The sequence below is a fragment of the Bacillus sp. NS1 genome (assembly GCF_058248265.1).
Genome location: NZ_JBZAZF010000002.1, coordinates 288,358 through 512,763, shown reverse-complemented (window position 1 = coordinate 512,763; position 224,406 = coordinate 288,358). Strand labels below are relative to the sequence as shown.

The 224,406-nt window shown below is 43.5% G+C and carries 240 protein-coding genes, 1 tRNA gene, 6 pseudogenes, 8 riboswitches and 1 other annotated feature (1 of these 256 only partly in view); of the genes and pseudogenes, 77 read left to right on the top strand and 170 right to left on the bottom strand.

Features of this window, described 5'->3' with window-relative positions:
- Nucleotides 1–1,276, top strand: the 3' portion of a protein-coding gene (locus AC4CV5_RS08165) for an MFS transporter (protein ID WP_019714224.1). Its footprint begins 17 nt before the window's first position; only the last 1,276 of its 1,293 coding nucleotides appear in the window; its start codon lies off the left edge, out of view; it ends in the stop codon at nucleotides 1,274–1,276.
- Nucleotides 1,277–1,402: 126 nt separating this feature from the next.
- A complete protein-coding gene (locus AC4CV5_RS08160) occupies nucleotides 1,403–1,867 on the top strand; it encodes a YkyB family protein (protein WP_019714223.1) in 465 nt (154 codons plus the stop codon).
- Nucleotides 1,868–1,907: 40 nt separating this feature from the next.
- Here the strand turns inward: AC4CV5_RS08160 and cheV are convergent, their stop codons facing one another.
- Nucleotides 1,908–2,819 carry a chemotaxis protein CheV gene (cheV, locus tag AC4CV5_RS08155; protein ID WP_019714222.1) on the bottom strand — a complete coding sequence of 304 codons (912 nt, stop codon included), beginning with the start codon at nucleotides 2,817–2,819 and terminating at the stop codon, nucleotides 1,908–1,910.
- A gap of 206 nt (nucleotides 2,820–3,025) precedes the next feature.
- Here cheV and AC4CV5_RS08150 point away from each other — a divergent pair, with 206 nt between their 5' ends.
- Both AC4CV5_RS08150 and AC4CV5_RS08145 read left to right on the top strand, forming a co-directional pair.
- A complete protein-coding gene (locus AC4CV5_RS08150) occupies nucleotides 3,026–3,187 on the top strand; it encodes a hypothetical protein (protein WP_019714221.1) in 162 nt (53 codons plus the stop codon).
- Between the two features lie 200 nt (nucleotides 3,188–3,387).
- Nucleotides 3,388–4,569, top strand: coding sequence for an aminotransferase A (locus tag AC4CV5_RS08145; RefSeq protein ID WP_222142738.1), 1,182 nt, complete (start codon nucleotides 3,388–3,390; stop codon nucleotides 4,567–4,569).
- A gap of 9 nt (nucleotides 4,570–4,578) precedes the next feature.
- Here the strand turns inward: AC4CV5_RS08145 and kinA are convergent, their stop codons facing one another.
- Nucleotides 4,579–6,399 carry a sporulation histidine kinase KinA gene (gene kinA, locus AC4CV5_RS08140; RefSeq protein WP_166853303.1) on the bottom strand — a complete coding sequence of 607 codons (1,821 nt, stop codon included), beginning with the start codon at nucleotides 6,397–6,399 and terminating at the stop codon, nucleotides 4,579–4,581.
- Between the two features lie 163 nt (nucleotides 6,400–6,562).
- Nucleotides 6,563–8,683, bottom strand: coding sequence for a peptidoglycan D,D-transpeptidase FtsI family protein (locus AC4CV5_RS08135; protein WP_490922438.1), 2,121 nt, complete (start codon nucleotides 8,681–8,683; stop codon nucleotides 6,563–6,565).
- Nucleotides 8,684–9,020: 337 nt separating this feature from the next.
- Here AC4CV5_RS08135 and AC4CV5_RS08130 point away from each other — a divergent pair, with 337 nt between their 5' ends.
- Nucleotides 9,021–9,794 carry a CAP domain-containing protein gene (locus AC4CV5_RS08130; RefSeq protein ID WP_490922437.1) on the top strand — a complete coding sequence of 258 codons (774 nt, stop codon included), beginning with the start codon at nucleotides 9,021–9,023 and terminating at the stop codon, nucleotides 9,792–9,794.
- A gap of 123 nt (nucleotides 9,795–9,917) precedes the next feature.
- Here AC4CV5_RS08130 and AC4CV5_RS08125 read toward each other — a convergent pair.
- The 4 genes and pseudogenes from AC4CV5_RS08125 to mcpC all read right to left on the bottom strand — a co-directional run.
- Nucleotides 9,918–10,081: pseudogene (locus AC4CV5_RS08125) on the bottom strand (IS5/IS1182 family transposase); the annotation flags it as partial.
- 196 nt (nucleotides 10,082–10,277) lie between these two features.
- Nucleotides 10,278–11,168, bottom strand: coding sequence for a Vgb family protein (locus AC4CV5_RS08120; RefSeq protein WP_222142735.1), 891 nt, complete (start codon nucleotides 11,166–11,168; stop codon nucleotides 10,278–10,280).
- A 575-nt stretch (nucleotides 11,169–11,743) separates the two neighbouring features.
- Nucleotides 11,744–12,610, bottom strand: a complete 867-nt coding sequence (locus AC4CV5_RS08115) for an NAD(P)-dependent oxidoreductase (protein WP_222142734.1) — start codon at nucleotides 12,608–12,610, stop codon at nucleotides 11,744–11,746.
- 153 nt (nucleotides 12,611–12,763) lie between these two features.
- Nucleotides 12,764–14,731, bottom strand: a complete 1,968-nt coding sequence (gene mcpC / locus AC4CV5_RS08110; protein ID WP_490922436.1) for a methyl-accepting chemotaxis protein McpC — start codon at nucleotides 14,729–14,731, stop codon at nucleotides 12,764–12,766.
- 134 nt (nucleotides 14,732–14,865) lie between these two features.
- On the opposite strand from mcpC, the gene AC4CV5_RS08105 reads away from it, so the two are divergent.
- The gene (locus AC4CV5_RS08105) at nucleotides 14,866–15,564 is read left to right on the top strand and encodes a GNAT family N-acetyltransferase (protein ID WP_490922434.1); all 699 of its coding nucleotides are present in this window, start codon (nucleotides 14,866–14,868) and stop codon (nucleotides 15,562–15,564) included.
- Here the strand turns inward: AC4CV5_RS08105 and splB are convergent.
- The 8 genes from splB to papB form a co-directional block, all read right to left on the bottom strand.
- Nucleotides 15,561–16,589 (bottom strand): spore photoproduct lyase, encoded by a 1,029-nt coding sequence (gene splB, locus AC4CV5_RS08100; RefSeq protein WP_490922432.1) that lies wholly within the window; start codon nucleotides 16,587–16,589, stop codon nucleotides 15,561–15,563. The genes AC4CV5_RS08105 and splB overlap by 4 nt on opposite strands.
- A 77-nt stretch (nucleotides 16,590–16,666) precedes the next feature.
- Nucleotides 16,667–16,906, bottom strand: coding sequence for a splAB operon transcriptional regulator SplA (gene splA / locus AC4CV5_RS08095; RefSeq protein ID WP_003218644.1), 240 nt, complete (start codon nucleotides 16,904–16,906; stop codon nucleotides 16,667–16,669).
- A 90-nt stretch (nucleotides 16,907–16,996) separates the two neighbouring features.
- On the bottom strand, nucleotides 16,997–18,709 hold the full coding sequence (gene ptsP, locus AC4CV5_RS08090; RefSeq protein WP_003218638.1) for a phosphoenolpyruvate--protein phosphotransferase: 1,713 nt from the start codon (nucleotides 18,707–18,709) through the stop codon (nucleotides 16,997–16,999).
- Nucleotides 18,709–18,975, bottom strand: a complete 267-nt coding sequence (locus tag AC4CV5_RS08085; RefSeq protein WP_003218637.1) for a phosphocarrier protein HPr — start codon at nucleotides 18,973–18,975, stop codon at nucleotides 18,709–18,711. The genes ptsP and AC4CV5_RS08085 overlap by 1 nt, the downstream gene beginning before the upstream one ends.
- A 97-nt stretch (nucleotides 18,976–19,072) precedes the next feature.
- Nucleotides 19,073–21,172 carry a PTS glucose transporter subunit IIABC gene (gene ptsG, locus AC4CV5_RS08080; RefSeq protein ID WP_166853320.1) on the bottom strand — a complete coding sequence of 700 codons (2,100 nt, stop codon included), beginning with the start codon at nucleotides 21,170–21,172 and terminating at the stop codon, nucleotides 19,073–19,075.
- A 229-nt stretch (nucleotides 21,173–21,401) separates the two neighbouring features.
- The gene (gene glcT, locus AC4CV5_RS08075) at nucleotides 21,402–22,247 is read right to left on the bottom strand and encodes a glucose PTS transporter transcription antiterminator GlcT (RefSeq protein ID WP_490337863.1); all 846 of its coding nucleotides are present in this window, start codon (nucleotides 22,245–22,247) and stop codon (nucleotides 21,402–21,404) included.
- 83 nt (nucleotides 22,248–22,330) lie between these two features.
- Nucleotides 22,331–23,296, bottom strand: a complete 966-nt coding sequence (locus AC4CV5_RS08070; RefSeq protein WP_166853324.1) for a LacI family DNA-binding transcriptional regulator — start codon at nucleotides 23,294–23,296, stop codon at nucleotides 22,331–22,333.
- 282 nt (nucleotides 23,297–23,578) lie between these two features.
- Complete coding sequence (gene papB, locus AC4CV5_RS08065) at nucleotides 23,579–24,673, bottom strand: di/tri-peptidase (protein ID WP_166853326.1); 1,095 nt, start codon at nucleotides 24,671–24,673, stop codon at nucleotides 23,579–23,581.
- 164 nt (nucleotides 24,674–24,837) lie between these two features.
- Here papB and AC4CV5_RS08060 point away from each other — a divergent pair, with 164 nt between their 5' ends.
- Nucleotides 24,838–25,041, top strand: a complete 204-nt coding sequence (locus AC4CV5_RS08060) for a hypothetical protein (protein WP_166853328.1) — start codon at nucleotides 24,838–24,840, stop codon at nucleotides 25,039–25,041.
- A 37-nt stretch (nucleotides 25,042–25,078) separates the two neighbouring features.
- Here AC4CV5_RS08060 and pfeT read toward each other — a convergent pair whose 3' ends face one another.
- The 5 genes from pfeT to ykzS form a co-directional block, all read right to left on the bottom strand.
- Complete coding sequence (gene pfeT, locus AC4CV5_RS08055; RefSeq protein WP_166853331.1) at nucleotides 25,079–26,992, bottom strand: metal-transporting ATPase PfeT; 1,914 nt, start codon at nucleotides 26,990–26,992, stop codon at nucleotides 25,079–25,081.
- Nucleotides 26,993–27,226: 234 nt separating this feature from the next.
- Complete coding sequence (stoA, locus tag AC4CV5_RS08050; protein WP_248602762.1) at nucleotides 27,227–27,679, bottom strand: endospore biogenesis thiol-disulfide oxidoreductase StoA; 453 nt, start codon at nucleotides 27,677–27,679, stop codon at nucleotides 27,227–27,229.
- 95 nt (nucleotides 27,680–27,774) lie between these two features.
- Nucleotides 27,775–29,112, bottom strand: coding sequence for a sporulation protein YkvU (gene ykvU, locus AC4CV5_RS08045; RefSeq protein WP_490922425.1), 1,338 nt, complete (start codon nucleotides 29,110–29,112; stop codon nucleotides 27,775–27,777).
- Nucleotides 29,113–29,227: 115 nt separating this feature from the next.
- Nucleotides 29,228–29,857, bottom strand: a complete 630-nt coding sequence (locus AC4CV5_RS08040) for a cell wall hydrolase (RefSeq protein WP_166853336.1) — start codon at nucleotides 29,855–29,857, stop codon at nucleotides 29,228–29,230.
- A gap of 298 nt (nucleotides 29,858–30,155) precedes the next feature.
- On the bottom strand, nucleotides 30,156–30,350 hold the full coding sequence (ykzS, locus tag AC4CV5_RS08035) for a protein YkzS (RefSeq protein WP_166853338.1): 195 nt from the start codon (nucleotides 30,348–30,350) through the stop codon (nucleotides 30,156–30,158).
- Nucleotides 30,351–30,514: 164 nt separating this feature from the next.
- On the opposite strand from ykzS, the gene AC4CV5_RS08030 reads away from it, so the two are divergent.
- A complete protein-coding gene (locus tag AC4CV5_RS08030) occupies nucleotides 30,515–30,700 on the top strand; it encodes a YkvS family protein (protein WP_003232446.1) in 186 nt (61 codons plus the stop codon).
- A gap of 120 nt (nucleotides 30,701–30,820) precedes the next feature.
- Here the strand turns inward: AC4CV5_RS08030 and AC4CV5_RS08025 are convergent, their stop codons facing one another.
- The 7 genes and pseudogenes from AC4CV5_RS08025 to AC4CV5_RS07995 all read right to left on the bottom strand — a co-directional run bounded on the left by AC4CV5_RS08025 (nucleotide 30,821) and on the right by AC4CV5_RS07995 (nucleotide 35,719).
- Nucleotides 30,821–31,111, bottom strand: coding sequence for a DUF3219 family protein (locus AC4CV5_RS08025; RefSeq protein ID WP_166853340.1), 291 nt, complete (start codon nucleotides 31,109–31,111; stop codon nucleotides 30,821–30,823).
- 285 nt (nucleotides 31,112–31,396) lie between these two features.
- On the bottom strand, nucleotides 31,397–32,332 hold the full coding sequence (locus tag AC4CV5_RS08020) for a glycosyl hydrolase family 18 protein (RefSeq protein WP_222142725.1): 936 nt from the start codon (nucleotides 32,330–32,332) through the stop codon (nucleotides 31,397–31,399).
- A 97-nt stretch (nucleotides 32,333–32,429) separates the two neighbouring features.
- Entirely contained in the window at nucleotides 32,430–32,657 is a 228-nt protein-coding gene (locus AC4CV5_RS08015; protein ID WP_166853343.1) for a LysM peptidoglycan-binding domain-containing protein, read from the bottom strand.
- Nucleotides 32,658–32,672: 15 nt separating this feature from the next.
- Nucleotides 32,673–33,872, bottom strand: coding sequence for a DUF3880 domain-containing protein (locus AC4CV5_RS08010; RefSeq protein ID WP_166853345.1), 1,200 nt, complete (start codon nucleotides 33,870–33,872; stop codon nucleotides 32,673–32,675).
- A gap of 316 nt (nucleotides 33,873–34,188) precedes the next feature.
- Nucleotides 34,189–34,401: pseudogene (locus tag AC4CV5_RS08005) on the bottom strand (tunnelling fold family protein); the annotation flags it as partial.
- Between the two features lie 69 nt (nucleotides 34,402–34,470).
- Nucleotides 34,471–34,740: pseudogene (locus AC4CV5_RS08000) on the bottom strand (tyrosine-type recombinase/integrase); the annotation flags it as partial.
- Nucleotides 34,741–34,972: 232 nt separating this feature from the next.
- Entirely contained in the window at nucleotides 34,973–35,719 is a 747-nt protein-coding gene (locus AC4CV5_RS07995) for an SDR family NAD(P)-dependent oxidoreductase (protein ID WP_222142723.1), read from the bottom strand.
- A gap of 167 nt (nucleotides 35,720–35,886) precedes the next feature.
- Here AC4CV5_RS07995 and AC4CV5_RS07990 point away from each other — a divergent pair, with 167 nt between their 5' ends.
- A complete protein-coding gene (locus AC4CV5_RS07990; protein WP_022553431.1) occupies nucleotides 35,887–36,243 on the top strand; it encodes a winged helix-turn-helix transcriptional regulator in 357 nt (118 codons plus the stop codon).
- 579 nt (nucleotides 36,244–36,822) lie between these two features.
- On the opposite strand, the gene queF is transcribed toward AC4CV5_RS07990, so the two are convergent.
- The 5 genes from queF to AC4CV5_RS07965 form a co-directional block, all read right to left on the bottom strand.
- On the bottom strand, nucleotides 36,823–37,320 hold the full coding sequence (gene queF, locus AC4CV5_RS07985; protein WP_003218613.1) for a preQ(1) synthase: 498 nt from the start codon (nucleotides 37,318–37,320) through the stop codon (nucleotides 36,823–36,825).
- 17 nt (nucleotides 37,321–37,337) lie between these two features.
- The gene (queE, locus tag AC4CV5_RS07980; RefSeq protein WP_072182859.1) at nucleotides 37,338–38,069 is read right to left on the bottom strand and encodes a 7-carboxy-7-deazaguanine synthase QueE; all 732 of its coding nucleotides are present in this window, start codon (nucleotides 38,067–38,069) and stop codon (nucleotides 37,338–37,340) included.
- Nucleotides 38,062–38,511, bottom strand: coding sequence for a 6-carboxytetrahydropterin synthase QueD (gene queD / locus AC4CV5_RS07975; RefSeq protein WP_072182858.1), 450 nt, complete (start codon nucleotides 38,509–38,511; stop codon nucleotides 38,062–38,064). Before queD ends, queE begins: the two co-directional genes overlap by 8 nt.
- The gene (gene queC / locus AC4CV5_RS07970) at nucleotides 38,504–39,163 is read right to left on the bottom strand and encodes a 7-cyano-7-deazaguanine synthase QueC (RefSeq protein ID WP_490922419.1); all 660 of its coding nucleotides are present in this window, start codon (nucleotides 39,161–39,163) and stop codon (nucleotides 38,504–38,506) included. The genes queD and queC overlap by 8 nt, the downstream gene beginning before the upstream one ends.
- Nucleotides 39,164–39,291: 128 nt before the next feature.
- Nucleotides 39,292–39,336, bottom strand: a riboswitch (PreQ1 riboswitch).
- Nucleotides 39,337–39,476: 140 nt separating this feature from the next.
- Complete coding sequence (locus tag AC4CV5_RS07965) at nucleotides 39,477–40,520, bottom strand: YkvI family membrane protein (protein ID WP_490922418.1); 1,044 nt, start codon at nucleotides 40,518–40,520, stop codon at nucleotides 39,477–39,479.
- Between the two features lie 366 nt (nucleotides 40,521–40,886).
- On the opposite strand from AC4CV5_RS07965, the gene clpE reads away from it, so the two are divergent.
- From clpE to motB, 3 genes are all read left to right on the top strand, one after another.
- Complete coding sequence (gene clpE, locus AC4CV5_RS07960; RefSeq protein WP_222142718.1) at nucleotides 40,887–42,986, top strand: ATP-dependent protease ATP-binding subunit ClpE; 2,100 nt, start codon at nucleotides 40,887–40,889, stop codon at nucleotides 42,984–42,986.
- Nucleotides 42,987–43,374: 388 nt separating this feature from the next.
- Nucleotides 43,375–44,187, top strand: a complete 813-nt coding sequence (motA, locus tag AC4CV5_RS07955) for a flagellar motor stator protein MotA (RefSeq protein WP_003238984.1) — start codon at nucleotides 43,375–43,377, stop codon at nucleotides 44,185–44,187.
- A complete protein-coding gene (motB, locus tag AC4CV5_RS07950) occupies nucleotides 44,159–44,944 on the top strand; it encodes a flagellar motor protein MotB (protein ID WP_166853373.1) in 786 nt (261 codons plus the stop codon). The genes motA and motB overlap by 29 nt, the downstream gene beginning before the upstream one ends.
- Nucleotides 44,945–44,983: 39 nt before the next feature.
- Here the strand turns inward: motB and mhqR are convergent, their stop codons facing one another.
- Nucleotides 44,984–45,421, bottom strand: coding sequence for a MarR family transcriptional regulator MhqR (mhqR, locus tag AC4CV5_RS07945; RefSeq protein ID WP_003232475.1), 438 nt, complete (start codon nucleotides 45,419–45,421; stop codon nucleotides 44,984–44,986).
- 192 nt (nucleotides 45,422–45,613) lie between these two features.
- Between mhqR and kinD the strand changes: the two genes are divergently transcribed.
- On the top strand, nucleotides 45,614–47,134 hold the full coding sequence (gene kinD / locus AC4CV5_RS07940) for a sporulation kinase KinD (protein WP_326220659.1): 1,521 nt from the start codon (nucleotides 45,614–45,616) through the stop codon (nucleotides 47,132–47,134).
- Nucleotides 47,135–47,160: 26 nt separating this feature from the next.
- On the opposite strand, the gene AC4CV5_RS07935 is transcribed toward kinD, so the two are convergent.
- Together AC4CV5_RS07935 and spo0E are read right to left on the bottom strand one after the other, a co-directional pair.
- A complete protein-coding gene (locus AC4CV5_RS07935) occupies nucleotides 47,161–47,592 on the bottom strand; it encodes a hypothetical protein (RefSeq protein WP_490922417.1) in 432 nt (143 codons plus the stop codon).
- Between the two features lie 86 nt (nucleotides 47,593–47,678).
- Nucleotides 47,679–47,936 carry an aspartyl-phosphate phosphatase Spo0E gene (spo0E, locus tag AC4CV5_RS07930; RefSeq protein ID WP_003218598.1) on the bottom strand — a complete coding sequence of 86 codons (258 nt, stop codon included), beginning with the start codon at nucleotides 47,934–47,936 and terminating at the stop codon, nucleotides 47,679–47,681.
- Nucleotides 47,937–48,138: 202 nt separating this feature from the next.
- On the opposite strand from spo0E, the gene AC4CV5_RS07925 reads away from it, so the two are divergent.
- Nucleotides 48,139–48,459 carry a YkvA family protein gene (locus AC4CV5_RS07925; RefSeq protein ID WP_490922416.1) on the top strand — a complete coding sequence of 107 codons (321 nt, stop codon included), beginning with the start codon at nucleotides 48,139–48,141 and terminating at the stop codon, nucleotides 48,457–48,459.
- Between the two features lie 39 nt (nucleotides 48,460–48,498).
- Here the strand turns inward: AC4CV5_RS07925 and mtnD are convergent, their stop codons facing one another.
- The 5 genes from mtnD to mtnE form a co-directional block, all read right to left on the bottom strand.
- A complete protein-coding gene (gene mtnD / locus AC4CV5_RS07920; RefSeq protein WP_061187350.1) occupies nucleotides 48,499–49,035 on the bottom strand; it encodes an acireductone dioxygenase in 537 nt (178 codons plus the stop codon).
- Nucleotides 49,036–49,049: 14 nt separating this feature from the next.
- Nucleotides 49,050–49,679, bottom strand: coding sequence for a methylthioribulose 1-phosphate dehydratase (locus tag AC4CV5_RS07915; RefSeq protein WP_490922415.1), 630 nt, complete (start codon nucleotides 49,677–49,679; stop codon nucleotides 49,050–49,052).
- Nucleotides 49,637–50,344 carry a 2-hydroxy-3-keto-5-methylthiopentenyl-1-phosphate phosphatase gene (mtnX, locus tag AC4CV5_RS07910; RefSeq protein ID WP_222142714.1) on the bottom strand — a complete coding sequence of 236 codons (708 nt, stop codon included), beginning with the start codon at nucleotides 50,342–50,344 and terminating at the stop codon, nucleotides 49,637–49,639. Before mtnX ends, AC4CV5_RS07915 begins: the two co-directional genes overlap by 43 nt.
- Entirely contained in the window at nucleotides 50,341–51,558 is a 1,218-nt protein-coding gene (mtnW, locus tag AC4CV5_RS07905; protein WP_326220665.1) for a 2,3-diketo-5-methylthiopentyl-1-phosphate enolase, read from the bottom strand. Before mtnW ends, mtnX begins: the two co-directional genes overlap by 4 nt.
- 84 nt (nucleotides 51,559–51,642) lie before the next feature.
- A riboswitch (SAM riboswitch) is annotated at nucleotides 51,643–51,743 on the bottom strand.
- A gap of 41 nt (nucleotides 51,744–51,784) precedes the next feature.
- Nucleotides 51,785–52,978, bottom strand: a complete 1,194-nt coding sequence (gene mtnE / locus AC4CV5_RS07900; protein ID WP_490922413.1) for a methionine-glutamine aminotransferase — start codon at nucleotides 52,976–52,978, stop codon at nucleotides 51,785–51,787.
- A gap of 94 nt (nucleotides 52,979–53,072) precedes the next feature.
- Here mtnE and AC4CV5_RS07895 point away from each other — a divergent pair, with 94 nt between their 5' ends.
- The 3 genes from AC4CV5_RS07895 (at nucleotide 53,073) to mtnA (ending at nucleotide 56,457) form a co-directional block, all read left to right on the top strand.
- Nucleotides 53,073–53,852, top strand: a complete 780-nt coding sequence (locus AC4CV5_RS07895; protein WP_166853389.1) for a carbon-nitrogen family hydrolase — start codon at nucleotides 53,073–53,075, stop codon at nucleotides 53,850–53,852.
- A gap of 83 nt (nucleotides 53,853–53,935) precedes the next feature.
- Nucleotides 53,936–54,090, top strand: a riboswitch (SAM riboswitch).
- A gap of 104 nt (nucleotides 54,091–54,194) precedes the next feature.
- A complete protein-coding gene (mtnK, locus tag AC4CV5_RS07890; RefSeq protein ID WP_490922412.1) occupies nucleotides 54,195–55,388 on the top strand; it encodes an S-methyl-5-thioribose kinase in 1,194 nt (397 codons plus the stop codon).
- A gap of 7 nt (nucleotides 55,389–55,395) precedes the next feature.
- Nucleotides 55,396–56,457, top strand: coding sequence for an S-methyl-5-thioribose-1-phosphate isomerase (gene mtnA / locus AC4CV5_RS07885; RefSeq protein WP_490922411.1), 1,062 nt, complete (start codon nucleotides 55,396–55,398; stop codon nucleotides 56,455–56,457).
- A gap of 32 nt (nucleotides 56,458–56,489) precedes the next feature.
- On the opposite strand, the gene AC4CV5_RS07880 is transcribed toward mtnA, so the two are convergent.
- The 3 genes from AC4CV5_RS07880 to kinE all read right to left on the bottom strand — a co-directional run bounded on the left by AC4CV5_RS07880 (nucleotide 56,490) and on the right by kinE (nucleotide 59,415).
- Nucleotides 56,490–56,615 carry a hypothetical protein gene (locus AC4CV5_RS07880; RefSeq protein WP_003218585.1) on the bottom strand — a complete coding sequence of 42 codons (126 nt, stop codon included), beginning with the start codon at nucleotides 56,613–56,615 and terminating at the stop codon, nucleotides 56,490–56,492.
- 89 nt (nucleotides 56,616–56,704) lie between these two features.
- Nucleotides 56,705–57,202 carry a methylated-DNA--[protein]-cysteine S-methyltransferase gene (locus AC4CV5_RS07875; protein ID WP_102702854.1) on the bottom strand — a complete coding sequence of 166 codons (498 nt, stop codon included), beginning with the start codon at nucleotides 57,200–57,202 and terminating at the stop codon, nucleotides 56,705–56,707.
- A complete protein-coding gene (gene kinE, locus AC4CV5_RS07870) occupies nucleotides 57,199–59,415 on the bottom strand; it encodes a sporulation two-component system sensor histidine kinase KinE (RefSeq protein WP_222142708.1) in 2,217 nt (738 codons plus the stop codon). The genes AC4CV5_RS07875 and kinE overlap by 4 nt, the downstream gene beginning before the upstream one ends.
- 251 nt (nucleotides 59,416–59,666) lie before the next feature.
- Here kinE and AC4CV5_RS07865 point away from each other — a divergent pair, with 251 nt between their 5' ends.
- Nucleotides 59,667–60,689, top strand: coding sequence for an acyltransferase family protein (locus AC4CV5_RS07865; RefSeq protein WP_166853399.1), 1,023 nt, complete (start codon nucleotides 59,667–59,669; stop codon nucleotides 60,687–60,689).
- A gap of 41 nt (nucleotides 60,690–60,730) precedes the next feature.
- Here AC4CV5_RS07865 and AC4CV5_RS07860 read toward each other — a convergent pair whose 3' ends face one another.
- The 4 genes from AC4CV5_RS07860 to htpX form a co-directional block, all read right to left on the bottom strand.
- Nucleotides 60,731–60,901, bottom strand: coding sequence for a hypothetical protein (locus AC4CV5_RS07860; RefSeq protein WP_373923486.1), 171 nt, complete (start codon nucleotides 60,899–60,901; stop codon nucleotides 60,731–60,733).
- Between the two features lie 2 nt (nucleotides 60,902–60,903).
- Complete coding sequence (locus AC4CV5_RS07855; protein ID WP_003232510.1) at nucleotides 60,904–61,059, bottom strand: protein YkzP; 156 nt, start codon at nucleotides 61,057–61,059, stop codon at nucleotides 60,904–60,906.
- A 155-nt stretch (nucleotides 61,060–61,214) separates the two neighbouring features.
- Nucleotides 61,215–62,564, bottom strand: coding sequence for a TrkH family potassium uptake protein (locus AC4CV5_RS07850; RefSeq protein ID WP_490922410.1), 1,350 nt, complete (start codon nucleotides 62,562–62,564; stop codon nucleotides 61,215–61,217).
- 174 nt (nucleotides 62,565–62,738) lie between these two features.
- Nucleotides 62,739–63,635, bottom strand: a complete 897-nt coding sequence (gene htpX / locus AC4CV5_RS07845; RefSeq protein ID WP_166853405.1) for a protease HtpX — start codon at nucleotides 63,633–63,635, stop codon at nucleotides 62,739–62,741.
- Between the two features lie 172 nt (nucleotides 63,636–63,807).
- On the opposite strand from htpX, the gene htpK reads away from it, so the two are divergent.
- A complete protein-coding gene (gene htpK, locus AC4CV5_RS07840; RefSeq protein WP_166853407.1) occupies nucleotides 63,808–64,509 on the top strand; it encodes a transcriptional regulator HtpK in 702 nt (233 codons plus the stop codon).
- Between the two features lie 131 nt (nucleotides 64,510–64,640).
- The gene (gene sspD, locus AC4CV5_RS07835; protein ID WP_003218568.1) at nucleotides 64,641–64,835 is read left to right on the top strand and encodes an acid-soluble spore protein SspD; all 195 of its coding nucleotides are present in this window, start codon (nucleotides 64,641–64,643) and stop codon (nucleotides 64,833–64,835) included.
- Between the two features lie 10 nt (nucleotides 64,836–64,845).
- Here the strand turns inward: sspD and AC4CV5_RS07830 are convergent, their stop codons facing one another.
- From AC4CV5_RS07830 to AC4CV5_RS07815, 4 genes are all read right to left on the bottom strand, one after another.
- Nucleotides 64,846–65,991, bottom strand: coding sequence for an anti-sigma factor domain-containing protein (locus AC4CV5_RS07830; RefSeq protein WP_166853409.1), 1,146 nt, complete (start codon nucleotides 65,989–65,991; stop codon nucleotides 64,846–64,848).
- Entirely contained in the window at nucleotides 65,988–66,743 is a 756-nt protein-coding gene (gene sigI / locus AC4CV5_RS07825; RefSeq protein ID WP_490922409.1) for an RNA polymerase sigma factor SigI, read from the bottom strand. Before sigI ends, AC4CV5_RS07830 begins: the two co-directional genes overlap by 4 nt.
- Nucleotides 66,744–67,007: 264 nt before the next feature.
- Entirely contained in the window at nucleotides 67,008–67,802 is a 795-nt protein-coding gene (locus AC4CV5_RS07820; protein WP_490922407.1) for a TerC family protein, read from the bottom strand.
- Between the two features lie 259 nt (nucleotides 67,803–68,061).
- Nucleotides 68,062–68,697, bottom strand: coding sequence for a DedA family protein (locus AC4CV5_RS07815; protein ID WP_166853414.1), 636 nt, complete (start codon nucleotides 68,695–68,697; stop codon nucleotides 68,062–68,064).
- A gap of 203 nt (nucleotides 68,698–68,900) precedes the next feature.
- Here AC4CV5_RS07815 and AC4CV5_RS07810 point away from each other — a divergent pair, with 203 nt between their 5' ends.
- From AC4CV5_RS07810 to AC4CV5_RS07800, 3 genes are all read left to right on the top strand, one after another.
- Complete coding sequence (locus tag AC4CV5_RS07810) at nucleotides 68,901–71,303, top strand: putative bifunctional diguanylate cyclase/phosphodiesterase (protein WP_490922405.1); 2,403 nt, start codon at nucleotides 68,901–68,903, stop codon at nucleotides 71,301–71,303.
- Nucleotides 71,304–71,391: 88 nt separating this feature from the next.
- Entirely contained in the window at nucleotides 71,392–72,276 is an 885-nt protein-coding gene (gene ku, locus AC4CV5_RS07805) for a non-homologous end joining protein Ku (protein WP_446680243.1), read from the top strand.
- Nucleotides 72,277–72,279: 3 nt separating this feature from the next.
- Entirely contained in the window at nucleotides 72,280–74,115 is a 1,836-nt protein-coding gene (locus AC4CV5_RS07800) for a DNA ligase D (RefSeq protein WP_490922403.1), read from the top strand.
- Nucleotides 74,116–74,215: 100 nt separating this feature from the next.
- On the opposite strand, the pseudogene AC4CV5_RS07795 reads toward AC4CV5_RS07800, so the two are convergent.
- Nucleotides 74,216–75,229 (bottom strand): annotated as a pseudogene (locus AC4CV5_RS07795) (glycosyltransferase family 2 protein).
- A gap of 12 nt (nucleotides 75,230–75,241) precedes the next feature.
- Nucleotides 75,242–76,936, bottom strand: a complete 1,695-nt coding sequence (locus AC4CV5_RS07790; RefSeq protein ID WP_248602661.1) for a DUF6044 family protein — start codon at nucleotides 76,934–76,936, stop codon at nucleotides 75,242–75,244.
- 197 nt (nucleotides 76,937–77,133) lie between these two features.
- Here AC4CV5_RS07790 and AC4CV5_RS07785 point away from each other — a divergent pair, with 197 nt between their 5' ends.
- Entirely contained in the window at nucleotides 77,134–77,946 is an 813-nt protein-coding gene (locus AC4CV5_RS07785; RefSeq protein ID WP_490922401.1) for a metallophosphoesterase, read from the top strand.
- Nucleotides 77,947–77,973: 27 nt separating this feature from the next.
- Here the strand turns inward: AC4CV5_RS07785 and AC4CV5_RS07780 are convergent, their stop codons facing one another.
- Nucleotides 77,974–78,525 (bottom strand): YkoP family protein, encoded by a 552-nt coding sequence (locus AC4CV5_RS07780; RefSeq protein WP_490922399.1) that lies wholly within the window; start codon nucleotides 78,523–78,525, stop codon nucleotides 77,974–77,976.
- A gap of 91 nt (nucleotides 78,526–78,616) precedes the next feature.
- On the opposite strand from AC4CV5_RS07780, the pseudogene AC4CV5_RS07775 reads away from it, so the two are divergent.
- Nucleotides 78,617–79,731, top strand: a pseudogene (locus AC4CV5_RS07775) (MGDG synthase family glycosyltransferase).
- A gap of 19 nt (nucleotides 79,732–79,750) precedes the next feature.
- Here AC4CV5_RS07775 and AC4CV5_RS07770 read toward each other — a convergent pair.
- The 3 genes from AC4CV5_RS07770 to AC4CV5_RS07760 all read right to left on the bottom strand — a co-directional run bounded on the left by AC4CV5_RS07770 (nucleotide 79,751) and on the right by AC4CV5_RS07760 (nucleotide 80,774).
- On the bottom strand, nucleotides 79,751–80,215 hold the full coding sequence (locus AC4CV5_RS07770; protein WP_166853431.1) for a MarR family winged helix-turn-helix transcriptional regulator: 465 nt from the start codon (nucleotides 80,213–80,215) through the stop codon (nucleotides 79,751–79,753).
- A gap of 133 nt (nucleotides 80,216–80,348) precedes the next feature.
- Entirely contained in the window at nucleotides 80,349–80,531 is a 183-nt protein-coding gene (locus AC4CV5_RS07765; protein ID WP_166853433.1) for a stress protein, read from the bottom strand.
- 87 nt (nucleotides 80,532–80,618) lie between these two features.
- Nucleotides 80,619–80,774 (bottom strand): hypothetical protein, encoded by a 156-nt coding sequence (locus tag AC4CV5_RS07760; protein WP_003218545.1) that lies wholly within the window; start codon nucleotides 80,772–80,774, stop codon nucleotides 80,619–80,621.
- Nucleotides 80,775–80,967: 193 nt separating this feature from the next.
- Between AC4CV5_RS07760 and AC4CV5_RS07755 the strand changes: the two genes are divergently transcribed.
- Entirely contained in the window at nucleotides 80,968–81,300 is a 333-nt protein-coding gene (locus AC4CV5_RS07755) for a MerR family transcriptional regulator (RefSeq protein WP_003218544.1), read from the top strand.
- 42 nt (nucleotides 81,301–81,342) lie between these two features.
- On the opposite strand, the gene mgtE is transcribed toward AC4CV5_RS07755, so the two are convergent.
- From mgtE to ykoG, 6 genes are all read right to left on the bottom strand, one after another.
- Nucleotides 81,343–82,698: a magnesium transporter gene (gene mgtE / locus AC4CV5_RS07750; RefSeq protein ID WP_166853435.1), complete on the bottom strand. Its 1,356-nt coding sequence runs from the start codon at nucleotides 82,696–82,698 to the stop codon at nucleotides 81,343–81,345.
- Between the two features lie 227 nt (nucleotides 82,699–82,925).
- Nucleotides 82,926–83,094: riboswitch (M-box (ykoK) riboswitch) on the bottom strand.
- 107 nt (nucleotides 83,095–83,201) lie between these two features.
- Nucleotides 83,202–83,339, bottom strand: coding sequence for a transcriptional regulator SplA domain-containing protein (locus tag AC4CV5_RS07745; RefSeq protein WP_003218541.1), 138 nt, complete (start codon nucleotides 83,337–83,339; stop codon nucleotides 83,202–83,204).
- A gap of 83 nt (nucleotides 83,340–83,422) precedes the next feature.
- Complete coding sequence (locus AC4CV5_RS07740) at nucleotides 83,423–83,938, bottom strand: PepSY domain-containing protein (RefSeq protein ID WP_166853437.1); 516 nt, start codon at nucleotides 83,936–83,938, stop codon at nucleotides 83,423–83,425.
- Between the two features lie 91 nt (nucleotides 83,939–84,029).
- Nucleotides 84,030–84,710, bottom strand: coding sequence for a PepSY domain-containing protein (locus tag AC4CV5_RS07735; protein WP_490922397.1), 681 nt, complete (start codon nucleotides 84,708–84,710; stop codon nucleotides 84,030–84,032).
- Nucleotides 84,707–86,071, bottom strand: coding sequence for a two-component system sensor histidine kinase YkoH (ykoH, locus tag AC4CV5_RS07730; protein ID WP_166853441.1), 1,365 nt, complete (start codon nucleotides 86,069–86,071; stop codon nucleotides 84,707–84,709). Before ykoH ends, AC4CV5_RS07735 begins: the two co-directional genes overlap by 4 nt.
- Before the next feature lie 3 nt (nucleotides 86,072–86,074).
- The gene (gene ykoG, locus AC4CV5_RS07725) at nucleotides 86,075–86,761 is read right to left on the bottom strand and encodes a two-component system response regulator YkoG (RefSeq protein WP_166853443.1); all 687 of its coding nucleotides are present in this window, start codon (nucleotides 86,759–86,761) and stop codon (nucleotides 86,075–86,077) included.
- Between the two features lie 101 nt (nucleotides 86,762–86,862).
- Nucleotides 86,863–86,975: riboswitch (TPP riboswitch) on the top strand.
- A 95-nt stretch (nucleotides 86,976–87,070) separates the two neighbouring features.
- Here ykoG and thiU point away from each other — a divergent pair.
- From thiU to thiX, 4 genes are read left to right on the top strand one after another with little or no spacing between them, the layout of a single operon-like run.
- Nucleotides 87,071–87,673: an HMP/thiamine ABC transporter substrate-binding protein ThiU gene (thiU, locus tag AC4CV5_RS07720; protein ID WP_490922395.1), complete on the top strand. Its 603-nt coding sequence runs from the start codon at nucleotides 87,071–87,073 to the stop codon at nucleotides 87,671–87,673.
- Between the two features lies 1 nt (nucleotide 87,674).
- Nucleotides 87,675–88,274, top strand: coding sequence for an ECF transporter S component (locus tag AC4CV5_RS07715; protein ID WP_064813174.1), 600 nt, complete (start codon nucleotides 87,675–87,677; stop codon nucleotides 88,272–88,274).
- On the top strand, nucleotides 88,261–89,904 hold the full coding sequence (locus AC4CV5_RS07710; protein WP_490922393.1) for an ABC transporter ATP-binding protein: 1,644 nt from the start codon (nucleotides 88,261–88,263) through the stop codon (nucleotides 89,902–89,904). The genes AC4CV5_RS07715 and AC4CV5_RS07710 overlap by 14 nt, the downstream gene beginning before the upstream one ends.
- Complete coding sequence (thiX, locus tag AC4CV5_RS07705; protein ID WP_373923472.1) at nucleotides 89,879–90,643, top strand: HMP/thiamine ABC transporter permease ThiX; 765 nt, start codon at nucleotides 89,879–89,881, stop codon at nucleotides 90,641–90,643. Before AC4CV5_RS07710 ends, thiX begins: the two co-directional genes overlap by 26 nt.
- Nucleotides 90,644–90,675: 32 nt before the next feature.
- Here the strand turns inward: thiX and rsbRB are convergent, their stop codons facing one another.
- Nucleotides 90,676–91,509, bottom strand: a complete 834-nt coding sequence (gene rsbRB / locus AC4CV5_RS07700) for an RsbT co-antagonist RsbRB (RefSeq protein ID WP_166853451.1) — start codon at nucleotides 91,507–91,509, stop codon at nucleotides 90,676–90,678.
- Nucleotides 91,510–91,731: 222 nt separating this feature from the next.
- Between rsbRB and isp the strand changes: the two genes are divergently transcribed.
- Together isp and metE are read left to right on the top strand one after the other, a co-directional pair.
- Nucleotides 91,732–92,691: a serine protease Isp gene (gene isp, locus AC4CV5_RS07695; RefSeq protein WP_166853454.1), complete on the top strand. Its 960-nt coding sequence runs from the start codon at nucleotides 91,732–91,734 to the stop codon at nucleotides 92,689–92,691.
- 131 nt (nucleotides 92,692–92,822) lie between these two features.
- Nucleotides 92,823–92,978, top strand: a riboswitch (SAM riboswitch).
- Nucleotides 92,979–93,105: 127 nt separating this feature from the next.
- Complete coding sequence (gene metE / locus AC4CV5_RS07690) at nucleotides 93,106–95,394, top strand: 5-methyltetrahydropteroyltriglutamate--homocysteine S-methyltransferase (protein WP_490922390.1); 2,289 nt, start codon at nucleotides 93,106–93,108, stop codon at nucleotides 95,392–95,394.
- Between the two features lie 40 nt (nucleotides 95,395–95,434).
- Here the strand turns inward: metE and AC4CV5_RS07685 are convergent, their stop codons facing one another.
- The gene (locus AC4CV5_RS07685) at nucleotides 95,435–96,061 is read right to left on the bottom strand and encodes a histidine phosphatase family protein (RefSeq protein WP_326220690.1); all 627 of its coding nucleotides are present in this window, start codon (nucleotides 96,059–96,061) and stop codon (nucleotides 95,435–95,437) included.
- 135 nt (nucleotides 96,062–96,196) lie between these two features.
- Between AC4CV5_RS07685 and guaD the strand changes: the two genes are divergently transcribed.
- Nucleotides 96,197–96,667, top strand: coding sequence for a guanine deaminase (gene guaD / locus AC4CV5_RS07680; RefSeq protein WP_166853460.1), 471 nt, complete (start codon nucleotides 96,197–96,199; stop codon nucleotides 96,665–96,667).
- A 5-nt stretch (nucleotides 96,668–96,672) separates the two neighbouring features.
- On the opposite strand, the pseudogene AC4CV5_RS07675 reads toward guaD, so the two are convergent.
- Nucleotides 96,673–97,775: pseudogene (locus AC4CV5_RS07675) on the bottom strand (glycosyltransferase).
- A 124-nt stretch (nucleotides 97,776–97,899) separates the two neighbouring features.
- On the bottom strand, nucleotides 97,900–98,310 hold the full coding sequence (gene ohrB / locus AC4CV5_RS07670) for an organic hydroperoxide resistance protein OhrB (RefSeq protein WP_166853464.1): 411 nt from the start codon (nucleotides 98,308–98,310) through the stop codon (nucleotides 97,900–97,902).
- A 141-nt stretch (nucleotides 98,311–98,451) separates the two neighbouring features.
- On the opposite strand from ohrB, the gene ohrR reads away from it, so the two are divergent.
- Nucleotides 98,452–98,895, top strand: a complete 444-nt coding sequence (ohrR, locus tag AC4CV5_RS07665) for an organic hydroperoxide resistance transcriptional regulator OhrR (protein ID WP_222142684.1) — start codon at nucleotides 98,452–98,454, stop codon at nucleotides 98,893–98,895.
- A gap of 29 nt (nucleotides 98,896–98,924) precedes the next feature.
- Here ohrR and AC4CV5_RS07660 read toward each other — a convergent pair whose 3' ends face one another.
- The 9 genes from AC4CV5_RS07660 to AC4CV5_RS07620 form a co-directional block, all read right to left on the bottom strand.
- Nucleotides 98,925–99,350: an organic hydroperoxide resistance protein gene (locus tag AC4CV5_RS07660; RefSeq protein WP_490922389.1), complete on the bottom strand. Its 426-nt coding sequence runs from the start codon at nucleotides 99,348–99,350 to the stop codon at nucleotides 98,925–98,927.
- Between the two features lie 134 nt (nucleotides 99,351–99,484).
- The gene (gene proA / locus AC4CV5_RS07655) at nucleotides 99,485–100,732 is read right to left on the bottom strand and encodes a glutamate-5-semialdehyde dehydrogenase (protein WP_490922387.1); all 1,248 of its coding nucleotides are present in this window, start codon (nucleotides 100,730–100,732) and stop codon (nucleotides 99,485–99,487) included.
- A gap of 11 nt (nucleotides 100,733–100,743) precedes the next feature.
- Nucleotides 100,744–101,841: a glutamate 5-kinase gene (proB, locus tag AC4CV5_RS07650; RefSeq protein ID WP_166853472.1), complete on the bottom strand. Its 1,098-nt coding sequence runs from the start codon at nucleotides 101,839–101,841 to the stop codon at nucleotides 100,744–100,746.
- Between the two features lie 63 nt (nucleotides 101,842–101,904).
- Nucleotides 101,905–102,115, bottom strand: a binding site (T-box leader).
- Between the two features lie 87 nt (nucleotides 102,116–102,202).
- Nucleotides 102,203–103,105, bottom strand: a complete 903-nt coding sequence (gene purU, locus AC4CV5_RS07645; protein ID WP_166853474.1) for a formyltetrahydrofolate deformylase — start codon at nucleotides 103,103–103,105, stop codon at nucleotides 102,203–102,205.
- Between the two features lie 70 nt (nucleotides 103,106–103,175).
- Entirely contained in the window at nucleotides 103,176–103,493 is a 318-nt protein-coding gene (gene ykkD, locus AC4CV5_RS07640; protein WP_003218500.1) for a multidrug efflux SMR transporter subunit YkkD, read from the bottom strand.
- Nucleotides 103,493–103,831: a multidrug efflux SMR transporter subunit YkkC gene (gene ykkC / locus AC4CV5_RS07635; RefSeq protein WP_166853476.1), complete on the bottom strand. Its 339-nt coding sequence runs from the start codon at nucleotides 103,829–103,831 to the stop codon at nucleotides 103,493–103,495. Before ykkC ends, ykkD begins: the two co-directional genes overlap by 1 nt.
- A 77-nt stretch (nucleotides 103,832–103,908) precedes the next feature.
- Nucleotides 103,909–104,020, bottom strand: a riboswitch (guanidine-I (ykkC/yxkD leader).
- A 33-nt stretch (nucleotides 104,021–104,053) separates the two neighbouring features.
- Nucleotides 104,054–104,569, bottom strand: a complete 516-nt coding sequence (locus tag AC4CV5_RS07630) for a GNAT family N-acetyltransferase (protein WP_373923467.1) — start codon at nucleotides 104,567–104,569, stop codon at nucleotides 104,054–104,056.
- Nucleotides 104,559–105,086 carry a DinB family protein gene (locus AC4CV5_RS07625; protein WP_166853479.1) on the bottom strand — a complete coding sequence of 176 codons (528 nt, stop codon included), beginning with the start codon at nucleotides 105,084–105,086 and terminating at the stop codon, nucleotides 104,559–104,561. The genes AC4CV5_RS07630 and AC4CV5_RS07625 overlap by 11 nt, the downstream gene beginning before the upstream one ends.
- A 91-nt stretch (nucleotides 105,087–105,177) precedes the next feature.
- Nucleotides 105,178–105,909 carry a DUF421 domain-containing protein gene (locus AC4CV5_RS07620; protein WP_166853481.1) on the bottom strand — a complete coding sequence of 244 codons (732 nt, stop codon included), beginning with the start codon at nucleotides 105,907–105,909 and terminating at the stop codon, nucleotides 105,178–105,180.
- 153 nt (nucleotides 105,910–106,062) lie between these two features.
- Here AC4CV5_RS07620 and AC4CV5_RS07615 point away from each other — a divergent pair, with 153 nt between their 5' ends.
- Nucleotides 106,063–106,293, top strand: coding sequence for a hypothetical protein (locus tag AC4CV5_RS07615; protein WP_166853483.1), 231 nt, complete (start codon nucleotides 106,063–106,065; stop codon nucleotides 106,291–106,293).
- Nucleotides 106,294–106,370: 77 nt separating this feature from the next.
- On the opposite strand, the gene hmpA is transcribed toward AC4CV5_RS07615, so the two are convergent.
- Complete coding sequence (hmpA, locus tag AC4CV5_RS07610) at nucleotides 106,371–107,570, bottom strand: NO-inducible flavohemoprotein (protein WP_490922385.1); 1,200 nt, start codon at nucleotides 107,568–107,570, stop codon at nucleotides 106,371–106,373.
- 247 nt (nucleotides 107,571–107,817) lie between these two features.
- Entirely contained in the window at nucleotides 107,818–108,336 is a 519-nt protein-coding gene (locus AC4CV5_RS07605; RefSeq protein WP_166854680.1) for an acyl-CoA thioesterase, read from the bottom strand.
- Between the two features lie 189 nt (nucleotides 108,337–108,525).
- On the opposite strand from AC4CV5_RS07605, the gene AC4CV5_RS07600 reads away from it, so the two are divergent.
- Nucleotides 108,526–109,386 (top strand): dimethylarginine dimethylaminohydrolase family protein, encoded by an 861-nt coding sequence (locus tag AC4CV5_RS07600; protein ID WP_166853488.1) that lies wholly within the window; start codon nucleotides 108,526–108,528, stop codon nucleotides 109,384–109,386.
- Between the two features lie 89 nt (nucleotides 109,387–109,475).
- Nucleotides 109,476–110,525 carry a 6-phosphogluconolactonase gene (pgl, locus tag AC4CV5_RS07595; RefSeq protein WP_166853490.1) on the top strand — a complete coding sequence of 350 codons (1,050 nt, stop codon included), beginning with the start codon at nucleotides 109,476–109,478 and terminating at the stop codon, nucleotides 110,523–110,525.
- A 36-nt stretch (nucleotides 110,526–110,561) separates the two neighbouring features.
- Here pgl and AC4CV5_RS07590 read toward each other — a convergent pair whose 3' ends face one another.
- From AC4CV5_RS07590 to proG, 10 genes are all read right to left on the bottom strand, one after another.
- A complete protein-coding gene (locus AC4CV5_RS07590) occupies nucleotides 110,562–111,545 on the bottom strand; it encodes an ABC transporter ATP-binding protein (RefSeq protein ID WP_166853492.1) in 984 nt (327 codons plus the stop codon).
- 12 nt (nucleotides 111,546–111,557) lie between these two features.
- Nucleotides 111,558–112,448: a gamma-D-glutamyl-L-lysine dipeptidyl-peptidase gene (gene eepC / locus AC4CV5_RS07585; protein ID WP_248602648.1), complete on the bottom strand. Its 891-nt coding sequence runs from the start codon at nucleotides 112,446–112,448 to the stop codon at nucleotides 111,558–111,560.
- A complete protein-coding gene (gene ykfB / locus AC4CV5_RS07580) occupies nucleotides 112,445–113,545 on the bottom strand; it encodes a dipeptide epimerase (RefSeq protein ID WP_222142677.1) in 1,101 nt (366 codons plus the stop codon). Before ykfB ends, eepC begins: the two co-directional genes overlap by 4 nt.
- The gene (locus tag AC4CV5_RS07575) at nucleotides 113,542–114,501 is read right to left on the bottom strand and encodes a S66 peptidase family protein (protein ID WP_222142676.1); all 960 of its coding nucleotides are present in this window, start codon (nucleotides 114,499–114,501) and stop codon (nucleotides 113,542–113,544) included. Before AC4CV5_RS07575 ends, ykfB begins: the two co-directional genes overlap by 4 nt.
- Nucleotides 114,502–114,588: 87 nt before the next feature.
- Nucleotides 114,589–116,238 (bottom strand): dipeptide ABC transporter substrate-binding protein DppE, encoded by a 1,650-nt coding sequence (dppE, locus tag AC4CV5_RS07570; RefSeq protein WP_166854681.1) that lies wholly within the window; start codon nucleotides 116,236–116,238, stop codon nucleotides 114,589–114,591.
- A 2-nt stretch (nucleotides 116,239–116,240) separates the two neighbouring features.
- Entirely contained in the window at nucleotides 116,241–117,248 is a 1,008-nt protein-coding gene (gene dppD / locus AC4CV5_RS07565; RefSeq protein ID WP_166853500.1) for a dipeptide ABC transporter ATP-binding subunit DppD, read from the bottom strand.
- A 4-nt stretch (nucleotides 117,249–117,252) separates the two neighbouring features.
- Entirely contained in the window at nucleotides 117,253–118,215 is a 963-nt protein-coding gene (dppC, locus tag AC4CV5_RS07560) for a dipeptide ABC transporter permease DppC (RefSeq protein ID WP_326220707.1), read from the bottom strand.
- 5 nt (nucleotides 118,216–118,220) lie between these two features.
- Nucleotides 118,221–119,147, bottom strand: a complete 927-nt coding sequence (gene dppB, locus AC4CV5_RS07555; RefSeq protein ID WP_003239083.1) for a dipeptide ABC transporter permease DppB — start codon at nucleotides 119,145–119,147, stop codon at nucleotides 118,221–118,223.
- A 15-nt stretch (nucleotides 119,148–119,162) separates the two neighbouring features.
- On the bottom strand, nucleotides 119,163–119,987 hold the full coding sequence (gene dppA, locus AC4CV5_RS07550; RefSeq protein WP_326220708.1) for a D-aminopeptidase DppA: 825 nt from the start codon (nucleotides 119,985–119,987) through the stop codon (nucleotides 119,163–119,165).
- Nucleotides 119,988–120,114: 127 nt separating this feature from the next.
- Nucleotides 120,115–120,933 (bottom strand): pyrroline-5-carboxylate reductase ProG, encoded by an 819-nt coding sequence (proG, locus tag AC4CV5_RS07545; RefSeq protein WP_490922379.1) that lies wholly within the window; start codon nucleotides 120,931–120,933, stop codon nucleotides 120,115–120,117.
- A gap of 171 nt (nucleotides 120,934–121,104) precedes the next feature.
- Between proG and htrA the strand changes: the two genes are divergently transcribed.
- Both htrA and AC4CV5_RS07535 read left to right on the top strand, forming a co-directional pair.
- Entirely contained in the window at nucleotides 121,105–122,460 is a 1,356-nt protein-coding gene (gene htrA, locus AC4CV5_RS07540) for a serine protease HtrA (RefSeq protein WP_490922378.1), read from the top strand.
- Between the two features lie 158 nt (nucleotides 122,461–122,618).
- Complete coding sequence (locus AC4CV5_RS07535) at nucleotides 122,619–122,795, top strand: hypothetical protein (RefSeq protein ID WP_222142671.1); 177 nt, start codon at nucleotides 122,619–122,621, stop codon at nucleotides 122,793–122,795.
- Nucleotides 122,796–122,969: 174 nt separating this feature from the next.
- Here the strand turns inward: AC4CV5_RS07535 and AC4CV5_RS07530 are convergent, their stop codons facing one another.
- The 4 genes from AC4CV5_RS07530 to AC4CV5_RS07515 form a co-directional block, all read right to left on the bottom strand.
- Entirely contained in the window at nucleotides 122,970–123,941 is a 972-nt protein-coding gene (locus AC4CV5_RS07530) for a glycosyltransferase family 2 protein (RefSeq protein ID WP_490922377.1), read from the bottom strand.
- 11 nt (nucleotides 123,942–123,952) lie between these two features.
- Nucleotides 123,953–126,121 carry a glycosyltransferase family 39 protein gene (locus AC4CV5_RS07525; protein WP_490922376.1) on the bottom strand — a complete coding sequence of 723 codons (2,169 nt, stop codon included), beginning with the start codon at nucleotides 126,119–126,121 and terminating at the stop codon, nucleotides 123,953–123,955.
- A 7-nt stretch (nucleotides 126,122–126,128) separates the two neighbouring features.
- Nucleotides 126,129–126,275 carry a hypothetical protein gene (locus AC4CV5_RS07520; RefSeq protein ID WP_490922710.1) on the bottom strand — a complete coding sequence of 49 codons (147 nt, stop codon included), beginning with the start codon at nucleotides 126,273–126,275 and terminating at the stop codon, nucleotides 126,129–126,131.
- Nucleotides 126,276–126,374: 99 nt separating this feature from the next.
- A complete protein-coding gene (locus AC4CV5_RS07515) occupies nucleotides 126,375–127,325 on the bottom strand; it encodes a ring-cleaving dioxygenase (RefSeq protein ID WP_490922375.1) in 951 nt (316 codons plus the stop codon).
- Nucleotides 127,326–127,710: 385 nt separating this feature from the next.
- On the opposite strand from AC4CV5_RS07515, the gene steT reads away from it, so the two are divergent.
- The 6 genes from steT to spoIISC all read left to right on the top strand — a co-directional run bounded on the left by steT (nucleotide 127,711) and on the right by spoIISC (nucleotide 132,184).
- Nucleotides 127,711–129,027, top strand: coding sequence for a serine/threonine exchanger (gene steT / locus AC4CV5_RS07510; RefSeq protein WP_326220713.1), 1,317 nt, complete (start codon nucleotides 127,711–127,713; stop codon nucleotides 129,025–129,027).
- A 276-nt stretch (nucleotides 129,028–129,303) separates the two neighbouring features.
- Nucleotides 129,304–129,921 (top strand): DUF47 domain-containing protein, encoded by a 618-nt coding sequence (locus AC4CV5_RS07505; protein ID WP_003218470.1) that lies wholly within the window; start codon nucleotides 129,304–129,306, stop codon nucleotides 129,919–129,921.
- A 12-nt stretch (nucleotides 129,922–129,933) separates the two neighbouring features.
- Entirely contained in the window at nucleotides 129,934–130,935 is a 1,002-nt protein-coding gene (locus AC4CV5_RS07500) for an inorganic phosphate transporter (protein ID WP_166853516.1), read from the top strand.
- Nucleotides 130,936–131,044: 109 nt separating this feature from the next.
- Complete coding sequence (spoIISA, locus tag AC4CV5_RS07495; protein WP_166853517.1) at nucleotides 131,045–131,791, top strand: toxin-antitoxin-antitoxin system toxin SpoIISA; 747 nt, start codon at nucleotides 131,045–131,047, stop codon at nucleotides 131,789–131,791.
- Nucleotides 131,791–131,961 (top strand): three component toxin-antitoxin-antitoxin system antitoxin SpoIISB, encoded by a 171-nt coding sequence (gene spoIISB, locus AC4CV5_RS07490; RefSeq protein ID WP_003239095.1) that lies wholly within the window; start codon nucleotides 131,791–131,793, stop codon nucleotides 131,959–131,961. The genes spoIISA and spoIISB overlap by 1 nt, the downstream gene beginning before the upstream one ends.
- A gap of 85 nt (nucleotides 131,962–132,046) precedes the next feature.
- Nucleotides 132,047–132,184: a three component toxin-antitoxin-antitoxin system antitoxin SpoIISC gene (gene spoIISC, locus AC4CV5_RS07485; protein WP_248602642.1), complete on the top strand. Its 138-nt coding sequence runs from the start codon at nucleotides 132,047–132,049 to the stop codon at nucleotides 132,182–132,184.
- A 27-nt stretch (nucleotides 132,185–132,211) separates the two neighbouring features.
- On the opposite strand, the gene AC4CV5_RS07480 is transcribed toward spoIISC, so the two are convergent.
- The 36 genes from AC4CV5_RS07480 to AC4CV5_RS07305 form a co-directional block, all read right to left on the bottom strand.
- Nucleotides 132,212–133,105, bottom strand: a complete 894-nt coding sequence (locus tag AC4CV5_RS07480; RefSeq protein ID WP_166853519.1) for an N-acetylmuramoyl-L-alanine amidase — start codon at nucleotides 133,103–133,105, stop codon at nucleotides 132,212–132,214.
- Nucleotides 133,106–133,117: 12 nt separating this feature from the next.
- Nucleotides 133,118–133,381 carry a phage holin gene (locus tag AC4CV5_RS07475; RefSeq protein WP_166853520.1) on the bottom strand — a complete coding sequence of 88 codons (264 nt, stop codon included), beginning with the start codon at nucleotides 133,379–133,381 and terminating at the stop codon, nucleotides 133,118–133,120.
- 12 nt (nucleotides 133,382–133,393) lie between these two features.
- Entirely contained in the window at nucleotides 133,394–133,663 is a 270-nt protein-coding gene (locus AC4CV5_RS07470; RefSeq protein ID WP_014113495.1) for a hemolysin XhlA family protein, read from the bottom strand.
- A 52-nt stretch (nucleotides 133,664–133,715) separates the two neighbouring features.
- Nucleotides 133,716–134,549: a phage-like element PBSX protein XepA gene (gene xepA / locus AC4CV5_RS07465; protein ID WP_490922373.1), complete on the bottom strand. Its 834-nt coding sequence runs from the start codon at nucleotides 134,547–134,549 to the stop codon at nucleotides 133,716–133,718.
- Nucleotides 134,550–134,594: 45 nt separating this feature from the next.
- Nucleotides 134,595–134,759, bottom strand: a complete 165-nt coding sequence (locus AC4CV5_RS07460; protein WP_215798215.1) for an XkdX family protein — start codon at nucleotides 134,757–134,759, stop codon at nucleotides 134,595–134,597.
- Entirely contained in the window at nucleotides 134,756–135,082 is a 327-nt protein-coding gene (locus tag AC4CV5_RS07455) for an XkdW family protein (protein WP_490922371.1), read from the bottom strand. The genes AC4CV5_RS07460 and AC4CV5_RS07455 overlap by 4 nt, the downstream gene beginning before the upstream one ends.
- 13 nt (nucleotides 135,083–135,095) lie before the next feature.
- Nucleotides 135,096–137,153 carry an XkdV family phage structural protein gene (locus AC4CV5_RS07450; protein WP_490922369.1) on the bottom strand — a complete coding sequence of 686 codons (2,058 nt, stop codon included), beginning with the start codon at nucleotides 137,151–137,153 and terminating at the stop codon, nucleotides 135,096–135,098.
- Between the two features lie 2 nt (nucleotides 137,154–137,155).
- Nucleotides 137,156–137,428 (bottom strand): hypothetical protein, encoded by a 273-nt coding sequence (locus AC4CV5_RS07445; RefSeq protein WP_248602638.1) that lies wholly within the window; start codon nucleotides 137,426–137,428, stop codon nucleotides 137,156–137,158.
- Complete coding sequence (locus AC4CV5_RS07440; RefSeq protein ID WP_490922368.1) at nucleotides 137,425–138,003, bottom strand: YmfQ family protein; 579 nt, start codon at nucleotides 138,001–138,003, stop codon at nucleotides 137,425–137,427. Before AC4CV5_RS07440 ends, AC4CV5_RS07445 begins: the two co-directional genes overlap by 4 nt.
- Nucleotides 137,987–139,033: a baseplate J/gp47 family protein gene (locus tag AC4CV5_RS07435; protein WP_222142659.1), complete on the bottom strand. Its 1,047-nt coding sequence runs from the start codon at nucleotides 139,031–139,033 to the stop codon at nucleotides 137,987–137,989. Before AC4CV5_RS07435 ends, AC4CV5_RS07440 begins: the two co-directional genes overlap by 17 nt.
- A complete protein-coding gene (locus AC4CV5_RS07430) occupies nucleotides 139,026–139,451 on the bottom strand; it encodes a DUF2634 domain-containing protein (RefSeq protein WP_326220722.1) in 426 nt (141 codons plus the stop codon). Before AC4CV5_RS07430 ends, AC4CV5_RS07435 begins: the two co-directional genes overlap by 8 nt.
- A gap of 56 nt (nucleotides 139,452–139,507) precedes the next feature.
- Nucleotides 139,508–139,774, bottom strand: a complete 267-nt coding sequence (locus tag AC4CV5_RS07425) for a DUF2577 family protein (RefSeq protein WP_490922367.1) — start codon at nucleotides 139,772–139,774, stop codon at nucleotides 139,508–139,510.
- Complete coding sequence (locus tag AC4CV5_RS07420; RefSeq protein WP_222142657.1) at nucleotides 139,774–140,751, bottom strand: XkdQ/YqbQ family protein; 978 nt, start codon at nucleotides 140,749–140,751, stop codon at nucleotides 139,774–139,776. The genes AC4CV5_RS07425 and AC4CV5_RS07420 overlap by 1 nt, the downstream gene beginning before the upstream one ends.
- Before the next feature lie 15 nt (nucleotides 140,752–140,766).
- A complete protein-coding gene (locus AC4CV5_RS07415) occupies nucleotides 140,767–141,426 on the bottom strand; it encodes a LysM peptidoglycan-binding domain-containing protein (protein ID WP_490922366.1) in 660 nt (219 codons plus the stop codon).
- Nucleotides 141,419–145,237, bottom strand: a complete 3,819-nt coding sequence (locus tag AC4CV5_RS07410; protein WP_490922709.1) for a transglycosylase SLT domain-containing protein — start codon at nucleotides 145,235–145,237, stop codon at nucleotides 141,419–141,421. Before AC4CV5_RS07410 ends, AC4CV5_RS07415 begins: the two co-directional genes overlap by 8 nt.
- 1 nt (nucleotide 145,238) lies before the next feature.
- Nucleotides 145,239–145,376 (bottom strand): hypothetical protein, encoded by a 138-nt coding sequence (locus AC4CV5_RS07405; RefSeq protein WP_306290082.1) that lies wholly within the window; start codon nucleotides 145,374–145,376, stop codon nucleotides 145,239–145,241.
- Nucleotides 145,377–145,417: 41 nt separating this feature from the next.
- A complete protein-coding gene (locus tag AC4CV5_RS07400; protein ID WP_326220727.1) occupies nucleotides 145,418–145,864 on the bottom strand; it encodes a phage tail assembly chaperone in 447 nt (148 codons plus the stop codon).
- Nucleotides 145,865–145,955: 91 nt separating this feature from the next.
- A complete protein-coding gene (locus tag AC4CV5_RS07395; protein ID WP_003239114.1) occupies nucleotides 145,956–146,399 on the bottom strand; it encodes a phage tail tube protein in 444 nt (147 codons plus the stop codon).
- 1 nt (nucleotide 146,400) lies between these two features.
- A complete protein-coding gene (locus AC4CV5_RS07390) occupies nucleotides 146,401–147,801 on the bottom strand; it encodes a phage tail sheath family protein (RefSeq protein WP_166853532.1) in 1,401 nt (466 codons plus the stop codon).
- Nucleotides 147,798–148,016 carry a YqzN/YkzM domain-containing protein gene (locus AC4CV5_RS07385; protein ID WP_166853533.1) on the bottom strand — a complete coding sequence of 73 codons (219 nt, stop codon included), beginning with the start codon at nucleotides 148,014–148,016 and terminating at the stop codon, nucleotides 147,798–147,800. Before AC4CV5_RS07385 ends, AC4CV5_RS07390 begins: the two co-directional genes overlap by 4 nt.
- A 3-nt stretch (nucleotides 148,017–148,019) precedes the next feature.
- Nucleotides 148,020–148,460: a phage tail terminator family protein gene (locus AC4CV5_RS07380; RefSeq protein WP_166853534.1), complete on the bottom strand. Its 441-nt coding sequence runs from the start codon at nucleotides 148,458–148,460 to the stop codon at nucleotides 148,020–148,022.
- Nucleotides 148,461–148,472: 12 nt separating this feature from the next.
- Complete coding sequence (locus AC4CV5_RS07375) at nucleotides 148,473–148,958, bottom strand: HK97 gp10 family phage protein (protein ID WP_490922365.1); 486 nt, start codon at nucleotides 148,956–148,958, stop codon at nucleotides 148,473–148,475.
- Nucleotides 148,955–149,311 carry a YqbH/XkdH family protein gene (locus tag AC4CV5_RS07370; protein ID WP_166853536.1) on the bottom strand — a complete coding sequence of 119 codons (357 nt, stop codon included), beginning with the start codon at nucleotides 149,309–149,311 and terminating at the stop codon, nucleotides 148,955–148,957. Before AC4CV5_RS07370 ends, AC4CV5_RS07375 begins: the two co-directional genes overlap by 4 nt.
- Nucleotides 149,308–149,691 carry a protein YqbG gene (yqbG, locus tag AC4CV5_RS07365; protein WP_490922362.1) on the bottom strand — a complete coding sequence of 128 codons (384 nt, stop codon included), beginning with the start codon at nucleotides 149,689–149,691 and terminating at the stop codon, nucleotides 149,308–149,310. The genes AC4CV5_RS07370 and yqbG overlap by 4 nt, the downstream gene beginning before the upstream one ends.
- A 21-nt stretch (nucleotides 149,692–149,712) precedes the next feature.
- A complete protein-coding gene (locus tag AC4CV5_RS07360; RefSeq protein WP_490922360.1) occupies nucleotides 149,713–150,648 on the bottom strand; it encodes a phage major capsid protein in 936 nt (311 codons plus the stop codon).
- A 25-nt stretch (nucleotides 150,649–150,673) separates the two neighbouring features.
- The gene (locus tag AC4CV5_RS07355; RefSeq protein ID WP_490922358.1) at nucleotides 150,674–151,501 is read right to left on the bottom strand and encodes an XkdF-like putative serine protease domain-containing protein; all 828 of its coding nucleotides are present in this window, start codon (nucleotides 151,499–151,501) and stop codon (nucleotides 150,674–150,676) included.
- 19 nt (nucleotides 151,502–151,520) lie between these two features.
- A complete protein-coding gene (locus AC4CV5_RS07350) occupies nucleotides 151,521–153,011 on the bottom strand; it encodes a phage portal protein (RefSeq protein ID WP_166853540.1) in 1,491 nt (496 codons plus the stop codon).
- Nucleotides 153,012–154,313 (bottom strand): PBSX family phage terminase large subunit, encoded by a 1,302-nt coding sequence (locus AC4CV5_RS07345; RefSeq protein WP_490922356.1) that lies wholly within the window; start codon nucleotides 154,311–154,313, stop codon nucleotides 153,012–153,014.
- On the bottom strand, nucleotides 154,310–155,107 hold the full coding sequence (gene xtmA, locus AC4CV5_RS07340) for a phage terminase small subunit (RefSeq protein WP_166853542.1): 798 nt from the start codon (nucleotides 155,105–155,107) through the stop codon (nucleotides 154,310–154,312). The genes AC4CV5_RS07345 and xtmA overlap by 4 nt, the downstream gene beginning before the upstream one ends.
- Before the next feature lie 117 nt (nucleotides 155,108–155,224).
- Nucleotides 155,225–155,734, bottom strand: coding sequence for a sigma-70 family RNA polymerase sigma factor (locus AC4CV5_RS07335; protein WP_166853543.1), 510 nt, complete (start codon nucleotides 155,732–155,734; stop codon nucleotides 155,225–155,227).
- Between the two features lie 114 nt (nucleotides 155,735–155,848).
- Nucleotides 155,849–156,055, bottom strand: coding sequence for an XtrA/YqaO family protein (locus AC4CV5_RS07330; RefSeq protein WP_166853544.1), 207 nt, complete (start codon nucleotides 156,053–156,055; stop codon nucleotides 155,849–155,851).
- Complete coding sequence (locus AC4CV5_RS07325) at nucleotides 156,042–156,401, bottom strand: XkdD/Y8K6 family phage-associated protein (protein WP_490922353.1); 360 nt, start codon at nucleotides 156,399–156,401, stop codon at nucleotides 156,042–156,044. Before AC4CV5_RS07325 ends, AC4CV5_RS07330 begins: the two co-directional genes overlap by 14 nt.
- An 84-nt stretch (nucleotides 156,402–156,485) precedes the next feature.
- Complete coding sequence (locus tag AC4CV5_RS07320; protein WP_166853546.1) at nucleotides 156,486–156,653, bottom strand: hypothetical protein; 168 nt, start codon at nucleotides 156,651–156,653, stop codon at nucleotides 156,486–156,488.
- Nucleotides 156,653–157,453, bottom strand: coding sequence for an ATP-binding protein (locus AC4CV5_RS07315; RefSeq protein ID WP_166853547.1), 801 nt, complete (start codon nucleotides 157,451–157,453; stop codon nucleotides 156,653–156,655). The genes AC4CV5_RS07320 and AC4CV5_RS07315 overlap by 1 nt, the downstream gene beginning before the upstream one ends.
- On the bottom strand, nucleotides 157,353–158,189 hold the full coding sequence (locus tag AC4CV5_RS07310) for a phage portal protein (protein ID WP_490922351.1): 837 nt from the start codon (nucleotides 158,187–158,189) through the stop codon (nucleotides 157,353–157,355). Before AC4CV5_RS07310 ends, AC4CV5_RS07315 begins: the two co-directional genes overlap by 101 nt.
- Nucleotides 158,176–158,355: a hypothetical protein gene (locus tag AC4CV5_RS07305; RefSeq protein ID WP_166853549.1), complete on the bottom strand. Its 180-nt coding sequence runs from the start codon at nucleotides 158,353–158,355 to the stop codon at nucleotides 158,176–158,178. The genes AC4CV5_RS07310 and AC4CV5_RS07305 overlap by 14 nt, the downstream gene beginning before the upstream one ends.
- Before the next feature lie 177 nt (nucleotides 158,356–158,532).
- Between AC4CV5_RS07305 and xre the strand changes: the two genes are divergently transcribed.
- Both xre and AC4CV5_RS07295 read left to right on the top strand, forming a co-directional pair.
- On the top strand, nucleotides 158,533–158,874 hold the full coding sequence (gene xre, locus AC4CV5_RS07300; RefSeq protein ID WP_222142645.1) for an HTH-type transcriptional regulator Xre: 342 nt from the start codon (nucleotides 158,533–158,535) through the stop codon (nucleotides 158,872–158,874).
- Nucleotides 158,875–159,036: 162 nt separating this feature from the next.
- Nucleotides 159,037–159,633: an ImmA/IrrE family metallo-endopeptidase gene (locus tag AC4CV5_RS07295; RefSeq protein ID WP_490922349.1), complete on the top strand. Its 597-nt coding sequence runs from the start codon at nucleotides 159,037–159,039 to the stop codon at nucleotides 159,631–159,633.
- A gap of 44 nt (nucleotides 159,634–159,677) precedes the next feature.
- Here the strand turns inward: AC4CV5_RS07295 and AC4CV5_RS07290 are convergent, their stop codons facing one another.
- Together AC4CV5_RS07290 and AC4CV5_RS07285 are read right to left on the bottom strand one after the other, a co-directional pair.
- Nucleotides 159,678–160,514 carry a manganese catalase gene (locus AC4CV5_RS07290; RefSeq protein WP_166853552.1) on the bottom strand — a complete coding sequence of 279 codons (837 nt, stop codon included), beginning with the start codon at nucleotides 160,512–160,514 and terminating at the stop codon, nucleotides 159,678–159,680.
- A gap of 74 nt (nucleotides 160,515–160,588) precedes the next feature.
- The gene (locus AC4CV5_RS07285) at nucleotides 160,589–161,191 is read right to left on the bottom strand and encodes a poly-gamma-glutamate hydrolase family protein (RefSeq protein ID WP_166853553.1); all 603 of its coding nucleotides are present in this window, start codon (nucleotides 161,189–161,191) and stop codon (nucleotides 160,589–160,591) included.
- 105 nt (nucleotides 161,192–161,296) lie between these two features.
- Between AC4CV5_RS07285 and AC4CV5_RS07280 the strand changes: the two genes are divergently transcribed.
- Nucleotides 161,297–161,674, top strand: coding sequence for a PH domain-containing protein (locus AC4CV5_RS07280; protein ID WP_166853554.1), 378 nt, complete (start codon nucleotides 161,297–161,299; stop codon nucleotides 161,672–161,674).
- A gap of 38 nt (nucleotides 161,675–161,712) precedes the next feature.
- On the opposite strand, the gene AC4CV5_RS07275 is transcribed toward AC4CV5_RS07280, so the two are convergent.
- Complete coding sequence (locus tag AC4CV5_RS07275) at nucleotides 161,713–162,666, bottom strand: N-acetylmuramoyl-L-alanine amidase (protein WP_166853555.1); 954 nt, start codon at nucleotides 162,664–162,666, stop codon at nucleotides 161,713–161,715.
- 122 nt (nucleotides 162,667–162,788) lie between these two features.
- On the opposite strand from AC4CV5_RS07275, the gene AC4CV5_RS07270 reads away from it, so the two are divergent.
- Nucleotides 162,789–163,043 (top strand): YciI family protein, encoded by a 255-nt coding sequence (locus AC4CV5_RS07270; protein ID WP_222142643.1) that lies wholly within the window; start codon nucleotides 162,789–162,791, stop codon nucleotides 163,041–163,043.
- Between the two features lie 31 nt (nucleotides 163,044–163,074).
- On the opposite strand, the gene phrA is transcribed toward AC4CV5_RS07270, so the two are convergent.
- The 3 genes from phrA to yjoB all read right to left on the bottom strand — a co-directional run bounded on the left by phrA (nucleotide 163,075) and on the right by yjoB (nucleotide 165,747).
- The gene (gene phrA / locus AC4CV5_RS07265) at nucleotides 163,075–163,209 is read right to left on the bottom strand and encodes a phosphatase RapA inhibitor PhrA (protein ID WP_019258130.1); all 135 of its coding nucleotides are present in this window, start codon (nucleotides 163,207–163,209) and stop codon (nucleotides 163,075–163,077) included.
- Nucleotides 163,199–164,335, bottom strand: a complete 1,137-nt coding sequence (gene rapA, locus AC4CV5_RS07260; protein WP_166853557.1) for a response regulator aspartate phosphatase RapA — start codon at nucleotides 164,333–164,335, stop codon at nucleotides 163,199–163,201. Before rapA ends, phrA begins: the two co-directional genes overlap by 11 nt.
- Before the next feature lie 143 nt (nucleotides 164,336–164,478).
- Nucleotides 164,479–165,747, bottom strand: a complete 1,269-nt coding sequence (gene yjoB / locus AC4CV5_RS07255) for an ATPase YjoB (RefSeq protein WP_490922346.1) — start codon at nucleotides 165,745–165,747, stop codon at nucleotides 164,479–164,481.
- Nucleotides 165,748–165,896: 149 nt separating this feature from the next.
- Between yjoB and AC4CV5_RS07250 the strand changes: the two genes are divergently transcribed.
- On the top strand, nucleotides 165,897–166,361 hold the full coding sequence (locus AC4CV5_RS07250; RefSeq protein WP_166853559.1) for a DinB family protein: 465 nt from the start codon (nucleotides 165,897–165,899) through the stop codon (nucleotides 166,359–166,361).
- A gap of 225 nt (nucleotides 166,362–166,586) precedes the next feature.
- Nucleotides 166,587–167,351, top strand: a complete 765-nt coding sequence (locus AC4CV5_RS07245) for a sulfite exporter TauE/SafE family protein (protein WP_166853560.1) — start codon at nucleotides 166,587–166,589, stop codon at nucleotides 167,349–167,351.
- A 37-nt stretch (nucleotides 167,352–167,388) separates the two neighbouring features.
- Here the strand turns inward: AC4CV5_RS07245 and AC4CV5_RS07240 are convergent, their stop codons facing one another.
- From AC4CV5_RS07240 to AC4CV5_RS07180, 13 genes are all read right to left on the bottom strand, one after another.
- Nucleotides 167,389–168,882, bottom strand: coding sequence for a UxaA family hydrolase (locus tag AC4CV5_RS07240; RefSeq protein WP_490922345.1), 1,494 nt, complete (start codon nucleotides 168,880–168,882; stop codon nucleotides 167,389–167,391).
- A complete protein-coding gene (locus tag AC4CV5_RS07235; RefSeq protein WP_490922344.1) occupies nucleotides 168,879–170,321 on the bottom strand; it encodes a tagaturonate reductase in 1,443 nt (480 codons plus the stop codon). The genes AC4CV5_RS07240 and AC4CV5_RS07235 overlap by 4 nt, the downstream gene beginning before the upstream one ends.
- Before the next feature lie 77 nt (nucleotides 170,322–170,398).
- The gene (locus AC4CV5_RS07230; RefSeq protein WP_166853563.1) at nucleotides 170,399–171,400 is read right to left on the bottom strand and encodes a LacI family DNA-binding transcriptional regulator; all 1,002 of its coding nucleotides are present in this window, start codon (nucleotides 171,398–171,400) and stop codon (nucleotides 170,399–170,401) included.
- A gap of 87 nt (nucleotides 171,401–171,487) precedes the next feature.
- The gene (locus AC4CV5_RS07225; RefSeq protein ID WP_326220749.1) at nucleotides 171,488–172,756 is read right to left on the bottom strand and encodes an MFS transporter; all 1,269 of its coding nucleotides are present in this window, start codon (nucleotides 172,754–172,756) and stop codon (nucleotides 171,488–171,490) included.
- 47 nt (nucleotides 172,757–172,803) lie between these two features.
- Nucleotides 172,804–173,640 carry an SDR family oxidoreductase gene (locus AC4CV5_RS07220; RefSeq protein WP_490922343.1) on the bottom strand — a complete coding sequence of 279 codons (837 nt, stop codon included), beginning with the start codon at nucleotides 173,638–173,640 and terminating at the stop codon, nucleotides 172,804–172,806.
- Nucleotides 173,637–174,716 carry a mannonate dehydratase gene (gene uxuA / locus AC4CV5_RS07215; RefSeq protein ID WP_166853566.1) on the bottom strand — a complete coding sequence of 360 codons (1,080 nt, stop codon included), beginning with the start codon at nucleotides 174,714–174,716 and terminating at the stop codon, nucleotides 173,637–173,639. The genes AC4CV5_RS07220 and uxuA overlap by 4 nt, the downstream gene beginning before the upstream one ends.
- Nucleotides 174,717–174,740: 24 nt before the next feature.
- Nucleotides 174,741–175,760, bottom strand: coding sequence for a zinc-binding alcohol dehydrogenase family protein (locus AC4CV5_RS07210; protein WP_490922341.1), 1,020 nt, complete (start codon nucleotides 175,758–175,760; stop codon nucleotides 174,741–174,743).
- A 5-nt stretch (nucleotides 175,761–175,765) separates the two neighbouring features.
- Complete coding sequence (gene allD / locus AC4CV5_RS07205; protein WP_490922339.1) at nucleotides 175,766–176,779, bottom strand: ureidoglycolate dehydrogenase; 1,014 nt, start codon at nucleotides 176,777–176,779, stop codon at nucleotides 175,766–175,768.
- A 104-nt stretch (nucleotides 176,780–176,883) separates the two neighbouring features.
- The gene (locus AC4CV5_RS07200; protein WP_373924210.1) at nucleotides 176,884–178,263 is read right to left on the bottom strand and encodes an MFS transporter; all 1,380 of its coding nucleotides are present in this window, start codon (nucleotides 178,261–178,263) and stop codon (nucleotides 176,884–176,886) included.
- Nucleotides 178,264–178,345: 82 nt separating this feature from the next.
- Entirely contained in the window at nucleotides 178,346–179,767 is a 1,422-nt protein-coding gene (gene uxaC / locus AC4CV5_RS07195) for a glucuronate isomerase (protein ID WP_490922337.1), read from the bottom strand.
- Nucleotides 179,768–179,966: 199 nt separating this feature from the next.
- On the bottom strand, nucleotides 179,967–181,145 hold the full coding sequence (locus AC4CV5_RS07190; RefSeq protein ID WP_166853571.1) for an NAD(P)/FAD-dependent oxidoreductase: 1,179 nt from the start codon (nucleotides 181,143–181,145) through the stop codon (nucleotides 179,967–179,969).
- Between the two features lie 39 nt (nucleotides 181,146–181,184).
- Nucleotides 181,185–181,607 carry a DUF1641 domain-containing protein gene (locus AC4CV5_RS07185; RefSeq protein ID WP_003239166.1) on the bottom strand — a complete coding sequence of 141 codons (423 nt, stop codon included), beginning with the start codon at nucleotides 181,605–181,607 and terminating at the stop codon, nucleotides 181,185–181,187.
- 358 nt (nucleotides 181,608–181,965) lie between these two features.
- Nucleotides 181,966–182,496 (bottom strand): cupin domain-containing protein, encoded by a 531-nt coding sequence (locus AC4CV5_RS07180; protein ID WP_490922335.1) that lies wholly within the window; start codon nucleotides 182,494–182,496, stop codon nucleotides 181,966–181,968.
- Nucleotides 182,497–182,627: 131 nt separating this feature from the next.
- Between AC4CV5_RS07180 and AC4CV5_RS07175 the strand changes: the two genes are divergently transcribed.
- The 3 genes from AC4CV5_RS07175 (at nucleotide 182,628) to AC4CV5_RS07165 (ending at nucleotide 185,225) form a co-directional block, all read left to right on the top strand.
- Nucleotides 182,628–183,602, top strand: coding sequence for a DMT family transporter (locus tag AC4CV5_RS07175; RefSeq protein ID WP_490922334.1), 975 nt, complete (start codon nucleotides 182,628–182,630; stop codon nucleotides 183,600–183,602).
- Nucleotides 183,603–183,720: 118 nt separating this feature from the next.
- A complete protein-coding gene (locus AC4CV5_RS07170) occupies nucleotides 183,721–184,473 on the top strand; it encodes an ABC transporter ATP-binding protein (protein ID WP_326220755.1) in 753 nt (250 codons plus the stop codon).
- A complete protein-coding gene (locus tag AC4CV5_RS07165) occupies nucleotides 184,473–185,225 on the top strand; it encodes an ABC transporter permease (RefSeq protein ID WP_166853575.1) in 753 nt (250 codons plus the stop codon). The genes AC4CV5_RS07170 and AC4CV5_RS07165 overlap by 1 nt, the downstream gene beginning before the upstream one ends.
- A 45-nt stretch (nucleotides 185,226–185,270) precedes the next feature.
- On the opposite strand, the gene AC4CV5_RS07160 is transcribed toward AC4CV5_RS07165, so the two are convergent.
- Nucleotides 185,271–186,083: a uroporphyrinogen-III synthase gene (locus AC4CV5_RS07160; RefSeq protein ID WP_166853576.1), complete on the bottom strand. Its 813-nt coding sequence runs from the start codon at nucleotides 186,081–186,083 to the stop codon at nucleotides 185,271–185,273.
- Between the two features lie 174 nt (nucleotides 186,084–186,257).
- On the opposite strand from AC4CV5_RS07160, the gene AC4CV5_RS07155 reads away from it, so the two are divergent.
- Nucleotides 186,258–186,446: a DUF8096 family protein gene (locus tag AC4CV5_RS07155; protein WP_014113438.1), complete on the top strand. Its 189-nt coding sequence runs from the start codon at nucleotides 186,258–186,260 to the stop codon at nucleotides 186,444–186,446.
- A gap of 43 nt (nucleotides 186,447–186,489) precedes the next feature.
- Here the strand turns inward: AC4CV5_RS07155 and AC4CV5_RS07150 are convergent, their stop codons facing one another.
- Together AC4CV5_RS07150 and yjiB are read right to left on the bottom strand one after the other, a co-directional pair.
- Complete coding sequence (locus AC4CV5_RS07150) at nucleotides 186,490–187,668, bottom strand: glycosyltransferase (protein ID WP_166853577.1); 1,179 nt, start codon at nucleotides 187,666–187,668, stop codon at nucleotides 186,490–186,492.
- A gap of 22 nt (nucleotides 187,669–187,690) precedes the next feature.
- Nucleotides 187,691–188,881 (bottom strand): monooxygenase YjiB, encoded by a 1,191-nt coding sequence (yjiB, locus tag AC4CV5_RS07145; protein ID WP_166853578.1) that lies wholly within the window; start codon nucleotides 188,879–188,881, stop codon nucleotides 187,691–187,693.
- 389 nt (nucleotides 188,882–189,270) lie between these two features.
- Here yjiB and AC4CV5_RS07140 point away from each other — a divergent pair, with 389 nt between their 5' ends.
- Entirely contained in the window at nucleotides 189,271–189,549 is a 279-nt protein-coding gene (locus AC4CV5_RS07140; RefSeq protein ID WP_222142629.1) for a hypothetical protein, read from the top strand.
- Nucleotides 189,550–189,581: 32 nt separating this feature from the next.
- On the opposite strand, the gene AC4CV5_RS07135 is transcribed toward AC4CV5_RS07140, so the two are convergent.
- The 4 genes from AC4CV5_RS07135 to fdhF form a co-directional block, all read right to left on the bottom strand.
- Nucleotides 189,582–190,199 (bottom strand): NUDIX hydrolase, encoded by a 618-nt coding sequence (locus AC4CV5_RS07135; protein ID WP_490922329.1) that lies wholly within the window; start codon nucleotides 190,197–190,199, stop codon nucleotides 189,582–189,584.
- Nucleotides 190,200–190,279: 80 nt separating this feature from the next.
- On the bottom strand, nucleotides 190,280–190,870 hold the full coding sequence (locus AC4CV5_RS07130; protein WP_490922328.1) for a DUF4352 domain-containing protein: 591 nt from the start codon (nucleotides 190,868–190,870) through the stop codon (nucleotides 190,280–190,282).
- A gap of 291 nt (nucleotides 190,871–191,161) precedes the next feature.
- Entirely contained in the window at nucleotides 191,162–191,722 is a 561-nt protein-coding gene (locus AC4CV5_RS07125) for a helical membrane plugin domain-containing protein (protein WP_014113432.1), read from the bottom strand.
- Nucleotides 191,715–194,672 (bottom strand): formate dehydrogenase subunit alpha, encoded by a 2,958-nt coding sequence (fdhF, locus tag AC4CV5_RS07120; RefSeq protein ID WP_490922327.1) that lies wholly within the window; start codon nucleotides 194,670–194,672, stop codon nucleotides 191,715–191,717. Before fdhF ends, AC4CV5_RS07125 begins: the two co-directional genes overlap by 8 nt.
- A 148-nt stretch (nucleotides 194,673–194,820) precedes the next feature.
- Here fdhF and AC4CV5_RS07115 point away from each other — a divergent pair, with 148 nt between their 5' ends.
- Together AC4CV5_RS07115 and AC4CV5_RS07110 are read left to right on the top strand one after the other, a co-directional pair.
- On the top strand, nucleotides 194,821–195,396 hold the full coding sequence (locus AC4CV5_RS07115; RefSeq protein WP_490922326.1) for a YjgB family protein: 576 nt from the start codon (nucleotides 194,821–194,823) through the stop codon (nucleotides 195,394–195,396).
- 100 nt (nucleotides 195,397–195,496) lie between these two features.
- The gene (locus tag AC4CV5_RS07110; protein WP_490922708.1) at nucleotides 195,497–195,895 is read left to right on the top strand and encodes a ribosomal maturation YjgA family protein; all 399 of its coding nucleotides are present in this window, start codon (nucleotides 195,497–195,499) and stop codon (nucleotides 195,893–195,895) included.
- Nucleotides 195,896–195,903: 8 nt separating this feature from the next.
- On the opposite strand, the gene AC4CV5_RS07105 is transcribed toward AC4CV5_RS07110, so the two are convergent.
- On the bottom strand, nucleotides 195,904–196,803 hold the full coding sequence (locus AC4CV5_RS07105) for a DUF2268 domain-containing putative Zn-dependent protease (RefSeq protein ID WP_373924217.1): 900 nt from the start codon (nucleotides 196,801–196,803) through the stop codon (nucleotides 195,904–195,906).
- A gap of 126 nt (nucleotides 196,804–196,929) precedes the next feature.
- Between AC4CV5_RS07105 and AC4CV5_RS07100 the strand changes: the two genes are divergently transcribed.
- Entirely contained in the window at nucleotides 196,930–197,097 is a 168-nt protein-coding gene (locus AC4CV5_RS07100) for a YjfB family protein (protein WP_003220470.1), read from the top strand.
- Between the two features lie 128 nt (nucleotides 197,098–197,225).
- A complete protein-coding gene (locus tag AC4CV5_RS07095; RefSeq protein ID WP_222142624.1) occupies nucleotides 197,226–197,699 on the top strand; it encodes a YjfA family protein in 474 nt (157 codons plus the stop codon).
- Between the two features lie 45 nt (nucleotides 197,700–197,744).
- On the opposite strand, the gene pdaC is transcribed toward AC4CV5_RS07095, so the two are convergent.
- Nucleotides 197,745–199,145, bottom strand: coding sequence for a peptidoglycan-N-acetylmuramic acid deacetylase PdaC (pdaC, locus tag AC4CV5_RS07090; protein WP_490922325.1), 1,401 nt, complete (start codon nucleotides 199,143–199,145; stop codon nucleotides 197,745–197,747).
- A gap of 251 nt (nucleotides 199,146–199,396) precedes the next feature.
- Here pdaC and cotT point away from each other — a divergent pair, with 251 nt between their 5' ends.
- The 3 genes from cotT (at nucleotide 199,397) to AC4CV5_RS07075 (ending at nucleotide 201,779) form a co-directional block, all read left to right on the top strand.
- Nucleotides 199,397–199,642: a spore coat protein CotT gene (cotT, locus tag AC4CV5_RS07085; RefSeq protein WP_166853589.1), complete on the top strand. Its 246-nt coding sequence runs from the start codon at nucleotides 199,397–199,399 to the stop codon at nucleotides 199,640–199,642.
- A gap of 127 nt (nucleotides 199,643–199,769) precedes the next feature.
- Complete coding sequence (gene cyoE / locus AC4CV5_RS07080) at nucleotides 199,770–200,759, top strand: heme o synthase (RefSeq protein WP_166853590.1); 990 nt, start codon at nucleotides 199,770–199,772, stop codon at nucleotides 200,757–200,759.
- Between the two features lie 825 nt (nucleotides 200,760–201,584).
- Entirely contained in the window at nucleotides 201,585–201,779 is a 195-nt protein-coding gene (locus AC4CV5_RS07075) for a DUF4177 domain-containing protein (protein ID WP_166853591.1), read from the top strand.
- A gap of 31 nt (nucleotides 201,780–201,810) precedes the next feature.
- Here the strand turns inward: AC4CV5_RS07075 and ybaK are convergent, their stop codons facing one another.
- The gene (ybaK, locus tag AC4CV5_RS07070; protein WP_166853592.1) at nucleotides 201,811–202,293 is read right to left on the bottom strand and encodes a Cys-tRNA(Pro) deacylase; all 483 of its coding nucleotides are present in this window, start codon (nucleotides 202,291–202,293) and stop codon (nucleotides 201,811–201,813) included.
- A 276-nt stretch (nucleotides 202,294–202,569) separates the two neighbouring features.
- On the opposite strand from ybaK, the gene AC4CV5_RS07065 reads away from it, so the two are divergent.
- Together AC4CV5_RS07065 and AC4CV5_RS07060 are read left to right on the top strand one after the other, a co-directional pair.
- Nucleotides 202,570–202,965, top strand: coding sequence for a hypothetical protein (locus AC4CV5_RS07065; RefSeq protein ID WP_166853593.1), 396 nt, complete (start codon nucleotides 202,570–202,572; stop codon nucleotides 202,963–202,965).
- A gap of 216 nt (nucleotides 202,966–203,181) precedes the next feature.
- A complete protein-coding gene (locus AC4CV5_RS07060; protein WP_326221118.1) occupies nucleotides 203,182–203,688 on the top strand; it encodes a GNAT family N-acetyltransferase in 507 nt (168 codons plus the stop codon).
- A 105-nt stretch (nucleotides 203,689–203,793) separates the two neighbouring features.
- On the opposite strand, the gene AC4CV5_RS07055 is transcribed toward AC4CV5_RS07060, so the two are convergent.
- The 5 genes from AC4CV5_RS07055 to AC4CV5_RS07035 form a co-directional block, all read right to left on the bottom strand.
- Entirely contained in the window at nucleotides 203,794–204,078 is a 285-nt protein-coding gene (locus AC4CV5_RS07055; protein WP_222142621.1) for a hypothetical protein, read from the bottom strand.
- 443 nt (nucleotides 204,079–204,521) lie between these two features.
- Nucleotides 204,522–205,469, bottom strand: a complete 948-nt coding sequence (manA, locus tag AC4CV5_RS07050; RefSeq protein WP_490922324.1) for a mannose-6-phosphate isomerase, class I — start codon at nucleotides 205,467–205,469, stop codon at nucleotides 204,522–204,524.
- Between the two features lie 15 nt (nucleotides 205,470–205,484).
- Nucleotides 205,485–207,419: a fructose-specific PTS transporter subunit EIIC gene (locus AC4CV5_RS07045; RefSeq protein WP_490922323.1), complete on the bottom strand. Its 1,935-nt coding sequence runs from the start codon at nucleotides 207,417–207,419 to the stop codon at nucleotides 205,485–205,487.
- A 152-nt stretch (nucleotides 207,420–207,571) separates the two neighbouring features.
- Nucleotides 207,572–209,524, bottom strand: a complete 1,953-nt coding sequence (gene manR, locus AC4CV5_RS07040) for a mannose transport/utilization transcriptional regulator ManR (protein WP_490922322.1) — start codon at nucleotides 209,522–209,524, stop codon at nucleotides 207,572–207,574.
- 555 nt (nucleotides 209,525–210,079) lie between these two features.
- A complete protein-coding gene (locus AC4CV5_RS07035; protein WP_166853598.1) occupies nucleotides 210,080–210,361 on the bottom strand; it encodes a putative quinol monooxygenase in 282 nt (93 codons plus the stop codon).
- A gap of 118 nt (nucleotides 210,362–210,479) precedes the next feature.
- On the opposite strand from AC4CV5_RS07035, the gene AC4CV5_RS07030 reads away from it, so the two are divergent.
- Both AC4CV5_RS07030 and AC4CV5_RS07025 read left to right on the top strand, forming a co-directional pair.
- Complete coding sequence (locus AC4CV5_RS07030; RefSeq protein WP_246303059.1) at nucleotides 210,480–210,749, top strand: hypothetical protein; 270 nt, start codon at nucleotides 210,480–210,482, stop codon at nucleotides 210,747–210,749.
- A gap of 153 nt (nucleotides 210,750–210,902) precedes the next feature.
- Entirely contained in the window at nucleotides 210,903–211,193 is a 291-nt protein-coding gene (locus tag AC4CV5_RS07025; RefSeq protein WP_246303057.1) for a hypothetical protein, read from the top strand.
- A gap of 260 nt (nucleotides 211,194–211,453) precedes the next feature.
- Here the strand turns inward: AC4CV5_RS07025 and AC4CV5_RS07020 are convergent.
- Nucleotides 211,454–211,526, bottom strand: a tRNA-Val gene (locus tag AC4CV5_RS07020).
- A gap of 172 nt (nucleotides 211,527–211,698) precedes the next feature.
- Between AC4CV5_RS07020 and AC4CV5_RS07015 the strand changes: the two genes are divergently transcribed.
- Together AC4CV5_RS07015 and AC4CV5_RS07010 are read left to right on the top strand one after the other, a co-directional pair.
- Complete coding sequence (locus AC4CV5_RS07015; protein ID WP_490922321.1) at nucleotides 211,699–212,889, top strand: DUF819 family protein; 1,191 nt, start codon at nucleotides 211,699–211,701, stop codon at nucleotides 212,887–212,889.
- A 69-nt stretch (nucleotides 212,890–212,958) separates the two neighbouring features.
- Nucleotides 212,959–213,504, top strand: coding sequence for a GNAT family N-acetyltransferase (locus AC4CV5_RS07010; protein ID WP_166853600.1), 546 nt, complete (start codon nucleotides 212,959–212,961; stop codon nucleotides 213,502–213,504).
- Nucleotides 213,505–213,533: 29 nt separating this feature from the next.
- Here the strand turns inward: AC4CV5_RS07010 and metC are convergent, their stop codons facing one another.
- Together metC and metI are read right to left on the bottom strand one after the other, a co-directional pair.
- Nucleotides 213,534–214,706 carry a cystathionine beta-lyase gene (gene metC / locus AC4CV5_RS07005; protein ID WP_490922320.1) on the bottom strand — a complete coding sequence of 391 codons (1,173 nt, stop codon included), beginning with the start codon at nucleotides 214,704–214,706 and terminating at the stop codon, nucleotides 213,534–213,536.
- Entirely contained in the window at nucleotides 214,699–215,820 is a 1,122-nt protein-coding gene (gene metI, locus AC4CV5_RS07000) for a cystathionine gamma-synthase/O-acetylhomoserine thiolyase (RefSeq protein WP_166854687.1), read from the bottom strand. The genes metC and metI overlap by 8 nt, the downstream gene beginning before the upstream one ends.
- A gap of 68 nt (nucleotides 215,821–215,888) precedes the next feature.
- Nucleotides 215,889–216,011, bottom strand: a riboswitch (SAM riboswitch).
- Between the two features lie 167 nt (nucleotides 216,012–216,178).
- On the opposite strand from metI, the gene AC4CV5_RS06995 reads away from it, so the two are divergent.
- From AC4CV5_RS06995 to AC4CV5_RS06985, 3 genes are read left to right on the top strand one after another with little or no spacing between them, the layout of a single operon-like run.
- Nucleotides 216,179–216,901 carry an esterase family protein gene (locus AC4CV5_RS06995; RefSeq protein WP_166853602.1) on the top strand — a complete coding sequence of 241 codons (723 nt, stop codon included), beginning with the start codon at nucleotides 216,179–216,181 and terminating at the stop codon, nucleotides 216,899–216,901.
- Between the two features lie 36 nt (nucleotides 216,902–216,937).
- A complete protein-coding gene (locus AC4CV5_RS06990) occupies nucleotides 216,938–217,453 on the top strand; it encodes a YjcG family protein (protein ID WP_166853603.1) in 516 nt (171 codons plus the stop codon).
- A gap of 4 nt (nucleotides 217,454–217,457) precedes the next feature.
- Nucleotides 217,458–217,880 carry a GNAT family N-acetyltransferase gene (locus AC4CV5_RS06985; protein ID WP_490922319.1) on the top strand — a complete coding sequence of 141 codons (423 nt, stop codon included), beginning with the start codon at nucleotides 217,458–217,460 and terminating at the stop codon, nucleotides 217,878–217,880.
- A gap of 72 nt (nucleotides 217,881–217,952) precedes the next feature.
- On the opposite strand, the gene AC4CV5_RS06980 is transcribed toward AC4CV5_RS06985, so the two are convergent.
- Nucleotides 217,953–218,207 carry a hypothetical protein gene (locus AC4CV5_RS06980; RefSeq protein ID WP_490922318.1) on the bottom strand — a complete coding sequence of 85 codons (255 nt, stop codon included), beginning with the start codon at nucleotides 218,205–218,207 and terminating at the stop codon, nucleotides 217,953–217,955.
- A 119-nt stretch (nucleotides 218,208–218,326) separates the two neighbouring features.
- Here AC4CV5_RS06980 and AC4CV5_RS06975 point away from each other — a divergent pair, with 119 nt between their 5' ends.
- Nucleotides 218,327–220,606, top strand: a complete 2,280-nt coding sequence (locus AC4CV5_RS06975) for an ATP-dependent helicase (RefSeq protein ID WP_490922317.1) — start codon at nucleotides 218,327–218,329, stop codon at nucleotides 220,604–220,606.
- Nucleotides 220,607–220,682: 76 nt separating this feature from the next.
- Here AC4CV5_RS06975 and spoVIF read toward each other — a convergent pair whose 3' ends face one another.
- The 4 genes from spoVIF to yjcA form a co-directional block, all read right to left on the bottom strand.
- Entirely contained in the window at nucleotides 220,683–220,937 is a 255-nt protein-coding gene (gene spoVIF, locus AC4CV5_RS06970; RefSeq protein WP_166853607.1) for a sporulation-specific transcription regulator SpoVIF, read from the bottom strand.
- A gap of 132 nt (nucleotides 220,938–221,069) precedes the next feature.
- On the bottom strand, nucleotides 221,070–221,225 hold the full coding sequence (gene yjcZ, locus AC4CV5_RS06965; protein WP_003239234.1) for a sporulation protein YjcZ: 156 nt from the start codon (nucleotides 221,223–221,225) through the stop codon (nucleotides 221,070–221,072).
- 81 nt (nucleotides 221,226–221,306) lie between these two features.
- Nucleotides 221,307–221,513 (bottom strand): hypothetical protein, encoded by a 207-nt coding sequence (locus AC4CV5_RS06960; RefSeq protein ID WP_490922316.1) that lies wholly within the window; start codon nucleotides 221,511–221,513, stop codon nucleotides 221,307–221,309.
- Nucleotides 221,514–221,792: 279 nt separating this feature from the next.
- Nucleotides 221,793–222,149: a sporulation protein YjcA gene (gene yjcA / locus AC4CV5_RS06955; protein ID WP_373924274.1), complete on the bottom strand. Its 357-nt coding sequence runs from the start codon at nucleotides 222,147–222,149 to the stop codon at nucleotides 221,793–221,795.
- 159 nt (nucleotides 222,150–222,308) lie between these two features.
- Between yjcA and cotV the strand changes: the two genes are divergently transcribed.
- The 4 genes from cotV (at nucleotide 222,309) to cotY (ending at nucleotide 224,308) form a co-directional block, all read left to right on the top strand.
- On the top strand, nucleotides 222,309–222,695 hold the full coding sequence (gene cotV / locus AC4CV5_RS06950) for a spore coat protein CotV (protein ID WP_490922315.1): 387 nt from the start codon (nucleotides 222,309–222,311) through the stop codon (nucleotides 222,693–222,695).
- Between the two features lie 40 nt (nucleotides 222,696–222,735).
- Nucleotides 222,736–223,065 (top strand): spore coat protein CotW, encoded by a 330-nt coding sequence (gene cotW, locus AC4CV5_RS06945; RefSeq protein ID WP_014476455.1) that lies wholly within the window; start codon nucleotides 222,736–222,738, stop codon nucleotides 223,063–223,065.
- Nucleotides 223,066–223,153: 88 nt separating this feature from the next.
- Nucleotides 223,154–223,669, top strand: coding sequence for a spore coat protein CotX (gene cotX / locus AC4CV5_RS06940; protein ID WP_014476454.1), 516 nt, complete (start codon nucleotides 223,154–223,156; stop codon nucleotides 223,667–223,669).
- Nucleotides 223,670–223,819: 150 nt separating this feature from the next.
- The gene (gene cotY / locus AC4CV5_RS06935) at nucleotides 223,820–224,308 is read left to right on the top strand and encodes a spore coat protein CotY (RefSeq protein WP_014113395.1); all 489 of its coding nucleotides are present in this window, start codon (nucleotides 223,820–223,822) and stop codon (nucleotides 224,306–224,308) included.
- The last annotated feature ends 98 nt before the right edge of the window (nucleotides 224,309–224,406 follow it).

Here is a 224,406-nt window from a genome sequence, read left to right as displayed (position 1 = left end):
TCGTAACTTTGTTCGTCTATTTTTCGCAGCACTCGCTTCTCAAATGGGTACGACAGTAGGCAACATGGCATTCGCTTTTTTCTTGCTGGACCGCTTCAGCAGCCAGCCTTCATATACGACCTTGGCGGAGCTGATGTATTCTCTTCCGACTGTATTTGTATTTCTGATCGTAGGAGTAGTCGCGGACCGGTTTGACAGAAAAAAGGTAGCAGAAAACTGTGATTGGATCAGAGCCGGCCTGACTGTCGTTCTTTTTTTCACTTTATTTACCGGCAATATTCCTCTTGTTTTCTGTATTTTATTTATCAGAAGCGCTGTAACGAAATTTTTCTTTCCGGCAGAAAACAGTTTGGTACAAGCCATCCTGCCGAAGGAGCATTATGCGAAAGCGGCAGGGCTTAACCAGATGCTTTTTAGTATTTTTATGGTGTTCGGAGTTGGAATAGGCGCTGTTATGTACAACACAATCGGTATTGAAGGCGCCATTATTCTTGATTTTGTCAGCTTTATCATTTCCGGGCTGCTGATCCGCAGCTGCCGGATCCCGAAAGAAGCCCGACAGCCAAACGGTGCATTCAGCTGGAGAAAAGCTTCTGTTAAAGATTCAATAAATGATTTTAGGGAAGGCATTCTCTATATTTCAAAAAACAAACTGCTGGCATCTCTTATTTTCGGTTTCTTCATTTTTGGATTTGTCAACGGAGGATTCGCCGTATTACCAATGTTTACAATGAAATACGGATTGGCGCCTGACCGTTATGAGTGGCACACATCTGTATTTACGATCGCACTCGGGTTTGGGCTGCTGGCGGGAAGTGTAATCGGCACGATCATCTCTAAAAAAGTGAAGCCGCACTTTTTAATGTCGATACCGATTTTCATTGCAGGCTTGCTGATTTTCGTTCTTGGCTACACGAATGTTTTATGGGTGTACTATGCGGCAGCTTTTGCCCTGGGAATGTGCATTGGACCGATCAACATTGCAATCGGAGGATGGATGCCAAAGATTGTTCATCCAAGGCTGATGGGACGTGTAAGCGGCCTGCAGGACCCTTTTATGATGTTTGCACAGTCTTTGACACTCGGCTTAGTTGCGCTGTTATTCCCTAAGTTCGTTTCAAACATTGATTATCTTTATTACGGCATGGGCGTTATCATCCTGCTTGTTTTTATTTTTTATTTTGTTGCATTGCCAAAATACAGTGCGCAGGCTGCGGAAGTGAATGTTCAGGAAGCATTTCAAGAGCAGCCGAAGAAGAAAGCAAGATCTGTATAATATACGTTAAAAAATGCGCTTTTTTTCTAAGAAAAAAGCGCATTTTTACATTCAATATTTGCATTTCAACTTTAAAAAAGTATAATCTAATCATATAGAATTTGATAAGAGCAAAGGAGAGAAATAATGGACGACCATGCATATACGAAAGATCTGCAGCCAACCGTAGAAAATCTTTCAAAAGCAGTTTACACTGTGAACCGCCATGCAAAAACCGCCCCCAACCCTAAATACCTATATCTGCTGAAAAAACGGGCTTTGCAAAAGCTTGTTAAAGAAGGTAAAGGAAAGAAAATAGGGCTTCATTTTTCAAAAAATCCAAGGTTCAGCCAACAGCAATCGGACGTGCTTATCTCAATCGGAGACTACTATTTTCACATGCCTCCAACTAAAGAAGACTTCGAACATCTTCCGCATTTAGGTACACTTAATCAATCGTACCGAAATCCTAAAGCTCAAATGTCTTTAACAAAAGCGAAACACCTGTTGCAAGACTATGTCGGCATGAAAGAAAAACCGCTTGTGCCAAATCGCCAGCAGCCAGCTTATCATAAACCTGTTTTTAAAAAGCTTGGCGAGAGTTACTTTTAAAATAAAAACAGCCGTGCCACTCAGGCACGGCTGTTCTTAATTATTCGATGACATACGTATCCACTTTTTTAATCAAGTCACTGATCTCAGGCTTGCTGATTTGCTCATCTGCGCCAACGACTTCTCCGCGGTGACGCAAATCATCCGTAATTAATGATGAGAAAATCATAACCGGAACGTCTGAGCTTTTCGGATTTTCCTTCAGCAGCTTTGTGAGCCTGTGTCCGTCCATTTTTGGCATTTCAATATCAGTGATGATCATGTCAATCTGTTCTGATAAATCAGTTTCGTTTTCAGCAAGGTTCATAATGTATTCATATGCCTCTTTTCCGTTTTCGAATGAAGAAACATTGTTGTACCCTGCTTCTTTTAACTCATCCTGCAAGAGGCGCATCAAGAGCGGTGAGTCCTCTACAATGATAAGCTTTTTATCAGCTCTTCTTTCATCGAAGCCCTCGGTATGCATATTGTACGTATCAACACCTGAGTCTGATTCAATGTCATAAATAATTTTTTCGTAGTCAGGCAAAAAGATCATCACGTCTTCGAGCTTAATAATTCCGGTAAGGTGCCGCTCCATTCCTTGATTTAACGATGTTGGCTTTTCAATTGCTTCCCAGGATACTCTGTGAATTTGAGAAACAGAGCCGACATGGAAAACAATTTTCCGTTTATTAAATTCAGTCACGATATATTTCTCGTCTTTTGATCCATCAGGCTCAACTCCAAAAAATGAGAAGAGGCTGATCACAGGGAGAATTTCTCCTCTGAGCTTAATCATTCCTTCTACATGCTGATGGGAGTGAGGTACTGATGTCACCTCGACTGGCTGAATTATCTCCCTTACCTTCATGACGTTAATCCCGAAAGCATTATCACCCACGCCAAACTTCACAATTTCTAATTCATTTGTACCAGAATCCAATAAAATTTCGTATTGTTGTAACGACACTTAAATCCCTCGCTATTCACATTCAGTATTGTACTGTATATATCGGCGTAAATTGTAAAAAGTGAATGGCACAGCTCTTCAAAATCGGATTATGAAAGCGTCATGCCGCGACTCTTTAAAAAAGAAACTTTTTTCCTAATACCCATTGACTTTCCAACTAACAATGATAAAATAGTCAAGGATTTTTCCAAAGAAGGGTGTAAATAATGGGTACCTTAGTAATATTTAAAGATAATGAAATGACTGTTTTAGAAGATATCAGCGAAGAGACTTACCTGCATATGAAGAAAGAATCAGCTGACCTTCAACAAGGACATCCCCCGTATATGATTTGGCACGAAGACCTTCATTTTGATTATGGTTATTAATGAAATTGGCACATATAAACAATAATAGAACATGATACAATAAAGACAATCAAATCGCTGGTTGTCTTCTTTTTTTCTGAACGAAAGGTATGTTTAGAAAAAGGGCGCATACAATCGAAATATATCTGCTAAAAAGGTGACAAATGATCAGCTAGTGGTAAAATAGGATAAACTCATTATATTTGTTAAGGTGATGAATTATGGAACATTTGCTGAATCCGAAAGCAAGAGAGATTGAAATTTCAGGAATACGCAAATTCTCAAATCTTGTAGCTCAACATGAAGACGTAATTTCACTTACAATCGGCCAGCCTGATTTTTTCACGCCGCATCACGTGAAAGCTGCCGCAAAAAAAGCCATTGATGAAAACGTGACGTCATATACTCCGAACGCCGGCTACCTGGAGCTGAGACAAGCTGTGCAGCTTTATATGAAGAAAAAAGCGGATTTCAACTATGATGCTGAATCTGAAATCATCATTACAACGGGCGCAAGCCAAGCCATTGATGCTGCATTCCGGACGATTTTATCCCCTGGTGATGAAGTAATTATGCCAGGCCCGATTTATCCAGGCTATGAGCCTATTATCAATTTGTGCGGCGCCAAGCCTGTCATTGTTGATACTACGTCACACGGCTTTAAGCTAACTGCCCGTCTGATTGAAGATGCTCTGACTCCTAACACCAAGTGTGTCGTGCTTCCTTATCCGTCAAATCCTACCGGCGTGACTTTATCTGAAGAAGAACTGAAAAGCATCGCAGCCCTTTTAAAAGGCAGAAATGTCTTCGTACTGTCTGATGAAATATACAGTGAATTAACATATGACAGACCGCATTACTCAATCGCAACCCATTTGCGGGATCAAACGATTGTCATTAACGGCTTGTCAAAATCACACAGCATGACCGGTTGGAGAATTGGATTTTTATTCGCACCGAAAGACATAGCAAAGCACATTTTAAAAGTTCATCAGTATAATGTGTCGTGCGCGTCATCCATTTCTCAAAAAGCCGCGCTTGAAGCTGTGACAAACGGCTTTGACGACGCGCTGATTATGAGGGAACAATACAAAAAACGTCTGGACTATGTGTATGACCGTCTTGTTTCTATGGGGCTTGATGTTGTAAAACCGTCTGGCGCGTTTTATATCTTCCCTTCTATTAAATCATTTGGAATGTCTTCATTTGATTTTAGTATGGCTCTTTTGGAGGATTCTGGCGTGGCACTCGTGCCGGGCAGCTCGTTCTCAAAGTATGGTGAAGGATATGTGAGGCTGTCTTTTGCATACTCGCTGGACACGCTAAGAGAAGGCCTGGATCGCTTAGAATTATTTGTATTAAAAAAACGTGAATCAATGCAGACGATAAACAACGGCATTTAAGCCGTTGTTTTATTTTTTTGGAAATGAAATTTTAAACGCTGTGCCTTTTTCCGGCTGGCTGTCTACATGGATGACTCCCTGATGATTTTCGATAATATTAAATGTCACCATCAGTCCAAGCCCCGTGCCTTTTTCTTTTGTCGTTAAAAATGGTTCTCCAATCCGGTTCAGCACCTTTTCAGGTATGCCTTCCCCTTCATCTTTGACAGTGACATGAACAGAATGCTCATCCTCAGTTATGATAATGTCAACTGTTCCCCCGTCAGGCATTGATTCAACTGCATTTTTAATTAAATTAATGAATACCTGCTTTAATTGGTTTTGATCTCCGTTTATATAAATGCTGTCATTTTCATAGCTGGTTCTGATAAAAATGCCATTTAAATTTGCCTGCGTTTCTAACAGGGCTGAAACCTCACCAATTAATTTTTTCAAATTCAAATATTCTTTAACGGCATTTTGCTGGGGTTTCGCCAGCATAAGCAGCTCACTGAGTATTAATTCGATGCGGCTGAGTTCAGAAAACACAATATCAAAGTAATGTTCATTTCCTTCCATCGTCGGCTTCATCAGCTGTAAAAATCCTTTGATCGCTGTCAACGGGTTGCGGATCTCATGGGCGATTCCCGCCGCGAGCTGCCCTGCGATTGATAATTTTTCTGATTTCAGCATCAATTCTTCTGTTTGTTTTCTTTCAGAAATGTCCCGAAGAATGACTTGGACAGCTGCTTCACCAAAAAAGGTCGTCGGAATGCAGACCATCTCCGTATAGATGACCCTGTTCTGGAAGGTGAACCATGATTGCTTGACAATTTCTGATTCTGTTTTTTGCTCGGCGATATTTTGGATTCTTTCTTTTACATCCTCGTGATCACAAGGATGCAGCTGATCATATATGTTTTTGCCAATTAAATCCTCATAGGTAGCCGCTTCAAACAGGGAAATTCCTGACTCATTCATAAACACCCATTTTCCATTATGAATCACCGCAATGGTATCGATTGAATTTTGAATCAGCAGCTGATATCGTTCACGGCTTTTTTGCAGGATAGTTTGGAATTTTTTCCTTGAAGAGATATCGATCAGCAGCAGCAGCTCAGCCTGCTGGTTTTTGTAGACGGTCGGGGACGCTTTCACTTCTAAATGAACAGGTGTGCCATCAAGCCTTTTCCACGTCTGTTCAATCATTCCGACTTCCATTCCTTTTTGCATTCGTATAATCCTGTTTTTCACGATATCATGATATTCTTCTTCAATAAATTCATAGGACCATTTGCCAATAATAGCATTCTTGCTTTTTGCACCCAGCATTGAAAGCATAGCGTTGTTTACATAGACGATCTTGCCTTTGACACTGATGCATAGCGGACTCGGGAGATTTTCAACTAACCGTTCGTAATCATCCGTTATATATGTAGTCGATTCCGGGCTTGCAGGCTCGATTTCATGTTTTTCGCAGTTTAGGGATTGATGGCCTGTTTCTTCTTCAAGAACCTTCATTTTCAAAATGATTTCCCGTTCTGTCCGCTCAGCTCTTGTCGTAACGATTTCTACCGCAGCCTCCACCCACACAATCGTATGGTCTTTTTTAATAAAACGAAAGGTGCACGGCATCAGATGGTGTTCATTATAAAAATAGCTTTCAACTAAAAATTGGTCTTCCTCATGCAGAAACGTTTTGAGGAATGATCCGATCATCTCTCCTTGGAGATAGCCTAAGTGCAGTTTGGAGTTGGCAGATATATAAATGATGCGTCCATTAGAGGCCAAGACTGCATGAATATCGGTTTTTGTTTGAAATGGTTTAACATGCTGCGTATCCTGTTCCACAGAATCCCTCCTTTGCATGATCATCGTGTTTCGATATATACAGATTGACTTTTACCTAGTATGATTCGCTAGAAAATGAGTATTCTCCTTCTATTCTTATGGTGAACGTCAATTTTTGAATAAAAGAAAGGGCACACAACCCTTCAGTTGAGCACCCTGTTTTTTATTTTTTACTGTGTTTCTTTTCGAGCTCTGCATAAGCGTGAATAGCTCTTTTGGCAATAAGTTTGTTGATCGGATCGTGGTCGTTCGCTACAGAAGGTACAACGACACTAAATGCCACTTTTGGATTTTTAGACGGATAATAGCCGACAAATGTCAGATTATACGTGCTATTTCCCCACCAATTACGGTTCGTGCCGTAGTAAAATGTTTCGGCTGTTCCCGTTTTCCCTGATACGTCTTCTGTAAACGTATTTTTAGCTGTCCCTGAAGAAGTGACTAATTTCATACCTGTTTGCACTTGCCTCAAATCACTCTCTGAATTGTTGATCTTATTTAGTACTTTAGCTTTTCTATGTTCAATCGCCTTGCCAAGCTGGTCTTTTTTGCCTGGCTCATGAATACTTGTGACGATTCTAGGCTGAACACGATAGCCTCCATTGGCGATTACTGAGATGTACTGGGCCATTTGAAGTGGTGTGTATGTATCGTATTGACCGATTGCCAAGTCTAAAATTAATCCCCCTACAGTTTCAGGTGTGGTTTGCATGCCGGCTGATTCCTGCGGCAGATCAATACCTGTCTTTACGCCCAAGCCAAATTGGCTGTAGTAATTTCTCATTTTATTTAAATCCTTCTGATCAGCAGGAAGAGGTCCATGCGGCTTGTATGTTACACCGGCAATGTGCATGGCGACATTAAACATATATACGTTTGAACTTTTTTGCAAAGCGGTTAATTCATTGATGGTTCCCATGTTCATATAGGATTTCTTTGGTTTGTTATTACCTGCAAAATACAAAGGTGTATCAACAAAATATTTATAATGCGGAATCCCGTCCTGATAGCCGGCAAGTACGGTGGCACCCTTTACTGCGGATCCCATTTCGTATTGTGTTGTAAAAGCACCTATCGCATAATCTTGAATTTTGTTTGTTCCCAAATCTATCTTTTTTCCTGCCATCGACAAAATATCGCCGTTATTCGGGTCCATCATCACGGCAAAGGCTCTGTCAAGCATATAGTTTCCGCGTGCACGGCTGTTTCTCACTTCTTCTTCAATGATCTTTTCTACTTCTGCCTGAAGCTCCATGTCGAAAGAAATCTGAAGATCGTATCCCCTGCTGCCTTTATCAATCGTTTTTTGGCTGACGACATTACCTTTATTGTCTTCTACGTATTGCACTTTTTCTTTATGCGAATTTAAGTAGTCTTCATATTGATACTCTATATAACTTTTCCCCACCCTGTCATTATTCGCATAGCCTCTTGTTAAGTAGAAATCTTTACGGTCGCTCAGCAGGCCTTGATCAGGTGTCGTGACACCGCCAAAAACGGAATAAAGGGTTTTGTCATAAGGATATTTTCTTGTCCAATCGTTTACGATGTCGATTCCCGGAAGCTCTTCTAAATGCTCAGATACGATCGAAATTTCATCATATGTTAAGTCATTTTTTGGCCGTTGCGTGGAGCTTTTCTTCTCATCAAGCAGCGTTCCGTTTTTTCCATTGCTGTTGCTTTCATTTGGATTCATCGCCTTTACGATTTGAGGTTCGTAAGCATTTCCGCTTGAAAACCTTGTATATATCGCAGCAATTTCCATTTCTTCGTCGTCTCGCTGAATCGCCTTCAATTCTTGATCCGGAACACGTTCAATTTGAAGCTTGTAAGCCTGGGCCCCTTTTAGATTGCTTTCAGATTCCTTAAGCAGAGCGGCAGCTTTTTTCGGATGAGATGCAATCCAATAATCACGCAAATCTCTTTCCTTCAAAAATTCGGTATCAATATGAATGAAAGCAGCAAGCCGCTTCGCTGTTTTGATTTTGTCTTCTGTTTTTGTGCTCGATGTTGAAACATACACAATTTCAGGCACGCTCTGGTTATCGACAGCCACTTTCTGGTTTCTATCGTACATCTTCCCTCGAGGCGCCGGATAGTACGCTGTTTTTGCATTTGCTTTCTCAGCGTCTTCTTCATGCTGTTCGCCTTCAACAATTTGAACAACGCCAAGCTTAAAGATTAATGCAGTGAATAGAACAAAGACAGCAAGGAAAAAAAGGTTCATTCTGATTGCCCTGTTTCCTTTGCTTTTTTTCTTTGGTTCACGTCCTATTTCAGTCACTTCTGGTTACCCCTCTCAAATCATTCAATATATTTACATATACTGAGATTAATTGTAACACCTTTGTAACAGTTGTTACAGCAAAAAAGGATAAAAAAAGCTGTCAATATAAAAACACATTAAAATATAACTAACGATTCAAATAAAAGGAAGCAATGTAACTGTACAATAATATCATGAAATGCAGGTAATTCCCTTCATCTCAGCGGTTTAGCGCATATTGGTTACGAAAATGACAATCTCTCTTTGTCAAAGGAAAGTCATGGATACTTTATGACAAAAAAGCTATGTTATGATTTTTTTGTAGAAACAAACAACTCTAGGAGGTTATGAACTAATGAAGAAAGCATTTATTTTATCTGCTGCCGCTGCGGTTGGATTATTCACATTCGGAGGCGTACAGCAAGCATCAGCGAAAGAACTCTCCTGCCAGCATGTGGTAACGGTAAAAACGGGGAACACAGTGCAAAACATGTCTCTTAACGATGTAGTGAAAAAGCTGCATATTAACACAAATATCAAAACATTAAACGCTGCTAACGAAAAAGAGATCAAGCAGCTTCTTAAAAAACATGCGAAGCAATCTAACATGAACATTCAGGATGTTCAAAAGAAAGAAACTGCAAAACCTGCACAAAAAACTACAGAAAAAGCAGCTACGGAACAAAACACTGCTTCTAAAGCACCTGCTGCTGCTGAAAAAACAAACACAACAACATCTGCGCCTTCATCTGTAAGTGCATATGAGAAAAAAGTTGTTGAGCTTACAAATGCAGAAAGACAAAAACAAGGCTTAAAACCGCTTCAAATTGATGAAACGTTAAGCAAATCTGCACGTGCAAAATCTCAGGATATGAAAGACAAGAACTACTTTGATCACCAAAGCCCAACTTACGGCTCACCGTTTGACATGATGAAATCTTTTGGAATCAGCTACAAAACAGCGGGTGAAAACATCGCTAAAGGCCAAAAGACACCAGAAGAAGTAGTAAAAGCTTGGATGAACAGTGAAGGACACAGAAAAAACATTCTAAACCCTAACTTTACTCACATCGGTGTAGGCTACGTTGAGTCTGGAAGCATCTGGACACAGCAATTCATCGGAAAATAATATATAAAGATCCTGTACGATAATCTTCAGCTTGTAGAGAAAACCATGTTTTTTCTGCAAGCTTTTTTGTTTTTTACATTTGCATACACTCATTCATCTGTTTCTAGAAACAGAAAAAAGCTCCTACATACCGGCTAAGTATATGGCAATCTTCTTCATATTTTGGCACGCGGCTGTCCGGAGAACTTATTCGCGTTTTCCCTCAATCTGCACTACACTTTGAATCTGCAATGCTTCGCTCAATTTTTCTTTTTTTCAGGGATTTTCCCTGAAACAGACAAACGATTATACATGCCGGGTTGAACGATGGGTATTTCGGTCAGATTTTGGACAAGCCAGAACAAATTAGGCTTCATACTGAGTTTCTTGTGTGGAACAAAGTATGACACCTTCCTTTTAGTCTTTCTTTTATTTTATTACAGGTAAAATAAAAGCTGCCGAGGTTTTCTCGACAGCCTGAGGAGCAAAGGGTGCCCTTTTGCATTATTTTATTAAATGTAGTTTTCCTATTTTGTTACATTCTAATGCAAACCACACTGTTCCATCATTATCACATCCAATTCCATGAGGTTCAGCATTAGGTGTGTTGATTGTATATTCTTCAATTGTTTGATCACTTGCCAGCCTTCCGATTTGATTTGCTCCCCACTCGGTAAACCATAAATCAGATTTCACTCCTGCCACGATAGCGTGGGGACGTGCATTTGGTGTAGGGATATCATATTCAGTTATTTCACCTGAAACTGTAATCTTACCTATCTTATTACCCATTATTTCTACAAACCAAAGTGCATCATCATGCCCCTTTGTAATCCCTACTGGTCCTGCTGCTGGTGTCGAAATTGGAAATTCCGTTAACTGTCCTGATTCAGTTATTTTGCCAATAGCATTGTTCTGGTTTTCAGTGAACCAAAGTGACTGATCTGAACCCAATGTAATAAAAGAAGGGTATGATTCTTGATTAGGTAGTTCGTATTCATGGATCTTGCCCTCTGCCGTCAATTTACCTATTCGATTTCCATTCATCTCAGTAAACCAGATATCGCCGTTTGGACCTTCCGTAATTCCATATGGGGCTGAATTTGGATGCGGCAAAGGATATTCTATAAATTGCCCTTTTGTTGTTAATTTCCCTATCTTATTAGCTCCATTTTCAGTAAACCAAATATCTCCTTTTGAAGACACCGTTAAACACATGACTCTAGCATCTGGTGTCGGAACAGTATACTCTTGAACTTGTCCCTTCTTATCAATACAACTAATCTTGTTTGCTTTATGCTGAGTAAACCATACCTTTCCTTCGAGTGAAACTGCTATCCCATATGGACCTGAATCATCATGTAGAATATTTATTTCTTGCTGTTCAAATTTCATATAAATTCCCCCCCTAAAAAAGATCTACAAAAAAACCTCCTATTCTCATTTTCTGAGATAGGAGGCAATGCATAGTTCATACCTAAGTAGACTTGACTTAAAAGCCACTTTAGTCAGTATAAATAAAGAACATTACACATAATCCTATCTCAGAAATTCAACCAATAAACAAAACAAATAAGCATTCAGAAGCTGAATGTATAAGTTAAGCTATTGATTCTTTCTTAAAGTTAGGATTAATAAATCATGTTCTTATTTTCATCCTTCCGTTTTTTGTTAAGGTAACTGTAAAATACTAGCTCAATTTTGTCAAATGAAAAAAATGTGTGCGGAAGGCGTTCATTTTTCCAACAACAAAAGGCGCATGATCGAAAGAAGGGTGCTTTTTGGAAAAGCAAAAATATAATAAATGCGGATCAGTTGCAACAGTATTGTAAACTGTCCGAGTTTTTAAAAGGGTAAAAGCACGATTGAATTAATAAAGAGAAGGATAAATCCCTCTCAGAGAATGAGAAAGGCTGTCGAGGTTTTCTTGAAAGCCTAAAGGAATAACTGTATGTTACAGGCAATCTTTTTTATTTTACCCAAAGCTTATATATACTCTGTGTTCCGCTGTTTTCTTCGCCTTGTGCAGCGAGCTTGTCATATAAGGATTTTGCAAGCGACAAGCCTGGCATCTCTTCCCCCATTAATTCCGCTTCCTCAAGCGCAATTCCCATATCTTTAATAAAATGTTTTACATAAAAACCTGGTTCAAAGTTGCCTTGCAGCATACGGGGTGCAAGATTTGACAATGACCAGCTACCTGCTGCGCCAGTTGTGATGCTTTTCAGGACATTTTCCGGCTTCAGGCCTGATTTTTGAGCATATGCCATCGCTTCAGCAACGCCGATCATACCAGCTGCGATTGCAATCTGATTACACATCTTTGTATGCTGGCCGCTTCCAGCCGGTCCTTGATACTGAATGTTTTCTCCCATTAAAGAGAAAATCGGCAAGCAGGCTTCAAATGCTTCTTTTTCTCCACCGACCATAATCGCGAGTGTTCCGTTTTGTGCACCGATATCTCCGCCGGAGACAGGGGCATCTAAAGAGAACAATGCTTTTTCTTTGGCCGCTTCAGCAATCTTCTTCGCAAGCGAAGGTTTAGATGTCGTCATATCAATGAGATATGTGCCTTCTTTTGCATTTTCAATAATTCCGTTGCTTCCGAAATACACTTCTTCAACATCACTGGGATAGCCGACCATTGTAATGATAACGTCCGCTTCTTTTGAAAGATCTTTGACCGTTTCTTTCCATACCGCGCCTTTTTGCAGTATGCTGTCTGCTTTTTCTTTTGTCCGGGTGTACACCAATACAGGATGGCCGTCATCGAGAATATGTGATGCCATGCTCTTTCCCATCACTCCAAGACCGATAAAACCAATTGTTTTTTTCAAGGTCATTCCTCCCAGATGTTTCGTTTTGATTTTAGTTAAAATTTATCATTTTACCTTCATTTTCTAGACTACCATATCTATTCTTCATATAGTAGACCTCTTAATATAAAAAAACCCCCCGAAAGAAACCATGTTTTGGGGGAATTTTTTGGATTACAATGTGAATTTTGCAATTGTGTTCATAAGCTCTTGGCTTGCATGTTTTAATGTTTCCGTTGAGTGTTTGACTTTATCAAGGGTGATCAGCTGTTCATCTGTTGATGCGTTTACTTCCTCTGCTGCAGCGGCCGATTCCTGTGATATGGCTGATATGCTTTGAATCGCTTCAGAAATTGCGAGCTGTTCATCACTCATTCTTTGAATTTCTTCGTAAATGTGATCAATGCCTTGTACCAGTGATTGCATTTCTGCCGTTATCGTGTTTAATACCTCTCCAGTCTCATGAATGGCACTGTTTTGTTCATCATTCATTCTGCTTGCCTCAACCATTGCGTGAGAGGCCTCTTTTGTCTCAAGCTGGATAAGCTTCACAGTCTCGCTGATATGCTTTGTAGAAAGTGCTGATTGCTCAGCAAGCTTCCGCACTTCATCGGCTACGACGGCAAAGCCGCGTCCGCTTTCTCCGGCTCTGGCTGCCTCAATGCTGGCATTTAAGGCAAGCAAGTTGGTCTGGTCAGAAATATTCGAAATGGCTGTAACGACCTCTTCAATATTCTTTGTTTGATTTTCCAGATCAAGCAGCATCGTTTCAACCTTTTTTGTTTCCATGTTGGCTTCGTTTGACTTCATCAGCAGCTGGCCGAGCGCGTCAAGTCCTTTATAGCTTGCGTCCTCAGACGATTTTGAGCGTTCTTTAATCCCGCCTGCCTCCTCAGCGATTTGTCTGATTTTAGTTGACAGGCTTTCTGATTTTTCGTTAATGGTCTCGACTTCAGAAGCCTGTTCTGATGCCCCAGCGGCTACTTCTTCAATCGCTTTTGCAATTTGTCCGCTTGTTTCATTTGTTTCCGCAGAGACAGCCGTTAATTGCTCAGAGGTATCAGATACTTTCCCTGAAGAGAGTCTCACTTGCTCAACCATTTCCTTCATATTCTCAACCATCTGATTAAAGTCTCTTGTTAGAATACCGACTTCATCCTTGGATTTTGATTCCGCGTGCACTGTTAAATCGCCTGCGGAAACTGCCTTCGTTTTTGCGATCAGCTGCTGTATCGGGCCGGTTATCGTTTTGGCCAGGAAATAGCTGAGAATAATCGTTGCGACAAGCGCGATCAGTGATATCCAAAGGTTCGCCCGGTTCATTTTATCTGAAATCCACATTAATTTATCAGTATCAAATTGTGTTCCGACTTTCCAGCCCGTTTCACCAATCGTTTGGTACACAACCATTTTTCCATTTTCATCCTGTATCCCTTTTTTCTCAGATGCAATGGTTTTCAATGATTGATCCTTTGATATATTTTTTCCTTGGTTTGACGGGTGGGCTAAAAGATTGCCGCTTGCATCAGCTAAAAAGGCAAATCCATTGTAAGGCACCTTTTGCTTATTGACCATGCTCTGGATAGCAGAAAGTTTCAAATCGTAGCTGGCAACCCCTATCACTTTCTGCCCGTCAAGGACCGCTTTCGATGCAGTGACAATCATGTCTCCCGTCACGACATCTTTATAGGGTTCCGTCCAAACGACTTGATCCGGAGTTTCAGCTGCAAGCTTATACCATGGTCTTGATGTCGGGTCATAATCATCAGCAAAATCGGCTTTCGGATATGTAAACATCTCTTTTTTTGCGGTGCCTATGTAAGCCATCGCAACATAATTATCGTTATCTTTGATTTGTTTAATGTCATCATTAAACAGCCGAGAAGCTTCTTTACTTGGTTTCGTTACAAATGTATGAGCTAATTCTCCATTAGCCAATCTTGTTAACGAAATGGCATAACTCTTTAATTGCAATTCAATATTTTGTTCAAGTGACTGTGTCACGTTTTGAGTTGTATTTTTCCCATCCTCTGTAATCATTGGTTTTAGCGTCAGATAAGAAGACAGCATTAAAAGAACAACTGTGACGATTAACATGATCGAAACAAAAACAGCAATCTTCATATGAAGTTTTTTAAACAAACCAATCCCCTCCTAATTTCTATATCGGCCTTTTCGTTTGAAAAATGAATAATCAAAAAATAAATTATATGAAAAACGAAATATATTTACTGAAAATTCAATCTTCGTTATAATAAAACAATAAAAGGAGGGTGATGATCATACTCAAACAAATATATGTGCACAACGGCAGAAAATTTGAGTCTCTGACCATAAGAAACTATACTGAGACTGACGTAAAGGGGCTGATTTCTCTTCAAAGAGAATGTTTCCCTCCTCCGTTCCCCCAAGACTTGCTATGGTCAGAGGAACAGCTTGAGAGCCATATCCAAACCTTTCCGGAAGGCGCTTTATGTGCGCTGGTCAATGGCAGAATTGTCGGTTCTATGACTGCCCTTATTGTACATTTTGAGCCTGAATCTCCTGACCACACATGGGCGCAGGCAACAGACAACGGATCTATTAAAAATCATGATCCTCGCGGAAATACTTTATATGTAGTGGATATTTCTGTTTCTCCTCATTATCGTAAGCTTGGAATTGGAAAATGCCTGATGAATACGATGTATGAGCTGACTGTTGACAAGCGGCTGGAACGCCTGCTCGGCGGCGGACGCATTCCTTTTTATCATAAATACTCACACGAGATCAGCGCTGGTCAATACGTTGAAGATGTGATAGAGGGCAGGAAAAAAGACCCTGTGCTGTCCTTTCTTCTCCATTGCGGCCGTTCACCGATTCGTGTTGTCAGCAATTATTTAGACGATAAAGAATCTGTGAATTTCGGGGTTTTGATGGAATGGAAAAATCCTTTTTATAAAAAAGCGAGCTGTTCATCACAACAGCCCGTTTAAGTGAAATATTCGATTTTCGCGTTAGGGAAATAAGAATCAATATAGGATTCAAGCGTTTCCCGAAGTACATGCTCTTCATCTTTCTGATAAATATATTTTCCGATCCCGTAACGGCCCCATTTATAACGACGTTTTTCTTCATCTAATTCGAGCTTCGTCTTCGGATAATTCTTCTCTATCACTCGTTTGGCCGGTTTTGTAAAACGGTGCTGGATTAATTCAAACGTAATATCATGTCTAACATCCTGCGGCAAAGCAGCATCAAGCTTTTCAAACAGATGTCTGTATCCTTCTTCCCAGCCTTCACGAATATAAATTGGAGCAACAATAAAGCCTAGCGGGTATCCTGCTTTTGCAACTTTTACTGCCGCTTCTATACGTTTATCAAGAGGTGAGGTTCCCGGCTCAAAGTTCTTAATTACATAGTCGGCATTAATACTGAATCTGAATCTCGTTTTCCCGTTATGCTTTGCATCTAATAGGTGATCGACATGATGGAATTTTGTAACAAATCTGAGCTTTCCAAGATCACTTTGTCCAAAATGTTCAATGGCGCGCTTCAGCGTGTGTGTCAGATGATCGATTCCCACAATATCTGATGTACATGAGGCTTCGAACCTTGTGAATTCTGGTGCGCGCTCCTTCATATACTGATCTGCCTGATCCAAAATCTCCTCGACATTTACATAAGTTCTGATATACGGCTTTGATCCCATGGTTGTTTGCAGGTAGCAGTAATGGCAATGCCCCATGCAGCCTGTTGCAAACGGAATGGCATATTCAGCCGAAGGTTTGGAAGAATCAAACTTTAATGTTTTCCGTACACCGATGACTAACGTTGACTTCGCGTTGCGATATTGCTGAAGATGATTTTTTCCAGGAATATTACGCACTTGATTGTGGGATGTTGTTTCTCTGATTTCAATGCCCATTTTCTCAAATTTATCTTGTAATTCTTGGGCCAGCGGATATTCCAGCGCTCTCGGTTCAATATACACAAGCTGCGGAACAAATGGGTTCTGCATAATGCCACATCCTTTTCCTTTACTAACGTTACTTTTCTCATAAGGCGGAAAGGATATGAGTTGTAATGATTTCCTTGTTACTCATACGGATCGATATCAAATAGTTCTTTGTAGAGTGATTTAGCTTCTTCATAGCTTGCAAACACAGCATCGTCCTCAGCAAACGGATGATAGGTTTCATAAATAAACAACGAAAGCTCACCTTCATGGTACGGGTGATGTACAATTTCAGCTTCTTTTATGTGGGCAACATTGGCGGCGTGCGGATTTCTGTAGATCACGTAAACTGTATCTCCTGCGTTAAATTGGTTTGACATTCTATCCCTCCTAGCCATGTTATTGTGCCCTTCTATGCCCTTACTTATGAAAAAAACCAGACAGGCCGGAGGCCGTCTGGTTTCTGTACATTACTTGAATGTTTCTTTTACGAACGCGACAACTTCTTCTGTCGTGCTCATAGACAAGATTTTCTCTTTGAATGACTCAGCTTCTTGTTTAGACAATTTGCTGATTTGTGTTCTTGCCGGAAGGATAGAAGTTGCGCTCATTGAGAACTCATCTAAGCCTAAGCCGAGAAGGATCGGAATCGCAATCTCGTCTCCTGCCATTTCTCCGCACATGCCAACCCATTTTCCTTCTTTGTGTGCCGCTTCAATTACGAGTGTAATTAAGCGCAGGATTGCCGGGTTGTATGGCTGATACAGGTAAGATACACGTTCATTCATACGGTCAGCTGCCATTGTGTATTGGATCAAATCGTTTGTTCCAATACTGAAGAAATCAACCTCTTTAGCAAACTGATCAGCGATGACTGCAGTTGACGGAATTTCAACCATCATACCGACTTCAATATCATCAGATACAGCCTGTCCCGCTTTTACAAGCTTTTCTTTCTCTTCAAGAAGGATCGCTTTTGCTTCTTTGAATTCGTTAACTGTCGCAATCATAGGGAACATGATTTTCAGGTTTCCGTATGTACTTGCACGAAGCAGCGCGCGAAGCTGTGTTCTGAAGATTTCTTGCTCTTCAAGGCAAAGACGAATCGCTCTGTATCCCAAGAACGGGTTCATTTCTTTAGGAAGCTGCAGGTAAGGAAGCTCTTTGTCTCCGCCGATATCAAGTGTCCGCACGACAACTGATTTTCCTTCCATACGCTCAAGAACCGTTTTGTAAGCATCAAACTGCTCATCTTCTGTAGGCAGCTGATCTCTTCCCATGTAAAGGAATTCTGTACGGTACAGACCAACTGCTTCTCCGCCGTTTTCAAGAACGCCTTTCACATCATCAGGAGTACCGATGTTAGCTGCAAGCTCTACATGATGTCCGTCTTTTGAGACAGTCGGTTCATTGACAAGCTTCGCCCACTCAGCTTTTTGAGCCAAATAAGCATTATGTTTTTCTTCATACTCTTTTACCGTTTCCGCAGATGGATCGATAATGACATCGCCATTGATACCGTCAACGATAACAGTCACGCCGTTTTGGATCGTGCCTGTAGCCGCTTTCGTACCGACAACTGCAGGAATCTCAAGAGAACGCGCCATGATGGCAGAGTGAGATGTGCGTCCGCCGATATCAGTTGTGAATCCTTTTACGAACTCACGGTTTAATTGAGCTGTATCAGACGGTGTTAAGTCTTCAGCTACAATAATAACCTCTTCTGAGATCATGCTTGGGTTTGGAATTTCGACGCCAAGCAAATGCCCGGTTACGCGTTTTGTTACGTCGCGGATATCTGCCGCACGCTCTTTCATATATTCGTTGTCCATGGATTCAAACATAGTAACGAACATAGAAGACGTTTCTTTTAAAGCGAATTCAGCATTCACTGAATCAGTGCTGATTTTTTCTTTCACAGGGTTCAGAAGCTCAGGATCACTGAGAACTAAAAGGTGAGCAGAAAAAATATCAGCTTTATCCTGACCCAGTTCTTTCAAAGCGTGCTCTTTAATTTTTTCGAGCTCTTCTTTTGAACGTGCAATCGCTTCATCAAAACGGCTTACTTCCGCTTCAGAATCAGAGATGTTTTTCTTTTCAACCGTTAAATCTGGCTCTTCAAGCCGGTACGCTTTTGCAATTGCGATGCCGGCTGAAGCACCAATCCCTTTTAATTCTTGCATTACTCGCCGAGTCCTTCGCTTTTCATTGTTTCTTCTAAAGCGTTAAGAGCATCGTTTTCGTCAGCGCCAGTAGCAGAAATTGTGATCTCAGCGCCTTTAGCGATACCTAAAGACATAACACCCATGATAGATTTAAGGTTAACTGTTTTGCCGTTATATTCTAAATTAACGTCAGCGTCGTATTTGCTTGCAGTTTGTACTAGAACTGTCGCAGGACGAGCGTGGATTCCAGAATCTGCAGTTACTTTAAATGTTTTTTGTGCCATTTTTATCATTCTCCTTTTAACTTAAAGCTATATTACTTCACAATATTATATCATACAGCCGTACTTGTCATCTGACAAGCACAGCGTACTAACACCTTTATTTTTCAATTTTCACAATGTCTTCTTGCTCTCTGTTGACTGAGCCGCTTGCTTTCATGCTGACTGTTTCTCCTTCAGCAAGGTTCGTAAATACAATCGGTGTCATAAGAGACGGTACATTCGGTTTAACTGCGTCCAGATCAACTTCAAGAAGTTTTTGTCCAGGCTCAACGCGGTCTCCTTCTGATACGAAAGACGTAAATCCTTCGCCCTTCAGGCTGACAGTATCAATACCAAAGTGGATCAAAATTTCTCTTCCGCCGTCGGATTGCAGGCCGATCGCATGTTTCGTCGGGAACACATTTAGAATTTTCCCTCGAACCGGTGATACGACAATACCTTCAGAAGGGAGAATTGCAAAACCGTCACCCATCATTTTTCCTGAGAAGACTTGGTCAGGAACATCAGTAATCGGGTGAATTTCCCCGGCAATCGGAGAAACGAAAACTTCCTCGCCGATTTCATTTTGCAGCGGTTCTGCAATGACTTCCTCAACCTGCTGACCTACTTCCTCTTGAGCAGATGTTGTCGGTTCAGGTCTTGGCTTGCGTCCCGCAATGATGTCTTGCATTTGTGTTTTTAAACCGTCAGAACGCGGTCCGAAAATAGCTTGAATGTTGTTGCCGACTTCCAGCACCCCGGATGCGCCGAGCTGTTTCAGACGGTCTTTATCAACCTTTTTCTGATCGTTTACAGTCACACGAAGACGAGTGATACATGCATCAAGGTGTTTGATGTTTTCCTGGTCACCCATTGCCTGCAGGATCTCGTATGGAAGATCTCCTGCTTCACCAGTTTTCCCAGATGCTGCTGTTTCTTCCGTAGCATCCTCGCGTCCCGGTGTTTTCAGATTAAATTTGCGGATCGCAAATCGGAATCCGAAGTAGTAAATGACCGCAAGTCCTAAGCCGACAGGGATGACAAGCCACCATGCCGTCCGGTTCGGTAAAATACCGAATAGGAAGTAGTCAATTAAACCGCCGGAGAATGTCATACCAATCTTAACATTCAACAGCTGCATGACCATGAATGAAAGTCCCGCAAACACACAGTGAATCGCAAACAAGACAGGGGCAACGAATAGGAATGAGAATTCCAATGGCTCTGTGATCCCTGTTAAGAAGGATGTCAAGGCCGCTGAACCCATAATACCTGCAACGAGTTTTTTGTTTTGCGGTTTTGCTTCATGATAAATCGCAAGTGCCGCAGCAGGCAGACCGAACATCATAAATGGATATTTACCTGTCATAAACGTACCTGCTGTTAACTGTACGCCGTCTTTAATCTGCGCCATAAAGATACGCTGATCCCCGCGGATGATTTCCCCTGCTGCACTCTTATAGCTGAAGAATTCATACCAGAACGGCGAATAGAAAATGTGGTGCAAACCGAATGGGATAAGCGAACGTTCAATCACCCCGAAGATAAATGCAGCAAGGGTTGGATTCGCTTCCACTAATCCTGTTGAAAAGGCATTCAATCCATGCTGGATCGGAGGCCAGATCACTAACATAATAAGACCCAGAATCAGTGCAGAAATTGATGTAACAATTGGAACGAAACGTTTACCCGCAAAGAAACCAAGATATTGCGGCAATTCAATTGTGTAAAATTTGTTAAATAATAATGCAGCTAACACACCGACGATAATACCGCCGAACACGCCTGTCGCCAAGGTAGGTATACCAAGCATGTTTACATATGCAGGATGGTTTTCCGTGAAAAACTTGGCTCTTTCGATTGAATCGGAAGGAATGGTTCCGTTTGCAAGAAGAACCGCACTCATGGATACGTTCATCACCAGATAACCGATAATTGCTGCAATCCCTGCAACTCCATCACCGTTGGCAAGCCCGATGGCTACACCTACTGCGAATAGAAGCGGAAGGTTATCAAAAACAATCTGCCCAGCGCTTTCCATAACACCTGCTACGAGCTGAACATTGTCATTGCTCAAGAAATGCAGGACCTGAATCATGTCCTTATTTTGCATCGCATTCCCGATCGCAAGCAAAATACCCGCAGCCGGAAGGATTGCAACTGGAAGCATAAGCGCACGCCCAATTTTTTGAAGAACGCCGAATAATGCTTTAAACATAAGAATTGACCTCCTCTTTTTACTAGTCTGACCTTACAGCTAAAAATCATGACAACGAATTCACAGGCGTAAGTCTTCCAGTTTAACCGTTTACATTTGCCCTTTTACACAACAAAAAGGGCATGAGCAAAATTGGGTGCGCAAAAGAACGAGAATGGACTTCCCGTTTTTTCCCCTCAATCACTCATGCCTGATCGAATCAGTAACACGTTATAAGGATAAACTGAATTTATGAAATTTTATTGGTTAATCGGTACAGATGAAGCGTCAGGTAAACCGCTTCCGCCTCATGAACTGGTTTCTTCAATGTTTGCTGCAAGATTTTAATCAATTTCCAAGCTGTATTGTAGCATAGCGGATATTCATTTTTCAATAACAACATTAATTTTTCTGGTTCTTTAGTCGGTTCTTCTTTTTTAATTCTTTCTATTGTAAATCTGATATGCCGGATCAGCCGCAAATAGTTGACACTTTCCTTGTTTACTTTCATTTGAAACGAGTCTTCAATCACCTCGACAAGCTGCGCCATCAGCTGCGAGTGCTGATTGACTTCGGACAGCGGACGGTTTGTCAGAGCTGAATGGATATGCAGGGCGATAAAACCGATTTCACCTTCCGGAAGGCAGATTCCCGCCTTTTCATTGATCATATCTATAACTTCTTTGGCAATTTGATATTCTTCAGGATATAGTGACTGAGTCTCCATTAAAAATGGATTTTTCATATCAAAGCCCTGCTGCTGCCTTTTGATCGCAAATGCGATATGGTCTGTCAGCGCAATGTGAATATGTTCATTTAATGGGTGGTTTGTCCTATTGCTGATGTGATAGATGACATCGTTTGAAATATCAACGAGCTTTTCATCAACATAGTCAAGGAGCTTTTTAAACTGCTTTTGTTCCTTCTCGTCCTTTAAAATGAACATTTTATCGTAGCCTTTATCTTCAATGACATCATCTTGTTTTTTCCCGAAACCAATACCTTTTCCGATTAAAACGACTTCGCTATATTTATGATGAGAAGCAATTAAGACGTTATTATTCAGTACCTTTTTCACTGTGAAGGACCCATTCACGATCCTCAGCTCCTTTGTCATTCAATACCTCATATCGTACATAACGAACGGAATGCGCGTCAAACCTTTTTTCAACGCTTTCACTAAACAGTCGATCTTTCGATGAGACGGTAATCCAGAACTTTCCTTTCAATCGACTTTCCCTGAATTCTTTTTTCCAGCATGGCAAACGCCTGCTTTCCCATTTCCTTTGTCTGAATATCGATTGTTGTGATACCAAGTGATTGGCTTATTTCATGGTTATCAACGCTTAGGATTGAAAGCTCATCCGGTACCGATACCCGCTGGGCCTTTGCTTCTAGTAAAAGCCCTGCTGAAACTTGATCATTGGCAACAAAAATAGCCGTCGGCCTTTCCTTCCACGTTTTCCACTTATGAAAAAGTGCCTTTCCATCATTGATTGTAATCGCTTTCTCGATCACCCAGTCTTCATGAAATGCCTCTCCGATCTCTTCCAATGCTTCTTTATAGGCTTTGATTCGAAAATGGCTGTTCATGCCTTTTTTTCTAGCCAAACAGATGGCTATTTTTTTGTGCCCTTTGGCAATTAAATAGTCCAATCCGTACCGGAATGCTTGTTGGTGAGGAATGCTGATGGTTGGGAAACGGCCGATGTCTGAATTCTGGCAGAGCAATATCGGGCCTTCCCATTCCATGAGTTTCTCATCAGCAAGCGCCTTTGAGCAAAAAATCAGCCCGTCAACCTGACGCTGCTTTAATTGGGACAACGCAAAGAGTTCTTTCTGAACATCATAGTTTGTTTGGAATAAAGAGAGGTGAATCCCGGATTCCGCGGCTGCGTCGGCTATACCTGCAATCAGCTCCGCAAAATAAGGCAGATTAACCGTCGGCAAGACAACACCAATCATGTTTGAAAATCCTTTCGACAAATGCACAGCGTGGATATTTCTCGTGTACGCCAATGCTTCCATTGCCTCAAGCACTCTATTTCTTTTGTCTTCACTGACGTAAGGATGATTGTTTATAACGCGGGAAACCGTTGTAACGGAGACACCAGCTTTTTCTGCAATGTCTTTAATATTAGCCATAGATTCCCTTCTTTCTAAATTCCCTTGATCTGGAATGCGTTTCATACAATATGATATGAACGACCAGACATATTTTGTGTTTTTAGAGCTGAAAGGAGAAGATCACATGGGTTTCTTCATTTTAATTGGATTATGTCTGACTGTTCTCGGCGGCAGCTGTCTTGCAGTAAAACCTCTCAACCAAAAACATGAAATTAAACCATTTCGAACATTTGATGATTTTTTTATTTAATGCAGATAAAAAAGGACGATGTCGAGAACAAAGTCCTTTTTTACTTCCTGTTACGACAGTATGATTAATTCCTTTGGATATTGAGTCAGAGCAACCGCTCCGTCCTTTGTGACATGAACGTCATCCTCAATGCGCACGCCGCCGATCTCAGGCACATAAATACCCGGTTCGATCGTGTAGACCATGCCTTCCTGCAGCAGAGTATCGTTTGCTTGGCTCATTGATGGGTACTCATGGACAGAAATCCCGAGTCCGTGGCCCAGCCGGTGAGGAAAATAATCTCCGTACCCTGCTTTTTCAATGATTCCGCGGGCAGTTAAATCCAGATCTCCGATTCTGACACCGGGTTTGCTTGCCTCAATCGCGGCTTTTTCCGCTTGAAGCACGGTCTCATAGATTTCCTCTTGCTTCGTATTGATGGTCTTATATGCAAACGTTCTTGTAATATCAGAGCAGTAGCCGTCAAGAATCACACCGAGATCAAATAAAACAAAATCACCTTTCTTCAACGTGGCCGTCCCCGGATTTCCATGTGGCTGGCCTGATTTTTCTCCAAACAAAACCATTGTGGAGAAAGACATGCCCTGAATTCCTTTTTTCTTCAGCTCATACTCGATTTGAGCGAGCACTTCCACTTCACTGATGCCTTCACGCAAAGCGGCTGTGCCGACTTCAACACCATAATCAGCAAGCTTTGCAGCCTCTTTCAGCAAACGAATTTCATTGTCGTCTTTCATCAAGCGAAATTGATTGAGTGTTTCTTCTGCTGAAACAAATTGAGCCCCGCCCACTGAATGCTTCAGCTGTTCTGAGCGTGATAGTGAGATCGAATCCTTTTCTACCGCGAGTGTATGTATGCTGATATTTCGCTTTTTCAAGGCTTTCTCTATCAGCTCCCACGGATTTTGATGATCCGCATAACCAATAATTTCATGATTCCAGCCTGCGTTGCGGGCCTGGTTTGCTTCCATCCCAGGACAAACAAAGAAAGGCTCCTCTTCTTGAAAAATAAATAAACCCATTACTCTTTCATGCGGCTCTGTGTAAAAACCGGTTAAGTAAAAAACATTCTCTTTCGTATGAATAAATGCGGCAGTATGCCCCGCTTCCTTTAACCATGAAGAGACGCGTTGTATTCTATTCATTTCTTGTTCCTCCCTGCCATTTGCAATGCATTGTTCTGTCTTCTATTGTAACAGGTTTTAGAGGTGTTTGCCTTTCGCGGCGCCTTCGTTTTCGATCCATTTTATTTCCTGCCCCGCTTCCTGTATACTGACAGTAGAGTTTAAGCACAGGGAGTTGTTCCGTTTTGCTGATGAATTTTTTCAGACGAAAAGCAGTTATGCTCTTAACGGTTTTGGGAATTTCCGCTCCTTTTATCGGCATGAAGATGGTCGGTTTTTATTATTACAGCTCTATCATAGGCTGTGCAGCAGGTTGCCTATTTTGCATCCTTGCTCTCATCATGGTTACGAAAAAATCCGATAAAGACAAAAAAGAAGGAAAAGCTTGATACATAAAAAACCAGCAGCCCAATTGGACTGCTGATTTTATTTTAGAAGTCTTAACCCGTTTAAGATCACCAAGATCGTACTTCCCTCATGACCGATCACCCCAAATGGCAATTCCATCACCTGCAAAAAGTTTGCACAAATCAGCAAGCAGATCACAGCTAGAGAAAACACGATATTTTGTTTGATAATCCTGTTCATTTTCCGTGACAAGCGGCACATGTTTACGAGCTTTTTCAAATCGTTTTTCATGAGTACCATATCAGCAGTCTCAAGAGCGACGTCTGTTCCGCCGCCCATTGCAATGCCGACATCCGCCGCTTTAAGTGCCGGCGCATCATTGATTCCGTCACCGACCATTGCAATCGTTCCGAATTCTTCTTTTAACCGTTTGATTTCATTCACTTTTTGGTCAGGCAGGCATTCTGCCGCAACAGTTGTCATTCCGGCTTCCTGCGCTATCGCTTGAGCCGTGTCCTGATGATCTCCTGTCAGCATGGCCGTTTTAATCCCAAGTCGGTTCAATTCTTCCATGACCTCTTTTGTTTCGGGCCTGATTTGATCTTTCAGTGCGATACAGGCGGCTATTTGGTCATCCTTTTTTACAAATACAATCGTATGGCCGCTTTGATTGACATCTGGTACTGTTTGTTTTATAAATTGTGCTGCCATTTCCTCGCCGATAAAACCCGCTTTGCCGATCTTCCATTTCGCGCCCGACACTTCGGCCATAACGCCAAACCCTGAAGTTTCTTCTATAGATATGTAGCCAGACTGATTTACGCCGCGGCTTTCAGCGTACGTTGTTATCGCTTGAGCGAGCGGATGGCTTGATTGCGTTTCGATGGCATAGACGGCCTCAAGAACTTCCGCTTCACTGAATCCTTCTGCAATTTTGATAGTCTCAACGGCAGGCTGGCCTTTTGTTACAGTGCCTGTTTTATCAAAGGCGATCATTTGCACAGAGCCCAGCTGTTCAAGAAAGACGCTTCCTTTCACAAGCATACCGTTGCGGGCGCCATTTGAAATCAAGGACAGCGCCGCCGGCATAATAGAGGCGACAAGCGCACAAGGTGAAGCGACAACCATAAACACCATTGCGCGGTAGAAGGTTTCACTCCAGCTCCAGCCCAGCGCAAAGTGCGGCACGAATAACAAGAGCCCTACCGCGATCAGCACACCTTTTACATAAGCATTTTCAAATCGTTCGATGAAAGCCTGTGCGGGTGAAACACTGCTTTGCGCAGATTCAACCAGTTTGATAATTTTTCTGAATAACGAATCTTCATTTGCTTTCGTGACACGGACGGTCAAAGAGCCGTTGCGATTCACAGTTCCCGTAAATACCGCGTCGCCGGTGTTTTTTTCTACAGGCATTGATTCACCTGTTAATGCTGACTCATCAATGCTTGTTGATCCCGATTCAATGATACCGTCTGCCGCTACGCGTTCTCCAGGTTTGATCACAATCATATCACCGGCCTGCAAATCCGAAACCGGAACTCTTTTGGTTTCGCCACCGACCATCAGTGTTGCTTCTTCAGGCTCAAGCTGCATTAAAGATGTTAAATCTCTGCTGCTTTTATTCATCGTGTATGTTTCTAAAGCTCCGCTTAAGGAAAAAATAAATATTAAAATTGCACCCTCTGCCCAGTATCCGATCAAGGCGGAACCAATGGCAGCGAAAATCATTAAAAGTTCTACATTCAGCGTTTTGGATTCAAGCGTTTCTTCGATTCCTTCCTTTGCTTTAGCAAATCCGCCGATCACAAAAGCCAGCAGGTAAAGTGTTATTGATAATACTTGATGTCCGGATAAGAGCCAGCCTGCCAAAATTAGAGCGCCTGACACGAGTGCAGCGATAAGCTCCGCATGCTGTGCCAGGTTTTTTTCTCTCTGCTCTGTTTTTAATGGCTCATGCGGATCGTGTTTAACGATAACTTGTTCATTCATATCGAATTCTCCTCTCTAATTGAGAACGTAAATCATCTTCATTTCTTTTATAAAAACAAAATTGCTGCCTAAAAGGCAGCTTTATTGTCAGTTATTTCTTGATGTCTCCTTTATTATAGCATGCGTAATGAGAATTTCAATTATAATTATTTTAATTTCTTTTTGATAATAATTATCATTAATATTTATCCGATTCTTCACTATATGAAAAAAGCTGAGAGGCTATGCTCCCAGCTATTCTTCCGTCCATTCTTTCAGTTGTTCAGCCGTCATCGGGCCAATTTTTGTTTTTTCAATTTCTCCCTTTTCATTCAGCAAAAATGATGTTGGGATCGTGATGATATGATACTCCTTCATCAATTCTCCTTTTGAGTCAAGAACTATCGGAAACGTCAGCTTGTTTGCTTTAATAAAGTCTTCAACAGTTTGCTGGTTTTGTTCTGAGTTCACTAAATTCACCGTTACCAGCTTTACGCCATCGGATTGATGGGCATCATAAAACGATTGAAACTGGGGAAGTTCCTTTTTGCAGGGCGGACACCATGATGTCCAAAAATGCAGGATGGTTTTTTGCCCTTTATTCGGGATCGAGATATCTTCCCCTTCTATCGTTTTCATAAGAAAAACAGCGGGAACTGCAGGCTGTTTATCCTCAGCTGCTGACACATCAGGAAACGATGCAATCATCCCCAATAACACAAGGCATACAGTAAGCAAGCGTTTCGTCAACTTGGAATCTTCCTTTCATGCTTTTCAATTAGCTTGCCCCTGCTTTTTCTTTATCATCCTTCAATTCGCGGCGCTCTGTTTCCTCCCGTTAGGAAAACAGATACCTGCAGCGCTTTGCAGATCGTGACATAGTGAAGGCTCGTCAGCAAAATCATCCCGGTATTCATCCCTAGGATTATCCCAAGCATTTGCAGATTCTCCATTGATCCCAGCACATACATCATACTTAGCGCAACGATATGGCTCCACACATTGTGATAAAAAGCTTCTTTCACAAACCCCATCCCGATTAAGCACGCCTGCAGCGGCATGACAAACAGATGAAAGAGAAAGTAAGGCCACAACAGCTGCAAGTAATACTGCGCTTCAGGGGAGTGAAAAAACAAATGTGTAAGAGGTCCCGCAAACTGGAACATGATCCAGACGGCCGGTATGCCGTAGCCAAACGTAATGAAAATCGACTGCTTCATCCTTTTTAATACGATATCATACTGAGAAAGCGCATAAGCTTCCGAAATACTCGGTATCATGACGACCATTAACGAATGGGCAATAAAAGCGGGAAACGACCCTATCGTCACAGCCACTCCCGCCAGCATTCCGTATTGATCGATTGCCGCTGTCCCGGCAACACCTGCAGCCAAAAGCGCTCCTTTTACTAAAAAGGGTTCAATCGCATTGACAACCGCATGAAAAATGCGCAGTCCTGTTGTAGGAATGGAAACGGCAAGCAGTCTTTTTCTCACATCCTTTCCTCGCAAATGAATGTGCTGCTGGCCGGATACCGCCCGCCTCGCTATGATAAATTGCGAATATAAATAAACAAGCACAACCACATCACTCACAACTAAGACAAACAAGGAAATCAGCACAGCCATGTCCAATTCAAATGAGTACCATTGAAAAAAGAGGAATAAGCACAAAAGCTGGATGATTTTTTTCAGCACATTGGCGATTGCGATCTTCCCCATTTTTTGCACACCCATAAAGTAGCCCCTGGCGATTGAAGTAAAGGCGACAATAGGAATTAAGCCGATAACAATCCCTTTAATAAACGGGTGGTATGTATCAAATACCGGAATAAACGGAAGCGCAATACTGGCGGCGGCAGTAGAAAACGCTGTAAAAACGACCGTCATTCTGAATGCGTGCCTCAGCATGCTTTCATGGAGCTTAGGGTTTGATTCGGCAATGAATTTAGAAATTGAGATCGGCAGTTCCAGGCTTGCGATGACAATAATTAAAAAGATCGTGGGCAAAATACTCATGTAAAGCCCCATCCCATGCTCGCCAAGCTCCCGCGCCAAAATCATATTCACGACAAATTCAAGGCATTCAGCGAAAAAGGCGGCAATGGATAAAAGAATGATCCCTTTCACAAATCGATTCATGATGTCTCTCCTTGTCTCTTGTTACCAACATCATATGAGACAAGTTCATAAATTATTTTATTTTTACTCTTTATATGAAAAAAAGCACAGCTGAGACAAATTGTCTCTTCTATGCTTAGATGGCAAAAACGTGCCTGCCGATTTTTTCTATGATTTTTCTTGAACGAATCCAATCATCTGACGCTGTTTTCGGATTATAAAAGAATATAGCATCTGTTTCTCTATTTTTTGAGGACAGCGCTTCTTCGGCAGCAGCAACCGATTCTTTATCAGGCTTTTGATTAATGCTTCCGTTTGCGACTGGTTCAAAGGCGTTTTTCTGATAAATAACCCCTCTAATGGTATCAGGAAAACCTTTTTTCTCTGTTCTGTTCAGCACAACGCTTGCTACAGCTACCTTGCCTTTATATGATTCTCCTTTGGCCTCTGCGTGAACGAGACGGGACAGCAAATCTTTTTCAGACTGTGTATATGTTTCATTCTTTTCTGTTGTTTTGTCTGGCTTGTCTTTCTCTTTCTTTTCAGTGTGTGCTGATAGCTTGATCGGCTTTATTTTTTTCTGGTCCTTATCAGCAGACAGTGAAGGGAAAGATTCTTCTCTGCCTTGATCTATATGTGTAAGCCATTTCGCTTCTTCATGTTTTGTCTTCTTTGTGCTCAGTAGTGAAGCTTGTGTATGTTCAATTTTTGCTGCAGGCATGAAACAAAGAAGAAAAACAGCCAGAGCAGTAAATTTCGTCGTCATACCGTTTCCTCCTTAAAGTGCTCAAAAAAACACTTCATAACCTTAACAAGAGATCAATTCATTTTCACGGAAAAAGATTTTCCAACTCTCCCAAGGAGGCATCAGGATGGAATATACCGGATGACAGGCTGGTTAATGGAAGAAAAACAGCCTAAAATTCCATAAATATTGTCAATCAAAAACATTTTTATCCATTTTTTATGTTTTACATTTTGTTTACACCTGTTACAACTGATTGTAATAAAAGGCCTGTATTCTGTCATATATGATAAAAAGGCTTCTCACGTATGAGAAACCTTCAGCTTCTTGGCTGTTCTAAATATTGAAATATAACATCCCCGCCTTGCTGGGCAATTCCTCGGAAATGTTTAAAATCATCTTGTTTAGATAACACAGCCCTGAATTCCAGGAAATGCTCTTTCTGGACTCTCAGTTCGTTTATTGCGCCGGTGCGCAGCTGTTCAATCATTTCTGTTATTTCTTCTGGACGCAATGAAAATCCCCCCTTTTCTTTCTTTTGACGAAAATCAATATACCATCTTTATAACGTCGGGACAATTCATTAGGGAGATAAAACTCCTTATCGCTTTACTTCTCAATGAAAATACTGCAAAATACTTTCAAAAGGCATTATTATGTTTAAAGGAGAGGAAGCTTGTGAAAATCGCAAAGGTTGGAAACGTCATTGAATTTAAAAACGGATTAACCGGTGTTGTTGAAAAAGTAAATGAGAATTCTGTTATCGTTGATGTAACGATTATGGATAACTATCGGGATCTTGAGTTAGATTCATTGACAGTTGTAAATCATAAAAATTATAAGATCATCAGAGACTCCTATTAAAACCTCCTTATTTCCACATTCATTTTAAAAACTGCAAGACGGACAATTAAACACCTTACATATGAAATTCGCTTTCTCAAAAGCTGCCGGCCGGCAGCTTTTTTACCTCAAAAACACCGATTATGAATCGGCGTTTTTGTCTGTTTCCGTTATTTCTATATAGAACTCGCTGACAGATCCTGCTTCATACAGGTTGGTCAATGATGTTGAATAATTTGTAATTTCCCCCCGGAAGGCAAGATTTCGTTCCGGAACCTCGACGTTAAACGTTCTTTCATACAACAGGACAGCGATATCATGGTAAGTCTCACTCGTAACGTTTAGAGTAAATGCAATTTTGCGCTTCGGCTCGCTCTCCTCTTGATATGCAGCCATTTCTAACGTTACATCGTTTAATCGTAATGTCTTCACTTCATATCACTCCTTTATAGTCCATGCATCTTAGCATACCTTAACGAACGTTTACAATGAATCTGTTCCGGCTTGTTATGTTAACCAATTCTTTAGAAAAGACACCTTTACAAACATATGTTCGTTAATCTATAATAAAACAGACGAGCTGCCATCCAGCATCCCGTCTTTTCATTAGAAAGCGGCGAGTCGAATTCCCCCCCGAATTCACTCGTCTTTTTTTATGTAAAAAATCCCCTGCATTTCGCAGGAGAAATGATATTAACGATTATCAATTGTTTCCGCCTATATTTTTTTAAACACTTTATTCCAGACTGAAGTATCCTCTTGTCCAAGACTCCAGCTGCCAAGACCTTTCAGATTATATTTTTGAACAAGTTTTATTTTTGCTCTGAGAGACTGTTCATTTTCAAACCATAATGTATACGTTTCTGGAGGTAATAAGCCTTTCTTATCGTGGGTGATCGTAAAAACAGCTTTTGGAGATTGACTCTTTGTGTCAAAAATAATTGTCCCGTTATGTCTTTTTACTAATGAGTCAACAAGATAAAGGGGAATGGCTTGGGAGTTAGATTCGCCATTCATCCAGCAGCGCCCATAGAATGGCAATCCTAAAACTAGTTTTTGAGGGGGGATTTTTTGGGTCAGAGCATATTGAATGGACTTTTCCACCCACCCTACACTTGCAGTAGGCCCAGCAAGGCGACTTTCATCATAGGCCATAACCATTAGATAGTCCGCATGTTTAGCTAAATTCTCATAATCATATGATCCGTGCCAGCCCCTCGTCCAGCCAAAAGGATTTGCCGCTACTGCAACTGATACCTCTTTATGCCCAGGAATGCCTTTTCTTACTAGTCTAACAAAATCCGTTAATGCCTTCCGATCTTTCTCTGTAAGGTTTTCTATATCGATATTAACTCCGTCCAGATCCAGTTCTTCTATTGCATTAGAAATTTGTTTTGCCAAGAGCACTCGGTTGTTCAACGCAAATCTTCCCAAATCCTGATCCCAATGATTGCTTAGAAAAGGAACTACTTTTAATTTTCTTCTATGGAGAGCTTTAATCACATCAGGATTAGCCGAACGGAGAAGCAATGATCCATTTTTTCTGATATAGAAAAAGTCTGGAGACACGACTTTTAATACTCCGTTAGTTTGATCAGCGTGTTGAATAATATCGAAACCTAATCCAGAATAGAAATAGCTCATTTGAAACATCTCATAACCCCTTCATTCCCCAAAATATCATATTGCAACAAATAAAAAAATTGAAGATTAACTATTTCAATTTGTTTCGTTTGCGAGACCCCATAAATTACCTTTCTCTTATCTTTAACATTTGTCCAGGATAAATTCTATCTGAAGAAAGCTTATTAAGATTGATAAGTTGTTGTACTGGAATATTAAAGTATTTGGAAATCATCCATAATGTATCGCCAGATTCCACATGGTAAACCTCGTATGTCACGGGAAATTCCATATAACGAGGCGTTCTTTTTACTTTATTCTCTTGATTTCTTGTTTTAGGTATTTTTCCCTTCATTCATATTACTCTCCTTTAGAAAAATTTGTTTTTAACATTTCTAGACCGTTTCTCTCTAATCTTAATAATTTGTCCAGCATAAATTTGATCTGATTTGAATTGATTAAGCTCCATGATTTGCTGCAGAGAAACTTTATACTTCATGGCGATTTTCGTTAATGTTTCACCGGGAGTAACATGATGAATCTCGTATTTTTCTTTGAGAACATCTACATAATGAATGGTTTCTCCTACGTTATTTAAGATTCCTCTGCTTTTTAGCACCTCAATCATTCTCTCTGCTCTATGCCGATAGGAATCATTCTTTACTGCCTTTTTACCTTTTATCTGAATCTTTTTTCTCTCGCTATCATTATTCAAGTAGTATTTAACTTTTTCCAATGTTTCTTTGGGGGAGGAAGAAACGATGAGATCGCGGCCAGGTTTGAATTTACCTCGAACTGCTGGTGTATCCGATGTCAATAAAAACCCCCCGGAACCAAGAATCTCATAGGTGCGTTGCGTAAGTTGGCTTTCACAGTTTTGCAAACCGATAATGATTTTTGCTGAACTGTAAACTTTATATGCTTCTGTATAATCAAGGTATCCATGAATCCAATTGCGGGGAATTTCTCTTCCTATATGTTTACTCATTTTTTCCCAATTTCTCCCCCAAAAATCAATGCGAATACCTTTTCGTATAAGAGGACGAATAAGCGTTTTTAAAGAGGACGAACGAAACACTTCCGGATGTTCTTCAAGAAAATTAGGGTAAGCGTTGGCCACCACCGCTACATCACAACTGTATTTCTCCAATGGTTTAATCTGGTGATGTATACTTTCGTGATATGCAAAGTCTAAGTGGGCTGCTTTAATCCCCATCCTTTCATAAGTTTTACACAGGGAAGGTGTAACGGTGAAAACAAAATCCGGTTTCATCTTTTTAATTAATGGGATGGTAAAGGTTTGAGTGTGCAGCGGATCTTCGGTTGCCCAATAAACGAGGGGGATATTCACCTTTTTAGTAGCGTTGCGAATCCAGACTTGCTTTTCCTTTGAATGCTCTGGTGTCCATCCCATAGATACTATTAGATCCGGTTTAAATTCGTCTATCATTTCAGTAATATTTTCCCGGCTTACAGGGCCCGAAATCATTACGGTATGGCCTGCTTCCCTAAACCCATTTGGTAAACCATAAAGCCACATGGGATGACTCTCGAGAAAAAGAATTTTCACACATTTTCGTCCTCTCTTTCACTTTTTAGTGTCTACTTTATTGGTATGTATAAGTAAAATAATTTGTCGCGGTACCAGTCTATAAAAATCGTTCAAGTGCAACATAACGTGATTGGATATGGATGCCCCACAAAAAAAGAAAGCAATCTACAACATATTTTCCTTTGATTTTGTTAGCCTTTCTGCCAAAATACTTTCGTTAATAAATTGTTTTTGTGCTTAAAAGAAAAAGACGTACACATTTGTACGTCTTACATTACCTCTGCAATAGCAATTTATTTGCATAAAAGTCATAATAGGCACGCTTTTATAGTGATTAACGATTATCAATTGTCTCCGGATACAAATCATGGTTCATCATGCGGTACTCGGCCATTTTCTCATACTTCGTGCCAGGTTTTCCATAGTTTGTGTACGGGTCAATGGAAATTCCGCCTCTTGGCGTGAATTTGCCCCATACTTCGATGTAGCGCGGGTCCATTAACTCAATCAAGTCATTCATGATGATATTCATGCAGTCCTCGTGGAAGAAAAGGCAGGTCAAAGTCTTGTCCCATAAGTACTTGCTCTAGACATTAATCATGAAGTCACACCAATTTCACACCTTACCAAACGATTGATCAAGTTTTTTAGACACTTCAGCGTCCATTGCAGGAAGAACATGAGTATATGTTTTTAGTGTCGTTGTAATTCGTGCGTGCCCCAATCTTTCCTGAACAATCCTAGGGTTAAAATTTAGAATCCCAATTAAAAAGGTAGCATGTGTATGTCTTAAATCATGGCAGCGAAGTTTAGGTAAATTCAATGCATCTCTTGTTACATTAAATGATCTCCTATAATTATTAGGATGTACCCAGTTCCCAGTTTTAGAACATACAACGCCCCCGTTACTTTAAGTACATTTAATCACAGTGTAATCTTTTTTACAGGTCATTTAGTGGTAGCCCCGGGAAAATGCGAATTTACAACGTTAATCAAATTCAAACATAAAAAAGTCGAATTCCCTGTCCTTTAAGGAAAACGACTTTTTTATACGACTTCTTCAAGTAAATCCCCATTAACCTTTTTTGGGGACTATTTGTAATCTCTGCGCAGTGAAATTATACCTGTGCTAGCCCGCCATCTACGAACAATTCAACACCCGTCAAGTAACTGCTTTCGTCTGAAGCAAGGAAAGATACAGCGTTTGCTACTTCTTCAGGGGTCCCAACTTTTCCAGCTGGAACAGTATTTCTGGTATTTTCCATTGCTCCTTCAAGTGCATCACCAAAAAGCTCATCGTATGCAGGTGTAAGAATAACTCCTGGACTAACCACATTTACACGGATTTCAGTACCTTTTAGGTCAAGAATCCAGTTGCAAACTAGTGCTCTTAAAGCTGCTTTAGATGCTCCATATACACTAAACGCTGGGTTGCCAATTGATCCAGCAGTAGAGCCCGTTACAATAATAGAACCTACTTTGTCCGGGAATAGTGATAACGCTTTTTGAACAGTAAAGATGGTTCCTTTAACGTTAATGTCGAACGTTCTATCAACCTGCTCTTCAGTAATTTCACCTAATGGAAGGAAGTTGCCGATGCCTGCATTAGCAAAAAGAATGTCCAACTTACCTTTTTCCTGCTTTATAATGTCATATAGTTTGTCTAAGTCTTCAAGCTTAGAAATATCACCTTGAACACCGGTTACGTTCTTGCCAATTTGGTTAACAGCTTTATCAAGTTCGTTTTGTCTACGTCCTGTGATATAAACATATGCACCTTCGTTTACAAACTTTTGTGCTGTAGCAAGACCAATCCCACTTGTTCCACCCGTTACAAGCGCTATTTTACCTTCAAATTTACCCATACTTAACACTCCTTTAGAATTAATATTATTTTATGTCTAGTACCTTTAAGTACTTGAAGAACAACTTACAAGATATAGTATCCTTTAGTAAGCACATTATCGGAAGTACCCACTTTTTTGTGATATAGTAACTAAAAAGTAATAAATGGGAATGGAGAGCTTTAGACATGAAAAAATTTAGCTGTGGGTTTGAAGTGACAAAGGAAGTTATTGGAGGAAAATGGAAAGGCCTTGTATTATACTTTTTAATGAATGGACCAAAGAGAACGAGTGAATTAAAGCGCATTATCCCAAATATAACTCAGAAAATGCTGATTCAAACACTTAGAGAGCTTGAAGCCAGTGGACTTGTGAGCAGAAAGATGTATAATCAAGTACCGCCGAAGGTTGAATATTCATCCACTGAACTTGGAGAATCTCTTAAACCTATCTTGCAGGAGCTCTGTCAATGGGGAAGCCATTATGCGGAGCAAGAGTATGCAGAAGGTGAATATGAAATTGTACAACCAGAACAACTAAGTTAGGATTGATGTAGCTGCTGAAGTAAATGCTAAACAACTTCAATACCATCACCTAACAGATGAAGAACAGTCAGAAATAAATGAGATATTCAATTTTGAAAGTGAAGTTCTAATAAGAAGTGTCATGGACTATATTCAGGAGAACTTTGATGAAATTCAAAAAAGAGCTGTTTCAAATGTTAAAGAGAAGGTTCAGAAACTTAGCCAAAAAATAATGAAGATATTGATAATAATATTTAATGCCTATGATCTCTAGATAGGCATTTTTTCTTTCGGATAAAAAAGAAAAGACGTACAAATTGTACGCCTTAATCTGCTTCTGTACTTCAATTTTTCACTGCATAAAAGTCACAGTTCAGGTTGCACCTCAGGTCACACTTTTTAATACAATTCCCATGAGTAGAGCCATTTTCAGGTGTGACTTTTCCGACTTTTATTGAGCTTAGTGCGGGTCACACTCCGGTCACTTCGGGTCACACTTCGCTGTGACCAGGTCACATTTCCGCTGAAAATTAACGCTGAATGTTCGGATTTTACTGTGACTCCACTTCGTTTCACACTCCGTATCACACAACGGAAAAATTAACGATTATCAATCGTCTCCGGATACAAGTCATGGTTCATCATACGGTATTCGGCCATTTTCTCATACTTCGTGCCAGGCTTTCCGTAGTTTGTGTACGGGTCAATGGAAATTCCGCCTCTTGGCGTGAATTTGCCCCATACTTCAATGTAACGCGGGTCCATTAATTCAATCAAGTCGTTCATGATGATGTTCATGCAGTCTTCGTGGAAGTCTCCATGGTTTCTGAAGCTGAACAGGTACAGCTTTAATGATTTGCTTTCAACCATTTTTTCATCAGGAATGTAGCTGATGTAGATTGTTGCAAAGTCAGGCTGTCCTGTTTTCGGGCATAAAGATGTGAACTCAGGACAGTTGAATTTTACAAAGTAATCACGGTTTACATGTTTATTCGGGAAGGATTCCAGCACGTCCGGCGCATATTCAAACAAATAATTTGTTCCTTGGTTGCCAAGCAGTGTGACACCTTCTAATTCTGATTCTTTTCTTGTCGTCATATTTATCTTCCTTTCTATTATACTCCGCGTTTGTTGCCCCATAAGAGGGTGTGGAGCTGCGGAAGCACTCTGACCAGATTCAGCTCCGCGTCGACAGCTACCTTATCAACAAGCGCTTCATATTTTCCAAGCAAATGTGCAATCAGTGACTGATCATCTGTCGTATGCACATCATCATTACCGACTTGTAAATAAAACGGGATTCCCGGGTAACGTTTGTGCACCGTTTTGGCAAACTCCAGATCTTCATCATTAAAAATGACTACCTTCAAGCTGCAAGCATGCTGTCTGTTATTCTCTTTAAGTGAAGTCAAAATGTGATCAAGCTTTTGAAAGTTTGTCACCATTTTTGAGCTTGGCGGTTTTGGAGAAATTGTCAGATCATCAATCAGCGTAAACCAATCCTGATAAACGGTCCCCTGGGTTTCGAGCGCTGCACGGATGTTATTTTTCTTCAGAAGTTCGATAAATGCATCCAGCTGCTTTAACAGGGCCGGGTTGCCGCCTGAGATCGTCACGTGGGAAAACGCGTCTCCGCCAATGTCCTTAAGCTCTGCAAAAATCTCCTCAGCCGTCATCCAGCGAATATCTTTTTTAGCAGACCCATCCCAAGTGAAGGCGGAGTCACACCAGCTGCAGGAATAGTCACAGCCGGCTGTACGGACGAACATCGTTTTCTGTCCGATCACCATGCCTTCTCCTTGAATCGTCGGGCCGAATATTTCTAATACAGGAATTCCTTTAGCCATTCAAACCACCCTTTTTCGGACGGTAGACACAGTAACTTGTCGGTGTTTCACGGACAAACACCTGTACACAGCTCGGCTTATTCTCCAATGTGTCTAAATAAGCCTGTACGTTGTCATAAATCGTTTTCGCCACGACTTCAGTTGTCGGCAGCGAATACCGGTCGTCCTGAGAAAAATCTTCATGATCATTTAAAAGCGTATGATCATAGTTTCCGTGCACCAGTTTTTTGAGCACGCTGAAATTGACAAGGAAGCCGGAGTCGTCAAGTTCGTCGCCGGCAACAGTTATATTTACGGTATACGTGTGCCCGTGAACCCTGCTGCACGCTCCAGCACTTTCCCTAGGGATAAAATGAGCAGCTGAAATGTGCATGTCCTTATTCAATTCAAATGAATAAGGATGCTGGGCCTGCGGATAAATTTGAGATAACAATTTATGCACGCTCTCCTTTCATCGCCATATACTCTTCATACCCTTTTGAACGAAGGTGGCATGCCGGACATTCGCCGCAGCCGTCTGCGATGATGCCGTTATAGCATGTCAGCGTGTTGTTTTTTACAAAATCAAGCGCGCCAAGCTCATCTGCAAGCTTCCACGTTTCTGCCTTATTAAGCCACATGAGAGGCGTATGAATTACAAACGGCTTCTCCATTGCCAGATTTACGGTTACATTGCAAGATTTCACGAATTCATCACGGCAGTCAGGATAACCGCTGAAGTCTGTCTCGCACACTCCTGTAATAATGTGGCGCGCACCAATTTGGTATGCAAGGATAGACGCAAAGGATAAGAATACCAAATTGCGGCCCGGAACGAATGTGGATGGCAATTCACCGTCTTTTACTTCTATCTCAATATCATTTCTAGTCAAAGCATTTGGTGCAAGCTGATTTAAAAGTGACATATCGAGCAAATGGTTTTTCACACCAAGCTTTTCTGCAATGGATTTTGCCACTTCGATTTCCTGCGAATGACGCTGATTATAATGAAAAGTCACCGTTTCGACTTCTTTGAACTCCTTTAGAGCCCACAGTAAGCATGTGGTGCTGTCTTGACCGCCGCTGAATACGACAATTGCTTTTTCTTTTTTCATGATTCCTCTCCTTCTCCGCAATCAAAACTTTCGGCGAGAGACATCGCTACAGCTGATTCACACAAAAAAACACCTTTTCGGAAGGTGCTCTAGAAAAACATAAAAAAGGCCGTATCCAAGGATACAGCTCGTCCTTAGTTTTTTATAGAGGGTGTAGCTAGAACCTCTCCCGCATATCGCACGGATTTTCTTCAATTTTTCACTTCTGCTATCTTACCATAATGTTGTTTTTCTTGACAATAAAAAAAGTCAGCCCCTAGCTCTCGATCAAGCATCGTTCTGCAATGACGGCTCGCTTCATTATATATGTATGTTACAAACTGCGCCGCCGGGGAGCCTTTTTGCAAATCAGGGCGCCTATGAAGGCCAGGCTCACATAGCCAAACAAGGGATAAATCGTTGAAATTAGCTTGCCGTATCCAATTTGGCTTGTGATATAAGCCGTAATCATAATGGCTGCGAAGATATATTTGCTTTTCATTGGCAGAAAGCTCTGCACTTGTTTTTCCAATCCATATAGATTGCCGATAACTGATGTGAACACTTCACCGAAAATAATGAGCAAATAAATCAAATGGACAGATCGCGCAAAGAGATAAACCACTTGAGCCATCGGTATATCATACAAAAATACATCCGGGAGAGTCGACAAAGACAGAAAACTCGCGGACAGCACAATCGTCAGCATCGTGCCTCCGATTAAAGCGCCTTTTTTTATCACTTTTTCCGATGGCATTTCATTCGCCAGCGGAACCAAAACCGCTTGGGCAAGCGATAAATTCAAAGCTCCGTAAGAAACTGCAGATAACAGCCAGTCCCAACGATGCGGCCAGACCCACTGAGCTGCGTTCCGCGACTCGCTGAAAATAAAAGAGTCGGCCACCACGATCATAGAAAAGATGATCAAAAGAGGAACAACAAACACATTGACACCGAAAATGCCTTTTACCCCTTTAGTCATCACCATTAAGCTCAATCCGATTGTAATCAGCATCCCAATCTGAGCAGACATCCCCAGCTGTTCCTCAAAAAGCGCCCCTGCCCCAGAAAGCATAACAGATGTGACACCGAGGAGAACAAACAGCATAAACACATTGATAATCCGCCCAGCCGTCGCCCCGAACAAGAATATGTTCATTTCTTGATATGACTTAGCATTGATTCGCTTTGAAATGACCATCAGCTTGGCCCCCAGAAACGTAAACATTCCGCCGCTGACGATGATACCGAATAAACCGAACCAGCCGAACTTCAGAAAAAACTCAACAATTTCCCTGCCAGTCGCAAATCCAGCTCCGACTACTGTGCCGATATACACAAAAGCAAGCTGACTTGCAGACCCTTTTGATTGTTCCATTTCTCCCCTCCGAACGAACCGCAGTTTTGTCCATATATGCCTTTTTATAACCTATGAGACAAGTTCCTTGAAAAGACGAAGAAAACATGTTTTACTGTGTAAACAAATCAAAAATATTTTGTGCAAAAGACTTGAAAGTCAAAGAAGGTCAGAGTATACTACTAATCAAAGTTGGTCAAACTAACCGGCCTTTTTTAAAAATCAATTGGTCAAAGTTAGTCAAATAGTCAGACTGCTCTGAGCATATTGTTTTGAAAGCCGATAAGTTTGCCGTATACTATTAGTCAAAGAAGGTCAAATTAAAACGGCCTTTTTATTCACATTCATTGGTCAAAGAAGATCAAATTTTTAAGGAGGTTTTGGCAAATGCGTTGTCAACATTGTCATCAAAACGAGGCGACGATTCGCCTTAACATGCAAATAAATTCCGTTCATAAACATATGGTGCTATGTGAAACTTGCTATAACGAACTGACCCGTAAGCCTTCAATGAGCATGGGTCCTCAATCTTTCGGATTTCCGTTTGAACAGGCATTCCAGCCGAATGAACAAAGCGCAGCAAAACATAGCGAGAAAAAAGGGTTGCTTGATGAGCTGGCTCAAAATATTACAAATGGAGCAAAAGCCGGCCTTATTGACCCCGTCATCGGCCGTGATGAAGAAGTGGCGCGCGTGATCGAAATTCTGAACCGCCGCAATAAAAACAATCCGGTTCTTATCGGGGAGCCGGGTGTAGGGAAAACTGCCATCGCCGAAGGACTCGCTTTAAAAATTGCTGAAGGTGATGTTCCAAACAAACTGAAAAACAAAGAGCTTTACTTGCTTGATGTTGCATCCCTTGTTGCAAACACAGGGATCAGAGGCCAATTTGAAGAGAGAATGAAACAGCTGATCACTGAGTTGAAAGAACGAAAAAATGTCATTCTGTTCATTGATGAAATTCATCTTCTCGTTGGCGCAGGCTCTGCAGAAGGATCAATGGACGCAGGCAACATTCTTAAACCTGCACTTGCCAGAGGCGAACTGCAAGTCATCGGTGCGACAACACTGAAGGAATACCGTCAAATCGAAAAAGATGCCGCACTAGAAAGACGTTTTCAGCCTGTCATGGTGCAGGAGCCTTCAATTGAACAGGCCATCCTCATTCTGCAAGGGATCAAAGACAAATACGAAGCATATCATGGTGTGACATTCAGTGATGAAGCAATCAAAGCATGTGTGACTTTATCATCCCGTTACATTCAGGATAGACACCTGCCGGATAAAGCCATTGACTTATTAGATGAAGCTGGTTCAAAAGCCAACCTGTTAATTGATGAACTGAATGATGAAGATGCGGCTGAACGCTTAACTGCGATTGAAGCCGAAAAAACGAAAGCCCTAGAAGAAGAAAATTACGAACTGGCGGCAAAACTCCGTGATGAAGAAATCGCATTGGAGAAAAAGCTGAACAGCTCTTCTGCTCATTCCGCTGTCACTGTGGAAGCTGAGCATATTCAGGATATCATTGAACAAAAAACAGGCATCCCTGTCGGCAAACTGCAGGCAGATGAACAAACAAAAATGAAAGAGCTTGAATCAAAACTACATGAACGCGTGATCGGACAAGAAGCCGCTGTTCAAAAAGTTGCAAAAGCGGTAAGACGAAGCCGCGCCGGATTAAAATCCAAAAACAGACCAGTCGGCTCCTTCCTCTTTGTCGGTCCTACCGGCGTAGGGAAAACAGAGCTTTCTAAAACGCTGGCAGATGAATTATTCGGCACAAAAGACGCTATCATCCGTCTCGATATGAGCGAATACATGGAGAAACACGCCGTATCTAAAATCATCGGTTCACCGCCTGGATATGTCGGCCATGAGGAAGCTGGGCAATTAACAGAAAAAGTGCGCCGCAATCCATACAGCATCGTGTTGCTGGATGAGATTGAAAAAGCACACCCTGACGTTCAGCATATGTTCCTGCAAATTATGGAGGACGGCCGTCTGACAGACAGCCAAGGCAGAACCGTAAGCTTTAAAGACACTGTAATTATTATGACAAGCAACGCGGGTGCTGGTGAGAAACAAACGAAAGTCGGTTTCCAATCAGATGACAGTGTAATCGAAGAACAAACATTGATTGATTCACTGAGCATGTTCTTTAAACCTGAGTTCCTCAACCGTTTTGACAGCATTATTGAGTTCCGCTCACTGGAAAAAGAACACTTGGTCAAAATCGTCAGCCTGCTTCTTGGAGAACTTGAAGAAACATTGGCTGAACGCGGCATCAGCTTGAGTGTGACAGACGAAGCGAAAGAAATAATCGCTGAGCTGGGCTACCACCCTTCATTTGGCGCACGTCCGCTCAGAAGAACCATCCAAGAATGGATTGAAGATAAAATGACCGATCTGCTGCTTGACAATAGCGAGATCACAAGTTTTCATGTCACTGCAGAAGATCATACAATCAAAGTGCAAGCGAAATAATGATCAGCGGTTTCCTATTTAGGAAGCCGCTTTTTTGTATTTTCATACTCTTGACTGAGAAAATACCGTCCCTTCCCCCGAAGTGTTACTTCCCTTCATCCTTTACACTTTTCTTAAGGAGGGATGAAACATGTTTATATACAGTGAATATTTATTTCTATTATTATATGAAAACCGCCTGCAGGACAGCTTGCAATCAAGCTGCCAATTTCAATACCGCTAAACCCTTGGGCTTTTCAATTTTGAAAGGCCCGTTTTTGTTTATTTCTCCCTTCTATTCCTCTTCCTTGAATATTTTATGAACAAATTCACAATGTCCCTAAAGTTCCGGGCACCAAAACCGATATTAACCATAGACAAGCTAGTAAAAAAGGATTTGGTGAAAACTATGGATAAAACTTCGTTAATCGGTATTATTCTTGCATTTGTGGCATTGAGCGTGGGGATGGTTCTGAAAGGCGTCAGCTTCAGCGCGCTTGCAAACCCAGCTGCCATTTTAATTATTATCGCCGGGACAATCTCAGCAGTCGTTATTGCGTTCCCAACAAAAGAAATTAAAAAAGTGCCTGCGCTGTTCCGAGTGTTATTTAAGGAAAACAAACAGCTGACAATAGAGGAGCTCATTCCTATGTTTTCTGAATGGGCCCAGCTTGCACGACGCGAAGGCCTGCTTGCTTTAGAAGCAAGCATTGAGGATGTAGATGACGCTTTCCTGAAAAACGGGCTCAGCATGGCTGTTGACGGACAAAGCGCGGAATTTATCAGAGATATCATGACAGAGGAAGTCGAAGCGATGGAGGACAGGCACCAAGCCGGAGCCGCTATTTTTACACAAGCAGGAACGTACGCGCCGACACTTGGAGTACTCGGCGCTGTAATCGGATTGATTGCTGCCCTCTCTCATATGGACAATACAGATGAGCTTGGACACGCTATCAGTGCAGCCTTTGTCGCCACCCTTCTCGGTATCTTTACGGGTTATGTGTTATGGCATCCTTTCGCAAATAAATTAAAACGCAAATCAAAACAAGAAGTAAAACTGCGTGAGGTCATGATTGAAGGTGTTTTATCCGTTTTAGAAGGACAGGCACCGAAGGTCATTGAACAAAAGCTTTTAATGTACCTTCCTGCGAAGGACCGTTTGAAATTTGCAGAACAAGGAGAGGCGCAAAATGGCGAGAAAAAAGAAGAAGAAGCATGAGGACGAACACGTTGATGAATCATGGCTCGTCCCTTACGCCGACATCCTTACTCTTCTCCTGGCATTATTTATTGTGCTGTACGCGAGCAGCTCGATTGACGCAGGTAAGTTTCAAATGCTTTCAAAATCATTTAATGAAGTCTTTACAGGCGGCACCGGCGTAATGGACTACTCCAGTGTCACCCCTCCTGAAAACGAGTCAGACGGAATCGATGAAGTTGAAAAGGAAAAAGAAGAGAAAGAGAAAAACAAGAAAGAAAAAGAAAAGGCAGCTGACCAAGAAGAACTTGAAAATGTGAAGAGCCAGGTGGAAAAGTTCATCAAAGATAAAAAGCTGGAACATCAGCTGGAAACGAAGATGACTAGTGAAGGCCTTCTGATTACAATCAAAGACAGCATTTTCTTTGATTCTGGAAAAGCGACCATCCGTAAGCAAGATATTCCGCTTGCAAAAGAGATTTCAAATCTTCTTGTGATTAACCCGCCGAGAAATATCATCATCAGCGGGCATACTGATAATATGCCAATTAAAAATTCAGAATTTCAATCAAACTGGCATTTAAGTGTGATGAGAGCCGTCAACTTTATGGGGCTTCTGATTGAAAACCCTAAGCTTGATGCAAAAGTGTTCAGCGCCAAGGGCTATGGTGAGTATAAACCGGTGGCATCCAACAAAACGGCGGAAGGCCGAAGCAAGAACCGGCGCGTTGAAGTACTCATCTTGCCGAGAGGCGCAGCGGAAACAAATGAAAAATAGAAAAAAAGGAAGCCTTGTGACATATCAGGCTTCCTTTTTTTACTTATTATGAAACTGTTTTGCGTTTAATCCTACTCTTTTTAACATTTCCGTGCACATCTCTACCTCTTCTTCGCTTAATACGCTGATCATTTCATCAATTTCAGCAGCATGATCGGGGAAAATATCGTTCAAAAGACCGATGCCTTTTTCAGTGATTTGTGCAAATGTCACTCGTCTGTCTGTAGGAGACGCTTTCCGAATGAGGAGTTCTTTTTGCTCCAGCTTATCTACAACGTATGTGATGCTCCCGCTAGCCAAGAGAATTTTATCTCCTATTTGCTGCAGCGGCTGATCACCTTTATGGTACAACAGCTCTAGCACAGCAAATTCAGTCGGATTCAGTCCATGCTTATGAATATGCTTATTCATATGATCGTTAATAGACCGATACGCGCGCGACAGCACGATAAATAACTTCAGTGATTTTTCTGTCATGTCTCAATCATCCTTTTAGAAACCGTTACAGAGAAACATTAATAAACAAAGACCAAAATGTCAATAAAAATCTTTCCAATATTTCTCTTCTTTTTTATATGATAAGCAGCACAACATCTTTTTCTAATTTTTTTGGTTATTTTTTCTTATTAAAGATGAAGAAACAATGATATAATACCTCTAATCAGGTGTATGTTGGAGCGATGCAAATTGAAAATACTAAAAGGCGCCTGCGGGAGAGTCAAACTTTATATAATACTGGTCGTTATTCCGGCAATCGTCATCAGCTTTTTCGTATATGAAAAAGAAAAAGATACAATAGCTGCAGAACATAAGCAAGAAGCGAGTGTAATGCTGAACCTTCACCGCAACAAAATCAATTATTTAATCGGAGAAACAAAGGCGAGAATGACCTCCTTGTCCATCGCCATCGACAGACCGGTTGATATAAAGAAAATGCAGTCGATTTTGGAAAAAACCTTTGATTCAGAGCCAAGATTTTCCGGTCTCTATTTTCTAAATGCCAAAGGAGACGTCACCGCAAGCACAACAGAATTAAAAACGAAAGTAAACCTGGCCGACAGATCTTTTTTTACAAAAGCGAAGGAAACAAAAAAGACAGTCATTTCAGATAGTTACTCGAGCAGAATTACAGGCCAGCCGATTTTTACAATTTGTGTCCCTGTTTTGGACTCAAAACGAAATGTGACAGAATATCTTGTCGCAGCTATTCAAATTGATTATTTGAAAAATCTCATTAACTTACTTAGCCCTGATGTTTATATTGAAGTTGTGAACCAAGACGGAAAAATGATTTTTACGAGCGGACAGGCCTCTCATGCAAAAGATCAGAAACCTGTCAGCGGTTATCTGGATGAAATCAGCTGGAATATGAAAGTATATCCGAACCCGGTTACAATAGAAGAACTGACGAAAAGCCTTGTGCTTCCGCTTTCATGTAGTATTGTTCTGCTGAATATCCTTTTTATTCTCGTGCTGTATTATTTGCTGAAGCGGCAGACACAACTGGAGCGCTCAGAAAATGAGGCGCAAAAATTAGAACTGATCGGAACGCTTGCTGCCAGTACAGCCCATGAAATCCGCAACCCGCTCACCGGCATAAGCGGCTTTATTCAGCTGTTGCAAAAGAAATATAAAGGTGAAGAAGATCAGCTTTACTTCTCCATTATCGAACAGGAGATAAAGCGCATTAATCAAATTGTGAGTGAGTTTCTCGTTCTAGGCAAGCCGACAGCTGAAAAATGGGAGCTGAACTCGCTTCAGGATATTATCGGTGAAATTATGCCGATTATCTATTCTGAGGGCAACCTATACAATGTTGAAGTCGAACTACAGTATTCAACCGAGCAGCCCTTACTCGTAAAATGTACCAAAGATCATATTAAACAAGTGATTTTAAATGTAGCAAAAAATGGCCTCGAGTCAATGCCTGAAGGAGGCAAACTGACGATCTCCGTGGGAGCTTTGGATAAAAAGGCTATTATCAAAGTTGTGGATAACGGTGAAGGGATTTCTCAGGAAATGCTGGATCATATCTTCCTTCCCTTTGTTACTTCTAAAGAAAAAGGAACCGGTCTCGGCCTTGTCGTATGTAAACGGATCGTTCTGATGTACGGTGGCTCCATTCATATCGAAAGTGAAGTGCGAAGAGGCACAGAGGTGACGATCACTCTCCCTGTATCCGCTTCATAGCCCCCCTGACATGTCAGGAGGGTTTTTTATCTTCGTGACCGGGGAATGCCGTTCGACTTGCTTGCTGTTCTGCCAGAAAACAGTATTTTGATGAAGCGGAACAGCAATTTTAGAAGCAAGGAAAACAAAAAGAATACCAAAAAACCCTTTAAACCTTCCGTTGCATCTAAAAACTCCATATTCCCTCTCCCCGTCACTTTTTGCTGAATTTCAATCGCAAAAACGATAACAATGATCACTGTAATGGTATAGATAAAGGACAAGGCTGTCATGCTCCATTTAGAAAGCCATGTAAATACAGCGTGAGTGACGCCGAAAAAGATTATGCCAAAAATGCCAATCACCCAAAAATGCATTTCCTTGTCAGTTAAATGAATGCCAAACATTCCGCATAACGAAATAAAAGCATCATGAAATTGATTGACCATTTCAGTAATGAGAATCGCCAGTTCTTTCATCAGTTCCCTCTTTCATATGAATTTTTCCAGAAAAAAAGAGCGCTTCTGAAAAGCCTCTCTCTTTATATATGCATTTGATAGCGCCGCTATTTATTTGCATCATATGCTGGCATAACGTCTCTGCGGGGCCACAAGCCTAATTTCTTTACAAGGCCTTGAATCCCTTGAGAATGTTCGTTTTCTTGCATGAGCTGGTGATATTCATTTATTAAACAATCCAGCTCCTGACTGTGTCTGATCGTGTCATGCCCTGTAAATCCCTGCTTTCTAGCGGCATCTATCATTAACTTTCTTTTTTCATCAATAGACACCAACAATCTTTCTTGTTCAGAAGAACCGCCCATTCACTTCACCCCTCGCCGCTAAGAAATAGGAAACAAGTTTGATTGGGTTATTGTGCATTATTACAGATTATACTTTATTTGTAAACATATTTTCATTAAATAAGTTATTTTTTCAGGTATAATAGATATATTGATAGGATTAGAAGAACAATACCCAGGTGAAGAATATCTTAAACACGCCGCCAGGCAGGAGGTATGCCCAATGAAGAAAAAGAAAGCAATAATGCTCGGAGCGGCAGGCGGAAAAGCGATTTTAAAAAGGAAAAACCGAAAAAAATACATTCAGCACATTACTGTTTTTTCACAAATGATTCGGGATTGGAGAAACGGCAATTATCCCCGTTCACAGGTAAAAACGCTTTTTCTTCTAACTGCTGCCATCTTATATATCGCCATGCCACTCGATATCATTCCAGACGTTATCCTCGGTCTAGGGATCATTGATGATGCAGCTGTATTAGGTTTGATTTGGACGCTGATTAAAAAAGAAATGTCACAATATGAAAAGTGGCGTTTGCAATAAATATAAAAAGCCCCGTTCGATGAACGGGGCTTTTCCTGCTTACTGATTCACGCTGTCTTTTTCATAAATCGGAACCCAGCCTTCAGTTGTGACAAAGATTCTCACCGCGACAACTTTGCGGTCCTCCTGAAGTGTGAAGTAATGGCGAATATTTTCAGGCACGGAGATTAAATCTCCAGGGTTTAAACGGACATCAAAAAACGTGCCGTCCTTGCCCTGAATGACAAAAATGCCGTGTCCGCTAACGATAAAACGAACCTCATCGTCTGTATGGTGATGCTCTCTTTTAAAATTCTCAAGCAGTTCATCAAGTTTCGGATTGCTGTCTGACAATGAAATAACATCCTGTGCTTTGTAGCCGCGGCGGGCTGAGATATCTTTAATTTCAGTTTCAAAGGTATCAAGGATTTGCTGTTTTTCTTCTTCTGTCAGATCATATTTCTCTGAAAGCTGTTCCGGTAACTTCGCAATATCCCATTGCTCATAAATAACCTCTTGACTGTCCAGAAAGCTTGCTACTTCCTCTTGATTTTCAATCGTTGTATTTGCCTCATCATGAATTCGAATTGTTGCCATTTCAGTTCCTCCTTTTATTTAACCAGCTGGTGCTGGAGTGTTTTCAATTTCAAATGGTAGCTGAACAAAAATTCATATGCTTCAAGGACTCTTTTTGCTTCAAACGCTGTTCTGCCCCAAGCTGTAATACCGTGATTTCGGATCAGAACAGCTCCTGAATCATCTGAAATCTCTTCCGCAAACAGAGCCGCGAGCGTCGGAATATGAGCCGGGTTTTCAATGATCGGAATGGTCACTTCTGCATCCTCTTCCCACAGGCCGAGCGCTTTTATTATTTCCTGGCCTCTGAACGTGATTTTCTTTTGGTCTCCGTATAGCTCTGAGATTACATTATTGTTTACTGTATGGACGTGCAGGCAGCATCCGGCATTGGTTTTATTGTACAAATGTGTGTGCAAAAGCGTTTCCGCTGACGGTTTTAGAGAATGCCCGCTTTCGGCAGGTTCTCCGTTTTGATCCACCAGCAGAAAATCTTCATCCGTTTCTTTGCGTTTATCTTTTCCGCTTGCAGTGACGAGAAATGTTAAAGGCTCATCAGAAACTTTAATAGACAGATTGCCGCTAGTCGCCGGAAACCAATCTCTTTCTGCCAATTCCCGTTTTACTTCAGCGAGTTCTCTCCAGCGTTCTTGTTTTGCAGCCATTCCTGTACCTCCGTTACATTCTCGATATCTTTTCTTATCTCATAAAAATCTTGATACGGGAGATGATTCAGGTTCCGCTCCCGGCATTCGTTTAATAAATAATCTCTTGCAAAGCAAAGGTCTGATAGCTTTGCCGCCTCCACATCTGTAACCGAGTCACCGATCATGATGATATATTGGTTTGGCTCAGAAAGTTCATGTATCACCGACGGCTTGCAGCACCCGCATTGATTGCTACAAGTCCCTTTACAGGAATGAGGCCAATCAATATGAATATAGTCACTGTCAAATGACGCATGGTTGCAATAAATACGATCTTTTTCCACAATGCCTTCAAGCAAAGGATATACAAAAAAGTCCATTCCTCCGCTTACGATATAAAACGGCAGCTCATGCTCATTGATAAACGCTACAAATTCCCGAAAGCCTTCCCTGATTTTTGCATCTTCCAATACAAATCTTGTAATCTCTTCTTTTAAACTGCTGGGCAGAAGGCCGAACATCCGCCCGACACCTTCTTTGATTGACAGCGTTTTGGAAAGGACGCCGTCTTTTAATGCCGTCCACTCCGGCGGAGCGAATGTTTTCATGATGCTTATAATGTTGTCGTTCATCGTGATGGTTCCGTCAAAATCACAAATAATTAAAGGCTTTCGAGTCGTCATACGGCTTCAACCTTTCCCCATTTATCAAGCGCGAGCTTCAGATTCTTGCATTGTTCGGCTTTTTCATCAATCGGCTGGGCTTCTAAGACAGCATCAATTATGGCTCTGAACGCTTTGCCCCCGCCTTGGGCGCCGTTTGGATGTCCGTGTACGCCTCCCCCGGCGTTAATAATATGATCTATACCGAAATCCCGCATTAAAAGCGGAACCATGCCAGGATGAATGCCTGCTGACGGAACGGCAAATGTTTGGTTAAAGGCATCCTCTCTCACACATTCTTCATGAATCGCCAGCGCATCTTCTTTTGGAAGCGCAACCGAACCGTATGGAGATGGGAAGAGACTAAAGTCAGCACCGCAATACCGGTTTAATTTTCCGAGCAAAAGAGCGTGAGAAAAGCCGTAGAACGGAGAAGACGTAAACGCCCCGCTGACCGCTGGATGTGCCATAATCGGGATTGCGATTTCGGGATCTTCCGCTAGGCTTTGCATGACGTCCAAGCCGTAAGCAAAGACATTAAACAAAAGTGCATCCGCCCCCAATTCGGCAGCGCGTCTCGCTTTGTCTTTCAGATCCGCCGTGCGTCCAGTCAAATTGACCGCATACAGCGTTTTATGTCCGGTTTGCTCATACGTTTCTTTCAATATTTGCTTTCCTTCTGTAATTCTTGTTTCAAAAGGCGCCAGCCCTGTCTCAAAGAAAATTTCATCGTCCTTAATCAAATCAACTCCGCCAAGCGCCTGCTGTCTGAGCTGTTCTTTAATATCACTCAGGTCCCTTCCGATGACCCCTTTAAATATGCTCATTAACAGCGGTCTCTCAAACTCTCCCAGCAGTTTCCGAATGCCGTATACGCCAAACTTCGGTCCCGGCAGTGTGCGCTTAAATGCCTCAGAGAAGTGAAGATCGAGTAATTTAATTTTTCCGTCCAGCGACAGCTTGCCAAACACTGTTGTCAGTAAAGCCGGAATATCCCGAGAGAAATTGATTTCAGGATAGGCGATTGTGATCACCGCTTGTTTTCCTGATGCAGGAGTTCCCTCTCTTTCCTCGACCTTTATCACCCGTCCCTTGTGCTTTTGCATTTGCTCCTGTTTCACTAGAGGCAGATCTGTCCATGAGCCTACTGTCAATCCTGTTGCGATTTGTTCTGCTTTTTTCTCTGTATCGGCTCCCGGTTCGGTCAGGAGATATGTTGCTATTAACTCACTCATGCCTGAGCTCCTTTCATTTACATCCATATAAAAAAACCTCTTCAAACAGCAATCGCGTCTAAAGAGGTTTCGTTTCTCGTCCGAATCTTATCTCTCAGCCGCCAGCTGCAAGAATTAGCACCGTGCTTTATAAGTCGGTTGCCGGGCTTCATCGGGCTCGTCCCTCTGCCTGCTCTTGATAAGAAAATATAGATTTTATAAATTATTTTGAATTATCCCACCGTTATCAAATCTTGTCAATGCTTTTTTGGGTAAACAGGTTCAGTTTCCCAATTCGATAAGCGGCTTCTTTGAGACTTTCTTCACTTGTCAGCAGTCCGACTCTGACGTAGCCCTCGCCATATTCTCCGAAGCCGTTTCCAGCCGCAACCGCCACATTTGCTTTTTCCAGCAAAAGGTCTGAGAACTGCTCGGAAGTATAGCCTTCAGGCACAGGCAGCCATGCAAAAAATGAACCTGCCGGAGCTGTCACATCCCAGCCGATTTCCCGGCATGCAGCGATCCAAGCGTTTCGCCTGCTCTCATATCGGGCATTTTGCTCCGCCACACACGTCTGATCAGCTAGCAGTGCCGCTGCTGCAGCCTCCTGAGTCGCTCTGAAAAGACTGACAAACATGTGGTCTTGATAAAGATTGATTGCTTCAATGACCGAAGCGTTTCCGACGGCAAAGCCGACCCGCCACCCTGCCATGTTATACGTTTTTGACAGCGTGTAAATTTCAATTCCGATATCCTTCGCACCTTCAGTCTGCAAAAAGCTTAACGGTTTGCAGCCGTCAAACCCTACAGCGCCATAAGCAAAATCGTGAACGACACAGATCCCGTTTTCTTTCGCAAAACTGACCGTTTCTTCAAAAAATTCAGATGTAGCAATAGCTCCAGTCGGATTATTCGGATAATTTAAATACATCAATTTCGCCTGTTCTCTCACTTCGGCGGCGATGCTGCTGTAATCAGGAAGAAACGCCCTGTCCTTTACGAGCGGCATCATTTCCATTTTCGCTTTCGCGAGTGTGACACCTGACCAGTAATCAGGATAGCCCGGATCAGGAACTAAAATCGTATCTCCGGGATTCAACAGGCATTGCGGGAGCTCGACCAGACCGGCTTTCCCGCCGAATAATATAGCGACTTCAGTTTCCGGGTCAAGATCAATGCCGTATTCTCTTTTATAAAATGCTGCTGCGGCTGATTTTAGACTGTACGAGCCGCGAAAAGACGAGTATTTATGATTTTCAGGATCCGCAACGGCTCGTTTCATTTCCTCGACGATATGTTCCGGAGTCGGCTGATCCGGATTTCCCTGTCCGAGGTTGATGACGTCATGCCCTTCTGCGAGCTTTTGGTTCACTTTCTGCACCAGAGAAGCGAAGAATTGTTTAGGCAATTCCTTCAATACATGAGACTGTTCAAATTTCATCTATTCTCACCTTCTAAAAAAATCTTGAAATGATAGTCCATCATCATATATGGTTAAATGAAAAAAGTAAAGAAAAATTTGGAGTGATAAAAAGATGAAATGGACGATATCTTGTCTTCAATTTGATATTTCATATGGTAAACGTTCGGAAAATATCAAAAAGGCTGAATTTTTGATCGAAAAAGAAAGCAAGCATGCTGATGTTCTTGTTCTTCCTGAATTATGGACGACCGGATATGACCTGGCCAACCTTGATGAGCTCGCTGATGAAGACGGGCGTTTTGCTCAGAGCTGGCTGAAGAAAACAGCAAAAAAACATGGCGTTCATATTGTCGCCGGATCGGTCGCTGTCAGAAATGATTCTGATGTTTATAATACAATGTACATCGCGGATAAGGAAGGACAAATCGTTAAAGAGTACAGAAAAGCCCACCTTTTTCAGCTGATGGATGAGCATGTGTATTTATCAGCCGGTTCCGAAGACGGATACTTTGAGCTTGATGGCGTCAAAAGCTCAGGACTGATCTGTTACGATATCCGTTTTCCGGAGTGGATCAGAAAACATACAACAAAAGGTGCCAACGTGCTGTTTATTTCTGCAGAATGGCCGCTTCCCCGCCTTGATCATTGGAAAAGCCTGCTAATTGCCCGGGCCATTGAAAATCAATGCTTTGTCGCTGCATGCAATTGTACCGGTTCAAATCCAGATAATGAATTTGCCGGGCATAGCCTGATTATTGATCCATGGGGGCGTGTACTTGCTGAAGGCGGACGGGAAGAAGGCATTGTCCGAGCTGAAATCGACCTTCAGGAAAGCGTTAAGGTGCGAGAAAGCATTCCTGTTTTCGATGATATCAGAAAAGATTTATATTAAAAAATTTATTGACAACTTAACAAAACACCTGTTACTATGTTCATCAACTGATAAATTAGAATTGTTTAACAAATGAATATATTCTCTTATCGAGAGTTGGGCGAGGGATTTGGCCTTTTGACCCCAACAGCAACCGACCGTAATTCCATTGTGAAATGGGGCGCATCTTTTTCGCGCCGAGACACTCGTCTCTAAGGCACGGTGCTAATTCCATCAGATCTGATCTGAGAGATAAGAGAGGCGGACATACATGTTAAGCCTCTTTCTCTCTGAGAAGGAGGCTTTTTTACGGCCAATCAGCTGCAAACATATCAAGAGATTACATAATTGGAGGTTATGACAATGGCAGTCACAAAAACACCTTTATACGAAACGTTAAATGAAAGCTCCGCTGTGGCACTTGCGGTAAAGCTTGGCTTATTTCCAAGCAAAAGCACACTGACATGCCAGGAAATCGGCGACGGCAACTTAAATTACGTTTTTCATATTTATGATCAAGAACATGACAGAGCTTTGATCATTAAACAGGCGGTTCCTTATGCAAAAGTCGTCGGAGAAAGCTGGCCGCTGACAATCGATCGCGCAAGAATCGAAAGCAGCGCTCTCATCCGGCAGGGTGAGCATGTCCCTCATCTGGTTCCAAGAGTGTTTTATTCTGATACAGAAATGGCGGTTACCGTCATGGAGGACCTCTCTCATCTGAAAATCGCAAGAAAAGGACTCATTGAGGGTGAACATTATCCGCATCTGTCACAGCACATCGGTGAGTTTTTAGGAAAGACCCTTTTTTATTCATCTGATTACGCGCTTGAACCTAAGGTGAAAAAACAGCTTGTTAAACAGTTTACAAACCCGGAGCTGTGCGACATAACGGAAAGACTTGTCTTTACAGATCCTTTCTTTGACCATGACACAAATGATTTTGAAGAAGAGCTTCGTCCTTTTGTCGAGAAGCTTTGGAATAATGACAACGTTAAAATCGAAGCCGCTAAGCTGAAAAAGTCATTTTTAACATCGGCAGAAACGCTGATTCATGGTGATTTGCATACAGGGAGCATTTTTGCAAGCGAACATGAAACAAAGGTGATTGATCCTGAATTTGCTTTTTACGGACCGATCGGCTTTGATGTAGGCCAATTTATCGCCAACTTATTTTTGAACGCACTCGGCCGTGACGGTGATGACAGAGAGCCGTTATACCAGCATGTCAAGCAGGTCTGGGAAACATTTCAAGAGACATTCACTGAAGCCTGGGAAAAGGACAGTCTTGATGTTTACGCCAAAATCGACGGTTATCTTACTGATACGCTCAGTCATATTTTTGAAGAGACGATCGGATTTGCGGGCTGCGAGCTCATACGCCGCACGATCGGCCTTGCCCATGTGGCTGATCTGGATACGATCGTGCCGTTTGATAAACGAATCATCAGAAAACGGCTGGCGCTCGAAACCGGCACAGCCTTTATTGAAAAACGTTCGGACTTCAAAACGATAACGGATGTTATTGAATTATTTAAGTTACTTGTAAAGGAATGATCCATTCATGACCCATTCATTTGCTGTTCCTCGTTCTGTTGAATGGAAAGAAACAGCTATTACCATTTTAAATCAGCAAAAGCTTCCTGACGTGACCGAGTATGTGGAGCTGACGACGAAAGAGGATGTATTTGACGCGATTGTCACGCTCAAGGTAAGAGGCGCCCCGGCCATCGGCATTACGGCTGCCTTCGGACTTGCGCTTGCTGCAAAAGACATAGAAACAGATGATGTCACGGAATTCCGCAGCAGACTGGAAGATATCAAACAATATTTAAACAGCTCACGGCCTACCGCCATTAATTTATCTTGGGCACTTCAGAGACTGAGTCATTCGATCGAAAACGCTATTTCAGTAAATGAAGCAAAAACAAACCTTGTCCATGAAGCGATTCAGATTCAGGTCGAGGATGAGGAAACGTGCCGGATGATCGGTCAAAACGCCCTGCAGCTTTTCAAAAAAGGCGACCGGATTATGACGATCTGCAATGCCGGCTCTATCGCGACAAGCCGCTATGGAACGGCCCTCGCTCCATTTTACTTGGCCAAACAAAAGGATTTGGGACTGCATATTTATGCCTGTGAAACAAGGCCTGTCCTTCAAGGTTCGCGCCTGACTGCGTGGGAGCTGATGCAGGGAGGCATTGATGTCACTCTGATCACAGACAGCATGGCTGCCCATACGATGAGGGAAAAACAAATTTCTGCTGTCATCGTTGGAGCTGATCGAATTGCAAAGAACGGTGATACGGCAAATAAAATCGGAACATACGGTCTCGCGATTTTAGCAAATGCCTTTGATATTCCGTTTTTTGTCGCGGCACCTTTATCTACATTTGATCCAAAAGTGAAGTGCGGCGCTGATATCCCGATAGAGGAACGGGATCCTGAGGAAGTAAGGCAGATTTCCGGAGTCCGGACCGCTCCATCCGATGTGCCTGTCTTTAATCCCGCTTTTGACATTACACCCCATGATCTCATTTCAGGAATCATCACAGAAAAAGGGATTATGACCGGTAACTATGAAGAAGAAATTGAACAGCTGTTTAGAGGCGAAAAGGTTCATTAAAAACCGCTGGACTTTGCTCATGACGGGCCGAGTCAGCGGTTTTTTTGTTTGTTTTTATTGATATTGATGATTTCATCTTTTTGAGCGCTTGATAAGATATGCAGTTTCACAAACAGTTTGGCAAAAACGGCAATTTTCTCAGAGCGGCTCGGCTTCAATTGCTTTGTCCTCCTTTTTCATCAGACCAACTTTTTTCACTTAATAAAATGATATGTCGGCCGTAAAAAAAGGGAACGTGCCATATGTTTTATTTTTCTTTATAGGAGATTTGCTCGATGTTCAGCAAAAATGCTTTGATATCGGTTTTGCTCCCGGCGTATCCTGTTAACGCACTGTTTTTGCCGATCACTCTGTGGCACGGGACAAAAATCGGCAGGTCGTTTCGTTTATTAGCCTGTCCGACTGCGCGCACCGCTTTCGGACTGCCGACCGCAGCGGCGATGTCAGCATAGCTTCGGGATTCTCCGTATGGTATCATCGCGAGCGCCTCCCACACTTTTTGCTGAAAAGGAGTGCCCTTTTGGCTCAGCGGCAGTGAGAAGGTCTTTCTTTCGCCGGCGAAATATTCATGAAGCTGTTTTTTCGCTTCTGCCAGATAAGGTGTTTCCTTGTGCTCTGTATGCTGAACGGTTTCTTTCCAATCCATCCAATCTTCCTGACTGAGAAATAGTCGGGTGATTTGGCCATCTTCTTCGGCAATTATGAGTTCCCCGAGCGGTGTTTCGGCTGTCGCGTAGTAGTTCATTCATCAATCCTTCTTTCTTCAGCATTCTGTCTGACGGGAAGTGTAAGGTGGAAAACGGTGCCCTTCCCTTCTTCACTTTCTACCAGAATTTCGCCTTGATGTTCTTCAATAATTTTATAGCTTACCATAAGCCCAAGTCCAGTTCCCCGTTCCTTCGTCGTATAAAACGGTTCACCAAGGCGCTTTAATTTATCTTCTGTCATTCCGATTCCCTCGTCTTTTAAGGAGATGAGAACATGATCTTGATCCAATGTCCTTATCGTCACAAAAATGTTTCCGCCGTCAGGCATCACTTCGATGGCGTTTTTTAATATATTGATAAATACCTGTTTCAGCTGATTCGGCTCACAGTAGATCGGGGGAATGTCGTCCATTAAATCAAGATGCATTTGTACATTGCTTAGATTGGCTTGTGCGTTCAGAAGGTCTATAGTGTCTCTCATAATTTGGGTAACATGTTTTTCTTCATACATAATGGCCTGGGGCTTGGCTAAAATCAAGAATTCGGTGATGATGGATTCGATGCGCTTTAGTTCTGAGGTGATCACGTTGAAGTAAAGGGCGTAGTCTCCCTCCACACTTCCCTTCAGGAGCTGAATGAAGCCTTTAAGAGCTGTCATCGGATTTCTGATTTCATGAGCGATGCCGGCAGCAAGTTCGCCGACAACATGAAGGGTATCTGACTTGCGCAGGCGTTCCTCCAGTTCTTTTCGCTCTGTTACGTCTTTAAAGATAGCCAGGTTCATATTTTGAATAATATTTCGTTTAAATGAGAATTCAAGTTTTCTGTTGTCACTGCTGCTCAGCAAAAATGGAATTTCGTTGTCCATTTCATCAAAATTAATCTGTCTTGCCGGTGATGCAAGATTTTCTATTTCATACGATGAAATAATATCTAACAAGCTATGCTGTTTAATCTCTTCATGTGACAGGCCTAAAATATGGCTTGCTAACGGGTTGGCGTCGATGATCCTATATTGATTGTCGAACAATACATTGCCGTCCATTGAGCCATTGAACACTTTTCTGAATTTCAGCTCACTTTCCCGCAGCTCCTTTTCCATCCGCTTTCTGTCGCTGACGTTTCTTAAAATCGTCAAGTGCTGATTCTCTAGTATTGTCCGCTTTGAGGTAAATTCAAGTTCTTTGAACTGCCCGTTCCCCATTTGAAACAGCAGCTCTTCTCTGATCTCTCCGTACTTTGCGTATTTCCTTTTCGTTATGCTATATTTCTGCTGTGAGTCAACGAGAAAATCACACAGCCTTCGTTTCAACAGCAGATTCATCGGCAGCTCAAAGATTTTACAGGCTGATTGATTCGCCTTCACGATTCTTCCGTCATTCGACCAGATGATGATGGCGTCCATCGCATTTTCAAATATTTCTCTAAAGCGCTCCTCACTTTTAAAGAGCTGCAGCTCCATAGACCGCTTCTCTGTGATATCCCTCATAATGGACATATAAAACCCGCTGATGATGTTTGATGTAATCGTGAATTCAAATAGCTTTTGAACACCTGAACGAAGCTTGACGGGCAGCTCCCCCTTCGCTTTTCCCTTGCGGTTGAGCGCCTTCCATATATTGTCGAAGTCTTTTCGTGAGCCGCTGTCTATGAACTCATACAACGATAAATGAGACAGCTCATTTTGATTGATTTCAAAGCTTTTGCAGAAGGACAAATTGGCATCAATAAAACCGCCATCTTTATCAAAAAGGACGATTCCGTCAACAGCTCTGTCAAACAAGTCCTTAAAAAGCTGTTCATTCATAGAGAATTCCCGCTCCAGAATCTTCTTTGAAGATATGTCCCTCATGACAACAAAAAAGAAATCCTCGCCTATCCCTCTTTTGGCCAGAAACTCTATGTATTTTGTCGCCCCGCCATCAAGCTTGATCGGGACCTCCTTCCACAGGAAACCTTTTTTAAAAAACTTTTTTACGGCATGATTCAGTTCATCCTTTGGGATTGAAAACAAAAAATCCAAAACAGAACGCTTTTTCAAATCTTCCGAATCAACCTGAAGCATCCTCTCTGTTGCTTCATTCGCCTGAACGATTCGCATTTCATTATCACATATAAAAATAGCATCGAGCGTATTGTTAACAATCACTTGATGCTGATTCAATTCCTTTTTCAGCCGGGCATTTTCTTCTTTGAGACGCTTCAGTTCTTCCCGCAGCTCCGAATTTGTCTGGACACCAAGAGTTTCCATGCGTGTACACTCCTTCTTCAAAACCTATCCCTCAATATTTCTACAAAATGCGGGAACTTCCTTCATTTGCCCTATAAATTTCAGAAAATTTCAGCGCGATTACATAACGAAGACATTTTCTACGATCCTTACCGCCACTTTACATCGTCCTAACAATCAGCCGTTTTTTCAATCCTTTTTCATCTTTTATTTTAAAATATATACCAGCAGGGAATAATCTCTTAGTGACTGATTAAAGAGAAGGTGATGCTATGAGTAAATCGCGAGACAGTTATTTCGATAATGCAAAATTCTTATTGATATTCCTTGTTGTATTCGGTCATATTCTTCGTTCCTTTATTAATGATAACAACTTTATGCTCTACCTCTACAAGTTCATTTACACATTTCACATGCCTGCCTTTATTCTCGTATCCGGTTATTTTGCAAAAGGCTTTAAACGCTCGGGATATGTGAAAAAGCTGGCGGTCAAGCTTATTATTCCGTATTTGATTTTCCAAATCATCTATTCCGTCTTTTATTACATTATGCAAGACGAAAGCATGGCAAATGTGAATCCGATTGATCCGCAATGGTCATTATGGTTTCTCGTAAGCTTATTTTTTTGGAACCTACTGCTTTATCCTTTTTCAAAGCTATCAAAGCTGTGGGCGCTGTTTGTAAGCTGCGGAATTGCCGTACTGATCGGCTATTTAGACTTTGTCAGCAGCACGCTGAGCCTGTCGCGGACATTTGTATTCTTACCAATGTTCCTTGTCGGGTTTTATTTAAATAAACATCATTTTGATTTATTGAGATCAAAACGAGGCAAACAAATCGCGCTCGGGGTGCTTGCCGCCGTATTCGTCATCTGCTGGGGAATCGACTTTGACTATTCTTTTCTGTTCGGCTCAAAACCGTATTCTTCATTTGGAGACGTTACCTTGGCGAGCGGACTTTCCCGAATCGGCTGGTATGTACTCGCCTTTGCGGCAACCTTCAGCTTTTTAGCGCTCGTTCCGCAAAAACGGTTTTTCTTTACGAAATGGGGAACCCGGACATTTTATGTGTATTTGCTTCATGGGTTTATTATTAAAACGCTGAGACAGGTCGGGCTTGAGGATTCGCTTACTGACTATCAGAGCTTAGCAATTCTCTTACTTTTAACAGCAACCCTGACATCAGTACTCTCCAGCAATTTTGTTAAGACAGTTGCTCAGCCCTTCATTGAGCTGAGAATGACCAGCCTATTGCAATTTGTCAGAGGAACGGGCAAAAATGCTTATTTAAAATAGAAAAGACCTCTTAAGCGGGACCCCGCCTAAGAGGTCTTTTTTTATTTTTGTTTTTTCTTTTTTTTCTTTTCAGGCTTTGTGGCTTCTAGCGTCTCGATGATCTTGCCGGCATTGTAATCTCCAAGTTCACTTGAAAATTCTTCCTCCAGCACTTTCTTATTCATAGGCTTTTTATGATTTTGCATATCTCTGCTATGACGATTTTTCTTCAAAATCACATGCCTCCTTGCTGACCCTGTTTGGAATTGCGGTTTGCTCCCCTAAAATTCGGGTCGTCATGATACTGTGTCTTATAAGAATTTGGGTCCATGCTCTCAGTAGGTGTATTGTTATTTTTAATGGCTTCATTCACTTCAGCTTTTCGCTTCATACGAATCCTCCTCGCCAATTTTTCAGACATTTTATTTCGCTTAAAGATGCAGGGCGTTAAACTGCACCTGTTGATGTTAGGTTCTCCAACTGAAATGTTGCCACACATCTTTTTTTTGGCAATCAAAAAACACCGCAAAACATGCGGTGTTTTTTCTATCCGATAATCACTCTTTCCTTCGGATAATGATAATTCGCTTCAATTTCTTTTCTTCCAATCAGATACAGGAAGGTCAGGATACCGATTCGCCCGATAAACATGACAATCATAATGACGCATTTTCCAACGTTGCTTAAATCAGCGGTAATTCCCAGTGACAGACCGGTTGTACCGAACGCTGAGCACACTTCAAACAACAGCTCCAGCAGAGAATGCTTTTCTGTAATCGTAAGAATGAGTGTCGAGCCAAAAACGAGCAGAATCGCCATCATTGTGACAACAAGCGACTTCATGAGATCAGCGTGATGCAGCTCCCTTTTGAATACCTTGACTGACTTATTGCCGCGGGCAAAATGAAACAGCGCAAGAAGGTTCAGGGCGAAAGTCGTTGTCCGTATGCCTCCCCCTACTGAACTTGGCGACGCTCCGATAAACATCAGCGCACTCATAAAAAGCAGAGTGGGGTCAGTCAGCTGGCTTATATCAATCGTGGCAAGCCCCCCGCTCCTTGTTGTGGTTGATTGGAATAGAGAAAGGAATAAAATATCATGCCACGATTTACCTGCAAATAAATGATTTGCTTCAAGCACATAGATCCCTATAGAGCCAAACAAAACAAGTAAGCCAAACATAATGGTTGTAATTTTTGTAAATAAACTAAACGGATATCTTCGGTTTTTAGAAAACAAAAAATCTTTCACTTCCACTAAAACAGGAAAACCGATGGCTCCGAAAACAATCAATAACAGTGTAATAAATTGCACAAAATAATCATGCCGAAATGGAACCAGAGAGCTTCCTGTTATATCAAAACCGGCATTTGTGGTTGCACTGACACTCGCAAAAAAACCATGTAAGTAAGCCTCTTGAATGGAATCGTAGTAGGTTAAAAAATAAGTCCCAAGAATCATGCCGCCAAAGAACTCAATCCATAATATGAGAAAGAGAATCTGTTTCATGAGATTCACGATCCCAGAAAATTGTGATTGATTTTGATCGATCATCATTAATTTCCGTTCTTTTAAACCTATTCTTTTGCCCATTAGGAGCCAAACTGAAGTGCCTAATGTCATAATGCCAATTCCGCCAAACTGCAGAACAAACGCGAGAATAACAATTCCTGTTGTATTAAATGTCTCAGCAGTATTTACAACAGAAAGCCCAGTCACACTAACGGCACTGACTGCTGTAAACAGGGCATCGATAAAAGACCATTCTGCTCCTTGTTTATGGGCCACAGGAAGACTTAATAAAATAACTGCCACCGTCACCGCAAGAAAATAATATACAGCAATCAGCTGGGCCGGCGACAATGCCTGTATCAATTTTCCAAACTTTAATTTCATGTAAAATCCTTCTGCCTCTCTTTTTAAGTACGGTAATTATTCTAAAGATATTGGACCCATTTTAAAAGGCTTTTACGAAACATTTTCTTAACTTGCTTATTTTTTTATTATTTTAGTCAAAGGATACAATAAAAAACCTCTGAGGGATTCTCTCAGAGGAACAATGTGTTTGTATTATTTAGCTTCTAACCGTCTGATTCGCTCATCTAAGTCAGGGTGAGTAGAGAAAAGCGAAGAGCGCTTCTTGCCATTAATCTTTAATGTTTGAACAGCTGTCTGATCGTCTTCCATAATGCGGGAAGAATAGCTCTTAAGCGTCCGAAGGGCATGAATCATCTTATCCTTGCCGGCAAGATCCGCCCCTCCCCTGTCAGCATGGAATTCGCGATGGCGTGAGTACGCAAACACGACCAGGCTGCCAAGAATGGAAAAGACAATTTGAAAGACAATCATTGCAATAAAATGAACGATCGGCGCAAGGTCTTCCTTGACGAAGCGGCTCGCAATCCATGCTGCGATACGCGATAAAAAGACGACAAAGGTATTGACGATACCTTGCAAGAGCGTCATTGTTACCATATCACCATTAGCGATATGCGCGACCTCGTGGGCAAGCACACCTTCAACTGCGGCATCATCCATTTGCTCCAGCAGCCCTGACGACACTGCCACAAGGGAACGGCGTTTTGACGGTCCAGTCGCAAACGCGTTCACTTCAGGTGAACGGTAAATTCCGACTTCCGGCATTTTCGTTAAACCGGCAGAGCGGCTTAATCGGTGAACACGGTCAACCAATTGCTGTTCCTCATAGCTGAGCGTGTGTTTTTTCGGATTCAGCACTCTGACACCCATCATCGTCTTTGCCATCCATCTGGACATCGCAAGAGACGTAAAGGAACCGACAAAACCAACGACTAAGCTGAATACAAGGAGTGCAATTGGATCGATACCGCCATCAGCTGTAAAGTACGTCCCGACTCCGGTAACCGAGCTTAAAACAGACAAAACGATCCCGATTGTTGTGAGCACCAAAATATTCGTTAAAATAAACAGAAAAATTCTTTTCGCCATGACAACCTCCGTTATTTTAAGTTCAAAGGAACCTGTATACTTAAATTATAAATCATCCATTTGAAAATGCAAGGAATTCGACGTATGATGTTAATGTAATTGCTGGCGCTTCAATTTTGAACTCATACATAGACTTATATTCCGCGTCAAATTGTTTAAAAAGAGGTGAACAATGAACATTTTTAAACTCACTCGAACCGATATGGTGCGGCTGCTCTATTCCCTAAAAGGACAAGGAGAAATAAGCCCGCTCGACATTCTCGTCCAATCAGCGAACATGTCGGCAGAAAAAGCAGCCAATCATCTTGAAATTCCTGAATTTCTTACAAGATACGAACGAAAAAAACAGAGAAAAGAATACGGCCTTTCTACAAACGAAATCGTAGAGCTTGGCAACCTATGCGAGCTAACTTCGTTAAAGTCCACTGCAATTCAAAACTGGGTAAAGCGTGATATCAAGGATTTGATCGGACACCCTGAGCTGGGCAAAAAATACTCAGTTGAACAGGCAGTTATTCTTTTAATTGTACGTGATTTAAAATCCATTTATGACTTTGAACACATACGGGCTATTTTAAAAGTGGCCTTTAACACAATCTCAGACAGAACCGATGATGTCATCAGCCCGATTGCTTATTATGAAAGCTGTGCATATGTACTTGATGCCGTTCATCACCAAGACACACCTTCTATGAAAGAATCGAATCTGCAGGAGATCGTCGAACAGGAGACAGAGCGTCTCCGCCACCGTTTTGAAGAACTGAATGACAGCCAATGGCTTAAAATCAGACAGATTATCGCCATTACAGTCCTCTCCATTTTGACGTTCCATATTCAGGCAACCGCACATAAAATGACAGCAGACATTTTATAGTCTGCGTTACCCCCGGCTCGGAGGCCGGGGGTTTCTAAAGATCCACAACAATTGCCAGCATAAATAAACCCCGTACATTTCAAACTAAGTACGCGTTAAGAATTTCTTTATAAAAAAAGGAGATGAAAAAGATGGCGAGCAGAAATAAACTCGTTGTTCCAGGGGTGGAGCAGGCATTAGACCAATTTAAACTCGAAGTGGCTCAAGAATTCGGTGTGAACCTTGGTTCTGATACAGTCGCACGCGCTAACGGCTCTGTAGGCGGGGAAATGACAAAGCGGCTGGTACAGCAAGCACAATCACAATTAAATGGCACAACTAAATAAATTCAGGTCTTTATTCGCCGGGGTCACTCGGCGAATCTTCAGTTTGAGCTGAATGATTATCACTGCTGTAGCCGTTTGGATTACGGCGGTCAGAAGCGTTATCCCTGCTGGACGAAGAACGGTTCCTGCCTTGTTCACCGTTATTCCAGTCCCTGTGATATTGGCTTTGCCCCTTTTCAGTGCGATTGTCTTCATTTCCTTTATCTTGAGGAGCTTGTGTTGGGGTTTGCTCATGATCCCCATCTTTTTCGGCATTTGTGTTTTCATCTGATTCCTTTACATTTTTATCTTTTTCACTATCATTACTCTGTTCATCCGGTTTATCTTCTTTCTGGTCTCCGGAATCGGTATCATCCAGCTGTTCATTATCTTCTTGTTTACCGTCCTGGGGGTCAGTTTGATCAATATTTTCATTCTCATTTCCGCCACTCTTTTGATCCTCTTCCACGGATGGATCGCTGGAGTCATCTTTTGAGTCTTTATTGTCATTCTTTTCATTTGATTTGATGTAGCTGCCCGTTGAAACGCCTTCCTTCTTCGCTTTTTCCCTCGTCTGCATATCTGACTCGAGTGATTCCATGCGGTATGTCGTTTTATATTTTTCCGTCACATCATTCAGCTGTTTTTTCACAGCTTTTTTATATGTATTATCTTCCGTATTTTCATAAACAGTGGAAATCAATATTTCTTTCGATTTCTTTACATAACCGTGCTCGCTGCAGTCGGTTATAATATCGTCAATCACCTTTTTAAAATCAGTCTTCTCCCAATCATCTATATCATTCACGACCTTCTTTCCCTCATCGTTTAGAGGCGTCAGTTCAATCACTTCGTAATCGCTGTTTAACGCCATTTCGAAGCTTGGATTGATATCGATTGTCATATACGCATAGGCCTTATTATTAGAAAAAACGGGGAGAACTATAAAAATAAAAAGCATAATAGCAGTCATCGTAACAATCCCCATTTTGAAAGGGCGCAGTTTTAAAAAATCAAAAAAGCTGGCCCTTCTGCCCATGCGTGATTCACTTGGAAGCATAATTTCTTCTCCGATTTCATAGCTGCGGCGATCATTTTTGGCTTTTAAAAATTGTCCGTCAGGGGTCAGCAACGTGACGAATTTTCTATTTTTCTCTACTATAATCCCTCTTCTCATGAGTGCAGCACCCCTTTAAGATAATCTTTTAAATAAATATAATCACCTGTAATAATAATACACATCGCAATAATATATTTTCTGTTTCTCTCAATCGTTTTTCGGCTTACAGAGACAAGCTGTTCTAGCTGTTTCACCGGAAGCTGTTTCTTTGTATACAGAATAGCGGCCAATTCTTCATGTTCAACAAGAGTCATTGCCACCTTTATGGCGTTTTGCCTAGCGTCAGCATGCTTTGGAGAGTTTTCAAGCAGCTCTTTAAATGACAAACCATAATCTTTGAGTTGCTTTTGAAAATAGAGGATTTCCTCCCGCCTCTGCTCCTGTTCAACCTGACGGCGGTATTCATCAATGGAAAGCTCGGCTTCAATCAGGTTTTGTGATGACTCCTGATCGTCTCCTTCCTGTAAATCGATATTGATATTTTGTGCGCTTCTGGCTTCTTTTCGAATGTAATCAATGACTTTTCTTTTTATGATTAGCTCAGCAAATGCGAGCAGAGAATTGCCTTTTTCAGGTGAGTATTTTTCAATAGCTTCATTAAATGCGATCAGTCCGATGCTGAACTCATCGTCTTTTTCATCTATATATCGTTTACAAACGGATGAAACCGTCTTTGCGATAAATGGCTTATATTGCTGTATTAATTCATTTTGCAGATCTTTATTGCCTTTTTGTATACTTTCAACCGTTTTTTCAAGCGTTTGCTTCTTTTTTCCCAATTTAAACAAAAGGCTAAGCACTGGTTTCACCTCAGTTCCTCCCTATAACTACTCATTAATGATAGCTAATTTGATAGGGATTCGCAAAGGAGAAAAAGAAATATTGATTTCCAATGTCTCAATTGTGACAAACCATTCCGACGTACTATACATGATTTCGTGCCTTTCTAGAGAATTAAGGGGGTTTTATACGTGTTTTTTGTAACAATGCTGTTATAAAAATGTTATTTTATTTCGCCCCTGAAAACGCTTCAAACATGAAAAGACTCTGCTTTTTAAGCAGAGTCTTTCAAATTACGCCTGTTCTCGGCTGCTGTTTTTTTGTTCGTTTTGTACGCCCTCCGGCTGTTTTTTTCCACCTGACATGAACCAGCCGCAAATCGCGATTGCCGCTAAGACACCCCAGAATATGAGCTTCCATGTTCCAGAATGGATAAAGTGTTCAGAAACAACTGCTATGTCGTGATGGGCAAGTGTATATAAAGCAAGCTTCACTCCGACCCAGCCGACAATCACAAAGGCCGCTGTTTCTAGGCTTGGACGTTCCTTTAATAACTTTACAAACATTGAAGCTGCAAACCGCATGATCACCAGGCCGATGATACCTCCGGCCAAAATGACCATAAATTGTCCTCCGTCTAGTCCGCCAATCTTTGGAAGCGATGTTCCAGGAAGCGTAACCGCCAGCGCGACTGCCGCTAAGATGGAATCGACCGCAAAAGCAATATCTGCCAGTTCAACTTTTAAAACAGTCGGCCAAAAACCACTTTGCTTCGTCTCTTTATGCGTGTCTTCTTTCTTAAACACATATCTTTTCAATAAATGGCTTGCTGAGATATACAGCAAGTAGATCGCGCCAATCGCTTGAACCTGCCAAACGTTGACCAAAAAAGAAATTGCGAACAAAGAGCCAAACCGCAGAACAAAAGCCCCTGCCAATCCATAAAATAACGCCTTTTTTCTTTTTTCCTCCGGCAAATGTTTTACCATTACCGCCATAACCAGCGCGTTATCGGCGGCTAAAATCCCTTCCAGGCCGATCAAGACGAGAAGAACCCAACCATACTCTAATAATAATGCTGCATCCATAAATGATACCCTCCCAAAAAAGTTGTTTTCTTTCTCTTCATCCGATCTTATGCCGGCCGGACCATGCAAAAAAGACCTTTGCCGACATAAGGCAAAGGTCTTGCTAGACATGAATTCAGGCATGCCAACAAAGCCGATGGATATCGCAATCCATGAAATGACGACTTTGTTTCCGGAAAACATTCCGGACGCTACTCCCCTTTGGGATTTCAAGAAATATGATATTATACGTCAATGATATGCGCAGCGCGATACTTTGTCAACGTTTATTTTTTAAAAATACAGATAAATGTTCGGATTGCGTGCGTTTCTTCCTCTTTTTTATCAGCAAGTAGAGCAGGAACAGCGCCAAAATCGCTATCCCAACAGGAAGCATATATTGATCGAGAATAGAGCCGACTTCCTTCCAATTTTCACCGAGCTTCACACCGAGATAAACATATACAAATGTAATCGGCAGCATCGCGATGAACGTATAAAGCGAAAACACCCATACGTTCATTTTTGCAATTCCGCACGGTATGGAGATCAATGTCCGGATGCCTGGCAAGAAACGGCCGCTGAAGGCTACAAATCCCCCATGCTTTTTGAAAAATTCATCCGACTTATCAAGCGCTTCAGGCTTAATAAAGAGGTACTTTCCGAAACGTTCAAGAAACGGCCTTCCTCCGTACCGGCCTATCCAATACAGCGTAAGCGGGCCGGCCACTCCTCCAAGCGATCCCGCCAAAACAGCGCCAAAAAGTGTCATATCACCTTTAGAGACCCAATAACCTGCAAGCGGCAGGACGATTTCAGCAGGAATAAACTCAATACAGAGCGCAAGAAATATTCCAACATAAGATAAGCTTTTAAATGCTTCTATCCATGACATAACCAGCTCTTCTATAGCCATCACTTCCCCTTATTTATGTATAATGCATTTAAGTTTTTTCGGCAAACGTCAACATGATTTTAACACATTTTTCACGGTCAGCTGAACTAAAAATGGATTTTACCGTATTTCTATGGTCTTATAGGCTGAAACTCTGCGGTTAAGCAGCCGATAATATAGAGAGTCAACAAGACTGGAACTCACGACACGGGGGGAATCTCCACTTGGAAATACACGTTACATATAATACGACGCTTATATGTTTATCTATTCTTATTGCCTGTGCCGCATCGTACATTTCCCTTGAACTGTCAAGGAAAGTTACTATCTATACAGGTTTAAAAAGCATAGTGTGGCTGATCGGCGGCTCACTTATTATGGGATTCGGTATTTGGTCAATGCATTTTGTGGGGATGATGGCCGTCCATATGGAGATGCCGATGCAATATGAATTCATGCCTTTAATTGCATCCATTGGCGCAGCTGTTTCCGGATCATTTGTGTCGTTATATTTTGTCAGCCGGCACATTCTTACATATTACAGACTGCTCACAGGCTCAGTTGTGCTTGGCGCATCTATAGCATCTATGCACTATATCGGAATGTCTGCCATTTCCCGGGTAATGATTAATTACGAACCGATTCTTTTTACAGCGTCCATTATCATTGCGATTGCGTCATCTTTCGTCTCGTTAAAAATATTCTTTGACTTGGCCTTAAAAAAACATTCCGATCATCTGATGTTTTATAAAGTTATCAGTTCAATTGTAATGGGTATGGGGATTGCAGGCATGCACTATACAGGTATGCTTGCGGCAACTTTCCACGAGGACATGGGACCGCCCGGAAGCCATGTGGAGGTGCAAACGTTTCATTGGTCGATTTTTGTTACGTTAATTATTTTCTGTATACAAACATTATTATTATTCAGTTCCCATGCTGACCGAAAGTTTATAAAACAGAGCGAACGCATAAAGGATAACGAGCAGAGGTTTCAGTCTTTAATTGTCCACAATATTGATGCGATCTTTATTTTGTCATTAGAAGGAGACATTATATCATCCAATCATGCTGGCGAGGATATGATCAGCAAATTCGGCTTTAGCATGCGCGATTGGAGACATTATACATCACAAAAGATTCAGCGCCTTTTTGAGCAAGTTAAAAAAGATAAACAAGCGATTAACAGCGATAGCGATCTTATCACTGAAAAAGGCCAGTTTCACTTAAATATTACGCTCATACCTGTTGAGGTCAATCAAGAGCTGGATAGCATTTATGTCATTTGCAAAGACATGACAAAGCAGTACAGAGCAGAAAAAGAAATCCATAAAATGGCACATTATGATTCACTTACAGATTTACCTAACAGACGGCATGCCATCTCACACTTAACTGAGGTGCTGAGGCGCGAGTGCACCTTGAATTATAACACCGTAGTATTCTTTCTGGACTTAAACCGGTTTAAAGTGATTAACGATGCTTTAGGACATAATATCGGCGATCAGCTGCTTCAGCTAGCAGCTAAACGCCTGTCATCTATTGTCCCTGATAATGGATTTATCGCTCGTCTTGGCGGAGATGAATTTATTATCATATTGACGGACGTCAATATCGGAACAGGCGAAGCAGACGTTTTAGCAAGAAAAATTATCCAAAAATTCAAAAACCCTTTCAAAATCCAGGATCACACGCTTGTCATATCTGTCAGTATCGGGATTGCCATATCACCGAAAGACGGGACGGACGGTCTTGAATTGATGAAAAAGGCTGATATGGCGATGTATGCCGCTAAAGAACGAAACAAGAGCAAATACAGATACTATTCTTTTTCGATCGGCAACAAAGAAACCGTCAAGCTTAACCAAGAAATGATGCTTAGAGAAGCAATCGAAAACAATCGATTTGTCTTGCACTATCAGCCGCAATTCAGTGCAAAAGACCAAAAAATGACAGGTGCAGAAGCGCTGATACGCCTTGTCACACCCGACGGGCAGCTGCGTCCGCCCGGGGAATTCATCGGTGTTGCTGAAGAAACGGGACTCATAATTGATATCGGAAAGTGGATTATAGATGAAGCATGCAAGCAGGCAAGGGTTTGGTATGACAAAGGCTATGACCTTTCTGTCGCCATTAATATTTCCGCCAGACAATTTCAATCTGAAGATCTGATTCCCCTGATCAAGGACACGCTTGATAAATACCAGCTCCCTCCGCAGCTTCTTGAAGTGGAAGTGACAGAAAGCATGACAATGGACAATCTTGATCACTCCAAGAAGGTTTTGTCGTCTTTAACGGAATTAGGTATCAGAATCAGTATTGACGATTTCGGAACGGGACACAGCTCCCTTAGCTATTTGAAGGATTTTCCGATTCATAGGCTAAAAATTGACAAATCATTTATCGACGATATTCAGACCCACCCGAAATCAGAGCAAATTACCGGGGCCATTATTGCCATGGGACACCAGCTGTCGTTGCAGGTGATTGCTGAAGGCGTGGAAAATTCAGCCCAAAAACAGCTTCTTTACGAAAAAGGCTGTGATCATTTACAAGGCTTCTTTTTCAGCAGGCCGATACCGCCGGAACAACTCGAACAATTGATTCTAGAACAGCCGCCGCAATAACAGTGCCGGCTGTTTTTTTACCCATAAGTTACTACACATGAATCATACCCCTCCTCTTCACACTAAAGAAAAAAAGGGGTTTATCGACATGCATACAATGTGGAAGGGCTCTATCAGTTTCGGATTAGTAAACATCCCCATCAAGCTATATGCGGCCACAGAAGATAAAGACATTAAGCTGCGCAGCCTTCATAAAGAGGATCACGCGCCAATTAAATACGAAAAAATTTGCACGAATTGTGAAAAAACACTCAGCCCTGATGAAATTGTGAAGGGATATGAATATGTAAAAGGAAAATATGTGGTGCTGACGGACGAAGATTTAAAAAGCTTAAAACAGGAGCATGAGGAGAAAGCGGTTGAAATTGTTGATTTTGTCCAGCTTCAGGAAATTGACCCGATTTATTTTAACCGCTCCTACTTTGTCGGACCCGGGGATAACGGCACGAAAGCCTATACCCTGCTGCGTGAGGCACTGCGATCAACCGGAAAGATCGGCATCGCCAATATGACAATCAGATCGAAGCAGCAGCTAGCCATTCTCCGTGTTTATGAAAATTGTATCGTTATGGAGTCTATCCATTATCCGGATGAAGTCAGAAGCGCTGCCCATGTCCCAGGTGTACCGGATCAATCGAATGTCAACGATAAGGAACTGCAAACCGCTATCACATTAATAGATGAGCTGACTGCTGAGTTTGAGCCGGAGAAATATGAGGATACGTACCGGCACGCCCTGCTGCAAAGAGTCAACGACAAGCTTGAAAATAAAGAAACAGCCGTCACTCCTGATAAAGCGCCTCCTCGTGAAGATGTCATTGACCTGGTCAGCGCCCTGCAAGCCAGCATCGACCGCACCAGAAAGCCGAACGGGGAAACCCCGGCAGCCGAACCAGCACAAGCCGCTGAACCGAAAGGAGCCGGAGATAAAAAACGAAAAACGACTAGAAAAAAAGCCTCCGGTACGTCATAGCCTATGGCGTTTACCATGCAGCCCGTCCTTACTTCGTCACCGCCAATAGGAGCAGAATGGCGGTACGAAGTAAAATATGACGGGTACCGCTGTATTCTCCGCATCCATTCAGCAGGTGTGACCTTAACCAGCAGAAATGGCTTGGAGCTTACCAGTTCCTTCCCTGAAATCACACAGTTCGCCAAAACCGCCTTTCAGTATATGGAAAAAGATCTTCCGCTGACATTTGATGGCGAGATTGTATTTTTGGTGAACCGTTGCCGTTCAGATTTTGAACACATTCAGGTGCGGGGACGATTAAAAAGGCCAGATAAGATTCAGGAATCGGCAAACGTGCGTCCGTGCTGCTTTCTTGCCTTTGATCTGTTAGAGCGCCAAGGAGAAGATGTATCGTCTCTTTCGTATCTGGATAGGAAAAAATCGCTGTACGATCTCATGTCTGCGGCAAAGCTCCCTGTATCTCCAGACCCTTACGCAAAGGAGACCATTCAGTATATTCCCTGCTATGACCATTTTGAACCGGTTTGGGAGATGGTTACGAAATATGATGGAGAAGGAATTGTAGCGAAGAAAACAAACAGCAAATGGCTCGAAAAGAAGCGGTCCTCCGATTGGCTTAAATATAAAAACTTTAAACAAGCTTATGTTTGTATAACAGGGTTCAACCCAAACAATGGATTTCTGACGGTGTCTGTGTTAAAAAACGGCGTAATGACGCCGGTTGCCTCTGTCTCACACGGGATGCGCGATGAGGAAAAAAACGCCATACGCAAGATTATGGAACAACACGGACATCAAACACCTTCAGGCGAATATACGCTTGAACCATCAATTTGTGCATCCGTTCAATACTTAACGATTCTCCAAGGCACGTTAAGAGAGGTATCGTTTGTCAGTTTTGAATTCCATATGGACTGGACAGAATGCACGTATGCTCAGGTCATACGCCATTCCAAACCGGTTCATCCAGATCTTCAGTTCACTAGCTTGGATAAAATCATATTTGAAAAGAATAAAAAAACAAAAGAAGATTTTATTCAGTACATGATTGAAGTCAGTGACTACCTGTTCCCATTTCTAAAAAACCGTGCTGTCACCGTCATCCGTTATCCGCATGGATCAAGGAGCGAGTCGTTTTTCCAAAAAAATAAACCGGACTATGCGCCGGATTTTGTTCAATCTTTCTATGACGGAAGCCATGAACATATTGTCTGTGAGGATATGTCCACTTTATTATGGCTTGCCAACCAGCTTGCTTTGGAGCTTCATGTCCCTTTTCAAACCATTCAAAGCAGGCGTCCGGCTGAGATTGTTATTGATTTGGACCCGCCTTCACGAGATGACTTTCTCATGGCTGTACAGGCTGCAAATGAACTGAAGCGGCTGTTTGACTCCTTCGGCATCACATCGTATCCGAAGCTGTCCGGCAACAAGGGCATCCAGCTTTACATTCCCTTGTCCCATGAGGCATTTACGTATGAAGAAACACGACAGTTTACACAGCTAATCGCTGAGTACTGCACCAATGCATTTCCCGAGCTATTTACAACAGAACGCTTGATTAAAAACAGGCACGGCAAATTGTATCTGGATTATTTGCAACATGCAGAAGGAAAAACGATTATCTGTCCTTATTCAACAAGAGGAAACGAGCTTGGCACTGTCGCGGCACCGCTCTATTGGCACGAAGTACAAACATCCTTAACACCCGCTATGTTTACAATTGATACTGTAGTTGATCGGATTAAGAAACAGGGCTGCCCATTTTTTGATTTTTACCGTAACCCGCAAGACGAACCTCTTAGCGCCATTTTGCATCAGTTGAAGAAAAAGAGCTGACTTTCACAGAAAGTGTGAAGTTTGCGCGGGCAGGACGCCTAAGCCATTAGCACCTATCAACACGACAAAAGAGCTGACCAATAAAGTCAGCTCTTTCCATTCAACTGTACTTTTTTTCTAACCGCTCTTTTTCCTGGCGCTGGAGCGGACTTAGCGGCTCATTATACAAATCGATATCAATCGCATACTTCGGCCGACTTTTCACTTCGGAAAAAATCGTTCCAATATACTCTCCGATGATCCCGATTCCCATTAATTGCAGCCCGCCCAAAAACCAAATGGAAATGATGAGCGACGCCCAGCCCGCATTTGTATGGCCGAGCAGCTTTTGAATAAATGCGCCAACCCCTGCCACAGCGCTGAGGAAAAATAAGACAAAACCTAAAAGCGTAAAGAATCGAATCGGCGCGACACTGAACGATGTAATCCCGTTAAAAGCAAATGATAGCATTTTTTTGAGGGGATATTTCGTTTTACCGGCAAAGCGTTCCTTACGGTCATACAAGACTTCGGCTGATCTAAAGCCGATCATGGGAATAATGCCTCTTAAAAACAGATTTGCTTCCGGATAGCGCTCAAGCTCTTCAAGCGATCTTTTATTCATTAAACGAAAATCAGCATGATTATAAATTAATTTAATCCCAAGCTTATTCATGAGTCGATAAAATCCTAAAGCGGTCGTACGCTAAAAAAAGGTGTCGGTTTTCCTACTGCGGCGGACACCGTAAACGATCTCGCAGCCCTCATGATATTTCAGCATAAAATCACGGATCACAGAGATGTCGTCCTGAAGATCAGCATCAATGGAAATGACGCAGTCTGACCTGTTCTTTGCTTTATGCAGCCCGGCTAAAAGCGCTTTTTGGTGGCCGACATTGCAGGCTAATTTTAAGCCCGTAACCTTCTTGTTTCTTATACTCTCCATAGCAATCAAAGCCCAGGTGCGGTCCTTGCTGCCATCATCGACAAACAGAATTTTACTGTCTTCAGCGATTAACTTTTCTTCAATTAAGCTGTCTACAACCTCTGTCAGCTGACGGCTTGTCTCTTGAAACACTTCCTCTTCATTGAAACACGGAACGACGATGGTTAATACTGGCTGTGACTGTTTCAATCGATATCCTCCTTATCTGGTTTCATATAAATAAATGCGCCAGGCGGAATCTTGATGGTCAAATGTCTTAACGAGCGCGAGACGGTTTTGATCCGCATTCTTGATCGGAACTGAAGAAAAAATATAACGCCCGCCCATTTTTTTAAATACATCTGTATTTAATTGTAGATTGTTAATCGTTTTCTTCGAGTTCTTTTTAAAATCATATCGCTTACCGAGTTCATCAACGAAAAGGTAGCAGCGGCTGCCCCATTCATCAAAATATTGTTTCAGGCGAGCGTTTTTTTCAAGCTCTTTTTCGATGATTTTCCTAAATTCATATTTATATGAGAGCGGGTACAGATTGTTATACGTATCTAACGTGTAAAACCCGTTATATTGGGCGATAGACGGATGCAGTCCGATGCTTGCCACCCTGTACGAATCTTGCGGACGCCCGATATATTCCTTAATTTCTTTGAATTGCTCGGATGCATAAAACTCCCGGAATGTCGGGGCATTATAGTGTACGCCATACGTATATTCTTCATTAAAAGGCGCCAACACCATCAGCTGTGCAGCGACCGCGGCATATACAAGCCATTTCCACCCTCTTCCCATCCGCCAAATGAGATATAAAGCAAGTGCAAAGCTCACGTATATGACAAGCGGCCGCAGAAAATGAAAACGGGCAAAATTAAATTCGGCTAAAAAGGCAAATTTCTGCTTTGGCACTGCCCATATTTTGTTGAACCAAAACGCATACCATAATGACAGTCCGTAATTAAGTACACATAAAAACAGGTAAACATTTTCTAACTTTGTCCGATTTCGCTTGAATAACACAGCTGCAAATACGAGCAGCAGGATCGGAAGGATGACAACGGTATGAACGGTCATCACATGATTATGTCCATAAACAAAGTTTTTTACAGATAGACGAAGAGAATGCCAAACATCATGTCTGGATGAAATAAATTCAATCCGATGCATCGGTGCATGCGAGAACAGCATCGAATAGACAAGCCGATATTCAACGAAAAGATAAATACTCGTCATAAATGCTATACTGCCTAAAAAAATCAGGTTCAATCTTCTTTTTGTGATAGCATCATACAGCCAGAAGCACGCCATTCCTGCCAAGAAAAAGAAGAAGCCTAAGACAAAGCTTGAATATAAAGGAAGCAAACCGAGCGTCAGCCACTCTCTCCATGAGATATCCCCTTTTCGGATATTCAAAAAAGCCCACAGTGCCAAAGGATATCCAAGCGTACTCAGCATTCCCGAAGGCCAAAAAGGTGTTAAGGCAAATGCCAGCGATACGCCAATTCGGATGAAAGCCGCCTTTGGCTCCGGGACCACATGCTTCTTCAGCAGCACATACATTCCAAAAAAAGCGACAACCCTTGTAATCGTCTGGCTTATTGCATAGGCAGTCATGGAAGAAAAGAAAGCATGCAGCCAAACAATTCCGCTCAACTCAGTGCCAAAGGCATCCCGCGGCAGCCCGTTAATGATTTGCGGAATGGCCGCGTCAACCTTGCCGATAATTTCTCCGCTATCTGCCAGCACCTTGTACCAAGCGATATTGGAATCTAAATTGTCATGAACGCGAATATGGGCATCTTCCTTCAAAATAAAAAGCGGGGATACATACAGTAAAAGGAGAAATAATGCGATCCAGAGATAATATGTTTCTTTTTTGTGTTGTCTCATTAATCGTAACATCGCTTACACATCCATCTGTTATTCTGACTCCATATCCGGCATGTTCTGCCTCATGTGTCAAAATTTATTATCCCTTTTCCTTTCCAAAACATTCATCAGATGACAATCCGTTTTTCAACCTGTCTCTTACCCATTAATTCCCGCTATCCATAAGGCTCGATTACTTACTATACTGATAGGAGGGGAGGGGATATATTTTGTTTACAATCTTACTTTCATTGGCCATACTCGTATCTGTGCCATTTATATATAAAGCGAAACGCAATACAAAAGATGTTAAGGTCAACACCATTTCAATCGATCAAAAAGACGGCCTGTCAGCCAGAAAAAAATTAAATATCCTTCATTTATCAGATCTTCACTTAGAAAACATTTCTGTTTCACCTGAAGAGCTGTATCATTTAACAAAAAATCAGCCTGTGGACATCATTGCGCTTACCGGGGATTTTCTAGATCGGAAACGTAATATTCCGAAGCTGGCAGGTTACCTGAACGCATTGCAAAAGCTGAAGCCTGCATATGGAATGTACGCGGTGTTCGGTAACCACGATTATGTATTGAAAGAAAATGACTTTCAGAGATTGAAACATGTTTTAGAGGAAAACGGCTGTATCACACTGCAAAATGAACATGTTCAAATCGAGACGGCAGCAGGGCCTGTCAATATTATCGGCATTGATGATTACAGCACGAATCGCAGCAATATTACCGGCTCTTATCAAAATTTAGAAAACGGCTATCATCTTGTATTAACCCATGATCCAAACATTATTCTGGACATGAAAGATGTTCATTATGATTACCTGCTTTCAGGTCATTTTCACGGCGGGCAAATTCACTGGCCAAAACCGTACCATTTGGTGAAAATGGGCAAGCTTGTGCGCATGAACATGGTGAAAGGCCTACATTATCACCATGATAAACCGTTTTATATCAGTGAAGGCTTAGGACAAACCGGTGTGAATATCCGTGTCGGAAGCCGTCCTGAAGTGACATTTCATCAGATTTAATCAAAAAAGACTGTGCTGACCAAGGCATCAGTCTTTTTTTTGATAGGTTTTCTGAAGCTTTTCTTTCGAAATAAACAAATAGGATGTATTCGGTAAATGCCGCAAGCTCGCCGGCTTTGAAGTGAGATATGAAATCGGCATATGGGTGATCTTTTTAAAGCACCTGTAAAAAGGATTGACCGGGGTGACCACATCAAAGCCGAGTCTTTCCACACCTTTGTCAAGCATTGTAATGCCCACAACCCCTTTAATTTTTTCAGTTTTTTTATGATTATTGATGTAATCCAAAAGAATCGGCATCGATTGATACACTTTTTGATAGATAATGATTCCCTTTCTGACTGCGCTATCAATGCTTTGCAGTTCCCTGACCAGCTTAATGTTGTGCAAGTGGATTTTAACGAGTACATCATTTTTTCTAATATGCGTTCCGTCGCTCAGTACGACATGATGTCCTTTGTACTTCGTCAGCCTGACTCGTAAGACGCTTTTTCGATCTTTGTCAATCAAGGTCAGTCTTGAAAAAAAGAAATAAATCGGGTCAACCATTCTCCAAATGGAAAGGAAACAGGTTTTCATCTCTTCACCTTCCTTATGATCAAAAACACCCTTATATTTTGTGAACGTTCTCCCCAAAATATAGTTGCCATATTTTTTAAGGAGGACCATTATGAAAAACATTCTCATTTTCCCTTTTTTAAGCATCTCCACCGGACATCACCATGTTGCAGATGCCCTTCAGGCTGAACTGGAGTCTCAAGGGCTGACAGCTGAGAAAATTGATATCTTTTCCCATACGTATAGACGGTTAGAAAAACTGTCCTCTGAGGCGTATTTAAAATGGATTCAATATTTCCCGAAAACGTACAGCAGCATTTACAGGCTCCTCGCCTGCGGACAATATCAGAATGACAAACGCTATACCATGTACGAATGGCTGTTCACACAACAAATGAGGCACATCCTCAAAGAAAAACAGCCTGATGTCGCATTCTGCACACACGCGCTGCCTTCTTATCTGCTGAACCGGTTAAAGCCGGAATATCCGAATATGAAGGTTGTAAATGTGTACACTGATTTTTTTGTGAATCAATTATGGGGACGGGAGAACATTGATCACCATTTTGTTCCTATTATGGATGTCAAGAAGCAGCTCATGTCTGAAGGAATCGATCAGAAAAACATATACTTGACCGGCATTCCCGTTCACCGGATGTTTGAAATGGGATCAGCAGACACTGGCCAGCATCATCCGCCATACACCATCATCATCACAGGCGGCAGTATGGGGGTCGGGGGGATTTTAAAATGGGTTCAGGATCTGTCGCCAGGCGGAAACATCTTATACAAAATATTATGCGGCAGGAACGAAAAGCTCTACTGCTATGTCAAAAGTTTACGCCACCCTTTTATTGAGGCGATTCCCTACCTTCACAGCAAAGCAGAGATGAATCGTTTATACGATCAAGCCGCTGGCATCATGACAAAACCCGGAGGCGTGACCATCAGCGAATGCTTACAGAAACGGCTTCCGGTATTTATTTATCATTCGCTGCCGGGACAGGAGGAAATGAATTTAAACCTTCTAAAGGAAAGGAAGCTTGTCACCGATATGAGAAACTGGGACATGCAGGAAGCAGAGGAGCGTATTGCGGCATTTTTTCAATCGAATGAACAGGTGAAAGAATATGAAAAACATGTCAATGGATATCTTGGCGAAATAGCTGACTGGAAGATGGAAGATGTTTTAAAAAGAATCATATGAAACAAAAAAACACTCCCTGAAACAGAGAGTGTAGAGTAGTTAACGAAACAGCAAATGCTGGCTGTGGATGCCTGCTTTTTTCAGCAGGACGATCAGCTGATCCTGTTCATCAGGCGAAAGGCCTGAAAACGCTCTCGCAATACGCATTGCATGAATTGGATAAATTTTATCCAAATACTCATTTCCCTTGTCAGTTAAATGCGCGTAAACGGAGCGTTTGTCTTTCGGGTCCTGCTCCCTTACTAAAAACCCGTTTCTTTCTAATTTGTCAATAACATATGTGACGTTTCCGCTCACAAGCAGAAGTCTCGACCCAATTTGCTGTAATTTTTGCGGGCCTCTTGTGTACAGGAGCTCCAGTACAGCAAATTCAGTGGGATTAAAGCCGTGCTCTTTGCTATCACGGATACTATGTTCAGACACACTTTTGAAAGCCCTTGCAAAAACTCTGTACAAATTCATCGCACGCTCAACTTCTTCTTCGTTAAACGATAATCTCATCATATCTACCTCGTATATAGGATTTTTATAAAAAAATAATGAAAACCCTTACATATAATAAGAGTTCAGTCCCTTACTATACGTATTCGCTATAATTCGAGAAATTCCTTCTAAAAGCAAAAAAAATCCTTATACATTATCTTGTATAAGGATATTTTTTGTGATTTTGAATGTTGCGAAAGAAATAAGCATATTCCTTCCGAAGTTCAGAAATCGTCATTTTGTTCATGACCTCTTTATTATAAACTCCAATTTGACAGAGTTTTTCAGAATAATGGCTTCGTTCTTTTTCTAAAGCAGATTTCAATAAATTACTCATAGCGTCCTCCTTCATTTTGAGGTATCCTATACACAAGATACTCTTTTTAAATGAACGTGGTATGAATCTAATGTAAAGAATTTATATCTACGAGGATTTTCGGTAAAGTCCGTTTTGAACTGATCGTAATAATTGAAAAGCATGTTCTCCGGCAAGCTGCATAAACGTCTCCAGCATTTCATCACGCTTGATATCCAACTCTATAATTTCTTTTGCCAGTGAGACCGCTTTTTCTTCCTCCATGATTATCCTTCCTCCTCAGTTATTCGTTACATAAAGGATAAAACGCATTTGTGTGTTACGCATTATTCTTGTTAATTTTTCTTCCGTGTTTTTTCAAAAATCTTCTATTTGATGTTAGAAAATATGACAAGCGTCAGGTTTTTTCGCTTTGTTTTTTATATACTATTATTAAAAGACATCCAGGGGTGGAAAAATGGCCACAGAAGATCATTCTTATAAAGACAAAAAAGTGATTTCAATCGGGATTGTGAGTGAATTGACAGGATTGTCCGTAAGACAGATCAGGTATTATGAGGAACGAAAGCTCATTTACCCGCAGCGTTCTTCAAGGGGAACGAGAAAATACTCTTTTGCCGATGTGGAGCGGCTGATGGATATTGCCAATAAGCGTGAGGACGGCGTACAGACAGCAGAGATTTTAAAAGATATGCGAAAAAAAGAGCAAATGTTAAAAAACGATCCGCAAGTGCGAAAAAAAATGCTGGAGGGGCAGCTTAATGCTCACTTTCGGTACAAAAACCGTTAAATGATAAAAGTCCGACTCGCAATTGAGACGGACTTTTTACTTTTATAATGAGTGTATGAATGCAGTGGCAATGCCAAAGTAAATTAACAAAGACAAAATATCGTTTAACGTTGTAATCAGCGGTCCTGAAGCGATCGCAGGGTCTACTTTCAGCTTGTGCAAAATAATAGGGATAATTGTTCCTGACATCGTGCCGATAATTAACGTAAAGAACAGTGAAGAAGCGACAACAAATCCCAGCAGCGCGTTCCCCTGCCATAAGATAGAAACAATTGCAATCAGCACCGAACAAACCGCTCCGATATAAATACTTGTTCTGAACTCCCGGAAGATCAGGCGTACAATCGTTTTTTTGTTCAATTCTTCTTTAGACAACCCTCTGATGACAACCGCGAGGGATTGTGTTCCCGTATTTCCTGTCATCCCCGATACCATCGGCATGAAAAACGCCAGCGCGACAACCTGCTGCAGCGCATCTTCAAAATAACTGATAATGCTTCCTGAAATCAGCCCGATAAATAAGAGCAAAATCAGCCATGGCAGGCGTCGGTATGCCGCCACGTAAGCCTTTGTGTCAAAGGTGATGTCTTTACCGGAAGCGGCAAATTTTTCGTAATCCTCATCAGCTTCCCGAATGACGACGTCGATAATATCATCGACTGTTACAATGCCGACAAGCACGTTGTTTTCTTCTACAACCGGGATCGCCAAGAAATCGTAACGTTCAATCAGGCGGGCAACTTCTTCCTGATCCTGAAGAGCGTCTGCTGATATGACACGGGTAAACATTAAATCCTGCACCTTTTCTTCAGGTTCGCCCAGAATCAAATCGCGGTAGGATAGTACGCCTACCAGCTGTTTGCTTTCATTGATGACATATAAGTAGTTGATTGATTCAGCTATTTCAGCAAAGCTTTTCAGTTTGACGACCGCGTCTTTTACCGTGTAATGCTGCGGAATCCACACAAACCGGTTTGTCATCATGCGTCCCGCCGAATCGGCCGGATAATTCATCAAAAGCTGTACAGCTTTTGATTCTGACGCTTCCATGCTGGACAGAAGCTGTTCCTTCAGTTCCTCGTCCATTTCTTCAAGCAATTGAGCGAGGTCATCGTTGTCCATTTTGTTCATCGCCAGTGTTGCTTTTGTTTTTCCAACTTTATTTAAGACGGCAAGCTGATATTCGCGTTCCAGCTCCCCGATCATATCAGTGATATCATCTACAGTTAAATAAGATAAATAGCGGGCGCGGTGTTTTTCCGGCATTTCCTTAAAAATAAATGCCATATCATAGGGCTGAAGCTCATCAATCACGCTTCTGAAATCCCTGATTTTCCCGTCTCGCAATAAAATAATGATGCGTAAAATGAGTTCGTCATAGGTCATGTTTTGAACCATCGGGACTCGTACCTCCTCTACGGAGACGTGCCGGCCTCGGAAGGTGCGGCAGATCGTCTCCTCATCGTGTAATCAATTGTCTTGCTGTCATAGTATATGGGTACTTCTTCAGATTGACTCGAATGGGGAGAATCCATACTCCGCACCTCCTTTGATTAGTTTCGTTTTAAAGGCATAAAAAAAGCCTTCGGGATTGAAGGGGAAAGAAGCACGGCAAAAAAGCGTGCGGGCGCCTTCAAATCGTAGAGCTTTAGCACTGTATGGCATAGGATTTAATCATCCAGCTGCGTTAAAAATCACCTTATGTCGATGATTTCTGTTGACCCATTGGCGTCTTTGGACATTTTTGGGCAGCAGCGTATCTCCATACAGGAGCCTCACCTAACGAAGTTCATAATTGAATTGACACACTGAGATTACAGAAAAAAACAAGCTGTGTCAACTCAAAAAAGTAATTAATGCGCTTTCATCACAATTACGGAACAAAATAAGGGCATAAGCCCTTATTCTGTTGTTTGCGTTTCGTCATCTTCAGAGAGCAAATGATATGTTTCATGAAGAAATAAAGCGTACTCTCCCTCCTTCGTCGGATGAGGGACATATTCAGCCTGATTGATGTATTGCTCCTCTTTCTTTTCCATGCGTTTTTCGCCTCCTTTTCTACATAGATTGTCCAAAAGAAGGTTTCTTATCATGAAAAAACCCCGCTGTTGCGGGGTTTTGATTAGTCGTCTATCTCCTGCTTGATGATACGTCCATCCTTTGCAGAAATTTCAAATTCTGCCTCAGTTCCTTGTTTCGTTTGGATCTCAATTTCGTAGATGTAAGCACCGTCGTCTTCGTCAAGCTTGCTTTCCGTTACGGTTCCATTTGTTTGCTTTAAGGCAATTTTTTCAGCTTCTTCTTTTGTGATGGAAACTTGTTCTGCTTTCTCTTTTAACGGGTCATTGAGCGCTTGTTTTGTATTGACATCTACATAAACGTCGTAGTCTTCACCGTCTTTTTCAATCTCCACTTCATAAACTTCTTTGCCGTTGTAAATGTCTCTGTCGATGTCGTCCACTGTGCCGTTAATAACCGTTTTGGCTATTGATTCTGCTTCCTGTTCAGTGAGTGCACCAGTTTTGGAAGAAGCAGGCTGTGTGTTTTCATTATTTTCTTTTGCAAACGCGTTGTAGCTGAATCCGCCAGCCGCTAAACACCCTGCTAAAAGACCAACCATCCATCTTTTCTTAAGCATATGTGATTCCTCCTTTGTTTTGTATGAGTACAGTTTACACACTCAACATGAAAGGAAAACGAGAGAAAGATGAGAATTTGATGAGAAACCGTCAGTCTTCATACACAATGTTTGCAACCTTTCCGGTGTAGGCATTTATTTTCACAGTCGCTTCTTTTTCATCCGGAAGGTCAACATCCACTTCAAAGATGAGAGTGCCCTCACTTTTTTCGAGCTCTGCGTCATCCGCTGTCCCGCCCGTTTCTCGCTCAGCAATTATTTTGGCTTCTTTTTTCGTAATCGGTGTTTTTTGTTGAGCTTCACCGCTGATTCGATCAGCAGACACGACTGCTTTTGCCTGCATGTCTACCTTCACTTCGTATGTTTCTCCATCTTCTTTTTGAATGGTATATGTCGCAACACGATTTCGTTTTGTTTGTTTTTTGACGGTTCCCGGCACCCGCTCGAGCGCGAGATGCTCGGCTTCTTTTTCTGTCATGGCAGATGGATTCATCGCTTTTACTCTGTTCATTGAAAGAATGTCAGCCGATTTTGCGTCAGCTTTTATAAAATAAGTTCCCTTTGGATTTTCAAGGGTCATGTGATATGTTTTTTTATCCTTTGATTGCGTTACTTTCGTGATCTCACCTTGATAAGAGGCTTCGACTTTTTTTACGACAGCCTCCTTTGACAGGACGTCATCATGGGTTTGCCGAATGATGAGAAACGTACAGATGATGACGGCCAAAACCGCTGCTGCCGCAGCAGATACTGCTTTTATTGTTTTGTTCATCGGCCTCCCCCATCCTGTTCTCTGAATTGCATGGTGACAGCTGTTCCTTGTCCCGGCTTGCTTTTTACAGACAGCTCAATGCCGTGCTCATCGGCGATTTGCTTTGCAATAGAAAGGCCTAAACCCGTTCCGCCTGTTTTTCTGTTTCGTGCCTCATCCGCCCGATAGAACCGTTCGAACAGGTGCGGGATATGCTCCTCAGGTATTCCGATGCCTTCATCTCTCACAGACAGAAACGGGCGTCCATTCCTCGTTCCGGCTGACATCACAATGGTTTTTTCACTATACTTTATTGCATTATCAAGCAAAATGGTCAGCAGCTGCTTGATGCGTTCTTCATCAGCTGTTACAAGCAGGCTCTCTTTATCTGTTTCAAGCAAAATGTCACGCTGATAGACGGGCTGGAGCATTTGCATGACGGCACGCGATACTTCAACAAGATCGATTGTTTTCAGATCAAGCTCAATTCCTTTATGGCTTTTTGCCAGCGCCAGAAGCTGATTGGTTAGTTTTTTCATATGCACCGCTTCTGAGTGAATGGCTTCTATCGATTCCTCAAGCACTTCCGGCTTTTTTGCCCCCCACCGCTTCATTAGGCTGCTGTAGCTTTCTATAATCGTGAGCGGGGTTTTCAATTCGTGTGAAGCATCTTGAATGAACTGCTGCTGTTTATCGTAATGCTCTTTCAGCATCATCGCCATCTCATTAAATGTCAGCCCCATTTCATATAACTCGTCGTGCGACTGTCCTTCCAAGGAAATCGTTTTGAATGCTTTCTCCCGCTGTATGTCTTTCATCGTCATCATTAATCGTCTGATCGGATTGATGATACGGCGGGCGAGCAAGCTTCCCGCAAAAAAAGAAGCGATACAGACAGCAGCGCTTGCAGCGATTAAGATGATTTTCAGCAGAAACAGACTCTCTTCTGTGTTCTCCAGCCTTTCAACCAGCTGAAGAGATACCACTTGCCCATCGGTCCAAATAACCGGAACAGCAGCTTCAGCAAACAGTTTGCCGTCATGTTTCCTTACATCTGCCGTTTCACCGCTATGAAAAGCGAGAGGAACATCTTTATATGCTTTTTCTTTTGTCATGGTCATGACGGCTTTTTGATCACCATTCACTACACGGACCATGCCGTTTGCCGGAAGATAGGCCTGTAGCATGTCCTGCAAAGCGACTCCTTCTGTTTCAGCAGCATGCAGCGCTTCTGCAATGTTATCCGTCTCATCTGCAAGCCGGGACGCATCCTTTGATGTCAGCGCGGACGAAAAAATGAGATAGACTGCGGTATGAACCAAAATTAATAAAATCAATAGCGATATTGTTGTATACAGATGAATCTTGGTCTTCAGCTTCATCGTTTACCCCTTAATGGCATAGCCGACCCCGCGAACAGTATGGATCAGCTGTTTTTCGTAAGGGTAGTCCAGTTTTTTTCTGATGTATCTAATGTAGACGTCCACCACATTTGTATCACCGATATAATCAAATCCCCATACTGTGTTTAAAATCTGCTCCCGTGTCAGCACTTGCTGCGGATGCTTCAGCATATAGACGAGCAAATCAAATTCACGCGGCGTTAATTCTACCTCTTTGTCTCCGCGTCTCACTTCACGTGTTTTTTCGTTCACCCGCAAGTCATCATATGTAAGAAAAGTGCCAACATCTTCTGTTTTTGTGCCATTTTGGCGCAACGCCGCCCTGATTCTCGCAAGTAATTCCTCAATTTCAAATGGTTTGGTGACATAGTCATTCGCTCCGATGTCCAGCCCTGTTACCTTATCAGGTATACTGTCGCGCGCCGTTAATAAAATGACCGGTGTCTGCTGATCCGTTTTTCTCAAGCGGCGCAGTACTTCCAGGCCGCTAAGCCCCGGAAGCATGACATCAAGAAGCACTAAGGAATACCCGCCATCCGCGGCCGCATTCAGTCCTTCTGTGCCATTGTGTTTGATGGTGACGCTATATCCTTCATATTCCAGTTCAAGCTGGATTACCCTGGCGATTTTTTCTTCATCTTCCACAATTAATATGTGCCCTTTATCCAAAATTGATCATCCTCCCCTGTCCCTATATGAAAAAAATGATTTCATTGTTTACAAAATGATTCTTATCATCTATTATGATGTCAAAATAAAAAATTGTATACGGAAAGCACTAGGGGTGCTGTTTTGGCTGAGATAAAGCGCGGGAGAAACGCGCTTTGATCCCTTATGACCCGATCTGGATAATACCAGCGTGGGGAAGTGCAGGTTGACCGAATGGTGTATTTTTTGTGCGCTTAATCGATCTATGACTGCATATTCCCTTAGGATATGCAGTTTTTTATTTTACCAAAAAAACAGGAGGTCGGAGAAATGGAACATATTTGCGGTACAAGCAGAATCGCCGGTTTTCGCTTCTCTTTATATCCGATGACGGATGATTTTATCAGTGTGATCAAATCTGCGCTGAAAAAAACAGACACATCTAAGGTATGGACGAAAACCGACCATATCAGCACAGTTCTGCGCGGTTCAATTGATCATGTATTCGACGCTGCCAAAGCCATTTACCTTTATGCGGCGAATAGCGAAAAACACATCGTCGTGAACGGCACGTTTTCCATCGGATGCCCGGGCGATACTCAGGGAGATACATATCTTTCCGCAGACGATAAGCGTGCCAATGAAGATGCTGTCCGAAACCTGAACGCGGAAGCACCATGCCAATTTGCGCTTTATCCGCTGAATGAGCCGGATTATATGAGTTTGATCATGGATGCTGTCGACATTGCGAAAGCAGAAGGCACTTTCGTACAGGGTGTTCATTACGCGAGCGAGCTTGACGGGGATGCGCATGACGTATTCAGGACACTGGAGGCCGTTTTCCGCATGGCTGAACAGCAAACAAACCACGTAACCATGACTGTGAATCTCTCGGCTAACAGTCCATCAAGAAAAAACAGAAAGCAGGGATAAAATGAAAAGCTGGAAAGTAAAAGAAATTGTCATCATGTCCGTTATCAGTATCGTATTTGCCGTTGTTTATTTATTATTTACGCATTTTGGAAACGTACTTGCAGGTATGTTCGGGCCAATCGCCTATGAACCGATTTACGGCATTTGGTTTATCGTTTCTGTCATCGCCGCGTACATTATTCGAAAACCGGGTGCAGCACTAGTTTCTGAAATCATTGCCGCTCTCGTTGAGTGCCTGCTGGGAAACCCGTCCGGCCCAATGGTCATCGTCATCGGCATTGTTCAAGGTCTCGGAGCTGAGGCTGTATTTCTCGCGACACGCTGGAAAGCATACTCTCTTCCTGTACTTCTGCTGGCAGGAATGGGATCTTCAGTAGCCAGTTTTATCTATGATCTCTTTGTTTCTGGCTATGCAGCCTATTCACCAGGCTATCTTCTCATTATGCTTGTGATCCGCCTGATTTCCGGCGCGTTGCTTGCGGGGCTGCTCGGAAAAGCTGTCAGTGACTCTCTCGCTTATACGGGTGTGTTAAACGGAATGGCACTCGGAAAGGAACTGAAAAAGAAACGGAAGCGGGCATCAGAACATGCAAGCCTTTGATGAGTTCCTGACGGTTGACCAGCTCAGCTTCTCTTATGAAGAAGACGAGAAACCGGTATTTCAAAACATTTCGTTTGAGCTTCAAAAAGGGGAATGCGCTTTATTGCTAGGGCCGAGCGGGTGCGGAAAAAGCTCGCTCGCCCTTTGTTTAAACGGTCTTTACCCGGAGGCTTGCGATGGCATCCAGTCCGGACATGTATTTTTATTTCAAAAGCCGGTCACAGGCGCTGAAACCTCCGAAACGATTGCTCAGCATGCCGGGGTCGTCTTTCAGGACCCTGATCAGCAGTTTTGCATGCTGACAGTGGAAGACGAAATCGCTTTCGGGCTGGAAAATCTGCAGATTCCGAAAGAAGAGATGACAGACAAGATCGATGCCGTTTTAGAAAAATTACACATTACCCATTTAAAAGAAAAAACGATATCCACTCTGTCAGGAGGACAAAAGCAGAAAGTTGCTCTCGCCTGCATTTTGGCGATGGAGCCTGAGCTCATTATGCTGGATGAGCCGACTTCTCTTTTAGATCCTTATTCAGCGCGGGAGTTCGTTCATTTGATGAAAGATCTTCAGCGGGAAAAAGGCTTCAGCCTCCTCGTCATTGAGCACCAGCTTGATGAATGGACACCTTGGATTGAGAGAACAATCGTGCTGGACAAATCAGGAAAAAAAGCGCTGGATGGCCGGGCGAAAGATCTATTTCAGCACGAAGCTGAGACCCTAAAGGAACTAGGCATCGCGATTCCAAAAATATGTGGCCTGCAGGAACAACTCAGTATGCCGTTTACTTTATCAAAAGAAACGCTGTTCAAAGAGCCTTTTCCTGCCGGGCATACCGAAAAGAAGGAAGCTCCTTCTGGGGGGAGTGTGCTGGAAGTCAACAGCCTTTCGTTCGCAAGAGGACAGCAGACGATTTTCAAAGACATCAGCTTCTCATTGCGCGAAGGCTCTTTGACGGCGCTTGTCGGACCGAACGGCACCGGAAAATCGACGCTCTTATCTGTCCTCGCCCGTCTCATGAAGCCGAAAAGCGGCAAGATTCTTCTATATGATAAGCCGCTGCAATCGTATAAAGAAAATGAATTGAGAAAACGAATGGGATTTGTTTTTCAAAATCCGGAGCATCAGTTCGTCACAGATACGGTGTATGACGAGCTGATGTTCGGCCAGAAAGTAAATGCTGAAACTGAGAAAAAAGCACAGCACCTGCTGCATCGTTTCGGTCTTGCACATTTGGCTGATCATCATCCGTTTGCGATCAGCCAGGGACAAAAACGGCGCCTGAGCGTCGCTACCATGCTCATGCATGACGTAAAGGTTTTATTATTAGACGAACCAACCTTTGGCCAGGACGCCCGAACGGCGGCTGAATGCATGGACATGATACAGCGTATCAAGGCAGAAGGAACCGCTGTCCTCATGATTACACACGACATGGAGCTAGTGTCTTCGTATGCCGACAGCGTGCTAGTGCTTCACGATACGGGCCTGGCCTTTGACGGATCTCCAGCGCAGTTATTTTCTCAGGAGACAGGGCTTGTGCAAAAAGCGAAGCTCACTCTTCCCCTTCTGTATGAATGGATGGCATATCAAGAGGAGGTGCGTGATGAAGCAGCCGTTACATCTCATTAATCCGACAGTGAAAGCGGCCGCCGTTTTTTGCTGTGTTGTCATGCTGTCGTTTATTTACAATCCTTATACTCCTGCGTGTTTTTATATCATCATCGTTGCGGGTGTCCTATTGGCAGCAAGAATCCCATTGAAAAAATGGTTTTTGTTTACGATTCCGTTTTTGATTTTGGCTTTCGGATGCGTATGGACAGCCGCAGTATTTGGAAAGGTTCCGACAACTCCGGATAATTTCTTGTTTCAAGCCGGCCCTATCTTGATCAATAGTGATAATGTATCTGTCGGCATCTCTCTTGGGTTTCGTATTTTGTGCTTTTCCGCCTTATCGATGATGTTTGTTTTTACGACCGATCCGATTTTATTTATGCTGAGCCTTGTCCAACAGTGCAAGCTCTCACCAAAGCTCGCGTATGGCGTCATTGCAGGCTTTCGTTTTCTTCCGCTGTTAAAGGATGAGATCCAGCTGATCCAGCAGGCCCATAAGATCAGAGGAGGAGCGGCGGAGAGCGGCTTCATTGAGAAAATCAGCGCGTTAAAGCGGTATACCATCCCGCTATTAGCCAGTGCCATCAGAAAAGCGGAGCGAACAGCGCTTGCGATGGAATCGAAAGGATTTACAGGAAGCAGCAATCGGACATATTATCGGACGCTGACCGTCAACCGCCGCGACTGGCTGTTCTTTTGCCTCGTTCTCTTGTTATTCGCAGGATCTTTTCTCGTATCTTTATCTTTTGACTCATAAAAAGCCGCTATCAGTCGATAGCGGCTTTTTTCTTATTGATGATAATTTAATGCCTGGGCAAGATTGGTTTTAATTGTAATATTCGAAAAATCAATCCCTAGCTGTACAGCGGTTTGCGCAATTTCAGGCCTGATTCCTGACAGGGTTGACCGAACACCGATCAAATTGAGCGCCTCAATCAATTTAAAGATTTGGTGCGCCACCATCGTATCAACCACCACAACACCTGACAGATCGATTAACAGATGCTCCACGCGTCTTTTTGCACAAGCCTGAAGCGTGTTTTCCAGAATAAACTTTGCGCGTTCTGTATCAATGTCACCGACAAGCGGAAGCAGAGCTGTTGATTTGCTCAAGGTAATGATAGGCGAGCTTAATTCCAATATCATTTCTCTTTGGGCGTTTAATTGCTGTTTGGCATTCATTTCAGCGTGATCGACGAATGTATAAATGGTAAAATCAAATACTTTTACAATCAAATCTGCCCATTTTTGTTTCTCTCCCGATTCAAACGCCGACTCGTTTTCATCTGCGAACTTCTCAAAATACTTCGTATATAATCTCCGGTTTCTCATAAACTCCCGAATGACATACTGAACCGGAGTGTCGAGATGCTTTTGATCGTTCGTCAGCTCAATGACCCACTCTTGAAATTCTTCGAGAAATTGTTTTTCCGGTAAAACATACATGTAATTCAGATGCCGGTAAAACTCTCTGTCCTGCTCTTTCAATTCTTCCGTTACAGATGCATTATGTAAGGCGTAAAGCGAATTCGGATCACTTTCCTCCATTGTTTCAATCCATTCCTCGGCCATTTGTTCCACATGCTCTGAAAAAAATGCATATAATTTTTCATTCAGTTTCATCACACTGCTCCTTTCCCCAACACTATTATAACTTGACTGACAGCTGAATCCCAGTCATACACGTTACACCCATCCAATATTTTGCAAATTACTAATTCTTTGGGTTGTATCCTATTTTTTCAAAATGCTTCAAATGGCTCTGTCCGAACGGTTGTTTTTTTCATATAATATGAGGCAACACCCTTGAATCCACTTGTAAGCATAAAAAAGGAGGGCTTTTTTATGAATGGTGAAATCCGCTTGATCCCGTATGTGACGAATGAGCAGTTTATGGATGTAAACGAGCTTCCTGAGGGTATTAAAGTGATTAAGGCGCCAGAAATGTGGGCAAAAGGGGTAAAAGGCAAAAATGTAAAAATTGCTGTATTGGACACAGGCTGCGATACAAGCCATCCTGATTTAAAAAACCAAATCATCGGCGGAAAGAACTTCACAGATGATGACGGCGGCAAGGAAGATGCGATTTCCGACTACAACGGACACGGCACACACGTCGCCGGAACGATTGCAGCTAATGATTCAAACGGCGGCATTGCCGGAGTTGCGCCTGAGGCAAGCCTATTGATTGTGAAGGTTCTTGGCGGTGAAAACGGCAGCGGACAATACGAATGGATTATTAACGGCATTAACTACGCTGTGGAACAGAAAGTCGATATCATCTCAATGTCCCTTGGCGGTCCTAGCGATGTGCCAGAGCTGGCGGAAGCAGTGAAAAACGCCGTCAAAAATGGAGTGCTTGTCGTTTGCGCAGCGGGAAATGAAGGTGACGGCGACGAACGCACAGAAGAGCTTTCCTACCCTGCGGCATATAATGAAGTCATCGCTGTTGGATCTGTTTCCGTAGCGCGCGAATTATCAGAATTTTCTAACGCAAATAAAGAGATTGATCTTGTGGCACCGGGAGAAAATATATTATCAACCCTTCCTAACAAGAAGTACGGTAAGCTTACCGGCACTTCAATGGCTGCCCCTCATGTCAGCGGAGCGCTTGCTTTAATCAAAAGCTATGAAGAAGAATCATTTCAAAGAAAGCTTTCTGAACCTGAGGTTTATGCACAGCTGATCCGCAGGACACTTCCGCTTGATATTGCAAAAACGCTGGCAGGTAATGGATTCCTGTATTTAACCGCTCCTGATGAACTGGCAGAAAGAGCAGAGCAATCACATTTGATGACCCTATAAAATTATTTTTCTTATATAATATAAACTGAATATTAAAAATAAAGTTTCAAATTCTATGTTGACAACGAATTTGAAATACTGTTAAGATTACCAACAAATGATTCAACTTTTCAAAAAATTAATAACATTTTCTCTTATCGAGAGTTGGGCGAGGGATTGGCCTTTTGACCCCAACAGCAACCGACCGTAATTCCATTGTGAAATGGGGCGCACTGCTTTTCGCGCCGAGACTGATGTCTCATAAGGCACGGTGCTAATTCCATCAGATTGTGTCTGAGAGATGAGAGAGGCAGTGTTTTACGCAGAAAAGCCTCTTTCTCTCATGGGAAAGAGGCTTTTTGTTGTGAGAAAACCTCTTAGCAGCCTGTATCCGCGGGTTAACAAGAGTGTTTTACATATAAAGGAGGAGAAACAATGACAACCATCAAAACATCGAATTTAGGATTTCCGAGAATTGGACTGAACAGAGAATGGAAAAAAGCACTTGAAGCGTATTGGAAAGGCAGCACTGATAAAGATACGTTTTTAAAGCAAATCGACGACCTATTTTTATCCGCAGTAAAAACACAAATTGACCAGCAGATTGATGTTGTGCCTGTTTCTGATTTCACACAGTATGATCATGTACTCGACACAGCAGTCAGCTTCAACTGGATTCCGAAACGATTCAGACATTTGACTGACGCTACCGATACATACTTCGCTATTGCCCGCGGAATAAAAGACGCCGTATCAAGTGAAATGACAAAATGGTTTAATACAAACTACCATTACATCGTTCCTGAATATGACGAGAGCATTGAGTTCCGCCTGACAAGAAACAAACAGCTCACAGATTATCGCCGGATCAAACAGGAATACGGCGTTGAAACAAAACCTGTGATTGTCGGCCCTTATACATTTGTCACGCTGGCTAAAGGCTATGAACCCTCTGAAGCAAAAGCGATCCAAAAACGCCTTGTGCCGTTATATGTACAGCTTTTGAAAGAGCTTGAGGAAGAAGGCGTAAAATGGGTTCAAATCGATGAGCCTGCGCTTGTTACAGCTTCTGCCGAAGATGTCCGCGGCGCAAAAGAATTATTTGAAAGCATTACAAACGAGCTTTCATCCTTGAATGTGCTTTTGCAGACGTATTTTGATTCTGTTGATGCTTATGAAGAGCTGATCTCTTACCCGGTACAGGGAATTGGCCTTGATTTCGTTCACGATAAAGGCAGAAACCTGGAACAGCTGAAAACACACGGATTCCCAACAGATAAAGTGCTGGCAGCAGGCGTCATTGACGGACGCAACATTTGGAAGGCAGATCTTGAAGAACGTCTCGACGCCGTTCTTGATATTCTCAGCATTGCAAAAGTAGATGAACTGTGGATTCAGCCTTCCAGCAGCCTGTTGCATGTTCCGGTAGCGAAGCACCCTGATGAGCATTTGGAGAAGGATCTGCTGAACGGATTATCTTACGCAAAAGAAAAACTAGCTGAGCTGACAGCTTTGAAAGAAGGTTTAGTATCAGGAAAAGCGGCGATCAGCGAACAGATTCAGCGGGCGAAAGCTGATATTCAGGCGCTCAAACAATTTGCAACTAGCGCAAATTCTGAACAAAAGAAAGAGCTGGAGCAATTAACCGATAAAGACTTCAAACGCCCAATTCCTTTTGAAGAACGTTTAGCCCTGCAAAATGAATCTCTCGGCCTCCCGCTTTTGCCGACGACTACGATTGGAAGCTTCCCGCAGTCTGCTGAAGTGCGGAGCGCACGCCAAAAATGGCGGAAAAAAGAGTGGTCTGATGAACAGTACCAAAACTTTATCAATGCAGAAACAAAACGATGGATTGATATTCAGGAAGAATTGGAGCTGGATGTGCTTGTGCACGGTGAATTTGAACGGACAGATATGGTCGAATACTTCGGTGAAAAGCTGGCCGGCTTTGCCTTCACAAAATACGCTTGGGTTCAATCATACGGCTCACGCTGTGTCCGCCCGCCAGTCATTTACGGAGATGTTGAATTTATTGAACCGATGACAGTGAAAGACACGGTGTATGCACAATCCCTGACATCCAAGCATGTGAAAGGAATGCTGACCGGTCCTGTTACAATCTTAAACTGGTCCTTCCCTCGAAACGACATTTCGAGAAAAGAAATCGCCTTCCAAATTGGGCTTGCCCTTCGCAAAGAAGTAAAAGCGCTTGAAGATGCAGGCATTCAAATTATTCAAGTGGATGAACCGGCGCTGCGCGAAGGCCTTCCATTAAAAACCCAAGATTGGGATGAGTATTTGACTTGGGCGGCAGAAGCATTCAGATTAACTACTTCTTCCGTGAAAAACGAGACGCAAATTCATACACATATGTGCTACAGCAACTTCGAAGACATCGTAGATACGATCAATGATCTTGATGCCGATGTAATTACAATCGAGCACAGCAGAAGCCACGGAGGATTTTTAGATTACTTAAAAGACCATCCGTATTTGAAAGGGCTCGGCCTTGGTGTATATGACATTCACAGCCCTCGGGTGCCGTCAACTGAAGAAATGTACAACATTATTGTTGACGCTCTTGCCGTTTGTCCGACTGACCGCTTCTGGGTAAATCCAGACTGCGGATTGAAAACAAGACAGCAGGAAGAAACGGTTGCAGCATTGAAAAACATGGTTGAAGCCGCAAAACAGGCAAGAGCTCAGCAGACACAGCTTGTTTAAATATAGAAACCATCTGCCTTAGGCAGATGGTTTTTTTCTGTTAGAAAGCAGGAATCGGTTTCCTATGCTCCCCATCCCCTTCTATTAATATCTTGGCTGTTCCATTTTCATCAAATTCCACAAGGCTCAATGATGTATCATATATGTAAGCAGAATTCCATATGTCATTAATGCGTCTTCCCTTTATGATATTTAACAGCATTAATATAAAGACAGAATGGGTAACCAAGAGAACATTACCGGAAGAATGGCTGTCTAAAATCGTTTGGAGAGCCAGCCTTACCCGGCTTTCAAGGTCAAAAAACGTTTCACATCCTGGCTGGCGATAAGCTTCGGGATGATGAAAATAAGCATGAAAAAGATCAGGTTCGTCTCTTTCAATATCCTCTTGTTTTTTCCCTTCCCATGAGCCCAGAGACATTTCTCTGAACATATAATCTTTAACCAGCGGGAGCCGGCGCGATCCCAGTATGGTTTTTGCCGTCTCTTCTGTCCGCTTGCTCGGGCTGATGTAAACCTGATTCAATTCAATATCCTTCAGACGCTTCCCAAGAGCGCGGGCGTTGTATAATCCAAGTTCTGTTAAATCAGAATCCAGCCAACCCTGCATCCGTTTTTCCACATTCCATTGAGTCTGTCCGTGCCTGGCAATATATAAATGCAGCATGATCACCCCTCATCTTTTCTCCTCTTATCTTAGCAAATCCCCCAAATATTTTGTTTACTTTGCACTTTTTTGGGAATGTTTTTTGCACTTCTTTTCGGCTATACTTATAACACTCAATTGACAGGAGGGTTTAGGATGAATCATGAAACGTTTTTAAAACGGGCAGTCGATCTTGCTCGTAATGGAGTGAATGCGGGAGTTGGCGGGCCTTTCGGAGCCGTTATCGTGAAAGACGGAGCCGTTATTGCCGAAGGACAGAACAACGTCACAACAAGCAATGACCCGACTGCCCATGCAGAAGTGACGGCTATTCGAAACGCCTGCCGGGCACTTGACACCTATCAGCTTGATGACTGCATTTTGTATACGAGCTGTGAGCCATGCCCCATGTGCTTGGGCGCCATTTACTGGGCCCGGCTGAAAGCCGTTTTCTATGCAGCGGAGCACACAGATGCCGCTGAAGCCGGATTTGATGATTCATTCATTTATGAAGAAATTGATAAACCTGCTGAAGAAAGAACGATCCCCTTTTATCAAGTGACTCTGACGGAGCGTTTATCCCCGTTTCAGGCATGGCGGGATTTCGCCAATAAGAAAGAATATTAATAGGATCAGGCATGGGCGGCCTGATCCTTCGTTAATTCGTCTAGAAGCCGCTGTGCCCGTACGCACTTCGGGTTGGCATTCAGCGCTTTTTGCAAATACAAAACAGCAGTCATATGCTGACGCAATTCAGCATGGCAGACACCGAGCCAGCAGCTTGATCTAAAATCGGCGGCCCCCTTCACCTGTACGTACTGATGGTTTTCATTATTGGTTTGCAGGCAAGCTTCAAACGCTGTGATCGCTTCTCTGACTTTTTTAAGCTGATACATAATGATTCCTTTATAATGGTGAAGCGTGCAATAGTCGGGATAATGTCTCAGCGCTTCATTGATATCGCGTTCCGCTTCTTTGTACCGTTCTGCGTCAATTAATAATTTATACTTTACATAATAGAAGGCAGGCGGCGGAATTTGCTTTTTTCTTTTACATTCATTGATACAATCCACTGCCAGCCGGAAGGCTTTTTCATGTTCGTTTCCTCTATCATACTCAGCAGCCTTCTGATAAAGGAGAGACAGGTCAGTGCTGGATGTCAGCAATTCCGTATTCAATAAGCTCAAGTTGTGTGTATGCTTTTGCTGTGCCTCCTGCTCTAAATACCCGTAATGGTGAATGGTACATGGAAGCGAGAAAGTGCTGCTTGCCTCTTCTCCCTCAGGCTTTCACAGACCCTTCCCGTAAACGTTATGTTTCGCTGATTGCGGATCAGCCTGATCTGCCTTTGTTCAAACGCTTCATTTTCATCCCATTGCTTCCCTGTAAAGTTCACTACCTTCACACAGCCGAGAGATGGCAGGCTGTCAGTCAGCAGTGAAGGCAATAGGCTGCCTGTATCCGGGTCTAATTCTTCGTCGGCATCCAAGATCAATATCCACTCGCCCTTGGCGTGCTGTAAACTGGCATTTCTCGCTTGTGAGAAGTCCCGTTCCCATTTATGATGATAAACCTGGGCATGAAAACTTTTGCAAATATCTACCGTTCGATCGTTTGATCCGGTATCAACTACAATGATTTCATCTGCAATATGCTGCACACTCTCTAAACAGCGGGCGATATGGCGTTCTTCATTTTTCACAATCATACATACTGACAGCTTGGGTCTCTTCATGCACTCACCTTTTCCCTAGTCTGAATTCACCTATACTACATGTATTCACCCTTCGAAAAGATCATGCCCGCCCCGCATGCTTTCCCACAAAAAAACATCCTGAGAACCCTCAGGATGCCGATCATTATTTTAATTCTAATTTTACATCAATATTTCCTCTGGTAGCCTTTGAATAAGGACAGAATTCATGAGCAGCATTGACAAGTTCTTGCGCCTTGTCGCGATCCAAATCTTTCGTGTTCACAACAAGTGTGACACCGATTTTAAACCCGCCGTCACTCTCATCCTTCATGAGGCTGACTTGTCCTTCAATTTCGGAATCAATCTCGATATTTTGCTCTTTGGCGACGTGTTCGAGCGCGCCGCCGAAGCATGCAGCGTATCCTGCCGCAAAAAGCTGTTCCGGGTTTGTGCCGGTTTGTCCTTCTTTTTTGGCATTAGGCATGACAATATCAAAATCAAGAACACCGTCATCTGATGTAATATGTCCTGCCCGTCCGCCTCGCGCGGTTACTTTTGCTGTAAATAGTGCCATATTTCCCAACCTCCTTATTTGTATCTACTTGTTATATTTCCCTTTCTGATCTTTTTAAACATGATATGTTTGCCGAGAATAGGAAAAGTGAGGTTTTTCAGATACAATAGAATGGAATGTCAGAAAGAGTTGGTGAACAAGATGGAAAATGAATTTGACCATATGAAATTGGAGAATCAGCTTTGTTTTTTGCTTTATGCGAGCTCGCGGGAAATGACAAAGCAATACAAGCCGCTGCTTGATAAGCTGAATATAACGTACCCTCAATATTTGGTTTTGCTTTTGTTATGGGAACACGAAACGCTGACTGTCAAAAAAATGGGGGAGCTGCTGTATTTAGATTCGGGAACGCTCACTCCGATGCTAAAACGGATGGAACAGCAGGGTTTGATTACGAGAAAAAGATCTGAAGAGGATGAGCGGTCAGTGCTGATCAGCCTGACAGAGGACGGAGAGTCACTAAAAGAAAAAGCGGCTGACATTCCAGGGACGATCCTGGGGCTCTCAAATCAGTCCGGAGAGGACCTGAAACAGTTAAAATCCGCTCTATATACATTGCTGGAAACACTTCATCAAAAAAATTGAGGATACCTTATACGGTATCCTCTTTTCTATTATTCAGCTACTTCAAGCGTAACATCGATATTTCCGGAGGTTGCTTTTGAATACGGGCAGACGCCGTGCGCTTTTTGCACAAGTGCCTGTAATTCTGATGCATTGAATCCTTTTCCTTTCACCTGCAGCGTCACACCCAGTTTGTAGCCTTGATCTGCTTCATCCTTTAACAGGCTGACATGCGCTGTAACCTCTGTCTCCACTTTCACTCGTTCAGTTCTTGCTACAAGCTGAAGTGCGCTGTCAAAGCAAGCTGCGTAACCTGCCGCAAACAGCTGCTCCGGATTTGTCGCTTTTTCTAATTTCTTTGCTCTCGGTGTCCCCGGCATTGCGACATCGAGCTCGAGAACGCGGTCTGATGAAATCACCTTTCCTTCTCTTCCTCCTACCGCTGAAACAGTCGCTGTAAATAATGGCTGACTCATTTTTGTATCCCCCTACATAAATATATTTTATACAATTAAATTGTACACAACCTAATTTACAATGTCAATTTTTTAGCGTGCAAAAAAAAGCTTATCCCGTTACGAGATAAGCTTTTTCATCGAACAGTGCCCCGCTATTCACGGATTTGCCCTGTTCCTTTAATGATGTATTTTGTAGAAGTCAATGCAGGAAGTCCCATCGGCCCTCTTGCATGAAGCTTTTGCGTGCTGATCCCGATTTCAGCTCCGTAGCCGAATTCAAATCCGTCGGTAAAACGGGTTGACGCATTATGGTAGACAGCGGCAGCATCGACAGCCGTTTGAAAATAAGCCGCGTGCTCGTCATCTTCAGTTAAAATTGCTTCAGAATGATTGGTGCCGTATTGTTGGATATGCTTCACAGCTTCTTGGACGTTATCAACCGTCTTTACGCTAATGACAGGCGCTAAAAATTCAGTTTCCCAATCTTCTTCTGATGCTTGTTTGCTTGAAGGATGAAGTTCACATACAAATTCATCACCGCGAATGTCAACTCCTGCGTTTTCCAGCTGAGCCAGCAATTCTTTCCCGTGTTGCTTTGCCCATGCTTTGTGGATCAGCAGTGATTCAATCGCGTTGCATACGGAAGGGCGCTGCGTTTTGGCATTTACGACAACCTTTTCTGCCATTTGCGGTTTGGCCGTTTCGTCAATGAAAATGTGGCAGTTTCCTGCTCCAGTTTCTAATACAGGGACTGTTGATTCTCTGACAACGAGATCGATCAATTTCTTGCCTCCGCGCGGAATCAATACGTCTAGGCCATCATTTAACGTAAAGAGCTCTTTTGCTGTCTCTCTGCTCGTATCCTCAATCAGCTGCACAGCATTGACCGGAAGCACTGATTGCTCGAGTGCTCTTTGAATGACATTGACGAGTGCTTTATTGCTGTGGATGGCTGAGGAGCTCCCTCGCAGTACAACAGCGTTCCCTGTCTTCAGGCAGAGGGTAGCCGCATCAACTGTTACGTTTGGCCTAGCCTCATAAATCATTCCAACGACACCGAGCGGCACACGTTTTTTTTCAATAAACAAGCCGTTTTCCTTTTCAATTGTTTCAAGAGACTCGCCGACCGGGTCCGCCAAGTCGATTAAGAGCTCTACCGCGTCCGCGATGTCACGAATGCGTTTCTCATCCAGCGTGAGACGGTCAATGACATCCGGTGTTAAACCATTTTCTTTTCCGTTCTCAATGTCTTTTGCATTCTCCGACAAGAGAAAATCCAGTTCGTTGCGGAGTCCGTTTGCAATGAGACTGAGCGCCTCATCCTTCTCGACCGTTGTTTTCATGATCATGTCGGCTGCTGCTTCTTTCGCCAGCTTCGCTTTTACAGAAACTTCACTCATTTTTCCGCCTCCTAGTCTTTTAAATTGACCCAGTCATTCCTATGAATAACCTCAAACGTTCTCTCAAAATCAAGTTCATTGCTTCGTTTGCCTTTGGCCTCCATAATCTCCTCGGAGGAGTAATGAGTTTGGCCTTTGCCGATCACGCCGCCCGGTCCCCTGACTTCCACGACCGCCCCTTTCGGAAAGCTTCCAATTACGCCCACTACGCCTGCTGGCAGAAGGCTGCTTCCGTTATGAATCATCGCCTCCTCGGCACCCGCATCAATGAGGATCTCTCCTGCTATAGGCGAGTGGAACTGAATCCACTGTCTCGTGTTGTTAACCGAGGATAGTTCTTTGTCTCCGATATAAGTGCCGTCTCCCCTGCCGTCCAAAATGTCCGCAAGCTTTTGCTCTCCGCTGCCTGTTCCAATGAACACTTTCACTCCAAGAGACAGCGCAGTTTGTGCGGCTAACAGCTTTGATTTCATACCGCCGGTGCCGACCTTTGATCCGGCTGAGCCCGCATACCCCAGTAATTCAGGCGTGATCTCCGGCAGATAATCAAATCGTTTCGCCTCAGGATTTCCATTCGGGTTGGCATCATACAGCCCGTTGATATCAGTGAGAATCATGAGCTGGTCCGCATGAATCAATCCGCTGACTAACGCAGAAAGCATGTCATTATCGCCGAATGTCAATTCTTCAACAGATGTAGAGTCATTTTCATTGATAATCGGAATGACGCCGCGCTCCAGTAATTCCATAATCGTTGCATACGCGTTTCGATACCGTTCTCTTTTCGAAAAATCATTTCTCGTTAAAAGGATTTGTCCCGGAGTCAGAGAGTATTGTTTGAATTGATTCATATATTGCTGCATTAACAGTGTTTGTCCGACCGCGGCCGCCGCCTGCTTTCCTTTAATGGTAACGGGGCGGGACGGATAACCGAGGCTGGAAAACCCCGCCGCTACGGCTCCCGAGGTAATCAGAATCATTTCATGTCCCGCTTTCTTTAACAGTGAAATGGCTTGAACATGCTCTCTGATTTTTGCCTCATCAATGCTTCCGTTGCTATTCGTGAGCGAACTGCTTCCTATTTTCACTACTATTCTTTGTTTTTTCATTTATTCTCCTCCGCGGCTTTTTGCCAGCCAACTTACAATAAAAAAACCCATTTCATCCTGATTCATAAGGACGAAATGGGTTTCCGTGGTACCACCTTGATTGAACGCGCTTTTGCACGCTCCGCTTTCCTGTAACGCCAGGTTACGCGCCTAGGTTTTCCCCCTAAGACTCCAAGGCAGGTTCGGCAGGTTTCATGCGGCAAAATGTTTCAGCGATTCATTTTGCTCTCTGTCACAGAAAGGTCTGCTTACTAATCCTCTTCAACGCTCAATGATTTTTTTATATTATGCAAAGAAAAAGGCCACTTGTCAAGGGTTTTCGTCACCAAAAAGAGCCCGCATGGCGCGGGCATCTTGCAGTCTAGTTAAAGACAATTGTTTTATTTTCATGAACGATGACGCGGTCTTCCAAATGCCATTTTACAGCACGGGCGAGCACGCTGCGTTCAATTGTTCTTCCAATGTTTTTTAGCGCTTCCGTATTGTCACGGTGGTCCACGCGCTCAATATCCTGTTCAATGATCGGCCCTTCATCAAGATCGTTTGTGACATAGTGAGATGTCGCTCCGATCAGTTTCACGCCGCGCTCGTAAGCCCGTTTGTACGGATTCGCACCGATAAATGCAGGCAGGAACGAATGGTGAATATTAATGATGCGATTCGGGTGAGCCGAAACAAAGTCAGGGGTTAAGATTTGCATATAGCGTGCAAGCACGATCGCATCAATCTCATATTGCTCAAGCAGTTCAAGCTGCTTCTTTTCGACTTCCGCTCTGATGTCTTTGTTCGCTTTCATATAGTGGAATGGAATGTTCAGCCGTTCAACCAGTTCTCTCGCTTCCTCATGGTTGCTGATGACAACAGCGATTTCCGCCATAAGGTTGCCGGTTTGCCATTCCCAAATCAGCTCATGCAGGCAGTGAAGCTCCTTTGAGACAAAAATGGCGACACGCTTCAGCTCGCTTGCCAATGTTAAACTCCATGTCATGTCGAATGTTTCTGCAACAGACGCAAACGCATCCTGCAGTGTTTCTTTTTTCTCACGAATGCTCTCGCAGTCGAATTCGATTCTCAGGAAGAATCGGCCGCCTTCAGGGTCTGTCGTATATTGATTTGATTCTATAATATTTGCGCCATGTTCAAATAAAAACGCGGAAACCGCAGAGACGATACCCGGCTGATCGGGACAGCTGACCAAAAGACGCCCTTTATCCTCATTTCCGTCACGGTATTCGTTCAACCGCTGTGTCATATATGATTTCATGAATAATCCCTCTTATCTTTGTAAGTCTAAACTATTTATCCATTATACTGAAGATTTGATAAAAATCAATTTATGACAGAATTTTTAAACCAACCGCTGAACATAAAATCAAAGCGATAAAAAAGATCCGTTTGGCGTCTTTCGGCTCCTTGTAAAAGAGGATGCCGACAAGCGCTCCGCCGGCGGTGCCAATGCCTGTCCAGACAGCGTAAGCCGTGCCCATTGGAATAGTCTCCATTGCATACGACAGCAAGGAGAATGAAGCGGCAAAACCAACAATGATCAACAGCACCCACTTCACGCTTTTTTCTTTCGCATATTGATTCATAAGGGCCACGCCGGCCATCTCCAAACAGCCCGCGCACAATAAACTGATCCAGTGCAGCATCATGCCTCGCCTCCTTTTTCCTCTGTCTCATCCTGTGTCACAAGCTTCAAGCCGATTACACCGACTAGGAGCACGCCGATTAACAAAAGCTTCGGCCATCCAACCGGCTCATGAAACAGAATGATTTCACTCAGCACTGTTCCTGCCGTGCCAAGTCCGGTAAAGACGGCATACACGGTTCCGACAGGCAGACTGTTTGTCGCCTTCATTAAAAGATAAAAGCTGACTATGATGCCGACGGCAGTGCCGCTCCATGTTAAAGCTGAGTCAGCATGCTTTAAGCCTACCACCCAAACAACTTCGAAAACGGCGGCAAGCACGACTAATCCCCATTTCATTTCAAGTCATTCCTTTCTTTCCAGTAAGATTCTCCGAAAACAAAAAAACCCCGGACAGTCGTCTCACATGAGATTGACTCTCCCGGGCTTTTTTCCCTCCGTGTGCATACACGCCTCTATTTACGCGTATGTGTTTTCTCTCGGACCAGTCCATGTCCACTGACATGCGGAACCCTAGAAAACTTTACCTGACATCATGATACTATAACTTGGCTCTTTCTTTCAATTGTAAGATTTTCTTTCATATACTGCGATTGGTTTATTCCATTTTCTGATCGTTCTATCGTAAATCATGCCGATTTTCTCCGCTACCCGTATGGACGCTTTGTTATCAGGGTCAATCAAAGCCGCAATTGTGCCAAACTGCCGTACGTTGAAGCCGTAGTCCAGGCAGGCTCGCGCCGCTTCTTGCGCATAGCCGTTCCCCCAGTGGCGGCAGGCAAACATATAGCCGATTCCCATTACTGTTTGATTTTCCACCTGCTGGGGCACGATGCCGCATTGCCCTAAAAAGTCCCCTGTCCGCTTATCTTCAGCGATCCACAGACTAACGCCGTACCCTTTTTCATTTCTTTTGTTCCAATTGATCCACTCGCGGGTTTGCCTCTTATCTTTTAAACCGGAATAATATTTCATGACGTCAGGATCGTTAAAAAGATCAAACAAAGAGGCTTGATCCTGATCTTCCATACAGCGCAAACGCATTCGATCGGTCAGCAGCTTCGTTTTAGCGCTCATATTTCACCATACCCTGCTTCCATTCTTTTTTGAGGGCTTCAATATGGGCTTGATGATAGCGGTTATGATCCGCCATATGCCAAATGCCCCATCGTATGGTCGCGGTGTCACCATCGTAAGAAAGCGGCTGATGCAAATCATTTTCAGTTAAGGTGTAACATACCGATTTCAGCTCGTTTACCACATACCGATGTCTTTTCAGGAGTTCATCTAATCCGGGCTGATTCTCCGGTTCAGGCAGCCGTCCGCTTTCATCTGTCATCGGGCCGTATGTCTGTTCAATATGATCCGGTATTCGGTTCTCCTTGATACGCCAGACCCATCTGATATCAACATTTGCGATATGGCACAAAAGCTGAGCTGTGCTGTTTTTTGTTTGGCAGCGCCCCTTATAATAAAGTTCACTGTGTGTCATATGACTTACGATAGAAGCCAGACGGAGACTGTTTTCTTCCACTGCGGAATATAATAGACTGACCGTCGGTGCCATGTCTTTTCTAATAGATAAGTCCTTCATGTTCAGTTCCCCCCTACCAAGGTACATTTGACACCAAACAAAAATTCCCTTTTAAAAAGAAAAAAGCTCTCGTTAAAAAAAGAGAGCAATCTTAATTGTTATTTCCCGGTTTATATAAATAAGGATCATGCTGCGGTTCATTTGAGGTATTCAAATCAAGCGATATATCGCCGCGGGCATTCATCGTGCCAAGTGTAATCGAGGACAGCAGTTTGGGGCTGTACCCTTTTTTCTCAAGCTTCTCAAACAGCCATGATCGGTTCTTTTGAAGGTATTTCAAATTATGATCAAGGATTTCGCCGTCCAGTATAAGCGGAATCGGAATAAAATTCCGTTCAGCTTCCATATGCAAATCCCGTACCTGTACCGCTCTCGCTTCCTCTTTTGGGATGACGCTTACTTCTCCCGTTTCTTCAATGATGGCAAGATCAATGTCAGCCGGATCGGCGTAACCCTTCTCCCTCAGCTTTCCAAGCAGTTCATTAACCGTCAGCCTTTCTTTACGCAAACCGCGTTCATCAATATCCCCGTTTCGGATTAAGACTGTTGGGCTTACGACTAGCAGCCATCGCCATTTATTAGAAAGAGAGAGCTTGCTCATCAGTAGATAAAGCACCAAAAAAGAGCCCGCGTAATAAATGGACATCGGCAGCCTGGATGTAAGAATAGGCTCACTGATAATGGTTCCGATTGCGAAGGTCAAAAGCAGATCAAAATTGTTCATTTGTGACACGGCTTTTTTACCGGCAAGCCGAAACAGAATATACGCAATCGAAAATACGATAACTGGCTTCAGTAAAAATGCCCATACCATCCATAACACTGATCTATACCTCCATCCGCTGGTCATTTTGAGCCTATTGTTCCCCAAGGCAGACCCTCTATGCATTATACCTATTATCCGGTTCTAAATAGGCGAACGTGCAGATCGGCAGCACATAACATAATAGAAAGTGACATCGATTGGAGGCGCAATATGAAACATCAGAAAACGAATACCCATTGGCCCTATGATCTGCCATCGGCTCCCCAACCCGCTGGCTATCTTCAACAGCAGACAATTGACAGGCTATCCGGTTTAGAGCTAAGAATGGAGCAACTAATCAGAGCGATTGAGGTAAACAATGAATTGTTGAGAACGATGCAAGAACAGCAAAACCGTGTATGTACAAGCGGCGGAAGCGGGTCAGTGATTGTCCGGATGTAGAGGCAAGCGCTTGTCCGCCTTCTTCTATCTTAATAAAGAAACTCTTCTCTGAAAGGAGAAGAGTTTCAAGTATGCGGTTAAACGGACTGCGCCATGCTTAATTGCGGGCCGAACAGCTCGTAATGGATAGATTCCGGCGCCGATCCGAGTTCTGATACAAGTTTATGCATTGCCGTAATAAATGACGGTGAACCGCAAATATAATAATCTGCATCTGTATTGGCAATCAGTTCTTTGAGGAACTGCTGATCAATCTGCCCTTCATGAAATTGAAGATCGCCTGCTCGGTCCTCCTCTGTCGGCTCGCGATACACAAATGCTGTTTTGACAGAAGAATGGTCTGCCGCTTCTTCTACCTCATGACGCAATGCATGGTATTCACTGTTTTTCGCGGCATGAATGAACAGAATCTGCCGTTCAGGCTGCTTGGAAACAGCCGTTTTCAGCATGCTGATCATTGGTGTAATACCAACTCCGGCACTGATCAGAACGAGATCTTTTTGTGATGAAGAATCTAAAACAAAGTCCCCTGCCGGTGCGCTGATCTCTATTGAATCCCCTTCATGCAGTCCATCGTGTAAATAAGAAGACACGGCACCGTCTTTCTTCACTGAAATTCGATAATAGTCTTTTCCAGGCATATCTGACAGGCTGTATTGACGGATTTGCGTATATTCAGCATCAGGAGTCCGCACTTTAATGCTGATATACTGCCCTGCTTGAAAATCAGGTAACGGCATGCCGTCTTCCGGCTTCAGATAGAAGGATGTAATTTCTTTGCTTTCCCGCTCTTTTTTCGCGATGACGAACGGCTTATACTCCTTCCAGCCGCCCGTTTGCTGCTCTGCCTGGTCATACATTTCTTTTTCAATTCCGATGAACGCATCAGCGATTACTCCGTACGCTTTCTCCCATGCCTGCATAATGTCAGGTGTCGCAGCGTCTCCCAGAACATCTTTAATCGCAATCAACAAATATTTGCCGACGATCGGATAATGTTCAGCCTTAATTCCGATGCTGCGGTGCTTGTGGCCGATTTGTTTGACGACCGGAATGATATTTCCGAGCTGGTCAATATTTGCCGCAGCTGCGATAACGGCATTTGCAAGTGCAGCGCGCTGTGTTTTCTTTTTTTGGTTTGTTTGATTAAAAATGTTCAGAAGCTCTGAATGGTCTTGAAACATCAGATTGTAAAAACGTCCAGTGATGGTTTCTCCATGCTGTTGTAATACGGGTACAGTGCTTTTAATGATTTCGATTGTTTTATTATCTAACATCGTAGAAACAACCCTTTCAAAAAGATGTATTTAAAATATATCTTTAAAATACATGATCGCGCGGATAAAAGATATATTTTAAATGAATCTTTAATAAAGTCGTCACAAAATTATCAATTTAACGTGACAATTGTTGCTTTTTTATAGAATCCCCTAGCAAAAACGGACTAACCATTGTAATTATCACCATCGGAAAGATGAAAAGCACAAAAAAAACCCAAAACAACATATGTTTTGGGTTTAACGTTTACCAAGGCTTTTCCGTTCCGAGCGCATTTGCAAGCGCCTGGCTGTGTTTTTTGCGGTTCTTTCGTTCATTGGCGCGCTGAACAGCGGTATTATGCAGCATGATTTCTTCTTCAGTTTCAGGTACAACTCTCGGTACAGGCACCGGCTTGCCACTTGAATCTAATGCGACAAATGTCAAAAAGGATGTCGCGGCGAGCTCCCTTTCGCCTGTCATCAGGTGCTCCTTAATGACTTTCACAAACACCTCCATAGAAGATGTGCCGACCCATGTCACATATGACTCCAGGCAGACAGAATCCTGTTGCCCGATCGGCTTCAAAAAATCTACAGAGTCCATCGAAGCTGTTACGGTTTCACGTCTGCAATGGCGCGCCGCCGAAATAGAGGCAATATCATCAATGTAGCTCATTAATTTTCCGCCAAACAGCGTATTATGGTTGTTTGTATCAAGCGGGAACACCCTGCTGGTTTTTACAACCTTTGACTCTTTACAAAATTTTGTTTCCGGTGTTTCCATACCTTTCTCCCCTTTGATGTCTGATCGTTTAGTTAAATGCACTCATATTCTCCTATTAAACAATATTCTTTGCCATTTGTCTAAAATTTAAAATGCTTTGTGTGTCAGGTTTTTCTTCTAAAACGTTTAATGATTTTCATGATGAGGGAATAATAAATGTATTCTTCACACGGTCAGGAGGAGAAACAAATGGACATATCCATCCCGAAACATCAGCAAAAAACGGTATGCCGAACGGAATATGGCACACTTCAGAAAGTCATTTTATGCAAACCGGAGCATATGACCATAAAAGATGTCATAAACGAAACCCAAAAACATTTTGAAGATGACAATATTCATGTTAAAACCGCTACAGATCAGCACAGCCGCTTTGTTGAAGCACTCAGGTCACACAACATCGAAGTCATCCTCTTGCCCGTCCACGACGGACTCCCCGAGCAGGTCTTCACTAGAGACATAGGGTTTGTCATCGGAGAAAAGGCCTTCCTCTCGAGCATGACTGAACCGATTCGCCAAGGGGAAGAAGCCATCATAAAAGATTTTTTTCACAAGCAAGGCATTTCTTATACCCATATGCTTCATACAAGCATTGAAGGCGGTGACGTCATTATCGATGGTGATACCGTCTACGTCGGAATCAGCCAGCGCACCGACATGTCAGCCATCGGCCAGCTAAAAGAGGCTCTTCCTGAATATACAGTCGTTCCAGTACAGTTGCATGAAAAATTTTTGCATTTGGACTGCGTGTTTAACATCGTATCTGAAAGCGAAGCGTTAATTTATCCTCAAGCCCTTGAGCCAGAGGAAGTTGACATGCTGGCAAAACGTTATGATCTCATTGAAGTGCCTGAGGATGAACAATTTACGCTCGGCACCAATGTCCTTTCAATCGGGAGTAAAACGATCATCAGCCTCCCTTGCAACCGCCATGTCAATCAACAGCTATCGAAAAGAGGCTATCACATCATCGAAATTGACCTGTCAGAAATTATTAAATCCGGCGGCTCCTTCAGGTGCTGTACAATGCCGCTGATTCGCGGTGAATGAAGAATATTCCCCTTTTTCATGTTTTAAACAGCTTATTTTATCAAGATACGTTAATATAGAGGTGACATCATATTTAAGGGGGAAATCGCATGACAAAGTACATAGGATATGTCGGAACATATACAAAAGGCGGAAGCGAAGGGATTTATTCATTTGAGCTTGATACCGAGAAAAAAACACTCAGCGAGCCAAAGCTTGCCGCTAAGCTGGGCAACCCGACATATGTAACGCCGAATAAAGACAATACCATTCTTTATTCAATTGAAAAAGCAGACGGCCAAGGTGGTGTTGCTGCTTATCAAATCGATAAAAACAGCGGTGAATTAACATTTCTGAATCATCAGTTAATTGACGGCCCATCGCCATGCCATGTAAGCGTCGATGATCAAAATCAATTCGTACTGACAGCCAATTACCACAGCGGGAAGGTGCACGCTTTTCCGGTTCAGGAAGACGGAAGCTTGCAATCACCTGCTTCAGAAGCCGCTCACACAGGAAAAGGACCGCACGAAAGACAGGAAAAACCGCATACACACTACGCAGGGTTCACACCTGAACACAACTATGTCGTAGCCGTTGATCTAGGGACCGATAAGCTGTATATCTATAAGCTAAAAGACGGCGTATTGTCTGAATCCGGAAGCCATTCCTTTGCTCCCGGCGCAGGTCCTCGCCATATCGCTTTTCATCCGAAGGAAAAATACGCTTATGTGATGACAGAATTAAGCAATGAAGTGGTTGCACTTGAATACAATCCGACAGCCGGCGAATTTAGAGAAATTCAGGTTGTCTCTGCCATCCCTGATGATTTTACGGATAACAGCCAGGGAAGCGCAATTCATGTCACACAGGACGGCCGTTTTGTTTACGTCGCAAACCGCGGTCATGACAGTATCGCTGTATTTGAAGTGAATCAATATTCAGGCGAGCTGGCTTTCGTGGAAAGAGTTTCGACAGAAGGAAACTGGCCTCGGGACTTTGTTTTTGATCCAACGGAAGCGTTCCTTGTTGCTTCAAATGAAGAAACAGGCAACCTAGTCCTGTTTGAAAGAGACACAGAAACCGGCCGATTGACAGTCCTACCATCAACTGTTTCTGTCCCTTATCCGGTTTGTGTGAAATTTTTACATCAATTATAAAAGCAAAGACTGGCTCTTGAGCCAGTCTTTTTTTGATTATCTCACCTTTTCTGTCGTCTCAGCATTACGATACAAATGACAGGCGACAAATCGGCCCGCTTCGATTTCCTGAAGCTGAGGACGGGACTCCCCACATTCAGGCATCGCCTCCGGACAGCGGGTCCGAAACACGCAGCCGCTCGGCGGATTGACCGGGCTCGGCAGCTCCCCTTTTAAAAGGATGCGCTCACGCTTGTCCTCCAATTCAGGATCTGGAATCGGAATCGAGGATAAAAGCGCCTTTGTATAGGGATGCAGCGGTTCACGATACAGTGTTCCGCTCTCTGTAATTTCCATCATGTGCCCTAAGTACATAACACCGATCCTGTCACTGATATGCTTCACCATCGAAAGATCATGGGCAATAAATAAAAACGTGAGCCCTTTCTCTTTTTGAAGCCGCTTCAGCAGGTTGACCACCTGCGCTTGAACCGAGACATCAAGTGCAGAAATCGGTTCGTCTGCCACGATAAATTCAGGATTCAGCGAAAGTGCTCTGGCAATCCCAATTCGCTGTCTTTGTCCGCCGCTGAATTCATGGGGATAACGGCTGCCAAAATCGGGGTGCAGCCCCACTGCCTCAAGCAGCTCGTCCACGACGAGAAGCCGCGCTTTATGGGTATTGTAAAGGTGGTGAATTTCCATCGGCTCCAAAATGATTTCTCGAACGGTCATGCGCGGGTTAAGCGAAGCGTAAGGGTCCTGAAAAATCATCTGCAGCTTGCGGTTGAAGGCAAACTGCTCTTTCTCACTCAGTGCATGAAGGTTGGTGCCGCGGTATTTCACAATCCCTTCTGTCGGTTGATAAAGGCGCATCAGTACCCTCCCTAAGGTTGATTTCCCGCACCCTGATTCACCGACTAGCCCAAATGTTTCTCCTTCATGAATCTGAAAGGTGACCCCGTCGACGGCTTTGACTGTCCGCTTTTTCCCTGCGTCAAAATGCATTTTCAGCTGGCTGACCTCTAGCAGTGGTGTCATGTGTCTCCCTCCTCATTCTGAAAAACAGCGGCGTGCCGCACAAAGCTCTTTTTCATATTCTGTATTTTTCAGCGTGATGATTTCGATCGATTTCCCTGTCTTAGGAGAATGAAGCATTTTTCCGTCTCCTATGGACAGACCGACGTGATGAATTGCTCCTTTTCCTTCCTCATAAGCAAAAAACAACAGGTCACCGGCTTTCATATCATCAAGTGGGATTTCCTCCCCCGCCTTTGCCTGATCTCCTGCATCACGGGGGATGCGGTATCCATTGGCCTTAAATATACTGTACATAAACCCAGAGCAATCAAATCCAAACCCGCTGATCCCTCCCCACAGGTAAGGAAGCCCGAGAAAAAACGCTCCCGTTTGTATGATGTCTTCAGCAGTCCCTTTCTGTTCGCGGACAGGCACTGCATCAGTTTGCTTCACAAACCGTTCCCCAAAAACAGTCGAAACCTTAAAATATCCGTTTTCTTCTGCAATGAGGGGGAGAACCGTCAAAAAGCTCAGTTCAATCTCTTTTTCTCCATTGCTTCTGTACAAAAATGCAGCTGGTTTGCTGATCATGATATCGTTTTGTGTATGGATGGGACTTGTTTTTTTCAGCTGGTTCTTTTTCATCCATCCCGGATATCCGCGCGGATCCTTTCGGGATGGCTGGCTCGGCACGATCACTGAAACCCATTCACCCTGTTCTGCCGTCACCAGTACCTTTTCGCCAAAGAGACCCTGAGTTTGGATCACATTGTCTGTACATAATCCAAGCCGCTCATCATACGTCATGCGCTCCAGCCAGTCTCTGATCAATACGGTAGGACGAAGCATCGCTTGATCAGATGGTCGAGGTGAATCAGGCGCTGTCCAGATGTTAGCGACTGCTGATATGACAGTGTGCATCATAGCTCTTTTGCCCCTTTCAAAAGCGCAGCTCCGGTGATTCCGAGACCCGGTCTTCCAGGCATCGCAATCGTGCTGCCGCTGTATGTGATGCCGCCTTTGATGACATCTGTTTTCAGCATCAGCGGCGCGTCAAAATCAAAGCGTGTGATGTTTCTTTTGCTTGCCGCAAAATGCGCCGCGGCCGTAATGCCCAGCTTCGTTTCGATCATGCTGCCGACCATGCACTCCACTCCGCACGCCTCTGCCATGGCATTGATTTTCTCTGCTCCGCTGATGCCGCCCGCTTTCATCAACTTAATATTGATCAAGTCAGCGCTCCGGGTTTGAAGAACGTCGAACGCCTGCCGCGGCGTGAACACACTTTCGTCGGCCATAATCGGTGTGTCTGTCGCATCTGTCACCTTTTTAAGCCCAGCGATATCATCTTTATGGACAGGCTGCTCGACCAGCTCAATGCCAAGACCGGCATCCTCCATTTTCCGAATGGCTGTTACTGCTTCCTTTGGCGTCCACCCCTGATTAGCGTCTAATCGAAGTTTCACGGCTGATCCGACACGTTTTCTAATTTCCTGAATACGGGCGATATCTGTTGTGATATCATCTTTGCCGACCTTTATTTTCAGCGTTTGAAAGCCTTGTTTGAGATAATTCTCGGCATCCGCTGCCATCTCTTCAGGTGAGTTGACACTGACGGTATAATCTGTTTCCAGCGTATCTCGGTATCCGCCGAGCATTTGATAAAGCGGGAGTCCGCACATCTGCGCCCAGCCGTCGTATACCGCCATTTCTACAGCCGCCTTAGCACTCTGGTTTCCTGTAAGGAGATGCTGGATGTCGTGCAGAATGGCCTCACAGCCAGACAGGCTTTTTCCAAGCAGTGCCGGCTTCAAGACATTGTGAATTGCACTTTCAATGCTATCCATGCTGTCTCCTGTAATCACTATCGTCGGAGGCGCTTCCCCCCATCCGATCGCGCCGCTGTCATAAGTGATCCTTACAATGACAGATTCAGCCGTATGCACAGTGCGTAGCGCGGTTTTAAACGGCTTTGTCAGCGGTACGGCGATTCGGTTTGTTTCTATTCGAGTGATTTTCATGTCTTCAGCGCCCCTTCTGAAACGCCCGCCTCGATGACGACTGTTTTTTGTGCTGTATTCATTGCAGCTTGCGCACCGATCGGAATGGCGAAACTCGGTGAGCAGTGGCCGATTTTAAATCCTCTCAGAGCAGGCTTGCCTGCTGATACAATATAGTCATCAAGCACCTGCTCAAGCGACAGAGATTTCTCCCTCTTCACCGGGACACAGTTGTGAAAATCACAAACAAGAATTCCGGCTGCGTCAGTCAGTTTCCCTGCCATTTTCAGCTGATTCAGCATCCGATCGATTTGATACGGCTCCTCGTCTATATCTTCAATAAACAGAAGCTTCCCTCTCGTATCAATTTCAAACGGTGTACCCAGCGTAGATGTCAGTAAAGAGAGATTTCCTCCGACAAGCTCACCTTCCGCTTTTCCGGGAACAAGCACGGTCAGCGGAGAAAGGTTCTCTGTATAAGTGAATTCCGTCTCTTGGAAGAGCTGCTCATACGACGCTTTTGTCAGTGGATGAACGTCGTCGAGGCCAATATCTGAGCTGAGCATCGGGCCATGGAAGGTGACAAGACCTGTGTTTTGATGGATGGCAGTATGTAAAAACGTAATATCGCTGTATCCCCAGAAGATTTTAGGATGTTTGCGGATTAAGCTGAAATCAATGCCGGCGGCGATACGTCCTGTCCCAAAACCCCCGCAAGCGCACAGCACTGCTTTTACCTCCTCGGCTATGAACATCTCATGCAGATCAGCCAGCCGCTCATCATCCTGTCCCGCTAAATAGCCGTGCTGGTTTTTTAGTGCCTTGCCCAATTTCACTTGAAGTCCGAGCTCTTTTAAAAATAAAAGCGCGGTGTCAAGCTTTTTTGGATCCGGCGGGCTTGCAGGCGCGATCACTCCGACTGTGTCACCCTTTTTCAGCGCTTTCGGCTTGTGATTCAACTGAATCACTCCTTTCATTTGCTCTGCACCCTACGTATACGTGCAAGAAAGAGAAAAAATACCGCTCCCTCGCATAAAGAAGCAGTATTTTCTCAATCGCCAGCGTTAGTTTTTATCTGCCCATTTTAAATCGATATAGCCGACAGGATGCCGGACGATCCCCTTTACATTTTCGTTTTGCAGGTTGACCTGATTATAGAAATAAACCGGAATGATCGGCGCTTCATTGATCAGCAGCTTTTCCGCTTGATGCATTAGGGAGAAACGCGTTTTTTCATCAGCTTCGTGTTTCGCCTGCTTGATCAGCTGATCGTATTCTTTATTGGCCCAGCCTGTGCGGTTCATCGAATTTCCTGTTTGGAAGGCTTCGAGAAAACTGATAGGGTCCGCGTAGTCAGGCAAAAATGAGCTTTGAGAGAATTGGAATTTCAGCGCTTTTTGATCCTCTAAAAATACATTCCATTCCATATTGGCCAGCTTCACATCGACTCCAAGAGTATTTTTCAATTTTTGCTGGATCGCCTCGGCAATCTTTTTATGCTCCGGCTTTGTGCTGTAAGTAAGAGTAATCGCAGGAAGTTTATCATAGTTTTCTTCCTTCATGCCCTTTTCCAGCAGCTGCTTCGCTTTGTTTTCATTTGGCGTGACCAGGTCTCCGCCCGCTTCACGGAAATCCTTGCCGTCAGGCTGCGTAAATCCAGGCGATACAAAGGCGTGCGCCGGTTTTTCGTTATTTTTCGTGACGTACTTTACAATTTCCTCTTGATCGACAGCCATCGCAAAGGCTTTTCTGATGTTTTCATTTTGGAACGGCTCCATGTTCACATTAAACCGGTAGAAATAGAGGCCGGCCTGGTCAACAATGCTGACGTTGTCCTGATCCAGCAGCTGATCGCTTAACTCAGCAGGGACATAAGCGGTATCCAGTTCCCCAGACTGAAACATCTGGTAATCTGTATTTCTGTCACTGACCATCGCCCATTTCACCTTATCAAGCTTCACGGTATCTTTATCCCAATACGTGTCGCTTTTCTCCATTGTGATGCTGTCATCATGCTTCCATTCCGTCAGCTTAAACGGACCGTTCCCGACAAATGTATCGGCCTCAGCAAACCACTTTGGATTTTCTTTATCAACCTTTTCGTTTACTGGAAAATACGCTGGATTGGACACGACGCTGAGAAAATATTTTTGCGGTGCTTCAAGCGTTACTTCAAGGGTTCGATCATCCTTTGCCGTCACCTTCACATCGTCTTTTTTTCCTTTCCCGCTGTTATACGCTTCGCCGCCTTCAATAAAATAGCCGAGAAACGCAGATGAAGCGCCTTTTTTCGGATCAAGCATCCGTTTCCACGCGTATTCAAAGTCTCCAGCCGTTACCGGATCTCCGTTGGTCCATTTCGCATTTTCCCGAATCGTAAATGTGTAGGTTTTTTTATCTTTTGATACAGACCACTTTTCCGCCATTGCAGGCTCGGGCTCATTCTCTTTGCCAAGACGCGTCAGCCCTTCCATGATGTTATTTAACGGCTGCCACGACACATTATTAAAACCGATTGGCGGATCGAACGAAGTCGGTTCATTTTCGTTATTTAAATACAGCACCTTTTCCCCGCTTGTTTTTGCCTTATCATTACCGCTTTCTTTTCCAGCTTGTTCGTTTGCTGTACATCCCATCAGCGCAAATGAAAGTCCTAATGCAAGGCCCACACCCCATAGCTTTTTTACTCGTTTCATCCTCTTCCCCCTTTTCATGATCAATCCTTCGCACCTCCCGACAGCATCGCATGTTCGGCCCGCTGATCTTGCAGCCAGCAGTTGACGGTGTGCGTGTCAGATCTGATGGTCTGGGCCGGGTATACCCTGTCACACACGATCATCCTGTTCGGACAGCGGGCGGCAAACGGGCAGCCTGGCGGAGGTGAAAATAAATCCGGCGGCGTTCCGTCAATCGGAATCAGCTCCGCGCCATCCATATCCAACCGCGGGACAGAGTTCAGCAGCCCTTTTGTATAAGGGTGCTGCGGCTGATAAAAAATATCTTTTCTCGTGCCGATCTCCGCCATTTTCCCGGCATACATAACTGCGACTCTGTCAGCAACCTGGGCAACGACCCCTAAATCGTGTGTAATCAGAATGACAGACACATTCGTTTTTCTCTGAATCTCTTTAAACAGCTCCAAAATCTGTGCCTGAATGGTCACGTCAAGAGCGGTGGTCGGTTCATCTGCGATTAAAATATCAGGCTCGCAAATCAGTGCCATCGCAATGACAATCCGCTGTCTCATGCCGCCGCTGAACTGGTGGGGATACTGCTTCAGACGCTCTTCGGGATCGGGAATGCCGACCAATGACAGCATGGAAAGCACCTCTTCCCTCGCCGCCTTTTTGCTCATGTTTTTATGGCGGAGGAGCGCTTCCCCCAGCTGGTCTCCGACAGTCAGCGTCGGGTTTAACGCCGTCATCGGGTCTTGAAAAATCATAGAAATGTCGGCTCCCCTTATGCTTCTCATTGCTTTGTCAGAAAGACGGCAAAGGTCCTTGTTTTTAAATAGGATGCTGCCGTCCGTCACTTTCGCCGAATAGGGCGGAAGCAAGCCCATAATGCTTTGAGAGGTAACGCTTTTGCCGCAGCCGGATTCGCCGACAATTGCAAAGGTTTCACCTTGATACAAATCAAAGCTCACCCCTCTGACCGCCTGAACCGTCCCGCCGTAAGTCGTAAAAGAAACGTGCAGATTTTTGACTGACAGAACTTTTTCCATACAGCTACCTCCTCAGCTTAGGGTCGAGGGCATCCTGCAATCCGTCTCCAAGCACATTAAACGCATACATCGTCAAGGAGATGAAAAAGGCCGGAAAAAACAGGCGCCACCAATGCCCAGACAAAATCGTAGGCAGACCGTCATTCGCCATCACACCCCAGCTGGCAAACGGAGCCTGTATGCCGAGGCCAAGGAAGCTTAAAAATGATTCTGCGAATATAGCGGCAGGTACGGTTAATGTCATTTGTACGATAATCGCTCCCATTGTATTCGGCAGCAGATTTTTCCGGATAATGCGAAAGGTTTTCGCACCAAAGGTTTTCGAAGCGAGTACATATTCATAATTTTTAATCTGAAGCACCTGGCCTCTTACAATTCTCGCCATGCCGACCCATCCGGTCACAGTCAGCGCCACAACAATGGTCCCCAGTCCCGGCCCCATCAGCACCATCAGCAAAATGACAACAAGGAGATACGGCAGCCCATACAGCACTTCGATAATCCGCATCATGATGCTGTCAGTCCTGCCGCCTTTATAGCCGGCAACGCCTCCATAAATGACACCGATCACAAAATCAATTAACGCTGCCATCACTCCGACAAATAACGAAATCCTCGCTCCATACCATGTTCGGGTAAACACATCCCGGCCGAGCTCATCGGTGCCAAACCAATGATCGGCTGAGGGCGGAAGATTTTGCTCGGTCAGCGATTGGCGCGCGACACTATGGGGCGATAAAAAGGGACCGATAACTGCCATGACAAAAAGAAATAAAAGAATAAAAAGTCCAGCCATCGCTAATTTATTTTTCTTCAGCCTCCTCCAGGCATCCTGCGTGTATGACAAACTCGGCCGCTTGACCGAATCGGCTTCTCGATTGTTTTCCTTGTTCGAGGCAAACCACTCATCCGGCACCTGAATGTGCTGCTCTGGCTGGCGTTCATCCGTTTGTACAGGGAGATTCACACGCTTCACCCTTTCTTATGCAGTTTAATGCGCGGGTCCAGCAGACCATAGGCCAAATCGACCAAAAACAGCATGATGATCAGAATGACGCTGTAGAAAACGGTCGTTCCCATAATCACGGGATAGTCCCGCTGATTAATGCTTTCAACAAAATATTTTCCCATTCCCGGAATAGCAAAGATTTTTTCAATGACAAAGCTTCCTGTTAAGATGCTGGCAACGAGTGTGCCCAGTACAGTAATGACGGGCATGAGTGCATTTCTGAGTGCGTGTTTTACGATAATTTTGAACGGAGAAAGCCCTTTTGCTTTTGCTGTGCGGATATAATCCTGTGTCAGGACTTCGACCATGCTTGACCTTGTGAGCCTTGCAATAATTGCCATCGGCCCTACGGCAAGCGCTGCGGTCGGAAGCACCATATGGATCGGGCTCGTCCATGTGGCAGCGGGAAATAGTTTGAGATTGACGGCAAACTGCTGAATCAGCAATGTTGCCAGAATAAAATTCGGGATGGAGATGCCGAGTACCGCGAGACTCATCGCAGCGTAGTCCAAAAAGCCATTGCGGCGGAGCGCCGCGATTACGCCCAGCACGAGCCCAGAGATCACGGCAATGACAATCGCTGTCATTCCAAGCTCAAAGGAAACGGGAAATCCGCGTTCCAGCATATCATTTACGCTGTCTGACGGTTTTTTAATTGAAGGTCCGAAATCGAATGTAATGATGGATTTTAGGTAGATGATGTATTGGAAAATGAGAGGATCGTCTAAGTGATAGTAGGCTTCGAGATTTTTTTGAACGGCTTCATTTGTGCCTCTCTCCTCGTTAAAAGGAGATCCGGGAATGACCTTCATGAGAACAAAAGTCAGAGTGGTAATTACCAAAATCGTAGCTGCCATTGCCCAAAAACGCTTCATCATGTATCGCGCCAAAGCCTCAACACCCCTTTAGCAGAATGATGTCCGCATCGCAAGCTCAGTCATGACAAGCATCGCCCGATAGGCTTCAAGCATGTCCTTCGCCTGAAATTGAACGGTTGTGGTTCCCGGCTTTATTTCAGTTCCCGGCATCAGATTCGCCCATTCTGCCTGGCCGTAATTGGCGAACTCAATGCTCAGAACCGGTCTGTCAGGCGGTGTGAGCGGTTTGACTTTGTCCTTGTTTTGCAGGGCAAATGCGGTTTTTTCTGTCAGCAGCCTGCCGGCTTTCGCAGGTGACAAGCACTTCACTGCTGATCTTGAAATGGTTTGTTTGACAGCTGCTGTCGTAACATTCGGAATGAGCTCTTCCGCTTCCTTTGCCGCCCGGTCATCTCCGGCTACCATTAATACCGGGACATCATAATAACCGGCAACGTATGCATTTAACCCAAGCTCACCGACAGGCCGATCGTTTATGTAAAAATGCCGGACGCCGAAAATCATGCTGTGTGACATCACACCGGGAGTCGAGGCTCTCGCATGATAACCGAGAAACAAAGCGCCTGTAAACGTATCGTCCAGCCCCTCTACCATTGAAAATGGTTTGACGTCACCGGAAATCAAATCGGCTTCAGGGTGAAGCTTTTCAACCATTAGATTATTCATCTTCGAATGGCTGTCATTGACCAGCACCTCGGTACACCCGCTGTTAAATGCTTCGGCAATACAGTAGTTTGCTTCTTCAGTCATGATAAGCCGTCCGCGTTCATAATTGCGCTTGCCGGAATCCACAAAGGTATCGTCCGGAAGACCCGAAATACCTTCCATATCTACTGACATGTACAGTTTCATAACGCTCCTCCTTTTTTACTAAATTATGAATATTCTAACAAATTATATTAAAAAAAGAGGAAAAATGCAATATAGCTGGAGAAAATCACAACGATTCAATGATAAAAAAGAATCCTCTTTCAAGGATTCAGGTCTGTATCTCTGCCTGTTCTGTAAGCAGTTCATATTTTTTCAAGGTTCTTTCAAACACCTCATCAAAAACGTCCGGCACAGAAGCGCGTATCACCTCAGCTCCCTCTCCGGTAATTCCGCCTTTCGTCGCGACACGTTCCAGCGTTTCCTCGAAAGACATCTTCTTTTCGATCAGCAGCTTGCCAGTTCCGTATAGTGAATGAATCAGAAAATCAAAGGCTTCTTCTTTGGACAGGCTGCTGTTTCTGACCGCAGACAGCGCCAGTTCTTCGAAGACTGCTGCTATGAAGCCAGGTGCCGAGCTCGTTAAATTGCTGGCGGCATCCAAATTCGATTCTTGGATTTCCCGTACACGGCTGAAAACCGATAACAGTTCATTCAGACGTTCTTTTTTATCTGCTGTCAGCGCTTCACTGTGAACGACAAGCGAGATGCCCGCTTCTGCTTCGGATGTAATGGCAGGAATGAAACGTGATATACCAGCTTCCGTTTCAGCCTCCAAAAGACGCAGCGGCACACCGGCGGCAATAGATACGATATGCGTATTCCTGTTCACATACGGGTGCAGACGGCGCAGTGTTTCAATAACATTTAGCGGCGGGACACATATAAACATCAAACGGCACGTTTTCGCCCAGTTCTCGAGCGAATCAGCTGATACATTTGGATAATCTGACATCAGCGCCTGCAGCCGCTCCCCCTTCGTTCTTGTTTCAATAAAGAGCTCATGCTCCTTGATTTGTTCATGCTTCAACAGCTGCCTGGCGATCATATCGGCCATGCTGCCATATCCAATCAATCCAATCTGTACCATCAACTCAGTCCTTTCGTATACAATATGAAGTGTACCGTTTTCCGCACTTTTTCACAATTTCCCATAATCTTTTCATTTTTATCCCACAGTTTTTGTTTATGATAAACTCAAGTCATAAACCTATCATAATCAAATAGAAATTAGTGAAAATAGAGAAACGGAGTGAACATGATGGATAACTATCGAGACGAAAACAGAACGGAAGGTAATGAGAGTGAGGTCTTTCTAGCAAAAGAGAACGATAGCACCTCCTACTCAGCCCGCAATGTCATTCATGATCAGGAGAAGAAAAAACGAGGGTTCGGATGGTTCAGACCGCTGCTTGGCGGTGTGATCGGCGGCAGTCTCGCCCTTGGCATTTACACGTTTACACCACTTGGCGACCATGATTCTCAGGACACTGCAAAACAATCATCCAGCCAGCAGCAAACGCAATCGGTTACAGCTAAAAGCACGTCCTCTGAATCTGGCAAAAGCTCGTCAAGCTCAAGCAGCTCATCTGCATTCAAGAGCGAGGATTCTTCTAAAATCTCAGATATGGTGGAAAACATTTCACCGGCGATTGTCGGTATTACAAATCTTCAGGCTCAGTCAAACAGCTCTTTGTTCGGCTCTAGTTCACCTGGTTCAAGCGAAGATACAGAAAGCGGTTCAGGATCTGGTGTCATTTTCAAAAAAGAGAACGGTAAGGCTTATATCATTACGAATAACCACGTTGTAGAAGGGGCAACTTCACTGAAGGTATCTTTATATGACGGCACTGAGGTGACAGCAAAGCTGGTAGGCAGTGACTCGTTAACGGATTTAGCGGTCCTTCAAATCAGTGATGACCACGTAACAAAAGTGGCAAGCTTCGGTGATTCATCTGATCTCAGAACAGGCGAGACCGTCATTGCGATTGGAGATCCGCTCGGAAAAGACCTGTCCCGCACAGTAACACAGGGAATTGTAAGTGGTGTGGACAGAACGGTTTCAATGTCAACATCAGCCGGTCAAACAAGCATTAACGTGATTCAAACTGACGCAGCGATTAACCCAGGTAACAGCGGCGGTCCATTGTTAAATACTTCCGGAAAAATTGTCGGCATTAACAGCATGAAAATCAGTGAAGATGATGTTGAGGGCATCGGATTTGCAATTCCAAGCAATGACGTAAAACCGATTGCAGAAGAATTGCTTTCTAAAGGTCAAATTGAACGCCCGTATATCGGTGTCAGCATGCTTGATTTAGCACAAGTGCCGCAAAACTACCAAGAAGGCACACTGGGCCTGTTCGGCAATCAGCTGAATAAGGGTGTTTACATCCGCGAGGTCGCTTCCGGCTCTCCTGCTGAAAAGGCTGGATTGAAAGCGGAGGATATTATCATCAGCCTGAAGGGCAAAGAAATCGATACAGGCAGTGAATTGCGCAATATCTTATATAAAGACGCAAACATCGGTGACACTGTTGAAGTGAAAATTCTCAGAAAAGGCAAAGAAATGACGAAAAAAATCAAACTCGATCAAAAAGAAGAAACCACTTCTTAAGAAAATAAAGCCTCAGACCGAAAAAGCGGTCTGAGGCTTTTTAGTGGACAAAAGACCTGTTTCTTTATGAAACTTTCTGCCGAGACATTCGTATATCATACAGACTGACATCACTCTAATCTGATACTTGAGGCACCGTTTGAGAAGGAGGGTTGAACATGAAAACCGTGGGATTGAGCATGATCTGCGCAGGATTGGCTTTTCTGCTGCTGAGCTTTCTACTTCCTGAATCAACATTGGTGTGGGGAGTTATAATGGGTGCCAGTATTCTATTAAACATAACTGGTACGGCTCTAATCATGCGTTTGTTAAAAGCCCCTCAATATAACAGCTGACATGCAGCAAAGCCTAAGACGAAAGCTTTTAGGCTCTGCCTTTTTATTTCAGCATGCCTGAACCGCAGTGCAAGTTCACAATCTCTTATATCCATAAATCGATCAGCATCTTTTCCTTTGATCATCGCGCAGAATATAAAAAAACCCCTGTCCGTTACAGACAGGGGTTTCAGGTTATGACATATGCTGGTCTCTATAGAGTCTTTTATTTTCAATTCCATACGATTTCTGCACGATGTAAAGCGGCCTGTCTTTAGCTTCATCGTAGATTCTGCCGATATATTCGCCGATCATGCCGAGAATTAGAAGAACGATGCCGCTGAACAGAAGCTGGATTACAATAAGGGATGACCAGCCCGTAATCGTGCTGTCTGTGAATAGCTTCAGGTACAGCACGATAAACATATACAGAAATCCCGCACCTGACACTAACATCCCCGCGTAGCTTGCCAGCTTCAGCGGTTTGTGTGAAAATGTCGTGATGCCATCCATTGAAAGCTTCAGCATTTTCTTCAGCGGGTACTTTGTTTCTCCGGCAAGCCTTTCATCACGTACGTACTCGACCGCTGTCTGTTTGAAGCCCACCCAGCTGACGAGCCCTCTGACAAAAGGATTTTTTTCTTTTAATCTCTTCATTTCATCACAGACTTTTCTGTCCATGAGGCGGAAATCCCCCGTATCAATCGGGATATCAATATCGGTCATGCTGCTGAGAAGCCGGTAAAACATAGCCGCAGTTTGTTTTTTGAAAAAGGTTTCCCCTTTTCGTTTTGTCCGTACGGCGTACACGACCTCGTAGCCTTCCTTCCACTTTTCAATCATATCTAAAATTAGTTCAGGAGGGTCCTGCAAATCGGCGTCAATGACGACGATTGCATTCCCCTGTGCGTAATCCATCCCCGCTGTAATGGCGATCTGGTGCCCAAAGTTCCTTGAAAAATCAATGATTTTCACTCTCGGATCGATCAGGCTGTGTTCTCTTAAAATCTCAATACTGCGATCTTTGCTTCCATCATTGACAAAAAGCAGCTCGTAGTTTTCCTTCGTTTGATCCATGACCTCTTTTAAGCGCTGATAGGTTTCATGAATGACAAGCTCTTCGTTATACACGGGTACAACAACTGAATATTGAATATGTCTGCTCATGTTTTTTCCTCCTATTCATCAGCATTTAGTTCGTATAATGTAGCTGACTGATTCATTCCGCCAGGTCCGCCGCCCATTTGGCTGTTTTCGCCTGAAGACTCGCTATTGCTTGATGTATCAGCCGAATCAGTATTTTCTGTTTTCTGATCAGATGATGATTGTTGATTAGAACTTGATTGCCATTTATCTGAAGACACTTCTTTCCCATTTTTCTCAACCCATTCAACAATGTCATTGTTTCCGCCTCTTCCCATTCCAGAAGCCAAGAAGTATTTCACTTTCCCTTCTTTTACAAGTTTTTTGAATTGAGTCAGCGTGATAGCCGGGTCAGATCCGCTGAACCCGCCAATAGCCATGACAGCTTTTTTCGTATTAATAATATATGGCGCCGCTGTGTTCGAGTCGGTTGTGGCGAATAGGTATTCAGCTCCAGCGTTATTCTCCTCTAAATATTTGATCAGTTTTTCATTTACAGTTGCATCAGACATTCCCATGCCTTTTCCGCTCATGGATGCGAGCTGAGGACCTGTTTCAGGCTGTGAGCTGTTGCCCCCGTACAGAAGCGGTGTGCTTGCCCAATAAATCGGCATCACGAGCAATGCGAGAAGAGCTGCAAGTGATACATAATAACTGATCGGTTTTTGGCGCTGTTTGAACAGCAGCAAAGCAATCGCTGACACCACGCCGATAACACCTACACCGATGCTCCAGCCTGCTCCGATTTGATCGTTGTAGTTTCTGAGAATAAACAATTCAAACCCTGTTGTCGCAATAATCGTTACCGGCAGAAGCCAGGATTTCCAGCCTGTCTGATTGCGGTACAGGTGAACAAGGGCAACCCATCCCGCACCGACAAGAGCGGCAATCGGCGGTGCCAGCATAATGAGATAATAATGATGGAAAAATTCTGCGACACTGAAGAATCCGGCAATCGGTACAAGCCATGCAACCCAGAACACCGTTTCCTTCTGCTCTGCAGATAATCTTCTTCTTTCTCTCGCGCCTGCGATCAGTAAGCCTGCAATTCCAAAAATCGCAAATGGTATTAGCCAGCTGATTTGATCAGATAATTCTTGTTGGAAAAGCCGCAGCGGACCAGGTGTTCCCGTTCCGAACATTCCTGAACCTGATTGCATTTTCGAGCCGGTTCCTGTACCGCTTTTCCCTCCGTCTCCGCCAGGGCCGCCACTTGGAGGGCCGACTTGACCGCCGCTTGGCATTTGACCATTTGATGGAGGTGCCGTCATATTGCCATTTGATGATTTGTCATTACTTGATGAACTGCTGCTTGATGACTGATTAGGCGGTGCTTGATTTTGTGTTGAATTGTTATCTGAGGAAGACATTTCTTTTGAAGCGTCTCCGTTTGGTCCGCCCTGACCGCCGCCGGAATTTTGGCCTGTCAGCCGCTGAATCCCGTTATAGCCGAAAGCCAATTCCAAAACAGAGTTTGTCTGGCTGCTTCCGATATAAGGCCGCTTGCTTGCAGGGATATTGTCAACAATGAGTGGCCATGATAATGAAACGGCTGCTAATACGGCTAAAGCACTTACCAAGGAAATGATTTTTTTCTTTATTGTGGCGTTTGCCGCAATCAGATAGAACAATAAGAAGGCCGGTAAAATCATATAAGCTTGCAGCATTTTTGTATTGAAACCTACTCCAACGATGAAAAATGCTGCTAACAGCCAGATCAGCTTTCCTTTTCTGATGGCTTTAAAGAGAAGCCATGTGGCAAGTAATAAGAAAAATACCAGTAATGCATCAACATTGTTTGTACGTGCTACAGCTACAGCAATCGGTGTACATGCCATAACAAATGAGGCAATGCGCGCCGCTGTTTTTCCGAATGTCGGCTTAATCAGCAAGTACATAAGAAGGACTGAACCTACACCTGCTAATGCCTGATGCAGAATGACGCTCCACCCATGCATACCAAAAATCAATGCGCTGATCGTTTGGATTTGGTACGTAATAGGCGGTTTATCAACTGTTATAAAACCGGCAGCATCGAACGAAGCATAAAAGAAATTATGAAAGCTTTGCATCATACTGGTAACTGCCGCGGTGTAATAAGGATTCACCGTGTCGTCCTTCCAAATGTTATAGATATTTAAAAATGCAGATGCGAGCAAAATGAGAATGAGGACGATATCCAGCTCGCGTTTTTTCTTTTCCACTTGTTTTTCACTCCTTTTTGTCTAACTTTGAAATAGTGTAACAAGCAAATATGAATAAACTATTAATAAACAAAGACAATATTTTTGCCAAGACCATTTCATGCCAATCGTCCATATATACAACGGGTTTTAAGCCATTTCTCCCAATCGGTATCTGATATTTCCTCTCCAACAATCCATCCTATCTATGTCAAAATTTATTATGATCATAAAAAAGCCTTCCGGCAGCGCCGGAAGGCAAATCAATCACAATTTAGTGTATCGGTTTCAATTTTGCTTCAATCTCAGCTCTGCGGTGCTCAAGGTATGGCGGAAGAGCGATTGTCTGGCCAAGCTCATCAAGGTTTTCATCAACCATAAAGCCCGGTCCGTCTGTTGATAATTCGAACAAAATGCCGTTCGGCTCTCTGAAATACAGCGCTTTGAAGTAGTAGCGTTCAACGATGCCGGAATTGCTATAGCCTTCCCGGCTGATGATCTGGTGCCACCCGGCAAGTTCTTCTTCATCTCTTACCCGAAACGCAACATGGTGAACACTTCCTTTGCCTTGACGCTCTCGGGGAAGATCGTTTCTTTCTATTAAATGGATTTCCGTTGCCGCACCACCTTCTCCAGATTCCAAAATGACGGCAGTTCCTTGTCCTTCGACTGTTTCACGGCTGATTTCTGTAAATCCAAGAATGTTCGTCAATACGTGTAAGGTTGGTTCAGCGTATGGAACAGTCAGCTCAACCGGCCCTAATCCGCGAAACGAAAATTCTTCCGGAATGCCGCTCTGTTTAACAGGCAGACCATAGCCTTTTCCTTTCTCATCAGCAGTCAGCACAAGGCGCTGTCCTTCATGATCTTGGAATGCCAATATGTCACGTCCGGCTCTTTGGGCGATGCCGCTATGCTCCACCTCATGCTCTTCAAAACGTTCTTTCCAGTAATGCAGGGCTTCTGTGCTTGGAACGCGCAAACCAATAGAAGAAATACTGTTTGTTCCTGCATGAAACGGTGCAATGCGGGGGATCTCGAAAAACGTCAGCTCAGTTCCCGGATTTGCCACTTCATCTCCGTAGAACAGATGGTACATTGTCGGTTCATCCTGGTTGACGGATTTTTTGACGAGCTTTAATCCTAATACTTTCTTATAGAAATCTAAGTTTTTTTGTGCGTCGGCCGTTAATGCTGACACGTGGTGAATCCCGTTGACTTTCATATACTGTCCCTCCAGGTCATTTTATCTCGATTTCGAGATATTATATCATAGTTGTATATTTATTGTTCTAATTACAAGGTATTTTATTCGCATGGGAAAGTCAACATATCAGCTTCGACGAAGGTTCGTTATTTTGCTGGGTTCTCATCACATCCTCTTTTTCGGTTAAAACCTGCTCGAAAAACACGAACTTTCCAAGTATAGAGTCACACATTCATTCGTTTATCACTTATTAAATTAGGTCTTTTCACAGGTTTATCAATCAACACAAAGCAAATATCGAAAATCAGAAAATTTATTTTATTTCACTTTTCTAAAATAGGGTTTACAATATGAAAAATAGATTCTTCATTTTGAAGCTGCAATATTATAGGAGGTTAAGGACATGCATACTGAAGACAACGGTTTGAAAAAAGAGATAGGCCTCTTGTTTGCCCTTACTCTTGTCATCGGAACCATTATCGGTTCAGGTGTTTTTATGAAGCCTGGAGCTGTGCTCGCTTATTCAGGTGATTCAAAGACAGCACTTTTCGCCTGGCTGTTAGGCGGTATTTTAACGTTGGCAGGCGGCTTGACAATCGCGGAAATCGGAACGCAGATTCCAAAAACCGGCGGACTCTATACGTACCTTGAAGAAGTGTATGGCGAGTTTTGGGGATTTTTGTGCGGCTGGGTACAGATTATCATTTACGGTCCGGCAATTATCGGTGCGCTGGGTTTATATTTTGGATCTTTAATGGCGAATCTTTTCGGCTGGGGATCTGGACTATCAAAAGTAATTGGAATTATAGCAGTTCTCTTTTTATGCGTCATTAATATTATCGGTACAAAATACGGCGGCTTTGTCCAAACGCTGACAACGATCGGAAAGCTGATTCCGATTGCATGCATCATCATCTTTGGTCTTTGGAAAGGCGATCAGCACATCTTCACAGCAGTAAACGAAAGCATTTCCGATATGAACTTCGGGGCAGCTATTTTGGCTACGTTGTTTGCTTACGACGGATGGATTCTTCTGGCCGCACTCGGCGGAGAAATGAAAAACCCCGAAAAGCTGCTGCCACGTGCAATGACGGGCGGATTATTAATCGTAACAGCCATCTATATTTTCATTAATTTTGCATTGCTTCACATCCTGTCTGCGAACGAAATTGTCACACTTGGCGAAAATGCGACAAGCACTGCTGCCACCATGCTGTTCGGGTCAATTGGCGGAAAGCTGATCAGTGTCGGGATTATTGTCAGCATCTTCGGCTGCTTAAACGGAAAGGTCCTTTCTTTTCCGCGTGTGTCATTTGCGATGGCGGAACGCAAACAGCTTCCATTTGCTGAAAAACTGTCACATGTGCACCCGACGTTCCGCACACCATGGATTGCGATATCCTTCCAAATTGCCGTGTCTTTGATTATGATGCTGATCAGCAACCCTGATAAGCTCTCTGAAATCTCTATTTTCATGATCTACATTTTTTATGTGATGGCCTTTTTTGCGGTGTTTATCCTCCGCAAGCAAACAAAGGGAGAAAAGCGCGCCTACAGTGTTCCGCTTTACCCATTCATGCCGATTTTGGCCATCGCAGGCTCACTCTTTGTGTTAGGCAGCACACTCATCACAGATACACTGAGCTGCGGATTATCCATCCTCATCGGCCTTGCCGGACTGCCTGTTTATTATGGGATGAAAAAACGAAAAGCAAGCTGATAAAACGGTTCCCTTGTTTAGGGAACCGTTTTTTGGTGAAACAGAAGATAAAAGTTGACAGGAAAAACACAACTTTTGATATACTTTTTACGTTAAGCAGAAAGGTTTTGCAAACTTGAGTCGTTTTTTTGAACCGAAGTAGGTCAAAATAAGTGGACATGATTTGCCGAAAAAGTCAAGCCGTGTTTTTTTCGACTTTACCTGTTTTTTTTCGACAAAAGGCTATATAATAATTTGATGTGTGCATTGTCTCATTCAAACTATGGAGGGTTTTTAATGATAAGAAGAAAAAAAGATAAGTTCTCACTCCTTTTAACAGAAATCGCAAAAAATATAGACGAAACTGCCGAATATTTTGTGAACTTTAAGGTCACAAACCAAACGACGCTTAAAGAATTCGCTGATACATTAAAGGAATATGAAACAAAAGGTGACAATCATGTTCATGTCATGATTAAAGAGCTTAACAAAGCGTTCATCACTCCTATTGAACGCGAAGATATCCTTCAGCTGACAAACAGCCTGGATGATGTGCTTGACGGAATCGAACATTTCTCTGCCATGATGGAGATTTTCTCGATTACTTCATCAGACGAGCATATCGATAAATTCAGCGGATACATCAGAGAATGTGCCAAAGAAATTTTAATTACAATTGAGCTGCTGGCAGAAAACCGCTTAAAGGATATTCAGCCTCACGCAATCAAAATTAAAGAGTATGAGCACAGCTGTGACAACCTGCACAGAAAATCATTAAAGAATCTTTTCGGAAATGAAACAGATCCGATCAAAGTGATTCAATATCGTGAAATTTACGAAACGCTTGAAGAAATTGCCGACTCTTGCCAAAGTGTTGCCAATAATCTTGAAACCATTATTATGAAAAACGCGTAACGAGGGGTAAAAATGGATATTCTATTCATATTAACGATACTAATAGTCATTTGTGCTCTGGCGTTTGATTTCATCAACGGGTTTCACGATACGGCGAACGCAATTGCAACTTCGGTATCGACAAAAGCGCTGAAACCGCGCCATGCTATTATAATGGCAGCTGTGATGAACTTTATCGGAGCAATGACATTTACAGGTGTTGCTAAAACCATTACGAAAGACATTGTAGACCCTTATACATTAGAAAATGGCTCTGTCGTAATTTTGGCTGCGTTAATCGCTGCGATTGCCTGGAACCTGATCACATGGTACTACGGCATCCCAAGCAGCTCATCCCATGCCATCATCGGAGCTATTGCCGGTGCCGCCATTGCGTCAGCCGGATTTGCTGCGTTAAATTATAAGGGATTCATTAAAATCATTGAAGCACTGATCTTTTCACCAATTATTGCCTTTGTCCTTGGGTTTATTCTTTACAGCATTGTCAAGCTGATTTTTAAAGACAGCAATTTGGCGAAAACGAACAAGCAATTCCGCAGAGTGCAGATTGTAACAGCTGCTCTGCAATCGTATACACATGGAACAAATGATGCGCAAAAAGCAATGGGAATTATCACAATGGCTCTCATCACAGCGAATTTACATACTTCTTCTAACGATATTCCAACCTGGGTGCAATTCGCCTGCGCGACAGCCATGGGTCTCGGAACATCAATCGGCGGCTGGAAAATCATCAAAACCGTTGGCGGAAAGATCATGAAAATTCGTCCGGTAAACGGTGTTTCTGCTGACTTAACCGGTGCAGCTATTATTTTCGGCGCTACATTTATTCATTTGCCGGTCAGTACAACCCACGTCATTTCTTCATCAATCCTTGGCGTCGGTGCGTCACACCGGGTAAAAGGCGTAAACTGGGGTACGGCCAAGCGAATGCTCATTACATGGGTCATCACGCTTCCGATTTCAGCGACACTTGGTGCCATCGCCTACTTTATTTTAAATATGATTTTTTAATGTTACACCGCTTCTGTCAAAGGAGCGGTTTTTTTTATGGAACAGGAAAACCAGCCGTACCTCGCGAATACAATAAGCAGAACCTATTTCAGATGTGAGGGATTGATGTATGCTTTTATTCTTTCAGATCATGGTCTGGTGCATCATGGCCGGATTGGGCTTATACGTGTATGCCACGTGGCGTTTCGAAGCGAAGGTCAAAGAAAAAATGTCCGCCATCCGGAAAACATGGTATTTGCTGTTTGTTCTGGGCGCTATGGTATACTGGACATATGATTCCTCTTCCCTGTTTACTCACTGGGAACGGTATCTCATTGTCGCCGTCAGTTTTGCTTTAATTGACGCTTTCATCTTTTTAAGCGCGTACGTCAAAAAACTGGCCGGCAGCGAACTGGAAACAGACACAAGAGAAATCCTCGAAGAAAATAACGAAATGCTCCACATGTATCTCAATCGGCTGAAAACATACCAATACCTATTGAAAAACGAACCGATCCACGTTTATTATGGAAGTATAGAAGCATATGCTGAAGGTATTGATAAACTGCTGAAAACCTATGCCGATAAAATGAGCTTAACCGCCTCCCTCTGTCACTATTCGACACAGGCTGATAAAGACCGGTTAACCGAGCATATGGACGATCCGGCAGACGTGCAAACTCGGCTTGATCGAAAGGATGTTTATTACGACCAATACGGAAAAGTGGTTCTCATCCCTTTTACCATCGAGACACAGAGTTACGTCATCAAGCTGACGTCTGACAGCATAGTCACGGAATTTGATTATTTGCTATTCACATCATTAACGAGCATATATGATTTGGTGCTGCCAATTGAGGAGGAAGGTGAAGGATAATGGAACGCGCATTTCAAAACGGATGCGAGCCCCGAGCGGCGAAGCCGTTTAAAATCCTGAAAAAACGTTCAACTACCAGTGTCGCAAGCTATCAAGTCAGTCCGCATACAGCAAGAATCTTCAAAGAAAACGAACGGCTGATTGACGAGTATAAACGAAAAAAAGCATGATCACACTAAAAGGACAAGAGAAAACAGCTCTTGTCCTTATTCCTTTTCTAATAAGGGGTACATATAATAAAACAAACAGAGGATATTGTCAGGTGATATAGTGAAAAAATTGGTGAGGCGTGTGAAGTTTGTTGATTACGGAAGGTTTGGTCTTTCCGTATATTCGCTCCGGGTGAGGGAGCGGAGTGCAGGGATTTTAAAAAAATTGAAGAAGAAAAAATAAATCCCGGAGTTTCTCCGGGATTTTTCGTCAGCTTAATTGCGCTGCGATTTTCGCTTTAGTCGCAGGCCCGTAAATACCGTCTGCGGGTAGACCGTTAACGGACTGAAAACGCGCAACTGCATCAGCTGTTTTCGGTCCGTAAATGCCGTCTATTCCATTGTTGACAGCGCCTTTATCAGGATAAAAATACAGAGCGGCCAATGCTCTTTGCACCTGAAAGACGTGTTCTCCTGAGGTGTAAGGAGTTGTCAGTTTGATAATGCCGTCGGGAAGCGGATAGAGTTCTGGTTCTTCAGCGTAAGATGGCGCACTTACAATTAATACTTGACCGACCTGAATGACATCCGGATCTTCGATATTGTTCCACTCTTGCAGTTGAGCAACAGTAACACCAAACGCTCTTGCTATGGATGTAAGCGTGTCACCTTGTTTCACAACGTAAGTTTGGCTGCCGCCTCCCCCAATTCCTGCTTTAAATATGTCCCACGTATCCAACAGTCTGCGCGGACATTCCTTCCCAGACCAATACTTATGAGGGACGACATTGGCGAGGCTGATATTGTGTTCAGCCATTAATGTTTTGATGAGCCACTGGGCATTTACTGTTGCTTGCGCAAAATCTCCATCTGCATTTTCACAAATTTCAATTCCGATAGAAGCCCGGTTGCCGCTGCCGTTCCCGTCTCCCGCATGCCAGCCGTTTTCATTTAAAGGCAGATGCTGATAAATTTCTGTATCATCAACTGTAAAATGCCAGCTTGTCGCCGTATCTGGATTTTTCAAATAACGGGCATGAGCCTCGGCATCCGCTCCTACTGCGGTATTCGCTGTATTGTGCACCGTAATGTAAAGCGGCGTCATTGCGTAGCCTGGACGATTATTTGCACCGACTGGAATAAAATCTTGAATAATGTTTACCATTTACATCTCTCCTTATTTGGTCAGATTATTTTCCTTTAACAAGTCACGCTGTTTTTTCCCTTTTTCTGTTACATAGTTGTTTTTAAACCAAGCCGCAAATGTCGTTCCAATTGTGAAAATGACAGATCCGGCAGAATAAAGAGCGTCAGCAAGCTGATTGAGCTGTTCCTCCTGAATGTCCAATGGTGATTTGCCAAGCATCAGCATGGTCTGGTTGATTAATGCAACCAAAAGAAGCACCGTCCTGATGACTGTGCCTTTGTCGTACGTTTTCATAAAAATCCCCCTTTAATGCTGCAGAAGGTTGTACATAATGGCGATGGCCCCGCCAATGATCCCTGTGCATACTGCAGTAATGATGGCACCTGTGATGGTGCGTTTAATCCACGTTGTATTTTCATCAATTTTGTTTAATTTTTCGTTCAGCGTCATGATTTGCTGATCTTGCCGGTCAGACACGCGTTCTAATACGGAAACCCTCTGCTCCAGCGCTTTGTGTTCACCTTTCATGTCTGCTAAATCCTGCTGAACCACATTCACATCTATCTCTTGCTGCATCACTCACTCCTCCTTTACATGCGGATCACCTCCCTTCCGAGGGACGAAATGGTTATGAAACCGCGGTTCCTTTTATCGAAAGAGTCCCGCCGGTGATACTGGCGATCTCCATGATGATCTCCTTAAACCCTTTAATATCAAAGGCCCACGACTCAGCTTTCCCTAATGTACCGGAGGCAGCGGACGCATCATCAGATTTCACGCCTCTAATCGGAAGTTTCTGTCCTGACAGCGATTTGCCCCAAAATTTGACTTCGCTCATTTCCGCTGTGCCGTCTACTTCAACGAGTAAATGCACCGCACCGTCAACAGGTAAAGCAGCACCCTCGCCGGCGGACTCTGCATTTTCATGAAAGACAAAGTCAAACGTTTGGCTGGCTTTTACTTTCAGCCGTCCATCGCCTGTCTGAAGCTCCGAAAAGTCAATCTGGGCTTTTTCATTTACACGCACGTCCATTTCTCCTGCACCGACTGATTGGTATAATACAAACTCTGATTGCTGAAGATTTCCGTTCACATAACGGAAACGATAATAGCGTTTAGAAAGGTACACCCAGTCTGTCGCCGTCAGGACCCCCGCTGCGACATTAACTGCTGCTGTCGTTGTCCAAGCATTGTTATTGTCGCTTTCTTCTATAAAGAGCGTACCTTCACGATCTGCATACGCCCATCCCTTCACTTTCGAAACCAGAACCGCGCCCAGCCTGTCTTGTCCGAGCTGACTGTATGCTTCAGTCGCTTTTAAGGCAGCGTTTGTTAAAATCTCCGCTACACCCGACAAATTCGAAACAGGTGTCACAAAATCATTTTTTCCTCCTCTATAGGGCTTTACAGCTCCTGCTTTTCCAGTCTTATCGAGAGGAAATTCATATTGATACTTCACCATATTCCATCCTCCTTTTCATCTAAAAACAGGCAAAATAAAAAAGCCTTACATGGCTTTACCGGTAATTTCTTTATACTGGTCAGATGTAATCAGCTTTTTGTTCACACCCTCTGCCAGATCCTCAATTGAACAGTCTTTATATGCGAGGGCCTGTTTCACCATATCCTCTGTCGCCCACTCATAATAGAGGGCAAGCACCCAATAATTCATTCAGCATGATCTCCTTTCAAAGAAAGTAATGAAAGCTTTATATCTGACAGCTCGCTCCCCAACGTTTTGTTCAGCTCTTCAAGCTGCTTGCGTGCCAGCTTTTCCTGCGACAATTCCTGAGCGAGTAGCTCCACCTGATCAGGCGGCTCATACGGTGGGTTTTTTTGCAGCTCCTCCCACCATGATTCGAGTTCTTTTTGAGTTGGGATTGGAGCGCGCAGGTTCCATTCAGCTATATAAGACCCTTCCCCGTCATTTTGAACAATAAAATCTTTAGTTGGGTCTGAATTGGGGTATTTATACATTATTGCTTCTGCGATCATCGTTTTTCCTCCCTTATACTGAAGGATAGTTAAGTCCTCCTAGTTCTTGAATGTCTATAAAATTGTATGCCTCGTTATAATCGGATACACCTCTTCTATCATCACCGCTATAATTGCAATAACAATAGATCTCTATATAGTCACCTTTGTTCATAGGAACGGTTACATTACCATTTAATCCAAGGTACATTTCATTTTGCTTATCAACAAAGTCCCCTCTCTTATGGTCAATCGGTTTATACAATGATCCATTTAGATAGAGTTTCAGATGAAAATTGATGTAAGCCGGTGTATTTATCATATACAGCCCAACTCCTACTAAAAACATTCCATCATTAGGGGCAACGAATCTACTATTTTTTGTATCAAAAGCATTGTGACTATCTTTTCTTTTGCGGTTAAATTGAATTTTTGTATGGGCTGCTTTATCCAAATACTGTATGCCGGTAGTTCGAATATTCGCATGAGCGAATCCAGAAATTTTGTGCCAAGCTGTCCAGCCGGAATCTGCCCACCAATGACGAATCCAAGAACCTGTGTTAGTAAAGTAGGAGCTAGATTCATTTCCAGTTCCATAAAAGTATTGAGAAAATCTATAGTTACTGTGTTTTTCATTTTTTACAATGCCATAGGTAAGCGGGTATCCTGTTGTATTATTTGCTCCTATATCCATAAAAGTCAGCCCAGCAGGATACTCATTGCCACTTGTTCTAGCGTCTTGAATTGCATTGGATCCTGTAAGAACTGTTAATTTATTATTCGTATAATTAGAGTCAACATAGTTTTTAGCATCAGCTAAAGCTTTATTTGCTTTACTTTGTGAACCTTCTGACGTTTCTAATATATACCAATCAGTATAATCAGTACCATTAACAGCTACCCTTGTATAAAGTGTTTTCGTAGAGATGCTAAACCAATCTTGACGTGTAGCCCATTTATTTGCAGAAGGGTAGATAATTAATAAACCTGTTCTGTTATCATTTAGCGGAAATTGATTTTGCAAAACTGGATTTGCATTCATATAATTAGTGTCTAAACGATAAGTACCTGGCGGAAGACTTAAATCGTTTGCATCGGTTATTGAATTTAGTGGCCTAGTAATAAAGGCAGTGCTATTAGTATAATCTTTTGATTGATTCAAAGCCGTATCAGCTTTTTTCTGCGCACCATCCGGAGTTTCCTGCTTAACATTCTCAACATTTCCGAGGCCTACTTGTTGTTTAGTAACAGCATGAGGATTAGTTTTATCATTTTTATGAAGTTCCAAAACAGATTGAACTTTATCTACAGTATCTGTTGTCGCAATTTGTTTCCATCCTCTAAACTCACCGTCTGTGTAAACCATTCCAATCCACATTGTAATGCCCCAACTTTGGTAAGCTACTATTGTTTTCCTTCCTGAACCGCCTTCTATAATATCGTAGTTATACCAAGCTGAATCTCCTTCCACCGGATTGTTTACAACTGATTTACCAACTGCATAATAAAATCCAGAGGATAGTGTGAGAATATCGGTACCGTCTTGGAGTTGTATTCTTTTACCGTCATCTCCAGTAAGTTTAATTAGTTGTGCGGCATTCCATTTGTTTCTCTCACCTTCAGATACATGAACTTTAGTATTGCTTAAATGAGCATCAAAATCTGCTTGTGAGGCTTGTTTCACATTTTCGACATTCCCAAGTCCAACTTGTGCTTTTGTTACTTGGTTAGGATTATCTCTTCGTGCAGCAAAACTATCTGTATAGGCTTTTGCGTTGGCTTCGGCTTGATCTGCCTTATTTTGAGCTTCACCTGGAGTTTCTTTTGCGTTCCAGTTTTCACGCTCTGTCGATGTAACATGCCGCACCTGATCTTGCTCATGCTTGTCAAAATCCTTCTTAGCCGCCTGCTGCACATTATCAACATTCCCCAGCCCGACTTGCGCCTTTGTCGTGTTGTGGGGGTTGTTCATGTCGTTTTTGTGGGTAGCTAGGTCTGTGTGGGCGTCTTTTATTCCTTTTTCCCAGCGGTTGACGTCGTCTTCGTTGATCGGGTCGTCCGGGAGCCAGTTTGTTTTTTCTTCGTATGCCATGTTTACACCACCTCAAAAGTAAATCTGAAATCGAGTGTTCTGTTTTCACTGACGTCCAGGTCTGTTTTTCTTTCTGTAATGATGTTGCCCAGCTCGTCAAAAATTTGTACCGTTTCGATATGCTTGATGTCTTCCTCACGTTTTGTCAGAACGGTGACTGTCGCTCCGTCAATGGCGAGTTCCACTATTTCTGTTTCTTGGCCGTTGAGCAGCACGTGATGAATCCTGCTTTTCAGATCGGCAGCTGTGCGTTCTCTGTATATTTTTGAGATCAAGTTAAAACCACCTCATTGTTGTTAAGGGTGACAGAATAACCGACCTTCAGCTCACTGGCTGTTCGGTATCTGCGGTGATTCAGGATCACTCTATCTTTAATTTGAAGCGTCTCGTTCAATCCGGCTCTGAGCGTATACGCCAAATGAGCGGGCTTCATGTTTTCGATAGCTTCGATCAGCTCATTCATATGCTGAAGGTCATCAACATTAATATCCACGTTAAATCGGTATTCGCCGGGCAGCAGGCGGACCTGTGCAGACGGTTTTTTTAAGAAACGGTTTACCGCCTGCTCAATGGCCCTGTAGGTGATTGGCGGGATGTTCGACATTTTTGAAATGAGCCGTAATCGTCTGATCTCAACGGTGTCGCCTGACTCCCGCGGCACGTTTAAAATCTTTTCCCAGCGGCTGAGCCCCCATGTTGCTGTCGGCACGAATAGCTGATCCGTCAGATCAAATATGCTGTTATTCTGTTTATCAAACTCAGGCGCTTCCGCTTTTAGCAGCTCAGCCATTTCTTTAAGGCTGGTGAGAAACGGAGGGAGATACGCTGTCATGTCATCTTGTTTGCTCAATGATCTTCACCTGCCCAAGCTTAGGAATTTCCACGTCGCTCAGCACCAGATTTTCGGAGGTGCCGTTGATTTTAATATTGGCATAATCACTGACTGACGGTGAATTATAGACGATATTGTTAATTTGAGAAAGGCGGATGACGTTGTCTTCGAATGCCATTTTCTTAAAGAGATTTAAAACGCCCTTCTCAATTTCTGACTTCACTTCATCAATAGAGTGATTAATCTCAGGCAGCACTTCGGCAGAAATCTCAACGTCCTTCCATACCGCGCTTTCCACTGTGACAACGGCTCCGATTGGCGCCTGTCCCTCCCCTTGTCCTGGTTCAGGATCGATATAATTTTTCACTTTTTGAATTAAGATATCGGAAGCGGGCTCAAGATTCGCATTTGTGACGACAATTTTGACCGTGCCGTCCCCGTTCCAAAGCGGGAAGACCTTTGCTTTTCCAACACCATCCACTTCTTCAGCCCACTCTTTATAGTGCATTTTGTTAGCGCTGACAGCCTCACGCCGAACCCTTGTAAAATACCGTTCTCTTAAGCTGTCGTCTCCTTCTTCCTCTCGTCCCGGAATGAGGATTTCTTTGACAATGGCCGTTTCTAAACCGGGAATGGTATCCAATGATAGTAAATTGCGTCCGGTCAGATTGGCATTTCCCGCTTCACCAGGTGTTTCACAGATGAGCGTCCCGTCTGCCGTATATTGAAAATAAAGATTATCCACGTAGAAACGGGAGCCGACAGGAATGGTAACTCCAGACGTAAATTCTCCCGCTCTGACCGCCTTTGTCGCGGCTGTCCGTTCAATCCCCGCTTCCGCTGCACGCCGGTCTAAAAATTCGCCTTGCGCGGTATCAGAGAAGACTAGCTCAAGCACAGTATCAAGCCATATATATGACTTCGCAAGCTCAGCTGCCGCCGGGGCTAACGCATTATAAATGACGCTGCCCTCTCTTGTGTCAATATCTGCGGAGATGCTGTTCAGCATACGCTCCATAATCTCTTCAAAGGTCTGATCTTCAAACATCTTCGCCAATCACCTCCTCAATCTCAAGCGTCCCTTCATCTGTCTCAACCACAAAAGAAACATGAAACGCATCGCCTTGTTTTTCTATCTCAAAGTTTGTTACAGCAGATATCCGGTCGTCATAAACCAGCGCCTCTTCTATCAGCCTTGGAATCTCCATTTTTTTGTAGGCATCAGTCGTCTCATGATCTGTCAGCACGTCTTGAAGCTCATTCCCGACATTATGGCTGTATACGGAATACGCATAGCGCTCTGTTTGTAAGGCGATATACACGAACTGCCTGATCGCTTCAAGCCCGCTAATCAGTTCATTTGTAATTCTTCCGTTTTCAAAATCAATTTTGTATGTTGTAGAGGTTTCAATGACTTCGCTGTCATCTTCGATATCCTCAAACTCCACTTCTGGTGTCAGGGCCATGATGCCCACTCCTTTTTACATGCTAAATAAAAACCCCTTCATGCGAAGCGGTTTGGCTATACTTTATCTAAAATAAAAAACGATTGTCCGCCAGTCAGAGCCGCGGTCATGATGCGATCCCCCGGCTCGAGTGGATCGTCTCCTCCGGACCGCAGCCGTTTTGGGATGATGATGGCGTCAGCCGGTATGATCAGTTTGCTGTTTTCTTTTAATTTGACTTCAACAGGAGAAACGGAAACCACCTCAGCCGGCAGCAGCTCCACCGGAGACTCAGCGTCAACTGCGCCGACGGCCAAATGTTTAATAGCCTCACTCAATCTCATCAGGAAACTCCTTCCGGCATCGTATTCTTTTCGACAACATCAATCGTCATCGTATGTTTCGTTCCTTTAAATTCGTGCCGGTCCGTATCTACCCAATAGGTTTTCTTGATGCCGGCCTCCGGAATCGAAATATAGACAGGCAAGCCGCTCTGCACTTCTGGGATGCCCACTGCCTGAATATTTTTCAGTTCTTTTTTCACGCCCTTTTTTTCAGCAAGACGTACATCTGCCCGCTGCTGAAGCTGTGCCTGGTTGATGTCATCTGTGACCGTTTCCGTATATTGAAGCACGCCGTATTTATTTAAGCCTGAACTGTCCTTCGCAGACGCTTTATATGTCTTATTGTCTTTCTGCCGGCGAAGTACCACCCGAGTAGCAGTGTCGTTTATAGAAGTGCTGTATTGGTAGCCCGTGATATTGACGCCCGTTTCCAGCACCCATACCTCTGACGGATCTGGCCAAGCGCGCAGACCGAGCTTTCCTTTTTCCGAATACAGCTGATAATGTTTTCCTGTCTGGCTTTTCGTTTGTTTCAACGCTTTTAATATGATGTCATACAGGGTCGTATCATTTTTAATGACAAGGCTTTTGATCGTATGGCCTGTATTCGCAATCGAGGTTGTCGGTATTTGAAAATCATTGGCGATCCTTTTGATCATCTGATCAGCACGCTGATTGGAAAACACGTACACATCCTGATTTTTGACAAGGTACTGAAGCATATCGTATGCGCTGAAAGCAAGTGTATGCTCGTCCGGGGTTCTTGCAAAAACAATGCCCCGAAAAAGCTCTTTTCCCTTCCACTTAAACAAGACAGTATCTCCCTCAGTGACGCTGTAATACGTCTGGTCGCCCTGTTTGATGACGATGGTCGCTTCAATAGAGCGCGGCGCCTGATAACGATGTCCTTCCAGCGATACGCTTTCTGCGACCAGTTCAAGCCACTCTGTGTCTTTAATGACGAACAGTTCAATCATCATACATCACCTGTTTCATTGCGGTATCTTTAATTTTTGGCCGGGAAAAATCCAATGCCCCGGCTGTCTGATATTTCGTTTGCTTCTTTTGATCATTGCTGTTTTATTGGCGTTCCAAATTTTGCGCCATTGCGTGCTGTTCCCGTAAAACCTGCCGGCAATGTCCCACAGCGTGTCTCCCTTTTTCACTGTATAGGTTTTAGGAGATGCCTTCGACGGGCGTTTTGCCTTTGTTTTTTTCTTCTGCTTGATTTTTCGCGGGGAAGCGGTTTTGTATTCTTTTAATTGAATATCAAACGAACGATCGCCGATATCCTGCTGGCCTTCGCTATAGGAAAACCCTTCAATGCTGCAAGTCAGATTCACTTTAGTTCCCGTAATCAAAAACTGGACCGGTTTTTTTGCCTTCATCCATTTTTCAATTTTTGTTATCGCATTTTCCGGCGACGGGAAATTTTGATATTCAGCTATCGGACTGTATTTCTTCGGAAAAAACGAAGAGAACGAAATTTCTTTCGCTCCTTGTTCTTCAATAAATGTAAGCTCACCGAACTTGGCTACTTTAACCGTCTCATTCTGAACCGTATTTGAAATATTCAGCTGGTCGGGAAGAACGGGGAGCCGCAGCTTGTCCTTCCCTTGGGAAATCCAAAATTCATATACGGATTTAGTCAAATGCAACGACTCCCTTCGTTCCTATATTGATATCCTTTTGCAGTTCGTCTATAAGCGCCTGCTTGATTTTTGCCGCCAGGGTTTCGGCGTCTTGTCCATTATGGAAGTGCTGGTCACCGTTAAATTGAATATAAATCTCTTTTGATCCGGAAACCGCTGCCGTTGGCCGGCTAGCTGAGGTAACGGCTGAAACTTTTGCTGAGGAAAGCTCAGTCTGCTGGGATTGAGACGGATCTGTCACTTCCATACCAAGAGCCTGTGCCGCTCTCTGAAGGAGGTAGCGGCCGCGTATGCCCCGCTCCTCCGGAATGATCCATTCCCGCTTGTTTCCTTCACCGACACGGGCAATGTGTTCTTTTGTAATCAGTCCGCCGTTTGCATATCCAACATACGGTCCGCCACGCCTCAAGCTTTTAATACCAGGCACATTGTCAATTGAGCCGTATCTGCTTTTAATGTAGCCGATCGCGGCAGCAGCGTTGTGAATCGGATTTCTGATGTTACCCATGCCCGGCGCTTTGTGTGCATTAAATGTGGTCGGTACTGTCTGCATGAGACCTTGCGATGGATTTCCCGCCTTCGCGTTACTATCCCACAGGTTAATAGAGTTCGGGTTTCCTCCTGATTCATACTGAGCAATCGTCATCAATCCTGAAAGCCAGCTCAACGGTGTCTTTGTGGCCATCATTGCAGCCATAAGCCACTGTTTCACATTTCCGCCTACTGCACCCATTCCGGAATAAGCAGCTGCCAGTGATCCAGCTTGTTTTTCAGCATATTTTTTGACGTCGACAGAATCCAGACCTTTTACAACACCAACAGAGGCAAAACGCCCCAAACTCATCATGACACGAGATGGTGAATGGATATCTAACTCTTCACGAAAAGCTTTCTCAACTTTTTTTGCCAGTTCCTTGGCGGCTTCATGGACTTCACTTGCCTTTGAAGTCATGCCTGAAACAAAATTCCCGATCATTCCGGTTCCCCAGCCGTTTGATGATTCTTTAGACCGCAAAAACGGCTTATTGACATGAGTATTTACGTACTGATCAGTACCAGTCTGGGAACTATTTTGTCCGGAAGCAAACCCTTTGATTGTACCTATTCCCCATGAGGTGGATTTATTCACGGTGTTCTGGAATGGTGTTTTGACTTTCGTCTGTAGGAAGCCATCTGTTCCGGTTGCTGTACCATTTTGGCCCTTAGCATACCCGCTTACCATTTGTTTACCATAATTAGGTGAAGCAGAAATCATTTGTGTAAATGGCGTATTGATGTTTTTCTTTTTCCAGTCCTCCATTTTGACAGGTTGGTTGCTTATTCCCTTGTCAAATCCTTCAGAAAATTGCTGTCCGAGTTCAGTAGCTTGTCCATTTAAGCTAGAAACATTAATAGACGGAGAGACTGAAGCGGGTTGTCCGCCCGTAGCGCTTAAAGCTGATGAAGCTACACCACCTGATAGCGTGGATGCCGATGCCATATCATCGACCACGCGCATGCCGAGTTTAGACGCTGCTTGGGAAAGAAGCATTTTACCGCGGCCTCGGTTGTTATCAACCGGGATAACAAATTCCTTGCCGGCTTCACCGATCCAAGAGATGGTTGGTTTGGTGATGTAACCGCCTGTAGCGTTGGTATCCGCTTTATATCCAAAGTCTTTATGTGCCTTTTCTTTCCCTTTTTGAAAAGATTCAGTATTTTCTTTAACCCAAGTTGTAACTCCGCTGCCGACTTTTTTTGCAGTTTCTACTGCTTTACCGCCTGCAGATTTAACTGCGTCCCAAGAATCTCCTAATATATTTTTTCCCCACTCTTTTACTGAACCCCATTTCTCAGACCACCAGTCTTTATTGAATAGGCTGTCTTCAAGTGTGGATTTAAATTTTTTCCAAAGCGACTTTGTGTTTTCCCATTTTTCTTTTGTCCAGCCTTTAACACCTTCCCATTTACCGGACCACCAGTCTTTGTTAAAAACAGTGTCTTTTACTTTTGATTTAATTGATTCCCAGACAGAAACAGCTCCATCCCACTTCTCTTGGGCCCAACCCTTTACGCCTTCCCACTTACCAGACCACCAGTCTTTATTAAAGACTGTATCTTTCACTTTTGTTTTAACAGAGTCCCATACGGAGGAGGCTTCATCCCACTTCTCCTGTGTCCAGCCTTTTACAGATTCCCATTTTCCGCCCCACCAATCACTGTTAAAAAGTGTGGATTCTAAGGCGCCGTATGCATAACCAGCTTTCTCTGCCCACCAATTTGAATCAAAGAAAGTAGTTGAAGCTGTAGTTTTTATGTTATTCCAAGTCTCATCGAGCCCTCCGAGTGTGTTTCCTGCAGATGTTTTTACATCAGTCCATTTCTCGCTCCACCAGTCTCCGTTAAATAGTGTATTTGTTATATCCTCTTTCATTTGAGAAACATCAAACATTTTACCTAGTGAGCCGCCAGCTTTTTCACCGCCAAATGCACCTGCAGTTCCTCCAATTACACCGCCGATCCCACCACCAACTACAGTACCAATACCGGGAACGAATGATCCAATAGCAGCTCCTGCGGTTGCTCCGGCTTCAGCCCCTGCAGTCATTCCGGCAAGTCCCCCGGTAAACTTTCCAACTTTCTCGCCTGCATTGTCTTTATTCATTCCGAGTAGATCAGTTGCTTGCAGTGCTGCTCCTAGGACCGGAACACGTTTTGCAAATTTCCCTAAACCTTTTAAAGGTGTTAAAACCTTCCCCCATTTTGATGAGTCGGTGGCAATGGACCTCATGCTTCCGAGCCAGTTTCTGAACTTAGAACCAGAATTTCTTCCGCTTGTGGCATTTTCTTCTGATGCACCGCCCTGACGTCTTCGCAATACCTCGCCTGGAACTCTCAGTGTTCGTCCTGAAGTCCTTGCACTTGTCGGACTTTTTCTTTTTTTATATCTTTTGTTGGCTTTGCCTTCAGAGCTATTACCTCCGCACCCACAGCAGCAGCAACAGCACCTACGCCCGGTGTTGCGTTTATCAACTTTATCATTACTCTGTGAATTCCCAGGCGCATGATTTGGGGTATTGGTTTCATTATCATTTTTTTTCAACCCAGGAATTTTTTCAAATAACCGATCTAGAATTGTATCTATCACTTTATCTTTAAAAGCTGTTCCGAAGTCTTCTAACAGTTGCATAAACCAATTCTTTTTTTCTTCCGGTTTCTTCTCGTTGATCTTATCAGTTTTCTTCTCACTGATCTTATCAGCAGCTAATTTTTCTTTAGCGATAATATTAACTGTATACGTTTTTTCAAAATCTCTTAAAAGGGCTGTAATTCGATTCACGGTTTTAGTTATTTCATCAATCACTTTTAATTTAACTGAATACCCTTTTTTAAGGTTCTTTTGTAAATATCCCAATATTCGTTTTGTAGCTGGGATGATTTGATCATTAACGTAAAGACCGACTGAAAACTGATTTCCGCTCAACATTTTTCGTATTTTTTTATAAGCATCTGTTACATGTTCATTTAGACTTACCGTAATGTTTCTTTCTTTCGGGAGCCGTTTCAGCTTATGCTCAATAACATCAAGTCCGGCAGTAGCCTGATCATCAAGAACTACTTTAACTTCAAGTGATTTTGCGAATTTCAAAACAATATAGTCATTGATCTTTCTCAATCTGTAAAAGGCTTGGTCCTCTGCCTTAATACTGATTTTGATCTGTCGATTAATGGTTTTCACCTTTTTTTCGACCATTTGAAACCCTTTATGAATTCGTTTTAACTTTTTAGATACTTTATCTTCCAGGTCAAAACGAGCTGTCAATTTAGCGATATTATGTACCTCCTTTCCTCGATTCTTTTTCCATTAATTCAAGCTTATAACCGATTAGTCCATACAGCAGCGCCTTAAAGTTTCTGGGTGCTTCGTAGAGCGCTAATAAATCTGATGGGGAATAGTGAAGCTCGTGCATCGCATAGTAGAGATACACGGCTTCTTTATGCCCATCCTTGATTAGTTTTTTACTTCTTCTTCCAGATCCTCTAATTCATCTTCAAATCCATTAATCTCAATCGCTTTGTTTAACCAGTTTGCGTATTCTCCTCCGACTGAGAGGACGCGTTTCGCAACTTCTACCGGGTCGGCCGTTTTGTATGCTTCTCGAAGCTCTTTTGAACGGAAGTCCGGGTAAACCGTTGATTCCACTGCGATTCGGGCATAAAAGCGCTGGCTGTCTAAATCTTTTACACGGCCCCTGCCTTTGACATTTTTATACGTTGTTGTTTCTTTCTCCAATTCATCAATGCGCTCTGTTGTGATCGCTTTAAAGACAAATGGAATGACATTCCCTTTTTTATCAACAAAACGCTTTGAGATCGGCACTTTGATTTCCTCAGCTTCAATTGTTTTTCCCGGCATAAAAAAGGAAAGATCATATACGTTTTCGTTCTTCTCGCTCATGTAAAAAACTCCCTTATCTTTTAATTGGTTTCATCATGTGAAAAACAGACCTTTCTAAGAAAGGTCTGCGGTATGGCTGGTTCAGCTTTGATTAAAACGTGTCAGAAAGCTTTTCAGGCACGTCGAAGTCTTCGAAAGTAAATGGAACTTCTTCCTCTAACGCTTCTGAATCGACATCAAGGCTTGCGATTTTAGCAGAGTCAAAGTTGACGTCGTACAGGGTGACTCGCTCTGTGCCTCGTCCGGAGGATTGGTCATCCAGGACAGCTTGGAGTGTGAAGTAAGGGTCGCTGCCTTTTTTGACATAGTCCATCATCAGGATCACAAATTTTGATGTGACTTTATAGAACGTTGCTGTTCCTGTCCCGTTTGCCCCTGTTGTTTTATGGCCTGTCATGCGGCGGCCCATAATGTTTACTTCAGACTTGTTTTTCTCGACGTTTGCTTCAAATGTTTTGATGTGCGCCATTTCCTCGCCATCGAGAAATAAGCGGCCTTCTTTTCCTGAGATTGTGTTTTGTGCTTTTAATGCCATATTAGTTTACCTCCACATTAAAGTAGAATTTTTCTGCTGCGTCGATAGGCTGTACAGCCAGGTCAATCAAGAAGCCGTCACGGTCCTCATTCATTGAAATTGTGATATCTTCATCAGAATCAAAGCCAGTGATGCCGCCAGCATCCTGAAGAGTTGTCATGTATTGCGTAATCATCGTTTTTACATATTGAAGTCCGTCTTCAGACGCCGGAATATCGCTTCCGCTGCCTTTTCTTGATTTAATTAAGGCTTTCAGTTCTCGTGTTAAATCATTATTCACAGCGTCCAGAACACGGACAATTTTGTTTTTCGCAAATTTTTTGTTTTTCTCAGCTGTGAACGTAACGAGTGAGTTAATGTCCTTTTCTACGCTGACGGATTTATCGCGGGCGTCGAATGTGAATAAAAATTCGCCTTTGCCCAGACGTTCAACAATCGTATCGTGGTCAAGGCGGTGTAACACATCAACGGCGCCTTCGTACTCTACAAATGTAAGTGATTGGTTAAAGGTTGCTCCTGCGCTCGCTCCAGCTACCCAAGCCGTTGCTTTGTCCGGCGTAACTTCCGTGCCATCTTCCAACAGCACACCTTCTGTTACGTTGATAATGCCTTCATAGTCACCGGCATAATTGGCTGTGACCCCTTGCACTTTTTGTCCTTGGCCATCGCGAAGGCGCTTAATGAAAGCAGCAAATGTCGCCTTCAGCTGATCACCTTCCGCAACAGGGAGTACAATCACATCAAAGCTCTCCGTTTCAGCCGCGGCTAAGAAATCTGTATAGTCGGAGTTGACAGGAGCTTTATCCGTACCGCCTGATAAACGGATTCCTGCAGATGCATTCAGTGTCTCAGCTGAAGTGTCTCCTTCTGATCCAGTGAGCGGAATCGTCGAAGAAAGATCGCCTGTTCCAGTAAAGGTGACATAGCCGTTCGCTGTTAATTCTTCAGCCTTTTTGACAGTCTGTTTATCAACCTCTGATTCATCCATATATGTTGTTACATCAAAAGAAGCAGCATCCAGCACATTTGGGTTAATGCGGATGATAATGTCATTTCCTTTTGTTCCGCCATATACCGCAGTTGCTTTGACGCCTTCAGCAATATCAGCAGACGCTCGGACACCTTCGGTTAGACGGTACATCAATACCGTTTTCGCATTTTTCTTTGCTTCGCGCAATAGCAATAAAGATGGATCATCAATGCTGAGGCCCACTTTTTTGTTTAGATCCTCAACACTGGAAATGGAGACGAACGTTTTCGCTTCGCCCCAGCTTGATGCGACCGGAAGTGCGACTGTCCCCCGTTCACCAAGTGACACCCGCTCCTGCGCTGTCGTTTTAAAGTTAAAATAAATGCCTGCACGTTCTTTTTCTTTGCCTGTTGTAAATGTTCCGCCATTCATGATGACATGACCTCCTTGGTTAGAAATGTTTGAATCAATTGATTGGCTTCTGATTTCGTCATACGTGTTTTGTCCACGCCAAATAAAGCCCCCTGAAGGATATCCGGCTTAACGCCGAACAGCTCCTTCGCGTGCTTAATTAAATCCGCTGTATCAAAAAGAGCTTCCCGGCTCTCTGTATGTACAGCTTTTTTCTGTTGTTTGTCCTTTGCCACCGCTTATTTCACCCCACTGTTCATGTCGATATCCTGTAAGACAGGCTGTTCTGTTTTGTGATAATAATATCGGCTGCTCCACCTGATCACCATGACTGCCTCGCCCCTGTCTCCTACCCTTGTCTCAATTCGGGTGATGCGAACCATATCCCCCGTCTTCTCACCGGATTCACTGAGCAGCGGAACCATATTTCTCGCTTCTCTAATGGCATCCGCGAGCCTGTCCGCTTCATCCAGCGCCTGAACGGAGTCATGATGAAACAGCTTCACATTGAGACTGTATGTTTTTTTAAACGTGGAGACCGTATCTGTTTCCTCGAAAACAGTTGGCGATGAGACGTATAACGACGGCACCTGAAAGTGATCAGGAAGTTCGCGTTCATAAATGGGAACAGACCACTGGCTGTACAAAAATGCCATGATCGATCCTGTTTCACTGTTCATCCTGCTCCTCCTTTACAGCTTCTTCAGCCACTGGCGCAATTTGCTTTCCAGCGATTTTTCAAACAGCTGTTCATATAAAAGCAGCGCTTGGTCCCAGTAGCTCGTGCCCGGGATCCATTTTCTCTTGAGCGCCATTCCCGTTGAAGCCGCAGGATCATAAATAAACCGCGAGCCTTGGAAATGCCCCGGCACCCATCTCACATCTTGTTTTGACGTCCAATGGCCGTCATTAAGAAATGAGGCGTAATCAAGCTGTGTACCCACCTCAAGCGAAAGCCCGCCGCTTTGCACAATCCAGAGATTGTCCTCTGCGCCTTTCTTAAACGAGCTGAGCAGTTTTTCTGTATCAATCGTTTGTGTGCTGATGAGTTCAGATTGGACGATCTCCAGAAAATCTTGCCCGCACTCCTCAAGCCAGCGGGACGCCTGACGTGAAAAGCCGTCTGATGCCGCTTTTTTTAATGACGTGTTTAGCTGTTTCAGTCCCGTTATTTTCACAGGCTTTCATCCCTGACGGCGATGACTTCCCAATGATGATGTCTGATCCTTTTCGGCAGCTTTAGTATATATTTATGATTCTCCCAAATGATTTTATCGTTCACACGGATATCCGCTGACAACGGAAAATGGACGAGAAAGCTGTGATATACAGTTTGATCCGGCTCCTCTTGGATCAGCTGCTGCGTTTTTTCAGTAAAATAGCAAGGGACATCTAGTTCATCGGGTGTGTCCGGATATGAAATGACCCGCTGCAGCTTGTCTGCAGGAATCCCGAATCGGCCTGCAGACGGCGCTTGCGCCGCTTCATGATAAATGTCGCAGCGATGAATGAGCATCTGCTGATAGCTCATAAAGACCTCACCTTCAGCCTGGAGGACTCAGGGACATAGCCCGGTGTGATAAACTCTTCGAGCAGATGATACACCTCTGGCCGCTGAATGCCGCCTTCTTTGGAAATTGTGTAGGAATAATCCCCCATTTTTTCAGACTGATAGCTTGATGAGGCTGATTCATCGCTGTTTACAAGCGCAAAATACTGGGCAAGCTTCAGCAAAGCCAATTTCGCCTTGTCGGGCAGCGGGTCATAAATGCTGTCTTCAAAGCGGTGGCCCGTGATGAGGGCCGCTTCCGCCTCCGCCTCGATGATATCCTGCGCCAGCAGTTCTTCCGGCCTGTTTTTCACCCGATCATAGACCGAATAGGAGGCTACGTCAGTCGGTTCAATGAGCATGAGCTGACCACCCCGTTTCTATTATTCTTTTACGTTAATTAATTTCGCGCAGGCATCCTCTTCTTCGAACTTGCTGTCCAGCTTGGCCGTTAAGACAATAATGAATTTACGGGAGCGGATGTCTTTGTCGACTTCAATTCGGATATTGCGGGAGAAGCCGAGAATGATATTTTTTGGATGTGTGAGAATGATATCAGAAGCGTCATATTGCGCATCTCCCTCACCGACTGTGTACGGCTGAATATTAGAAACCCCTTTGACTGGTACGCCGAATGCTGTTGATAAACCGCCCTGAACAGCCAGGTCCCCAAGGTTTGTCTGGCGGTCTGCTACGCGGTCCTTCCATTCAACTTCTAAGCCGTGAGACGTATAAAATCTGAATTCCTGAGGAATACGCAAATATTTTGGCGGAATAGCCTTTAAGCCTTTCTTGAATGTCGCTCTGGACAGTTCTTCACCGTTCATGTCAACGATGTGGGACACCGCTTGTTTGCGGATGCCGTCCAGCTGAGCCAGATACGGATCAGCTGATGCTGTATCACCGTTTACAATCAGCTCTTCAATATCAACGGCTGCGCGCTCTGCTAAAATTTGCATGATCGTCTGCTGAAGGCCGTCTTTTTCAATATTATTTTCGAGTGTGTCATACGTAATGTTGATTTCCGCAATGACTTCTTTCGTGTTCAGCTGGACAGTGCTTGTCGTTGGAACTGTCAGCTCGTCGTTTGACAGTGCTTTTCCTTCTTGAGCAGCCCGCAGAATACGCTGGCCGAAGCCGATTTTCTCAAATTTTTGTGAGTCATTTTCCATTTGAATCACGCGGGATTCACTGAAAATGGTCGGCGTGTTTTGCACCATGCGGATAAAGGCCGATGCTTGCGCAGGGTTCATAAGTCCGCCGCTTTTTAAAGCAGAAAGCGACATTTCCGCTTTCCGAATGATCTCTTGATTTCTCAATTGATTTCCTCCTCTTTGACTGGTTTTACAGCAGTCCGCTCCAGATAGATTTTTTAACTTGCTCTGTATTGCCGCTTGCATCGTCCGCTGTCTGCTTAGACGCGCCTCGCGCTTTTTCCAAAGCCTCGATTCGTTCAATCAGCGGGGCAAGCATGTCCTCAACGAGCTTTTTCAGACGCTCGTCATCACCCGTCTGCTCCGGCTTTTCCTCCGTGTCTGTATTTTTTTCAATCCGCTCAAGCCGTTTGAGCAGAGGGTAAAGCGCATGCTCGAATGATTCTTTCATGTCTTCTTTTCTCATTTCTTCAGTCTCCTTCCCTGTTTTGTCAGCCAGCATTTGCTTGAACACATTGAAGAATCCCGCTTTTTCAACCGGTTCTTCTTCATATACATCAGCAGTGCCCGCCATGCTGTAGCCGGTGATGATTCCAGCCTTGATATGTTCCCACACCTCGTCAGATGCTCTCGTCACGAGTACCCACGAACCCTTTGTAATCTGCTTTGTCCCGATCATAAAATCATCGGGCGCCACATATGACTCGACCACGACGCCGGTTCCGCCTTCAAAGCTGTGATTGATATCAATCTCCCGTGCCTCGGCGAGAAAGCCGTGCGCCGCTTTTTCAATTTCCTCAGCAGTCATAAAATCGCCGTGGGCATCTGGAACATCAGGCTCATACACGATTCCGTACACGAGCCTTTGTTCATCCTGCTCACTTTTTGTAAACAGCCGAACCTTTTTTTCAAATGACGGAGGTCCGGATGACTTCGTAAAGAAAAATTCTGTCTGGTTAGCCGCCTTGTCCACATAGCTGACAAAGCTGATTTTGGCATTTCTTAATTCCCGCGCCACCTGCTTGCTTCACCTCCCTTCAGGACGTTTTGATCCCTTCGATGCTTTCTTTCAGCTCCTGCATGAGCGCAGTCAGGTTTGTCTTTTCCGCATCCTGTCCTGCAGGCCGTTTATAAATCTCCTCAGGCCACTCCTCCAGCGTTTTGCCAAGCACCCGTCCGGCAAGATCGCGTAAATCATTCGGTGAGACTGCTCCGGCTGTAATAAAAGGACCGAGCACTTTCGCAATCTCAAGCGGATCACGAAAGTCCGGTCCTTTTAATGTCAGCCGAACGTCATGAATATTCAGCTCCGGCAAAAGCAGCGTGTTCAGTTTATTCACAAGCGTTTTTCGCTCCGGCTGAAAGACCTGCTCCTCCGTAATTTTTCTAGCGGTATCAGCTGTCGCCCGGTTATATTCCTGGGCCTCTCCTGTATACAGCGGCGGGAGGCGGAACGCCGAGCGCAGCTTATTTCTGCTTTTTTCATCGTATTCAAGAAACAAAGCGTCGTTTTGCAGAATTTCCGCCAAGGATTTGATTTCCACGGACACCGGCGTAATATCCTCACCTCCGTGGATATCCTTCTCTTTTGCGATTCCTTCCGCTTCAATCAGGAGAAATTTATGGGCGTTTTCCACGCCTTCAAGATCATTCATGTACTCTTGCAACTCCCGGTAAGAAGTTTCCGACAGCATCCCGTTTTCCACTGTGATCGCAGCGGGGACGTGACGGCCCTGCTTAAAATACATAAAATTGAGCTCTTCTGCTTTTCGGGCTCCGTATAGATTGACGATATTGCCGACCCAGCGGGGCACGCCGTATACGCCGCTTCCGATTTTGAGGTGAATGGCTTCATTTGCTTGATACTTCTCTGCCAATGTGTTTACATATTCACCCGTACGCATATCCATTTTTCGCGGATCGCCGTATTCCTTGAAAAATACTTTCTTTCCATTGATCATTTGCACATATTTTCGGAAACGTTTTTGCCTTTTGATTCTTTTCATTTTCCCATTTTCTTCATATACAAATGAGACCTCAACAGGTTCACCGGCTCCGCATACACGCATATATTTCACATCTAAATATTCGATGCCGGCCGGTTTTCCCATCCCGTCGCGAAGCACTTCCATAAAGCCGTTGCCTGTTTTTTCTCTGTCTTCGATGGCATAGCCTAAAATCATTTCGGCTGATTCGTCAAAATGAAGGCATTTATAAAAGGCTTCAAGTCTGGCCCATTCTTTTTCCGCTCTTTTCTTTTTCGTCTGATCGACGTCACTCGCGTTGACATCAAACGTGTACTCAACATCGAAGCCAAAACCTGTAATATTCACCCTGTACGCATCAATGCATTGCTGAAGAATCGTCGAATATTCAGCAATGGTTTTAAGCTCGATGATATTGTAGGGCGGTGCGATAATATCCTCTCCATACAGCTCAGAAAAGTCATCTTCATAGATTTGCTTTGTCTGAGGTACGGCGGTATTGGCTTTGAACACAGTTGCTCTGACTGTTTGATTGTGCGTCATTTATAACCTCCTCCTTTCCCGGTTCGGCCGGATTCGTTTGTGTGCTGTCTCTTTCATATCAGCAACCTCATAGTCATCTAGCGCATACCAAATGGCAGAAAGCGTATGCGGGTCAATCGTGAATTCATCCTCTATCAGAGCTCCGTTTTTATCTTTAGCATACGTTAGCGACTTGAGCTCATAGATGACATTTTCACAGCGGTCCGAACAGAATATCTTTTTGAATCGTTTCACCTTTTTGGTGTATTGAAGTCTTGAGCCGGGAAACTTTCTGGCTCCGACCATTCGAAAGCCCTGCTGGCGGAAATATTGGATGCTTTTCGGCTCAGCGGAGTCGGCTTTGATCAATTCCTGTGTGTCAATAAACTCACGAAGCTCCTCAGCCGTCCTGTCATCTGTCATTTTGTTTTGATAATACTCCCAATAAATGTAGAGGTATTTTTTTTCAGGGTCGACTACAAGTCGGACAACAGCATTGTAGGATTCCTCGAACCCAAAATCCATGCCTGTGCGAAAAATTGGCTTGTCGATGGCTGCGATACGTTCTTTTACTCGGTCATGCGGAAGCACCTCAAACTGTGGCAGGACCCTAATCCCGTTGACGCCGAATCGGCCTTTGCGGGCAATCCGGTACAGGTCAGGATCATATGCCTTGAGTCCGTCAAGCTGATTCACATAGCTTTTCGGGAGAAAGAGATTGTCGTTTGCTGTGGAATGATGATAATACGTATCCCCCTTGACAATTGTCCGTTTTTCGTAAAGCTCGCTGTCATCCAGCACAAACCGTTTATTGCGTTCATCCCGAAAAAAATGCCGGTACGTCCAATTGGAGGTGCCGACGGGATTGGTGGTGCAGATCATATGAAGCTTCAGCTCAGGGTGGCGAAGACGGCCGATTAATTCCTTAAAGCCTTCATACTTCACCTCTGAGCACTCTTCAATCCATATTAATGAAATGTTATGAACCGATTTTAATTTTGCCGGATTATCCATTCCTTTGAACATGATCCGGCTGCCGTTTTGAAAACGCAGCTGCAGCGGGGAAGAAAGGGCTGCCACAGCCTTTGTAAGGCCGAGCTCTTCAATCACCTCTTGAAACAAGGCGAAGGTCGAATCCCGATGGGTATCAAACACCTCGCGGATGACAAGGGCCGTCCGTTTTTCCTTCAGCAGCTTTAACACGATTTTCAATGCGGTATGATAGCTTTTGGATGAGCCGTAGCCGCCGACGAGAAACTGGTACGTCTGCTCCCAATTGAACACGTAATCTTCGAAATGAGGGTTGATTTCTTTTACAATCATGGCTTGTCCTCTTTTCGTTTGATCATGATTTCAATCGGCTCCTGGCTGTCATCTGTTTTTTCAGCTTTTTGTTTGGCAAGCTTTAATTTCTCGTTTTCAATTTTTTGTTTCAATTGATCCGGAAACAAATCAAAATATAAGGACAGCTTCTCGAGCGCCTTCATCTTGTCTGCGAGCTTGATGGCGATGCCTTCTTTGCCAAGCTTCGCTTCCGTCACAATGGTGCCGTCAACGAGCCCGGAATCTTTGACATCGACAAAGCTGATTTCCTTCATAATCGGGTTATCATCTTCATCAAACAGCGGTCCCGACTTCCCGACAGCCTGGACCTCTTTTTTTCCGAAAGTCACATAGTCCGTAATATCTGCAAAAGCGATCTTGATGTAAACCTGCAGCACGTCCATTGCTTCAATAAACATTTCATTGACCATTTCTTTTTTAATGCGTCTGATTTCAGCAGCGACCTTTTCATTCTTTAACAGACGGCTGCCCGTCACGTGGGCGCTGTCCGGTGAATAGCCCGCTTTAATTGCTGACTGTGTGGCATTGAAGCTTTTGACGTAATACAGGCAAAACAGCCGCTGGCGTTCATTTAATTCATTATTGTCTATCCGGCGCTGTGTTTGTTCGTTTCTGGTTTCAGAAAACAAGGCCTGTTTCCATTTGTCTTGTTTTTTCCAGACGCCGATTGTTTTCGCGGAAACGCCGATTGTGTCCGCGATCGCCCGATTTGTGATCTTTCCTTGATGTTGTTGATAGATTGCTAATGCTTGTTCGCGCTGTTGTGTTTTCATGCTACGGCATCACCGCCACCTCCAGCATGGATGTCTATTCATAAAAGCAGCTGATCTTGCCAGCCGCTTATGTGTCATGCTCTATTCACTTATAGGTGGCAAACGTATGACAAGCTTTCAGGCAAGCGATCGATTCATTTCCTCCTGCTGTCTTTGCATCTTTACGATTGCCCGTTTGATGGTCGTTTGCACAGTCGATTTTTTCACACCGAGAAGATCAGCGATCCGTTCATAAGAAAAGCATTCTACCTTATGCAGCAAAAACATTTCTTTTTCTCTGTCCGTTAACAGGGATAACGCTTCTTGGATTCTTTCTCTGTCTTCTTCTGATACCTGTCCGTCCGGCTCAACCATCATTGTGCTGGAAAATGATTCGATGATTCTCGGATCCTTGATCATCAGCCGCTGATACGCATCACGCCGGTCAATCGCCCGTCTGATGCCGGGCTGTCTTCCTTTTTCAAGCCATTCTGTTACATATTCAAGATCAGTAATCATGTTTCTGATGATCTTTTTATCCTTCAGCTCTTCAGCTGAGAGCACGGATTCATCTGCTTCAGCGAGCGGTTTATATTGTGTTCTTGTTTGTTTTAGCGTGCGTTTATATTCAAATAGTAAGTCTTGCATTCTATGATCCTCCTCATTTTTGGCAATAAAAAACGGACACCAATCAACGCACAAATGCTGTGCAGTTGATCAGTGTCCGCAGGCTTTCCGTCTTGGACGTATTCTATTTTTGCTTTAATTTAATTTGTAGCCGATTTCAAAATCCACGCGGGCAAGGTCTCCCTTTCTCGTTTCGACGAGTGTTTTTCCATGCTCCGGCGCTTCTGTGACCCATGCTTCTTGCTTGATACCGTCTACAATAATCACTCGGATTTTTCCGTCCTCCAGCTGGCTCTCCAGCGTGATAGAATCGATGTTTAGCAGTTTTTTAGGATTGATCAAGTATCTTTTCCTCCCTTTCCGGTCCAGCGCTTGTTTTGGCTTTTTCTAATAGCTGAATGATGCGCTCCTTTGAAAGAACAGAATTCCCTTTCAGAAAATCAAGAGCTGCTTTAGACGCTTCCAGCAGTTCGGGTGCAGCCGCCATCAAGGCGGCATTGCTTTTTTGCGAATAAGAGCTGAGGTTAAATACAGCGGCAATCAGCCGGCCGTTTGAATATGGGAATCTTTCTTTTTCTTCTTCACTGTATGCTGAATAAATATAGATCGGTTTCGTATCCCCGCACGGGACAGCACGCCACGGTGCAGGGCTTTTCTCTGCTTGTTTTGTTTTTGCCAACACTTTCACTTCCCGTCATCCTTATACCATTCTTCAATGTTTTTTTCTGTTCGCTTCGCCCGAAACAGCAAAGCAATTAGAGCAGTCAGCTGTTTAATCATGGACATTCAGCCTCGCTTTTCCCGCTGTCAGCATTTGCTCCAGCTTTCGTATGACCGGCGTTAAATCAGTGCCGGACCGGCAGTTCGGACATGGATGAAAAACAGCTCCAATTCCGGTATATTCCACAATGACTTTCTTTGTTTGACAAAGCTTGCACATTATCTGATGCCCTCCAATCTATGGTTCAGCTCGTACGCTGCTCCTTTAATAATCACTAAATAGTCGCTGCACATTTCGTAGATTCTCGTGCCGAGCGCTTCATCGACCCGTACAAGTGTTTCAATCGTCAGCTCACTCGAAAGCAAAATCGGTTTATGATTTAAGTAACGGTAGTTAAGTACAGAATACATTTGTTCTAATTGCCAATCTGTGGCACGCGGTTTGCCGTTAACCGGTTTAAACAGGTCATCTATGAACAGTACATCTGCCTGCTTCATCCTGCTCAGCTTCGCTTCCAAAAGGTCAAAGTCATTTTTCAGATCGGTAAAGCCTTCCACGAACGGAAAATAAATGACTGGTACGTGGCGTGTTCTCATTAATTCATTGGCAGCAGCAGTCAAAAGGTGCGTTTTTCCTGAACCGGGCTGTCCTAAAAGGGCAATGCTGTTTTTCCGACTGTCCTTGATTTGTTCATAATCGGCCACATACTCTTTTGCACATTCAAACGCGTCTTTTATGGCCTGTGGCTTTCCCTCCGTGCGAAATTCTCTGAAGCCCAGCTGTCTGAAGGCGTGAGTAATCTCACTGGCACCGAGAAGCCGCTTCACTCTCCGTTCTGCTCTGCAGCTGCACATTGTCCAGACTTCCAGGCCGTTCTGCCGGATAAGATAGCCTCCCTGATCCTTGCATCGCGGGCAATCATACCGGCTTGCGTCTAATTCGGCCGGTTTGTCCGCCAGTAATGGACGTCTCCCTCTTTTCAGCTCGTCCAAAATTTGCTCGATTGTTCGTTTTGTCATGTCTTTCCATCCTCTCATGTTGAATTGCGGCATTCTTTTTGGCCTGCAGCGCGAAAAATCGGTCTTCAATGAATTTCGAGCAATAGCGAAAGGCCTTGATTGTTTCTGAAGCGGCTGTCCGCCGGTTTTCAAAGGCTTGAAAGCATTCCTCAAGCCATTCGATTGTTTGCGTCATAGGAACGCCGATGGCGACAATACGGGCGATGGCTTGATAATCTCTGGAGGAAGGATATACGGTGCGTCCTTCTTGAGCCGACCGTAATTGTGTAAACCGCTTCGCAATGTGATCTACTGCATCATTAACAGCAGTATTTATATTTGTTTTATCTTTATCTGAGCGGACGTCTGTGTCCGGTGCCTGCGGCGAAAATGGCCGTTCCTTTCTGCTCCGGTGTACAGTTTTGTCCGATCTGAAGCTGAATTTTTTGGAATGCTTTACCGAAATGATCAGTCCGTATGGTGCGCGGACAGCTTTTATGTACTCATGGGTTTCGAGAAGCTCCAGCCATCTTCTGACGGTTTTCTCACTCACCCCGAAAACAGCCGCCATTTCTCTCGCTTTTAACGGCTTATGGCCGAGCACGATTCCCCAGCTTACGCCGTCTTTTTCAATTTCTTTTGTTGTTGAGCTGATGAACCAGAGAAACAGCCATAGCGCCGGACCAATTTTGTCATAATGTTCTGAATTCAACAGCCCTGAATACGTAGGAAAAGGATAGCTTTTATCGGTTTTCATTGTACGCCGCATCTCCTTTTAACATCATGTATGTTTGAAACTGTTCTTGCGTTTCAAAGTGGAACACCGGAAGGCCGCATGCCGTAAACGAAATGGTGCCGCCGGATTGTCCGAGATGGCGCTGATCTATGGGATTTTCACTAAAAACAATTTGGATTGGATACATGTGATCACTCTCCTGATCTGTTTTCGATACATTTCGTATCAACTGTTACCAAGTATAAACGATACAATCTGTATCATCAAGTTATTTTTGATACTTTTTTTATCATAACTTTATTTTGATACAGATTGTATCTATAATCATAAGTAACTTAGGGAGTTAAAAAAGAGAGGTCATAGTATGATAGGCAGCAGATTGAAGAATCTCAGGGGGAAAAGGACACAGGAAGAAATCGCATCCCACATTGGTGTGTCGCGGGCACGATATTCCCACTATGAAAACGGGCGAAGCGAGCCTGATTACGACACACTCCAAAAGCTGGCTGATTACTTTCAAGTAACGACTGATTACTTATTAACAGGGAAAGACAAAAAATCCGACGACGATATGTTTTCAGATCCGGACTTGCAGCTCGCATACCGTGATATGCAGGATTTTTCCCCAGAAAGCAAACAGCAGGCCATTGAATTTATCAACTATTTAAAAGAAAAAGAGAAAAACCGGAAACCGAAAAATAAATAAATATTTCTCTGTTCTCTAAAACATATAGAAAATAGACCGATATAAAGAAAAAAGTGTTTATTTTTTTAAGAAAAGGGAAAGATTTCTACACCACTTTCCAGTCCTATAAGGGCTTTTCTTTCTCGCTAAAAACAGAACACACGTTCGAAAGGGAGTATTCAATTGGGCGATTACTTATCACATCTGGAGGAATACGTAAAAAATTTATACAGCCGGCTGGGCATCACCTCCCCCCATCACATTGATATGCTAAAAATTGCAAAGGATCTGGATATTTGGGTTCATTTTGAGGATATGGGGAGCATGATGGTCAAATACGACGGTATGTATAGTATCGTATTGAATCAGAGAAAATCACGGGAAGAGCAATGGGAAGATTTTGGCCATGAACTGTGCCACGTGTTAAAGCATGCAGGCAATCATTTTCAGATGAACAAGCTCTTCAGGGAACTGCAGGAATTTCAGGCGAATCAATTTATGTACCACTTCTGTGTGCCAACCTTTATGCTGTTGCAGATGGAACTGCCGCAATGGAGAAGCCAGGCGCTTGCCACAATCGCGACGGTATTCCGGGTAACAAAGGAATTTGCTGAAAAAAGGCTTGAAATGTTTGAACGGCGTAAAGCAGGTATTCAATTTCAGAAGCGGCTCGCTTATTTATTATCACACAAGCGGCCAAATGTGTATGAGGAAGGCGATAAGCAGCACTTGCAGGTCGCTGAAGAAAAAGCGTTATATCATATCGGCAAATACAGCTGATCAAAAACGGGCTGGGAATATAAATCCTCAGCCCGGCAGAACAACTAGCATTTTGACATTGGAGGAATCGTATTATGCACCCACATAGGCGCCGGTTTAAGGTGAGGCGCAGGCCCAAATGCAATCGGGGCCGGAATATACCTGAATTCTCCCCGGCCGTCAAAGGCTTCGCCATGAGCCCATCTGCCTTGTGAGCTTTCATCCCCTCTGGAGAAATTAAACAGGTCATAAGCCACTTCCCGCTTTTCAAGCTCACGCGGAAATGTCGTTGGAACGACAATATCCCGTTCTCTTTCTTCTAGCTCTTTAATGGCCGCATACCACATATTTTGATGATAAGTATCCCTTGCAATTAAAAATGACAGCATATCTCTTACTCCAGGATCATCAGTCATCGCATAGAGCCTGGTCACCTGAAGGCGACCTTGAGATTCCGCATTTAAGTTTGCGCGGAAATCTGCCAGCAAATTCCCGCTTGCAATAATGTATTTGGCATTCCACGGATAGCCCTCACTATCTGCTGGCATTGCACCCAGACCGGACACAATCGCATGCTGAGGATTCATTCCTGACATCACTGCTGCAATGGCGGGATTGCTTTTATAAGCATCCTCCTGTACATCGGCTGGTGCATTATCCAAAAGCCTGGAAATCATTGTCGCCAACATTTCTACGTGTGCAATCTCTTCAGTACCTACGTCACATAACAAATCTTTATATTTGGCGTCCGCCCTGCAGTTAAAGCCTTGGAACAAATATTGCATCATGACACTGATCTCACCGAATTGGCCGCCCAGTATTTCTTGAAGCTTTTTCGCATAAACCGGATCGGGATGAGCTGGCTTAGCTTGATATTGAAGCTCTTTAATATGATAAAACATATGCATTCCTCCCTACACTTTCGCACAACCCTAGCGTATGAAGGAATGGGCCGATCGTGCAGGTCCCGTATCATTTATTCATAAAAACCAAGCTTAACGGCTTCCACATATCGATAAAACAGATCGTTTTGTATGTAACTTTCATCATGGCAGCCAAAATTACGGAATAACGCTTTTCGCTGTGCCGTGCTAACTTCCAATTGCAGTCCCATTTTCCTTTTCGTTCGGTTGACAATATTGTTCGGATGCACACCTGCCAGTCGGTCTTTGTCACTCGTAAGCTCAGCACTGAAGCCTGCTTCATTCAGCCGCTCACAAATAAGCTTGGCTTTTTTACGATCCGTGCCACCGACCAATGTATGCGGGATTTTTGGATCATGATACCCATGAAATGCTAATGCGCAATGGTGGGCGTTTACTTTTTCTAAAGCCAGCGGCTCGTCAAACCGAGTGCTTGTCAGGTGTAAGGAACGGTTATGTCGCTGCTTTACACCTTCAAACAAATAAATAGAACATTGATCGGAAAACGCCCGCACCAGCTCACTGACGCCAGGCTCAATTCTGCCGCCGTGGGGACCGAGGACAATAAACTCACTTCCGTTTTTCTCCTCATAAATAACCCGGTACTCCGTTTCGGAAGCAGAAAGGGCTGCAAAGCTGTCATACATATCTTTCATTTTAATGCTCTCCTTTACCAGTCAGCACCAGTTTACTCTACTCATCTATGTATGAAAACCTTTTTTATAGTATGATTTGATAGAATACGCATAAGGAGGTATATTATGGGATTTATTAATGGTTTACTTGGCAATGCGTCAACACTGTCAACGGCTGCAGCGAAAGAAGAGCTGTCTCATATTTTACTCGATGGTGAGAATGTGGATGCCGCATTTAAGCTGGTTCGAGATGTAATTGTCTTTACTGACAAACGGCTTATTCTTGTAGATAAGCAGGGCATCACAGGAAAGAAAACGGAATTTCAATCGATTCCGTACAAAAGCATTTCTAGATTCAGTGTGGAGACCGCCGGCCGCTTTGACCTTGATTCAGAGCTAAAAATTTGGATTTCCGGCGCAGAACTTCCCGCCGTCTCAAAGCAGTTTAAAAAGGATGAAAGCATTTATGATATTCAAAAGGTGCTTGCCGCCGTTTGTATGTAAGAAGAAAAACGGAAGCTTCGCAGCTTCCGTTTTTTTGATTACAGCTTTTCCACTATTTTCGCTTTCGTTTTCGGACCGTAAATGCCATCTGCCGTTAATCCGCTGACAGACTGAAAACGTTTCACGGCATTTGCTGTTTTCGGGCCATAAACGCCGTCAATGCCATGATTTTTCGCTCCTTTATCAGGGTAAAAATAAAGGGCAGCTAAAGCGGTCTGTACCTGCTTTACATTTGTCCCTTTCGTGAGCGGGCTTGTCACTTTGATCACTCCAGATGGGAGGGGGTAGGAAGACGCAGCATGGCTTTTAGAAGAAGTTGCCGTCTGAGACAGTTTAATCACCTGTCCGACTTTGATATGATTCGGGTCGGTGATATGATTTATGCTTTGCAGCGTTTTCACGCTGACACCATGTGATGCCGCAATCCCCGACAGTGTGTCGCCTTTTTTCACATGGTATTCAGACGCCGAAGAAGAGACTGAAACCTTTTTCGCTGACACGACTCCGTTTAATTCCTTTTCAATAGCCGCCTTCACTTGATCCCAGCGCCCCTCTGATAAAATGCGGTGCGGGCAGTACTTTCCGCTCCAGTCCTGATGCTTTCTCACCCGGTCGATTCCCCAGCCGCGCTCTTTCAAAAGCTGAGCCACGAAAGAAATCGCCAAGGCTTCGGCTGCCTCATATTTTGGACCTCCCGATTTGCTGTAGCAAATCTCAACGCCTATTGATTTTCGGTTTCCTGTACCATTTGTGCCGTCACCCGTGTGCCAGGCGTTTCGGTTAAGCGGCAGACCTTGAATCACCTCTTTATCATCCACCGCAAAGTGAAAGCTTGTCGAGCTGGTGTTCCCAATCATATAGCTGATTTCATTAGCCGCTGACGCATCATTTGCCGTGTTGTGAATGGTAATGTATTCAGCGGACATCGCATTGGGGCACTTCAGCGCGTATTTCGCTTCAGAAACCAAATTTTTCTTTACTTGAATGCTCACCTATCATCTCTCCTTTTTCTTTTTCATAAATAGGTGGCATTCGTAGGACGAAAAGCTCATTCCATCCGTCACCGGTATATGGATAATTGTGTTAAACTAAAGTTCAATAGGAGGGGTATGAGATGAATACATACTTAATGCTCACAACGAGAACTGATCAATTCAATCAGGAGCATGTAGCCGGACACTATGAATTTTTGGACCGCTTACAGGCAAAAAAGCGCTTAAAAATGTTCGGGCCATTCAGCGACGCCACAGGCGGAGCGTACGTCATTGAAGCAGGTTCGCTGGAAGAAGCGGAAAAAATCGGCCATGCAGATCCGCTGGTGGCTAGCGGATCTTCTGAGTTGACCATAAAAGAATGGAAGCTGAAATAAAAAAGACCCCTGAGGGTCTTTTTTGTCATCATCATGTTTGATTGCGTGCCGCAATATGAAATGTTTTCCCCTCTGTATCTGCTGTTTCTCCTGCATGGACCATCACCTGAGTAAAACTAAACCCGACCGCAACGAGCAACAAACCTGACATCCATTTAGATTTCATATAAACAATCTCCTCTCTGGATTTGTTTTTGTGCGTGCACCATTTTCTCATAAAATGAAAGTGCTTTTTCGGGCTGTCCGTTTTCTATATAGAATTGGGCAGCGTCATGCGCCAGTTCTTCAATATAAGGATACAGCATATGTTCTTCAAGAAATTGAAAGGTATGTGAGACTGATTCTGTGTCAATGTTTTTTCCGTATAACGCATGTAAAAATTGAAAAAGCTCCACAAATAATTCATCACTGTATTGACGGGCGATTTCCAATCCTTCACGATACTGTTTTTGCGCTTCGGCATCATTTTTTTGTTTATACAGAACCTGTGTTAAAGAGTAGATAGAATGCGGAAGATTATCGAACTTTTCCGACTTGCAAATAGAAACAGATTTCTCAAAGTATTCGGCTGCCTTTTGCAGTTCACCCATTTTCTCATAGCAGTTGCCGAGATTGTACAGGGCAGAACTGATCAGGCGGGGATTGCCTTCTTTCTTTGCAAGATCTAAAGCCAGTTCTAAGTGGGGCAATGCTCTTTCTGGATACTGCATATCATCATAATTTCCTGCAATAACGAATTCACATTGGATTCTGCGGACGGTGTACGTTTCATACATTTGGTACGTTTCTAATGCCTGAACGGCGTAGCTCATCGAAACATAGGTTTGTTTTAAATTGTAAAAAATCTCGGCCATTTTAAAAGCAAACTCGGCTTTCTCAATATCATCCGAGACAAGGGCAAGATTCTTTTCTGCCCGTTTATAATACATCATCGCACTCACAAACATTTTCTGCTTAAATTCATACATTCCCCGAAAAAAATTAAAGTAATAATCGAGAAGCCCTGTTAGCTTGTACTGGTTCCCTTCAATGTCTTCTAATAATTCTGAAAACTCAAGCTGCGACGTGTCCTCTCCAAAAGGCTTAATGTAATCCAGCATGACACGATGTCTGAACTCCATTAAAGAATAATACAGCAGCAAGTCTTGATCTTCTTCCATATCCTCGATTTCTCTTTCTACTTCGAGCTTGACCCGTTCGGCTTCAGCCACGTGGAACTGCCGGATATGGGTATACCATTCATTAATTTTAAGCCCGACATAAGAGGACGGAATCGTCTGCTTCATCCTCAATTAATCCCCCCTTTTGAGTTACCCGAGATATGTCATATTTTATCATAATTCCAAGAAAAAGAAGAACGCAAAAAGACCGCAATTGTCGAATTTCGGCTAACCGCAACAAAAAAGCGCGGGTTTTTTAAAACCCGTGCCTTCATTTAATGAAAACCGACCTTGTTTCTTTCCATCCAGCTTCCCTGCCGGCTTTTTCTTTGCTCACCAGTCATCTCTTTCACCATGGTTTCAATATGATGATTCCCTTCTTGGTGCCATTGAAGGGCTGAAGATACATATAATTCTCCCAGCTGTGCAAAGGAAAAGCCTTCTGTAAGCTTTGCGACGTTTTTTATTTCTCCCTCACTCAAAAAGATGTCAAAGCCCCTCATTTTCATATATTCCAGCCGCAGCTCCTCATCCGGAAGCCCGATTTCATAGGCACGGTCAAACCGTCCTGCACGATTCATCAAACCTGGATCGATCTTTTCGGGATAGTTCGTCGTGCCGATGAGAAAAAGCCCCTCTTTTGATGTCGCGCCGTCCAGCGTATTGAGAAAAAAGGAGCGCACATCTTCCATCGAATCTATATCCTCGATGACCAGAACTGCAGGAGCGAGGCGTCTCGCCGACTGAAAGACTTCTTCTATTGTCTCGCTCGACGTAAATTCAGTAATTTGCCAATAGGCAACAGGTGCATCGATACTGCCTGCGATCGACTTCACTAATGTCGTCTTTCCGTTTCCAGGAGGTCCATATAACAGAATACCGCGCTTATAAGGGATGTCATACGTTTGATAAAACGATTTATCACTATGAAAAAACTGATCAATTGATCTGTATATCTCTTTTTTCAATAACGGATTCATGATCACCTGACTCCGTTGAACCTCTCTGACAATGCCTTCCTGCTCTCTTGAAGTCCCTGCATCTCCATCCGTAAAAACGGTCACTTTCCGCTTGCTTTTTTCCCAGAGGCGCGGTCTGACTCCCTCTAGAAATGCACGCATCTTTTCATCGTTAACCGCAAACAGACAATCGAAACTCATAATGCTCCCATCTTGAAAATATGGAATTCTGGCAAAAGCCACACCCTTTTCAGGATACGCATATACACTGTTTCTTATAGACTTATGGACGGTATAATCCGGCTCTTTTTCATCTTCATCGTAAGCAAAGGTTTTCTTTTCAAGCTTTTCAAATATATACGCCACATGCTCAGGCTCCAATGAACCGTTGCGGACATCTTCTACAAGAAGCTCCCAGTATTCAGTGTTCGGGTCATCACTGGCATAGAGCTCATAGAAAACACCGTATTGCTCATAAAGCGTCTCTTCAATCCGTGTGATGAGGTAACCGAAAGTGCCGTATCCCGCCGCAGCTCTTTCATTCTCTTTTTCTTCGTACTGATAAATGAAAGGTATGTTTGTCATGTTTATACTCCATTTCATGTTTTGTGAACGTTATATATACGATTGACAAAGCATTTTGTTTCATCCTCACAGCATATTACTTGTTAATTGATAACCGTTGATATAGGATTTCATTGCATCACTATTTTTTACATATGGAGGAGATCATATTGAGCCAATCCAATCAAATTGTCAGCCATTTTTTATCCCATCGAAACGTAACCAATGAACTTGCTGAAAAAATCAGCAAAGACCATTACGGCTACAAACCGGCTGAAACGTCAATGTCAGCGGAAGAGCTGGTCAAACACATTCTTACGTCTTTCCACCTGTTCGCAAATGTCATTAAAGAAGGCAATGCCTCACCATTTCAAAACAAGCAGGAAGAAACAGAAACAGATCTCAATGTTCTGGCAAAAACATATACAGAAAAAACGGCCGCTATCCTTGAACAGCTGACTGAAGAGCAGTTGGACAGAGAAATTGATCTGACTGCAACTTTCGGCAGAAAAATCACAGGCAGCGCCCTGCTTCAGCTTGCAATGGAGCATGAAATTCACCATAAAGGCAACCTGTTCGTTTATGTGCGGGAAATGGGCCACACAGAGCTTCCTTTCTATCAGCAGCGCATGTAACGTAAACGAGAAAAAAGATACCTGTTTAGGGGTATCTTTTTTTATGCCTCCGGCTCACTTCCGGATTTCGTCCAGACACTCATTATAGGGTAAATGAATAAGGATATTGAGCAAACCAAAATTTCAAGCAATTAACGTGCAAACATTCAAAAAATTCAATTGATTAACACGACCTAATCATATATAATCTGATAAAAATAGTCGGGTTTTCAGGGGGCCTTTATCATGAGTGTAAGCATCATATTGATGGGTTTGTTTGTCGGAGCCTTAGTCGGATTGACGGGAGTAGGCGGAGCGGCCTTATTAACTCCTCTTTTAATTGTGCTTGGAATTAATCCTTCCATCGCGGTCGGTACGGATCTTGTATATAACTCGATCACAAAGCTGTTTGGCGTTGCCTCCCATTGGCGGCAGAAAACGATTAACTTTAAATTGGTCAAATACTTAGCCATCGGCAGTATTCCGAGTGCATCGCTTGCCATTGGCATACTGCATTTGTTCCCCGCCTTTCATCAGCATCAGGAAGAAATTATTAAGCACGCTCTTGGCTATGTGTTAACACTTGTTGCCATTTCAATCATCGTTCGTTTGTTTTTGGATCGAAAACTTCGCCCGAACCGCTGGCAGCTGATGCCGCTTGAAAATAAGCGGTCACTGACGATTCTTATTGGTGTTGTGTTTGGATTTATCGTCGGATTAACATCAATTGGTTCCGGGTCCTTATTTGCAATCGCCATGATTTACTTATTTAACATGAAAGCGTCACAGATTGTCGGAACCGATATCGCGCATGCTTTTCTTCTCGTTACGGCAGCAGGTATTTTGAACGCAAGCTTTGGAAGCGTGGATTACATGCTGGCAGCTAATCTGCTGATCGGTTCAATTCCCGGCGTGCTGATTGGAAGCCATCTCTCGCCTCGATTCTCCCCGCGTCCGCTGCAATTTATTATGGCGTCCATCATTTTGGTCAGCGGCTTAAAATTGATTTAATGAAGAAGGCTATCCTCCCGGGGGATAGCCTTCTTCATTATAACGTCACACCCGATTTAAAAATGGCGAGTTCTCTAAAATCATTTTTTTCATGGTTTACAAGCTGACCGCTGGCCACTTCAATCATATAGTGGATAAACTCCCGCAGTACATATTCCTCATGCACATCATCCTCCGCTAAAAGCCCTGCGTTAAAATCAATCCAATGCGGCTTCGCCTCATACAGCTGGGTGTTTGTTGCTACCTTCACCGTCGGGACAAAGGTGCCGAACGGCGTGCCTCTCCCTGTTGTAAAGAGGACAATTTGGCAGCCGGCCGCCGCCAATGCGGAGGAAGCGATCAAATCATTGCCTGGTGCGCTCAAAAGCGTCAGCCCTTTTGTCTTGAGCACTTCGCCGTATTTCAAGACATCCGCGACAGGAGAAATCCCCGCTTTTTGCGTGCAGCCCAGCGATTTATCCTCTAACGTAGAAATGCCTCCTGCTTTATTGCCCGGCGAAGGATTTTCGTACACCGGCTGATCATGTTTTATAAAGTATTGTTTGAAATCATTGATTAAATGGACAATCTTATGAAACACTTCTTCATTGGCAGCCCGCTGCATCAGGATGGTTTCCGCACCGAACATTTCCGGGACTTCCGTCAGCACCGTGCTCCCTCCCTGTGCGATGATATAATCTGAAAAACGGCCAAGCAGTGGGTTTGCCGTTACGCCGGAAAAACCGTCCGAACCCCCGCATTTCAGCCCGATTTTCAGTTCGGACAGCGGAATGTCTTCTCGTCTATCTCCTTTAGCAGCTTCATGAATTTCCTTCAGCAAATTAACGCCTGCCTCCATTTCGTCGGTCACCGACTGGGATTCGAGAAACTTCACCCGATTTAGGTTCACGTCCTGCAGCGCTTTTTTTATTTCTGCCAGCTCGTTGTTTTCACAGCCAAGCCCTAACACCAAGACACCGCCAGCATTTGGATGGCGAATGGCATTCAGTAAGATTTGCTTCGTATTTTCGTGATCGTCGCCAAGCTGGGAACATCCGTATTGGTGTTTTAACACGAGCACATTATCAAATGGAGCGATATTCCCCGTTTCTCTGACAAAACGCTGAAGCATTTTGTCAGCAATCCCATTGACGCAGCCGACAGTTGGCACAATCCACAATTCATTGCGTACACCGGCATCTCCGTTTTCTCTTCTAAATCCTTTAAACGTCCGGTTCTCATTTGAGTACGGATTTTCATCAAATCTCGGTGTATAGCTGTATGTTTGGATGTCAGACAGATTTGTTTTTGTATTATGGACATGAATATGCTCTCCGATCGATATATCTTGTGATGCATGCCCGATTGGAAACCCATATTTGATGATGCTGTCGTTTTCTTTGATAGGCTGAAGCGCAATCTTATGGCCCCTTTTAATATCATCCTGCACTTCAATCGACACGCCGTCCGCATTCAGCCGCTCTCCCTTCTCAATATCCCGCAGAGCAAGAAGAACATTATCTTGTTTATGAATCTTTATAAATGACTTCATCGTACCTCTCCCCTTTGTATGCAGCATTGTTCAAGAGCCCGCTGCATGCCCAGCTCATGAATATGATTCAAATCATCAGCGACTCTCTCAGTCAGCCTCGGTATTTCGTTGAGATCTGTCCCCCACATTCGCTCTTCGCCTAACACCTTTGAGGCAATACGGAGCATGTCTCCATTCTCCTGATGCCACACCTCTTTGAAAAATTGAAGAACATCTGGATCATCCTGCAATTTCTCGTTTCCTTGATAAAAATACAAAAGAGCGCTGAAAGAAAACACTAAACGTTCAGGAAGCTGTCCCTTCTGTTCAGCATATTCCTGGATGGTCGGCAGGTTTCTCGTTTTGAATTTGGAAACGGAGTTCAATGCAATGCTTTCTAGGTAATGCTTAATATACGGGTTTTTGAAACGGTTTAGCACATCGTCAGCATATTGAGAAAGCCCTTCCATTTTTAAAACAGGAAAAATTTCATCATCGATCATCTCTCTCATAAACCGCCCCACTTCCGGATGCTCAACAGCATCACGCACAGTTTTCAAGCCGTATAATAAAGCCACTGGCGTCATTGCCGTATGAGCGCCATTTAAAATTCTCACTTTTTTAGTCCGGTAAGGCGTGAGGTCGCTGACGATTTTAGTATGGAGCCCGGCAGCTGCAAAGGGCAGTTCTTCCCCAATCCAATCCGGCCCCTCGATAACCCATAAATAATACTGCTCTCCTACAACAATCAAATCATCTTGATAGCCCAGATCTGCAGTGATCTCATCAATGCTGTCTACAGGAAAGCCTGGGACAATGCGGTCTACTAAACTATTACAAAATGTATTGGCCTCATGAATCCACTGTGTAAACCCTTCTTCCAACTTCCACAGATCTGCATAATGAAGAATCGTTTCCTTCAGCTTTTCGCCGTTATTCTCGATCAGCTCACATGGGATCAAGACACACCCTTTTGTCTGATCTCCTTTAAAAGCCTGATAGCGAAAGTAAAGAAATGCAGTTAATTTCCCAGGGAATGTTTTTTGCGGCCTATCCTCTAAACGATCTTTTTCATCACATACGATACCGGCCTCAGTGGTGTTGGAAATGATAAACCGTATCTCTTCGCTTAAAGCCAATTCTTTGTAAGCTTCATAATCAGAAAACAAATCAATTCCGCGGCTGATAGAATTGATAATCATATGTTCGTTTACCGCTTTTCCGTCTTTCATTCCCTGTAAAAAAAGCGTGAATAATCCATCTTGCTGATTTAACCTTTTGATTTTTTCTGATCCTCTTGGCTGCACAACTGCGACGCTCCCATTAAAATTAGTGTGCTGATTCAATTGATCAATCTGCCAATCGACAAACCCTCGAAGAAAGTTTCCTTCACCGAATTGGAGAATTTTTTCCGGATACTGAGTATAGTGATCGTACACGTTTTTATTCAGCTTCTGCACCTTCATTGCCTCCCTCTCTCATTTATGCACACGTTAACATTTTTCTGTATAAAGAATGCCCGCTGAAAAACGGGGCATCATGTTGTCAATTGTCTAACTGAATCACGCACCATAAACGCTGTATTTTCCAATATTTTTTCCGCTTTTGTTTCCGGATCGCTGATCAGCGACAATAGTTTTTGCGCGCCAAGCACGCTGATTTTCTCTACTGGACGCTTCACTGTTGAAAGTCTTGGCGTAATGTACTGCGAAAATCCAATATCATCGAATCCGATCACAGACATATCATCAGGGACGCGCAGGCCCTTTGCGAATATCGCATTCATCGCTCCAATTGCCATATCATCATTCGAACAAAAGACAGCAGTTGGCGGATTCGGCAGTGCCAGCAGCCGCTCCATCGCTTGAAAGCCGCTTTCCATATCGTATTGCCCTTTGACACTGTATTCATGTTTGATCGGAATATGATGATGAATCAGTGCGGCTAGGTAGCCTTCCTTTCGCTGCTGGGAGGATTTAAAGCCTTCGATTCCCTCGATGATGGCGATGTCTTGATGTCCGTTCTTAATGAAGTATTCTACAGCCTCCTGAGAGCCTTCCTTGTCATTGGACAAAATATTCGTGATGCTGCGGTCATCAATATCTCGATTCAGCACGACAAGCGGGATGTTTTTTTCGCGAATATGATAAATAAAAGAATTATCAATGTCACTTTGGCTCATTAAAATGATGCCGTCGTATCTCATCGGCGTAACGGAGTCATAGTTTTTTAGATCATCAATACCCCGCACATAGAGGTTGTAATCCTCACTTATAGCTTGATTTACGCCTTTGATTGTGTCAGCAAAGAAGCTGTGTGAGGTTCCGTTTGTGATGCTAGTAAAGAAAAGACCGATTGTATGTGACTTTTGCATCGCAAGGCTTTTCGCATTAACATTTGGTGTATAGTTGAGCTGTGCTGCGAGCTCCAGTATTTTTTTCTTCGTATGTTCTTTGATGTAAGGGCTGTTGTTGAGTGCTCTGGAAACGGTTGTGTGGGATACATTTGCGAGTTTTGCGATATCTTTTATGGTTACCATCTAATTCCCTTCCTTATCAAACCGGCTGCGATTATTTACTGTATATTGTATCATCAAACATACCGCCTCTCCCACTATATTTCCAGATTAATAAGACACCGGATTCTCCGCTTCTGTTCCTGCTGGTTTGCCAATGATCGGACGGACAAAACGAATAACAGCAAGTGAAGCGAAGACAGCTAACCCTCCGGCGAGCAAAAATGCTCCAGAAAACGTGCCCGTTCGATCAACAATAAAGCCGGTTAGAGCCGGGCCGATAATTCCGGCCGTGTTGGCGAGGAAATGCATGAAGCCGCCTACAGAGCCGACATTGTTTTGATCAACTACATCTTGAATGACAGCCCAATAGATAGCGCCGGTCAAATAGAGAAAGAACACTGATAAAGCGACAAGTGTGACAGCGCTCACGGTAGTTGCCACAAGCCCGGCAAAACCAATCAGGACCGCCGATGAAAACAAACATGAAACAAGCACAACCTTGCGCGAGAACAGCACACCTTTTCGGGCTGTTTTTTTGTATACATAATCAGAAACAAATCCCCCCGCTGCAAGGCCGATAAAGCCTAAAATCCACGGAATGACCGTGATGACACTCATCGATCCCACACTTAATCCCCGCTCTTCAACAAGGTAGCTTGGAAACCATGTCAAAAAGAAGAAGAGGATGTAGTTGTAAGCGAAAAAAGCAAACGCTGTGAACAGGACTGTTTTTTGCTTCAGATAAAAGGTGAGCGGAATTTTTTCCCCAGGAGATGTTTCTGCTTTGATTGCCGGTGCATCCCCCATCGCCGCTGGCGGCTTCTCTTTGACAAACTTGAACCACAGTACTGCCCAAATCAATCCAATAATCATAATGAGAACGAAGGATACCTTCCAGCTGAACGCGACTGCAATCATGCCGACAATCGGGCCGGAAATAGCTCCACCGAGCGGCGTTCCGCTGTTGGTCACACCGACAACGGATGCCCGCTGGGTCGGCGGGAACCAGTTATTGACCATTTTGTTGATGGTCGCAGACAGCGGGCCTTCTCCCATCCCGAAGAGGATGCGTATAATCAGCAGGCTGACAAAACCAAAGGCGAGGGCGACTGCTCCGCTGAATAGCGACCAAACGACCATGGCGACAAACAAGGTCAACTTCGCCCCATAGCGGTCAGATGCCACGCCCCCAAGAAAATTAAAAATGGCATACCCAATCGAAAAACTGCTGAAAATCAAGCCCATTTGCGTGGCAGATAATGTGAGATCATCCTGAATAAAAGGAGCTGCAATGGAAAGCGCCGAGCGATCCAGGTAATTAATCACCCCTGCCAGGAACAAAAAAAGGATAACGGGAAGCTTATCTTTTGAGAACATCTCAACCTCACCCCTATGTTGGTTCAGTTTCTGTTGCGCTGCTTTCGTTACACGCCTGAATAAGCCATAAATCCTCCATCGACAGGAACGGTGATCCCGGTGACAAAACCGGAGTAGGATTCATCCGCCAACCAAAGAAGCGTACCGAGCAGGTCCTCCGGTTTTCCAAAGCGCTTCATCGGTGTTCCCGCAATAATTTTGTTAGAACGTCCGGTTAAGGTTCCGTCTGGGTTAATCAGCAGATCATGATTTTGTTTTGTCAGAAAAAAGCCTGGGGCAATCGCATTGACACGCAGTCCGGTTTCCGCAAAATGAACGGCCATCCACATCGTAAAATTATTGATTGATGCTTTGGCGGCACTGTATGCCGGGACCTTCGTCATGGGTGAATAAGCACTCATGGAAGAAAGGTTGATAATCGCAGATGCATCAGCCTTCAGCAGCTCTTTCCCAAACACTTGAGAGGCCAGAAACGCACCGGTAAAGTTGGTAGAGAATACAGTTGAAAAGCCCCTTTCATCCATATCAAAAAAGGATTGGCCTTCTCCCGCTTCTTCATATGTCTCCACATCGGTTATGGCGTCAGGGTGATTGCCGCCAGCCCCGTTAATTAATAGATCGACAGAACCGAACCAGCCGAGGATGTCCTCCTTTGCCTGCACCAGTGACTCCCTGTCCAGCACATTCGCAGAAACAGAGCATGCTGTTCCCCCAGCCGCCATAATCTCTTTCACGACCGCTTGGCCTTTTTCAGCCGTCCGATTCAATATCGCCACCTTCATGCCATGTCTGGCAAGCTCCCGTGCCATCGCTGAACAGAGCACGCCGCTGCCGCCAGTTATGACTGCCGTTTTACCAGCGAGGTTCTCATGGAGCGGGATCATACTTCCACCTCTTTTTTTGCCATTGCTTCGTATGCATCCCACAGTCCGTTCAAGTACATGATGCCAAGGGCACGATCGTATAGGCCATAGCCCGGGCGGCATTTCTCGCCCCATAGATGTCGCCCGTGATCCGGTCTTACATAACCTTCGTAATCCTGCTTATGCAGTTCTTCCACCACTCCCTGAATGTTGATCGAACCGTCTTTCGTCAGATGAGATGTTTCAATAAAATCGCCATTCTCATAAATTTTCACATTGCGAATATGTGAAAATGGAGCGATGCCGGCATACGCTTTAGCGATTTCCACCATATCGTTAGCGGGATTGGCTCCCATTGAACCTGTACACAAGGTGATACAATTAGACGGTGAATCTGAAATCGCCCTTAGTCTCTTATAACTTGCCTCCCCTGTGATAATGCGAGGCAGTCCGAAGATCGGCCATGGCGGGTCATCCGGATGAATAGCCATTTGAACACCATGATTTTCTGCAACCGGAAGAATTTCCTCTAAAAAGAATGATAAATTGTTCCATAGCTGTTCTTCATCAATCGTTCTGTAGGCTGCAAACAGCTCTTTGATCCGAGCTAACTTTTCGGGCTCCCACCCCGGGAGTGTCATGTCAGATGCTTGCTCCACCGTGCGAATCAGCTCTTGGGGCTCAAGGCTCTCCACCTTGGCCTTTTCAAAAAACAGAGCGGTTGACCCATCTTCAAGCGGACGGAACATGTCCGTGCGTGTCCAATCAAAAACCGGCATAAAATTATAGCAGATCACTTTCACGCCAAATTCGGCAAGATTGCGGATCGTTTGTTTGTAGTTTTCAATATACCGGCTGCGTTCTTCGTTTCCGAGTTTAATCGCTTCATGAACATTCACGCTTTCTACAACTTCCGCATGAAACCCATAGGATTGAATATATTCGGTCTCGGCTCTGATTTCTTCTTTTTCCCACACGTCGCCGACTGTTTTTTGATGGAGAGCCCAGACGATGCCTTTGACTCCGGGAATTTGCCTCACGTGTTCAAGTGTGACTGTATCGTTGCCTCGGCCATACCATCGGAATGTTATATTCATGTGTACACCTCCGGATTCACTCGATTAATCAAACGTGATGACGGCTTTTCGCACCTGATCTGGATGCTCCTTGATAAACTGAAATGCGTGATGGACGTCATCTACTGAAAATGTATGGGTCACCAGCCCGTTATGCGCTAACCGCCCTCTATTCAAAAGCTCAACCACTTTTGGAAACTGATTGGTCTGCAATCTCGATCCGGTTATCGTGACTTCTTTTTTTGTAATCGGCAGTTGAGAAATTTGTGCCGCATTTTCGTCAAATCCAAGGACAACCACATGTCCCGCTGGAGAAACGGCCTCAACTGAAAGCTCAAAAGTCGCCGGCAAACAAACAGCATCAATGACCACATTGGCTCCTTCATTCCGAGTCCATTCATGGACCCTTTCGGCAACAATTTCTGCTTGGGCATTCACGACAGCGTCGGCGCCATTTTCTTTCGCAAATGCCAGCCGCTCGTTGTTCAAGTCAGTCATCATGACGGCAGAGCCCGCCAGCTTTGCCATTTTTAGCACACAGATCCCGATGGGTCCCGCTCCCTGGATCAGAACGGTATCTCCTTTTTCCACCTGACCTCTCCACACTGCCTGTGCGCCTATCGTGTAAGGCTCGGCCATGACTGCCTCCTCCCAAGGCAAGTCCTTTGAGACCGCGTGAAGCTGCCTTTCCGGAAGCACAATATATTCCCTCATGCCGCCGTCCTCATGTACGCCAAACACAGAAAGCTTGGCGCAAACATTCTGGCGCCCTTTGCGGCAGGCGTAACACGTTCCGCAATAAGAAATCGGCTCAATCACAACGTGGTCACCGGCTTTTAGGCTCTGCACATTCGCACCAACTTCCTCCACTTGTCCCGTTACCTCGTGTCCGATGACTCTCGGGAGGGTGGCGAGCGGATTCGTGCCATGATAAATATGCATGTCAGAACCGCAAATCCCGACTCGCTTGACTTTTACGAGCACTTCATCATCCTTTGAAAGAACCGGCTTCTTCATCTCCGCTGTCACCAGATCATACGCTTTTCGCACTTGAACCGCTTTCATTTTTCTCACCTGCTTTTTAAGAATTCATACACGCTCCGAGCGATTGATATTCCGTGTATCTTATTTCTTTCTTCATGCAGCTGCTCAATCTCGCCGGGCACATACACTCTTTCGACTCCAACTGCCGGCGGTGAATGCTGCAGTTCATTGAGCATGGCATCCATCTGCTCTAAAAACGTATCCCGGTCCGTAAAAAAGGACGGATTGATTGCGCAAACGTAATGTCCCAGCTTTCTTTTTTGATCAAGGCCGCTGTACATTTTGGCGATATGAGGGCCAAAAGCCGCGCCCGCCAGCAATCCGGAAAACACATCCACCATAATAGATAGTCCATAGCCTTTCGGTCCGCCGAATGTTGATAGGGAGACGACCTTGTAAGGATCGGTTGCTGCTTCCCCGTTTTCGTCGACTCCCCATCCCTCAGGAATGTCTTTGCCCTCTTCACGGGCCTGCAGAATCTTCCCAAAGGCCACTTTGGATGTCGCCATATCTAAGATAAACGGTTTTTTATGCTTAGCCGGGACACCGTAAGCAATCGGATTTGTCCCTAAAAAAGGGAACCTCCCCCCAAATGGAACAACAACACTGTCCGTATGCGTCATTGCCATTCCGATCAGGTTTTCGTCAGCCGCTTTTTGCACAAAATAGCTTAGCGCTCCGCAATGGCTGCTGTTTACAGCCGTCACCATGCCGACTCCGTTTTTCTTCGCCATGTCAATTGCACGGTCCATCGCCAAATCACAAATCACATGGCCAAAACCATCGTCCCCGTCAAGCACTCCGGTCACAGGCCCCGTTTGTTTACAAACAGGATGTGCTTCGGGATTGATCCCTCCCGCTCTTAGCCTGTTCACATAATGTTCTGTTCGCAGCACACCATGCGAATGTACACTGCGTAAATCAGCGTGCACGAGGACATCTGCTACTTTTTCAGCGTCTCGTTCATTCAAACGAGCACCGGTCAGCTTGATCCGAACAAGTTCCTTTGCTTCTTCAGCCGGTATCGTTACCGTTTTCAATCAAGTGCCTCCTTCCTTTTTCAGTTTTTGGGCACCCCTTAGTGAAAACCCTTACAAATACATCATATTTACAAATTATTTTAAATATTCTTTATATTACGTTGTCAGCTTTTTTGATGAAGATCCTGAACGATCTGTGCATGCTGCTGGTCTGTGAGTTTATAAAGAAAGCCGATAATGATCATCGCTAATGCCAAAGCAATGGCTGGATACAAAAGCAGAAGCGCCTTGATACCGATCAGTGCCTGTGCTGTCTGGACTGCATTCGGCACATAGCCGATAAGCCCCAAACCGATGCCCGAGAGAAAACCGGACAATGACTGAGCAAGCTTTCTGGAGAAATTAAAAAGTGAATAGGTTGTTGCTTCTTTCCGTTCACCGGATTTCCATTCGCCATAGTCAATAATATCGGAGACAAGAGCCCACGTGATGCCATTTGGAATACTGATTCCGATAAAAGCGATGCTGGCCAGAATCGTAAACACGTAAACATTTGATGGCAGCATAAAGTTGATCAGATCCGCGGCTACACTGATGCCGAAGCCGATCATTGCCGTTCGTTTCTTTCCAAAAATCTTGACGAGCTTTGGCAGGAATACGACGCCTAAAAAGGAAGAACCGATAATAATAAAGTTCATATAAGCCATTAATTCAACATTGCCTAGATTATATTGTGCGAAATAGATTAGCATGGCGGATTTAATGTTGTATGCGGAAATTGAAAAAATCGTCATCAGGACAAGGGTTAACAGCGGTTTATTCGTAATAAATGTTTTGACGACAGATGAGAGTGTTAATTTTTCTTTTGGCGCTTCCGATATGACAATGCGCTCTTTGCAGTTGCGGTAGCAAATATAAAACCAAACCACACCGAGTGCGGCGAACAAGCCCATGACCACCGGGTAGCCGACCTTCGGATTATCAAACTTAACGAGCAGCGGCATTACGGCCACACTTGTGATAAACAAGGCACCAAGTGATCCGATTTGGCGGAAAGTCGAAATGGAGGTCCGATCCTCAGAATTTTGAGTCATCGCTGCCCCTAATGAGCCATACGGTATATTCACAAATGAATAGCCGATGCCCCAAATCATGTAGGATGCATATGCATAAATCAGTTTTCCGGTCGTTGATACATTGGGAGACAGAAAAATAAGAACAGTAAGTACCGCAAGCACGATGCTGCCGATTAATAGATAAGGCCTAAATTTCCCCCGTTTGCCGATATTTTTGCGATAATCAATAGATGAGCCGACAATCGGATCTGTTATTGCCGCAAACAGCTTGCTGACTAAAAAAATGCCGCCGGCCATCGCAGCCGGGATTCCCGCTACATCAGTAAAATACTTCAATAAATAAATCTGTCCGAGATCAAACATAAAACCGTTGCCAAAATCACCAAAACCATAGGAAATTTTCTCTTTTAATGAAAGCCTTTTATCTGTTTCGATCGACACAACCTTATTTGCCAGTTCAGTTCGCATCTTCCACCTCTGTGTCTTAAGAATTTTCGGGTAGTGGTCCGCTCAGGGTGACGCATGATCGCGATGCTGAGCGGACAATTGGTTATACGTTTGCTTTCTCTTCTTGAAATTGAAAGTAGTGTTTCGCATTGTCATAGCAAATTCCCTGAACAATGCTTCCCAGAAGCTCCATGTCACGCGGCACTTCGCCGTTTTCCACCCATTCCCCGATCAAATTGCAGACGATCCGCCTGAAATATTCATGGCGCGTATAGGAAAGAAAGCTTCTGGAGTCTGTGAGCATACCGATAAAGCGGCTGAAAAGCCCGACGTTTGACAACGCTTTCATTTGATCAAGCATCCCGTCTTTTGTATCGTTAAACCACCAAGCTGTGCCGAATTGTATTTTTCCCGGGGTAACACCGTCCTGAAAACTGTTGATCATGCTGGCGATGACATAGTTATCGTTTGGATTAAGTGAATATAAAATCGTTTTCGGAAGCTTGTTCTTCATCTCAACTGAGTTCAGCAGCTTGTATAAAGGCTTGGCAATTTCTTCATCATTCATAGAATCATAGCCTGTATCAGGTCCGAGCCTCTTCATCATTTTTGTATTCGTGTTTCTTAAAGCGTTGATATGAAACTGCATTGCCCAATCGAGCTCCGCATACAAACCGCAAAGAAACTGAAGTGTATACGTCTTAAATTTCTTCTCATCTTCATAAGAAACCTCTGTTCCTTGTAATCTGTCAGAAAAAATCCGTCCCGCTTCCTCTTTTGTCGTTTCGGCAAATACCATCGAATCTATCGCGTGGTCAGACACTCTGCCGCCGGCTGAGTGGAAGAATCGCACGCGTTTTTCCAGTGCCTTTAGAAACTCATCGTAACTTGTAATCGATATGACTGCGGCATTTTCAAGCGCCTGCACCCAATCAGGAAAGCTTTCATGATTGATCTCAAGTCCCTTATCCGGCCGAAATCCGGGCAGCACGCTGACAGGAAAATCTTTGTCTTCTTTTAATAATAGATGGTATTCAAGAGAATCAACAGGATCATCAGTTGTGCAAACGACTTTTACATTTGATTTCACGATTAAATCCCTTGCCCCGAAGCCTTCTCCTTGGAGCAGTTCATTCGTCCGTTTCCATATAGCCGGCGCGGATTGCTCATTTAAAATCTCATAGATTCCAAAAAAACGCTGCAGTTCTAAGTGAGTCCAATTGTAGAGCGGATTGCCGATCGCCATCGGCACGGTTTTCGCCCAAGCCATAAATTTCTCCTCATCAGGTGCATCGCCGGTAATGTATGACTCATCAATCCCATTGGCTCTCATGATGCGCCATTTGTAATGGTCTCCATACAGCCAGGCTTCCGTGATGTTTTGAAATGTCTTATTTTCATAGATTTCTTTCGGGCTTAAGTGACAGTGGTAATCAATAATCGGCATGTCTTTCGCATAATTGTGATAGAGGCTGACAGCGGTTTCATTTTTCAGCAAAAAATTTTCGCCCATAAAGGGTTCCATGTCCTCACCGTCTTTCATTCTATTTCAAAATGTTAACGTTAACATTTTGATTTATTTTTATTTTACCTTTATATTCCTCTGTGATCAATCTCTTTTTTGAAAATGAAATGTTAACGTTAGCAAACAAATGAAAAAAAGACATTGCCGGAAAGCATCCCGAAAGAAACGCTTTTGGCAATGTCCGTGTCCACAAAAAGGATTAGTAAGCTAGGCTGAAAAGTCCTTTAATGTGTGTTAAGTAGCGTACGTTACTTGCTTCTTTCATCAAGGAAGCAGGAAGACCTTTAAGCGGTGTAGAATTAGCACCAATGATCGCAACCGCGTCTTTGCGTCCAAGGCTTGCAAGTGTACCAGAGTTTACTGGCTTGAATGTTTCAAGTGTTTTTCCTTCTAAGTAAGCGAATAGGTTGTAACCGATCAGCTCACCCATTTGCCATGCGATTTGTGCTGTTGGCGGGTATGGGCGGCCGTCTGGAGCGAAGTAAACTGCGCTGTCTCCGGCAACGAATACATCTTCATGAGATGTAGATTGCAGGAAGTCATTTACTGTCGCGCGTCCGCGGTTCACTTCAAGACCTGATTCACCGACTAATGGATTACCTTGTACGCCGCCAGTCCAAACAAATGTATTGGCAACAACTTTAGATCCGTCTTTCAGATCAATCACGTTTCCTTCTACATTTGTAACAGGAAGACCTGTTAAGAACTCAACACCGCGTTTTTCAAGGCTTGCAGTCGCACGTTCGATCAGATCATCCGGAAGAACAGGAAGGATTTTCGGACCTGCTTCGACAAGTTTCAATTTAATTTCTTTATGGTCTACGCCGTATTTTTTCGCAAGGTTCGGCATGATGTCAGCAAGCTCACCGACAAGCTCAACGCCTGTTAAGCCGCCTCCGCCGATAAGGATTGTTGCATCAGCTTCGTTTTTCGTTTGAGAGTACTCGCGCACACGATCTTCAACATGTTGGAAGACTTTGTTCGCATCGGCAGCAGATTTCAATACCATGCTGTTTTCTTGAAGACCTGGAATGCCGAAGTAAGCTGTTACAGAACCAAGACCTACAACAAGCGCATCATAAGTTAATGTAGAACCGTCAGCAAGCGCAACTTCTTTTTTATCAACTGAGAAAGAGCTTACTTCCGCGATTTTAAGATCAATGTCTTTGCCTTTGAAAAGTTTTTCTAATGGCATTGCAACCGCTTTTTCAGACACGTTGCCTGCTGCAAGGCGGTGTAATTCCGTAATGATTTGGTGAGTTGGGTATTTGTTTACCACTGTCACGCGTGCTTGTTCTTTAGTGTAATGTTTGCGAACTGTTAGAGCAGAAAGAACTCCGCCATAACCAGCGCCTAGAATGACAATATGTTTTGACATCGTATATCCTCCGTCCTTTATATCAATTTGAATCTGAGATTATTTTTGGTTTTCGCGTTCGTTCATGACTTCAAGGTAGCTGTTAGCAAAACGGAACAGCTTTTGAGCTTGAGGATCTTTCAGCATGCGCAACAGGCCGAAAAGACCAATCGTTTCGTTGCTTGCATCCGCACGGTCTTTCGCTTCGATTGCAGTCGCAGCTACTTCTTTCGCTGTTTCTTTTACAGGTTCAAGAATTTCAGTGATCGCACCGACAGTGTCGCTTTTTAACACTTCGTCAGTTGCTACAGATTGGGCGAAGTCATAAGACTTCGTTAAAATATTCACTAACTCAGTCAGCTTCGGAAGCTGGTCAACTAAAACGGTCAGTGATTCTTGAACTTCTGGCTTTAACAGCTGATCAATAAGATCTTGCTGGCTTTGGCTGACAGACGCATTTGTTTGATCGATTGTTTCTGGCATATCCAATTCTCCTTTACTATAAGCAGTTTGCAGATTTTTTTGGAAAGGGTAGTGCCTCTCCCTGGTCTCATGCTTGAAGGCATAAGAATAAGGATTGTGAATTCATGCACAATCATTTACAAAAATAAATGTTTACTACCCAGTTTTTCATCTTGCCATATTCAGTATTATTTTTATCTCAAAAATAAACAATTGAATAAGTCAAAAATCCTTTACTCTCTCTGAAAATAGCAAACACAAAAAACTCCAATTCGATTACCTTCTATATGATAACACTTTTTGAACAAAATTTGAACGTGAATTGCTTCGATTATGAAATTAATTTATATGGCGCCCGTGTCATAACATTTTTGCGGCACTAGTTATTGACAATCCGACAAATTTCTCCCCTTCCCTTTACCCATATTTCCAAAAGAGGAGCTCTTTTTCCTGTGATCGGGTCATTCGCCGGCAATGATACCTGCTTGATCCGTTTCATGGCTTCCTCCCGTTCTTTCGGCTCTCCGGTCTTCATATCAAACTGAACGCCTCCCGGATAAGCGCCAATGACAGTAAAATCGGCGCTTGCGCTTAGCTTTTTATGGCCGACTCCGGCTGGAATCACGACTGCATCGCCTGTTTTGAAAGGAATAGCAGCCCCTTTTTCTCCCCCAAACTGAATCACAGCCTCTCCCTGAACTGCAATCAGGACTTCATGCGTATTGCTGTGATAATGATGGTATGGAAAAACACTCCCCGACCAGCTGTTTGACCAGCCATGCCGATTGACGATCCGCTCTGCCTGACCGGTCTCCCTGATCGCGTTTTGATACACAACGAGCGGAAAATCAGGGTGATTGGGAATCCTGCCGTCATCCTGAAAGAAGAACGTCTGTGTCTTTGCTTCCAACAATCTCACCTCCATTTTTTGTCTTCCACACATACCGGTTCGCAAAACATGCTTATTTTCTCACGACTCCATTGATCTGTGCGATATCGAATAGTATAGTATAAAAAAATAATGCCAGAATGAGGGATATCATGAAAGCAATCGTTATCGGAATATTGGCTTCACTCTTTTTCGCCGTTACCTTTATTTTAAACAGAGCGATGGAATTATCCGGAGGCAGCTGGCTTTGGAGCTCTTCGCTGCGCTTTATTTATATGGTTCCGTTTTTATGTTTGATAGTCATTATGAGAGGGACATTCGCACCTCTCTTACAAGAAATGAGGAAAAAGCCGTTTTTTTGGATCAAATGGAGTTTTGTCGGCTTCGTGCTTTTTTACGCGCCGATCACATTTGCAGCTGCATACGGTCCAGGTTGGCTTGTAGCCGGGACCTGGCAAATCACAATTGTAGCCGGTGTTCTGTTATCTCCATTTTTCTATGTCAAAAAAGACATGCCGGGCGGGCCGCAGCTCGTTCGGCAAAAGATTCCTCTTGTTTCACTTGGCACTTCCGTGATCATCCTGACCGGAGCTGCACTGATACAGCTTCAGCATGCAGAATCGCTTTCTGGGAAGATGCTGCTTTTCAGTGTCCTGCCGGTTGTCATTGCGGCTTTTGCCTATCCACTAGGAAACCGGAGAATGCTCGAAGAATATGGCGGCCGGCTAGATACATTTCAGCGTGTGCTGGGAATGACCCTGGCAAGCCTTCCGTTCTGGCTTATAGCAGCAGCTTACGGCTGGTGGTCAGACGGGCTTCCGACAGCGGGACAAACCGTTCAATCCTTTATCGTGGCCGTCAGCTCAGGCGTCATTGCGACTGTTTTATTTTTCTGGGCCACTGATATGGTAAGAGACAATCCGCAAAAACTTGCAGCTGTTGAAGCAACTCAAGCAGGTGAAGTGATTTTCGCGCTGCTTGGTGAAATTGTTCTGCTGTCAGGCGTTTTCCCATCCCTTTTATCATTTGCCGGATTATTCATTATTATAGCGGGGATGGTATTACATACCTTTGCATCACAGCCGAGAAAACCGAAAAAGAAAACAAAGTCAAATATGACCGCGTAGCATCTGCCGGAGAACGGGTGAAAGCCTGTTCTCCTTTATTTTTGCTACCAAAAGACATCTGTTTCACGTTATATTTAAATATAGTGTAAGCCTACTTTACTGAAAGGTGATTATTATAATGGAAGCAAACGATCAAACACAAAACATACCAGCCATCTCCTTCAGATCAGTCAGAAAAAGCTATGAACAAGACGGACAAACCTATAATGTATTGCAGGATGTCACCGGAGACATTCAACAGGGCGCAATCGCAGCCGTTTTAGGTCCTTCCGGTTCAGGCAAAAGCACCCTCCTGTCCATGTGCAATTTAATGAGAACGCCTGACAGCGGCGAAGTAAAAATAAACGGAAAGGAAGTCAGAGAATGGAATGTCAATGAGCTGAGGCGAACGGCGGCCCTTGCGTTTCAATCGGCCCCCGTCCTCGACGGGACAGTTCGTGACAATCTAAGTCTGGTCCAAAGGCTGCATCAATCCCAGCTGTACTCCCCTGAAGAGCTCGCTTCCCTTATAGGGCTGCCGCCAGAGCTGTTAGACAGAAGCGCCAAGGATTTATCGGGCGGTCAGCGTCAAAGACTGTCACTAGCCAGAACGCTCGCAAATCCTTCCTCTATTCTATTATTGGACGAAATCACGTCTGCCTTGGACCCTGTTTCTGCTCTTGAGGTTGAAGAGCTGATCACACGTCTGCATCAAGAGAAAAAACTGACGGTCATGTGGGTGACTCATAATATGGAGCAGGCAAAACGAGTAGCCGATATCATTTGGTTTATGGCGGATGGCCGGCTGCTGGAAAATGCAGAAACAGAAACATTTTTCTCCGATCCGCAGCATGAAGCAGCCAAGGAATTTTTGAAGGGAGGCTCTCGGTAATGGATTACCTTTCCCTCTCTTTAACGATGATCTTTGTTTTGATCGCCTTGTTTTTATCAAAATCATTTAAAGCCGGCGTAGAAAAAGACATGGTCATTGCCACCATCCGGGCCGCGGTACAGCTGCTTGTCATCGGTTATGTACTGTCGCTGATTTTCCGCGGAGACCATCCTGTTTTTATCCTTCTGATGGTGTTGTTAATGCTGGCAGTGGCGGCGCAAAATGTCATCAAACGGAAGAAAAATACCATCGGTTCGTTTTGGAGGGTGTTCGCCGCGTTAGCGATTGTAGAAATAGTGACGCAGGGAATTCTGCTGTCTCTACATATCATCCCGCTTACGGCCCGATATGTCATTCCGATCAGCGGAATGGTCATCGGGAATTCGATGGTGCTCTCGAGTCTGTTTTTAAACCGGCTGAGCTCTGAAGTCGAAGTTCGCAAAGAAGAAATACAATTAATATTGTCTCTTGGAGGCACACCGAAGCAATCCATACAGCGTATTCTTACTTCTGCGATGAAAATGAGCATGATCCCGACGCTGGAAAGCCAGAAAACACTGGGGCTTGTTCAGCTTCCCGGCATGATGACTGGACAGATTTTAGCGGGCGCGGACCCGATTCAGGCGGTTCGCTTTCAGCTCTTAATCGTATTTACAACAATGGCATCAGCGGCACTGACATGTGTGATCTTAAGTGTGCTGACATACCCGTCATTATTCACCGCGCATCAGCAGTTGAAGCAGAATGGATGACAGACAAAAGCCGCTTTCCAAGGGAAAAGCGGCTTTTTGTACTGGTTATTCCTTTTCTTCATAATACTTAGACAACTCAACAATCATCGCGCCCATCCGCTCAATCTCCGGCGCTAGCAGTCTCGTGATGCCTTCTTCCCGCAATGCTTCAGCAGTCACTTTTCCGACAGCCGCAGCGATGGCGCGCTCTTCGAATACAGTCTTCACTTCATTGATATAGCCGCGCCCCTTAGCAAAATCAAACAGGGAACGAACCTGAATTGCCGTTGTAAAACAAACGGCGTCGATCTCACCATTCATCAGCTCCCGGCATAACCGCTCCACCGTTTCCTCCTCTGGCGGGATGTGCTGATAAGGCAGAATCGGCAGGACAGTTGCGCCCTTTTCTTCAAGAAATGCGATGAGGGCCGGTGCTTTTTCTCCATGAAGCTGCACCATGACTGTTTTTCCTGAAAAATCGTGAGCTTCCAAGGAACGGATTAACCCACTTGTTGTCCCGTCTTCATCCGAAGCTTCCGGTGTGATCCCTAGCTTTTTCAGTGCAGCCAGCGTTTTGTATCCCCGGCATGCCGCTTTCGCCTGGCGAATCGCCTGCAGAAACTCGTCTTTCAGACCGATTTTCTCTGCCATATCGACAAGAGTCTCCGTGCCGATGCCTGTCGTGAAAATAACCCAGTCAGCTTTTCTCTCCGCAAACGTCCGCAAATCCGGCTCCACCTGCTTCTCTGCTAAGTAAACTGTTCCTTGGAGAGGCCGGATGACAGGGGTTCCGCCCTGTTTTTCAATGATCGTGCTGATTTCTTCTGTTTTTCGGGAGCCCCCGATCGCCACGCGTTTTCCATATAACCCTTTTCCCATACCCGTTTCCTCTCCTCTTTGCATAGGCTTTTTATGTATACAAGCTTAATAAAGCTATTGTGGCGCAAACCAAGGGAGAAATCAAGATAAACCCATGCCTCTAAAATCCATTGAATACGCCGGAAGCTTGCTGTAATATAAACAGCAGACACGTTTGCTAACGGAGGATCGATCATGGAAACAAAAAAAGAAGAATATGAAACAAAAGGCTACGATACATCGATCGTTTACGAATTTAACGAATATCCGGACGTCCGCAGCGGGCGCTGTGACAATTGTGATTACACACTGTTCAAAAGCTCTGTAAAAGGCGGAAAATTTCTTAGAGAATGCCGAAGATGCGGGATGAAAAAGAACATTTAAACAAAAAAACCGAAATCGTATGTTTGATTTCGGTTTTTATATTTTACTGCGGGATAGCTGATTTTTTCATAAACGCTTCAATCTCAGCTGCCGCACGCTCCGCTCCGCCTGCTTCTTTTACATCTTTTTGCATATCCTTGACGCGGCTGAGCACCTCTCGATCGCCGGATACGGCCTGCACCGCTTCCTGCAGCTTGGAAACAGTCACTTCTTCTTTCGGCAAATAAACACCGAGGCCTAAATCATCGACACGCTTTGCGGTGAGCTCCTGCTCATACATTTGCGGAATGACGACAAGCGGCACACCGGCATTCATCGCCTCCATCGTACTGTTCATCCCGCCATGAGAAATAAACAAATCGGCTTTCGCCAACACCTCAAGCTGCGGCACGCTTTGGCGAATGATAAAGTTAGCAGGGATATCATCCAATCCTTCAGGATCAATCGATTTCCCGACCGACATGATCACTTGCCATGAAGAACCCCGAAATGCCTCCATGCACATCTTGTAAAATTCCGGCCATGCGTTAAACGCCGTTCCCAATGAAATCAGCATAAGCGGGCGATCACCCCTGTCAATTAACAGGCTTTCTTGTTCTGTCCGTTTTCCCAGGGAAGGGCCGACAAAACAGAAACGGTCATCGAACGTCTCATGCTGAATCTGAAAGGACTTCGGCATAAAAACAATATTTAGTGGTTCCGGCACAGCTAATTGTTCAAATGAAACAGCCGGCAATTGCTCTTGCTCCAAGTAGGCTTTAAATTCAGCCTCGGCTTCTTTTATCTTTTTCAGCATTTCTTCATTTCCGAGCTGAAAGGATTCATTTTGGGCATATGATGAACAAAGCTTGATGACAGGCACATTAAGCTTGTCAGCAAACAATTTTCCAGCCAGCGCGACAAAATCATAGATGATCAGATCAGGCTGATCATCCTTATATAACTCCTCAAGCTGCGGCAGAATGCTCAGTGATTCTTTCAAAAGACTGAGCGTCGCGTCATTCTTTTCCATCATCTCCCTGATTTGCTTAGGGTCAATATTTAAGGATGTATGATAGATAAATGCTTCTCCACCGGCTTGCTGAACAGCGGGCGCAAATTCCTCAGTCGTCGCATACGTGACACGATGCCCTTTTTCACAAAGCTTCTCCACTAAAGCAAGCGTAGGATTGACATGCCCGTACGCCGGGATATTGATAATCGAAATATGGTGCTTTTTCATGAATCTCCAGTCTCCTTATCTATTAAATTTTCACACGGAAGCTCTTTAATCCGTATATCACGCTGTTTTCAATCGGAGTGATACTGACGCATTCCATATGAGAAAAAGCAGAAATCAATGACGTTAACGCGATCTTTGCTTCAAGACGGGCAAGCGGTGCCCCAAGACAAAAATGGATGCCGTGGCCAAATGCAATATGCGGATTGGGATGGCGGTGAATATCAAACAGGTGCGCCCTGTCAAACTTCGCTTCATCACGATTTGCAGATGCCACAAAAGCCAAAACCATATCACCTTCTTTAATGAGGTGCCCCCCGATCTCCGTATCCCGCTTGGCAATTCGCCTCAAAACCGGAGCAGGCGCCCTGAAGCGAAGGGTTTCCTCGACTGCCTGAGGCATCAGTTCAGGTTGATTCCGCAGTTTCTCATAAACATCCGGTGTTTCTAATATGCTGTACATCGCATTTGAAATCAGGTTTGTTGTGGTTTCATTCCCGGCTACCAGAAGCAGCGTACAAAACGGAATCAGCTCTTCTCCGGACAACTTCTGTCCTGTTTCTTCCGCTTCAACTAAAATTGAAATGATGTCCTGTGCCGGCTTGTTCCGCTTTTCTTCAATGATGTTGGCAAAAAACGCGGCCAGTTCTTTCTCGCATTTGTTTCGTTCTTCCAAAAAAGCTTTTTCAGCTTCTTCACTTTTATCTTTCGGGGTGCTGACCAGAAGATCAGACCATGTTTTAAACTGATCCATATGCTCTGAAGGCACTCCGAGCAGCTCAGATATTACGATAACCGGAAGCGGATATGAAAAATCGTGAACAAGGTCAAACTCGCTTCGCCCCTGAAATTTTTGAATCAGTTCATTTGTGATCTCCTGAATTCTCGGTTCCCATTGTTTCATTACACGCGGCGTGAAGGCTTTATTCACTACAGAGCGGATTTGCGTATGCCTCGGCGGGTCCATGTTAATGATCGAATTTCCAATAACGCTTGACTGCTGCGGCATATAACTGGAAAACAGCTCTTTATCCCCAATGACTTTTTTGACATCATCATAAAGAAAAACGCTCCACACTTGGTTTTCTTCATCAAAGGAAACTGGCGCATCCTTTCTCATCGTTTCGTACCATGGAAACGGATGATAAGCATCCTGTTTGTTTTTTCCATTGAGCAGTGCTCGCTGCAAGGCTTGTCGGCGGTTTAACACATTCACGTATTGTCACTCCCCTTGAAAGAATTCAGAAATTGAGCTCTTCTTCACCTCCCGCTTTCGAAAAAGAGAGGGACAATCAAGTATAGACAGATTGATAACAGCAGGCAGGCGATCACGATGTCCGATGCAGGCATCATATATTCCCTCTCGAATTTCGTTCATCTTACCATAATCTTTCAATTTTTTTCTATTCAGCACTCCCGCTTTGGCTCACAACGTGACCTTAGGCATAAGCATCCAAATTCAATATGCATTCAATTGCACCGCTCCGATCAGAAAACACCCTTTTTTCCAACCAATTGCACTAACTCCGAAAATGACTTTCCCATTATATAAAGCACGCTGATTCTATGATTAAATAGAAGGTAAAAGGTGAAGGAGAGAACAACATGGCAGCACAGACTAATTTCAGAAAACAAGTTGTCGGCATCCTACTTTCACTTGCATTTGTATTATTTGTGTTCTCTTTTTCTGAGAGACATGAGAAACCGCTTGTTGAAGGAAAAAATCAGGAAAACTGGCATACTGTCGTCGACAAAGCTTCTGTCGAGATTTATGGCAGCCGACTAGTTGAAGAAAACAAATTAAAGAAAAAACTCGGCCATAAACAAGCCGATTCTATTTTGACCCTTCTAAAACTCGCCAACGAAAAACATATTGCGCTATAAAAAAGAAAGAGCCTTCCGGGCTCTTTCTTTGTTTAGTCAAATATCGTGTTCTTTTCTGGATGGCGCGTCAAATCAAATAGCATGCTGAGCTGTGAAGGTGTGTTTCGTTTTGGAGAAAGCGGCGGGAGCCGGTCTTCCGGAAAAAAAGCGGCACGGTTCGTCTCAATTCCTGTTTCCCCCTGCCCGCCTGTAATGCTGCATTCAATGAATATCTTATAGTAATGATACGGCTGAGGCGGATGAGGGTGCTTATGGCTATCTAGCACGGCCAGCAATCGGGACGGTTCAGTATCGTAACCCGACTCTTCTTTGATTTCTTTGATCACGTTTTCAGCCGGTGATAAACCAATCTCGCAAAACCCGCCAGGCAGCGACCACAGCTCATCATGCTTCTCCCGGACAAGCAAAATCTGATTCTCTCGAAACACTGCTCCGCGAACATCCGCTTTCGGTGTCGGATAGCCTTTCTCGCCCTTCCATAAATCAGTGATGACTTCAATGTCCTTCTCCGAGTAATCCGCCATCATCTCTACGCTAAGCTTCATCAGCTCTTCGTACCGTTCTCTGTCATATACATCCTTGGAAAAAGCGAGCCCAGCCTGTGCGATCGCCCGCATTCGCTGTGCCCGTTCCAGCCAATTGTTTTGCATAATGGATCACCTCACTACCATTTTATACTACTATAAAAAAAGCATGCTCCGATCTTCCGGTGACATGCTCAAAAAATACCTTAATTCAATTTTACGAAATATGTAATATCCTCTGTTTCAAAGTTTAAAAATGATGGATTATATGACAAATTAAGGTCTTTTTCTCCTTTTGGAATCACAAAACTGACTGTGCCTGTTACCTTTTTACCTGAGGCTAACTTCCCTGATTTAAGGCTTGTTTCCAGGTCAGCATTAGATACTATGTTTGCTCTGATCGATTGATCTTTGCTGTCTTTCAATTCAAAACCGCCACTCGTATAATTGAAAGATTTGTCGCTTATGTTTTCGATCGTTACCTCAACTATTAAAAATTCTTCATTTTTATTTATTGTTTTTTCTTTGTCGCCAATTTTCGTCTTATACTCACCTTGCTCTGCCGTCGTATATACTTTATTGACCGAGAAATTTGTGCTGGAAGCTTTAAAAGTTTCGCCTACCTTATGCACCTTTTCATCCGTTTTGGCTTCGTTTTTTTCTTCTGTTTTCTTTTTCGTTGCTGATGCTTCTTTCTTTTCTGTCTTTTGCTCAGCTGACGCATCACTTGACTGGCTGCACGCAGAAAGCGCAAATCCAATCGTTAGCACAAACAAAATGAATAATGCTTTTTTCATTGTTGTTCCTCCATCTAAAGTAATCGTTTTCTATTATAAGCACGCTTTTCCTTTTCTTAACAGGGAACAAAGTAACAAATTACTCTATCAGATCCATTCATAGTATACATCTTCCAATGACATAGATACCTATCCTCTACTGGAATAAATACTGGACTGGCCTGCGATATCCTATCATTTTCCAACTCAGGAAGCTTCTTTGTCTTGTTTCTAATTTAGATATTTATTCCTAGTTCCTAAGACTCCCCTCACAAAAAACCCGAGCTGACAGTAGCCGGCTCGGGCACGTAATCAATCTCGCTTATTCATTTCCCTTTTCTCTCGGGGTTCCTGATGATGTTTTTGATGCTCTGGAGGCTGAGTCGTGCGTTCCAGCTCCTTTGTGTCTTGTCCCATTCCTTTTAAAAAGGAGAAGAGCAGTGTAACTGCTTTGTTGATTTCCGGATCTTTGAGCGAACGAATGATATCAAAATAACCTGTTTTCTCTTCGCTGTCCTTCTGTTCCACCGCATTTGCCACGCCCGCATTCACTTTCAAAATAAGGGGCTCCAGTTGTTTCACATCCAGCATGCCTAGCGTTCCAAACAGGAGAAGCAGATTTTTCAACGTATTGGCTGTTTCCTCTGTATCTGCCTTTTTCACCAGGATATCTAGAACTTTATCCCCTTGGCCAAAAAGGCCGCGGAGCAATGGCAGAACACCGCGCTCGTTCATGTGGCCAATCATATGCAGCGTTTCAAGAATAGCTTCCTTATTTTCGACTAATGCGTCTTCAATTTCTTTCATATCACGCTTTCGCTGATCCTCTTCGGTTATCTCGATTTTCTGAATTCGCTTAATCGCTTTAGCCATTATGCCCAATCCCCCTTTTCACAGCGTCGCCAGGAAAAATATAATCCTTCCGCGCCCATTTCTTTTGTACCTGCACACCGATTTGCGGCTGCGGATTGCCGTTTCGGTGATTGATCTTAGGCAGCGGATTGGTTCCGTCATGCTTCAAAATTTCCATCTTGGCTGATGTTTCTTTGTAAGCAGGTGTATCAGTATCCTTATCGGCATGGCTGCCTGTTAACAGGTTGATCGCCGCTTCCCCTGAATCGTTCATTGGCAGGTATACTTCCTTCCCTTTGACACGATTAGTTATTAGGCATTTTACTTTGACATTTCCGAAAGGCGATGTGAGTCTGACAAGGGTTCCGTCCTGAATCCCTCTTTCTGCCGCGAGCTCTGTAGAAATTTCTAAGAACACTTCCGGTGTTTTCTTCGAAATGCCTTTTGATTTGTAGGTCAGGTTCCCTTCGTGGAAATGCTCCAAGAGCCGCCCATTGTTGACGTGGATATCATATTCCTCACCGAACTCTTCAGGCTCTGTCCACTGAACAGGATAGAGAATGGCTTTGCCGTCCGGAAAAGGGAAGCGCTCTGTAAAAAGTAAAGGAGAATCCTTTCCATCAGCACTTACAGGCCATTGCAGGGAGTTGTAGCCTTCAAGGCGTTCATAGGTGACACCGGCATAAATCGGCGACAGCATCGCTGCTTCCTCCATAATGTCTCCAGGGTGCTCATAGTGCCAGTCAGCACCGAGCTTATTGGCAACCTCCATAATAATCTGCCAGTCCGGCTTTGATTCGCCCAGCGGTTCAAACACCTGATACAGCCGCTGAATACGGCGTTCTGTGTTTGTAAAGGTTCCCTCTTTTTCAAGGCTTGGGCTCGCAGGAAGAACAACATCAGCAAACTCTGCTGTACGTGAAAGGAAAATATCCTGCACCACAAAGAAATCAAGCTTTTCATATGCGGCGTGTACATGATTGATATTGGAATCGACCAGACCCATTTCTTCACCTTTTACATACATCGCTTTCAGCTGGCCGGAATGGATTTTTTCGATCATTTCATGGTTGGTCATGCCCGGCTCCTTCGGCAGCGGCACACCCCACGCCCGCTCGTATTTTTGGCGGACTTGGTCGTCCGTCACTTTTTCATAGCCCGGCAGTCTGTCAGGCATGCTTCCGAAGTCACTTGCTCCCTGCACATTGTTGTGGCCGCGCAGTGGGTAAGAGCCTGCTCCCGGTTTTCCGTAGTTTCCTGTCACAAGCAGCAGATTAGAGATTGCCGTGCTTGTGTCACTTCCGCCAATATGCTGTGTCACGCCCATTGCCCACAATGCGCACACACTGTCAGCCTGGCCAATCATCTCCGCCATTTGGATGAGGGTTTCTTGATCAATACCTGTTTTCGCCTCGGCATATTCAAGGGTATATGGCGCCAGGCTTTTTACATATTCATCCCGTCCGTTCACTTTTTCCTGCAAAAAGCGTTCATCGGCCTTGCCGTTTTCAATTAAATATTTGGCGATGGCGTTCAGCCAGACGATATCTGATCCAGCACGGGGCTGGACAAATAAATCAGAGCGCTCTGCCATTTCGTGTTTTCTGATATCCGCTACAATCACTTTCTGCCCTCTCAGCTTATGAGCCCGTTTAATGCGAGTGGACAAGACCGGATGCGACTCAGACGTGTTCGAACCGATAATCAACACAAGGTCCGCTTGCGCGATATCTGTAATCGAACCTGAGTCACCGCCATATCCGACTGTCCGGAACAGGCCGGCAGTCGCAGGAGATTGGCAATAGCGCGAGCAGTTGTCCACATTATTTGTGCCAATGATCCCTCTGGCCAGCTTTTGCATGAGGTAGGACTCTTCGTTTGTACACTTAGAAGATGTAATAAAAGCGAGTGAATCCGGGCCAAACTCCTCTTTTAAATCCGTAAACTTGCTGGCGATCAGCGTTAATGCTTCCTCCCATTCCGCTTCACGGAAATGGTCTCCTTCGCGGATCAGCGGCTTTGTCAGGCGTTCCTCGCTGTTCACGAAATCCCAGCCGAACTTTCCTTTTACACAAGTAGAAATGCCGTTCGCTGGCGCTTCCTCCTGCGGCTCAACTTTCAGAATGTCTCTGCCCTTTGTCCAGACATCAAAGCTGCAGCCGACACCGCAATAGGTACAGACGGTTTTCGTTTTCTTGATTCGTTCATCACGCATGGCGGATTCCATATCAGAAATAGCAAGAATCGAGCCGTATCCTGTCTCTACGCCTTTTGTGATCTCGATCATTGGGCGGAGCGTTTCATTATCAATGCCTGTTAAATATCCGGCTTCCCCTTCCATTCCTTTTTCCATCATCGCGTTACACGGACAGACGGTGGAACAGTGGCCGCATGACACACAAGACGACTCATTGATCGGCACATCGTTATCCCAAATGACGCGCGGGCGTTTCCGCTCCCAGTCAATGGTCAGGGTTTCAGTTACCTGAACGTCCTGGCACGCTTCAACACAGCGTCCGCACAAAATACACTGATCTGGATCATACCGGTAAAACGGATGAGATTCATCCTTATGGTAAGGCTTATGGTCAAACGGGATGCTTTGGTGATTGATTTTCATTTCCTTCACCGTATTATGTATTTCGCATCCCCCGTTGTTGTAATCGCAAACTGTACAATAAAGCTCATGATTATATAAAATCTTGTCCATCCCGATGACCTGCGCTTTTTTCACATCAGGCGAAAGCGTATCAATGACGTCTCCATCCTTTAATTCAGCGGAGCACGATCTTTTCAGCTCCCCATTGATGCTGACGATGCATGTATCGCATGTTTCAATCGGCCCTAAGCTTGGATGATAGCAAACTTGCGGCACTTCAATCGAACTGTTATTCAAAAGCTGCAGCACCGTCTGTTCTTCGGACGCTTCCATTTCAACGCCGTTTATTGTGATGTTTTTCTGTTCAGCCATCTCCATTCCCCTTTCTTGCTTGTGTATATACCGAATTACCCATTTCTGTTCCCTTACAAGGGATGAATAAAACATACAAAGCGCACTCACATGTTTTATTGCATAAACACCGGGAAACGAGATGATAGATGAAAAAGGAGGGATCAGCATGAAAAAAACAATGTCTGTTCTAACCGCGGCAGCAGCACTAACGTGTTCTCTTTCCGGCTTTGGGACGGCGTCCTTTTCAACACCGGCAAAGGCTGTAACTCAAACAACCTCACTCTCTGAAAACACAAACCAGTCAGCCGCCGAGCTTGTCAAAAATCTTTACAACACCGCCTACACAGGGGAAATGCCTCATCAGGTGCAAGGCCTTACAGTTAACAAAAGCACGAAAGGCGATGTCCATGCTAAATTAGGAGAACCGGAACGACCGTCTGGAGGAGACAATCGGTTTGATTTATATCACTGGAATATGGGGAACCCGGGCTACGGATTTTCCTATCATAAAGACATGACAATTTCAGAAATCCGCTACTTTGGAACTGGCGTGGAACGGCAGCTTAATTTAGGCGGAGTGACCCCGGAAGTGCTGCGGAATGAAATAGGCCCCGCGAATCGAGTGTTAACCGTCCCGTTTACCGATGAAATCGACTATGTATATGACACAGGCCGATATGAACTTCATTTTGTAATTGGCAAGGACCAGACCGCTGACCATGTAAACCTTAAAGCAAAATAAACCCTTTTGCGGCTGTTCAGCCGCTTTTTTATTGGACAAATAAAAGATAAATTCCTTACAATACAGGGGAGATCAATTGAAGACGGGGTATCAATTTTCAATGAGGCGAAATCGATGGATATATGCAGCGTTCACCATACTGATTATTGGGATGGGGCTTGGATCTAGAATGTTCTCCAGTGTTCTTCCGGATACCGTCAATACTTATCTAGGAGACTCGCTGTGGGCCGCCATGATTTTTACGAGCTGCGGGTTTCTTTTTCAGAAAATGAAGACAATATTCACGGGCATGATCAGTCTTTCTTTCTGTTTTATTATTGAAATCAGCCAGCTGTATCACGCCGAATGGATCGACCGGATCAGAGACACTTCTCTTGGCGGCCTTGTTCTGGGATACGGATTTTTATGGAGCGATATCAAATCGTATACGCTTGGAATTGCCGCTTGTGCAGCCATAGAACTGCTCGCTCTGGGAATCAAAAAGCGCCGCTGTATGTGACGCTTTTTTCATTTGGAAAACAGCCCGCACTGAGAAAGAATGGTCTCTGCATCCAAGAGCGTGGCCTTGCTTATCGTGACATGATGTTTATCCATAAATGACTGAACGGCATGATATCCAACTGCATAACCCGCAAAAGCCGATAATCCTGCAGGCTCAAAGCCTTGGACTTTCGCAATTGGATCACCAAACATATAACGTCTGACTTCCGAAAAGCCTTTCACAGCAAGCACCTCATTGATGACTTCAATGGAATACTGCAAATCTTCTTGAGCAAATCGTGTTACCCAAGGACCCAACTGCTCCTCGCCAAACAATTCTCTGGCAAATGACTCAGCCAACCCTTCAATCACAAGATAATCCCCGACACTTACAGAGCCATGATGAAAATCAACATACGAAAACCGCAAATTATGATGAAACTCATGAGCAATAATTGAAGGAATCCTCGGCAGGTTATAGCTGTCCGGATTCATCCATATATGAATAAAGCCCGGTATTCCGCCAAACCCGCAGTAGCCTTTTTGCAGCTGAAGCCTATTGGGGTCAGCAATGTAAAGACCGAATTTGATTTCGTCTGCATCCACCCGCAGCTGTTCGCGCTCAGCAAAATGAATACATTGCCGCAGCGCAGATTCAGCTGTCTCTGCAGCATAAGATTCTTTCAGTATTTGCAGTGTTTTCTGCCCAGCTTCAGTATCACACACATCTAAATAACCAAGCATTTTCACAGCCATGATTACATCATAGCCGTTCGGCTCCTTCACTCTCAACGGAACTTGGATAGCGCTCCACATCTTTTCAAACGGCTTCATCATCGTATACCGAAATTCATCCTCTCTTTTCTGTTCTTCCATCGAAAACAACTTTTCATATTGCTCCAAGGTTTTTTCCATTACAAGATTCATCCTGATTCCCCCCTTGTTAAAAACATAAGGTATACCGCAGCGTAAGAGTCAACAGCGTAAATTAAGCCATTTTTCACTGTAAAATCATACAAAGCCGCCGATAGGTAAGGCATAGGAGGTGGAACGATGGATATTCCTGCTTTATCAGTCGCGATGCATCAAGCATCCCTTGCCCAAAATGTAGGTATCGCTTTAACGAAAAAAATGCTGGACACCGCCCAGCAAAATGCCGATCAAACCTTAAAGATGATTCAGCATCCAACGCTCGGACAAACCATTGATGTAAAAGCTTAATTCCGATACCATAGGCGGCCAAGAACTCCATCCTCCCGGCCGCCTTTATTGTCACAAAAAAGCATGCATGTTTTGATTGTTCCTTCGTATGATTTATTGTTTGCCATATTAAGGAGGTCAAAAAGGACATGAAAAGATTATTTACAAAGGTATCATTGGTGTTATTCGCAGTTGTATTTGTTTTTGCCGTCAAAGGAGCGCCCGCCAATGCGGAAACCCATACCTATGATGGAAAAAGCCCTTATTACAATGATTGTGCATCAAGCGGCTCTACAAAAAAATCCTCAAACTTAGTAAATGCCAACAATCAAGTCATCGGAGTGGTCGAGCTCAAATTCAGCAGTACATGTAAAACGGCTTGGGCAAAAATCACGATGAATAATACATTGACATCCGGCTTTGAAGCAAATGCGGAAATTACCCGGAACACGGACGGAAAGAGATATAATTGTGATTCTGCAGGCGGCAACGGAAAAGCGGTGGCCGGCCAAAAATCTTGTTACACACCGATGGTATATGATTTAGATCCAAGGACTTCTTACGCTTTCGGCAAGTATTCAGGACCAAACCTGAATGTTTGGGCCACCACAGGCTCTTATTAAATAGAAAAAAGGCTGCCGGGAAATATCCGCGGCAGCCTTTTCGTATTAATTCGCTTCTCTTTGTTTTTTCACCTCTTCAAGCTGAGAGACCGTCACCAATTGATAGCCTTGATCGGTGAGCTTTTTGATAATTTCATCGGCCGCATCTGCAGAGGTGCTGTAAATGTCGTGAATCAAAATGGTTCTTCCATCTCCCGCCTGACTCATGACACGGTCAACGATTGTTTTTTTGTTTCGGTCTTTCCAATCTTCTGGATCAATATCCCATAACGCGACATCCATTTTCAATTGGCTACGCAGCTCCTCATTAATGCCGCCATATGGAGGTCTTACAAGCGTCGGGCGGTATCCGCTTATTTTTTCAATGATATCTTGCGTGTCATTGATTTGCTTTAACGCCTCTTTCACTGAGAGCCTTGTGAGAAGCGGATGGCTCCATGAATGGTTCCCCACCTCATTTCCTTCTTTCAGCATTCTTTTTAACGTTTCCGGATAATATTGCACCCTGCTCCCGAGAACAAAAAACGTGGCATGCCCCTTATATTTCTTCAAGGAGTCCAGAATCTGACTTGTTGTCGCAGGGTTCGGGCCGTCATCGAAAGTAAGCGCAATGACTTTTTGATTAGGATTAACCGATTCCTCTTTGGGTAAAGAAATCACTTCATGCTTCGGCTTTTGTTCTTTGATTTTATTTTTGTTTTTTGCCTTATCAATATATTGTTCTTTTACGATGTCTTTCAAAATGCTTTTCTTAATGGCAATCGATTGCTCTCCAAGATAGCCTGCTGCGACCTGATATGTATCAAAATAAAATTCGATATAATCTTCCTTGATGGCAAAGCGGCTGAAATTATCTTTTTTCGGTGCAGTTCCTTCCTTTAACAGTGCATCGTCTGCAGCAATGTCCTTATCCTTTTTCAGCTCATGATAAGCAATTAACGAAAGCTTATGTAAATAGTCAGCGTCCTCTTTGAAAATATCATCAATCGAAAGAAAAGCTTGCTTACTAAAATCATAGTTAAACGTTTTTTTCACGGTTTGTCCGTGTGCACCGCCGATATATTTATATTCATTAAATACAATGGCAACTGTCTGCTTGGCATAATGGACAATTTTATAATCAACATTTAATTCGTTGCGTTTTGTCGTATGCTCCTGGTTAACGTCTTTTGTTTCCTTCTGAAATTGACGAACCTCTTTCTCTGCGAAACTCTTTAATGCTGAATCCATTTTTTTATTTTTGAAAACGGGATAGTTTACCGCGTAATTGAAGGTTTTCCCGTCATTCACGAGCGTTGCGATCTCCACATTCCCATACTGAGAATCAGTTTTTACTTTATTCATAACCGTTTCTTTTTTAAATGAATTGTGAAAAAACCCGAATAGGCCCGCCACACATACAACTGCTATTAATACATGAAACCATTTAATTCTTTTTGCTAACAACCCAAATTCCTTCTTTCATAACCTTTTCGATTTATCTTTCCTCAGTTAGAACTGTATCTATTTAGAAATATTTTTGTAACATTAGAGTAACATTTATTTCACATTTGTAATACTATGAGATTTAGAAGTTCTTGTCAATCCTTTTTCAGGGATTTCATCACAAAAAAAATCCGATTTCATGAATGTACATACACCCAATCCAAACATCAAGAATATGGTAAAAGGAATAAAAAATTAGGGAGGTTTTCCTCTTGGATTATCCTTTGAATGAACAGACTTTTGAACAATTTACATCTTATGATGAAAGACAGCCTTATTATTATCCGCGCCCGAGACCGCCATTTTATCCGCCTTATTATTACCCAAGACCGTTCTATCCGTTTTATCCTCGTCCGCCTTACTATTACCCGCGCCCACGCCCGCCTTACTACCCTTGGTATGGTTACGGTGGAGGATATGGCGGAGGATATGGTGGGGGATACGGCGGAGGATACTGATACTAAGCGCCGTTTACCAAATGGGGGCAGTCCAGCTCCCCATTTTTTTATTTTAAAAATGACAATATCATGACAAATATAGGAAATAATTGTGATTCCATAGCCCTCTTGTTACGATAACAAAAGCATGCTGTCTTGGGGGAGGCGTCTATATTTGGAGAATACAAGAGAATCTGCAGCTATAGCTGAAACGAAATACATAAAGGCTTCGAACCGGGTAACAGTTTACGATTTTATCAAACTTGCAAAACCCGGCATTATCATATCAAACTCGATAGCAGCCTTCGGCGGATTTTGGATCGCGTTTGCAAGCGCAGAAAAACCATTAACCGGAATGGCTTTTTTGATGACAATGGTGACGGCAATGCTCGGAACCGCGTTTGTCATGGCTTCCGGCACTGTCTATAACAACTTTTTCGATCGGCATATGGACGCAAAAATGGCACGCACCCGCAGCAGGGCCTCAGTCACAGGGAAAATGCCGCCAGCCATGATCTTAACGTATGGTTCCGTTTTAGGAATCGCAGGCCTTGCGATGTTGTATTCACTGAATCCATTAACTGCCCTTCTCGGACTGGCTGCCTTTATTTTTTATGCGATGATCTATACAGTATGGGTGAAACGAACCTCTGTGTGGAGCACATTTGTCGGGAGCTTCCCGGGAGCTGCGCCGCCGTTGATGGGGTATTGTGCCGTAACCGGAGATATCAGTATGACTGCAGTACTGTTGTACGCAATTATGTTTCTGTGGCAGCCCCCGCATTTTTGGGCGATCGGGATCAGACGCAAAGAGGAATATCGGGCAGCAGGCGTTCCGCTCTTGCCTGTTGTAAAAGGAAATCATGTAACAAAAATAAAAATGATTCAATATATTGCAGTCCTGGTGCCGGTCACGCTATTATTGCCTTTTTCTCTCGGCACCGGCCATATCAGTCCATTTTACTTCTTAGCTGCCTTGATTCTCGGAGGCATATGGATCAAAAAAAGCATCCAGGGATTCAAAACGGACGATGACGTGAAGTGGGCAAAGGATATGTTTGTCTACTCGCTCATTTATTTTTGCTTGCTGTTTTTGACCATGATGGTTGATTCATTTGTGATGTTTTTGATCAGATGATGTTTATGCAAAAAGAGCCACGCATTAATGTGACTCTTTTTTGTTTGGAAAAACAACATCTAATAGAAATGTCACGGCAAAAAACACAGCCATGCAAATCAAAAATCGTACGATTTCACTCAAAATCCAGCTATGGGCAATTCGTATACCATCGGTTTCATGGAGGGTTGCACATATAGAGAAAATAGTGAGTATGTATTTTAGGGTTTCTTTGTTCATAAAATACCATCGCTTTCTTGAAAAGATTACTTAAAGGCAAAAAAATGATGAGGTAAAGTCCAGCCGGATACAAAACATGTCCGAATCGTTGCATGTTTTAATTGAAAAAAGTTCTTGTTTTTTATCCAGCCATTTGCAAAGCTCAGGCAAGCAGATGATAACCGCTTCAGGTGTGCTGTACTCTTTCCTAATGAAACTAGACGCATTAAATCTTCAACCTATAACTCTATTTTCCATCATCAGGTATTATAAGCCAAAGACAAACAAAAAAATAGACTTTTGTGTTTATCTGCAAGTCAAGGCAGTAAAAGAAATTGTACCGACTACCAGTATGATAGTTTCCTATGTTCATAGATTTAGAAGTCTAATAAATACAAATGGAACCCGCTTGCAGACCTTTTTCATTAGAAAACTTATGCTTGTTATTGTTGGGGGCATTGCAGATGTGGAAAAGACTTTCATGTGTTGCCATATATAAAGAAGACATTGAGAAAGTGGATACTTATAAGGCTTTATTTCTATTTTCAAATTTACTCTTGCCCTCCACCCATGTTTTCGGAACATCCTTCTCACTCTTACGTATACCTTAATAGGAGGGATCAAACGATGAAAGAATATGAATTCGTAAGAGTTGAACTGAGTACGATGAGAAGAAGGCCTAAAGAAGACTACCAGCAAATCATCCACGACTATGCAAAAAGGGGCTGGACATTCGTTCAGATTTTCGCTCCCAGTATAGATGGCTATGGAGCAGCTGCTTATTTTGAAATCATATTTGAAAGAGATGTGGAAGAAGCTTAGATCTAGGTGTCTAAGCTTTTTTATTTATTATCTATACAATTTCTGCAAATGCCGCATCGCATGCTTTCGCTAAATCTTGTGGCGCTAACTTTAGCTGCATGCCGATTTTCCCTGCACTGACAATGATAAAATCAAGTGTTTCAGCAGCTGCATCAATATAGGTCGGGAACGATTTTTTCATGCCAATTGGTGAACAGCCGCCGCGAACATAGCCAGTTACCCCTAATAATTCCTTCATTGCAATCATTTCTATTTTCTTTTCTCCTGCTACTTTTGCTGCCTTTTTTAGATTTAATTCCTCAGCAACGGGTATAACAAAGACATAATAATGATTTGCTCCTGCTGTTGTCACCAATGTTTTGTATACATGCTCTGTAGAATAACCAATTTTTTCTGAAACAGAGATGCCGTCTGCCGGCTGGCCGCCTTCTGTTTTGTAACGTAATAACTCATAGGAGATGTTGTGCTGTTCTATCAAACGAACCGCATTTGTTTTTGCTATTTTTTTCGCCATACTTTTCCCCCGCTATCAAAAAATCCCTGCATTTATGTATATCTTCTTATTGCAGTCAATATATAAATTCTATCATCAGAGACAGCCAGATTCTACTGACCTGGCATTGCGAATACACTGCTCTCCGCAGCAAATAAAAACGCGTAAAAAACCATCAAGTCCAGTAAAGGATCTCACTCCTAAAGTTCCATTCTTCGTCAACTTGAAACAAAACAGGAATTAACGAAATACACATACATACAATTTGTATGAATGTAAAACTAAGGGGTGGTTGCTTTGTATCATTATTTTTATGGTCCTGCGTTAATTCCTTACTTTACACATACTTATAACTCTCAAAGACATCAAGACTTTTCAGAAAGACAGAGAAGAAGAGAAATCACATTGAATGTTGATGGCTTTATACCGCCATCTTCCACCGAGGATCTCGGAGACGGTTTTTATTCCTTCGCATGGACTGGCCAACAGGTAATAGATCCTGGTGAATACCTTGTTTGCCACCTTGAAGGAAGGGATATCAAAGTGATTAACGGCGGCTTTGCTACACGCGATACAGCTCCATTGTATGCAATCGCAAGCTTTCCAAGGAGAAGAAACCAATGGGTCATTACGATTCATAATCCAGTACAAACCCAAAGAGCCATATCGCTTTATCTGATTGCGAAAAGGTAACATATAATGTTTTCAGCAGAAACAGAAAAACGGGTAGGAACGCTTCATTATCAACGTTTTCCTACCCGTTTTTCAGCTGGCATTATCACACTTTGCCTATTGCCATACAGTTTCACGATTCATTTCAAATAAACCTCATGCCCCAAGAACTTTTAGTCAAATAAAGGTTGTAATATGTTAAGATTATTACCAGAAAAAAGAAAAGAGGATTACTATATGGTTCTTCTTGAAACGAATCGGTTACGATTAAAAACGATTGATATTCCCCTTCTAGACGCTGCATCTATACGAGACCATCAGGCCATTAAAGACCTGGGTTATGAAACAAATGGTGAATGGCCACATTATGATTTTTTTGAAGCCATCCCTTATTTTCGCGAGAAATTAGTTAAAAACAATGGAACAAAAGGATTTGATTCATGGATTATTTTAAAGAAGGACAATAATGAAATTGTTGGAGGAACCGGATTTTTAGGTGACCCGGACACGAATGGGATGATCGAAATCGGTTTTGCAACAAATAAATGCCATCGCCGCAAAGGGTATTGTGTTGAGGCTGCCAAAAAAATAATAAACTGGGCTTTAAGCCAAGATACGGTGAACCATATCACAGCTAGATGTGAACATAACAATTTTGGTTCACAACATATTTTAGAGAAATTAGGGTTTGAATTGGAGCATAAATCAGGGGATTTTATGCATTGGAGATACGTTACCATGTAAAAAAAGCAGGCTCTATGTCTGCTTTTTTAAAGCCCGTGCAAAGAGATAAACCCTCCCTCTAAACTGAGAGCGGGTTTTTCTTCAAACAGTATTTGTGCAGTTTCCTTACTCGTCTTTTCTATCTTTATCGGTATCTTCAGGATCCTCAACTGGATCTTCAGGATCAGGATCATTATCTTTTTCATCATCTTTATTGATGGTATCATCCTCATCGACACCTGGAACGTTGTTATCGTCAGTATCTTGGTTGTTTCCGTTATTATCTTGATCGTTCTCCTCAACATCCGGAGCATTGTTATCATTATCATTATTATCTTGGCCATTATTACAGCCCATTAATACAAAACTGGATAGAAACAACGCACTAACGATTTGCAGCCATTTTTTCATTTCCATCCTCCTTTCTTCTATTTAATCTCTATAAGTTTGTCCAGCATGTTTACTTTAATTCGTTGCATTCTTATATACTTTCTTGATTCCATCCTTAAAATTCAGCATATCAATTCCTCTTTTGCGAAAACTAATTTTCGAAACAACAATTATAAGCTGCAATTGATTTTGAAAAATAACAGCAAATATGTGTTACAGTCTATTCAACGTTTAGTTAACAATGTCCTTAAACAAAATAATGTAAAACCCAGGACTTAAAGAACTGTCAGGTCTTGACTCGTGAATGCGGGTAAGGGACCGAAGTGAAGGAATCAGATCACTCCTTTCATTTAATCAAAAAAAACCCTCCAAACTGAGAAGGGTTTTTCCACATTTAGCAACACTTTAGTCCGCTACATTAAATAGTCTGGCCATGAATAAGCGTACTTGCTCCCTTTATCGTTTTATAGATGAGAGACGATACATTCTGCCTGCCCCTCCAGTTTAAATTCTCCAAACTCATAAGGCAGCAACATATGATCTCCTTTTTTGAAGGGATTGACATACCCACTGGATATCATACGGCCTTCCCCTTTAATAACACTGACAAGAAGGAATGGTTTTTGCTGCTTTAAGCTTGCTGATCCTGATAAACTCCACTTTTCCACCGAAAAATAAGCGCATTCAATCAATGTGGCCGTAAGCAAATCATCTGTTTGTTCATATCGGATACGCTGCCGATCCGGGATAAATGGAGCCTCTATCACTTCTATGCTCTTCTCCAGATGAAGCTCACGCAGCTTGCCTTCTGCATCTTTTCGCTCATAATCATATAATCTATAGGTTGTATCTGAATTCTGCTGTGTCTCTAAAACGAGAATGCCTTTTCCAATCGCATGAACGGTACCACTTGGCACATAGAAGAAATCTCCCGGCTTTACATTTACCCGGTGCAAGAGTTCGTCCCATTCTCCAAGCTCTATCATCGAGATCAGTTCTTCCTTAGTTTTTGCGTTGTGGCCGTAAATGATCTCTGCATCTTTTTCGCAATCAATGATGTACCAGCATTCTGTTTTTCCGAGTTCTCCGTTTTCACGTGCTTTTGCAAAGTCATCATTCGGATGCACCTGAACGGATAAATCTTGATCTGCATCTAATATTTTTGTAAGAAGAGGGAAACGGTCTCCTTCAAGATGTCCGAATAAATATCTGTGATGCTCCCATAATTCGCAGAGCGTGAACCCTTTATACAGTCCATTTTGAACAACGCTTTGTCCATTTTTATGAGCGGCAAAAGCCCAGCACTCCCCTGTTCGTTCTGACGGAATGTTATAGCCGAAAGCAGATAAAGCGGTGCCGCCCCAAATCCTCTCTTTGAAAACAGGCTTGAAAAATAACGGTTCAATCGTCATGAAAATCCCTCCGCATTACACGATTTCATCCAGCAGTTTGTATGCTTCTTCTTTTGTTTGCACGGAGAGCAGCCGCTCCCTATAGCTATCATCCATTAGTTTTCGGGATAACATCTGCAAAATTTTCAGATGCTGGTTCCCTCCACTCTCTTTCGGTACAGCAATCATAAAGATTAATTTTGCATCTGATCCATCCAAGCTGTTCCAGCCAACGCCTGATCGTTTGATCCCAAAGGCAACACTCGGCTCCCTGACCGCCTCAGATTTCCCGTGCGGAATTGCGATATTCATGCCAATCGCCGTTGTTCCCTGTTGTTCACGATTCAAAATGGCTTGTTTAAACCCGCTCTCGGACAGCAGCATACCTCCGCGGGACAATTTTTGAATCATTTCATCAATAATGTCATCTCTGGAATTCCCTGTTAAATTTGTTTCAATTAGCTCTGGGCTGATGATGTCTGTCAGTTTTTTGATTTCCGTCATCCCGGCTTTTTGGCTTTCGGCTTGAATCGGCTGCGGTATTTCTTTTGCTGCAGCAGCTTCGCTGAACACAGGAGACGCCACCGTAATATCCTTTTTTAGTACATTGACCAACAGAGCAGTGACAAGAGATCCTGCAATCACAGCAATAAAAAACATCAAGACATGATCAACTGCGCCAAGCACTGCAACTATCGGCCCGCCGTGCGCCACTCTGTCTCCCACATTGCCAATCATCGCTATCACCGAACCCGTCATAGAACCTGCCATAATACTGGGAATGACTCGAAGAGGATCCTGTGCCGCGAATGGAATGGCTCCTTCTGTGATGCCGAAGAGTCCCATCGTAAATGCCGCTTTCCCCATTTCTTTTTGCGACGCCTCGAATTTTCTTTTTCCAAAAAACGTCGCAATTCCGAGGCCAATCGGCGGTATACAAATGGAGACGGCAATTGGTCCCATAATTTCATAATTTCCTTCTCCAATCATTGCCGATCCAAACAGAAATGCTACTTTGTTTACGGGACCACCCATATCAAATGAGATCATCGCGCCTAAAATCAATGCAAGAAGGATCGAGCTCGATCCTTTCATTCCCGCCAGCCAAACCGTTAAAGAAGTGAAAATTTGAGCTACTGGTGCGCCGATCAAAAATACAAATGCCAACCCTACAATCAGTGATGCAAACACGGGAATAATAATAATCGGCATGATCGGTTGGATTGCTTTTGGAACTTTTAATTTTTTGATCCCAAGTGCCGCGTATCCAGCCAAAAATCCGGCTATGATTCCGCCGAGGAAACCGGCGCCGCTTGCGCTGTCATAAAAACTTCCAGTCGCTGCAATATATCCGCCAATCATTCCTGGTACAAGTCCCGGCTTATCAGCGATGCTATAGGCGATATATCCGGCTAATACCGGGATCATGAATGAAAATGAAGCACTGCCGATCTGTTCAATCGTTTTCCAAAAAGAATCATCCGGAATGACTAAGCCTTTAGGTGTTTTCTCGCCCCCAAGCGTTAATGCAACCGCTATCAATAATCCGCCGACGACAATGAAAGGAACCATGAACGAAACGCCGTTCATTAAATGACGGTAAATCGGATTTTGTTTCTTCTCCTGTTGATTGTTTGAATCCGATTTTGAAGCGGAATGATAGACCGGTATATCCCCGCTAAGTGCTTTTTGAATCAATTCTTCCGGTTTACGGATGCCGTCCTGAACCCCGACAGACAGCAGTTTTTTGCCTATAAACCGATCTTTGTTTACCGAGCGGTCTGCCGCTATAATGATTGCGTCCGCTTCCCGAATTTCCTCTTCGGTGAGCTTATTTTCTACGCCTATTCCGCCCTGGGTCTCGACTTTGATGGTAACGCCTAATCTGTCAGCAGCTTTTTGCAGATTTTCCGCTGCCATATACGTATGGGCAATTCCATTCGGACAAGATGTAATCGCTAACAGCTTCATAGGAAACCTCCTTCAAAGTGTGAATAACAAGATCTTGTCTCAACTGTATACCGAAATCAGCCGGTTAAAATCGCTTTTTTTACCATAAGTTCCGGAAATTACGGCCTTTTTCCCTATAAACACAAAAAAAAGCAAGGAAGGGATCCCTGCTTTTAATAATCCAAATAAGATAAAAATGTCATGACATTTGTTTCTTTCGTCAGCTTCTGGACGAAGGCCGGCTGCTCACTCAGGTATGAGAGCTCACGAAACAGCTGCTTAGTCATATTTTGATCCTCGTGTTTGACAGCCAGCATAAAAACGAGCGATACTTTTTCACTTCCCCAATCAAGCGGCTCTTTTAATGTGGCAATTGCGATTGCTGATTGTTTAATATATTTAGCGTTGGCATGAGGAATGGCTATGCCTGCCCCAATGTTTGTCGCCGCCATTTTTTCCCTCATTACCGCATGAAACGCATATTCCTTTTCAACATAACCTTTCTCAAACAAAGCTGTCGCCAGCTGTTCAATTAACTTGTAGCGGTGCTCTGCCTCTTGCTGCAAAAAAACCAAAAAAGGTGTCGTATTGTTCAGCATCTGAAAGGTATTTTGTTTTTGGCGGTGCGACTCGTCAAGCTGACGTATAAATGCACTCAATTTTTTCTCATCCCCAGGCTCCAAAAGCGGTGATACAACAATATGGGGGATCGATACATCTTCCAGCGCAATGGTGGAAATGACAAGATCGATATCCTCATGTTGTTTTGTATAGTCCGCAAAATCAGCTTTAGCGATACAAGCCATTACAGCGATTTGATGACATTTCCGTTCAATTTTTGTTCGCAGCAATTGTGACATTCCAATGCCCATATGACAGACGATAATCGCCTTTTTATGTGTCTCGCTGCTCTCATGCAGCCGTTCGATCGCTGCCTGAAAATGCAGCGTCAAATACGCTGCCTCTTCCTCAGGGATATAAAGATCAAATGTTTGATTGATGTCTTCGAGAACATCAATAATAAGATGAAATAAATAAGGGTACATTTTTTTGATGTCATTGAGCATTGGGTTTGATACAGAAAGATCGTAGCTCAGACGCTGTAACACTGTATTGAGATGAATATTCAATCCGTTGATCAAATCCTGATCTTTATGAAAATCCAGCATTTTCAGCTCTGAAACACGGTTGATTAAATGCCTTACAACCTTGGGAAGCACTGCATTTTCAAGGTCATTTGTCTGTTCTTTTTGTAATGGATAACGAACTTTCCCGCCCAATATATGTAGTGTTAAATACACGGCTTCTTCTTCAGGAAAACGGATTGCAAAAACCGGCTCAAGCCGTTGTAAACAAGCAAGTGTCCATTGGTATTCTTTCTTCTTTTTTACTGCCGCCAGTTCTCTTGGAAATATCGAGATCGGCTGCTTCAATTTGATTCGGCGGATCATTAGCAACGTATGCAGCAGCAAACTCTCAAACGTCTCATCTGTGAAATAGAGAGAATGCTTTTCTTGTAATGATTTAATTTCTTTCGTCACAAAATCGACTTCATGACGTAAGAACTTACTTTTAATAAATTGGTTAGTAAACTCCGTGTTATCAATTAAATCAGATATTCTTGCCAATGCTTTTCTTTTATTTTTTTCGTTCCCATCAACCTTCAAACCAAGCCGCTGCCTAGAAACCAAAGTAAGGTCAAATCGCTTCAGCCACTCCTCTACAGCACATAAATCCTTTTTAATGGAAGATCGATTCACAAAATGCTGAGCGGCTATTTCTTTTGCCGGAACAGGCTTTACATTCATTAATAAGTCATAAGCAATTTGCAGCATTCTTTCTTCATCGGTCCGCTGCCTAGAATGAAAATGTTCTGTATGTAATTGTTGGCTTAACCAGGCCCTTTCCTGCTCTTCTATATGTAAAAAGACGCCTAACCCTGGCTTCCGAATGAGCTGAGCATGAGAATGTTTATTTAAATAATCTTCGATCGTTTTCAAATCATTCCTAATCGTTTTTTCAGAACACTGTACCCGGTCTGCGAAATCTTGCACAACTAAATAGTCATCAGGTTCAGATAACAACAGATACAAAATCTCTTTTTGTCTTGTATTCATGTATTTCATCTGTTTTTCTATCCTTCCTGTCAGTATCCGCTTGAACAAATGATAGTATAAGTAAACTATAAATGTAACCGTTTACATTATAACGCAAAATGATAGAGTTAAAAGTTTCGTTTTTTACCGAAGGTTCCGGAAAAAAGGGTTTTTTATGGTATTAGAGTGTTCTATGATCTAGTACGTTTCCCCGCTTCCCATTCCAGTTTAATAGAATAAGAAACGCTCAGACACGGTAATGGTCCACCGCTAACCTACGTCTTAATACAACTAAATCAACGCAATAAAAAACGGCTAGAAACGTTGATATAACGCCTCTAACCGCCGTGTATGACTCCGACTGGGCTCGACCTCTACCTTATCAAGGTAGTTGATGCGTTTTGAACAAGTATATTCGATTCTGATCAGCCCTTTAATTTTAAGGCCTATTGAATTGTACATCTGATGATTTCTGAATGAAAATGATGATCGTTAGCAGAGTTGGACAAAAACCTGCTAACAATTCACCACTTAATTACAAGTGGTGAATTGTTAGTTATTGAATGTCTCTTTTTAAGAAGCCTTTTAATCATTCACATTGCTTTTCATTAACCATTCTACTTCCGTTAATTCTTGTTTTTGAACATCTTTTGTGTGTTTTTTCGTGAAATGAGCTTTAACTGCTTGTTCGTTTTCCCAAATCTCCCAAAGCATTATTTTGCGTTCTGATGGTTCAAGCGGATAAGCATGAAATGTAATACACCCTTCTTCTTTGTTCGTTTCTTCCTCAAGTTTTTTAAATTCCTTCATTACCTCATTAAGGTCTTTATCACTGATGATTTTTAAGCATGCCGTTATGTAATACATCGATATTCCCCTTCTTCACACCATTTTATGGCTTTTTATTATAACATTATTATTATACGAAAACGCAAATACAGATAAGGCAGAGTTCTATTTCAAAGTGTCAGAGGTCTATTACTATATGAAAGAGACTCATTTCTCCATGAATTATGCTCAGCGTGCATACTCTATTTTTAAAGAGCAAAAAGATGCTCAGGGTAATCTTACATATGGCAAAGAAATGGTCCAATGTCAGTTTGTTATTTTTGGAAACTGTCTAGATAAAATGTGTTATGAGGATGCTTTAAAAACAGCTCAAAAGGCTTTAAATGATGCTATAAAGTTAGGGGAGCAACATTTAATTGGCTCAGCCCATTTTAATGTGGGTTTATGTTCTAATAATCTTGAATAACTTTACAATTCAGAGAAAAATTTCCAAATATCCTATAAAATTCATAGGGATCGCAAACACATTTATGAGTCTAAAGCGATTTTTAATCTAGCATATGTCAAAGCAAAGAAGAATGATGTAAAGGCTGCTTTAGAATTATACCAGGAAGGTCAGATGGTTGCTGCCAGACACATCAATCAGGAAGTAACAGAGAAATTAAAACTGGTTAAAGGTCTTTATTTACCATTCGACTTACAAACACTTAGAGAAGTGTTCAAGTTCTTCAAAGATAAAAACCTCTATGGTGATATGGAAGAATACGCTGTTGCTGTTGCTGATTTTTTGACCACCAAAGAAGATAGACATGATGCGGTCGATTTTTATCAAATGGCAATTGAAGCACGCAAACAAATTCAAAGGGGGAAACATTTAAATGAAAAAAATGTAAAATTGCAATTTGTTTAGCGCTCTTGCTTGGCATTGTTGAAGTATCTAGCGCTTCATACGCTCTTTCTGAGCAATCCACTTATAAGGTCGCAGATAGAGCAGCAACTTAATATGATATTAAGAAAAAACCCCATACTGGACTTTACAAATGGGGTTTTTATTTTATCTTCTCAACTCAATATTATTCCTGAGTTTTCATTTAAATCATATACTGCATTAATAAAACCGACAACCCCTATAAAAAGTAAAAAACCCTTGCTGCGCAAGGGTTTAAGCTATGATTCCGACTGGGCTCGAACCAGCGACCTCTACCCTGTCAAGGTAGCGCTCTCCCAGCTGAGCTACGGAATCATGATATGTATGTGTTTCTGGGTATGTTGTTATCTTTCTGACAAGTTCTATTATATAACCTCCTCCTCTATTCGTCAACTGCTTTTTTAGAAAAACTTTTTTTCGGACTTGCTGTTCTGTTCCTCGGCTATTATAATATGTCTTAATTTTCTAATAATAGGGGTGATGGGGTTTGCATTCTTTGATTTCTTCGGATGATGTTTGGGTATTATGGGGGTTTATTGCGGTGTGGGCGGCAGTGAGCATCGGGCTGGAGCAGCGCTTTAAGTGGGCGTCCGCTGTGTCTGGCGCTATTATCGCGCTTTTAGGTGCAATGGTGTTTACAAATATAGGGGTGCTTCCTGTTGAATCGCCTGTATACGATACCGTTTGGGCTTATGTGGTGCCCTTGGCGATTCCCCTTTTGCTGTTTCAAATCAATGTGCGGCAGATTTTTAAGGAAAGCAAGCGTTTGTTGTTTATTTTTCTGATTAGCTCCGCCGGAACAGTGCTTGGGAGCGTCCTCGCTTTTTTTCTTTTCAAACAGCATATTCCTTATCTAGATAAAATCGGCGGAATGATCAGCGCCTCTTATATCGGCGGCGGAGTTAACTTTGCGGCGATGGCAGCAAAATTCGAGACACCGGGAGAGTATGTATCGGCTACTGTTGTGGCTGATAATTTTATGATGGCGCTTTTGTTTTTTATCTTAATCAGCATTCCTGCAGTTAAATGGTTTCAACGGCATTATGCTATGCCGTTTGAAGAAAAAGTGAAAGCAGCTGGAAATAGGGGAAACAGTGCAGAAAGCTATTGGAAACGGAAGGAAATTTCCTTAAAGGATATCGCTTTTAATGTAGGTGCTGCTTTTGCGCTTGTTGCGGTTAGTGTGAATATTTCCGGTTATTTCAAAAGCATTTTTTCTCACCCTCTATTGGCCGGAACGCTTGGCGATCAATATCTGATGCTTACGTCTTTAACTGTTCTTATCATTTTTCTATTCCCGCGTTTTTTTGAAAGGCTTAATGGATCTCAGGAGCTTGGAACCTTTTTGATTTATTTGTTTTTTGTGGTGATAGGCATTCCTGCAGATCTGCGCTTAATCGTCACCAATGCGCCTCTTATTCTCTTATTTGTTTTGATTATTGCAATCAGCAATTTAGCTGTTTCCTTAGCGGTCGGAAAATTGTTCCGCGTACGGCTTGAAGAAATTCTGCTCGCTGTCAACGCTGCTGTCGGGGGGCCTACGACCGCGGCTGCGATGGCAATTGCCAAGGGATGGCGGGAGCTTGTCGCCCCGATCATGCTTGTCGGTACGCTCGGCTACTTAATTGGAAACTATGTCGGCACCTTTATGGGAAACTGGTTTTCTTCTTTCTTATAAAAAGGATTTTTACACGTTCCTCAGAATAATGTAAGAGGAATGCTGACATGAGAACGGAGAGATCATTGTATGTTAAAAGGAAAAAACATCTATATAAGACCTTTAGAAGTAAAGGATGCGGAACAAAATCTGCGGCTGCAAAGCGAAAACCGGGATTTTTTTGAACAGTTTTCCATGATACGCGCAGACGATTATTATACGGTTGAGGGGCAAAGAAAAAGGATAGCAGAGTATCAGCAAAGACTGGAGAGTGATGAAGAGTATCATTTTGGCATTTTTTCAACCTCGGACGATACATTAATCGGCACGGTTTCGCTCTTTCAAATCATCCGCGGAGCGCTGCAAGCTGGGTTTATCGGGTATTTTTTAGACAAAGCCCATAATGGAAAGGGCCTTATGACAGAGGCGGTCAGATTGATTGTTGATTTTGCGTTTCACGAATTGAAACTGCACCGTATTGAAGCCGGTGTGATGCCCCGCAATCTCGGGTCCATGCGTGTATTGGAAAAAGCGGGATTTCATAAAGAGGGCATCGCCCGCAAAAATGTGAAAATCAACGGCGTTTGGGAGGATCATCAAGTCCTCGCGATTCTGAATCCTGATGATGAACAATAAAAGAAGCCGGGCCATCCCCGGCTTCTTTTTTAACGAACCGCCACTGGCGCAATTTCTTTCAGCGCTTGTTCGAAATCACGTTCTAAATCGTCTGCATGTTCGACTCCCACGCTAAGACGGAGCAGGCCGTCTGTGATACCGCGTTTTTCACGCTCTTCCTTGGGCATTGCCGCGTGAGACATCGTTGCCGGATAGGACAAAATCGATTCCACAGCGCCAAGGCTGACAGCGAAGACTGGAAGTGATACATTCTCTACTAATTTCTTAACAGCCTCTTTGCTTTCAAGCTCAAAAGACAGCACGGCGCCCGCTCCCGTTGACTGGCTTTTATGGGTTTCAGCGCCCGGATGATCAGCCAGCCCCGGATAATACACGCGTTTCACCGCCGGATGCTTCTGAAAAAACTCCGCAAGCCGCTGCGCTGTTTGGCTCGCTTTTTCTAAACGGACCTGCAATGTTTTTAATCCGCGCAGCACAAGCCAGCAATCTTGCACGCCAAGAACAGCACCGAACGCGTTTTGCAGCTTATACAGCTGTTTCCCAAGCTCTTCATCCTTGACAGCAGCCAGGCCTGACAGCACATCGCTGTGTCCGCTCAGGAATTTTGTTGCGCTGTGAAGCACAATATCCACGCCGAGATCAAGCGGACGCTGCAGAGCAGGAGTCATGAATGTATTGTCCAGAAAGGTCAAACAGCCGTTTTCCTTTGCAAGCTGAACAACCGCTTTAATATCAGTAATCCCAAGTGTCGGATTTGACGGTGTCTCCATATAAATGACCTTTGTATTTGGCTTGATATTCCGCGCCACTTCGTTACTATCCGTCATATCAACAAACGTATGCTCAATGCCAAACCTGGTCAACACCTCTGTCACCATGCGGAAGGTTCCGCCGTATACATCTTCTGTCACAAGAACGTGATCGCCCTGTGACAAAAGTAAAAATGCTGTTGAGATCGCAGCCATGCCTGAACTGAAAGCAAATCCTCTTGTTCCACCTTCCAGTGCGGCAATTGTTTCTTCGAGAGCTGTTCTTGTCGGCGTTCCTGAGCGGCTGTAATCGTATGCGCCAAACTCTTCAAATGAAGATTGGTGAAAAGTCGATGCGTGCTGGATCGGTACACTAACCGCTCCGGTTGCGCCGTCTGTTTTAAATGGATTGTGCACGAGCTGGGTTTCCAGCGTCCAATTGTGATTATTCAAAAGAAACAGCTCCCTCTTTGACCTGACATAGTGCCTGTTTTAGGTCCTCTTTTAAATCTTCCGCATGTTCAATTCCGACCGAAAAACGCAGCAAACGATTGCAGACCCCGTTTGCGATGCGGATCTCTTCAGGAATATCCATGTGCGTCTGTGTGGCAGGGTATGTAATAAAACTTTCCACCCCGCCGAGGCTTTCTGCAAAACAAATGGTCTTCAGCGCTTTTAAAAATGGGTTGACCCACTCTTCTTTTTGCAGACGGAAGGACAGCATGCCGCCTTTTCCGGGATACAGTACATCGGCAATTTCATCCTGCTCTTCTAAAAACGCCGCAAGCTCCTGCGCGTTTTCCTGATGCTGGCGCATTCTGAGGCTCAGTGTCTTCATTCCTCTCATCAGAAGCCACGAATCGAATGGAGGCAGGACGGCGCCGATCGCATTTTGATGTTGAAACATTTCCTCACCAAGCTGCTCATCCTTTACAACGACAAGTCCAGCAAGCAAGTCGTTATGCCCGCCTAAATACTTGGTTGCACTGTGAATCACAATGTCGGCTCCCAGCCCAAGCGGACGCTGCAAGACCGGGGTATAAAATGTATTATCAACGATCAGCAGAAGACCGTGCTCTTTTGTTATCCGGGCGATCTTTTCAATGTCCGCCTCCTGCATGAGCGGATTTGTCGGTGTTTCCACAAACACCGCTTTTGTGTTCGGCGTAATCTTAGAGCGTAAACAGTCCTCATCGCTGAAATCATCATATTGAAAGGTTAATCCGTATTTTTTCCATTCATTTTCAAACAGACGGTACGTGCCGCCATATAGATCCGATGAAACGATCAGTTCGTCTCCGCTTTTAAATAGAGCCATAATCGTTTGGATGGCTGCCATTCCCGAACTGAAGGCAAGCCCCCTCGCTCCATTTTCTAAGCTGGCGATCGCATCCTCAACAAGCTGGCGTGTCGGATTCTTTGTGCGGACATAATCAAATCCCGTTGATTCTCCGATCCCTCTGTGGCGGTATGCTGTTGATAAATAAATAGGAGGACTCACTGTTCCCGTTACTTCGTCGCTTCGGTTCCCGATTTGGGCTAATTTCGTTTCAACGTGCTGTGACATATAGCTGACACCTTCCCTTTTCATAATAAAAAACCCCTTCTTCATAAGAAGAAGGGGTTTAACGCTTCTTCTTATCTTCCAAGCATAAAAAACGCTTGCTGGATTTAGCACCTTGGCGTTTTGCACATATGCAAAACAAGCCGGTTGCTGAGGTTTCTAAGGGCCAGTCCCTCCACCTCTCACGATAAGAAATATCGATTTCAATTTTCTGATTGTTTTATATTAGCGCAATTTGCAGTTTATTTCAACACTTTTTTCTTCGAGTTCCGAACTGTTTAAAGAGAGAAATTTCTAATAATTCATGGTACAATAATGAAAAACAGCAAGAAAGTCTAGTGATGTCCTGGAGGAATGTATTATGGCACCGAAAAACGGCACAGTGCAAGAAAAGAAATTCTTTTCAAAAGAGCTTAACGAAGAAATGACTTTGCTCGTTTATCTGCCGTCCAACTACTCCCCGCTTTATAAATACCATGTCATTATCGCGCAGGACGGCCACGATTATTTCAGGCTGGGGAGAATTGGCAGACAGGTCGAAGAATTGCTGTCCAAACGAGAAATAGACAGGAGCATTATTATCGGTGTTCCTTATAAGGATGTAAAAGAGCGCCGAAATACCTATCATCCGGAAGGCTCAAAATTTTCAGCGTATAAACGGTTCATCGCCCATGAGCTCGTTCCGTTTGCGGATGGCGAGTACCCTACCTATCAGGTTGGCTATGGGCGAACGCTGATAGGGGACTCTCTCGGAGCGACCATATCGCTTATGACAGCGCTTGATTATCCGAATATGTTCGGTAACATCATCATGCAGTCTCCCTATGTAGACAAACATGTATTGGAAGCCGTGAAACAGTCGGACGATATCAAACACCTCTCTATTTATCACCAGATCGGAACAAAAGAAACTGAGGTCCACACGACAGACGGAAACATTCTGGACTTTACAGAACCGAATCAGGAGCTGAAACAGCTGCTGGAGGAGAAGCTTTCCGATTATGTTTTTGAACCATTTGACGGAGATCACAAATGGACATATTGGCAGCCGCTCATCACGCCGGCGCTGAAAAAAATGCTTTGACACTCTATCATACTTTATTTCCAGGAGGGACATAATATGAAATACGGAATCGTTTTATTTCCATCAAAAAAACTCCAAGACCTTGCGAACTCTTACAGAAAGCGCTATGACCCAAGCTATTCCCTAATCCCGCCCCATTTGACGCTGAGAGCATCGTTTGAATGTGCAGAGGAGAAAGCGGATCAGCTTGTATCCCACCTGAGAAACATCGCAAAGGAGTCCCATCCAGTGGTTCTCAAAATGACAAAATACAGCTCATTTTCGCCTGTCAATAATGTCATTTACATCAAAGCAGAGCCGACGGAAGAATTAAAAACACTCAATGAAAAGTTATACACCGGTGTACTGGCTGGTGAACAGGAATATAATTTCGTTCCGCACGTGACGGTCGGCCAAAATCTTTCCGACGATGAGCATTCAGATGTGCTGGGACAATTAAAAATGCAGGAAGTGTCGCATGAAGAAATCATTGACCGTTTCCACTTGCTTTACCAGCTGGAAAACGGATCGTGGACAGTATATGAAACCTTCTTGTTAGGCGGAGGAGAATAATCGTTTGGAAGCAGTCATCGCAAAAAATGAAGAACAAATGAAAGATGCATTTTATGTAAGAGAAGAAGTCTTTGTCAAAGAACAAAACGTGCCTGCTGAAGAAGAAATTGACGAACTTGAAAATGAGTCGGAGCATATCGTCGTGTATGACGGCGAAAAGCCTGTCGGCGCCGGAAGATGGCGTATGAAGGACGGCTACGGCAAGTTAGAGCGGATCTGTGTATTAAAAAGCCACCGCTCCTCCGGTGTCGGCGGCATCATTATGAAGGCACTCGAAAAAACGGCGACAGACGGCGGCGCTTCGGGTTTCATTTTAAACGCGCAAACGCAGGCTGTGCCGTTTTACAAGAAACACGGGTATCGCGTGCTTTCTGAAAAAGAATTTCTCGATGCCGGCATTCCCCACTTACAAATGATTAAGGACTAACAGCATCCGGGTCTATAGAGACCCGGATTTTTTCCGCACATAAAAAACCGTTCTCTGGAAGTGAACGGTTTTTTATACATATCGATTAATATAAGTGCCCATTCCTTTTTCTCGCAATCTCTTATAAAGAGAGCGCTTACGTTTCGCCTCGTTAACTTTTCTTTCAGCGGCCGTTTGATTCTCCTGCTGCTTTTCAAGTTCCTTGTATACCCGCTGAAATGAGACATAGTTGATTTTTTCGGTTCCGGCATAATCCTGCTTATGTCCAATCGTTCTATTTGCATATTGAGCGTATTGCTGGTTCTTAATTTGACCTGCATATATCATACGATACCCATCCTTCTGCTGTCTCTTTTCCCTAAAACTTACTTTTTGAAACACGTTTCTTTTGATATGATAGTCTTTGTCTTTATTGAACACCTTTTTTTGATTGGGAGGATCCCTTTTTGAAATGCGCCCGACTGAATGATCGAACCATACATTTACATACATATTCGAGAGAACATTATCAATTCCTTTTTGAAGAAGGAATAAAAGGACATTTATTTTGTTCTCATTGCGGAAAACCCGTTTTGTTAAGGCTCAACATTGCGGATCCGCCGGAGTTTATCCACCGCAAGCCAGGCCATTTTCCGGCATGTGAGGAGGCCTGCGAAACGAAACCCGCTAAAGAGGAGAAAAAAGAAGACTATCAGGAATCCGGTGTCTTTCGTTTGCCCAAGGGGAAAGCAATCGCTGCTGAATCGTCTCCAGCTGTCATGGAATGGCAGCAGCCGAGAAACATTAAACCAAGAACACCATTTGTACAAAAAACAATAGAACCTGATACGAGTCTTTTTCCGTCGGTCGGCTTGAACACGGATCAGCTGAAAGCTGTCACGGAAACGGAAGGCCCGCTGCTAGTGCTTGCAGGTGCAGGAAGCGGAAAAACACGGGTGCTAACGGCGCGCGCCGCCCACATGATTGAACACTTAGACATACCGCCGGAAAACATGCTGCTAGTCACCTTTACGACAAAAGCCGTCGCCGAAATGAAAGAGCGTATGGCCAAGCAGTACGGATTACAGCCTGCAAAAGTCAGAAGACTTGTCACCGGAACATTCCACAGCTTGTTTTATAAGATTTTGTATCACTATGATTCTGCTAAATGGAATGGCGAACATCTGCTGAAAATGGAGTGGCAGCGGGAACAATATATCAAAAAAGCACTCTATGAAGAAGGTATTGATGAGAAAGAGTTCCCCGTTGATCAGGCCCTGCAGCAGATCGGTTTCTGGAAAAACACTTATGTTCCGAATGAACGCATCCCTTTAAAAGATGAGTGGGAAAAACAAGTCTATCGTTTATATGAACATTATGAACGACAGAAAAAAGAACACAACCAATTTGATTTCGATGACATGGCTTCAGCCTGCTATGAATTGTTTATCGATCGGCCGGATCTTCTGGAACAATATCAATCTCGGTTTACGTATATCTTAATTGATGAGTTTCAGGACATTAACCCGGTTCAATATAAAATTATGCAAATGCTGGCAAGCCCGGAGCAAAACCTGTGCTGTGTCGGAGACGATGACCAGTCCATCTACGCGTTTCGCGGAAGCAATCCGTCTTTTATTCTTGATTTTCAAAAGGATTATCCCGGAGCGAAGACGATCTATTTAACTGCGAACTACAGGTCTACGCATCCGATCGTCTCAAGTGCTGATATCGTCGTGAAAAAGAACAAAAACAGATATGCCAAATCGCTTGAAGCGGCGCGTGATGACGTCCAGGTCCCTGTGCTGTTTTATCCTTATGACGAAGAGGAAGAAGCAACAATGATCGTTTCCGATATGAAAGAAAAAATTCAAAATGGGGCAAATCCTGAAGACTTTGCGGTTCTCTACCGCACAAACAGCGGGGGCCGCGCCATTTATGAAAGGCTTCACCATTCGTCAATTCCGTATACAGCAGACCGCGGCGTCCAATCGTTTTACAGCAGACGGATTGTCCGCCAGATTCTTGCATACTTGTATGCCAGCCAAAATGAAGATGATACTGATGCGATTAAGCACTTGCTGCCCGCCTTGTTCTTAAAACAGTCCACATTGAACACGCTGAAGGCGCTCTCGATTACCGAGGACTGCTCTATGATTAAAGCGCTGGCCAAGCTGCCTGATCTCAAGCCGTTCCAGTTGGACAAAATCAAGAAGATCGTGCCGTTTTTCGCAAGCCTCCGCACGATGAAGCCGGTGGAAGCGATCACCTTTGCCGAAGGAAAAATGGGCTTCTCCGAGTATTTAAAAAAACGGGGCAATGAGGGGAACAAGCTGGAAAAAGGCTCTGATGACCTGCGTGACATTAAGGTCGTCGCCAAGAAATTCAAAACAATTCCTGACTTTCTCGCCCATGTAGACCATATGAGAGCCGCTGAGAAATACAAAACGGATGAAAATGGCGTTCAGCTGATGACCATTCACCGGTCAAAAGGCCTTGAATTCAAAACCGTCTACGTGTTAGGCACGGTAGATGGCTCGATTCCACACGATTTCTCATTAGAAACAGCGAGAAAAGGAGATGAAGCTTCTCTTGAGGAAGAAAGACGCCTATTATATGTTGCCATGACCCGGGCAAAACAGCATTTATATTTGTCTTGTCCCGCAAACAGACGCGGCAAAACGGCCCACCGTTCAAGATTTTTGCATCCCCTTTTACAACAAGCAAGACAGCCCTTGCATAACTAACAGCCCGGCAGTCCTGCCGGGCCTTTTCTATAAAATAAAAAAAGGCCGGCTGTATTGAGTCAGCCAGGCCCTCTGCTTATTTATTATCCATCATTTTAGAAATCGTACCAAAATCAAGCTTTTCTTTTCCGCTTGTAATGGACTGAACAATCTTATCTTCTAATTCTTTCGGCACGCGTCTGTTTGCCAGCTGTGCTACACGTTTAATGACACTGCGTACTGTGTTTTCGTCTTTAAAATTGGCATTTTGAAGGGAGCCGGCAAGATTCATGACATCCTGCATATTGACACCTGTTTTCTTTTCGACGTTCTTAAAAAATTGATTATCCATAATACGCCTCCTTTTGGCGGAGTGATACGGTATTGTATGAACACCCATTGTTCAATGTGCTTTTTCCAAAAATAAAAAATGAACACAAGGCAAGGAAGTACAGGACATCACCCGTACTTCCCTCAATAAATCTTAGAAGTTATAAAAAGATGCACCCACGATGATAAGGAGAATGAACAATACGACTAAAAGAACAAATGTTGAACCATAGCCGCCGCCGTAACCGCCAGCATAACCGCCATAACAGCCGCCGCCGTAGCCTCCTCCGAATCCGTATCCAAAGCCCATAGATAAGCACCTCCTTTACTCTCTATACACTATGTGAACAGCCATAATCGGCTTGGATATTCGCATAGGGCGTTTGCGGATTTATGATTGATCGTACTGAGCCTTGTGTTTTTTTAGCAAGGCTTCTGTTTTTTCAGCCAGCTCTTCAATCTCCTCTTCAAACGCCAGACAGGCTTCATCAAATGCATCCAAGTCTTTTCTGATCCTGCTCATGATGCCTTCATGCTCTTTTTGCTTTTGTTCGTGAGGTTCATATCTTCCGTCTATCCATTTTTTAAACTCATTCACCGGCATCCCCCCACTCATGATATATGCTGTGCGAGACCGCCCCGTTAAAAAACAAAAAACCGGAGGTCTCCGGTTTCTTTGCCAGGCTATTGAGGCTTTTTCTTTTTATTTCCGCACCCGCAGCCTTTCTTTTTGATCTTTTTTGATTGATACGATGCATCTTTATATGGAGTTTTTTGGGAAGGTTTATTGAATTGACTCATTTTGTTCCCTTCCTTTCATTATGTCATATATGCTACTTTATGCGGATGCTAGTGAAAAGTTGCTGGTGGGAACGCCTCAATCCTGCAGCCATTTTGATACAAGTGTTTCAATAATACCGGCAAGACCAGCGATCGCCAGCAGCAAAATCAGCCACTGGGCAATTTGCGGGATCAATGCCTGGCATAAAACCAAAAAGCCGGCGCACCACACGCCTGTGCACCAATAGCAGCTCAGCAATTCACCAATAAACGCCCTCACACCCGTTCCCTTAATCACGATATACGTTTCAATGTTCCCGTCCGCATCCTTTTCCTCCTTTTCTTCGTGAAATAGGCTGCGAAGCGGCGCCATAATCGTATCAAACACCAGCAGCCGAGCGAGCCGAAAGACCGCAAGTGAAAGAAGAACAATTGTCAGTCCATTAATAACCACTTGTTCACTCCTTTGCCAATCATGATCCCTTCACATATATGCCAAAACCCTATCGTTCATGAATCGTATCTTGTCCGGCGGAAAATTGGTTATTTTTATTATTCCGCTCTGCACCCCATTTGCATTATATAGAGTATGGATAAGAAAGGAGTGAAGGTTATGTCGATTGAAGAAAATGTTGAATCCCTGCATCCTGTAATATTTGAACAATTATCAAGCGAATTCGAACAGCAGATCGAAGTGATTGATTGCGAAAATATCACAATAGATACATCACATATAACATCTGCCCTTTCTATACAAGCCTTTGTGACAACCATGATTATCCTGGCGACACAGCTCGTCATCGCCGACGAAGACTTGGCTGACGCAGTGGCGAGCGAAATTCTTATTCTCGATAACTCGCAAATTAAAAAAAGAACCATCATTAAAATTATCAACAGCCGCAACATCAAAATTACTTTGTCTGCCGACGAAATAATAACCTTTGTACAAATTTTGCTTCAGGTGCTTAACAGCATTCTCCTTGAAATTGACGTCCTTTAACCCTTTCTTTTCACAAACTTAAAAGCCGAGGTGAAAACAAATGTCAGATAACGATAAAATCAAAGAAGAGCTTGAAAAGCTTCCGGAAGCTGATCCAATGACGAAAATGCTGGTTCAAAATATCTTTCTTAAACACGGTGTCACGAAAGACAAAATGAAAAAAGTATCAGATGAAGAAAAAGAAATGCTCTTGAATCTGGTAAAAGACTTGCAGGCTAAATCAGCTGCATTAGTTGAAAATCAAAAGAAGAAAAAAGAAGAAGCCGCCGCGCAAGAGAAAAAGAACGAAAAACCGCTAAGCCGGAGAGAACAATTAATTGAACAGCTCAGACAAAGACGTCAAAACAATAACAATTCAAACCAATCATAAAAAATAGGGTTCTTCATCAGGATATATGCCTCAGTCAAAGTAAGAGGCTCGCTCATTTAATAACAGTAAAAGAAAAGGAGGAATAGATATGGAAAGCAGACCATACTCTTGGGTTGCACTTGATCCTGACTGTGACCATCCGTTAGACGAAAAAGAAAAAGATAAAAAAGAAGAAAGAAAATGTCATTGCGATGTTTGCTGTAATGGCAATGGGTTTTTTGGCAACGACAATGCCTTCATTGACCAAAATCTGGCTCAGGCAAATCTCAATAAACAAGTCTCCGATGAAACAATTATTATCAGAGACTCTTGTGATATCAACGTTTCATCTACAGACGTTCAAGCCGTAACATCAGTTGTAACGGCGGTTAATGCAGCTGTCCTAACAGTAGCTCTCACATCCATTGCAGACGGAGTAATTGCCGAATTAGTCGCACAAGATTTGTTACAGCTTTCAGCTAACAAACAAGTAAACCGCCAAAAACTTCTCATCGAATGCTCCCGGGGCGTAAATATCACAACAGTAGATGCTGATATAGCAACATTGGTTTCCACAGCTACTAACACACTTGTGGCACTCTTAGCCATCACACTCGTCCTCTAACTCTAAAAGCAGAGCTAAAAACGCTCTGCTTTTTCTTATTTTCCAAGCATATGATGAATATATAGACGTTCACCCACACCAAGTGGGGCACGGGTACATATGTTGTTAAGGACTAAAGTCAAATACCCTATAAAGAAGGAGCTGAAATCAATGAGCTGCGGAAAAACCCATGGCCGGCATGAGAACTGTGTATGCGATGCAGTGGAAAAGATTTTAGCAGAGCAGGAGGCAGTTGAAGAACAGTGTCCGACTGGCTGCTATACCAACCTTTTAAACCCTACGATTGCTGGAAAAGACACAATTCCGTTTCTCGTTTTTGATAAAAAAGGCGGATTGTTCTCCACATTCGGAAACGTGGGGGGATTTGTGGATGATATGCAATGCTTTGAATCCATTTTCTTCCGCGTCGAAAAATTATGCGATTGCTGTGCAACACTGTCTATTTTACGCCCGGTCGATGTCAAAGGCGATACCTTAAGTGTTTGCCACCCTTGCGACCCGGATTTCTTCGGGCTAGAAAAAACAGATTTCTGCATTGAAGTCGATCTCGGATGCTTCTGTGCGATTCAATGCTTGTCGCCAGAGTTAGTTGACAGAACATCCCCTAACAGAGATAAAAAGCATCATCACAATGGATAAACACTTGTAAAGAGGAATCCCCTTCCAAACTCTATTACAGGTGCAAATTATTCAGCTGCTTCCAGCGTGAGGCAGCTGACTCTCCATCATTTCGCCAG

What these genes read in the sequence shown, in the direction of transcription:
- AC4CV5_RS08160 (WP_019714223.1), top strand. Translation starts at nt 1,403, where the DNA reads ATGGACGACCATGCATATACGAAAGATCTGCAGCCAACCGTAGAAAAT.
- AC4CV5_RS08150 (WP_019714221.1), top strand. Translation starts at nt 3,026, where the DNA reads ATGGGTACCTTAGTAATATTTAAAGATAATGAAATGACTGTTTTAGAA.
- AC4CV5_RS08145 (WP_222142738.1), top strand. Translation starts at nt 3,388, where the DNA reads ATGGAACATTTGCTGAATCCGAAAGCAAGAGAGATTGAAATTTCAGGA.
- AC4CV5_RS08130 (WP_490922437.1), top strand. Translation starts at nt 9,021, where the DNA reads ATGAAGAAAGCATTTATTTTATCTGCTGCCGCTGCGGTTGGATTATTC.
- AC4CV5_RS08120 (WP_222142735.1), bottom strand. Translation starts at nt 11,168, where the DNA reads ATGAAATTTGAACAGCAAGAAATAAATATTCTACATGATGATTCAGGT.
- AC4CV5_RS08105 (WP_490922434.1), top strand. Translation starts at nt 14,866, where the DNA reads ATGATCATACTCAAACAAATATATGTGCACAACGGCAGAAAATTTGAG.
- splB (WP_490922432.1), bottom strand. Translation starts at nt 16,589, where the DNA reads ATGCAGAACCCATTTGTTCCGCAGCTTGTGTATATTGAACCGAGAGCG.
- splA (WP_003218644.1), bottom strand. Translation starts at nt 16,906, where the DNA reads ATGTCAAACCAATTTAACGCAGGAGATACAGTTTACGTGATCTACAGA.
- ptsP (WP_003218638.1), bottom strand. Translation starts at nt 18,709, where the DNA reads ATGCAAGAATTAAAAGGGATTGGTGCTTCAGCCGGCATCGCAATTGCA.
- AC4CV5_RS08085 (WP_003218637.1), bottom strand. Translation starts at nt 18,975, where the DNA reads ATGGCACAAAAAACATTTAAAGTAACTGCAGATTCTGGAATCCACGCT.
- ptsG (WP_166853320.1), bottom strand. Translation starts at nt 21,172, where the DNA reads ATGTTTAAAGCATTATTCGGCGTTCTTCAAAAAATTGGGCGTGCGCTT.
- AC4CV5_RS08070 (WP_166853324.1), bottom strand. Translation starts at nt 23,296, where the DNA reads ATGGCTAATATTAAAGACATTGCAGAAAAAGCTGGTGTCTCCGTTACA.
- papB (WP_166853326.1), bottom strand. Translation starts at nt 24,673, where the DNA reads ATGAATAGAATACAACGCGTCTCTTCATGGTTAAAGGAAGCGGGGCAT.
- pfeT (WP_166853331.1), bottom strand. Translation starts at nt 26,992, where the DNA reads ATGAATGAACAAGTTATCGTTAAACACGATCCGCATGAGCCATTAAAA.
- stoA (WP_248602762.1), bottom strand. Translation starts at nt 27,679, where the DNA reads ATGATTGCATCGTTTCCTGATGTGTCAGCAGCTGAGGATAAACAGCCT.
- ykvU (WP_490922425.1), bottom strand. Translation starts at nt 29,112, where the DNA reads ATGAATCGATTTGTGAAAGGGATCATTCTTTTATCCATTGCCGCCTTT.
- AC4CV5_RS08040 (WP_166853336.1), bottom strand. Translation starts at nt 29,857, where the DNA reads ATGACGACGAAATTTACTGCTCTGGCTGTTTTTCTTCTTTGTTTCATG.
- AC4CV5_RS08020 (WP_222142725.1), bottom strand. Translation starts at nt 32,332, where the DNA reads ATGTTTCAAATGAGCTATTTCTATTCTGGATTAGGTTTCGATATTATT.
- AC4CV5_RS08015 (WP_166853343.1), bottom strand. Translation starts at nt 32,657, where the DNA reads ATGAAGGGAAAAATACCTAAAACAAGAAATCAAGAGAATAAAGTAAAA.
- AC4CV5_RS07995 (WP_222142723.1), bottom strand. Translation starts at nt 35,719, where the DNA reads ATGGGTAAATTTGAAGGTAAAATAGCGCTTGTAACGGGTGGAACAAGT.
- AC4CV5_RS07990 (WP_022553431.1), top strand. Translation starts at nt 35,887, where the DNA reads ATGAAAAAATTTAGCTGTGGGTTTGAAGTGACAAAGGAAGTTATTGGA.
- queF (WP_003218613.1), bottom strand. Translation starts at nt 37,320, where the DNA reads ATGACGACAAGAAAAGAATCAGAATTAGAAGGTGTCACACTGCTTGGC.
- queE (WP_072182859.1), bottom strand. Translation starts at nt 38,069, where the DNA reads ATGGCTAAAGGAATTCCTGTATTAGAAATATTCGGCCCGACGATTCAA.
- queC (WP_490922419.1), bottom strand. Translation starts at nt 39,163, where the DNA reads ATGAAAAAAGAAAAAGCAATTGTCGTATTCAGCGGCGGTCAAGACAGC.
- AC4CV5_RS07965 (WP_490922418.1), bottom strand. Translation starts at nt 40,520, where the DNA reads ATGGAACAATCAAAAGGGTCTGCAAGTCAGCTTGCTTTTGTGTATATC.
- clpE (WP_222142718.1), top strand. Translation starts at nt 40,887, where the DNA reads ATGCGTTGTCAACATTGTCATCAAAACGAGGCGACGATTCGCCTTAAC.
- motA (WP_003238984.1), top strand. Translation starts at nt 43,375, where the DNA reads ATGGATAAAACTTCGTTAATCGGTATTATTCTTGCATTTGTGGCATTG.
- motB (WP_166853373.1), top strand. Translation starts at nt 44,159, where the DNA reads ATGGCGAGAAAAAAGAAGAAGAAGCATGAGGACGAACACGTTGATGAA.
- mhqR (WP_003232475.1), bottom strand. Translation starts at nt 45,421, where the DNA reads ATGACAGAAAAATCACTGAAGTTATTTATCGTGCTGTCGCGCGCGTAT.
- kinD (WP_326220659.1), top strand. Translation starts at nt 45,614, where the DNA reads ATGTTGGAGCGATGCAAATTGAAAATACTAAAAGGCGCCTGCGGGAGA.
- AC4CV5_RS07935 (WP_490922417.1), bottom strand. Translation starts at nt 47,592, where the DNA reads ATGAAAGAACTGGCGATTCTCATTACTGAAATGGTCAATCAATTTCAT.
- spo0E (WP_003218598.1), bottom strand. Translation starts at nt 47,936, where the DNA reads ATGGGCGGTTCTTCTGAACAAGAAAGATTGTTGGTGTCTATTGATGAA.
- AC4CV5_RS07925 (WP_490922416.1), top strand. Translation starts at nt 48,139, where the DNA reads ATGAAGAAAAAGAAAGCAATAATGCTCGGAGCGGCAGGCGGAAAAGCG.
- mtnD (WP_061187350.1), bottom strand. Translation starts at nt 49,035, where the DNA reads ATGGCAACAATTCGAATTCATGATGAGGCAAATACAACGATTGAAAAT.
- AC4CV5_RS07915 (WP_490922415.1), bottom strand. Translation starts at nt 49,679, where the DNA reads ATGGCTGCAAAACAAGAACGCTGGAGAGAACTCGCTGAAGTAAAACGG.
- mtnX (WP_222142714.1), bottom strand. Translation starts at nt 50,344, where the DNA reads ATGACGACTCGAAAGCCTTTAATTATTTGTGATTTTGACGGAACCATC.
- mtnW (WP_326220665.1), bottom strand. Translation starts at nt 51,558, where the DNA reads ATGAGTGAGTTAATAGCAACATATCTCCTGACCGAACCGGGAGCCGAT.
- mtnE (WP_490922413.1), bottom strand. Translation starts at nt 52,978, where the DNA reads ATGAAATTTGAACAGTCTCATGTATTGAAGGAATTGCCTAAACAATTC.
- AC4CV5_RS07895 (WP_166853389.1), top strand. Translation starts at nt 53,073, where the DNA reads ATGAAATGGACGATATCTTGTCTTCAATTTGATATTTCATATGGTAAA.
- mtnK (WP_490922412.1), top strand. Translation starts at nt 54,195, where the DNA reads ATGGCAGTCACAAAAACACCTTTATACGAAACGTTAAATGAAAGCTCC.
- mtnA (WP_490922411.1), top strand. Translation starts at nt 55,396, where the DNA reads ATGACCCATTCATTTGCTGTTCCTCGTTCTGTTGAATGGAAAGAAACA.
- AC4CV5_RS07875 (WP_102702854.1), bottom strand. Translation starts at nt 57,202, where the DNA reads ATGAACTACTACGCGACAGCCGAAACACCGCTCGGGGAACTCATAATT.
- kinE (WP_222142708.1), bottom strand. Translation starts at nt 59,415, where the DNA reads ATGGAAACTCTTGGTGTCCAGACAAATTCGGAGCTGCGGGAAGAACTG.
- AC4CV5_RS07865 (WP_166853399.1), top strand. Translation starts at nt 59,667, where the DNA reads ATGAGTAAATCGCGAGACAGTTATTTCGATAATGCAAAATTCTTATTG.
- AC4CV5_RS07855 (WP_003232510.1), bottom strand. Translation starts at nt 61,059, where the DNA reads ATGAAGCGAAAAGCTGAAGTGAATGAAGCCATTAAAAATAACAATACA.
- AC4CV5_RS07850 (WP_490922410.1), bottom strand. Translation starts at nt 62,564, where the DNA reads ATGAAATTAAAGTTTGGAAAATTGATACAGGCATTGTCGCCGGCCCAG.
- htpX (WP_166853405.1), bottom strand. Translation starts at nt 63,635, where the DNA reads ATGGCGAAAAGAATTTTTCTGTTTATTTTAACGAATATTTTGGTGCTC.
- htpK (WP_166853407.1), top strand. Translation starts at nt 63,808, where the DNA reads ATGAACATTTTTAAACTCACTCGAACCGATATGGTGCGGCTGCTCTAT.
- sspD (WP_003218568.1), top strand. Translation starts at nt 64,641, where the DNA reads ATGGCGAGCAGAAATAAACTCGTTGTTCCAGGGGTGGAGCAGGCATTA.
- AC4CV5_RS07830 (WP_166853409.1), bottom strand. Translation starts at nt 65,991, where the DNA reads ATGAGAAGAGGGATTATAGTAGAGAAAAATAGAAAATTCGTCACGTTG.
- AC4CV5_RS07820 (WP_490922407.1), bottom strand. Translation starts at nt 67,802, where the DNA reads ATGGATGCAGCATTATTATTAGAGTATGGTTGGGTTCTTCTCGTCTTG.
- AC4CV5_RS07815 (WP_166853414.1), bottom strand. Translation starts at nt 68,697, where the DNA reads ATGGCTATAGAAGAGCTGGTTATGTCATGGATAGAAGCATTTAAAAGC.
- ku (WP_446680243.1), top strand. Translation starts at nt 71,392, where the DNA reads ATGCATACAATGTGGAAGGGCTCTATCAGTTTCGGATTAGTAAACATC.
- AC4CV5_RS07800 (WP_490922403.1), top strand. Translation starts at nt 72,280, where the DNA reads ATGGCGTTTACCATGCAGCCCGTCCTTACTTCGTCACCGCCAATAGGA.
- AC4CV5_RS07790 (WP_248602661.1), bottom strand. Translation starts at nt 76,936, where the DNA reads ATGTTACGATTAATGAGACAACACAAAAAAGAAACATATTATCTCTGG.
- AC4CV5_RS07780 (WP_490922399.1), bottom strand. Translation starts at nt 78,525, where the DNA reads ATGAAAACCTGTTTCCTTTCCATTTGGAGAATGGTTGACCCGATTTAT.
- AC4CV5_RS07770 (WP_166853431.1), bottom strand. Translation starts at nt 80,215, where the DNA reads ATGATGAGATTATCGTTTAACGAAGAAGAAGTTGAGCGTGCGATGAAT.
- AC4CV5_RS07765 (WP_166853433.1), bottom strand. Translation starts at nt 80,531, where the DNA reads ATGAGTAATTTATTGAAATCTGCTTTAGAAAAAGAACGAAGCCATTAT.
- AC4CV5_RS07760 (WP_003218545.1), bottom strand. Translation starts at nt 80,774, where the DNA reads ATGGAGGAAGAAAAAGCGGTCTCACTGGCAAAAGAAATTATAGAGTTG.
- AC4CV5_RS07755 (WP_003218544.1), top strand. Translation starts at nt 80,968, where the DNA reads ATGGCCACAGAAGATCATTCTTATAAAGACAAAAAAGTGATTTCAATC.
- mgtE (WP_166853435.1), bottom strand. Translation starts at nt 82,698, where the DNA reads ATGGTTCAAAACATGACCTATGACGAACTCATTTTACGCATCATTATT.
- AC4CV5_RS07745 (WP_003218541.1), bottom strand. Translation starts at nt 83,339, where the DNA reads ATGGAAAAGAAAGAGGAGCAATACATCAATCAGGCTGAATATGTCCCT.
- AC4CV5_RS07740 (WP_166853437.1), bottom strand. Translation starts at nt 83,938, where the DNA reads ATGCTTAAGAAAAGATGGATGGTTGGTCTTTTAGCAGGGTGTTTAGCG.
- AC4CV5_RS07735 (WP_490922397.1), bottom strand. Translation starts at nt 84,710, where the DNA reads ATGAACAAAACAATAAAAGCAGTATCTGCTGCGGCAGCAGCGGTTTTG.
- ykoH (WP_166853441.1), bottom strand. Translation starts at nt 86,071, where the DNA reads ATGAAGCTGAAGACCAAGATTCATCTGTATACAACAATATCGCTATTG.
- thiU (WP_490922395.1), top strand. Translation starts at nt 87,071, where the DNA reads ATGGAACATATTTGCGGTACAAGCAGAATCGCCGGTTTTCGCTTCTCT.
- AC4CV5_RS07715 (WP_064813174.1), top strand. Translation starts at nt 87,675, where the DNA reads ATGAAAAGCTGGAAAGTAAAAGAAATTGTCATCATGTCCGTTATCAGT.
- AC4CV5_RS07710 (WP_490922393.1), top strand. Translation starts at nt 88,261, where the DNA reads ATGCAAGCCTTTGATGAGTTCCTGACGGTTGACCAGCTCAGCTTCTCT.
- thiX (WP_373923472.1), top strand. Translation starts at nt 89,879, where the DNA reads ATGAAGCAGCCGTTACATCTCATTAATCCGACAGTGAAAGCGGCCGCC.
- rsbRB (WP_166853451.1), bottom strand. Translation starts at nt 91,509, where the DNA reads ATGAAACTGAATGAAAAATTATATGCATTTTTTTCAGAGCATGTGGAA.
- isp (WP_166853454.1), top strand. Translation starts at nt 91,732, where the DNA reads ATGAATGGTGAAATCCGCTTGATCCCGTATGTGACGAATGAGCAGTTT.
- metE (WP_490922390.1), top strand. Translation starts at nt 93,106, where the DNA reads ATGACAACCATCAAAACATCGAATTTAGGATTTCCGAGAATTGGACTG.
- AC4CV5_RS07685 (WP_326220690.1), bottom strand. Translation starts at nt 96,061, where the DNA reads ATGCTGCATTTATATATTGCCAGGCACGGACAGACTCAATGGAATGTG.
- guaD (WP_166853460.1), top strand. Translation starts at nt 96,197, where the DNA reads ATGAATCATGAAACGTTTTTAAAACGGGCAGTCGATCTTGCTCGTAAT.
- ohrB (WP_166853464.1), bottom strand. Translation starts at nt 98,310, where the DNA reads ATGGCACTATTTACAGCAAAAGTAACCGCGCGAGGCGGACGGGCAGGA.
- ohrR (WP_222142684.1), top strand. Translation starts at nt 98,452, where the DNA reads ATGGAAAATGAATTTGACCATATGAAATTGGAGAATCAGCTTTGTTTT.
- AC4CV5_RS07660 (WP_490922389.1), bottom strand. Translation starts at nt 99,350, where the DNA reads ATGAGTCAGCCATTATTTACAGCGACTGTTTCAGCGGTAGGAGGAAGA.
- proA (WP_490922387.1), bottom strand. Translation starts at nt 100,732, where the DNA reads ATGAGTGAAGTTTCTGTAAAAGCGAAGCTGGCGAAAGAAGCAGCAGCC.
- proB (WP_166853472.1), bottom strand. Translation starts at nt 101,841, where the DNA reads ATGAAAAAACAAAGAATAGTAGTGAAAATAGGAAGCAGTTCGCTCACG.
- purU (WP_166853474.1), bottom strand. Translation starts at nt 103,105, where the DNA reads ATGAAATCATATATGACACAGCGGTTGAACGAATACCGTGACGGAAAT.
- ykkD (WP_003218500.1), bottom strand. Translation starts at nt 103,493, where the DNA reads ATGCTGCACTGGATCAGTTTATTGTGCGCGGGCTGTTTGGAGATGGCC.
- ykkC (WP_166853476.1), bottom strand. Translation starts at nt 103,831, where the DNA reads ATGAAATGGGGATTAGTCGTGCTTGCCGCCGTTTTCGAAGTTGTTTGG.
- AC4CV5_RS07630 (WP_373923467.1), bottom strand. Translation starts at nt 104,569, where the DNA reads ATGAGCGCTAAAACGAAGCTGCTGACCGATCGAATGCGTTTGCGCTGT.
- AC4CV5_RS07625 (WP_166853479.1), bottom strand. Translation starts at nt 105,086, where the DNA reads ATGAAGGACTTATCTATTAGAAAAGACATGGCACCGACGGTCAGTCTA.
- AC4CV5_RS07615 (WP_166853483.1), top strand. Translation starts at nt 106,063, where the DNA reads ATGAAACATCAGAAAACGAATACCCATTGGCCCTATGATCTGCCATCG.
- hmpA (WP_490922385.1), bottom strand. Translation starts at nt 107,570, where the DNA reads ATGTTAGATAATAAAACAATCGAAATCATTAAAAGCACTGTACCCGTA.
- AC4CV5_RS07605 (WP_166854680.1), bottom strand. Translation starts at nt 108,336, where the DNA reads ATGGAAACACCGGAAACAAAATTTTGTAAAGAGTCAAAGGTTGTAAAA.
- AC4CV5_RS07600 (WP_166853488.1), top strand. Translation starts at nt 108,526, where the DNA reads ATGGACATATCCATCCCGAAACATCAGCAAAAAACGGTATGCCGAACG.
- pgl (WP_166853490.1), top strand. Translation starts at nt 109,476, where the DNA reads ATGACAAAGTACATAGGATATGTCGGAACATATACAAAAGGCGGAAGC.
- AC4CV5_RS07590 (WP_166853492.1), bottom strand. Translation starts at nt 111,545, where the DNA reads ATGACACCACTGCTAGAGGTCAGCCAGCTGAAAATGCATTTTGACGCA.
- eepC (WP_248602648.1), bottom strand. Translation starts at nt 112,448, where the DNA reads ATGATGCACACTGTCATATCAGCAGTCGCTAACATCTGGACAGCGCCT.
- ykfB (WP_222142677.1), bottom strand. Translation starts at nt 113,545, where the DNA reads ATGAAAATCACTCGAATAGAAACAAACCGAATCGCCGTACCGCTGACA.
- AC4CV5_RS07575 (WP_222142676.1), bottom strand. Translation starts at nt 114,501, where the DNA reads ATGAAAGGAGTGATTCAGTTGAATCACAAGCCGAAAGCGCTGAAAAAG.
- dppE (WP_166854681.1), bottom strand. Translation starts at nt 116,238, where the DNA reads ATGAAAAGGGGGAAGAGGATGAAACGAGTAAAAAAGCTATGGGGTGTG.
- dppD (WP_166853500.1), bottom strand. Translation starts at nt 117,248, where the DNA reads ATGGAAAAAGTTCTGTCAGTCAAAAATCTGCACGTTTCTTTTACGACT.
- dppA (WP_326220708.1), bottom strand. Translation starts at nt 119,987, where the DNA reads ATGAAACTGTACATGTCAGTAGATATGGAAGGTATTTCGGGTCTTCCG.
- proG (WP_490922379.1), bottom strand. Translation starts at nt 120,933, where the DNA reads ATGGTACAGATTGGATTGATTGGATATGGCAGCATGGCCGATATGATC.
- htrA (WP_490922378.1), top strand. Translation starts at nt 121,105, where the DNA reads ATGGATAACTATCGAGACGAAAACAGAACGGAAGGTAATGAGAGTGAG.
- AC4CV5_RS07535 (WP_222142671.1), top strand. Translation starts at nt 122,619, where the DNA reads ATGAAAACCGTGGGATTGAGCATGATCTGCGCAGGATTGGCTTTTCTG.
- AC4CV5_RS07530 (WP_490922377.1), bottom strand. Translation starts at nt 123,941, where the DNA reads ATGAGCAGACATATTCAATATTCAGTTGTTGTACCCGTGTATAACGAA.
- AC4CV5_RS07515 (WP_490922375.1), bottom strand. Translation starts at nt 127,325, where the DNA reads ATGAAAGTCAACGGGATTCACCACGTGTCAGCATTAACGGCCGACGCA.
- steT (WP_326220713.1), top strand. Translation starts at nt 127,711, where the DNA reads ATGCATACTGAAGACAACGGTTTGAAAAAAGAGATAGGCCTCTTGTTT.
- AC4CV5_RS07505 (WP_003218470.1), top strand. Translation starts at nt 129,304, where the DNA reads ATGATAAGAAGAAAAAAAGATAAGTTCTCACTCCTTTTAACAGAAATC.
- AC4CV5_RS07500 (WP_166853516.1), top strand. Translation starts at nt 129,934, where the DNA reads ATGGATATTCTATTCATATTAACGATACTAATAGTCATTTGTGCTCTG.
- spoIISA (WP_166853517.1), top strand. Translation starts at nt 131,045, where the DNA reads ATGCTTTTATTCTTTCAGATCATGGTCTGGTGCATCATGGCCGGATTG.
- spoIISB (WP_003239095.1), top strand. Translation starts at nt 131,791, where the DNA reads ATGGAACGCGCATTTCAAAACGGATGCGAGCCCCGAGCGGCGAAGCCG.
- AC4CV5_RS07480 (WP_166853519.1), bottom strand. Translation starts at nt 133,105, where the DNA reads ATGGTAAACATTATTCAAGATTTTATTCCAGTCGGTGCAAATAATCGT.
- AC4CV5_RS07475 (WP_166853520.1), bottom strand. Translation starts at nt 133,381, where the DNA reads ATGAAAACGTACGACAAAGGCACAGTCATCAGGACGGTGCTTCTTTTG.
- AC4CV5_RS07470 (WP_014113495.1), bottom strand. Translation starts at nt 133,663, where the DNA reads ATGCAGCAAGAGATAGATGTGAATGTGGTTCAGCAGGATTTAGCAGAC.
- xepA (WP_490922373.1), bottom strand. Translation starts at nt 134,549, where the DNA reads ATGGTGAAGTATCAATATGAATTTCCTCTCGATAAGACTGGAAAAGCA.
- AC4CV5_RS07460 (WP_215798215.1), bottom strand. Translation starts at nt 134,759, where the DNA reads ATGAATTATTGGGTGCTTGCCCTCTATTATGAGTGGGCGACAGAGGAT.
- AC4CV5_RS07455 (WP_490922371.1), bottom strand. Translation starts at nt 135,082, where the DNA reads ATGATCGCAGAAGCAATAATGTATAAATACCCCAATTCAGACCCAACT.
- AC4CV5_RS07450 (WP_490922369.1), bottom strand. Translation starts at nt 137,153, where the DNA reads ATGGCATACGAAGAAAAAACAAACTGGCTCCCGGACGACCCGATCAAC.
- AC4CV5_RS07435 (WP_222142659.1), bottom strand. Translation starts at nt 139,033, where the DNA reads ATGTTTGAAGATCAGACCTTTGAAGAGATTATGGAGCGTATGCTGAAC.
- AC4CV5_RS07430 (WP_326220722.1), bottom strand. Translation starts at nt 139,451, where the DNA reads ATGGCCCTGACACCAGAAGTGGAGTTTGAGGATATCGAAGATGACAGC.
- AC4CV5_RS07425 (WP_490922367.1), bottom strand. Translation starts at nt 139,774, where the DNA reads ATGAGATTGAGTGAGGCTATTAAACATTTGGCCGTCGGCGCAGTTGAC.
- AC4CV5_RS07420 (WP_222142657.1), bottom strand. Translation starts at nt 140,751, where the DNA reads ATGATTGAACTGTTCGTCATTAAAGACACAGAGTGGCTTGAACTGGTC.
- AC4CV5_RS07405 (WP_306290082.1), bottom strand. Translation starts at nt 145,376, where the DNA reads ATGCACGAGCTTCACTATTCCCCATCAGATTTATTAGCGCTCTACGAA.
- AC4CV5_RS07400 (WP_326220727.1), bottom strand. Translation starts at nt 145,864, where the DNA reads ATGAGCGAGAAGAACGAAAACGTATATGATCTTTCCTTTTTTATGCCG.
- AC4CV5_RS07395 (WP_003239114.1), bottom strand. Translation starts at nt 146,399, where the DNA reads ATGGCATTAAAAGCACAAAACACAATCTCAGGAAAAGAAGGCCGCTTA.
- AC4CV5_RS07390 (WP_166853532.1), bottom strand. Translation starts at nt 147,801, where the DNA reads ATGAATGGCGGAACATTTACAACAGGCAAAGAAAAAGAACGTGCAGGC.
- AC4CV5_RS07380 (WP_166853534.1), bottom strand. Translation starts at nt 148,460, where the DNA reads ATGAACAGTGAAACAGGATCGATCATGGCATTTTTGTACAGCCAGTGG.
- AC4CV5_RS07370 (WP_166853536.1), bottom strand. Translation starts at nt 149,311, where the DNA reads ATGAGCTATCAGCAGATGCTCATTCATCGCTGCGACATTTATCATGAA.
- yqbG (WP_490922362.1), bottom strand. Translation starts at nt 149,691, where the DNA reads ATGCTCATTGAACCGACTGACGTAGCCTCCTATTCGGTCTATGATCGG.
- AC4CV5_RS07350 (WP_166853540.1), bottom strand. Translation starts at nt 153,011, where the DNA reads ATGACGCACAATCAAACAGTCAGAGCAACTGTGTTCAAAGCCAATACC.
- AC4CV5_RS07345 (WP_490922356.1), bottom strand. Translation starts at nt 154,313, where the DNA reads ATGATTGTAAAAGAAATCAACCCTCATTTCGAAGATTACGTGTTCAAT.
- xtmA (WP_166853542.1), bottom strand. Translation starts at nt 155,107, where the DNA reads ATGAAAACACAACAGCGCGAACAAGCATTAGCAATCTATCAACAACAT.
- AC4CV5_RS07335 (WP_166853543.1), bottom strand. Translation starts at nt 155,734, where the DNA reads ATGCAAGACTTACTATTTGAATATAAACGCACGCTAAAACAAACAAGA.
- AC4CV5_RS07320 (WP_166853546.1), bottom strand. Translation starts at nt 156,653, where the DNA reads ATGTGCAAGCTTTGTCAAACAAAGAAAGTCATTGTGGAATATACCGGA.
- AC4CV5_RS07315 (WP_166853547.1), bottom strand. Translation starts at nt 157,453, where the DNA reads ATGACAAAACGAACAATCGAGCAAATTTTGGACGAGCTGAAAAGAGGG.
- AC4CV5_RS07310 (WP_490922351.1), bottom strand. Translation starts at nt 158,189, where the DNA reads ATGAAAACCGATAAAAGCTATCCTTTTCCTACGTATTCAGGGCTGTTG.
- AC4CV5_RS07305 (WP_166853549.1), bottom strand. Translation starts at nt 158,355, where the DNA reads ATGTATCCAATCCAAATTGTTTTTAGTGAAAATCCCATAGATCAGCGC.
- xre (WP_222142645.1), top strand. Translation starts at nt 158,533, where the DNA reads ATGATAGGCAGCAGATTGAAGAATCTCAGGGGGAAAAGGACACAGGAA.
- AC4CV5_RS07290 (WP_166853552.1), bottom strand. Translation starts at nt 160,514, where the DNA reads ATGTTTTATCATATTAAAGAGCTTCAATATCAAGCTAAGCCAGCTCAT.
- AC4CV5_RS07285 (WP_166853553.1), bottom strand. Translation starts at nt 161,191, where the DNA reads ATGAAAGATATGTATGACAGCTTTGCAGCCCTTTCTGCTTCCGAAACG.
- AC4CV5_RS07280 (WP_166853554.1), top strand. Translation starts at nt 161,297, where the DNA reads ATGGGATTTATTAATGGTTTACTTGGCAATGCGTCAACACTGTCAACG.
- AC4CV5_RS07270 (WP_222142643.1), top strand. Translation starts at nt 162,789, where the DNA reads ATGAATACATACTTAATGCTCACAACGAGAACTGATCAATTCAATCAG.
- phrA (WP_019258130.1), bottom strand. Translation starts at nt 163,209, where the DNA reads ATGAAATCTAAATGGATGTCAGGTTTGTTGCTCGTTGCGGTCGGGTTT.
- yjoB (WP_490922346.1), bottom strand. Translation starts at nt 165,747, where the DNA reads ATGACAAACATACCTTTCATTTATCAGTACGAAGAAAAAGAGAATGAA.
- AC4CV5_RS07245 (WP_166853560.1), top strand. Translation starts at nt 166,587, where the DNA reads ATGAGTGTAAGCATCATATTGATGGGTTTGTTTGTCGGAGCCTTAGTC.
- AC4CV5_RS07240 (WP_490922345.1), bottom strand. Translation starts at nt 168,882, where the DNA reads ATGAAGTCATTTATAAAGATTCATAAACAAGATAATGTTCTTCTTGCT.
- AC4CV5_RS07230 (WP_166853563.1), bottom strand. Translation starts at nt 171,400, where the DNA reads ATGGTAACCATAAAAGATATCGCAAAACTCGCAAATGTATCCCACACA.
- AC4CV5_RS07225 (WP_326220749.1), bottom strand. Translation starts at nt 172,756, where the DNA reads ATGTTCTCAAAAGATAAGCTTCCCGTTATCCTTTTTTTGTTCCTGGCA.
- AC4CV5_RS07220 (WP_490922343.1), bottom strand. Translation starts at nt 173,640, where the DNA reads ATGATCCCGCTCCATGAGAACCTCGCTGGTAAAACGGCAGTCATAACT.
- uxuA (WP_166853566.1), bottom strand. Translation starts at nt 174,716, where the DNA reads ATGAATATAACATTCCGATGGTATGGCCGAGGCAACGATACAGTCACA.
- AC4CV5_RS07210 (WP_490922341.1), bottom strand. Translation starts at nt 175,760, where the DNA reads ATGAAAGCGGTTCAAGTGCGAAAAGCGTATGATCTGGTGACAGCGGAG.
- AC4CV5_RS07200 (WP_373924210.1), bottom strand. Translation starts at nt 178,263, where the DNA reads ATGCGAACTGAACTGGCAAATAAGGTTGTGTCGATCGAAACAGATAAA.
- uxaC (WP_490922337.1), bottom strand. Translation starts at nt 179,767, where the DNA reads ATGGAACCCTTTATGGGCGAAAATTTTTTGCTGAAAAATGAAACCGCT.
- AC4CV5_RS07190 (WP_166853571.1), bottom strand. Translation starts at nt 181,145, where the DNA reads ATGTCAAAACATATTGTCATTCTAGGCGCTGGTTATGGCGGAGTTCTT.
- AC4CV5_RS07185 (WP_003239166.1), bottom strand. Translation starts at nt 181,607, where the DNA reads ATGCCAGAAACAATCGATCAAACAAATGCGTCTGTCAGCCAAAGCCAG.
- AC4CV5_RS07175 (WP_490922334.1), top strand. Translation starts at nt 182,628, where the DNA reads ATGAAAGCAATCGTTATCGGAATATTGGCTTCACTCTTTTTCGCCGTT.
- AC4CV5_RS07170 (WP_326220755.1), top strand. Translation starts at nt 183,721, where the DNA reads ATGGAAGCAAACGATCAAACACAAAACATACCAGCCATCTCCTTCAGA.
- AC4CV5_RS07165 (WP_166853575.1), top strand. Translation starts at nt 184,473, where the DNA reads ATGGATTACCTTTCCCTCTCTTTAACGATGATCTTTGTTTTGATCGCC.
- AC4CV5_RS07160 (WP_166853576.1), bottom strand. Translation starts at nt 186,083, where the DNA reads ATGGGAAAAGGGTTATATGGAAAACGCGTGGCGATCGGGGGCTCCCGA.
- AC4CV5_RS07155 (WP_014113438.1), top strand. Translation starts at nt 186,258, where the DNA reads ATGGAAACAAAAAAAGAAGAATATGAAACAAAAGGCTACGATACATCG.
- AC4CV5_RS07150 (WP_166853577.1), bottom strand. Translation starts at nt 187,668, where the DNA reads ATGAAAAAGCACCATATTTCGATTATCAATATCCCGGCGTACGGGCAT.
- AC4CV5_RS07140 (WP_222142629.1), top strand. Translation starts at nt 189,271, where the DNA reads ATGGCAGCACAGACTAATTTCAGAAAACAAGTTGTCGGCATCCTACTT.
- AC4CV5_RS07135 (WP_490922329.1), bottom strand. Translation starts at nt 190,199, where the DNA reads ATGCAAAACAATTGGCTGGAACGGGCACAGCGAATGCGGGCGATCGCA.
- AC4CV5_RS07130 (WP_490922328.1), bottom strand. Translation starts at nt 190,870, where the DNA reads ATGAAAAAAGCATTATTCATTTTGTTTGTGCTAACGATTGGATTTGCG.
- AC4CV5_RS07125 (WP_014113432.1), bottom strand. Translation starts at nt 191,722, where the DNA reads ATGGCTAAAGCGATTAAGCGAATTCAGAAAATCGAGATAACCGAAGAG.
- fdhF (WP_490922327.1), bottom strand. Translation starts at nt 194,672, where the DNA reads ATGGCTGAACAGAAAAACATCACAATAAACGGCGTTGAAATGGAAGCG.
- AC4CV5_RS07115 (WP_490922326.1), top strand. Translation starts at nt 194,821, where the DNA reads ATGAAAAAAACAATGTCTGTTCTAACCGCGGCAGCAGCACTAACGTGT.
- AC4CV5_RS07110 (WP_490922708.1), top strand. Translation starts at nt 195,497, where the DNA reads ATGAGGCGAAATCGATGGATATATGCAGCGTTCACCATACTGATTATT.
- AC4CV5_RS07105 (WP_373924217.1), bottom strand. Translation starts at nt 196,803, where the DNA reads ATGAATCTTGTAATGGAAAAAACCTTGGAGCAATATGAAAAGTTGTTT.
- AC4CV5_RS07100 (WP_003220470.1), top strand. Translation starts at nt 196,930, where the DNA reads ATGGATATTCCTGCTTTATCAGTCGCGATGCATCAAGCATCCCTTGCC.
- AC4CV5_RS07095 (WP_222142624.1), top strand. Translation starts at nt 197,226, where the DNA reads ATGAAAAGATTATTTACAAAGGTATCATTGGTGTTATTCGCAGTTGTA.
- cyoE (WP_166853590.1), top strand. Translation starts at nt 199,770, where the DNA reads ATGCTGTCTTGGGGGAGGCGTCTATATTTGGAGAATACAAGAGAATCT.
- AC4CV5_RS07075 (WP_166853591.1), top strand. Translation starts at nt 201,585, where the DNA reads ATGAAAGAATATGAATTCGTAAGAGTTGAACTGAGTACGATGAGAAGA.
- ybaK (WP_166853592.1), bottom strand. Translation starts at nt 202,293, where the DNA reads ATGGCGAAAAAAATAGCAAAAACAAATGCGGTTCGTTTGATAGAACAG.
- AC4CV5_RS07060 (WP_326221118.1), top strand. Translation starts at nt 203,182, where the DNA reads ATGGTTCTTCTTGAAACGAATCGGTTACGATTAAAAACGATTGATATT.
- AC4CV5_RS07055 (WP_222142621.1), bottom strand. Translation starts at nt 204,078, where the DNA reads ATGAAAAAATGGCTGCAAATCGTTAGTGCGTTGTTTCTATCCAGTTTT.
- manA (WP_490922324.1), bottom strand. Translation starts at nt 205,469, where the DNA reads ATGACGATTGAACCGTTATTTTTCAAGCCTGTTTTCAAAGAGAGGATT.
- AC4CV5_RS07045 (WP_490922323.1), bottom strand. Translation starts at nt 207,419, where the DNA reads ATGAAGCTGTTAGCGATTACATCTTGTCCGAATGGAATTGCCCATACG.
- manR (WP_490922322.1), bottom strand. Translation starts at nt 209,524, where the DNA reads ATGAAATACATGAATACAAGACAAAAAGAGATTTTGTATCTGTTGTTA.
- AC4CV5_RS07035 (WP_166853598.1), bottom strand. Translation starts at nt 210,361, where the DNA reads ATGTATTACATAACGGCATGCTTAAAAATCATCAGTGATAAAGACCTT.
- AC4CV5_RS07030 (WP_246303059.1), top strand. Translation starts at nt 210,480, where the DNA reads ATGAAAGAGACTCATTTCTCCATGAATTATGCTCAGCGTGCATACTCT.
- AC4CV5_RS07025 (WP_246303057.1), top strand. Translation starts at nt 210,903, where the DNA reads ATGGTTGCTGCCAGACACATCAATCAGGAAGTAACAGAGAAATTAAAA.
- AC4CV5_RS07010 (WP_166853600.1), top strand. Translation starts at nt 212,959, where the DNA reads ATGTTAAAAGGAAAAAACATCTATATAAGACCTTTAGAAGTAAAGGAT.
- metI (WP_166854687.1), bottom strand. Translation starts at nt 215,820, where the DNA reads ATGTCACAGCACGTTGAAACGAAATTAGCCCAAATCGGGAACCGAAGC.
- AC4CV5_RS06995 (WP_166853602.1), top strand. Translation starts at nt 216,179, where the DNA reads ATGGCACCGAAAAACGGCACAGTGCAAGAAAAGAAATTCTTTTCAAAA.
- AC4CV5_RS06990 (WP_166853603.1), top strand. Translation starts at nt 216,938, where the DNA reads ATGAAATACGGAATCGTTTTATTTCCATCAAAAAAACTCCAAGACCTT.
- AC4CV5_RS06980 (WP_490922318.1), bottom strand. Translation starts at nt 218,207, where the DNA reads ATGATATATGCAGGTCAAATTAAGAACCAGCAATACGCTCAATATGCA.
- spoVIF (WP_166853607.1), bottom strand. Translation starts at nt 220,937, where the DNA reads ATGGATAATCAATTTTTTAAGAACGTCGAAAAGAAAACAGGTGTCAAT.
- yjcZ (WP_003239234.1), bottom strand. Translation starts at nt 221,225, where the DNA reads ATGGGCTTTGGATACGGATTCGGAGGAGGCTACGGCGGCGGCTGTTAT.
- cotV (WP_490922315.1), top strand. Translation starts at nt 222,309, where the DNA reads ATGTCGATTGAAGAAAATGTTGAATCCCTGCATCCTGTAATATTTGAA.
- cotW (WP_014476455.1), top strand. Translation starts at nt 222,736, where the DNA reads ATGTCAGATAACGATAAAATCAAAGAAGAGCTTGAAAAGCTTCCGGAA.
- cotX (WP_014476454.1), top strand. Translation starts at nt 223,154, where the DNA reads ATGGAAAGCAGACCATACTCTTGGGTTGCACTTGATCCTGACTGTGAC.
- cotY (WP_014113395.1), top strand. Translation starts at nt 223,820, where the DNA reads ATGAGCTGCGGAAAAACCCATGGCCGGCATGAGAACTGTGTATGCGAT.